We start from the raw sequence: 228,584 nt of genomic DNA on the forward strand, positions 1-228,584 counted from the left end.
AGGTGGCGGTGCATCCACTCGATCTGGTCGGCGTAGACGTTGGGGGTGGCCATCTCGACCGTGGCCGGCAGGTTGATGATGACCTTGCGGTCGGGGGTGGGCTGCCACACGTCGTTGACCGCGTCGCACACCTCGACGGCGTACTCGAGCTCGGTGCCGGTGAACGACTCGGGAGAGTACTGGAAGTAGACGTCGACGTCGCTCGCGTCGGCGAGCTTCTTGACCAGCTTGGCGCCCTCGACGGCGATGGCGGTGATGCCCTCTTTGTCCAGGCCGAACACCACGCGGCGCTGGAGGGTGGAGGTCGAGTTGTACAGGTGGACGATGGCCTGCTTGGCGCCCTCGATGGACTCGAAGGTCCGCTCGATCAGCTCGGGCCTGGCCTGGGTCAGCACCTGGATGACCACGTCGTCGGGGACGCGGCCCTCTTCGATGATCTGCCGGATGAAGTCGAAGTCGGTCTGCGAGGCCGCCGGGAAGCCGACCTCGATCTCCTTGTAGCCCATGCGTACGAGCAGCTCGAACATCTTGAGCTTGCGATGGGGGTCCATCGGGTCGATCAGGGCCTGGTTGCCGTCGCGGAGGTCGACCGCGCACCAGCGGGGCGCCTTGGTGATGACCTGGTCCGGCCACGTGCGGTCGGTCAGGCGTACGGGCGCATAGGGCTGATAGCGATGGATCGGCATGGGGCTGGGCTGCTGAGCGGTCATGTCTGCTGACTCCTCGTCGGTCGGATGAGAACGGCCGACGCGCATGACTGGCTCCGCGGCGAGGGAGCCGGCCTAGAGGCCCCCGCCGCGGCAGCTAAGAAGCAGCCCACGCAGCATGCCTTGCACGCTACCAGACGTCTCGGGATGCGCCGTCCAGGGTCTCAAATGATGAGAAACAACCGTCAGTCCGGGATCAGGACGCTGAGGCAGGTCACGCATCCTTCCAGCCGCTCGAACTCCGAGATGTCCACCGTGGTCACGCTCAGTCCGCGCTGCTCGAGCAGCGCGGCGGTCCGAGGCGCCGAGGCGGCCAGGAGGACGCGGTCGCCGCCCAGGGGCACCACGTGCGCCCCGGCCTCCTCCGGCGGCTCGAGCAGCCCGGGCAGGTCCACGTGGCGCGGGTCGCCGATGAGCGTCCCGTCGGGCAGGGCGGTCACCGCCGACTTGAGGTGCAGCACGCCGTGCAGGTCCACGGGCACGATCCGGCGCTCCGGCAGCAGGCCGGCGAGCTGGGCGATGCCGCCGTCGCTGCTGCGCGCCGACCTGCCGACGTACACGGTGCGGCCGACCTGCAGCACGTCTCCCCCGTCCAGCGTCCCGGGCGCCGCGATCCTGACCGCCTTGAGCCGCAGCTTCCGCACGGCCGCCGCCACGGACTCCACCTCGGGCCGCCGCGCCTCCGCGCCCGGCCTGGTCAGCACGGCCAGCCGCCCCGACACCACCACGGTGTCCTCCACGAACGGCGCGTCCGGCAACTCGTGGGCCTCCGGTACGTACGTGACCCGCCACCCGGCGGCGGCCAGCGCGGCCACGTAGGCGTCGTGCTGGTGGAGCGCCCGTCCGGGATCGACCGGCTCGCGCTCGATGTGGGTCACGATGCCCTCGGCGATCCGAGGGCCAGGCTTCCTTACCAGCGCGATTCCAGGCATAGGGCGTGTTCTATCACGTACCGCCACTTACGTTCCGCCCCGCCCGAGCGGCCGGACGAGCCCAGTGACTAGAGTTCAGGCATGCGGGACGACGAGATTCTCACCAGGATCGGCGATCTGGTCACCGAAGAGCACGAGCTGCGCGACAGGCTGACCAGGGGCGAAGTGACCACCGACGAGGAGCACGCGCGCATCAAGGAGCTCGAGAACGCGCTCGACCAGTGCTGGGACCTGCTCAGGCAGCGCCGGGCCAGGCGCAACGCCGGTGACGATCCCGACCATGCCGCCGCCCGCCCGGCCGGCGAGGTGGAGAACTACCGGCAGTAAGAAGGTAGAGAACTACCGGCCGTACGAAGGCGGGAATCACCGGCGGTAAATTCGGTCGCCCCGGTCGTTCCCGGTGCGATTTGCTGGGCTCATGCGCATTCAGCCCATCGATCTTGACCGGCCGGGAAACCTGGTCACGGGCCTGCACGAGGCGTACGTCGCGGGTAAGACCGACGACCCGGGCCCGACGATGTCGCTCGCCCGCTTCCGCCACGACGTCGCCGCGCACGAGCCGGGCGCGCGGAGCGAGCTGTGGGCGGTCGTCGAGGACGGCGAGGTCGTCGGCGGATATGGGTTATCGCTCCCCCAGCTCGACAACACCCACACGGGCTGGCTCTTCCCCCTCGTCGTACGCCCGGAGCGGCGCGGCCGGGGGCTCGGCTCGGCGCTGTTCGAGCACGTTCTCGACCGCCTGCGCGCCCACGGCAGGACCCTGCTCCTGGCGGAGACCCCCGTCACCGGCGTGGGCGCCCGCTTCGCGGTGGCACACGGCATGACGGTCTCCCTCATGGAGGCCCGCCGCACGCTCGACCTGCGCAAGGCCGACTGGGACGCGCTGGAACGCCTGCTCCCCCGCGTCGAGGGCTACCACCTCGAAAGCTGGACCGGCCCGGCGGGGCCCGATCTGATCCCCGACCTCGCCGCCCTGATGAACGGCATGAACGACGCCCCGCGCGACGCGGACATCGAGGACGTGACCTTCAGCCTCGACCGCGTCCGTCACCGCGAGGAGGGCATCCCGATCCGCGGGCTGACCGCGTACACGACGATCGCCCGCCGCGACTCCGACGGGGCGCCGGCCGGATACACGCGCGTCTACCTCGAGGCCGACCGCTCCAGCGGCTGGGGCCACCAGGCGGACACGACCGTGCTGGCCGAGCACCGGGGCCACCGCCTGGGCCTGCTGCTCAAGCTCGCCAACGCGCTCCGGCTGCGCGAGCACGAGCCCCACCTGGAGCGGATCATCACCTGGAACGCCACCTCCAACGCCCACATGCTGGCCATCAACGAGGCCATGGGCTTCGAGCTGTTCGACGAGTGGAACGAGTGGCGGCTCGCGCTGTAGAGCCCTACAGGCCGGAGATAGCGCGCATGTTAAGCGGACGTTAGATCTGGGCCTTGCGCCCTTGTCCGAACATCCTTCTGGGGAGAGGCTCTGACCTGCACCTACTCCCCCCAGGAGGTTCTCCGTGAGCAAGGCACGCGTGCCCTGGAAGGCAGTGATCGGCGGGTCGGTCGGCAATCTGGTCGAGTGGTACGACTGGTTCGTCTACTCCAGCTTCGCCGTCTACTTCGCCGCGTCCTTCTTCCCCGAGGGCGACACGACCGCACAGCTGCTCAACACCGCGGGCATCTTCGCCGTCGGCTTCTTCATGCGTCCGGTCGGCGGCTGGCTGCTCGGCCGCTTCGCCGACAGGAAGGGCCGCAAGGCGGCGCTGACGCTGACGGTGACGCTGATGTCGGCCAGCGCGCTGCTCATCGCCATCGCCCCGACGTACGCCACGGCGGGCGCCTTCGGCTCGCTGGTCCTGCTGCTGGCCCGGCTGCTGCAGGGCCTGTCGGTCGGCGGCGAGTACGCGGCCAGCGCCACCTATCTGACCGAGGCCACCCCGCAGGGCAAGCGCGGCTTCGCCTCTAGCTTCCAGTACGTGTCGATGACCGCGGGGCAGCTGGTCGGCCTCGGCCTGCAGATCATCCTGCAGAACACGATGTCGAAGGAGGACCTCAGCTCCTACGGCTGGCGCATCCCGTTCATCGTGGGCGCGGTGGGCGCGGCGGTCGTGTTCTACCTGCGGCGCAACCTCCTGGAGACCGAGGCGCACGACGAGGAGACCCGGCACTCCGAGGAGCGCGGCACGATCAGGCAGCTCTGGGCGCACAAGAAGGAGGCCGTGCTGGTCATCGCCCTGACGATGGGCGGCACGGTCGCGTACTACACCTACACCACCTACCTCACCAAGTACCTGGTCAACACCGCGGGCATGGCGAAGGAGACCGCGGCTCTCGTCAGCTTCTCCGCGCTGTTCATCTTCATGCTGCTGCAGCCGCTGGCGGGGGCGCTGTCGGACCGGATCGGCCGGCGGCCGCTGCTGATCACGTTCGGCATCGGCTCGATGCTGGGCACGGTGCCGCTGATGACCGCGCTGGGCAGCGCCACCACGTTCGGCGGGGCGCTGGTGCTCTCCCTGGTCGCGCTGGTCATCGTGACCGGCTACACCTCGATCAACGCGGTGGTGAAGGCCGAGCTGTTCCCCACCCAGGTGCGGGCCCTCGGTGTGGCGCTGCCGTACGCGATCGCGAACGCGCTGTTCGGCGGCACGGCCGAGTACGTGGCCCTCTGGTTCAAGAAAGCCAACATCGAGTCCGGCTTCTACTGGTACGTCTCCGCGCTCGCGGCGATCTCGCTGGTCGTCTACCTCACCATGCGCGAGACCCGCGATGCGGCGCTGACCAGGTCCGAGCAGGGGGAATCGGTGCCGGTCTCCGTCTAACCTGGCCGTATGCGAGTTCTGCTGGTCGAGGACGACGATCGGCTTGCCTCCGCGCTCACCACGGCCCTCGCCCGGCACGGACACCAGGTCAGCCGTGCGGGGCTGGCCGTCGACGCCCTCCGCCTGGCGGGGGGCGTCGACTTCGTCCTGCTCGACCTCGGTCTGCCCGACATGGACGGGCTCGACGTGCTGCGCCGCCTGCGCCGGGTGTCGGCGGTGCCGCTCATCGTGGTCACGGCCCGTACGGAGGAGCGCGAGGTGCTGCGCGGGCTGCGCTCCGGAGCCGACGACTACCTGGTCAAGCCGTTCCGCACGGTCGAGCTGATGGCCCGCATGGAGGCGGTGGTGCGCCGCGGCACCAGGCCGCGCCCGGCCCGCGACGACGTGGTGAGCGTCGGCGACGTCCGCATCGACCTGGAGTCCAGGCAGGTCACGGTGGCCGGCGAGCTCGTGACGCTGACCAGGCGTGAGTTCGACGTGCTGGCGATGCTGGCGCGCGAGCCCGGTGTCGTGCGCGGCAGGGAGGAGATCCTCGACGAGGTCTGGGGCGACCCGCTGCTGTCGGCGTCCCGGTCGCTGGACGTGCACGTGGCCAACCTGCGTTCCAAGACCGGCCGCCCCGGGCTGGTGGAGACGCTGCGCGGCACCGGCTACCGGCTGGGCTCGACGGCGTGAACTCCCGCCTGGTGGTCACGTTCACCACGCTGATCGTGTTTCTCATCGCGGCGCTGGCCGTGCCGCTCGGCCTCGCCTACGCCTCCCACCGCACCAACCGCCTCCTCCTCGACCGCCGCGCCGACGCCACCCGCTTCGCGGAGCTGGCCGACCAGGCGGCCAGGGAGGACGACCGCGTGGGGCTCATCTCCGAGATCAACCGCTACGCCGAGCTGTACGGCGCCGCGGTGCGCGTACGCGACCGCGACGGCTCCATCCTGGCCACCGTGGGGCGGTTCGACGCCGACGACCGGGAGGCGACGCGCCTCGCGCTGGCCGGCCGCACCACCGAGGACCTGCCCACGATCAGCCCGTTCGGCCCGGCCACGGTGCTGCTGGCCGAGCCCGCGGGACGGGACGCGCAGCTGTCCGGGGTGGTGCTGCTCGAGGCCCCCACCAGCCGGGCCCGGCTGGACGTGTCGCTGGTGTGGGGCGCGCTGGCGCTCGGCGCGCTGGTGGCGCTGGCGTACTCCGCGCTGGCGGCCCGGCGGCTGGCCCGCTGGATCCTGCGGCCCGTCACCGAGCTCGACCGCACCACGCAGGCCATCGCGCACGGCAGGCTCGACGCCCGCGCGCATCCCGGCGCCGGGCCCTCCGAGCTGCGGCGACTGGAGGAGCGCTTCAACGCGATGGCCGACGCGGTCTCCAGCGCGATGGAGCGGCAGCGGGCGTTCGTGGCGGACGCCTCGCACGAGCTGCGCACCCCGCTCACCGTGCTCGGGCTGCGGCTGGAGAACCTCGAGCCCCACCTGCGGGGCGAGGGCGCGGCCGAGTTCGAGGAGGCGATGGCGGAGCTGGACCGGCTGGCGCTGCTGGTGGAGGACCTGCTGGCGCTGGCTCGGGTGGAGGCGGGCGCGGTGGTCGAGGGCAAGGAGGTCCCGCTCGCGCCGCGGCTGGCCGCGTGGCGGGAGGTGTACGCGGCCAAGGGCGTGCGGCTCGTGACCGGCATCCCGGAGACGGAGGTCGTTCCGGAGGCCGCGGCCAGGGTGGCGGACATCGCGCTCGACAACGCCCAGAAGTTCGTGCCCGAGGGCGGCACGGTCACGGTCACCCTGGACGACGGTGTGCTGCGGGTGGCCGACGACGGGCCGGGGCTGAGCGAGGAGGAGCGCTCGGAGGCGCTGGGACGGTTCTGGCGGTCCGGGGCCCATGCGAACGTGCCGGGCAGCGGCCTGGGCCTGGCCATCGCCGCCGAGCTGGCCAGGACGTGCGGGGCCGCGCTGGCGCTGCTGCCCGCCGTGCCGCACGGCTTGATCGTGGAGCTACGCCTGAAAAGTCAGCCGTAGACGGACTGGTAGTAGCGGGCCGCGCCCGGGTGGAGCGGGACGACGCCGGTGCCGATGGCGTAGCGCATGTCCAGCCGCCCGCCCGGCGCCGACGGTGCCTGGAGGCGGTCGCGGGCGTGGAAGACGGTCTCGGTGATCATGAACGCCAGGTCGTCCGGGAGCGTGGTCCGGCACATCAGATAGCTGGGGGTACCGACGGTCGGCACCGGCTTGCCGCTGCCGTACACGCCGGCGGGCACCAGCGCGTGCTCGTAGAGCGGGCCGAAGCGGCGGCGCAGCACCGGCACCAGCGGATCGAGCGGCACGAGCTCGATGTCCCCGAGCGAGGTCAGGACGGGCGTGGGCACCCCGCCGGACCAGAAGAACGCCTCGATCCCGCCGTCACGCAGCGCCTGGACCGACTCGTCGAGACTCAGCCTGCTGACCACGGCGGGCCTGGTCAGCCCGGCCACGGCCAGCACGCGGACGGCGGTCACCGCGGTGCCCGAGCCCTCCAGCCCGATGGAGACCGTCCGGCCCGCCAGGTCCTTGACGGCGGCGATGCCGGAGCCCCCGCGCACCACCAGGTGGACGTAGTTCATGTACACCCTGGCCAGCGCGGACACCGGCTGGTGCCGTACCCGCACGGCGTCGTCGGCGCTGTCGGCCAGCGCGAACGCCACGTCGGCCCGCCCGTCGGTCATCATCGTCAGGTTCTGCACACTGGCCGCGGTGTTCATCACCCGCACCGTGAGCCCGAGCCGCCGCAGCTCCTGCGCGATCCCGTCGCCGAGCTGCTCGTAGATCCCGCCCGTCACGCCGGTCGCCAGCCGCAGCTCGGGCCACGTGCCGCCGGAGGCCGAGCACCCGGCCGCCAGGGCGGGGAGCCCGAGGAAGGCGCGGCGGGATATCGACATGAATTCACGGTATCCGGTCCACCAGAATGGACTTTGTGAGCGAACGGGACACACGCCTGCGCATCGCCTCGGAATTGACGATGTTCCTGCCGGTGAGCCGGCGGCAGGAGTGGCAGCAGGTGACGCCGGACGGCACCTCCACGCTGGGCCACCACGTCGAGTCGCTCGGCATCCCGCTGACCGAGGTGGGGCCGATGGTCGTGGACGGCCGCGGGGTGCCGCCCTCGTACCAGCTCGTGCCCGGCGACGTGGTGGAGGTGCACCCGGTCCCGCGCCCGCAGCCGCTGCCGGGCGAGCCGCGCTTCCTGCTCGACGTGCACCTGGGCACGCTGGCGCGGCGGCTGCGCCTGCTCGGCATCGACGCGGCCTACCACAACGACATGGACGACCCGGCGCTGGTGGTGCAGGCCAACGAGGAGCGCCGGGTGCTGCTCACGCAGGACCGCGGCCTGCTGCGCCGCCGCGCGCTCTGGCTGGGCGCGTACGTGCGCGGCTCCCGCCCCGCCGACCAGCTCCGCGACCTGCTCGAGCGCTTCACGCCGCCGCTGCGCCCGTGGACGCGCTGCACGGCGTGCAACGGCGAGCTGGAGCCGGTCGCCAAGCACGAGGTGGCGTCGCTGCTGGAGGCGGGCACGGAGCGCAACTACGACCTGTACGGGCGGTGCGGCGAGTGCGGCCAGGTCTACTGGCGCGGCGCGCACAGCGACCACCTGGAGGAGATCGTCAGGTCGGCCCGCGCCTGGACGGCCTAGGGACAGAGGGTGAAGGGGTCGATGCCGCCCAGGTAGCGGGACCACTCCTGGGCGGTGAGGGTGCGGCCCGCGCGCCCGCACACGGCGGCGGCCACGCGGTCGCCGCCGAGTTCGTGCGTGCGTACCGTGCCGTCCGCCGTGACGCTGTAGAGCCTTCTGCTGTCGGAGGAGAAGGCCAGGTAGCCGTTGAGGCTGGTCTCGGTCGACTGCAGGCCGTCGAAGACCACGCCCAGCATCCGGCGGCCCGTCACGTCCCAGAGGCGGATGCGGGCGCCTCCTTCGTACGCGGCGATCATGCGTCCGTCCGGTGACCAGGCGAGCCGCTCGACCGCGATGACGCGCACGGCGGGGAGGCTCTGGACCTGTCCGACGGCGCTCGCGGGCATGGCGGGGAAGTCGGCGAGCCTGGTGGTGAGGTCCCCGTTCCACAGACTGATCCGGTCGGATCCGAAGATCGCCAACCGCCGGCCGTCCGGGCTGAACGCGTAGGGGCCTTCGAGCTGCCCGATCCCCGGCGCCGGAGGCAGTTCGGCGGCTTTCGCAGGGTCGATGCGGTGCGGTGTCACGCCGCCCAGCAGCAGGCGGCCGTCCGGGCGGAAGGCGAGGTGCCCGGGGGCCGGGCCGGGCGTGCTCCTGGACGTGCCGCGCTGGAGGTCGTACAGCTCCACCGGCAGGTCGCCGGCGCCGCCCGACGGAGAGATCGCGAGGGTGCGGCCGTCCGGGCTGAAGGCCAGCGAGTCGGCCCCGCTCGCGTCCTTGGCGGCCAGCCGGAACCCGCCGGTCTCCGCGCCCTGTGGCAGCCGGACGACGTGGACCGTGGTGCCGTCGGCATAGGCCAGCCGGCCGCCGTCGCGGCTGAACGCCATCGCGTCCCCCTCGCCCCGCCACGGGATCGGGGCGGCCAGCGAACGGCCGGTCGCCACGTCCCACAGGGTCAGGGCGCCGCGCTCCTTGGCCGCCAGGACCCGCTCCGACGGGTCGAGCAGCACCTGGTCCTGGTCGCCGCCGCCGCTGGTCGACCGGTCGAACAGCATGGACACGTCCAGCGTGTGGACGACCCCGCCGTCGCTCAGCAGCCGCAGCGCCCGCCGCTCCTCGTCGAAGCGGAGCTCGCTGACGGGCGCCGGCGGGACCCGCCGCAGCACGACGGCCCCGTTGGACCGCCGCCGGATGATCAGCTCGTGCCCCCACTCCCAGGTGGCGACGTACCGGTCGCCGAACCCGAACTCGACCGAGGCCCCGGAGTCGCCGGTCACCAGTTTGGCGCCGTCCGGCACCGAGTAGACGGTCACCGCGGTCTCGCGGCCCCTCGGGCGGGTGAGCGCCAGCGCCCGCCCGTCGGCGCTGAACTGGGCGTCGAAGACGCCTTCCCTCCTGCTCGGCAGCCATGGGGCGGCCAGCCGCCTGCCCGCCTTGAGGTCCCAGAGCTGTACGCGGCCCTCCCCGACATGGGTGACCACGCCGAACCGGCCGTCCGCGCTGACCGCCTCCAGGCCGGCCCCCTGGGGAGTGATGAGGGGCTTGCGGGTGGAGACGTCCCACCATCGCACGTCGCCCACCGGGCTCTTGGGCAGGGCGAGCAGCCGTCCCGTCCGGTCGAACTCCAGATCTTGCGTCACCCCGGCGGGTCCCCCGAACCAGTCGCCACGCGGGCGGCCCGTGGCGACGTCCCAGAGCCGTACGCCCTGCGCGTACTGGAGGGCCAGGGTGCGCCCGTCGGGGCTGATCGCGGCCCAGCGCACGCCCGCCTCCAGCCCGCCGATCTCGTGGATCTGCCGGTGCGCCGGCACGTCCCAGACCCTGGCCCGCCCCCCTTGTACGGCGACCAGGGTGCGGCCGTCGCGGCTGATGCCGTACACGGAGTCCGCGCCCCGGTACGGGTCGGTGAAGACGTCGGCCGTGGGCTCGGACAGCGAGTCGTAGAGCGCGCCCCGCGTCTCCGGCAGCGACGGGCTCAGCCGCCAGGCCGCCACGGTGAGCAGCCGGGCCAGCGGCGGCTCCGTCTCCCGCAGGTCGGCGGCGCGCAGGGTGAGCTCCCTGGCCAGCGCGTCGTCACGCTGACGGTCGGACTCCCTGCGCAGGTACTCGGCCAGCCCCAGCCCGCCCAGCGCGACCACCAGCAGCACGGCCAGGGCCGCCGCCAGCAGGCCCCGCCTCCTGGACTGCCGCCTGGCCTGCCGGGCCGCCGCGTCGAGGAACTCGCGCTCCCGCCTGGCCAGCGTGAGGTCCTTGCGCTCGGTGGCCGCCCAGCGCAGGGTCCTGTCGAGGCTGGAGCCGTGCAGCAGATCGGCGGGCTTCCTGCCCTGGCCCTCCCACAGCGCCGCCGCTTCGGCCAGGCGGCGGTGCACGCGCAGTCCCTCGCGGTTGGCGGCCACCCACTCCCGCAGCCTGGGCCAGGCCTGGACGAGCCCGGGGCGGGCCAGCTCGTACACGGTGCCGTTGCGCACCACGAGTCCCGCGCCGGCGAACACGGTGAGCAGCGCGTCCACGGCCGCGGCCTCGGGAAGCTCCTCGCGGCCGACCGGCCTGAGCGAGTCACCGTCGATCATCCGCAGGAGGACCTGGGGCACGCCCTCCCGCTCGGCCTCGGTCAGCTCGCCATAGAGGTCCTCCGCGACGGCCCCGAGATCCGGCTCCGCCGCCGCGCCCCTGAGCTCTCCCGCGAGCGTCCCGCCACGGGTGAGGGGATCTCCCTCCCCGTCGCCGACCAGCCGCAGGAGCAATGCCTGGGCGGAGGGCCGGTCGGCGGGCTCCTCGGCGAGAGCGGCGGTCACCAGCGGTCCGAGCGGGTCGGGCAGACCGTCGGCGCCGGGCCGGAACCCCAGCACCCGGGCGATGACCGCCACCGGCTCCCCGCCCTTGATCGCGTCGCGCCCCCGCGCCGCGAACAGCACCACCATCGCCCACGCCCACACGTCGGCCGCCTCGGTGGCCCGCCGCCCGTGGAACAGCTCGGGCGACATGTACTGCGGCGTCCCCATGAGCGGCCCGGAGGTGGTCGGCCCCACCTCCCTGGCCACCCCGAAGTCGATCACCCGTGGCCCGTCCGGGCCGAGGATGATGTTGTCCGGCTTCAGGTCCCGGTGCACGATCCCGACCCGGTGGATGGCCGTCAGCGCGGTCGCCACGCCGATGGCCAGGCGGCGCAGCCGGTCCCCCTCGAACGGCCCCGACTCCTCGACCACCCGCCGCAGGCTGGGCCCCGGGACGAACTCGCTGACGATGTACGGCGCGGCCACGTCCACCTGCGCCTCGATCACCCTGGCGGTGCAGAACGAGGCCACCCGCCGGGCCGCCGACGCCTCCTTGGCCAGCCTGGCCCTGGCGGTGGCGCTGTCGAACCTGGGCACCTTGACCGCGACCCGCTCGCCGGCCTCGCCGTACGCCTCGTACACCACGCCCTGGCCACCGGCGCCGAGCCGCCCGGCCAGCCAGTAGCGGCCCAGCCGGTGCGGATCGGAGGGAGTGAGAGGAGCCATCAACTACGCAATTTTGATCTACGCCGCTTCCACAAGGAAGCCCGCGTGGGGAATTCGGCGTCAGACGGCAAGCAGGCGGCGCACTTCCTCCCCGTGCAGCTCCTCGGCGGCTCCCGTGCGCACGACGTGCCCGCCGTCGAGGATGACGAACGTGTCGGCCAGCCGCAGCGCGATGTCCAGGTACTGCTCCACGAGCAGCACGGCCAGCCCTGAGGCGTGCAGCCGCTCGATGGCCGCCTCGATCTCCAGGATGATCGACGGCTGGATGCCCTCGGTCGGTTCGTCGAGGATGAGCAGCTTGGGCCTGGTCACCAGGGCGCGGGCCATGGCGAGCTGCTGCTGCTGACCGCCCGACAGGTGCCCCGCGCTCCGCTTGAGCAGCGGCTTGAGCGCGGGGAAGACGTCCAGCGCCTCGTCGATCGCCTGCTTCGGCACCTTGGCGGCCTCCATGGTGACCAGCAGGTTGCCCAGGACCGAGAGCTGGGGGAAGCAGGCGTGGCCCTGCGGTACGTACCCCATGCCCAGCCGCACCCGCTCGTGCGGCTTCAGCCTGGTCACGTCGCGGCCCTCGAACGTGATCGTCCCGGCCGTCGCCGGGAGCACCCCCATGACGGTGTTGAGCAGCGTCGTCTTGCCTACGCCGTTGCGCCCCATGACGCACACGAGCTGCCCTGGCCCGACCTCCAGCGAGACCCCGAACAGTACGCGCGCCCTCCCGTACCCCGACTCAAGGCCGGTTACCGACAGCATCGCTCGCTTTCCTCCTCCCCAGGTAGACCTCCTGCACGCGGGGGTCGGCGCTGACCTTGTCCACCGGCCCCTCCACGAGCACCTTGCCCTCGTGCAGCACGGTCACCGTCGAGGCGTGCCGCCGGAGAAACTCCATGTCGTGCTCCACCACGATCACCGTGTGGTCCTCGGCGATCTGGGTGAGCAGTTCGCCGGTGCGCTGACGTTCGTCGCCGGACATGCCCGCCACCGGCTCGTCCAGGAGCAGCAGCCGGGGCCGCTGCGCCAGCAGCATGCCGATCTCCAGCCACTGGCGCTGGCCGTGCGAGAGAACACCCGCCGAACGCTCGGCGAGCTCTTCGAGCCCGGTCCTTGCCAGGGCCTCCTCGACGGCGGCCGACACGCCCTTGCGGCGCCGGGCCAGCGACCACAGGGGCTGGCGGAAGCTGGCCGCGAGGTCGAGGTTCTCGACCACGGTGAGCTCCTCGAACACGACCGACGTCTGGAACGTGCGGCCGACGCCCAGCCGGACGATCCGGTGCTCCTTCTTGCCGACCAGGTCGTGCTCGCCGAACCGCACGCTGCCCGCCGACGGCTTCGTGAGGCCGGTGATCACGTCGATCAGCGTGGTCTTGCCCGCGCCGTTGGGTCCGATCAGGAAGCGCAGCTCGCCCTCGGGCACGGTCAGGTCCACGCCGTCGAGTGCCTTGAACCCGTCGAACACCACCTGGACGTCACGTAGCTCGAGCACGTCGCAACCTCCCCGCTATGCCGACGATGCCCTTGGGGGCGAGCGTCATGACCAGGATGAACAGCGCGCCCTGCAGGTAGAGCCAGCCGTCGGCGAACTGCTCGCTGAACGCCGTCCTGGCGTACCCCATGACGACCGCGCCGAGCACGGCCCCGGCCAGCGCGTGGCGCCCGCCGACGGCCACGGCGACGACCAGCTCGAGCGAGGGCACGACGCCGAGCAGCGCGGGCGAGATGATGCCGACCACCGGCACGAACAGCGCACCCGCCAGCCCCGCCATGCCCGCCGAGACGGCGAAGGTGACGGTCTTGACCAGGGCCGGGTCGTAGCCGAGGAAGCGCACCCGGTCCTCACCGTCCCTGACCGCGACCAGCAGCCGGCCGTAGCGGCTGTTCACGAGCTGCCGGGTGGCGAGGTAGAGGGCCCCGAGTACGCCCGCCACCACCAGGTAGAGCAGCCGCTGCGTGGAGTCCTCGGCCAGGTCCTGGCCGAACAGCTCGAAGAAGTTGGTCATGCCGTTGGTGCCGCCGGTCAGGCCCTGCTGGCCGACGAGCAGGATCACCATGGCCGCGGCCAGCGCCTGGGTGAGGATCGCGAAGTACGCGCCCCGTACGCGCTGCCTGAACACCAGCGTGCCCAGGATCAGCGCGATCACCACGGGCCCCACCACGGCCATGGCGAGGGCGAAGACCGGGTTGGCGAACGGCGCCCACAGCGCGGGCAGCCGCTCCACCCCGCTCCACACCATGAAGTCGGGCAGCCCGCCGCCGGCCTCGGTCAGCTTGAGGTACATCGCCATCGAGTAGCCGCCCAGCCCGAAGAACACGCCCTGGCCGAGCGTGAGCATGCCACCCTTGCCCCAGGCCAGCCCGATCCCGAGCGCGACGATCGCGTAGCACAGGTACTTCGCCAGCAGCCCCAGCCGGAACGGCTCCAGCAGCAGCGGGGCCGCCACCAGGGCGATCACGGCCACGGTCGCGAAAGGCAGATTCCTCTTGATCATGTGAGCACCCTCGACCGCAACACGAACAGGCCCTGCGGCCGTACCTGCAGGAACGCGATGATCACGGCGAACACGATCACCTTCGCCAGGGAGGCGTCCGACCAGAACTCGGCGTAGGAGTTCAGCAGCCCCAGCCCGATCGCCGCCAGCACGGCCCCGCGCAGCTGCCCGAGCCCGCCCGCCACGACGACGAGGAAGGCGTCCACGATGTAGTACGTCCCGAGCGCCGGCCCGACGGGCCCGATGAGCGTCAGCGCCACCCCGGCCACCCCCGCCAGCCCGGACCCGATGAAGAACGTCAGCATGTCCACCCGGCCGGTGTCGATGCCGCTGGTCGCCGCCAGCTGCCGGTTCTGGACCACGGCCTGCGTCCTGCGCCCCAGCCCGGTGCGGGTGAGGTACAGCCAGACCGCCACCACGCCGGCCACCGCGAGCCCCATGATGAACAGCCGGTTGTAGGGCAGGATGCCCAACCCTCCCGACAGCCAGGAAGGGGCGGGCACCTGCACGTTCGGCGCCCCGAACAGGTCACGGGCGAGCTGCTGCAGCACCAGGCTCACGCCCCAGGTGAGCAGCAGCGTGTCCAGCGGCCGGCCGTAGAAGTGCCTGATGGCGGCCCGCTCGAGGATCAGCCCCATGACGCCGGCCACCAGGAACGCCACCGGCAGCGCCAGCACGAGGTCCTGGAGCAGGAACGCGGTGTACGCCCCCGCCATGATGAACTCGCCGTGCGCCATGTTGATCACGCCCATCTGCCCGAACGTGAACGTCAGCCCGAGCGCGATGAGCAGCAGCACCGCCCCGATCGACAGCCCGATGGGGAGCTGGTTGACGAAGGCCGACATCACTTGCCCGCCGCCAGGCCGGCCGCCCAGGAGTAACCCTTGAGGTACGGGTCCGGCTTGATCGGCTTGCCGGAGTCCCACACCTGCTTGATCAGGCCGTCGGGCTGGATGACGCCGATGCGGGCGGTCTTGTACATGTGCTGGTTCTCGCCGTCGATCGTGACCTGGCCCTCGGGGCGTTCGAGCGAGATGCCGGGCGCGGCTTTCTTGACCGCCTCGACCTCGGTCGTGCCCGCCTTCTTGACCGCCTCGGCCCACAGGTAGACCGCGTTGTACCCGGCCTCCATGGGGTCGGAGGTGACCTTGTTCTGCCCGTACTTGGCCTTGTACGCCTTGACGAAGGCGTCGTTCGCCGGGGTGTCGGTGGTCTGGTAGTAGTTCCAGGCGACCGGCTGGCCCACGATGTTGTCCACGCCGATGCCGGTGACCTCCTCCTCGGCGATGCTCACCGACAGCACCGGCATGGTCTGGGCCGAGGCGCCCGCGCTCTTGAGCTGTTTGAAGAAGGCCACGTTGCTGTCGCCGTTGAGCGTGTTGAAGACCGCGTCCGGCTTGGCCTGCATGACCTTGTTGACGAGGGTGGAGTATTCGGTGTGGCCCAGGGGGGTGTACTCCTCGCCGAGGATCTCCATCCCGTTCGCCGCCGCGTACGCCTTGATGATCTTGTTGGCGGTGCGCGGGAAGACGTAGTCGCTGCCCACCAGGAACAACTTCTTCTTGCCCTGCTCCTTCAGGTAGTCCAGGCCCGGGATGATCTGCTGGTTGGTGGTGGCGCCCGTGTAGAAGATGTACGGCGAGCTCTCCAGCCCCTCGTACTGCACCGGATACCACAGCAGCGCCTTGTAACGCTCGAAGACCGGCAGCATGGCCTTCCTGCTGGCCGAGGTCCAGCCGCCGAAGACGGTGGCGACCTTGTCCTGCCTGATCAGCTTCGTCGCCTTCTCCGCGAACGTGGGCCAGTCGGAGGCGCCGTCCTCGACCACGGGAACGAGCTTCTTGCCCAGCACGCCGCCCGCCTTGTTGATCTCGTCGATCGCGAGCAGCTCGGCGTCGCGGACGGTGACCTCGCTGATCGCCATCGTGCCGCTGAGCGAGTGGAGGAGCCCCACCTTGATCTCTTTCGACTCGGCGGCGGGCTTCGCGTCGGATCCGCAGGCCGCGAGGGCAGACACCAGGGCCCCCGCTGCCAGCGCCGAGACAATCGGACGGGAGATTCGCACAGCCGTTCCTTCCTGGCTACCGATACTGCGAGAAAGGTGACTCGGCGAGATTTCCCACGAAGATCCCGGCCGTTAAGACGTGTTTGCCGGATGTTCACAAACGCACTTAATCCGAAATGTGGAGATTGAGAAGCAGAGCGAAACCAACACGACACCCCTTGGCAACAGCCATGAAACCGCCGGTTCCTATGGTCCGGCCATGCGGCTTACCTCACACGAGCAGGAGCGGCTGCTCATTCACGTCGCCGCCGGGGTGGCGCGCGAGCGGCAGGCCAGAGGCCTGCGCCTGAACCATCCGGAGGCTACCGCCGTCATCGCGTCGTTCCTCATGGAGGGGGCCAGGGACGGGCGCACCGTGGCCGAGCTGATGGAGGCGGGACGGTCGGTGCTCGGCCGGGCCGACGTCATGGAAGGCGTTCCGGAGATGCTGGAGAGCGTGCAGATCGAGGCGACGTTCCCCGACGGCACGAAGCTGGTCACCGTGCACAGGCCGATCCCGTGATCCCCGGCGAGTACGCCCACCCCGAGGGCGATCTCACGCTCAATCCCGGGCGCGAGCGGGTGACCGTGCGGGTGATCAACACGGCCGACCGGCCGGTGCAGGTGGGCTCCCACTACCACTTCGCGGCCGCCAACCCGGGGCTGGAGTTCGACAGGCAGGCGGCCTGGGGCAGGCGGCTCGACGTGCCGGCCGGGACGGCGGTCAGGTTCGAGCCGGGCGTCGAGCGCGATGTGACGCTGGTGCCGCTGGCGGGCAACCGGGTGGTCCCGGGGCTGCGGCCGGAGTGGGCGGGGCCGCTCGATGGCTGACATCTCGCGCGCCCGGTATGCGGCACTGTACGGTCCCACGGTCGGCGACCGGATCCGGCTGGCCGACACCGACCTGTTCATCGAGGTCACCGAGGACCGGTCGATCGGGCCTTCCGGCCCCGGCGACGAGGCCGTCTTCGGCGGCGGCAAGGTGATCCGCGAGTCCATGGGGCAGGCGCGGGCCACCCGGGCGGAGGGCGCGGCCGACCTGGTCATCACCGGCGCGGTGATCCTCGACCACTGGGGCGTGGTCAAGGCCGACGTCGGCATCCGCGACGGCCGCATCCACGCCATCGGCAAGGCCGGGAACCCCGACACGATGGACGGCGTCGACCTGGTCATCGGGCCGTCCACCGAGGTGCTCGCGGGCAACGGCAAGATCCTCACCGCCGGGGCCGTCGACTCGCACGTCCATCTGATCTGCCCGCAGCTCCTCGACGAGGCGATCGGGTCCGGTGTGACCACGATCGTCGGGGGCGGCACCGGACCCGTGGAGGGCACCAAGGCGACCACCGTCACCGGGGCCTGGTACCTGGGCCGGATGCTGGAGTCGCTGGACGCGTACCCGCTGAACTTCGCGCTGCTCGGCAAGGGCAACACCGTCTCGTCCGAGGGCCTGCTGGAGCAGCTCAGGGCGGGCGCCTCCGGCTTCAAGCTGCACGAGGACTGGGGCTCGACGCCGGCCGCCATCGACGCGTGCCTGAACGTGGCCGACGCGGCGGGGGTGCAGGTGACGCTCCACACGGACACGCTGAACGAGGCCGGGTTCGTGGAGTCGACGCTGAAGGCCGTCGGGGACCGGACGATCCACGCGTACCACACCGAGGGGGCCGGCGGCGGCCACGCGCCGGACATCATCCGCGTCGCGGCCTACCCCAACATCCTGCCCTCCTCCACCAACCCCACCCGGCCGCACACCGTCAACACGCTCGACGAGCACCTCGACATGCTCATGGTGTGCCACCACCTCAACCCGTCGATCCCGGAGGACCTGGCGTTCGCCGAGTCCCGCATCAGGCCCACGACGATGGCCGCCGAGGACGTGCTGCACGATCTGGGGGCGATCTCGATGATCGGCTCGGACTCGCAGGCGATGGGGCGGATCGGGGAGACGATCATCCGTACGTGGCAGACGGCGCACGTCATGAAGGGCCGTCGCGGGTCTCTCGGCGGACCTGCGGACAATCTGCGCGCCCGCCGATACATCGCGAAATATACGATATGTCCGGCTATCGCCCATGGGCTGGACGGCGAGATCGGCTCCGTCGAACGCGGCAAGCTCGCCGACCTCGTTCTCTGGGACCCGGCGTTCTTCGGGGTCAAGCCGGACCTCGTGCTCAAGGGCGGCGTGGTGGCCTGGGCCCAGATGGGCGACGCCAACGCCTCCATCCCGACGCCCCAGCCGGTGCTGCCCCGTCCCATGTTCGGCGCCTCACCGGTGACCGCCGCCGCCACCTCCCTCCACTTCGTCGCCCCGCTCGCCCTCGACTCCGGCCTCACCGACCACCTGTCCGTACGCCGCCGCCTGGCGCCGGTGGCGGACGTACGGCGGCGCGGGAAGTCCTCGATGCCGCTGAACGACGCCATGCCCCGGATCGAGGTGGCGCCCGACACGTTCGAGGTCCGGGTCGACGGCGACCTCATCGAGCCGGCCCCCGCCGCCACCCTGCCGATGGCCCAGCGCTACTTCCTCTTCTGATGGATCTCTGATGAACCCGGCCCTGCTCCTCCTCGCCGACTCCCGCCTCCCGGCCGGCGGCCACGCCCACTCGGGCGGGACCGAACAGGCGGTCACGTCGGGGGCGGTGCACGACGTGCCCTCGCTGGCGCGCTTCCTCCGTGGACGCCTCCACACGGCGGGCACGGTCGCCGCCGCCCTGACCGCCGCCGCCTGCACCCAAGCCACCACCTGCGCATCGCCGGGCGGTGTGGAGTCGCCGTGGGCGGTGCTCGACGCCGAGACCGATGCCAGGACCGCCGCGCCCGCCCAGCGGGAGGCGTCCAGGACGCAGGGCAGGCTCCTGCTGAGGGTCGCCCGCCGCGTGTGGCCGTCGCCGGTGCTCGACGAGCTGGCGCGGGACGTACCGAACCCCCATCATCCGATCACCCTCGGAGTGGCGGCGCACGCGGCGGGCGCGACGCCGGAGGAGGCGGCCATGGCGGCGGCGTACCACGCGGTCAGCGGCCCCGCCACGGCGGCCGTCCGGCTGATCGGGCTGGACCCGGTGGCCGTGCACGGGCTGCTGGCCGACCTCACCCCGGACCTCACCGCCGTGGCCGCGCAGGCCCACCTCGCCGCCGCCGACGCACTCTGGGGAACGTTGCCCGCGTACTCGTCCCCGGCCCTTGATCTCCTGGCCGAGCATCATGCGCGGGCCGCGGTCAGGCTGTTCGTCTCCTAAGGAAGGGATCCCGACATATGGGCGCCAATCACGACGACCACCACCACGCCCCCGACGGCCGCGGCCGGGCGCTGCGGCTCGGCGTGGGCGGCCCGGTGGGCAGCGGGAAGACGGCCCTGGTGGCCGCGCTGTGCCGGACGCTGGGCCCGTCGCTGTCCTTGGGCGTGGTCACGAACGACATCTACACCACCGAGGACGCCGACTTCCTGCGCCGGACGGGCGTGCTCGACCAGGAGCGCATCCTCGCCGTCGAGACCGGCTGCTGCCCCCACACCGCCATCCGCGACGACATCGCCGCGAACCTGGACGCCGTGGAGACCCTGGAGCACCGGTTCGGCCCGCTGGACCTGGTGATCGTGGAGAGCGGCGGCGACAACCTGACGGCCACGTTCAGCCGGGGGCTGGCCGACAGGCAGATCTTCGTGCTGGACGTGTCGGGCGGCGACAAGGTGCCGCGCAAGGGCGGTCCGGGGGTCACGACGGCCGACCTGCTGGTCATCAACAAGACCGACCTCGCCCCGATGGTGGGCGCCGATCTGGGCGTGATGGACCGCGACGCGGCGGCCGTACGCGGGGACAGGCCGGTGCTGTTCACCTCGATCAGAGAGGATCCCACCGCCGCCACGGTCGCCGGCTGGGTCTCCGAGCAGGTGACGGCCTGGGCCCGCGCCCACGCGGCCTCCGTGTCGTGATGTCCGGCCCCCTGATATCTGGCCGTCGCGCGATGCGGGCCGCCGCCGCGGTGGCCACCGCCCTGTCCGCGGACGGCCGGACCCTGGTCCACCGCCTGGCCTCGGCGCCGCCGCTGACGCTGCGCCAGACGGGGCCGTACACCGTGCACCTCGTCTCCACGGCGGCGGGCCCGCTCGGCGGCGACCGGCTCCACCTGGACCTCGACGTGGCTCCACGCACCACCCTGGAGCTCGGCTCGGTCGCCGCCACCCTGGTCCTGCCGGGGGACGGTGAGTCCGAGATGCTGGTCACCGCCCGGGTGGGGGCGGGCGCGACGCTCCGGTTCGCGCCGGAGCCCACGGTGCTCGCCGCCGGCTCCCGGCACCGCCTCCTCGTACGCCTCGAGCTGGCGGCGGACGCCGAGGTGCGGTGGCGCGAGGAGATCGTCTTCGGCCGGCACGGCGAGGCGCCGGGACGCTGCCATGCCCGCTTCGACGCGACGTGCGACGGCCGCCCGCTGCTCAGGCAGGAGTTCACCGTCGGCGACCCCGTCCTGGACACGTCCCCGGCCGTCTACGGCACGGCTCGCTGCGTCGGCACCACGTTCCTCACGACAACCATCAAGGAGCCGGCCGTGGCTGAGGGCGTCGCCGTCCTGCCCCTGGCCGGCCCGGGCACGTTGGTGTCCGCCCTGGCGGGCGACGCGGTCCTGCTCCGCTCCCGCCTCGAATGGGGCGAACGCACCGCCACCACCCCCTGAGGGTGTCGCCGTGGTGATGGTGAGAGGCGCTTCCCCGGCTTACAGTGATCGTGTGGCCGATGACTTCCAGCCTGCCCCAGCGACCCGGCGCGGCTACGCGCTCGGCGTGGTGGTCGCCGGAGCGCTCCTGGTGGGCTGCGCCGTGCTCCCGTGGGCCGGGCTCGAGGTGAGGAGCGACCTCATCGGCGGCGGCCTGGCCGACGACATCCGCGGCATCGACGACCGGTTCGGCGTCTACACGCTGGTGGCCGGGCTGATCGCGCTGGCCTGCGGCGTCGCGGGGCTGCTCACCCGCCCGAGGGTCGCCGCCCTGGCCGCCCTCCCCGGAGCGGCGGCGGTGGCGGTGCTGGTGCTCTTCATGACCGACGGGAGCGGGCTGCGCGACCGGATCTCCGTGGACCTGGGCGACGTGCTGTCGATCGGGCCTGTGGTCAAGTTCGGCTGGTTCGCCGCGCTGGGCTGCTCCGTGGCGGTCGTCGTGCTCTCCGTCCTGGCGCTGCTACGGCGTGCCTGACGATCAGTCGTAGAAGCCCAGCCGCCGCAGCTGCTTCGGGTCGCGCTGCCAGTCCTTGGCCACGCTGATCCGCAGGTCGAGGTAGACGCGTGTGCCCAGCAGGGCCTCGATCTGCTTGCGGGCCTTGGTGCCGACCTCGCGCAGCCGCTCTCCCTTGTGCCCGATGACGATCGCCTTCTGCGACGGACGCTCCACGAACATGTGCGCGTAGATGTCCAGCAGGTCGTCGCGCCCCTCACGGGGCAGCATCTCGTCCACGACCACGGCGATCGAGTGGGGCAGCTCGTCGCGAACGCCCTCCAGCGCCGCCTCCCTGATCAGCTCGCCCACCAGCACCTGCTCCGGCTCGTCCGTGAGCTGCCCGTCCTCGTAGAGCGGCGGCGACTCGGGCAGGTGCTCGATCAGCACGTCGGCCACCACGTCGAGCTGCTCGCCCGACTGCGCCGACACCGGAACGATCGCCGCGAACTCCGCCACCTGCGACACCGCCAGCAGCTGCTCAGCGATCTGCTCCTTGGTCGCCAGGTCGCACTTGGTCACCACGGCCACGAGCGGCGTCTTCTTCACGGCCGAGAGCTTGTCGGCGATGAACCGGTCGCCCTTGCCGATCGGCTCGTTGGCGGGCACGCAGAAGGCGATCACGTCCACCTCGGTCAGCGTGGAGAGCACCAGGCTGTCGAGCCGCTCCCCCAGCAGCGTGCGCGGCCGGTGCAGGCCGGGTGTGTCGACGATGACGATCTGGGCGTCGGGACGGTGCACGATGCCCCTGATCGCGCGCCTGGTCGTCTGCGGCTTGGACGAGGTGATCGCCACTTTGGTGCCGACCAGGGCGTTCATGAGCGTGGACTTGCCGACGTTCGGCCTCCCCACGAAGCAGGCGAATCCGGCGCGATGGCTGTCTGGCGAAGTCACGTACTGCATTGTGTCCCATCAACGAGCGTGCTCACGCCACCAGGCGAACGCCTCGGGCGCCACCCGGGGTGTCCACGGGGTCGTGTGCAGCTCGGAAAGCTCCTGCTCGGTCACCCACCGGTGGTCGTTGATCTCGACGCCGTCAGGCTCAGGCACGCCCGTGACCAGGACGCCACCGTAAACGGCGATGACGTAGCCGACCTGGTGGCCGTTCGGGTAGACGGTGCGGAACTCGGGGCCGCCGTAGACCCCGATCAGGCCGCGTACCTCGATCTCGATGCCGAGCTCCTCGCGCAGCTCCCGGACGGCGGTGTCCTGCGGCCGCTCGTCCGGGTCGATGCCGCCGCCGGGCGCCGCCCAGAGGCCAACGTCGCCGTGCCGGGCCACCAGCAGCCTGCCCGCGTCGTCGAACACGAACGCGGCCGCTGACGGCAGCATGAGCAGCTCGGAGCCGACCTTCTCCCGCAGCCTCGCCAGGAACGGCGACATCGGCATGGTCAGCCCCGCAGCGTGCCGTCAGGGCCGGCCACGAGCAGGGACTTGACTCCCAGCTCCGCGGCCACGGCCTCGTCGGCGGCGCTCGGGTCGCCCGCGCTCACCAGCGCGACGGCCTCCAGGGACCGCGCGCCGCTGGAGACCGCCATGGCCACCGCCACCTGCACCGCCGAGAGCGTCAGCGCGTCCAGCGCCACGTTCGTCGCCGAGTACGTACGGCCGGTCTCATCCCGCACGGCGGCGCCCTCGGAAGCCTCGTTGCGCGCCCTGGCCGCCCGCGCCAGAGTGATGATCTTGCTGTCTTCAGGATCGAGTGTCACGCAACCAGGTTAGGCGCTGGCCATGGAGATGACCGCGTCGACCACCTCGCGGGTGCGGGCGGGGTCCATGTCGTCCATGCTCGTGTGCACGACCGACACGAGGGTGTCACCCACCCGCGACAGCACGACGTCCATCGCGTACGGGTAGCCGTTCAGCCGCCCGAGCAGCCGCGCGCTCACGCTCTCGTCCGCCGAGATCTCGAGCGGCAGCGTCTGCGAGCGCAGGTCGGTGCCGGAGGAGGTGCGTAGCTCGCGGCACGACTCCATGGCCCTGGCCAGCTCGTCGAGGTGCTCCTCCGCCTCCCCGTCCGCGTAGCGCGCCAGCCCCACGCCGGCCTGCTCCCCCAGCCCGTCACCCCGGTAGCTGACCGCCGCCTGGGCCGTCAGCGCCTGCCCGGGCGCCCGCCCTCCCGCGGGCTCCAGCACGGCCAGGCAGTTCTCGTCGCCCTGCGTGAACGGCATCCGCCACGCCTGCTCCGGCCTGACCGCGAACCCGTCGGGCAGCGCCGGTCCCTTACGGAGCACGTCGCGCAACTGCGCCGCGGCCCGCGGGTCGAGAACGTTCGCGGCGTTCCCGCCCCCGCATCCCGCCAGAACGCAGGCCAGCAGCCCGCAGGCGATGATCTCGCGTTTCATGATCCCCCCTGGATCGCAGCTTCCCCTGTCGAGGAATGCGGCAATCCACCGGAGATTCCACCAATACGCAAAAAGGGTGCCTCCACCCGGTTCTCCGGATGGGGGCACCCTTGACGCCGACCTGCGTCTCAGCCGGCGAGCCGGCCGAGACGCCGTCGTTCCCCCCAAGGTGCACCCTCCCGCCGCGAACCCCACCCGGCGTTCGAGTGCCTCCCCTTGTGACACCCACCGCACTGGATGCCGTGGTAAGAGAGTGCCCTGGCGGGCTTGCAGAAGACTTGTAGAACGCTTGCGGCCTTCGCCCCGCTTCATCCACAGTTCGGATGAGATCAGTCGTGGTCCTCGGCGGCCTGGTCGGTCTCCTCCTCCGGAGGCTTGGCGCGGCGCACCACGACGGTGCTGATGCGGTTGCGGCGGCCCGCCAGGCTCTCGGCGGTGAGCTTGAGCCCGGCCACCTCCGCCTGCGACCCGGCGATCGGCACCCGCCCGAGCGCGTGGGCGAGCAGCCCGCCCACGGTCTCCACGTCGTCCACGTCGATCTCCGTGTCGAACAGCTCGCCCAGCTCGTCGACGGGCATCCGGGCCGTCACCCGCATCCCGCCGTCGGGTGTGGACTCGACGCGGGGCGCCTCCTGGTCGTACTCGTCGGTGATCTCGCCGACGATCTCCTCCAGGACGTCCTCGATCGTGACGAGCCCGGCGGTGCCGCCGTACTCGTCGATGACGATGGCGATGTGGATCTGCCGGGCCTGCATCTCCCGCATGAGCTGGTCGATGGGCTTGCTCTCGGGCACGTACGCGGCCGGCCGCATGACCGACTCGACCGTCTCCTTGCCCCCGCCCTCGCCGGACTCGTGGATCTTGCGGGCGATGTCCTTGAGGTACGCCATGCCGATGACGTCGTCCTCGTTCTCGCCCACGACGGGAATGCGGGAGAACCCGCTGCGCAGCGCCAGCGACAGAGCCTGGCTGATCGTCTTGCCGCGTTCGATGTAGACCATGTCGGTGCGGGGGACCATGACCTCGCGCACCAGCGTGTCGCCCAGCTCGAAGACAGAGTGGATCATCTCGCGCTCGTCCGGCTCGATCACCCGGCGCTCCTCGGCCAGGTCGACCAGGTCGCGCAGCTCGGCCTCCGAGGTGAACGGCCCCTCGCGGAACCCCTTGCCGGGGGTCAGCGCGTTGCCGAGCAGGATGAGCAGCTTGGGCAGGGGGCCGAAGATGCGGGTCAGGCCGTACACGATGGGGGCGCTCGCCAGCGCGACCGGCTCGGCGTGCTGGCGCCCCAGGGTACGCGGCATGACGCCCACCACGACGTAGCTGATCACGATCATCACGACGGCGGCCCAGACGTACGCCCAGCCCTGGTCGTGCATGAGATCGATGAACAGCAGCGTCGCGATGACCGTGGCCACCAGCTCGCAGCTCAGCCTGAGCAGCAGGAGCAGATTGAGGTAGCGCGGCGGATCGTTGACGATGGCCTGCAGGCGCACGGCGCCCCGCCGGCCCTCGCGTACGTATTCCTCGGCACGCACCCTGGAGATGCGCGTCAGTGCCGTTTCCGCACTGGCGATCAGGCCACCGATGATCACGAGGGCGATGGCCGAAGGCAACCAGGCGTTCACCGCGTGTTGCGCACCTCCTGCCACGACTCGAGGAGCCGGGCCTGCAGGCCGAACATCTCCTTGTGCTCCTCCGGCTCGGCGTGGTCGTAGCCGAGCAGGTGGAGGATGCCGTGGGTGCACAGCAGCTCGAGCTCGTCGGCCGTGCTGTGGCCCGCCTCCTCGGCCTGCCTGGCGGCCACCTGCGGGCAGAGCACGACGTCGCCGAGCAGCGCCGGGTCAGTGGGGCTCTCCAGGTCGCCGCGCGCGCCTCCGCCGGGACGCAGCTCGTCCATCGGGAACGCCAGCACGTCGGTCGGGCCCGGCTCGCCCATCCACTTCTCGTGCAGCTCGGACATGGCGTCCTCGTCGACCACCACGATGGAGAGCTCGGCGAGCGGGTTGATGCCCATCTCGCCGAGCACGTGGGTGGCCAGGGCGACGAGGCTCTCCTCGTCGACCCCGACGCCCGACTCGTTGTTGATCTCGATGCTCATGGTCGCCGCTTCCCCCGGTGCTGGATGCTCTTCGGCTCCTGGGCGGCCTGCGTGGCGTCGTAGCGCCCGTACGCGTCCACGATCTCGCTCACCAGCTTGTGGCGGACCACGTCGGAGCTGGTCAGGCGGGCGAAGTGGATGTCGGAAATGCCGTCGAGGATCTCCTGGACGACCCGCAGCCCGCTCACCGTGCCGTTGGGCAGGTCGACCTGCGTCACGTCACCGGTCACCACGATCTTGGAGTTGAACCCGAGACGGGTGAGGAACATCTTCATCTGCTCGGCCGAGGAGTTCTGAGCCTCGTCGAGGATGATGAAGGCGTCGTTGAGCGTGCGACCACGCATGTACGCGAGCGGCGCGACCTCGATCGTGCCCGCGGCCATCAGCTTGGGGATGGAGTCGGGGTCGAGCATGTCGTGCAGCGCGTCGTAGAGCGGCCGCAGGTAGGGGTCGATCTTCTCGTAGAGCGTGCCGGGCAGGAAGCCCAGCCGCTCGCCGGCTTCGACCGCCGGGCGGGTCAGGATGATCCGGTTGACCCGCTTCTCCTGCAGCGCACGCACGGCCTTGGCCATCGCGAGGTAGGTCTTGCCGGTGCCCGCGGGACCGATGCCGAACACGATCGTGTGCTTGTCGATCGCGTCGACGTACCGCTTCTGGTTGACCGTCTTCGGCCTGATCGTGCGCCCGCGCGAGGAGAGGATGTCGAGGGACAGCACCTCGGCGGGGCGGTCGGACGTCATGCGGAGCATGGCGATGCTGCGCTCGACCGCGTCAGGGGTGAGCTCGCCGCCGCTGCGCAGCACCTCGACCAGCTCCTCGAAGAGCCGCACCACCGTGCCGCTCTCGTCGGGGCTGCCGGTGACGGTGATCTCGTTACCGCGAACGTGGATGTCGGCCCTGAAAGCGCCCTCGATGACGCGAAGCAGCTCGTCGCGGGAGCCCAGGAGGCTGACCATCGGGTATTCGTCCGGAATCAGCACCTTGGCTTGAGTGCGCGAGGGAGGTGCCGTGCGTCGGGATTCGTGTAGTTCGGACATGGGCAGGCCAGCGGCCTGATGCCTCCCGGTCTCTTTCGGTGTTCTTCTGTGCCCATCGTATCCGGGACCGGGCCGATCGCTCCCCCCAATATCAGCCGGGCGGCCAGGTCAGGTCGCGCCCGCCCAGGACGTGGGCGTGTACGTGGAGAACGGTCTGCCCGGCGCCGGCCCCGGTGTTGAACACCACGCGGTATCCGCTGTCGGCCACGTGCTCCAGCACGGCCACCGAGTGGGCGGCCTTGAGCACCTCGTCGGCGAGCCCGTCGTCGGCAGTGGCGAGCGCCGCCGCGGTGGCGTGGTGCTGCTTCGGGATGATCAGCACGTGGGTGGGCGCCTGCGGGTTGACGTCACGGAACGCCAGCGTCCTGCCGGTTTCATAAACGATCTCGGCGGGAATCTCCTTGGCGACGATTTTGCAGAAGAGACAATCGCTCACCTGATCACCCTATCGAGACCGCCGGCGTACGTAACCCGTTGCCAATCGGTAATCCTCTGTGTCGTGCGAAGGAAGATCCACGCGGTTAGGGTGAGTGTGCGACACTTCAGCAAAAAAGGACGATTCAGGGTCGGGCGAGCGCCACCTGGCGAGGACACGACTGGGTAATGCACCCTAAGGAACCGGGGAAACCTCAAGAACCGGAAGAGCGTAAACCCTCTGGGAAGGCTGAGCGTCCCATTGATGTGACCACCGAAACCCTTCTGGCCGACAGGTCGATGGGGGCGGCGCCGGTCGGGTGGGATGCCGACATGGCCGTGACCGCGCTCTACAGCGCGCACTTCCGGTCGTTGGTGCGTCTCGCCGTGTTGCTGGTGCGAGACACGGCGACTGCTGAGGAAGTCGTGCAGGACGCGTTCGTCGCCATCCATGGCGCCTGGCGTAGGCTGCGTGACCCCGACAAAGCTCTCGCCTACCTCCGTCAATCCGTCGTCAACCGGTCCCGTTCGGTGCTACGTCACCGCGCGGTCGTCGAGAAGTACGCTCCCAAGGGACTGCCCGACGCCCCGAGCGCCGAGAACGGCGCGATCGGCGAACTGGAACGCTCCGCCGTCATCGAGGCGTTACGGGCCCTGCCCACCCGTCAGAGAGAAGCACTGGTTCTGCGGTACTACGGTGATCTGTCCGAAGCTGAGATCGCCCACGCGATGGGCATCAGCAAGGGCGCGGTCAAGAGCCACACCGCACGTGGCATGGCCGCACTGCGATCCGTTCTGGAGAAAATGTCATGACCCAGCCCCCCGACGAGCACGGCGATCTCCTGCGCCGTGCGCTCCGAGCGGAGGCGGATGCGGTCGTGCCCTCGCCGGACGGACTGGAGATCATCCGCGCCCGCATCGAACGGCGCGGTGTCCGTAATCTGTTCTGGTGGCGTGCGGGCGCGGCCGCCGCCAGCGCCGTCCTGGTGGCGGGAACGATCGTGATGGCCGTTCCGCAGCTGCGCACGCAGATCATCAACTCGCAACCCGTCGAGAACGACACCTCCAGGGTCCCGTCCAACTCCTCCACCACGCGCTCCCAGGAACCGCCGTCCCCGCCGTCCAGGCAGCCGACCCACGACCAGCACCCCATCGTGGTTCCCGACGTGACCAGGAGCCCGACGCCCCGGCCCTCGAAGCGGGCGGAGTCGACCAGCAGGCCGTCGCCGACCCCCACTCCGACTCCGACCGCGTGCCCGACGACCCAGACCGAGCAGGCCGACCCGCCGTCCGACTGCCCCTCGGCCTCGCCGTCCCCGTCGCCGACGCCGCCGGCGGAGGACACGCTGCAGCCCACGACGTGCCCGGTCGGTGAGTGCCCGCCCGACGACGACGTCACCGAGACCCCCGCCGACGTGACCAGCCCGTTGGTGGACGCCTCCCACACGACGCCCTGACCGTCGCCTCCAAGGGCTCTACCAGAGTCCGGTACGCAGTCGCCCCTGAGAGGGGCTCTACCAGCGTCCGGTACGCGTGAGCAGCACGGAGGCCGCCGCCACCCCCGCCGTGGACGTACGCAGCACCGTCGGCCCCAGCAGCACGGACACCGCCCTGGCCGCCCGGAACCCGGCCAGCTCCTCCTCCGAGACGCCTCCCTCGGGCCCCACGACCACCACGATGTCGCCCGACGCGGGCAGCGCCACGCCGGACAGCGGCTCGGCCGCCTCCTCGTGCAGCACCAGCCCCAGTGCAGCGCCCGCCAGCAGCTTCTCGACCCGCGCGGTGGTGGCGGGCTCCGTCACTTCGGGGAGGTGGAACCTGCGGGCCTGCTTGCCCGCCTCACGAGCGGTGGAGCGCCAGCGGTGCAGCGCCTTGGCGACCTTGTCGCCCTTCCACTGCGTGATGCTGCGCGAGGCCGCCCACGGCACGATGACGTCGACGCCCGCCTCGGTCATCATCTCGACCGCCAGCTCACCTCTGTCGCCCTTGGGCAGCCCCTGGACGACGACCAACCGCGGCTCGGGCGGCTCGACCTCGTAGCGGCGCAGCACGTCGAGCCTGAGTGAGTCCTTCAGCGCCTCGCGCACGACGCACTCGGCGACCGTACCGGCGCCGTCCGTCAGATCGACCCGCTCACCGGCCCGCAGACGGCGCACGGAGGCCGCGTGCCGTCCCTCGGGACCGGCGAGCGTCAGCTCGGGCCCGTCCAGCTCCTCGGACAGGAACACCGGGACGGTCACGTCACCTGCCGTTGAAGGCGTCGCGCAGCCGGGAGAAGAAGCCCTGCTGGCCGGGGGCGAACTTGCCCGGCGGCCGCTCCTCGCCGCGCTGCTTGGCGAACTCGCGCAGCAGCTCCTCCTGCGCCGGCTCGAGACGGGTCGGGGTCTCGACGTTGACGTGGATCAGCAGGTCGCCGCGGCCGGACTCGTTGAGCCGCTGCACGCCCCGCCCGAACATGGTGATGACCTGGCCCGACTGCGTGCCGGGGCGGACGTCGACCTCCTCGGAGCCGTCGAGCGTCTCGACCGCCAGGATGGTGCCGAGCGCGGCGGCCGTCATCGGGATCTGCACGGTGCAGTGGAGATCGTCACCGCGCCGCTCGAAGATCTCGTGAGCACGCTCGACGATCTCCAGGAACAGGTCTCCGGGCGGGCCGCCGCCGGGGCCGACCTCGCCCTCGCCGGCGAGCTGGATGTGGGTGCCGTCCTCGACGCCCGCGGGGATGCGGACCTTGATCGTACGGCGGGTGCGCACCCGGCCGTCGCCGGAGCACTCCTGGCAGGGGTGGCGGATGATGGTGCCGAACCCGCCGCACTGCGGGCACGGCCGCGAGGTCATGACCTGGCCGAGGAACGACCGGGTGACCTGGGAGATCTCGCCGCGCCCGCTGCACATGTCGCAGGTGTCGGGATGCGTGCCTGGCGCCGCGCCCGCCCCGTGGCAGACCTCGCAGAGCACGGCCGTGTCGACGACCAGCTCGCGGGTGGTGCCGAACGCCGTCTCGCGCAGGTCCAGCTCGACCCGGATGGTGGCGTTGCGCCCCCTGCGGGCACGCGAACGCGGCCCCCTGGCGCCCGCCGCGGTGCCGAAGAAGGCGTCCATGATGTCGCTGAACGGGAAGCCCGCTCCGAAGCCACCGGCGCCCGCGCCTGCTCCCGCTCCGCCGAACGGGTCGCCACCCAGGTCGTACATCTGGCGCTTGTTCGGGTCGGACAGCACCTCGTAGGCCTGCGTGATCTCCTTGAACCGCTCCTGGGTCTCAGGATCAGGGTTCACGTCGGGATGCAGCTCGCGGGCCAGGCGGCGGTACGCCTTCTTGATCTCGTCCTGACTGGCGTCACGGCGCACCCCGAGGGTGGCGTAGTAGTCGCTGTTTGCCACTTATCGACCTCTTATGATGCAGCCAGGATCTGGCTGACGTAGCGTGCCACCGCGCGCACGGCGCCCATCGTAACTGGGTAGTCCATCCTCGTCGGTCCCAGCACGCCGAGCCGGGCCAGTTGGTTGTCGCCAGAACCGTATCCGGTCGCGACGATGGATGTCCCCCGCAGGTAGGGGTTCTCGGAGCCGATGCGCACGGTGAGCGCGGACGGGGTGTCGTTGGAAGTCTCGCCCAGCAGCCGCATGAGCACGACGTGCTCCTCCAGCGCCTCGAGCACGTCACGCAGGCCGGTCGCGAAGTCGGCGCCCGCGAGGTTCGCCGCGCCGGCGAACACGATCTTCTCGTCGTACCGCTCGACCAGCGTCTCCAGCAGCACCGACAGGATCGTGGCCGCCGCGGGCCGGTCTTCGGCGGGCAGCCGCTCGGGCAGGTCGGCGACCAGCTCGGGCACGTTGCTCAGGCCGCAGCCGTCGAGGGAGGCGTTGAACACCGCGCGCAGGTGGGCGACGCGGGTGTCATCCACGTCCTCGGGCAGCTCGATCACCCGCTGCTCGACGCGGCCGGTGTTGGTGATCAGCACGAGCATGACCCGCCGCTCGTTGAGCGGCACCAGCTCGACGTGCCTGACCGTCGAACGCGTCAGCGTCGGGTACTGCACGACCGCCACCTGCCTGGTCAGCTGCGCGAGCAGCCGGACCGTGCGGGTGACCACGTCGTCGAGGTCGACCGCGCCCGCGAGGAACGTCTCGATCGCCCTGCGCTCGGCCGCCGACAGCGGCTTGACCTGCGAGAGCCGGTCGACGAACAGGCGGTAGCCCTTGTCCGTCGGCACGCGGCCCGCGCTGGTGTGCGGCTGGGTGATGTAACCCTCCTCCTCCAGCGCGGCCATGTCGTTCCTGACCGTCGCGGGGGAGACCTTCAGGTTGTGGCGCTCGGCGAGCGCCTTGGAGCCCACCGGTTCGTTGGTGGACACGTAGTCTTCGACAATGGCGCGGAGCACCGCCAGCTTCCGATCGTCGAGCACGTGCTCACCTCCTGCCTCTGCCATTTGAGGAACGCAACCATCTAGCACTCTGAGTTCCTGAGTGCCAAGTGTACGGCTCTCGCCCACAAGGTGCGATAACAGCAGGTCGCAACCTGGCTCCTAGCTTCTTACAAGGGGCAAGTACCACACTTGCCGGCATGAGCGACAATTCACCCCCTCCGCCGTACGGCCCGCAGCCCGGCTCCCAGCCGGGTTACGGCCCCCAGCCCGGTTCCCAGCCGGGCCACGGGCAGCCTCCGCCGCAGTACGGGCCTGCGCCGCAGTACGGCCCGCCACCGCAGTACAGCCCACCGCCCCACTACGGCCCACCTCCTCAGTACGGACAATACGGCCAACAACCCCAATTTCCCCCTCGAATCGACTCGAAAGCCATCAAGCCGCGCCTGTGGTGGATCGGGCTCGTCTGGGGCGTCTTCGTCGTGTGCGCGATCGCCGGTGTCGTGGTGTTCTCCACGGGCCTGGTGAGCAGCGTGAGCGACATAGCCCCGAGCAGGACGTTCGCGGCCGGCGAAAGCGTGACGATCCCGGTCGACCCGGCAGACCGGCCCGCGGTCTACCTCTCCAGCGACACGCAGGTCAACTACGTGTGCGAGATCTCCGGCCAGGCCAAGCTCGCCAAGACCACGGGCAGGCAGACGGTCACGTCCGGATCCGTCACCTGGGTGGAGCTCTTCGTGATCAACGCCCCGTCCAAGGGCGACTACCAGCTCACCTGCACCACCCAGGAGCAGGCCGACGTGCGTTACGGCGTGGGCCGTCCACTGGCCTCGGCCGCGGGCGGGATCGCCGGCGGTGTGGCCGCGCTCCTCCTGATCCCGGGCGCGGGGCTGCTCGTCGCCGTCATCGGCACGATCGTCGTCCTGGTCCGCCGCAGCGGCGCGCGCAAGCGCCTTGCGGTCACCGGGTGATTTGCTACGGTCCCCGTGTGTACGAGGGCGATGTGCTGGCGGGAAATTGGCGGCGGCCGGGGAAGGGCAAGATCCCCAAAGTGCCCGCCGAGCTGGACCTCGTCGTGGAGGACGCCGACAGCGGCTTCTGCGGCGCGGTGGTGGCCTGCGACAAGGAGGCCGTGACGCTCGAAGACCGGTTCGGCAAACGCCGGCTGTTCCCGCTCGCGCCCGCCGCGTTCCTGCTGGAGGGCAGGCCCGTGACGCTGGTACGCCCGGCGGCGGCCCCCGCCGCCCCCAGGCGCAGCGCGTCCGGCTCGATCGCCGTGGAGGGGCTGCGGGCGAGAGTCGCGAGGGAGAGCCGGATCTACGTGGAGGGCGTGCACGACGCCGCCCTGGTGGAGAAGATCTGGGGCCATGACCTGCGGGTCGAGGGGGTCGTGGTCGAATACCTGGAAGGCGTGGACCACCTGCCAGCCATCGTGGCCGAGTTCGGCCCGGAGCCGCGGCGCCGGCTGGGGGTGCTGGTGGACCATCTCGTGCCCGGGTCCAAGGAGAGCAGGATCGCGGCCGAGATCACCTCGCCGGACGTGCTCGTCGTGGGGCATCCGTTCGTCGACATCTGGGAGGCGGTCAAGCCGTCCGTGCTGCGCATCCCGGCCTGGCCCGCCGTCCCGCGCGGGGTGCCGTGGAAAGAGGGCGTGATCGCCGCCCTGGGCTGGCGCATGGAGCCCGCGGAGGCGTGGCGGCGGATCCTCGGCGCCGTCTCCACGTACGCAGACCTGGAGCCGGAACTCCTCGGCCGGGTCGAGGAACTGATCGACTTCGTTACGGAGGCATCATGAGCCAGGACCCGCCGCAGCCGGCGCCGGACGACGACGCCACCCGCTTCGTCCCACCGTCTGACATCCCGCCCAGCCAGGGCTCCGGCCCTCAGCAGCCGGCCTACGGACAGCAGCCCGGCTCCGAGCTCGGCTACGGTCAGCAGCCCGGATCCCAGCCCGGGTACGGGCAGCAACCCGGATCCCAGCCCGGGTACGGGCAGCAACCCGGATCCCAGCCCGGGTACGGGCAGCAACCCGGATCCCAGCCCGGCTATGGACAACCGAACTACGGACAGCCTGGCTACGGCGGGCAGCCGGGTTACGGGCAGCCCGGTTATGGCCAGCCCGGATACGGTCAGCCCGGCTACGGCCAGCCTGGTTATGGCCAGCAGCCCCCGAGCTACGCCCCTCCCCCGCCCGGTTACGGCCCGCCGCCGCAGCCCGGCTACGGATATGCCGTGCCCCCGGGAGAGCCGTACGTCCCCGGCAGGTTCGGCCCCCGCCCGGGCACCGACGACACCACCATGGCGATGCTCTCGCACCTGCTCGGCCTGCTGGTCTCGTGGATCGGCCCGCTGATCATCTACCTGATGAAGAAGGACGAGTCCCCCTACGTCAGGGATCAGGCGGCGGAGGCGCTCAACTTCCAGATCACGATGTTCATCGGCTACGTCATCGCCTTCGTCCTGGCGTTCGTCTTCATCGGCCTGCTCCTGCTGCCGGTCATCTGGGTGCTGTCCCTGATCTTCCACATCCTGGCCGCCATAGCCACCAACCGGGGCGAGAGGTACCGCTACCCGTTCTCCATCCGCATGATCACCTAGACCAGCAGATCCCTGACGAGGGCGTCGGCCAGCAGCCGCCCCTGGAGCGTGAGCACCATCAGGCCCGACCTGAACGGCCCGGGCTCCAGCAGCCCGCGGGCCAGGGCGCTCGCCACGGCCGGGCGTGCGGCGGGCGCCACCTCGGCCAGCGGGTAGCCGGACGACAGCCGCAGCTCCAGCATCAGCCGCTCGGCCGCCCGGTCGTCGTCGCCGAGCACCTCGCGCGCGTGGGCGGGCGAGGCGCCGGCGGCCAGGCGCTGGGCGTAGGCGGCCGGATGCTTGACGTTCCACCAGCGGGTGCCGCCGACGTGGCTGTGGGCGCCGGGCCCGGCGGCCCACCAGTCGCCGCCGGTCCAGTAGAGCAGGTTGTGGCGACAGCGCGCCTGCTCGGAGGTGGCCCAGTTGGAGACCTCGTACCAGCCGAACCCGGCCTGCGACAGCAGCTCGTCGGCGATCTGGTAGCGGTCGGCGGCCACGTCGTCGTCGGGCATGGGCAGCTCGCCGCGCCTGATCCTGACCGCCAGCCTGGTGCCCTCCTCGACGATCAGCGAGTACGCCGACACGTGGTCGGGCCCGGCCTCGATCGCGGCGGCCAGCGAGGCCCGCCAGTCGTCGTCGGACTCGCCGGGTGTGCTGTAGATGAGGTCGAGGTTGACGTGCTCGAACCCGGCCTGCCTGGCCTCCCGTACGGCCGCCGCCGCCCTGCCGGGGGTGTGCCGGCGGTCGAGCACCTGGAGCACGTGCTCGCGTGCGCTCTGCATGCCGAAGCTGACCCGGTTGAAGCCGCCCCGGCGGAGCTTGTCGAGGTAGGCGGGGTCCACGGACTCGGGGTTGGCCTCGGTGGTCACCTCGGCCCCCGGCCGCAGCCCGAACTCCGAGTCAATCGCGGCCAGGATCCTGGACAGGTCTTCCGGAGGCAGCAGCGTGGGCGTGCCGCCGCCGAAGAACACCGTCTCCACCGGCAGGTCGGCCGCGCCCAGGACGCGGCGCGCGAGGCGGATCTCCTCGACGACCGTGTCCGCGTAGTCCCGTTGCGAGGCGCCGGGGCCCAGCTCGGCGGCGGTGTAGGTGTTGAAGTCGCAGTAGCCGCAGCGGGTCACGCAGAACGGCACGTGCACGTAGAAGCCGAACGGCCGCTCGCCGAGGCCCTTCAGGGCGCTGTCGGGCAGCTCGCCCGTGGTGGGCGCGGGATCGCCGTCAGGCAGGGTGGATGGCACGCTTCCAGTTTGCCGGGTTCACCGGAGTGCTATCGAACGGCGACTCCCACGGTGTCCACTGGTGCCGTACCGGCTGGAAGGGGTCCTCTCATGGCAGGCATCGGGATCGTGGGCGCCGGCGTCTCCGGCCTGACCCTCGCGCTGCGCCTGCAGCAGCTCGGCATCGACGCCACGCTCTACGTCGAGGCCGACGCCGATGCCCTGCGCTCGGGGCGCCTGCCCAACACGGTGAGCAGGATGGGACACACCCTGGCGCGGGAGCGGGAGCTGGGCATCGGGCACTACCGGGATCCAGGGTGCCTGATGGGCTCCGCCAGGCTCTCGATCAAGGGGGATCCGCCGCTGGAGTTCGTCGGCAGGATCTCCGAGCCGTTCCACGCGGTCGACTTCCGGCTGCTGCTGCCCGCGTACCTGGACGATTTCACCGGCCGGGGCGGCGAGGTCGTCGTCACCGGCACGCCACCCGACGCGGCGCAGGTGGCCCGCTGGTCGCGGGAGCACGAGCTGATGGTGGTGGCGGCCGGGCGGCGCTCGGTGGCGGAGCTGTTCCCGCGCGACGCGGCGCGCTCGCCGTTCGACCGGCCGCAGCGCGTCCTCACGGCCGGGCTGTACGGCGGTCTCGACCTCGGCCCGATGTTCAGCTACAACATCTCGCCCGGGTGCGGAGAGATCCTCCGCATGCCGATGATGACCAGGCACGGCGTGGCCTCCGCAGTCCTGGTCGAGGCGGTCCCCGGCGGGCCGCTGGAGCCGATCTCCCGCCTGCCCGCCGCCGAGGTCGCCGGAGAGCTGGCGAGGCTGCTCCCCGGACACGCGCCGCGGCTGGCCGAGCGGGCGGACCCCGGTCTGGAGCTGCTGGGCGAGCACGACCTGCTGCGGGGCGCGGTCACGCCGGTCGTGCGGCAGGCGGTGGCGGAGCTGCCCGGCGGCCGGATAGCGCTGGCCGTCGGCGACGCCTGGATCACCAACGACCCGCTGACGGGCCAGGGCGCCAACCTGGGCTCGGCCTGCGCCTGGATCGCTGCCGACGCCATCGCGGCGGGCGGCCCGTACGGCACCGCCTTCGGCCACGCCACGGCCGAGCGGATGTGGGAGGTGGCGGCACCGGTCACACACTGGACCAACGCGTTCCTGCGTCCGCCGGCCGAGCACGTCCTGACCCTGCTGCTGGCCGCCGCGAGCAGGCAGGACGTGGCGGACCTGGTCCTGGAGCTGTTCTCGGACCCGGCGTACGCGTGGGCGGTGTTCTCGAGCCCGGAGGAGGTGGCGCGGATCGTCGACCGCCCGCCGGGTCCGTGAGCCGGGCATGAACCACGTCAGTCCGGCGGCGCGGGCATCCGGCCGAGCACGCGCTCCGCCATGCGGTCCCACTCGGCGTCATGCCCGGGAACCGCCAGAACACGGCGGAGCGCGTCCGCGTCCCCGTGGCGGGCGCGGAACCAGTCGCCCACCGTGATCCCCGCCTCAGGCCGCGAGACGATCTCCACCGGGTCTCCCTCGCCCAGCTCACCGAGCTCGACCACCCGCAGGTACGCCCCGGGCCGCCCCACTGCCGTGAACCGCTTGACCCACCCGGGCTCGTCCATCCAGTTGCGGAACACCACACACGGGATCCTCGGCCCGCTCACCTCCAGCACGGCAGTGCCCACCCGCCACCGCTCGCCGATCAGGGCGCCGGTGACGTCGATGCCGGACGTGGTGAGGTTCTCCCCGAACCGCCCGTCACGCACCTCGCGCCCGAGCTCACGCTCCCACCAGTCGTAGTCCTCCCTGGCATACGCGTAGACAGCGTGGTCGAGCGAGCCGTGGGCCTCCTTGTCGGCCCGTTCGTCACCGGCGAGCCCGTTGGCCAGCACCTTCACCCGGTGCGTGACCCGCTGCTTGTCGATCGCGGTACGCCCCAGGTTCCCCGCCCACTCAGCCTCGACCGTTTTGCCCACATTTACCGAGAGAACGCGCATATCCGGACGGTAACCCGCACCCCTCCGAAGAGCGAGCCCTTTTCCCCTCACCTCGGCCTCCACCCCAGGGTGGAGATCCGCGTTCTCAACCCTCGGGCCGATCCGCTACGCCCCCTCCCATCCCTACGGTCAAACCCGTGGATTACATGCCGATCTCCTTCCTCATCCCCCTCGTCGCGCTCTTCGTCGTCTACCGCCAGATGAAGACCCGCCCCACAGCCAAGCGGGGCCTGCTCTACACCGCCGCCGTCATGAGCGTCGTCGGCGTCGTCACGGGCGGGCTCATCGACGCCCGGCACCTCGCGCTCAGCATCGGCCTGCTTCTGGTGGAGGCCGTCATCGCCGTCGCACTCGGCGTGTGGCGTGCGACGACCGTACGGGTATGGCTGGACGAGTCCGGCACCGCCTGGTCGAAGGCCACGGGTTGGACCCTGCTGGCGTGGCTGGTGTCGATCGCGGTCCGCGTCGGCCTCTACTTCGCCGGCCAGGCCCTCGGCCTCACCTCCTCCCCCACCGGGATCCTGCTGTTCGTCGGTCTCACCATCGGCGCCCAGGCGTACCTCGTCGCTCAGCGCGGACGTGCCCTCTCCAGCGCGGGCAGGCGACCCGGTACCGTCGTGAGGTGATGCGTGAGCCGTCCCGAATCGTCCCCACCGCACTGCGGCTGGGGACGATCGCGCTGTTGGCCGGGGCCCAGATGAGAGCGACCCCCGCCCCTGGCCTGACCGGCACCTCACTTGCGATCACCCTCATGAGCGTCGCGCTGGCCGTCGCCCTGCTCACCGTCCTGCTCCTGGCGATCCGCCGCCCCGAACGTCCGGTGGCACGGGGGCACACGGTCAACGCGCTGGCCGCTCTTCGACGATCGCGCCTCCACGACCTGCCGCTGTGGAACGCGTTGCGGCGGCCGCATCGGCCCGCGAGCCCGCCCTCGGACCCGCACAACCGCCTGCCGGGAGCGGACGGCGACCACCCACCATCAGACGAACGCCGCCCCCTTCTCGTCTTCGGCGTGCCTGTCGCGCTGATCGCCCTCGGCCTGGCCGTGGTCCTCTCCATCGCCCTCGGCACCCTGACCCAGGGCGGTGGTGCGGCGATCGCATCCCTGCTCATCTGTGTGAGCCTGGCCGTGACCCGGTTCCCCTTGCGCCAGGCGCTGCCCATCGGCGTGCTGGTCGTCGTGGGGCTGGTCGTAGCGGGTTGGATCGCCGGCAACCCTGCCCAGGACCTCCCTCTCATCCTCAGCAACTGCCTGATCTTCCTGCTCTCGTACGCGGCCAAGCAGCGCAGGGCCACCAGAGCCGCCCAGGCACGTGAGGCCGTACTCGCGGAACGCGCCAGGATCGCCAGGGAGATCCACGACATCCTCGCCCACTCCCTCTCCGCCCAGCTCGTCCACCTGGAGGGCGCCAAGCTGCTGCTCCGCGCGGAGCGGAGCGCCGAGGCGCTCGAACGCGTCACCCACGCCCGCGACCTGGCCAAGTCGGGGCTCGAGGAGGCCAGGCGCGCGGTGGCGGCACTGCGCGAGGATCCGCCCGCGCTCCCCGTGGCGCTGCGCACGCTCGCGGAGGACTTCGAGAGCACCACGCGCCAGCCCTGCACGCTCCGCGTCTCGGGACCTGAACGCCGCCTGCCGCCGGAAACGGAGCTCGCCCTGGTCCGGACCGCCCAGGAAGCCCTCACGAACGTACGCCGCCACGCCCCCGGCAGCCCGGCCACGGTCGAGCTCGAGTTCGGCCCGCCCTGGTGCGAGCTGCGCGTCACCAACCCGGCCTCCGCCGAAAAGGGCTCCCCCGGAGGGGGCTACGGCCTCGTGGGCATGCGCGAACGCGCCGAACTACTGGGCGGAACGCTGTCGGCAGGCGAACACGACGGCGGCTTCCTCGTCCACCTGAAGGTGCCGTCATGACCAGGGTGATCGTGGTCGACGACCAGGCCGTGGTGCGTGAGGGCCTGGTGCTGCTGCTCGGCCTGCTGCCCGAGATCGAGGTCGTCGGCGCGGCGGGCGACGGCGAGGCGGCGCTCCGGCTGGTCGAGGAGCAGCGGCCCGACGTGGTGCTGATGGACCTGCGCATGCCTCGCATGGACGGCGTGGAGGCCACCGGGCGCATCCGCTCGGCGTACCCGGACACCCAGGTCGTGGTCCTCACCACGTACTCCGACGACGCGTCCGTCTTCGCCGCGCTGAAAGCCGGTGCGCGCGGCTTCCTCACCAAGGACGCCGACTCCGACGACATCGCCAGAGCCGTCGCCACGGTGATGCGCGGCGACGCCCAACTCGACCCCACCGTCCAACGCCGCCTCCTGGACACCATGTCGACATCTCCCCCCCAACCCGCCACGATCCCCATCCCTCCTGCCGAAACCAGCACCCCGGCGCCCAGCCCGACGGCTCCGGGCGCGCTGCCTCACGGGCTGACCCGGCGCGAGGGCGAGGTGCTGGCCCTCATCGCCGACGGCCTCTCGAACGCCGAGATCGCCTCCCGCCTTCACGTCACGGAGGCCACCGTCAAGACCCACATCAACAACCTCTTCGCCAAGGCGCACCTGCGGGACCGGGCGCAGGCGGTCACCTACGCGTTCCGGCACGGCATGGCACGCCCGCACTGAGCCGCCTCCCCGCTGCACGAAGACCCCCGTCACGGGGAGGCCGCAACCACGAGGAGACCGCGGCGACGGGACCGGCTCAGCCCGCGTTGAGCTGGGACTCGCCATCGAACCCGGCCAGCTGTAACAACGTCTCCAACGCCGCCTGCCTGGTCTCCTCGACCGAGTCGCCCCGCTCGCCGAAACACTCCGCCGCCACGTCGAGCAGCGCCGTCACCACGACCGCATCGGGATAGGGCACATCGACGAGCACCGTGCCGTCGTCCTCCTCCTGCTCCGAAGCCAGGTGGAGTCGCAGCAGCCGTCGAGTCTCCTCAGCCACGGCGACCCCCAACACGGCGGCACGCTCAAAGCGCTCAGAAGCAATCACGTCACCCTCCAGTCGCACTGGTGTTCGGAACAGAAAAATAGGCGACGGCACCGACAGAAAATCCCCCGATGATCGCCCGCCCGCGCCACCGACCACGCCAGTGGCTACTCTCGAACGGTGTACGACTCGATCATCAACGTTCGCAAGCTCACGGTCGAACTGGGCGGCAACCCCGTGCTGCGAGGCATGGAGCTGACCGTCTCCACGGGCGAGATCGTGGCCGTGGTCGGCCCGAACGGCTCCGGCAAGTCGACCCTGCTGCGCTGCCTGGCCGGGCTCCAGCCCGCCGCCTCGGGTGAGGTGCGGGTGTTCGGGAAGGCGCCCGCCGACGATGCCGCATTCTGGCGCGAGGTCGCGCTGCTGGGCGACGAGCCTGCCTGGTATCCGGGGCTCACCGCCCGGGAGCACCTGGAGCTGATGGGCGCCGTGCATGCCCGGCCGCGCATGACGGCCGAGGCGGCGCTGGAGGAGTTCGCGCTGGTGGAGCGGGCCGACTCGGCGCCGCTGAACCTGTCCACCGGCCAGCGCCAGCGCCTCGCCCTAGCCGCCACACTGCTCAGACCCAGCACGTTGCTGCTGCTGGACGAGCCGGAACGCGGGCTGGACGCCGATTTCCGGGCCCGGCTGGCCGACCTGCTCGGCGCATACGCGGCTGCGGGCGGCACGGTGGTCATGGCCACGCACGACCAAGGCCTGGCCGCCCGTGCCCGCCAGGTCTCGCCGTCAGGGGTGGTCGCGTGATGAGCGGAGCCGAGGCAAGCGTGCAGTCGGTGCGGGCGTACGTCCGCTCGCGCGGCCGGACCCCGCGCGGCCTCCTCGACCGGTACGTCTCCGGCTTCGGCCTGGTGATGCTCATCGCGGTGCTCGGCCGGCCGTTGTCCACCGTGCTCACCGGGCTGGCCGGACCCGTCGATCCCGCACGCATGAGCGCGGGCGCTGCGCTGGTCGCGTTGGCGCTGGCCGGTTTCCTGTTCGCGGCCCGGGCGATGGGGCCCGTCCTGCTGCCTCCCGCCGACGCGTCCTGGCTCCTGCTCTCGCCACTCAACCGGCGGCACGTGCTGGCGCGTACCGGACGGGTGCTGATCATGGTCGCGGTGGTGGCGGGCGCGGCGCTCGGGCTGGGGATGCTGGCGGTGCTGGGCGCACCCGACCAGCTCGTCTGGCGGCTGCTCGGCGCGCTGGTGCTGGGAGTGTCGGCGGCCGTGGGCGGGACGGCGCTGGCGGTGCTCGGTCAGGCCTCCCCGTCCTGGCAGTTCTGGCTGACGGCGGCGATGGTCGCGCTGCTGGTCCTGGCTGTCGTGGCGGTGAGCGGTCAGGCCCGTACGGTGCTCGCCATCGCCGCGAGCGCCCCCCTCTCGACGGTCGCCACGGCGGCCTCCGCGGCTGTCGTGGTGTCCGCGCTGCTGGTACGGCGGGCGTGGGCGTCGCTCGACCGGATCCCCACCCGCACCCTCCTGGCCTCGTCCACCCGTGCGGGCCACGTGGCGAACGCCGCCGTGGGGCTCGATCCCGGCGCGCTCACCTGGATCGCCGAGGACAACCACTGGCGCGCGAGAAAGCTCAGGTCGCGGCGCTGGCCGTCACTGCCGGCGCCGCTCGCCCTGGCCTGGCAGGACTGGCGGCGGCTGGCACGCCGGCCCGGGCGGCTGGCGGCCATGGCCGGGGCGGCCGCGTTGCCCGTCGTGCCGGCCCAGGCGGGCGCGGGTCCGGTGGCGTTGGGGGCGGTCGTGCTGGCGGGAGCGCTGGCCGTGGCGGCGGCAAGCGTGTCGGGTGCGCGCCGGGACCACGACAACCCGGCCCTTTCCCGGATCATCGGCGTCGGGCACCGCTCCGCGCTCGCGGCCCGCGCGCTGCTGCCGACGCTGCTCAGCGGCGCGTGGGCAACCCTGGCGCTGGCCTGCCTGAGCGCGTCGGCGAGCCTGGCGCTGGACGGCCTGGGCCCGTGGGCGGGTGTGGGAGCGGCCGGACTGAGCGCGTTCGCCGGGGGGTGGTGGCTGTTCGGGCCGCTGGTCGCTCCCGCGCTGGCCGCCGGTGCGCTGCGGATGGCCAGGCGCGGCCCGGTCGATCACTCCATGCCGGTCATCGACACCCCGGGCGGCGCGATCCCGACCGGCCCGCTGCTCTGGGCCGCCACCGGAACGGATCTGGCCGTGCTCGGATGCCTGCCCGCCGTCGCGGCCCTGCTGTCCCCGCCCGGCGCATTGGGCGGGTTCCTGGCGGCTCAGGGCGTGGTCGGGGTCCTGACGCTCGTGGCGTACGTGTGGCGCAGATAGAGCGGGTCAGGCAACGTAGATGTCGCTGGGCACGCCCCCGTACGGGATCGTCCGGTCCTTGCGCATGCCGGCCCGCTCCGCCACCCGATGCGACGGCCCGTTGATGTCGCGGATAACCGCCACGACCGTGCCGAGGTCCTTGCCGATCCGCAGCGCCGCCTCCACGAGCTCACCCGCGTACCCGTGCCCCCAGGCGGACGGCCGGAAGCGGTAGTAGAGGTTCAGCACGTGCTCCCCGCCCAGGAGAGCATGGCGCAGCCCTCCGAACCCGAGCACCTCCGACTCGCCCTTGGCCCGCGCCGCCCAGTAGCCGAGCCCCCGCTCGGCCCAGTCGGCCAGCCACAGATCCAGCATGGCCCGGCTCGACTCCAGATCGGGAGTCGGGCCGGCGGGGTTGTAGACGTTCGTCCGCGGGTCGGAGTGGATCTCGTGGACAGCGGCTAGATCGTCGAGTGTGACCCGAGAAAGCACCAATCGCGCCGTCTGCACCACTTCCATGGTTTCAGACTAGGCGGTTCACTTCTTCTTGTCGGTGCTGGAATCGGTGGCGAGCGCGGCGACGAAGGCCTCCTGCGGGACCTCCACGCGCCCGACCATCTTCATCCGCTTCTTGCCTTCCTTCTGCTTCTCCAGCAGCTTGCGCTTACGGGAGATGTCACCGCCGTAGCACTTGGCCAGGACGTCCTTGCGGATGGCGCGGATGTTCTCGCGGGCGATGACCCGGGCCCCGATGGCGGCCTGGATCGGCACCTCGAACTGCTGCCTGGGGATCAGCTCCCGCAGCTTCTTCGCCATGTCGACGCCGTACGTGTAGGCCTTGTCCTTGTGGACGATGGCGCTGAACGCGTCGACCGCCTCGCCCTGCAGCAGGATGTCGACCTTGACCAGGTCGGCCTCCTGCTCGCCGGCCGGCTCGTAGTCGAGCGAGGCGTAGCCACGGGTGCGCGACTTGAGCTGGTCGAAGAAGTCGAAGATGATCTCGCCGAGCGGCAGCGTGTAGCGGATCTCGACCCGGTCCTCCGACAGGTAGTCCATGCCCAGCAGCTGACCGCGCCGCCCCTGGCAGATCTCCATGATCGCCCCGATGAACTCGGCCGGCGCCAGGATCGTCGACTTGGTGACCGGCTCGAAGACCTGCGCGATCTTCCCGCCCGTCGGGAACTCCGACGGGTTGGTGACGGTGAGCTCCTTGCCGTCCTCCATGACCACGCGGTAGACCACGTTGGGCGCGGTGGAGATCAGCGACAGGCCGAACTCGCGCTCCAGCCGCTCGCGCACGATCTCCATGTGCAGCAGCCCCAGGAACCCGACCCGGAAGCCGAACCCGAGCGCCGCCGAGGTCTCCGGCTCGTAGACCAGCGCCGCGTCGTTGAGCTGCAGCTTGTCGAGCGCCTCACGCAGCTCGGGATATTCGTCGCCGTCGATCGGATAGAGCCCGGAGAACACCATCGGCTTCGGGTGCTCGTAGCCGGCCAGCATGTCACCGGCGGGCTTGGTGGCCGAGGTGACGGTGTCACCGACGCGCGACTGGCGGACGTCCTTGACGCCCGTGATGAGGTAGCCCACCTCGCCGACGCCCAGGCCGAGGTCGGCGGGCTTGGGCTCGGGCGAGATGACGCCGATCTCCAGCGTCTCGTGGGTGGCGCTGGTGGACATCATGAGGATGCGCTCGCGCTTGCCCAGGTGGCCGTCCACGACCCGCACGTACGTGACGACGCCGCGGTACGTGTCGTACACCGAGTCGAAGATCAGCGCGCGGGCGGGCGCGTCGGCCTTGCCCACCGGGGCGGGCACCGTCTGGACCACGTGGTCGAGCAGCTCGCGCACGCCCTCGCCGGTCTTGCCCGACACCTTGAGCACGTCGGACGGGTCGCAGCCGATCAGCCCCGCCAGCTCCTCGGCGAACTTCTCCGGCTGCGCCGCCGGCAGGTCGATCTTGTTGAGCACGGGGATGATGTGCAGGTCGGCGTTCATGGCCAGGTAGAGATTGGCCAGCGTCTGCGCCTCGATGCCCTGGGCGGCGTCGACCAGCAGGATGGCGCCCTCGCACGCCTGCAGCGACCTGGACACCTCGTAGGTGAAGTCGACGTGGCCGGGCGTGTCGATCATGTTGAGCACGTGGCCGTCCCACGGCAGCCGCACGGCCTGCGACTTGATGGTGATGCCGCGTTCGCGCTCGATGTCCATCCTGTCGAGGTACTGCGCGCGCATGGAGCGGTCGTCGACCACGCCGGTGATCTGGAGCATCCGGTCGGCAAGGGTCGACTTGCCATGGTCGATATGCGCGATGATGCAGAAGTTGCGGATCAACGCGGGGTCGGTCTGGCCAGGCTGAGTGCGCACCGAAGTCCGTTTCGACAGGGTTGAGGTCAAGCGTCTTTCATGGTGACATGCCCGGATGAATGCCCGAACCGTCATCCGCCGCGGCCTGCGCCTGCTCACGCTTGCCTTGGCCATCGTGGTCGCGTTGGCCGCTCTGATCGCCGCCGCGCTCCGGCTCCAGTTTACCGGTGCCTCGGCGGCCTGGGCGAAGAGCACGGGCAACGACGCCCTGTGGCTGGGCCACATGTGGGTGGACGGCCGCCGTACGGAGCGTGACGTCGAGCAGCTGGCGGTACGGCTGCGCACCACGGGCATCAAGGACGTGTACGTGCACTCGGGCCCTTTCGAGTGGGACGGCACGCTAAATCCCGCTAAATACCCCAGCGCCGGAAATTTCGTGAAGTGGATGCACGAGCGCCTCCCCGCGGTCCGCGTCTCCGCCTGGCTCGGCCAGTCCGTCGAGAACGGCCTCGACCTGGACGACCCCAAGGCCCGCGAGAACGTCCTGGCCGGGGTGGCCGCCATCATGAAGCAGGGCTACGACGGCATCCACTACAACTTCGAGCCGATCGGCGACGACGACACCGACTTCCTCGAGCTCCTCGACAGGACCCGGCAGCACACGAAGCTGCTGTCCACCTCCACCCCGCAGATCGAGCCGTACCCGGGGATGCGCCTGACCGCAAGGGCCGTTCTGGCCCACGACAAGTACTGGTCCGAGAGCTACTTCAAGCAGGTCGTGGACCGCGTGGACCAGGTCGCCGTCATGACGTACGACTCGTTCACGCCCCTGCAGTCCCTCTACGGCGGCTACGTGGCCCGCCAGGCCGAGCTGGCCCTGGACCTGGTGCCCGACGGCAAGTCCCTGCTCATCGGCGCGCCCGCCTACCACGACCACGGCGTCGCGTGGGGCGACGGCGCGGAGAGCGTCGCCATGGCCGCGGACGGCGCTAAACTCGCGTTAACGGAGCACGGCCGCCGGGAGCGCTTCGGCCTGGCCCTCTACGTGGACTTCGCCGCCACCGAGGAGGACTGGCAGGAGTACATGACGCGCTGGCGTTGATTTGAGCAGGCACCTGAGTTTATTTGGTAACCTGTACAACTGCGTGTGGCGCGCCCTCTCTCGAGCCCGCGCGCCCATCCATCACTTCAGACTTTCACCGAGGCTTCTTCGTGGCGAACATCAAGTCCCAGGTCAAGCGCAACAAGCAGAACGAGAAGGCGCGTCTGCGCAACAAGGCGGTCAAGTCCTCCCTGAAGACGGCCGTCCGCAAGTTCCGCGAGGCCGCCGAGCAGGGCGACGTCGAGCAGGCCGTCGCGCTGCAGAAGGCCGCCGCCCGCCAGCTCGACAAGGCCGTCAGCAAGGGCGTCATTCACAAGAACCAGGCCGCCAACCGCAAGTCCGCGATCGCCAAGCAGGCCGCGGTGCTGGCCGCCAAGTAGTACGCCTGGCGTAGCGACGCCGCACTCCCTCCCGGGGTGCGGCGTTTTCGTTTTCCGCACCCTTTTGTCACAGTTTCGATATCACACGCCCGTATCGGGTGCGTCACCGTTGCAAAGATCACCTTGCCTCCCGTCCAGCATCTGCCCGAAGGTGCACTAAACGGGCGAGGGGGGATGCATGCGGGGGCCGCTGGTCGTCAAGCGGGCGTTCAGTGAGCCGCTGCTCCTGCTGGCCGCGTTCGGCTCGATCCTGCTCGCCACGACCACGCTGGTCGCGCTGACGATGTACGCCTCCTCCATCGCCGACGCCGGTGTCCGCAGGACGATGGAGACGGCCTCGTACCGCCAGATCGCCGCCACCATCAGCGCCCCCGTGACGGCGCAGACGTTCCCGAAGTTCGACCAGGCCGTACGCGCCGAGCTCGGCAAGGCGTACACCAGGCCGCCCGCCCTCACCACCAGCTTCCGCTCGGACTCCTACGTCATGCCCGGCCAGGACGGCAGGGAGCGCCCGGAGCTGCTCAGGTTCGGCAGCTACGACGGCCTCGACCGGCACGCCAGACTCGTCTCCGGCGCCTGGCCGCACGCGGCCGGCGACCGGGTGGAGGCCGCGATCTCGCTGTCGGCGGCCTCGGCGACCGGGTTCAAGACGGGTCAGGAGTTCACCACGAAGGGCCGCCTGGACCCGCGCCCGGTCAAGGTGCACATCGTGGGCGTGTTCCAGCTCAATGATCCGTTCGGCGAGCGGTGGACGGGTGAGCAGCTGCTCAGCCGGGGCGTGGATCGCGGCGACTTCACCACGTACGGGCCGCTGATGGTGCCGCGGGAGACGTTCGTCGCCCGCTTCGCCACGAACGTCAACGCCACCTGGACCGCCGAGCCCGACCTGCGCACGCTGACGCCCGCCCAGCTCCGGCCGATGGCCCGCGGGATCGACGAGGTGGGCGCGCGGCTGAAGGCGGACGGCTGCGGGAGCTGCGTGGCCGCCAGCCGGCTGCCCGAGATGCTGACCCAGCTCGACACCGCGTCCCTGGTGGCCCGCTCCACGATGCTGATCCCGGTGCTGCAGCTGCTGCTGCTGGCCGCGTACGCGCTGATGCTCACCGCGCGGCTGCTCGCGGACCACCGGCGCATGGAGGTGGCGCTGCTGCGCTCGCGCGGCGCGGGCACGGTGCGGCTGGCGGCGCTGGCGGGAGGCGAGGCGCTGCTGGTGGCGCTGCCGTGCGCGGTCGCCGCGCCGTTCCTGGGCCCGCCGCTGCTCGCGCTGGTCAACCAGTTGCCGTGGATCAAGGCGTCCGGGGTGCGGCTGGCGCCCTCGCCCGATCTGGGCACGTTCCTCGTCTCGTTCGGCGTGGCGCTGGCCGCGGCCGTGCTGCTGGTGCTGCCGGCGCTGGCGGGCGCGCGGCGCACGTACGTCGAGGAGCAGTCGGCGCGCGGCCGCGGCGGCGGGCGCGGGCTGATCGAGCGGGCGGGCGCGGACGTGGCGCTGCTGGTGGTGGCGGGGCTGGCGATCTGGCAGCTCCAGCACTACGGCGCACCGGTCACCGCGACGGCCGCCGGAGCGCTCGGCATCGACCCGCTGATCATCTCCGGTCCCGCGCTGGCCCTGCTCGCGGGCGGCATGCTGGGGCTGCGGCTGGTGCCGCGCATCTCGAACCTGGCCGAGCGGCTGACCTCCAGGCGGCCCACGCTCGCCCCGGCTCTGGGGGCGTGGCAGGTGAGCAGGCGGCCGCTCAAGTACGCGGGCCCCGCCCTGCTGCTGACCATGGCCATCGCGATCGGCGTCGTGTCCATGGCCACCGCGTCCACGTGGCGGGCCTCGCAGCTCGACCAGGCCCGCCACCAGGTAGGGGCCGATCTGCGGCTGTCAGGGCCGCCGGACGGGCCGGAGCTGGGGGCGCTCGGGCGCGGGACGGCGTTCGCGGCGCTGCCGGGCGTCACGGCGTACTCGCCGGGCTTCCGCGGGCAGACCGAGGTGAGCGGGGAGAGCGCGCTGCTGCTCGGCATGGACGCCGCCAAGCTAGGCACGCTGTTCCATATTCGTCCTGACCTGTCTCCTCAGCCGGTCGGTGAGATGTCACGCGCGCTGGTGGGAGACCAGGCGGGCAAACTGGACCTTCCGGGTCAGCCGTCCACGCTGACGCTCCGGGCCGAGGTGGACACCGACCTGCCGGCGCGCCTGGTGCTCTCCGACGCGCTGGGCGTGTGGCGTGATCTGCCGCTCGGCGTGCTGCACAAGGGCGAGAACCGGATCGACCTCGACCTCCGCACTCTGGCCGGGCGCACCGGGAAGATCACGTACCCGCTGTCGCTGCGCGGCCTCGTCGCGAGCGCGCCGGAGGGCACCGCGAACCTGACCCTGACCGGCCTCAGCGCCGACGGACGCGAGCTGACGGCCCCTCCGCCGGCCACCAAGGTGACGCGCTCCACGGTCGTCCCCTTCGCGCCGCTGCCCCGGCCAGGGCCGCTGCCCGTGGTGCTCACCGCCGACCTGGCCGCCTCGCTCAAGCTGGCCGCCGGGCAGGTCGGGCCCGCCAGCATCGACCGCAGGGTGCTCCAGGTCAAGGTGGTGGCTGTCGTGGAGAGCATGCCGACGACCGCCGCGGGGCAGAAGGCCGTGCTCGTCGACTGGGGGACGCTGCAGGCGTACGAGCTGGCCGCGGCGCAGCTGCCCAGACCCGCGACCGAATGGTGGCTCGCGGCGGGCGACACCGCGCCCGCGGTGAAGGCCCTCAAGTCCCGGCCCGAGTGGGACGTGACCGCGCTCGACCAGCGGGAGCTGGCGGCCGAACTGCAGGACGACCCCCTGGCCAGCGGGCTGCAGGGAGCGTTGATGCTCGGGTTCCTGGCGGCGCTGGTGTTCGCGGCGCTCGGGTTCCTGGTGAACGCGGCCGTCGCGGCGCGGGAGCGCAGGGGCGAGTTCGCGATCCTGCGGGCGCTCGGGGTGAGCTCGAGGCAGGTGTTCGGGCTGCTGGCGATGGAGCAGGCGTTCGTCATCGGATTGTCCCTGGCCGCGGGCACCGGGCTCGCCGTGGTCGTCGGCGTGCTGGTGGTGCCGCACATCGTGCTGACCGGGCAGGCCTCGGCGGTCACACCGGGTGTGGTGCTCGACATCCCGTGGGGCGCCACCGTCGCGATGCTGGCGCTGGTGGCGGCCGTGCTGTTCGCCATCGTGGCCGGGCTGGCGCGCCGATTGCGCGGGCACCACGGGCAACTCGTGGAGGAACGGTGAGGATCGCCCTGCTCGCCCGCGTGCACCTGGGCACGCTGGCCGTGCTCTTCGTGCTGGCGCTGAGCGCCTGCCTGCTGGTCGCGGGCCTGCCCAGGGCGATGCAGGCCTCGTACGACGAGGCACTGCGCCGCTCGCTGGCCGCCGCCCCCGCGTGGCAGGCCGACCTGACGGTGAGCGTGGAGTCGCGTTCGCCGGAGGAGGATCTGCACGAACGCGGCCAGTTCGACCTCCGCGACCGCCGCTGGCACGAGATCCTGCCGGCGGCGCTGCGCCCGCTCGTGACCGGCGCGGGCCACATGAGCGCCAAGACCACCCTCACGCCCGTCACCGGGACCGCCGGCCAGACGTACATCAACCTGGGCTGGCTCTCGGACGCGGCCCAGCGCGTCGACTGGGTCCAGGGGCGCGCCCCCGGCAGGCCCTCGACGATGCGGTACGAAGGCGCGACGATCCCGGTGTTCGAGGTGGGCGTCGCGGAGGACGCCCAGCGCGAGATGGGCCTCCAGGTGGGCCAGCAGAAGATGCTCGGCGAGAACGACTACGTCGCCGTGAAGATCGTCGGCGTCTTCAAGGCCAGGAATCCGGCAGACCGCTACTGGAGCCACAACCTCGAGATCCTGCAGGTCACCAAGATCCAGCCGCCGGGCGCGCTGGACTTCGAGAAGCACACCACGACCCTCATCTCCGATGAGGGACTGACCGCTCTCAGCAGCGAGGGACGCAACCTCTCCTACCACTGGATCCTGCCCATCGACCCCCGGGGGGCGAGCGCGCTGGCGGTGCCCGACCTGGACGCGGCGGTCGCCGAGTTCGGGCGGGTGGCCGCGCTGCAGTCCACGGGCAGCCCGTACCACCTGGACACCGGGCTGCCCAAGCTGCTCGCCGACTTCCGGGCCGCGCTGGGCACCGCGCAGACGGTGATGTACCTGGTGCTCGGCGGGCTGCTGGCGGTGGCGCTCGGCGTGATCGCGCTGGCCGTGCTGCTGCTGACCGACCGGCTCGACCACACGCTGACCGTGGCCCGGGCGCGCGGCGGGTCGCTGCGTCAGGTGGCCGGGGCCGCGGCCACGGTGACCGGGATCGCGGTGATGCCCGCCGGTCTGGCCGGATATGGATTATCCTTCCTGGTCCCTGGCCCCGTGCTGCCGATCGTGCACCTGGGGCCGGCCGTCGTGGTCCTGGTGGCCATCGGGTTCGCCGCCGCCCGGGTGGCCCGCTCGCATCGGACCCCGCTGCACGAGCGCCGCGACGACGTCGCCGCCGGCCGGGTCTCGGCTCGCCGCATCACGCTGGAGGTGCTGGTCGTGGCGCTCGCGCTGGCGGGGGCCTACCTGCTGCGGGCCCGCGGGCTGGCGGGCGGTGACCCGTTCCTGCTCCTGGTGCCGGTCGGGCTGACGCTGGCGGCCGCGTTGATCACCTTGCGCTGCTACCCGTACCCCTTGCGGCTCTTCGTCCGGCTGGCCGCGCGCGGGCGGGCGGCCGTGCCGTTCCTGGGACTGACCAGGGCGGCCAGGGCGCGCTCCGCCAGCGTGCTGCCGGTGCTGATCCTGCTGCCCGCGCTGGGCGTGTCGGTGTTCGCGGCGGTGATCTCCGACGGGATCGCGAGCACGCAGCAGCTGGCCGCCTGGCAGCAGGTCGGCGCGCCGATCAAGGTGACGTCGGAGGTCGAGATCCCGGCTGCCACGATCTCGCAGGTGCGCGGGCTCGCCGGGGTGGAGCAGGTGGTGACCGCCCAGACGGGACGGGTGCAGGTCGGGTACGGCGCGGAGAACGCGGAGGCCATCGCGGTGGACGTGGCGCAGTGGCGCCGGATCCTGGACGGCGCTACCGTGAGCCTGCCCGCCCTGTCCGATGGCGCGCTGGTCTCTCCCGAGCTGCGAGGGCGGGGGACGTTCGAGATCGGGTGGCAGTCGCGGGTCAGGCTCGCCACCCGGGGCGTGATCGACTCGGTGCCCGGTTTCTATACCGAAGGTAAGTTCATGGTCGTGCCTCTGAGCGTGCTGACCCGGCCGGCCGTGAACACGCTGCTGATCAAGGGAGACGTGTCTCCCGATGCGCTGGCGCGGCTGATCCCGTCGGCGAGCGTGAAGTCGCAGGAGCGGGCGTTGAGCGCCATCAGGGACGATCCGCTCACCCGTACCGTGCGCTGGGCGCTGGTCGTGGTGACGGTGGCGCTGGGCTCGTACGCGCTGGTCGCAGTCGTGCTGTCGCTGGTCGTCGGCGCCGCCGAACGGGCGCGGGCGGTGTCGTTCCTGCGTACGCTCGGGCTGTCGGACCGCCAGGCGCAGCGGCTGACCGTGCTGGAGATCCTGCCCATGATCCTCCTGACCGCTCTGGTCGGGCTCGGCCTGGGCCTCTTCCTGCCGTACGCGCTCGGGCCCGGCGTGGACCTCGCGTCGTACGCCGGTGGCCTGCCTGTCGGCGGCTACTCGCTCGACCTGCTCATACCTCTTGCGCTGGCCGCCGGGCTCGCGGCCGTCGCCGTGCTCGGCGCGTACGCGCACACCGCCATCAGCCGTCGCCGCAACCTCGGCGCCGTCCTGCGAGTGGGGGACCTGACATGAACCCGACCCTGTCCGAGCTGGAAGCCAGGGCCACCCGGGAGAAGGCCGCGTTCGGCGGCGACGCGCACATCGTGTGCGACAACCTGGTGCGCATCTACAAGACCGAGGGCGTCGAGGTCGTCGCCCTGCAGGGGCTCGACCTGGTGATCGACAAGGGCGAGCTGGTGGCCATCGTCGGCGCCTCAGGGTCGGGCAAGTCCACGCTGCTCAACGTGCTGTCGGGGCTGGACGTGCCGACGGCCGGGGTGGCGAGGGTGGCGGGGATGGACCTGCTGTCGATGAACGCCCGTGACCGGCTGCGGTACCGGCGGTCCGTGGTGGGCTTCATCTGGCAGCAGACCGCGCGGAACCTGCTGCCGTACCTGTCCGCCCGGGAGAACGTCGAGCTGCCGATGAAGCTGGCCGGGCGGCGTGGAGGGCGGGCTCTCGAGCTGCTGGAGCTGGTCGGGGTCGGCTACTGCGCCGACCGCAAGGTTCCTGAGATGTCGGGCGGAGAGCAGCAGCGGGTGGCCATCGCCGTCGCGCTCGCGAACTCCCCGCAGCTCATCCTGGCCGACGAACCCACGGGCGAGCTGGACAGCGAGACGTCGGAGCAGGTCTTCGACGCGCTGCGGAAGGCCAACAGGGAGCTGGGGGTGACCGTGGTCGTCGTGACGCACGATCCGCTGGTGGCCGAGCAGGTGGACCGTACGGTGGGCATTCGCGACGGGCGTACCAGCAGCGAGACGCTGCGGCGCGAGGGCGCCGAGGGACAGATCGTCGCCGAGGAGTACGCGGTGCTGGACCGGGTGGGGCGGCTCCAGCTGCCACGTGACTTCATGAGCGCCCTCCAGATGGAGCGGCGCGTACGCCTCGAGCTCGAATCCGACCACATCGGCGTGTGGCCCGCCCGGGAGGAGCCCTCTGATGACTGATTCGCCCCTGCTCGTGGTGGAAGGGCTGCGCAAGGTCTACCGCAGCGGGCCCAAGGAGGTCGTGGCGCTGCGGGAGGTGTCCTTCTCGGTGTTCCCCGGGGAGCTCGTCGCCGTGCGCGGGCGGTCCGGCTCCGGGAAGACGACCCTGCTCAACCAGATCGGCGGCCTGGACAGACCGGACGCCGGGCGGGTGGTGGTCGACGGGCACGAGGTCACGGCCATGTCCGAGGACGCGCTGCTGGCCTTGCGGCGGGACGTGGTGGGGTTCGTGTTCCAGTCGTTCGGGCTGATCCCGGTGCTGTCGGCGGCGGAGAACGTCGGGGTGCCGATGCGGCTGCTGCGGATGCCGGCGGAGGAGCGCGAGGCCCGCATCCGGCTGCTGCTGGCTCTGGTGGGGTTGGAGCAGCATGCCAACCAGCGGCCGTACGAGCTGTCCGGCGGGCAGCGGCAGCGGGTCGCCATCGCGCGGTCGCTGGCGAACCGGCCCCGGCTGCTGGTGGCCGACGAGCCCACCGGGCAGCTCGACTCGCAGACCGGGCGGCAGATCATGGAGCTGCTGCGGGCACTCGTACGGAGTGAAGGGGTCACGGCGCTGGTCGCCACCCATGACCCCAGCCTGATCACGCTGGCCGACCGGGTCCTGGAGATCAGCGACGGCGTCGTACAGGAGGCGGCACTCACCTGACCCTCTCCGGGGCGCCTTCCGCGGGAGCGTGCCGGAGGGAGGATCGCGACGGGAGGATGGCGGCGAGGTTCCCGGCGGCGACCAGCACGCCGCCGGTCAGGGCGAGCGCCGTCACCCCGGTGACACCGGCCAGCGGCGCCGCCACGGCCAGCCCGAACGGCCGCGACGCGAACGAGATGAGCTGGTCGAACGAGCGCACCCGCCCCAGCGCCTGCTCCGGGATCTCGTCGGCCACCACCGTCTCCCACAGCGGGCTGAGCAGCCCCAGCCCGAACATCGCCACGAAGTACGCCCCCGCCATCACCGCGGTGGGCGCCGTCACGGCCAGGGCCACCATGGGCAGCAGGTAGCAGGCGGCGCCGGCCTGGACCACCGCCAGCGGCCTGCGGATGGGCAGCCGAGGAGCGGCCAGCACGCCCAGGACCAGGCCGACCGTGCCGCTCTGCACGATCACCGTCCAGCTCACCTCGCCGCCGAGCTCCCGCACGGCCGTCACGGGCGCGAGCGTCAGGAACAACCCGGCCATGAAGTGCCACACGCCGTGCGCGAGCGTGCAGGCCAGGAACCATCGACGTCCCCTGACCTCCCGCCACCCCTCGGCCACGTCCCTGCCGAAGGAGGAGACCTTTCCGGCATGGGGCGCCGCGGGCGTGCGGATCCCGCCGAGAGTGAGCGCCGAGCAGGCGAACAGCGCCGCCGTGAGCGCGGCCGCCCAGCCGGGACCGGCGGCCAGCGTGACCGTCCCCGCCAGCGCCGGAGCGACGACCGCGGACAGGCTGGTGGCCACGCCGATGCGCGCGTTCATCCGCAGCCTGTCCTCGCCGGGCACCACCGCGACCACCAGCCTCGGCACGGCCGGGCTGCCGAACGCGATGGCCACCCCCGCCACGGCGGACAGCACCGCCAGATCGAGGAGCCGGTTCACGCCGAGCAGCAGTTCCACGGCGATGGCGGCCTGCGACAGGCACCGGGTCAGGTCGGCGAGCAGCGCGACCCGTTCTGGCCGGATCCGGTCGGCCAGAACCCCGCCCACGGGAAGGAACAGCAGGAGCGGCACCATCTCGCTCGCCAGCACGATGCCCAGCGCCCCGCCGTCCCCGGTCGCCCGCAGCACCGCGAGCGTCAGGGTGGTGGGGATGAGCGCGGTGGCGAGCGCGGACAGGCACCGCCCGATGAGGAGTCGCTTGATCACAGGTCAGCAGAATATTTCGCCAGCGAATGTTTCGTCAACAAAATACTTGCGGCCGTATGATCCGTTGCATGGAGGACTCGGTCGATCGCCACCTGGCCCGCTGGCGCGGCAGGGCCCCGTTCGACGAGCGGGTGGAGGCGGTCGTGACGCGGATGCAGTTCCTCGTCAAGCACCTGGCCCACACCAAGGAGGCGGCGCTGAAGGAGGTGGGGATGCAGGACTTCGAGTTCGAGACGCTGCACCGGCTCGTGGCACGCGACGGCTCCGCGACCCCGTCCGAGCTGGCCGCCGACCTCCTGCTCTCCCCTGCGGGGATGACGGGCCGGCTGGACACCCTGGAGCGATCGGGTCTGGTACGTCGGATACGCAGCACGGAGGACCGCCGGCGGGTGGACGTCGAGCTCACCTCCAAGGGCCACGACCTCTGGATGGACGCGATGACGATCCGGGGGCAGGTGGAGGCCGACCTGGTGAACGCCCTCCCGCCCGCGGACCAGGCCCTCCTGGACGGCCTGCTCAAACGGCTCCTGGTGAAGGCGGAAGCCGGCCACTGACCTCTGCGCCGGTAATCCGATTGAGCGTGGCAGGCCACCGGTGGTATTCCAGTTCCGTCATTTCCGGCGATTCGGAGGCACTACGTGGCCCCATCCCCCTTCCGCATCGAGGTGCCCGGCGAGGTGCTGGACGACCTGCGGGCTCGTTTGCGTGCGACCAGGTTCACGGATCGCAGCGGGGCGCAGCCGTGGCAGGCCGGAGCCGACCCCGCGTACCTGCGGGATCTCGTGGCGTACTGGGCGGAGGGGTTCGACTACCGCGCCCGGGAGGCGGAGCTCAACGCGCTGCCGCACCACCGGGAGCAAGGCCTGCATTTCGTACGCATCCCCGGGGTCGGTCCCGCGCCCATGCCCATCCTCCTCTGCCATGGATGGCCGAGCAGCTTCCTGGAGATGCTCCCCCTGGCGGCACGCCTGTCCGACCCCGCCCGCCACGGCGGCGACCCGGCCGACGCGTTCGACGTCGTGATCCCGTCCATGCCGGGCTTCCTCTACTCCGACCTGCCTGTTGAGCCCCTCACACGGGCCGCGATGGCGCGTACGCTGCACACGCTGATGACCGACACCCTCGGGTACGAGCGGTACGCCGCCTTCGGCGGCGACATCGGCGGAGCGGCCATCCAGTGGCTCGGCGCGCTCCATCCCGAGGAGGTGGCCGGGATCCACCTGATCCATCCGCCGTTCCCCGCCTCGCTGGACGAGCCTCCTCTGTCGGCGGAGGAGCAGGCGTTCGTCGCGGCGGAGGAGGCGTACGACGAGCAGGACGGCGGCTACAGCGCCATCATGGGGACGCGACCCGACACCATCGCCGCCGCCCTGGTCGACTCACCCGCCGGACTGGCTGCGTGGATAGTCGACAAATATCGGGATTGGAGCGACTGCCACGGCGACGTGGAGTCCCGCTTCGACCGCGACACCCTGCTCACGATCCTGACGCTGTACTGGGCGACCGGCTCGATCGGCACCTCGTTCAGGCAGTACTACGACTGGGAGCACAACACCCCTCGGCCGCCGATCACGGTCCCGACGGCCATCACCCTCAGCCACGAACCGGTCATGACCGGCATCCCCCGCTCAATCGCCGAACGAGCCTGCACCGACCTCCGCCACTGGAGCGAACCTGGACGTGGAGGTCATTTCCTGGCGTTGGAGGAGCCGGAGCTGATGCATCGGGAGCTGACCACGTTCTTCCGCCCTCTCCGCCGCACCTCCTGACCCCGCCGAAGATGCGCCCTCGCCCCGCCGGACGCGCCCAAGCTGCCCCCTCAGCCCGCCACCCCGTCTCCTGACCCCCGCCCAAGCTGCGCCCTCGCCTCACCGCCCCATCCTGGAGCCCAGGCAACGCCGAAGTGCCTGCGGGGCGAGAGCAGCTGGACGCTCGTGCACACGGCACCACACCACACCACGTCAGGGCATGGGAGACGCGCTACCGCCCTGTGCGGCAGGCGACGATGACCTGCACCGTATGCTCCAACGCGTAGGCGGGGTCCGCTCCCCCGCCCTTGACCTGCTCATCCGCGCTGGCCACAGCCTGGATGGCCCTGGACAGCCCTTCGGGCCCCCACCCGTTCAGCTGCCGCTTGACCCGGTCGACCTTCCACGGCGGCATGCCGACATGGCTGGCCAGTTGCCCACCCCGAAGGTTGCGCGGCGCGCTGCCGACCTTGGCCAGCGAGCGCAGCCCACCGGCCAGCGCGCTCACCAGCAGGACGGGAGCGACCCCGGTGCCGAGAGCCCACCGCAACTGCTCCAGCGCGTCGGCCAGGCGGCCCTCGACAGCGGAGTCCGCCACGTTGAAGCCGGTCACCTCGGCCCGGCCCTTGTGGTAGCGAGCCACGGCGGCCGCGCTGATCGTCTTGTCTTCCGTGTCGAACGCCAGCTGGCTGCAGGCCGCCGCCAGCTCCCGCAGGTCGTTGCCCACGGCCTCGAGCAACGCCTGGGCCGCGTCGCCGGCGATGCTCCGCCCGGCCCGCTTGAACTCGCCCTTGATGAAGTCGAGCCGCTCCCCTGCCTTGGTGACCTTGTCAACCGTGACCACCTTGGCCCCGGCCTTCTTCACCCCATCGACCAGCGCCTTCCCCTTCACCCCGCCCGGGTGCGCCAGCACCAGCACGGTGTCGTCGGAGGGCTGCTTGGCATAGGCGACGATCTCGGCGATGACCTCCTTCGCCAGATCCTGCGCCGATCGGATCACCACCACGGACCGATCGCCGAAGAGCGACGGCGAAGTCAGCTGCGTCAGCTCCCCGACACCGACCTTCCCGCCCAGGAGGTCATGCACCTCGGCTGCCGGGTCAGCGGACCGAGCCGCCGCGACGACACCGCTGACCGCCCGCTCGGCCATCAGCTCCTCATCGCCGAGGACCAGGGTCACAGGTGCTGGATCGGTTCCCGCCATGTCAGGAGCATGCCACGCGCCGCCGACAACCTGGTACTCGAAGGGCCCTTGGAGCACCATCGACAGCCTGGTACTCCCAGGGACAGGGAGAATGCGCAGGTCGCGCTTATGGTGGTTTGCATGGCAACCGGAAGTGAGCTGGGCGACTACCTGCGTTCCCGGCGTGAGCGCGTCCGTCCGGAGGACGTCGGTCAGCCCGGGGGCGACAGGCGCCGGGTGCCGGGTCTGCGCCGCGAGGAGGTAGCCCTGCTCGCGGGGATCAGCACCGAGTACTGCCTCCGTCTTGAGCAGGGGCGCGACCGTCACCCTTCAGAGCAGGTCCTTCACGGCATCGCCCGTGCCTTGCTGCTGGACGGTGACGAGGAGACGTACCTGCGCGAGCTGGCCCGCCCGCCGCGTCCCAGATCGCGAAGGGCCGCGCGTCCGGCGAAGGTCAGCCCCGGTGTGGAGAGCCTGATCAACAGCTGGACCGCCACTCCCGCCTACGTCCACGGCCCGCACATGGTCACGCTCGCCGCGAACCCCATGGCGGTCGCCTTGTGCCCGCACTTCGCCGTGGGCGTCAATTCTCTGCGCGCCGCGTTCCTGGAGCAGGAGATGCGCGAGCTCTACCGCGACTGGGACGGGATGACGGCCAAGGCGCCGCCACCTCAGCAGCGCCAAAGCCCGCCGCCTGCTCGGCTGGACCCCACGCTCCAGCGAAGAGACGGTCACGTCGACGGCCGAGAGCCTCCTCCGCCACGGCCTCCTCAGGCAGGCCTGAGGGCATGGGCACCGCGGCCACGCAGAACCACGACCACCTCTCTTTCCCTCTCACGGCATGGGGAGCCTATGGATACGCGAAATCACGGCTGGTTCCCTTCCCGCCCAGGGCATGGAGGGCATACGGACCACACGAAACCATGCCCACCTCCCTTCCTTTCCCACGGCATTTGATCTACAGGCCACGCGAAACCACAGCCATCTCCCCTCCCCTCTCCACAACGGCGAGGTCGCCGGATTTATCGGTCCGGTAGACACTGGCCCCCAGCCGGTGGAGGAGCGCGAGCGTGGACAGGGCCGGATGGCCGTAGTCGTTGCCGGCCCCCACGCTGATCAACGCGGCCCGCGCGCCGACGGCCGACAGGAAGGCCGGGGACTGCCTGTTGGATCCGTGGTGCGGGGTCTTGAGGATGTCGGCCCGTACCGCAACCCGCCGCAACAGCTCCTCCTGCGCCTCCGTCTCCAGGTCGCCGCTCAGCAGGATCGAGCCGGACCGCCAGCGCACGTGGACGACCACGCTGGAGTTGTTGATCTCGCTGCCCTCCCCCTGCCCGTTCATCTCGCTCTGAGCGGGGTCGGGGCCGAGCACGGTCAGCTCCGACGGACCGAACCGCCAACCCGCCCCTGGCGATGCCGTCCATTCCGGTATGTGGTGGCGTACCAGTGTGGCCGAGATGTGAGCGCTGGATCGAGCACCGGTCCGTTGCGGGCTGACGACCACGGCTCCCACGCGCCGGTTCCTGAGCACGCCCGCGAGGCCGTCCACATGGTCGGCATGCGGGTGGGTGAGGATGAGCAGAGGTACGTCGTCAACGCCGACCCTGCGCAGGCACCGGTCCATGACGACCGGATCAGGCCCGGTGTCGACCACGACGCCTCGCCCCGGCCCCGCCGCCACGACAAGGCCGTCCCCTTGGCCGACATCGCACATCACCATCAGCCACCCCTTGGGCGGCCACGAACCGGCGATGGGCCGGATCACCAGCACCGCCACCATGGCGGCACCGGCCACCGTCAGCGCCACCGCCCTCCAGGCCCGCCGCCGCAGGATCGGGATCGCGACCGCCACCACGACCAGAAGCAATCCCAATCCTGGAAGGCCACCGGGCCATGGCACGGTGGCGAACGGCAGGTTGACCGCCCAGCGGGCCACCGTGACGATCCACCCGACCGCGTAACCGGCCGGAATCACCAGAAGCCTGGCGCCTCCGGGCCATACGGGCGCCACCAGGGCGGCACCGAACCCGAGCAGCGTCGCAGGCGCCACCGCCGGAGCCACGAGCAGGTTGGCGACCACCGCGACGGGGGTCAGTTGTCCCGCCATCAGCACGAGAACGGGCGTCACCGCCATCTGCGCGGCCACCGGCACAGCGACAGCCTCGGCCATCCAACGCGGCAACCCATACGCCCTTCTGGAAGCGTCGCCGCCACCCGATGACCCATACGCCCCTTTGGAAGCGCCGCCGCCCGATGACCCATCTCTCTCTGAGGTGGTGGTCCCGCCCTTGGGCGGCGACAAGCGATCGCGCCAGCGTGGGGCGAGAACGAGGATGCCCGCGGTTGCCGCGACCGAGAGGGCGAAGCCGTACGAGCGGGCCAGCTCGGGAGCGAACAGCACCAAGAGGAGGACCGTTGCCGACAGAGCCGCCAGACCGTCCTTCGAGCGGCCTGTGCCCAGCGCGATGGCGGCGGCCAGGCCCATGAGGAGGGCACGTAGGACACTCGGCGACGGGCGGGCGACCACGGCGAAGGCGAGCATCGCGATAGCCGCGAAGACAGCTCTCAGAGGGAGCGGGAGCCCGAGGAGGCGAGACAGGGCAAGGGTGGCGCCTGCCACGATTGCCAGGTTTGCACCGCTTACGGCGTTCAAGTGGCGGCTCAGTCCTGCCTCCTTGAGGTCGGCTGTCACTTGAGGGTCCATGCGTGAGACATCACCGACGACCAAACCCGGCAGGAGTCCTCGCTGATCGGCGGGAAGGTCGTCGGCGGCGGCTCGCAAGCCCGACCTGAGGGTGCCCGCCGCCGCCTGGAGGCCGGACGGGGCTGTCAGGACCCGGGGGCGACCCTGCACCAGGAGGATGGCTGCAACGAGATCGCCAGGGTTCGGCCTGGCCAGGCGGCCGGTGACCTCAATGTGCTGGCTGGGAAGAAAGGCGCTCCAGTCGTGTCCGCTGGCGAAGACGGTGATGGGGACGTTGACGGACTCTCGGGTGCGGGCCGTTTGAATGAGCTCCAGGGTGGCTGGGATCACGTAGCTCTCTTGGTTGAAGTGGCCGCCTCTGCTCGCTCTCCGCTTGGGGTCGTCTGTCAGGGCGATCTGGGCGGTTACAGAGGTGTTCCTCTTGGCCAGGTCGGCCGCTGGGCCGGTGCTCAGGGCGTGGACCCGGAAGGCGACCGACGCCGAGGCCGCAGCGGCACAGATGAGCATGGCAATGGCGATGTTGCGCCATGGGGCCGGGAGAGCCGATCGCCGTGCCTCCCGTTGAAGTCCAGATAGCCGGCACCCATGCCAAGGGAGTCGGTCCCCGAGCCAAGCAAATCGGCGCCTGAGCCAACGGAGTCGGTCCGCGGGCCAAGGGTGCCGATGCCCAAGCCAGCGGCCCCGATACATGAGCCGAGTTGGCTGGTCGGCGAGTCTCGTTGGCCCGGTCACGGACTGGTCGCGCGACGGTATGGACCGGGCGCGCCAGGCTACGACCGTCGCGGCCAGGGCCGCGGATATGGCGACGATCAGGCCTGTGCGGGCAGAGCAGCCGAGTAGCGTCAGGGCGCCCGCCCAGGCGGCGAGCGCGGGCAGGATGAGTGGCCAGGCATGTTCACGCTTGTCGCCGCCCTGGTCGGTGCTGACTCCGCCCGCCTGTTCGGTGGGGATTCCCCCGGCCTGGCCGATTCGCGCTCCGCCGGCCCGGCTGGGGCGGACTGGGGTGGCCTGATCTGCGCGGGTGTCACTGGTGCGCGGAATAGCCATGTCAGACGCTGACCCTCGCCTTGAGCTCGTCGAACTTACGTGGGCCTATTCCAGTCACCTCACGTAGCTGCTCAATTGCGGTGAAACCACCATGAGAGTCGCGGAACTCGGTGATACGGGCTGCCAGGACCTCCCCTACGCCGGGAAGCTGTTCGAGTTGGTCGGTCGTGGCGGAGTTGAGGTTGAGTACGGCGGTGGCGCCCGGGTCCGTGCTGGAGGATCCGAGGGCTGCCTGGGTGGCGGTGCCGCCTACGACTATCTGCTCGCCGTCGACCAGGCGTCTGGCGAGGTTGAGTGAGCCGGTGGAGGCGCCGCGCGACGCGCCTCCTGCTGCCGTCACGGCGTCCGTGACCCGTGAGCCTGAAGGGAGTTGGTAGACACCGGGCTTGTGGATCTTTCCGGTGACGTGGACGGTCACCTTGGCCGGGGCGGTCGGCGTCGGCGACGGGGTCGTATGTGCGGCGATCGGAGTGGGCGGTGGCAAGGGCTCTGGTGAGGGCTGGGAACGCCAGAGGAAGAAGGCCGCGACGGCGGCGGCGAGGGCTCCCACGGCCAGCAGGACCCGAAGACCGGGCTTTCCTGGGTCGAGGGCCGGAGCCTGGGCGGCGAGGGCCGCTCGGAATGCCTGGAAGGTGAGTGGTACGGGGACAGAGCCGCCGCTCCCTCGGCGTGGTGGGGCCGAAGCGTTCGGCAGCTCTTCGTGGGGATCGGGTGAGGCGGTTTCCTCCTCCCATCCGCCCGTCGCACCGGATGAGAGCACGACGGCGGGAACCCCACGGTTCCCCTCCTGACTCCCCTCCTGGGGCCGCTCAACCTCACGCCCTCTCTGGTGGAGACCGGGTGACGGCCATCCGGCTTGTTGGCCACTCCCCTGAGGGCTGTATGGGTGCCGTCCACCTTGGCGGCCTCTGCCTCCAGCTCCGAATGGAACGTCATGAGCCCGAACCTCGGCCGGCTCACCCGTGCCGCCGGCGGGCCGGCCGAGAGGATGGCGGGAGCGGCGGGAAGGCGCGTTGATCGACCGTAGCCGGGACTCGGCTATGGTCCGCTCTGCCGTGGGATCGGGGGTTCGCACGGCAGCGAACGTATGTTCTCAGCGGTCGCCGCCGAGGTCCCGAACCTCGTTCTGGGGATGGAGAGGAGAGGGGTCCATGGGCTGTGGACAACGCCCCAGGATGATCGAAGGGTTGGGGTCTGGCCCTGGGCGAGGCCATGCGGGTCGAGCGTCCAAGGGCTGAAGGTCCGTACGCGAGACCGAACGGGGCAGAGCGGAAGGATCCAAGGTCCGTACGCGAGACCGAGCGGCACGGAACTACAGGTCAGACGACGTGACCGTGAGGCCGAGCATGCCGGGGCCCACGTGGGCGCCGATCACCGCTCCGAGCTCCACCACCCGCAACTCCACCAGACCGGCCAGCCGCTTCGGCAGGCGCTCCGCCAGCGCCTCGGCCCGTTCCCTTGCCCCCAAGTGCTGTACGGCCACCTCCACGGGCCCCTCGCCCGCCGCCCGCACGGCCAGGTCCTCCAGGCGGGCGATGGCGCGTGACGACGTACGGACCTTCTCCAGGAGCGAGATGCGACCGTCCACGATGTGGAGCAGCGGCTTGATCATGAGGGCAGAGCCGACGAGGGAGGCGGCCGTGCCGATGCGGCCGCCGCGACGCAGGTACTCGAGGGTGTCGACGTAGAAGAACGACCGGGTGGTCTCCATGCGGCGGCGGGCGGCCGACGTCACCTCCTCCAGGGAGGCGCCGCTCGCGGCGGCGCGGGCGGCCGCCAGGACCGGGTAGCCGAGCCCCATGGCGATCGAACGGCTGTCGATCACTTCCACGGGTACGGATGCCTGGCCGGCGGCCGCCTGGGCGGACTCGACGGTGCCCGACAGCTCCCGGGACAGGTGGATCGAGACGATGCCGGTCGCGCCTGCGGCCGCCAGGGAGGAGTAGCAGGACGCGAAGCTCTCCGGCGAGGGGCGGGAGGTGCTGGCGGAGGCGAGGTCGCCCCTGAAAGAGCCTGCGTCGCGGAAGCCGCCGCCACCCCCACCTGAAGGCATCCCGTCGTTGCCGGCCCTCTCATGCTGAGATACGGCCTGCTCAGGTGCGGCGCGCTCATGATGGGACGCGCCGCCGCCCGCCCGCAGGGGAGGTTCGCCGAACGAGGGCTCGTCGTACGACACACCCCCGGCGATCACCTGCACCGGCACCACCGCGACACCCGGCACATCCGGCAGATAGGCCGTCGAGTCGGTGACGACGGCGACCAAGGGCGGCACGACCCGGGGCCGGCTACTGAACGGGCGTCCCACCCCGCCACACCCGGCGCGGCTTGAGCCCGAAGGACCAGGCGAAGGCGCCCTCGTGGTCGGCGTCCCACTGGACGATGTCCGCCAGCCGGCCCGGCGCCAGGACGCCGCGGTCAGGAGCGCCAAGGACGGTGGCGCCGCCGAGGGTGGCGGCACGCAGGGCGTCGTTGACGCTCATCCCGAAGGCCGACACCGCCATGGCGATGACCAGGGACATCGAGGTGATGCCGCAGTAGCCGGGGTTGTGGTCGCTGCCGAGGGCGATCTGCACGCCGTGCTTGATCATCTGGCGGACCGGCGGGAGATGGCCGCGCTGGAGAGCGGTGGCCGGGCAGACGACGGCGGGCACGCCGTAGCGGGACATGATCGCGATGTCCTCGTCCGACATGTGGTGCAGCCCGTCGGCGGAGGCACAGCCGAGCTCGGCGGCCAGCTGGACGGCGCCGCGGCGGCTGTAGAGGCCGGCGTGGATGCGCGGCAGCAGCCCGACGTTGCGCCCCGAGGCGAGCACCCAGCGGGACTCCTCGGTGGTGAAGTGGCCCTCGTCGCAGTAGACGTCGACGCTGTCGGCGCCCGCCGCGGCCGCGTCCGCGCACCAGGCGCCCACGGCCTCGACGTATTCGCGCTGCCGCCCGAAGTACTCGGGCGGCACGGTGTGCGCCGCCAGGAACGTGACGTGCACCCGCGGCATCATCGGCTCCTTCTCCAGCTCACGCAGGAGTCGGACGTCGGCCAGCTCGCCGTCGCGGGTGAGGTGGTAGCCGGTCTTGGCCTCGACGGTGGTGGTGCCGCTGAGCAGCCAGCCGCGCAGCCGCTCGCGTACGCCGTTGCAGAGGGTCCACGGGTCGGTGCCGCGGGTCACGGTGACGGTCGAGCCCACGCCGCCGCCCGCCGCGGTGATCGAGGCCGAGGTGGAGCCGCCGGTGCGGATGGCCAGCTCGGCGTAGCGGTTGCCGGCGTAGACGGGATGGGTGTGGGCGTCGATGAGACCGGGCGTGACGAGCGCGCCGCCCAGGTTTTCGACGTGGTCGACGTCGACGATGTCGTCGACGACCCCGGGCACGCTCTGCGGCAGGTCGGGCGCCCGCCCGACCCACGCGATGCGATCGTTGTGCACGAGGATGGCCGCGTTGCTGAGGACCTCGTTGCCGGTCCAGAGGCGGCCGATGTTGGTCAGCAGTCGAACGGTCACCGCATCACCGCCTCGCGTGAGCCCCCACTCGCGCACCGGCATGAGCGCAGCGCACAGCGCACGGCTTGTGCCGCGCCCACTGAGTCCGCTCCGGGTCCGGACGACATGGGGGGTCTCCTGCTCTCATCCGCATCTTGTTGTGCGGTGACCGTATCGCCAGAGTCATGATCCAGCGATTTCAGTTCAGTTACGTTATTTCACAGCTGGGCTCGCTGTACAGGGTTATTCGGAAGAAAGCCCAATGATCCCAGCCGTCACCCAGCCCTACATCGTCCCCACGGCCCCCGTTGACGACTTCGACACGTTGAGTCATCATCCGAAACCTAGAACCCGAAACCCAGAAACCCGATCACACCAGACCTACGATGGGCCTGGCCAATCTTAGCAACCCCTTGACTCGGGGACCACTGACGCTTTTGGGTAGGCATGCGTACTTTGCGGGCGACGATCTACCCCACCAAAGGCAACCGGGCGGCCCCACCGTACCGTGCCGATGGGGACCGCCCGGCCGCAATGCCGTAACTGCTACAGGCGCTAGGAGACGCGCTCCACGGGCTTGCCCACCCGATCCAGCTCCTGCTGCAGGCCGGGCAGCACGCGGGCGTGCAGGATCGTGCCGTCCTCCACGTGCTCGACGGAGAGCACCTCGCCCTCCTGGTGCACCCGGGAGATCAGATCCCCTCTGTCGTACGGCACGAGCAGGTGAACCTCGTGGTCCAGCCGAGGCAGCTCCCGCTCGATGAGCGCCATCAGCTCGGGAATGCCGCGGCCCGTCCGTGCCGACACCACGACGCTGTCGCGCTCGCGCCGCATGATCCGATCGATCACGTCCTGATCGGCCGCGTCGGCCTTGTTGATCACGACGATCTCGCGTACGTCCGAGGCGCCGTCGATGTCGGCCAGCACCTCGCGTACGGCGGCCAGCTGCCCCTCGGGGTCGGGGTGCGAGCCGTCCACCACGTGCAGGATCAGGTCGGCGTCGGCCACCTCCTCCAGCGTCGAGCGGAACGCCTCGACGAGCTGGTGCGGCAGATGCCGGACGAAGCCGACGGTGTCGGCGATCGTGAACAGCCGGCCTTCCGGCGTGCGCGCCCGGCGCACGGTCGGGTCGAGGGTGGCGAACAGCGCGTCCTCCACCAGCACGCCCGCGCCCGTGACGCGGTTGAGCAGCGAGGACTTGCCGGCGTTGGTGTAGCCGGCGATGGCCACGGCCGGGACCTCGCGCCGCTGGCGCCGGTGGCGCATGGTGTCGCGCGAGGTGGACATGCCGCTGATCTGGCGGCGCAGCTTGGCCATGCGCTCGCGGATGCGGCGGCGGTCCAGCTCGATCTTGGTCTCACCGGGGCCGCGGCCGCCGATGCCGACGCCGCCCGCGGCGCGACCGCCGACCTGCCTGGACAGGTTGCCACCCCAGCCGCGCAGGCGGGGCAGAAGGTACTGCAGCTGTGCCAGCTCGACCTGGGCCTTGCCCTCGCGGCTCTTGGCGTGCTGGGCGAAGATGTCGAGGATCAGCGCGGTGCGGTCGATGACCTTGACCTTGACCGTGTCTTCGAGCTGGCGGAGCTGGCCGGGGGTCAGCTCGCCGTCGCAGATGACGGTGTCGGCGCCGGTCGACTCGACCACGTCGCGCAGCTCGAGCGCCTTGCCGGAGCCGATGTAGGTGGCCGGGTCGGGCTTCTGGCGGCGCTGGATGAGCCCCTCGAGCACTTCGGAACCGGCCGTCTCGGCCAGGAGCTTGAGCTCGAGCAGGGAGTTTTCCGCGTCCTCCACGGTGCCGGAGGTCCAGACGCCGACGAGGACGACCCGTTCGAGTCGCAGCTGCCGGTACTCGACCTCGGAGACATCCTGGAGTTCGGTGGAGAGGCCCGCCACGCGGCGCAGCGCCTGGCGCTCCTCGAGGTCCATGTCGCCGTTCTCGAACTCGTCGAGGTCGAGTGCGGAGTAATCGTGCATACGTGTCATCTCTATTAGGGAACGTCTGGACACCTCGGTGTCTTCCCACGATGGTGGCACGAGATCCGCGCCGCAATCATCCGGTTATCCGGCCGACACCGTGACGTCGCCGGAGCCCGCGGTCAGCGAGAGCTTGTGCGGCGAGGCGCCGTCGTCCTTGACCGAGACCTTCGCGTCGCCGGACCCCACCTTGGTGTTCACGTCGTAGGACCCGTCGGGCACGGTGAGCACGATGTCACCGGAGCCGGCCTTCAGCTCGGCGCTGTCGGGCGCGGCGGTGTACTTGAGCTCCATGCTCCCCGACCCCGCGTCGGCGACCACCTGCTTGCCCGCCAGCCCCGCGGCGTCCAGGTCGCCGGAACCGAGGTGTACGTCGAGCAGCCCCGTCAGGCTCCTGAGCGTGATGTTGCCCGAGCCCGCGTCCAGGTTGAGTGCCAGGCCCTTGGGGACCTCCACCTTGTAGTTGACCCCGCAGGAGCCCCACGATCTCTGACAGTCGTAGTACACCGACAGCGTGTCGCCCTCCACCTTGTGCTTGGCCTGCGGCTTGTCATTGTTCCAGTAGAGCGTCTCGGTGACGCTGATCTGCGCCGTGTCCGACTCGGTGATCGCCACGTCGCCGGACCCGCTCCTGAGGTGGAGCTTCTGCACCTTCTCCTTGACCTGATACGTGACGGTGTCCTCGTTCTTCGGACCCGCGATGCTGTCGAGCCCGCATCCGGTCAGCAGCAGAGCGGAGGCCAGCAGCCCGCCCGCGATCGCGATCGTCTTCATGCCGTAAATCCTGGCCGGTACGCCCCCGGCGGGCATCGGGGATACCCCCGACGACTCCCCGAAGGGACCCCCACTTTTGACCCGGGAGCCCCCGGCGGAGTACCTTCACTTCCACAATCCAGAACTGATTTTCCATGATACGGAAAGAGGTCCCATGGAGATCACCGGCCCGATGCTCGACCGGTTCGACGAGATCCTCACGCCGGAGGCGCTCGATTTCGTGGCGGCTCTCCAGCGGGAGTTCGGAGCCAGGCGGCTGGAGCTGCTCGAGGCCCGCCAGGCGCGCCAGGCGGAGCTGTCGGCGGGCGGCATGCTCGACTTCCTGCCGGAGACCAAGGAGATCAGGGAGGCCGACTGGCAGGTCGCGCCCCCGGCGCCCGGTCTGGAGGACCGCCGGGTCGAGATCACCGGCCCGGTCGACAAGAAGATGACCATCAACGCGCTCAACTCCGGCGCCAAGGTCTGGCTGGCCGACTTCGAGGACGCCAACTCGCCGCTCTGGGAGAACTGCGTGGCCGGCCACCTCAACCTGCGCGACGCGCTCGACCGCACGATCGACTTCGAGACCGGCGGCAAGACGTACGCGCTCAGGCCCGACGCCGAGCTGGCCACGATCGTCGTGCGCCCGCGCGGCTGGCACCTGGACGAGAAGCACGCCCGGGTGGACGGGCAGCCGGTCTCGGGGTCGCTGTTCGACTTCGCCCTCTACTTCTTCCACTGCGCCAAGCGGCAGATCGACAAGGGCAAAGGCCCGTACTTCTACCTGCCCAAGATGGAGTCCCACCTGGAGGCGCGGCTCTGGAACGACGTGTTCACCCGGGCGCAGGAGCTGCTCGGCATCCCCCACGGGACGATCAGGGCGACCGTGCTCATCGAGACCTACCCGGCGGCGTTCGAGATGGAGGAGATCCTGTACGAGCTCCGCGACCACTCCGCGGGCCTCAACGCCGGCCGCTGGGACTACCTGTTCAGCGTGATCAAGAAATTCCGCACCAGGGGCCGCGAGTTCCTGCTGCCCGAGCGGAACGCGGTCACGATGACCGCCCCGTTCATGCGCGCGTACACCGAGCTGCTGGTGCGCTCGTGCCACAAGCGCGGCGCGCACGCCATCGGCGGCATGGCGGCGTTCATCCCCTCGCGGCGCGACGCCGAGGTGAACGCGGTGGCGCTGGAGAAGGTGCGGGCGGACAAGACGCGCGAGTCCGGCGACGGGTTCGACGGGTCGTGGGTGGCCCACCCCGACCTGGTGCCGGTGTGCCGTGAGGTCTTCGACGGCGTGCTGGGATCGCGCCCCAACCAGCTCGACCGGCTGCGCGAGGACGTCAACGTGACCGCCGCCGAGCTGCTGGCCGTCTCCGAGACGCCGGGCGAGATCACCGAGACCGGCCTGCGCAACAACGTGGACGTGGCGCTGCGCTACCTGGCCGCGTGGATGGGCGGTCTGGGCGCGGTGGCGATCCACAACCTCATGGAGGACGCCGCCACGGCCGAGATCTCGCGCTCGCAGATCTGGCAGTGGATCCACAACGACATCACGCTCGCCGACACGGGCGCGCAGGTGACGAAGGAGCTGGTCGAGCAGATCATCTCGGAGGAGCTGGCCGGCATCGCCGCGGAGCCCGGCTACGACGAGAAGCTGTACGGCCAGGCGACGGCCCTGTTCAAGCAGGTGGCGCTGGACGACGACTTCGCCGAGTTCCTGACACTTCCGGCCTATGCTCAAATGCCGTAGAACAGAGGTAAGGGGGTTCCGGTGCTGGAAACGCTGACGGCCGCCCTGCGCTCGTTGCTGCCCCACGACTCGGTGATCACCGATCCGGTACGCCTGCGCACGTACGAGTGCGACGGCCTCACCTACCACCGGGCGACTCCCGGCGTGGTCGTGCTGCCCGACACGGCCGAGCAGGTCGCCCGCGTGGTACGCGTGTGCAACGACTTCGGCGTGCCGTTCGTCGCCAGGGGCTCGGGCACCGGCCTTTCGGGAGGCGCGCTCCCCCGCGAGGACGGCGTGCTCATCGTCACCTCCAAGATGCGCCGGATCCTGGAGATCGACCTGGACAACCGCAGGGCGGTCGTCGAGCCCGGCGTCACGAACCTGGCCATCACCGAGGCCGTGCGCGACCGCGGCTACTACTACGCGCCCGACCCCTCCAGCCAGCAGGTCTGCTCCATCGGCGGCAACGTCGCCGAGAACTCCGGCGGCGCCCACTGCCTCAAGTACGGCTTCACGGTCAACCACGTCGAGGCCTGCGAGATCGTCACGCCCAACGGCGACCTCGTCACGCTCGACCGCATGGACCCCGGCTACGACCTGCTGGGCGCGTTCGTCGGCTCCGAGGGCACGCTGGGCATCGCCACCAAGATCACGGTACGCCTGAGCCGCGCGCCCGAGGCCGTCACCACGGTGCTGGCGGCGTTCGAGAGCATCGAGCAGGGCGGCCAGGCGGTCTCGGCGATCATCGGGGCGGGCATCGTGCCCGCCGCCATCGAGATGATGGACGCGCTCGCCATCGAGGCGGCCGAGGCGGCGGTCGCCTGCCGTTACCCCGAGGGCGCGGGCGCCGTGCTGATCGTGGAGCTGGACGGGCCGCAGGCCGAGGTGGAGCGGCAGTTCACGCAGCTCACGGAGATCTGCTCGGGCGCGTTCGAGCTGCGGGTGGCGGCCGACGCGGCCGAGCGGGCGGCGATCTGGAAGGGCCGCAAGTCCGCGTTCGCCGCCGTCGGGCGCATCAGCCCGGCCTACATCGTGCAGGACGGGGTCGTCCCGCGCACGTCCCTGCCCGGCGTGCTCGCCGCCATCGACCGGCTCTCCCAGGAGCACGGCATCAGGGTGGCGAACGTCTTCCACGCCGGAGACGGCAACCTGCACCCGCTCGTGCTCTTCGACGACGCGGAGCCGGGGGCCGGCGAACGGGCCGAGGTGGTCTCCGGAGCGATCCTCGACCTGTGCGTCGAGCACGGCGGCTCGATCACGGGCGAGCACGGGGTCGGGGTGGACAAGGCGCGTTACATGCCGAAGATGTTCAGCGCGGACGATCTGGACACCATGCAGCTGGTCCGATGCGCGTTCGACCCCCGTGGCCTGTCGAACCCGGGCAAGGTGTTCCCCACGCCCCGCCTGTGCGGCGAGGTCCCGGGCGTGCGCAAGGGCGTGCACCCGCTGGTGGAGTCGGGGAAGGCGGAGCAATTGTGATGGGGGTGACCGTCAGGCAGGCGGACGCGGACGACGCCGTCAACGGCGTGCCGCCGCGCTGGGTCGCGCTGCCCGAGACCGTCGAGGAGGTCTCTGCCGTGCTGCGGACCTGCGCCGAGCGGGACCTCGCGGTGGTGCCCGCGGGCGGCGGCACGAAGCTGCACTGGGGGCCGCCTCCCGAGCGCTGCGACGTCCTGCTCGACATGTGCTGCATGAACGCCGTGCTCGAGCACGCCGCGGGCGACCTCGTGGTGCGCGCGCAGGCCGGGGTGACCATGGACGCCCTGGCCGCCGCACTCGCGGACAAGGGCCAGGAGCTGGCGCTCGACCCGCCGTTCGCGGAGTACACGACGGTCGGCGGCACGCTCGCCACCGCGACGGCGGGCCCGCGCGCCTTCCGCTACGGCACCGCCCGCGACCTGCTCATCGGCATCACGGTCGTGCTGCCCGACGGGACGATCGCGAAGTCGGGCGGCAAAGTGGTCAAGAACGTCGCGGGCTACGACCTCGGCAAGCTCTTCACCGGCTCGCAGGGCACGCTCGGCGTGATCGCGGAGGCCACGTTCCGGCTGCACCCGCTGGCCGCCGACCGCCGCTGGCTGGTCGCGGAGACCGAAGTCTCCGACGACGTGCTGCTGCGCCTGGCCGCCTCACAGACCGAGCCGTCCGCCGTCGAGATCGACTGCCCGGACGGCAAGAACACGACGGTCGCGGTGCTGGTGGAGGGCTCGGCGGCCGAGGCACGGGCGGTGGCGCTGCGCGAGGTGCTCGGGGACGGCACGGTCACGGCCGAGGCGCCGGAGTGGTGGGGGCTGATCCTCAGGGACGAGGTGCTGCTGGAGGCGCGTTTCCCGCCCGCTCGCACGGTGGAGGCGCTGGCCGCGGCCGGCGAAGCCGGGTTCTCGTTCCGCGGCTCGGCCGCAGCGGGGCGGGCGTACCTGGAGAGCCGGGACGACGTCCCGGAGGACGAGCTGGCGGCGACGGTCACCCGGCTGCGCGCGCGGCTCGAGGCGCTGGGCGGGCGCGTGACCGTGCTGGCCACACCGTACGAGGGCGTCGACAGGTGGGGGCAGGTGAGCGCGCTGCCGTTGATGCGGCGGATCAAGGAACGGTTCGATCCCGGGCGCAGGATGTCTCCCGGCCGGTTCGTGGGAGGGATCTGATGTGGAGCGGCGAGCCGGGCCGGAGAGAGCGAGGGCGTCCAGCCCTATGCCAACGGAGGACCGAGGGAGCGCGACCATGGGCGCAGACCCGAAGCTGATCAACGACTGTGTGCACTGCGGGTTCTGCCTGCCGACGTGCCCCACGTACGTGCTGTGGGGCGAGGAGATGGACTCGCCGCGCGGGCGGATCCACCTGATGAAGCAGCACGTCGAGGGCACGCCGATCACCCCGGAGATGGCCGGGCACTTCGACGCCTGCCTGGGGTGCATGGCGTGCGTCACGGCCTGCCCGTCCGGCGTTCAGTACGACCGCCTGATCGAGCAGACCAGAGCGGAGGTGGAGCGGCGGCACGTGCGCGATCCGCGGGAGCGGGCCGTGCGCGGGATCGTGTTCAGCCTGTTCCCCTACCCGCGCAGGCTGCGGCTGCTGCGCCCCACGATGTGGCTGGCGGAGCGCATGGCGCCGCTCCTCACCAGGGCCGACCCCGGTCTCGGCGCCATGGCCACGCTCGCGCCGCGCGTGGAGCGCCGCCGGCGGCTGCCGCGCCTGGTCAGGGCCAGGGGCGAGCGCAGGGCCGTGGTGGGCATGCTCACCGGCTGCGTGCAGGGAGAGTTCTTCCCGCAGGTGAACGCCGCTACCGCGCGAGTCCTCTCGCTGGAGGGCTGCGACGTGGTCATGCCCCGCGGCCAGGGCTGCTGCGGGGCGCTCAGCGTGCACTCGGGCCGCGACGACCAGGCCAGAAGGCTGGCACGCAGGACGGTCAGGACGTTCGAGCAGGCCGGCGTGGACACCGTCGTGGTGAACGCGGCCGGCTGCGGCTCGTCGATGAAGGAGTACGGCGAGCTGCTCGGACGCGAGCCCGGGTTCAGGGTGGTCGATCTGTCGGAGTACCTCGCCGAGCTGGGGCCGGTGGCCAAGCGGCACCCGCTGCCGTTCACCGTCGCCTACCACGACGCCTGCCACCTGGCCCACGCCCAGGGGGTACGCGCCCAGCCGCGCGAGCTGCTGAGCGGCATCCCGGAGCTGGTCATCCGCGAGATCCCCGAATCGGCCATCTGCTGCGGCTCGGCGGGCACGTACAACATCTTCCAGCCGGAGGCCGCCCGCGACCTCGGCGACAGGAAGGCCGCCGCGGTGGCCACGACCGGCGCCGAGCTGCTGGTCTCCGCCAACCCGGGCTGCACCATGCAGATCGCCTCGGCCATGCGGCGCGCGGGCGCGCGGATCCGGGTGGCCCACACGGCCGAGGTGCTGGACGCCTCGCTGCGCGGGGTCGCCCTATGAGTGTGCAGTCAGTGGAGCGGGCGCTGGACGTGCTGGAGGCGCTGGCCGAGCATGGGGGCGAGGCGGGCCTGTCGGAGATCGCCGCCAGGACCGGGCTGCCGTACGGGACCATCCACCGGCTGCTGCGGACCCTGCTCGCCCGCGGCTACGTACGCCAGGAATCCGACAAGAGGTACGCCCTGGGCGGCGGCCTCGTACGCCTGGGCGGCATCGCCGAGAGCATGGTCGGCGTGTGGGCGCAGCCGTACCTGACGAAGATGGTCGAGCTGTCGGGCGAGACCGCGAACCTGGCCGTGCTCGAAGGCGACTTCGTCGTCTACGTCGCGCAGGTGCCCTCGCCGCGCAGGCTGCGCATGTTCGCCGAGGTAGGCCGGCGGGTGCTGCCGCACAGCACGGCCGTGGGCAAGGCGCTGCTGGCCGGGCGGCCCCCCGCCGAGGCGGTCGCCGTCTTCGAGCGCACCGGCATGCCGCGCCGCACCCCGAACACGATCACCGACATGACCGCCATGCTGGCCGAGCTCGATCTCGTCAGAGCCCGCGGCCACGCCATGGACCTGGGCGAGGAGGAGCTGGGCGTGCACTGCCTGGCCGTGCCCGTGTGGGACGGCGACCGCGTGGTGGCGGCGATGTCGGTCTCCGGGCCCGCCGAGCGCATCGACGCCCTCGACCGGGACGACCTGGCCGAGGGCATGCGGAAGATCGCCAGCGACTTCGGCACCGAGCTCGGCCCGCAGGTCGACGCAGGTTAACGGTATTCTGTTGCGCCATGAGCAACAGCACGTCGGTTCAGTCGGTCGACCGTGCCATCGCGATCCTGGAGATCCTCGCCCGGGACGGCGCCACCCGGGTCACGGATCTCGCGGTGGCGCTCGACGTGCACAAGTCCACGGCGTTCCGGCTGCTGGCGGCGCTCGAGCACGGCGGGCTGGTCGAGCAGAGCGGCGACCGGGGGCGCTACCGGCTGGGGTTCGGCGTCGTACGGTTGGCCGGCGCGGCCACGGCCCAGCTCGACCTGTCGCGCGAGAGCAGGCCCGTCTGCCTGCGCCTGGCCGAGGAGGTCGGCGAGACCGTCAACATCGCCGTGCCGCAGGACGGCGACGCGGTCAACATCAGCCAGGTGCGCGGCCCCGCGGCGATCAGCGGCCACAACTGGGTCGGCCAGCGCACCCCTTCCCACGCCACTTCCAGCGGGAAGGTGCTGCTGGCCTTCGGCGCCCTGCGGCTCCCCGCCGAGCCGGCGCGTTACACCCCCCGGACGATCACCTCGCCCGACGGGCTGGGCCTCGAGGAGATCAGGGAGCGCGGCTGGGCCGCCACCGTGGAGGAGCTCGAGGTCGGCCTGAACGCGGTCGCCGCGCCGATCAGGGGCAGCGACGGCTCGGTCGTGGCCGCGGTCAGCGCCTCGGGTCCGTCCTACCGGCTGACACCGGACCGGCTGCCGGAGGTGGGCGGGCTGCTGGTGGAGGCGGCGCGGGAGATAAGCCAGCGGATCGGCTATTACCGTTAGGGCATGTGTAGAAGCATCAAGACCCTCCGCCCCCCGTACACCGAGAGCGTGACCGAGGAGGACGTGCGGGCGGCGGCCCTGCAGTACGTCAGGAAGATCTCCGGCTTCCGCGCGCCCGCCGCGCACAACGCCGAGGCGTTCGACCGGGCCGTCGAGGCGATCACGAAGGCGTCTGAGGAGCTGCTCGGGGCGCTCGAAGTTCGCGGATCGCGTTGACAGGCACCCGCTGCGGGAGAAGTGTTCCCTCGTGTAGGCCCAAGCGAGGGAGCTCCCATGATCAGCGGGCTTTACCAGGGACAGGACGGCGACTCGCAGCTGGCGCTCCGCGTCGATGTCGACGGGGTCAGGCCCACCGGGCGGGTCAGCGGTGACCTCTTCACCGTGGCGGGCTCGACGATCTCCTACGTCGGCTCTTTCCTGGTCAACGCCCCCACCGTGCACGCCGCCGGGGACGAGGCGCGGGTCCAGGGCCGCGGGGTCTTCACGTTCGAGACCCCGGTGAAGGACGTGAGCGTCACGATCGCCGACGGGGCGGGGACGGCCGCGGTCGCGGGGCGCACGTACCAGGTGGGGTTCGCGTCGCCGTTCTTCCGCAGCGTGCTGCTCGAGCAGGACTCCGTGATCGGGACCGTGCCGTTCGTGTCGTACCGCACCGGCGCGCTGCCCGGGCCGATCGGCTCGCCGGCGAGGGAGCTGAGCGTCAGCGCCGCGTACGCGGAGGCGGGCATCGAGCTGGCCCTCGCGCAGCCGGGCGTCATCCCGGTGGACGGGTCCGGCGCGGACCTCGCGTGGGACGACGCCGAGCTGCATCACGCGATGACGCAGCAGTTCAGCGGGTTCGGCGACGTGCCGGCCTGGCGGGTGTGGCTGCTGGTGGCGAGCAAGCACGTGGGCGGCTTCCGGGGGATCATGTTCGACTACAACGACGCGCACCAGCGGCAGGGGTCCGCGGTGTTCTACGACGTGATCAAGGGGACGGAGCCGCAGGCGCAGCGGGCGCAGTTACGTACGTACGTGCACGAGCTCGGGCACGCGTTCAATCTGCTGCACTCCTGGCAGAAGAACCTCGGCACCCCGCCCCAGCCTCTTGGCCCGCAGGGCGGCTTCGGCGATCTGTCGTGGATGAATTACGTGCAGAACTTTATTCCCAACGGCGAGCAGGGTTATTGGGCCGCCTTCCCCTTCCAGTTCACGGACGCGGAGCTGGTCCACCTCCGCCACGGCTTCTACCGTGACGTCGCCATGGGCGCGAACGCGTTCGGCACCGGGGCCGCCGAGATCGCGCCGTTCGAGCAGCCCGTCGAGGACCGCTCCGGGCTGCGGCTGGAGCTGCGTGCCAAGGAGTCGTTCGAGCTGGGCGAGCCCGTCGTGGTCGAGCTCAAGCTCTCCCGCGCCGGCGAGCCGCGCACCACGCACGGCCACCTGCACCCCGACACGGAGTTCACCCAGGTGTCGATCACGCAGCCGGGCGGCAGGACCGTGCTGTACCGGCCGATGATGCGGCACTGCGTGGACTCCTCGCCGGAGATCCGGCTGGACGAGGGCAACCCGGCCATGTACCGCAGCGCGTACATCGGCCACGGCCGCGACGGCCACTACTTCCAGCAGCCCGGCGAGTACCACGTCCGGGCCCAGTACATCGCCGCCGACGGCTCGCGCATCGTCTCCCCCGCGTGCCTGGTCAGGGTGCGCCTCCCGGTCAGCCGCGACGACCACCAGGTGGCCGAGCTGATGCTGGGCGAGGAGCAGGGACAGCTGTTCTCGCTGCTCGGCTCCGACTCCCCCACGCTGCGCTCGGGCAACCTGGCGCTGGACGAGGTCATCGACCGGTACGGCACCCACCCGCTGGCCGTCTACGCCCGCATGGTCAAGGGGCTGAACGCGGAGCGCGAGTTCAAGGCGCTGACGGCGGGCAAGCGGCTGCGCGTCCGGCAGCCGGACCCCAAGGAGGGCATCGAGCACCTCACCCAGGTCGCCAGGGACGCGAGTATCGACAACATCACCCTGAACATGGTGATGCGCCGTCTGGCCAGGGCCGAGGCGCGGCAGGGCGACCTGGACCGGGGGAACGCGGTGATGGACCAGATGGTCGCCACGTTCCAGGCCAAGGGGGTGAACCCCATCGTCATGGGGCAGATCCGGCGCCAGGCCGAGCTGACGAAGGCCGCACTCGCCGCCGAAGCGTGATCACTCCAGCAGGTGCTGCTGCGCGGCGAGGAAGCCGGCGTGGAAGCGGGTCCTGGCGCCCAGACGTTCGGACAGCACCTGCACGCGCCGCTGCACCGTGCGCGGCGAGAGCCCCAGCTGCCTGGCGATGGCGTCGTCCTTCATGCCGGCCGCCAGCAGCGCCAGCACTTCGGCGTCCGGGGTCTGCGGCCACGTCTCCGGCTCCAGCGTGTCCTCGCCGGTCAGGCGGAGCGGCACGGCGGCCCGCCACAGCGTCTCGAACAGCCCGACCAGGGCGTCCAGCAGCGCGGACGGGTGCACCACCAGGGCGCTCTCCACGGCCTGGTCCTCGTCGGAGACCAGGGGCAGGATGGCGGTGCGGGCGTCGGCGATGGCCAGCTTGACCGGCACCTGCCCGAGCCTGGCCTGCTCGCCGTCGGCGATGGCGCGGCGCGTGTGGGCCAGCATGCCGGGGTGCTCGAACGCCTGCGGGCCGTAGATCCCGCGAGTGGGCGCCCCCTTGCGGGCCGCGCGCTGCCGGTTCTCCCGGTCGTCGCTGATGTCCACGGCGTACGGGGGGTGCACGAGGACGAGCATCTCCCGCGTGGCGTTCCGTTCCAGCTGGAGATAGCGGCGGGCCACCGCGTCGCGCCCGCTCACCACCTCGAGCACCTCCTCCGGGTTCGGCCCGTTGCGCTCGGCGACCTCGGTGGCCAGCAGCGCGGCGGCGGCCCGGCTGTGGGTGATCTCCTCCTGACGGCGGGCGACGAGGATGTCGATGGCGATGTTCGGGGGTGTGGCGATCAGCCGCAGCGGGCGGCCCGCCACGCGGGAGATCAGGCCGAGGTCCTCCAGCCTGGGCAGCATGCGCCGGATGGCGGCGGCCGACGAGCCGGTCTCGGCGGCAAGCTCGCTCAGCGTGGCCGGGCCGTGGCGGAGCAGCGCGCGATAGGCGCTCTCCTCGGTCACGGAGACGCCGAGCCCCTCCAGTAAGCGCCGCTGCGCCATCTCGCCTCTCTCCGACATGCCATGATCCGCGTTCAGATTACTCATGCTTGTTCGGGGATGCGTGGGGCTTTATGGTCGTTGCGTAGTCCGGTGCTTGTTGCGCATAAAGGAACAACCGGAGGCGTCATGAGTCGGCCCCGTCTGGTGATCGTGGGAGCGGGGATCGTGGGCTGCGCCCTCGCCGACGAGCTCGCCGAGCGGGGGTGGACCGACGTCACGGTGGTCGACCAGGGGCCGCTCTTCGCCGCCGGCGGGTCCAGCTCGCACGCTCCCGGCCTGGTCTTCCAGACGAACCCGTCGAAGACGATGACCGAGTTCGCCGCCTACACCGTGCGGAAGTACCGCGCGCTCGGGGAGTCGTGCTTCCGGCAGGTCGGCGGGCTGGAGGTGGCCACCACCCCGGAACGCTGGACCGACCTGCACCGCAAGCTCGGCTGGGCCGAGTCGTGGGGCCTCGAGGGGCGCCTGCTCGACCCCGGGCAGTGCGCCGAGCTCTGGCCGCTGCTGGACAAGGAGAAGGTCCTCGGCGGCTATCACGTGCCCAGTGACGGGCTGGCCGCGGCGGTCGCGTGCGGCGAGGCACAGGCGGCTCGGGCCACGGAACGCGGGGCCAGGTTCCTGGCGCGGCACACGGTGATCGGTATCGAGCAGAAGGGCGGACGGGTCACCGGCGTCACGGTCGCGGCCTCGGGCGAGTACCGGACGATCCCCGCCGACGTGGTCGTGTGCGCCGCGGGCTTCTGGGGGCCGTCGATCGGGAGGATGGCCGGGCTGACCGTGCCGCTGCTGCCGCTGGCCCACCAGTACGCCAGGTCAGGGCCCCTCTCCCTGGGCAGACCCGGTCCCATCCTCCGTCATCAGGACCGCGACCTCTACTTCCGCCAGTACGACGACCGCATCGGCATCGGCTCGTACGCCCACCGCCCCATGCCGGTGGCCCAGGACGAGATCGGACCGAGGTCCACCACCATGCCGTCGGTGCAGGCGTTCACCGAGGAGGACTTCGACCCCGCCTGGCGGGACGCGGTCGAGCTGCTGCCCGCGCTCGCCGGGTCCACGTACGAGGACGGCATCAACGGGATCTTCTCCTTCACGCCCGACGGGTTCCCGCTGATCGGCGAGTCACCGGACCTCGACGGGTTCTGGCTGGCGGAGGCCGTCTGGGTGACGCACTCGGCCGGGGTCGCAAGGGCGCTGGCCGAGCTGCTGGTGGACGGGCGGTCGGCGGTCGATCTGCATGAGTGCGAGCTCGGCCGGTTCGAGCAGGCGCAGCTCTCCCCCGCCTTCGTCGAGGAGCGCGGCAGGCAGAACTTCATCGAGGTCTACGACGTCATCCACCCGCTCCAGCCGATGGAGTCGCCGCGGCCCCTGCGTACCAGCCCGTTCCACCCGAGGCAGCGGGAGCTGGGCGCCTTCTTCCTGGAGGCGGCGGGGTGGGAGCGGCCCCACTGGTTCGAGTCGAACGCGCCGCTGCTGGACGAGGCCGCCGGGCCGGGCCCGCGCGACGAATGGGCCTCCCGTTACTGGTCGCCGATCGCCGCCGCCGAGTCGTACGCGACCAGGGAGCGGGTGGCCCTCTACGACATGACCCCGCTCAAGCGGATCGAGGTGCGCGGCCCCGGCGCGGCGGCCTTCCTGCAGCGCATGACCACCAACAACGTGGACAGGAAGCCGGGCTCGGTCACGTACACGCTGCTGCTCGACGCCAAGGGCGGCATCCGCTCCGACCTCACGGTGGCTCGGCTGGAGGAGGACCTCTTCCAGGTCGGCGCGAACGGCAACCTCGACCTCGACTGGCTGACCAGGCACGCGCCCGGCGGGGTGCGGGTGCGCGACCTGACGCCGGGCACCTGCTGCGTGGGCGTGTGGGGACCGCTGGCCAGGGAGCTGGTGCAGCCGCTCACCGACATGGACCTGTCGCACGAGGGCTTCCGCTACTTCGGCTGCACGAGCGGATATGTCGGGCATGTTCCGGTGCTGGCGATGCGGGTCTCGTACGTGGGCGAGCTGGGGTGGGAGCTCTACACCACGGCGGACATGGGGCTCAAGCTCTGGGACACGCTGTGGTCGCGCGGTCTGGCCGTCGCGGGCGGCCGGGCCGCGTTCAACAGCCTCCGGCTGGAGAAGGGGTACCGGCTCTGGGGCGTGGACATGACGACCGAGCACAATCCATACGAGGCCGGGCTGGGCTTCGCGGTCAAGGCGGACAAGGACTTCATCGGCCGCGACGCCCTGTCCGGCGAGGTCACGCGCAGGCTGGTGCCGCTGCTCAGCGCCGAGGTGGTCATGGGCAAGGAGCCGGTACGGCATGCGGGGCGCACGGTCGGGTACGTCACGAGCGCCGTGTACGGGCACACGATCGAGCGGCCCATCGCGTACGCCTGGCTCCCGAGCGAGCTTGCCGAACCCGGGACACATGTGGAAATTTCCTACTTCGGCCGCCGCGTCCCCGCGGAAGTCGCCGCAGAGCCGCTGTTCGACCCCGGGATGGAGAAGATCAGACGTTGACCCACCCCGACTTCCTCTGGCGCAACCCCGACCCCGGGCCGTCCTACGACGTGGTCATCGTGGGCGGCGGCGGGCACGGGCTGGCCACCGCCTACTACCTGGCCAGGAACCACGGCCTCACGAACGTCGCCGTCCTGGAGCGAGGCTGGCTCGCCGGCGGCAACATGGCCCGCAACACCACGATCATCCGCTCCAACTACCTGTGGGACGAGAGCGCCGCGATCTACGAGCACTCGCTGAAGCTGTGGGAGGGGCTGAGCGCGGAGCTGGACTACGACCTGCAGTTCAGTCAGCGCGGGGTGCTCAACCTGGCGCACAACCTGGGCGACGTGCGCGAGGGCCGGCGCCGGGTGAACGCGAACCGGCTCAACGGCGTGGACGCCGAATGGCTCGACCCCGACGAGGTCAGGAAGTTCTGCCCGATCATCAACGTCTCCGCCCGGGCCCGCTACCCGGTCATGGGGGCCACCCTGCAGCGGCGCGGCGGCATCGCCAAGCACGACCACGTGGCATGGGCGCTGGCCCGCAGGGCGGACGCGTACGGGATCGACCTGATCCAGGGGTGCGAGGTCACCGGCTTCGAGATCACGGGCAACCGGGTGACGGCCGTCGAGACCTCGCGCGGGCGCATCGCGGCCGGGAAGGTCGCACTCGCGGCGGCCGGGCACACGTCGGTCCTCGCCGAGCAGGCCGGGATCCGGCTGCCGCTGCAGTCGCACCCGCTCCAGGCGCTGGTGTCGGAGCTGCTGGAGCCGGTGCTCGACTGCGTGGTCATGTCGAACGCCGTCCACGTGTACGTCAGCCAGGCCCACAAGGGCGAGCTGGTCATGGGGGCGGGCATCGACGCGTACAACTCGTACGGGCAGCGCGGCGGCGTGCACGTCATCGAGGCGCAGATGGCGGCGGCGCTGGAGCTGTTCCCGATCTTCAGCCGCGTGCGCGTGCTGCGCACCTGGGCCGGGATCGTGGACGTCTCGCCCGACGCGTCGCCCGTCATCGGGCCGACGCCTGTGGACGGCCTCTACATCAACGCAGGCTGGGGCACGGGCGGCTTCAAGGCGACCCCGGGCTCCGGCTGGGTGTACGCCCACACGATCGCCGAGGGCCGGCCGCACCCGCTGGCGGAGCCGTTCGGGCTGGACAGGTTCACCACGGGAGCGCTCATCGACGAGCACGGCGCGGCGGCGGTGGCGCACTGATGCTGCTGATCGACTGCCCTCACTGCGGGCCCCGCGACGAGACCGAGTTCCACTACGGCGGCCAGGCCGGGATCGCCTACCCCACCGGCGATGTCTCGGACGAGGAGTGGGCCGAGTACGTGTTCATGCGTGACAACCCCAAGGGCTGGTTCCGCGAGCGCTGGTTCCACGTGCACGGATGCCGGACCTGGTTCGGCGTCGAGCGGCACACGGTCACCCACGAGATCAGGAAGACTTGATGAGGTTCTCCTTCGACGGCCGCCCGCTGCGGGGTGAGCCGGGTGACACGCTGGCCGCCGCGCTGCTGCGCAACGGGGTGCGGGTGGTCGGCCGCAGTGTGGAGCTGGGACGGCCGCGCGGGATCTTCACCGCCGGCCCCGAGGAGCCGAACGCGCTGGTCCGCGTGGGCGCCGACCCCATGCTCGCGGCCACCACCGTGGAGCTGTACGACGGGCTGGAGGCGTGGAGCCTGCGCGGCAAGGGACGGGTGGACCCGGACGCGGTGGACGACCGGCGCTGCGACAAGGGGTACCTGCACTGCGACGTGCTGGTGGTCGGCGGCGGCCCCGCCGGTCTGGCCGCCACGGTCGCGGCGGGACGCGCGGGGGCACGCGTGATCCTCGTGGACGACCAGCCGGCCCTGGGCGGCGACCTGCTGAACAGCCGCCTCCTGCTCGACGGCGCTCCCGCCCTGGAGTGGGTGGCCGGGCTGCCGCTGCCCGCCCGGGTGCTCACCAGGACGACCGCCGTCGGCTACTACGACCACAACTACGTGGTGGCGGTGGAGCGGCGGGCGCGCGGCGAGCGGCTGTGGCACATCAGGGCACGCCGGGTGGTCCTGGCCACGGGGGCGCACGAGCGCTCGCTCGCCTTCCCCGGCAACGACCGGCCCGGCGTGATGCTGGCCTCGGCGGCCCGCGCCTACGCCAACCGGTACGGAGTGGTGGCCGGACGGCGGGCGGTGGTGTTCGCCTGCGCGGACTCCGGCTACGAGGCGGCGCGGGATCTGGCGGCGGCCGGGGTGGAGGTCGTCGCGGTCGTCGATCCCCGTCCCCAGGCTCTTGTGTCCGGCGCGCTCGCCGGTCAGGTGGTGACCGGCACGACCGGCGACGCGGACGGCGTGCTGAACGGCGTGTGGGTGGGAGAACGGCACTTCCCGGCCGACCTGCTGGCCGTGGCGGGCGGCTGGAACCCGGCCGTGCACCTGTTCAGCCAGTCGCAGGGGCGGGTGCGGTTCGACGAGGCCCTGCAGGCGTTCGTGCCGGGCACGTCCGCGCAGGCGGAGCGCTCGGCCGGGGCGTGCAGGGGCGTCTACGGCACCCGGGAGGCCGTCGCCGACGGCTACGCGGCCGGTGCGGAGGCCGCCGGGCACCAGAGCCTGTGGACGGAGGCGGGGTTGCGGGTGCCCGAGTGCGACGAGGCGCCCTCGCGGCCGCCCGCGGCCCTGTGGTGGGTCGAGGGGACCTCGCCGGAGGAGTCCTTCGTGGACCTGCAGCGGGACGTGACCGTGGCCGACCTCGCCAGGGCCACCGGGACCGGGATCCGCTCGGTGGAGCACGTCAAGCGCTACACCACCGCGGGCACCGGCGCCGACCAGGGCAAGACCTCGGGCGCGGTCGTCGTGGGCGTCATGTCCGCCCTCCTCGGCGCGGGGCCTGGCCAGGTGGGCACCACCACGTTCCGTCCCCCGTACACGCCGGTGTCCTTCGCCACGCTGGCGGGACGCGACCGCGGCGCGCTGTCCGATCCCGTCAGGACCACCGCCATGCACGACGCGCACGTCGCCCGGGGAGCGGTGTTCGAGGACGTCGGCCAGTGGAAGCGCCCCCGGTACTTCCCCCAGGACGGCGAGTCCATGGAGGCCGCTGTGCTGCGCGAGTGCCGCGCGGCCCGCACCGCCGTGGCCGCCATGGACGCCTCCACCCTCGGCAAGATCGACGTACGGGGCGCGGACGCGGGCGCGTTCCTCGACCGGATCTACACGAACATGTACTCCACGCTCGCCGTCGGCGCCTGCCGGTACGGGCTGATGTGCACGGCGAACGGGATGGTGTTCGACGACGGCACCACGACCCGGCTGGGTGAGGAGCACTTCCTGACGACCACGACCACGGGCAACGCCGCCGCGGTGCTCGACTGGCTGGAGGAGTGGCGGCAGACGGAGTGGCCGGAGTTGGACGTGTCGTTCACGTCGGTCACCGACCACTGGGCGACGGTCGCGGTCGTGGGGCCGCGCGCCCGGGAGATCATCGCGGTCGTCGCGCCGGGGGCGCTGGACCTGGCGTTCATGCGGTACGCGAGCACCCCCGTGCTGGGCGTCGAGGGGCGGGTGTTCAGGATCAGCTTCTCTGGCGAGCTGGCGTACGAGGTCAACATTCCCTGGCGGTACGGCAGGGCACTGTGGGAGGCGGTGCTGGAGCTCGGGGCGGTGCCGTACGGGACGGAGACCATGCACGTGCTGCGGGCCGAGAAGGGGTTCGCGATCGTCGGCCAGGAGACCGACGGGACCGTCACCCCTCAGGACCTGGGCATGTCGTGGATCGTCTCCACCCGCAAGCCGGACTTCGTGGGCAGACGCTCCCACTCCCGCCCGGACACCGCCGGGCAGGGCCGCAAACGCCTGATCGGCCTGCGGCCCGACGACCCGGCGGCCGTCGTGGAAGAGGGCGCCCAGCTGATCACGGGACCCGGCTCCGGCATGGTCGGCCACGTGACCTCCAGCTACGCCGGCGCCGCGCCGGGCCGTACGTTCAGCCTGGCCATGGCGAGGAACGTCGAGGTCGGCGACCGGCTCACGGCGGTGTCCGGGGAGGTCTCGCACGACGTGACCGTCGTCGAGCCCGTCTTCTACGACCCCGGCAACACCCGTCGCGACGGCGACCCGCTGACCGGCCGGCCGGACCCGTACCAGGGTGAGTGCCGCTCGGAGAGCCCTGCCGCCGCCTTCGCCGGCCGCTTCGAGGCGGCGGGCACACCGTCCGTACGGCTGCGCGAGATCCCGTTCGAGCCCATGTGGGAGGTGCGGGGCACGGACCCGGGCACGGGCCTGCGTCTCGGCCCGTCCTGGTGGCTCGTGTCCGGAGACGTCGCGCCACAGCCCGGCTGGGTGGACGTGTCGGGCCAGCGCACGATCCTCGAGCTGTCAGGCCCGGACGCGACCGAGGTCCTGATCACCGGCTGCCCCATAGACCTCGACGCCCTTCCCGGCCACGCCCAGACCCTCCTGGGCAGGACGTCGGTGATCCTCGAGCGGCGGGAGCCCGACGTCTACCGCGTCTACGTCAGATCATCATTCACCAGATACCTGGCAGAGTGGCTGGTAGACGCCCTGGATGCGTTGTAGACCCGTTTATGGGCACTTGACCTAGACTTTACGAAACTTCGAAACAAGTCTGGGAGACGGCGTGCGGCGGCGGGTTCAGGCGTTCATGGCCGGTGCGGCCACAGTTGCGATGCTGGCGGGCTGCGGCGGCTTGGAGGCGCAGTCCACGTCCCCGAAGACCTCCAAACCGGACTCGGCCTCCATCTCGGACGCCCGCAAGAAGCTGGCCAAGCTGTCGGTCAAGGGGCGCGCGCCGAAGACGGGGTTCGACCGCGACAAGTTCGGCCCCGCCTGGTCGGACGTGGACCACAACGGCTGCGACACCCGTAACGACATACTCAAGCGCGACCTCGTGGACGAGAAGTTCAAGTCCGGCACGCACGACTGCATCGTGCTCAGCGGCACGCTGCACGACCCGTACAGCGGCAAGACGATCAGCTTCAAGCGCGGCCAGGACACCAGCACGGACGTGCAGATCGACCACCTGATACCGCTGTCGGACGCATGGCAGAAGGGCGCGCAGCAGTGGTCGGCGGACAAGCGCAAGCAGTTCGCCAACGACCCGCTGAACCTCATGGCCGTGGACGGCCCGCTGAACGGCCAGAAGAGCGACTCCGACGCCGCCTCCTGGCTGCCGCCGCGCAAGGCGTACCGGTGCACCTACATCGCCCGCCAGATCGACGTGAAGGCGAAGTACGACGTCTGGGTGACCTCGGGCGAGAAGGACGCCATGGAGACCATCCTCAAGGACTGTTGATCGGCCCGCATACGTGGTTTGCCCGGACTGCGGCGGATTGTTAACGTTTGCCGCGGCGAGAGACGCCTGATCAAGAAGTGGTGAGGGAGGTCGATGAATATGGCTGCCAGCAGCCCTCTTCATCATGCCCTCATCCGGACCGCCCGCGCTCAGGGCGCGGTCTGAGTCCCTCGAACGACTAGGAGTCTCATATGTCTTCCTCCTTCGCGCCGTCCGACGGCGATCTGACCACCGACCGTCTCGTCCTGCGGTCGTGGACCTCCGACGAGGCCACCGCCGTCCTGGACGGCACCCGCCGGCCGCACTGGGCCGCGGACTTCCCCGCCGAGGGCGATCAGGTCATCGCCGGCCTGTTCGACAAGTTCCCCGCCTGGCTGGAGGAGTACGGGCACCGTCAGATCATCGAGCGTGCCACCGGCCTGGTGGTCGGCTCGATCGGCCTGTTCTGGCCGCCCAGCGAGGGCAGCCTCGAAATCGGGTACGGCATCGTGGCCTCCCGCCGAGGGCACGGCTACGCTCCCGAGGCCACCCGAGCCCTGACCGAGTTCGCCTTCACCGCGCCCGGCGTCCACACGGTCCACGCCGGCGTGGAGCTGTCGAACCCGTCCTCGATCCGGGTGCTGGAGAAGGCCGGCTTCGAGCGATGGAGCACCGACGCCGAGCAGAACACCGCCCGGTACGGCATCACCCAGCAGTAACTCCACCTGATCGGCGGCGGCCTGCCGCCGCCGATCACCTCACCGCGGCAGGTTAGGTGAGCAGCACACCGCCGTCCACCGGCAGCGTCACCCCGGTGATGTACGAGGCCGCGTCGCTCGCCAGGAAGATCGCCGCGGCCACCAGCTCGGTGGCGTCACCCGGCCGCTTCATCACGGTCCTGGACTCCACGATCCGCTCCACGAAGCCGGGTTTGAACTGCTCGCTCATCTCCGAGGGGAAGAACCCCGGCTCCAGGCAGTTGACCCTGATGCCGCGCCGCCCGGTCCACTGCTGCGCGAGGTCCCGGGTGAGCCCGATGATCGCCGCCTTGGACGCGCTGTAGGCGGCCTGCGGCAGCCCGACCGAGGTCTCGCCGAGCACGCTGCCGATGTTCACGATCGACGAGCCGGGGCGCATCACCCGCGCGCACGCCTGGGCCATCCAGTACGTGCCGAGCAGGTTGACGTCGATGACCTGCCGGAACTCCTCGGGCGTCTCGCGCACCGCGGGCACGGCGGTGCCGATGCCGGCGTTGTTGATCAGCACGTCGACGCCGCCCATGGCCTCGACCGCGGCGGCCACCAGCGCGTCGCAGTCCTCGGGCCGCGCCACGTCCGTCTGCACGGCCAGGCACCGGCGGCCGGTCTCCTCGACCAGCCGCCGCGTCTCCTCGAGCCGGTCGGCGCGCCTGGCGCCGATCACGACGTCGGCGCCAGCCTCGGCCAGGCCGCGCGCGAAGGCGACACCCAGCCCCGCGGACGCGCCGGTGACGATGGCCACCTTGCCGTCGAGACCGAACCGCTCCAGCACGTCACATCCGCCTTCCACACCTCACGCCCGCCGTCCGGGCCACGTCGGGCCCTTTGTACGGGCCGTGCACCACACCGGCGCTCTTACCGCCGCACCACATCCCGCCGACGCTCCAAGGACGCCGTCGCATGGGCACGCATGCCGCGCCCTATCCCGCCGACCCGGCGCTCCAGGAGCGCGCTGCTGCCGCACAGAGACGCACGCCGCACATCACGTCCACGCCGCACGTCACGTGACGCCCACGCCGCAGGTCACGTCATGTCCGCACCCACGGACGCGCGACGCGACCCGCGCTGGGCCCGCATCACGCGCAGGCGACGTGGATCGCGTCCCGTGCCTGGAACGGGACGTCGCGCGCACGCGACGTGACGCGTCCCGTACCGGGCACGGGCGTCGCCCGCAGGCGACGCACCCCCGCCACGGGACGCGGCGCGATCACGCGTCAGAGGCCGTATTCCTTGACGATCCGCTCGTGCCGTTCGACCTCGACGTCGATCTCGCGGGCCAGGTCGAGCCAGGCCAGCGGGTGCACCCACCGCTCGGTGGCGTCGTCGAGCAGCGCGTCGACCTCGGCGGGCGACACGTCCGGCGGCACCGCGACCCAGCCGAAGACGCCGGGCAGCGACTCACCGCTGGTCGGGTGGGTGATGGTGTAGTTTTCGTCGCTGTAGACCCACATCGGCCAGCCGCGCTCGGCCATGACCTCGGTGAACTCCGCCCAGTCCTCCTCGCTCGGCGCGGCGCCGTCGAAGAAGTAGCTGGTGTAGCCGCCGGGACGCAGGATGCGCACCGCGGCGAACGGGGGCACGAAGTTCTGCTGCTCCTGGGGGTCGTCCGGCACAGGCTCCAGCAGCTGCGGGTCGAAGACCACCAGGTCGCCGGCGTTGTAGTCCATGCCGCGCGGCTGTGGCAGGGCCAGCCTGGCGCTGGCGGGGCCGGTGCGGATCGACAGCACCTGGCGCTGGCCGCCGTCCGGCGCGGGGAGGATGAGCCTGATGAGGCCCATCTCCTCCTCGATCGGGCCCTCCTTGGACTTGATCGGCATGCCGATCTTGGCGGCGCCCTTGCGTACGGTGTCCCAGTCCTCCGCCGAGGTGGCCATGACGATCATGCGCCAGACGTCCTCGTCGCCGAGCTCGTCGAGCACCTCGAGCAGCACCTGGGCGGCCCTGGCGTTCTCGTCGACCTGCTGGGCCGCGCCGGACAGCAGGCGGCGGGCGTCGAGCCCGGCCCCGGCGGCGACGGCGTGCTCGGCCGCGTCGAGAGCCTCCGGCCAGCGCTCGCGCGCGCTGTGCAGCCTGGCCAGCGCGAGGTGCTGCGCGTCGTGCGGCAGCAGGGCGGCCATCTGCTCCAGCCGCTCGTCCTGGCGGGCCTCGACGAGCAGCGTGGTGAGGTAGGCCACGTCGTCGGAGTCGGCGGTGGCGATGTCGCCGGTGTCGACCAGCAGCTTCCAGTAGATGTCGGCGCCGGTGGCGGGGTAGCCGAGGAAGCCGAGCGTCGTCGTGTGGCGGCGGGTGGCCTCCAGGTCCTCGCCGGACAGCGGCGCGAGCCAGCCCACCCACTTCTCCGGGTCGGCGTTGAAGCCGTCGGCCGCGTCGAAGAGGCCGACCACCTCGCTGAGCGGCCCGGGAGTCTCGGGCTCCGTGGCGGCTTCGGCCGCGGCGCGCAGCGCGGCCACCCGCTCGGCGATGCCCTCGCTCTCGCGCAGCTCCGCGCCGCCGGACTCGGCCAGGTCGGCGAGGAGCCTCGCCTGCCACACGCCCTGCCTGGCCACGGCCAGGTCGCCCGCCACCAGCGCGAGCTCGACGCGGGCGCGGTAGCCGCCCATCATGCCGAAGTAGTCCATCCACTGGCGCAGCACGCGGCCGAGCTGCCAGGTGTTGGCGATCTGGGCGGAACTCGCCAGCTTGGCGACGGCCTGCGACCACTCGACGAACACGCGCGGGTGCTCGCCCACCACGTCGAGGTCGGGCAGCGCGTCCACGGCCTCGGCCGTTCGGCCCAGCGTGGCGAGGATCAGGGCCCGCCGCACGCCGTCGCGGTGCGGCTTGGCCACCGGGTCGTCGGCGTTGAACTCGGCCGCGGCCTGCAGCGCGTCGAGCGCGTCCTCGGCGCGGCCCGCGGCGAGCAGCGCGCGGGCGCTCTCGGCGCCGAGCTCCCAGCTGGCCTCGCGGCCCGCGACCCGCAGCCGCTCGACGGCGGACTCGGCGTAGCTCACGGCCTCGCCCGGCTGGCCCGCGTCGATGAGCGCGGCGACGTACTGCGTGACGAGGCCCGTGAAGGCGGGCTTCTCCGGGCTCAGGCCCTCGATCCACGTGCCCAGCGTCTCGAGGCGCTCGCTCGCGTAGCCGGGGCCGTCGGTGTTGGCCCACGTGACGGCCAGCGCCTCGACCGCCGCCGGGACGGCCGGGCACTCGCGGACGTCTTCGCGCTGGGCGAACGCCAGGAGCTGCTGCGCGTCGTCCACCGCGACCGCGCCCTGAGCCCGGTCACCGATGCGGCCGATCAGGTGCCAGTAGCGGGCGTAGAACTCGAGCCACGGCAGCTCGAGGGCCTCCGCCTGCTGCGCGATGGCCGGGGCCATGACGTCGAGCTGCGGGTATCGGCCCTCATAGGCCTGTGCGGGGAGGTCTCCCAGCGCCATGGCGAGGCCAACGTTGCCCGCCTCAGAAAGCTGCTGCTGGGTGTCGCCGACCCAGGCCCAGATGTCCACGTCCATGGGCAGTCAGTCTGCCAGGTCAACGAGCGTGCCCAAAACGCAGAAGCCCGATCAGCTCGTCCGTTTCGCTGTCGTCGAGCACTGCGAACGCCGGCGCCATCAGGTCGTCGGTCGTCTCCTCCACTGCCGCCCGCCGCGCGACGACGTCCGGGCCGGGCGTGGCGTACGGCTCCGGCCATTGGAAGAACTTTGCGATCATCTCCCCCGTGACCGCTCCGAACGGGGTCGCGTCATGGCCGGCCGCGAGCGTGGCCTCCAGCGGGTGCAGCCCTGCCGCGATCACCGCGTTGGCGTGCAGGCCGCCGCGCAGCTCGCGTACGACGTGCATGAGCTGCACGGCCCGCGCGGGCGGATCGTCGGGCAGCGGCACGGCCCGCCACCCGGCGAACAGCGGGGCGCCGACGGACGAGGCCTGCTCGACGACCGGCTGGAGCAGCTCCGCGATCCTCTCGCAGCCGTCGTAGCCGCCCAGCTTGCGCCGGCCCCATTCCCTGCAGACCTCGGCGTACAGCTCAACGGCCTGCTCGACGGCGAGTTTGCGGCCGCCGTTCCAGCTCTCCTCGACGTGTCGCGGCGGGAAGAAGACGGCGACCGAGGTGACGACGTCGGCCTCGCACTCGCCGAGCACGCCGCAGCGGCCTCTGAAGTAGAGCTCGCGGGCGCCGAGCCCGTACTCCTCGCAGACGGCCTTGGCCTCCCTGGAGGTCATGAATCCGCCGCCGAGCCGACCGATCGGCGCCTTGACCTGTGCCGCCGTGGTGCGCGGGTCCGCCATGGTCCACCCCTCAGTTCGCGAAGTGGACCCAGCATCCCTCAGGAGAACATCATTCTGCAAGCATCAGCTCTCCGCTGGCCACGATGACCGCGGGGCCGGAAAGGTAGCTCGTGTCCTCGTCGAGGGTGACGGTCACCGTGCCGCCGGGCACCTCGATCGTCCAGGTGCCGGTGGTGTCGCCCGACAGGGCCGCGGCGGCGACGGCCGTGGCCACCGTGCCGGTGCCGCAGGAGCGCGTCTCGCCGCAGCCGCGCTCGTAGACGCGCATGACCGCGCGGCTGGTGCCGACGGGGTTGAACAGCTCGATGTTGACGCCGTTGGGGAAGACGCCGGGGTCGAAGCCGGGCTGGTGGGTGAGGTCGAGCTGGACGACGGGGTCGCCGATGGCGCAGGCAAGGTGGGGGTTGCCCATGCTGATGTGCAGCCCTGGGTATTCGTGGCCGCCGACCGTCGCCACGCTCTCGCCCAGCACGACGGGCTTGCCCATGTCGACGGTGATGTCGCCGTTCGGCTCGACGCGGACCTTGCGCACGCCGCCCCTGGTGGCCACCGCGAACTCGCCGGACTGCTCCAGCCCCGCGTCGATCAGGTAGCGGGCGAACACGCGCATGCCGTTGCCGCACATCTCGGCCATGCTGCCGTCGGCGTTGCGGTAGTCCATGAACCACTCGGCCACGGCGGCGTGCTCGCTCACCTCATGGCTCTCCTTGGTGCGCGTCACCACGAGCACGCCGTCCGCCCCTATGCCCGCTCTCCTGTCGCAGATCTTGGCGACGAGCGAGGCTGTCAAGCCCGCCTCTCCGCCTGGGTCGGGAAGGATGACGAAATCGTTCTCAGTGCCGTGCCCCTTGAAAAACCGCATTTTTTTAGTTTATGCGAAAGGGTGTGCGGAGATCAGGGCGAGGGACCGCTCAAGCAGGTCCGGGGCGTCGTACGGCAGCCAGCGCACCCGGGGATCGCGGCGGAACCACGACTCCTGGCGGCGGGCGAAGCGCCTGGTGGCCCTGACGGTCTCCTCGATCGCCTGCTCCTCGCTCCACTCCCCCTCCAGGAAGCGGATGACCTGGGCGTATCCCAGTGCGCGGCTCGCCGTGCGGCCCTCGGCCAGGCCCTGCCCGAGCAGGCTCCGCACCTCGTCGACCAGCCCGGCCTGCCACATGCGCTCGACCCTGACCGCGATCCGCTCGTCGAGCTCCGGCCTGGGCACGTCGAGGCCGATCTGCACGCTCGGGTAGACGGCGTCGTAGCCGGGCATGGTGGCCGAGAACGGTCGTCCCGTGTGCTCGATCACCTCCAGCGCGCGGACGATGCGGCGGCCGTTGCTCGGCAGGATGGCGGCCGCGGCCGCCGGGTCCTGCTCGCGCAGGCGCTCGTGGAGCGGGGCGGAGCCGCGCTCGGCCAGCTCGCCCTCCAGCCTGGCCCTGATCTCGGGGTCGGTGCCGGGGAACTCCAGCTCGTCGATGGCCGCGCGCACGTACAGGCCGCTGCCGCCGACCAGCACGGCCACCTCGACGGAGTCGATGACGGCCCTGGCCAGCTTCTGGTACTCGGCCACGCTGGCCGTGACCGTGACGTCCCAGACGTCCAGCAGGTGGTGGGGCACCCCGCGCTGCTCGGCCGGGGTGAGCTTGGCCGTGCCGATGTCCATGCCCCGGTAGAGCTGCATGGAGTCGGCGTTGACGCACTCGCCGCCCAGCCGCAGCGCGATGTCCACGGCAAGGTCGGACTTCCCTGCCGCGGTGGGACCTACGACGGCGATGACTGGCTGCTGGCTCACACCGACAAGTTTGCTAGAGGTCCAGGCCTAAAAATCCAGCAGGGTCGGTTGCAGATACCCCTCATGCGTGAGCAGCCAGCGCTTGGTCTCCACGCCCTCGCCGCCGCTGAACCCGCCGAGACCGTTGCCCGCGATCACCCGGTGGCAGGGCACGATGATCGGGATGGGGTTGGAGCCCATGATCGAGCCGATGCCGCGGGCCGGCACGTTGGAGCCGCTGCGCGCGGCCAGCTCGCCGTAGGTGACGGCGGTGCCGTACGGGACCTGGTGCAGTGCCTGCAGCACCCGTAGCCGCGAGCCGGACATCAGCCGCCAGTCCACCGGCGTCTCGAACGTCTTCAGATCGCCCGCGAAATAAGCGTTCAACTCGGCGACCGCGAAGGCCGTACGATCCGAATCATGGACTTCAGCCAGTCCGAGGCGGTCGGACAGCCGCGGAGGGGATCCCCAGCCCGACGCGACGAGACCGACCTCGGTGACGGCCAGCACGAACGGCCCTACCGGCGTGGGCACCTCGGCGAACGCGACTGTGGTCATCATGTCCTCACGTGAGTTGGTGGTGCTGGGCACCTCCAGCGCGGTCCCCACCCGACACCGTAACCACAACGGCTACCTTCTGCGCTGGGACGGACAAGGCTACCTTTTCGACCCCGGAGAGGGCACACAGCGGCAGATGCTGCACGCCGGCGTGAGCGCTCATGACATCCACTGGATCTGCCTGACGCACTTCCACGGCGACCACTGCCTGGGGGTGCCGGGGGTCGTGCAGCGCATCGCCCGTGACAAGGTCAGGCACCCGGTGCGCGCGCTCTTCCCGGCTTCAGGCGAGACGTACTGGCGCAGGCTCCGCCACGCCGCCGCGTTCGCCGACACCTCGGTGATCTCCGAGCACCCGCTCTCCGGCGACCTGGCCTCCGTCGGCTCGCTGACCGCGCGCCGCCTGTCCCATCCCGTCGAGTCGTACGGCTACCGCGTCCAGGAGCCGCACGGCCGCCGCATGCTGCCCGACAGGCTGGCCGCCCACGGCATACGCGGTCCGGAGGTCGGCGAGCTCCAGCGCACCGGCTCCGTACGCGGGATCACGCTCGACCAGTGCAGCGAGCCCCGGCGGGGGCAGAGCGTGGCGTTCGTCATGGACACGCGGCTCTGCGACACCGTGTTCGAGCTGGCCTCGGGGGTGGACCTGCTGGTGATCGAGTGCACGTTCCTGTCGTCGGAGAGCGCGCTGGCCAAGGAGTACGGGCATCTGACGGCCTTCGAGGCGGGTCTGGTGGCGGCCGACGCGGGAGCGCGCAGGCTGGTGCTGACGCACTTCTCCGAGCGGTACGGGTTCGCCGACGAGCCCGCCTTCGTGGCGGAGGTGCGCCGGCACTACGACGGGGAGGTCGTGCTCGCCCGAGACCTGATGAAGATCCCGGTGCCGCGGCGTCAGTAGGGGCTGTGGCCTTCTCTGACCTTCGCGAACAGGCTCTGGGCGTAGGTGTGGGCGGCCCGGTGGAGCCCGCCCCCGAAGCTGATCCTGGCCACGCCCAGCTCGCCCAGCCGCTCGAGCGACGGGACCCCGGGCCTGAACAGGATGTTGACGGGCGCGCCCAGCTCGCTCACCAGCGCCCCGATCTCGTCCTCGTCCGCCAGCCCGATCGGGTAGACGCAGTCGGCGCCCGCCTCCAGATACCGCCGCCCGCGCTCCACCGCCTCCTCGCGGGAGGTCCGGCCGCGGATGTAGGTGTCCACCCTCGCGTTGATCACCAGCCCTTGGCCCGCCGCGGCCCGCATCTCCGCCAGGAAGTCGGCCTGTTCGCCTGGGTCCACCAGCGCGCCGGCGGTGGAGTCCTCGATGTTGCAGCCCACGGCTCCGGTGGCGGCCAGGCGTTCGACCAGCTCGGCCGGCTTGAGACCGTAGCCGCGCTCGATGTCGGCGGTGACGGGCACGTCCACGACCCTGACGATGCGGGCGATCGCCGCCATCATCTCGCCGACCGGCGTCCCCTCGCCGTCCTCGTACCCGAGCACGTGGGCCACGGCGGCGCTGCCGGTGGCGACGGCCGGAAAGTCGGCCTCCCATACGGCACGGGCGGAGGCGGCGTCCCAGACGTTGGGCAATATCACCGGACTACCCGGCATGTGCAGCGTCCGTAGGAGGTCGGCTTTGTCAGTCGTCATACGCCGACCCTACGGAGTGCGGTGGTTCCCGCCATAGGTCCAATACCACCGATAAACGCCAAGCCACTTTCCCGGGACGCGGCCCTTCGTCGTGCGCGGCTCGCCCGCCCTCAGCAGCCGCTCTTCGCGCACTGGCCGCTCAGCTGGCCCGCAGGGCCGTCCGCGGGGTTGTCGCCCTCCGGCGGCTGCGGCGCCTTGCTGGGTGACGTCGTCGAGGGCGCCTTGCCGTCGCCGGTCCTGGCCGTGCCGCGATCCGGGCTGGAACCCGTGTCGCCGACGGGCTCGGCGCCCGAGCCCACGTCCGGCGCGGTGTCGCCGATGGAGCCGTCGTCGGGGGTGTCCGCGGCCGGATCGCCCTCAGGGGCGTCGGTGGCGGCGTCGCCGGTGGTGGTGTCGTCACCTCCGAGGTCCTCGTTCCCCTCGACGCTCTGTGAGGGGGCGGGATGGACGGCGCCCGGCTGCGCGGCCTCACCGGGGCTGCCGGCCAGCAGGTAACCGGCACCGCCCGCCGCGAGCAGGGCGACGAGCGCCGCAGCGGCGATGACGACGGCCTTCCTGGTCTTCTTCGGGGGTTCGCCGGTCGAGGACGTCTTCCTGGCCGCAAGGCGGGTGTCGCCAGGCCCGGACAGGATCTCAAGACGATCCGGCTCGATCGGATCTTGCATGGTGGTACGGCTCCCTGCGGTCGTATCGGGGAAAGCTCACCGGCTTCCGCGGGTGATGGACCACACTAGCCGCAAACACTGAATGCTCGCACACCAATCACAAAGGAATCACGACTTGTCCCCCTCTAGATCCATTTTTCCAGGTCGCCGCGCCCACCTCGCTCCCGTCGCCGGCGTCGCCGGAGTGCTCGCCACCGCGATCACCGGCATATTCCTGGCATTCACCAGCACTCAGGAAGCGCCACCGCAAAGGGCGGCGGAATTCGATCAGGAAAGCACGCTTTCCCCAAGATCGGATTTTTCGTACGCTCCAGCAGGCCTTTCCACCTCACCATCGGATGGATCGTTCCAGGAGACGCCGAAATCGAGACTTCCACCGCCGGCCTGGGTTCAGGCCGTCCCGCCACCGGAGTCGGAGATCACCGTCGGCCCGCCCCTCACCGCGGAGCCGCCTCTCGCGCCCGTCGTAGGCCCCCTGGGGTCCACGACGGGACCGCCCGCCTCCGTCACCGTGCCCCCGCCGCCCGTGCCCCCGCCGCCCGTGACGGCACCGCCGGGACCTCGGCGGTCAGCTGCTCCGGAGCCGCCCCATCGGTCAGCCACTCCGCTGCCGCCCCACCCGAAGGTCCTGCCCGCTCCCCAGGTCCCTCCCCAGGAGCAGCCGGCCCCGTCGATCTCCGGCAAGGTTGCCGCGGATCCCTGCGCCACTTTCCACGACTTCCGCCGCGAACCCTGTTACGCCTACCTGAACCGCCTCACCCGCTGACCGCCGGGCACCACACGGACCGGCCGTCAGCGAGCGTACTCAAGGCGTCAGTGGGCCGAGCAGGCTCCCGAAGCGGGGGCAGGGGCGGCGGCGGGGCGGCCGATGGTCGGCATGCCCAGCAGGACGCCCGAGGACGGCGTGGGAGCGGACTGGCGGGACTCCCAGGCGTCGCCGGCCCGCGTGCGCCTGAGGCCCTTGACCGGCCCGTCCGCCACCAGATGGTGCGGCGCCGCGTACGTCACCTCGACCGTCACCATGTCCCCGGGCCGGGGCGTCTCGGAGCCGGCGGTGAAGTGCACCAGGCGGTTGTCGGGCGCCCGGCCGGAAAGGCGCCGGGTGGCGTCGTCCTTGCGGCCCTCGCCCTCGGCCACCAGGACCTCGAGCGTGCGCCCGACCTGCTTCTTGTTCTCCTCCCAGGAGATCTCCTCCTGCAGCGCCACCAGCCGCTCGTAGCGCTCCTGCACGACCTCCTTGGGGATCTGGTCGGGCATGGTGGCCGCCGGCGTGCCGGGGCGGATGGAGTACTGGAAGGTGAAGGCGTTGGCGAAGCGGCTCTCGCGGACCACGTCGAGGGTGGCCTGGAAGTCCTCCTCCGTCTCCCCCGGGAAGCCGACGATGATGTCGGTCGAGATGGCCGCGTCCGGCATGGCGGCGCGCACCCGCTCGATGATGCCGAGGTAGCGCTCCGCGCGGTACGAGCGGCGCATCGCGCGCAGCACCTGCGACGAGCCCGACTGCAGGGGCATGTGGAGCTGGTGCATGACGTTGGGGGTCTCGGCCATGGCGGCGATCACGTCGTCGGTGAAGGCGGCGGGGTGGGGCGAGGTGAAGCGGACCCGCTCCAGGCCGTCGATCGTGCCGCACGAGCGCAGCAGCTTGCCGAACGCGAGGCGGTCGCCGAACTCCACGCCGTAGGTGTTGACGTTCTGGCCGAGGAGCGTCACCTCCAGGACGCCCTGGCCGACCAGGGTCTGGACCTCGGCGAGGATGTCGCCGGGACGGCGGTCCTTCTCCTTGCCGCGCAGCGACGGCACGATGCAGAACGTGCAGGTGTTGTTGCAGCCGACCGAGATGGCCACCCAGGCGGCGTAGGCCGACTCGCGCTTGGTGGGCAGCGTCGAGGGGAAGACCTCGAGCGACTCCTTCAGCTCGACCTGCGCCTCGCCCGCGATGCGGGCCCGCTCGAGCAGCACCGGCAGCGAGCCGATGTTGTGGGTGCCGAAGACCACGTCGACCCAGGGCGCCTTGCGGACGATCTCGCCCTGGTCCTTCTGCGCCAGGCAGCCGCCCACCGCGATCTGCATGCGCGGGTTGCGGGTCTTGGCCGGTCTGAGGTGGCCGAGATTGCCGTAGAGGCGGTTGTCGGCGTTCTCCCGCACGGCGCACGTGTTGAACACCACCACGTCGGCGGTCTCGCCGTCGGAGGCAGGCACGTAGCCGGCGTCCTCCAGGAGGCCGGACAGGCGCTCGGAGTCGTGCACGTTCATCTGGCACCCGTATGTGCGCACTTCGTACGTGCGGGCGCCCTCCTGGGTCACAGTCATGGCATGTTCAAGGGTAGTCGCTGTCCGGCTCAGGGCGGTCCCGACTGCGCTAAAAGGCCAGCTCGGTGGCATGATGTGATCGGATCGGTACCGCTTAGTTAGTGACCAGCACTCTTGGGACCGTCTACGGTTTGACGCATGACGGAGAACGGTAACGACGCTCCACTCGTACGGTTGGAGAACGTCAACAAACACTTTGGGGCGCTGCACGTTCTGAAGGACATAAACCTGACCGTCTCCCGCGGTGAAGTACTGGTCGTTATCGGTCCTTCGGGCGGAGGCAAGTCGACGCTCTGCCGCACGATCAACCGTCTGGAGACGATCAGCGAGGGGCAGATCATCTTTGACGGCCAGGTGCTCCCCCAGGAGGGCAAGGCGCTGGCGAGGCTGCGTTCCGAAGTCGGCATGGTCTTCCAGTCGTTCAACCTGTTCGCGCACAAGACCATCCGTGAAAACGTCACGCTCGGCCCTCTCAAGGTGCGCGGCGTCTCCAAGGACGCGGCCAACAAGCGGGCGATGGAGCTGCTCGAGCGCGTGGGCATCGCGGCGCAGGCGGACAAATATCCGGCCCAGCTCTCCGGTGGCCAGCAGCAGCGGGTCGCCATCGCCAGGGCGCTGGCCATGGAGCCGAAGATGATCCTGTTCGACGAGCCGACCTCCGCTCTGGACCCCGAGATGGTGCAGGAGGTGCTCGACGTCATGATCAGCCTGGCTCGCGACGGGATGACCATGGTGGTCGTCACCCACGAGATGGGGTTCGCCCGCAGAGCGGCCAACAGGGTCGTGTTCATGGCCGAGGGCCAGATCGTGGAGGAGAACACTCCCGACGAGTTCTTCACCAACGCGCAGACCGACAGGGCGCGTGACTTTCTTTCCAAGATCCTCACGCACTGATATTGAGGCAGGTACACATGCACATGCGTCAAATGGGAGCGGTGCTCTCGATAGCGGCACTCGCCGCCGGTCTGGCCGCTTGCGGCGGCGGGAACAAGACCTATGCGAGCGTGGCGGACAAGGTCAAGGACGGCGGCACGATCGTCGTCGGCACCAAGTGGGACCAGCCGAGCTTGGGCCTGAAGGGGCCCAACGGGCCCGAGGGTTTCGACGTTGACGTGGCCAAGGCCGTGCTTAAGGAGATCAACGGCGGCAAGGACCCGAAGATCGAGTGGAAGGAGTCGGCCTCGTCCAACCGCGAGCCGTTCCTCCAGAACGGCACGGTCGACATCATCTTCGCCACCTACTCCATCACCGAGGAGCGCAAGGGCAAGGTCACCTTCGGCGGCCCCTACGTCGTCGCCCACCAGGACGTGATGGTCCGCCAGAACGACACGGCGATCAACACGCCGCAGGACCTCAAGGGCAAGAAGATCTGCAAGGCGGCCGGCTCCAACTCCTACAAGCGGATCACCGACCCGCCGCCGGACGGCAAGCTCGACATCGACGCCACCACCGTCGACGCGGCCAACTACTCCGAGTGCGTGCAGAAGCTGACCGGCAGCAACCTCGACGCCGTCACCACCGACGACCTGATCCTGGCGGGCTTCGCCAAGCAGGCTCAGCAGTCCGGCGGCAGCTTCAAGGTGCTCGGCCAGGGCTTCACGGACGAGAAGTACGGCGTCGGCCTGAAGAAGGGCGACACCAAGACGTGTGAGGCCGTCAACACCGCGGTGAAGAAGCTCTGGGACAACGGCACCATGAAGCAGCTGCTGGACAAGTGGTTCGGCGGCATCCAGGGCCTGAAGTTGTCCGAGTCGGCACCGCCGGCCGAGGGTTGCAGCTGATCATGCCAGAGGCGGCGGCCGGTGAGCCGGCCGCCGTTCCCCTATGCGGTGGAGCACTATGGAAGATCTGATTAGATACGCGCCCGACCTCGCACAGGGGTTCTTGGAGAACGTCAAGCTCTCCATCGTGGCCGCGATCGTCTCCCTGATTCTCGGCACCGTTCTGGTGGCGATGAGAGTTTCCCCCACGCCGGTGCTGCGCGCCGCCGGCACGGTCTACGTCAACATCGTGCGCAACACCCCCCTCACCCTGGTGCTGGCCTTCTCCGCGCTCGGCCTCAGCGACCAGCTCGGGCTGGTCTTCTCCGGCGTGCCGCGCACCAACTCGTTCTGGATCGTCGCGATGGGCCTGTCGGCCTACACCGCGGCCTTCGTCTGTGAGGCGCTGCGCTCGGGCATCAACACGGTGCCGCTCGGGCAGGCCGAGGCTGCCAGGGCGATCGGGCTGACGTTCATGCAGTCGCTGCGGATGATCATCCTGCCCCAGGCGTTCCGCGCGGTCATCGCGCCGCTGGGCAGCGTGATGATCGCCATGGTGAAGAACACCACGGTCGCGGTGGCGGGCGGCTTCGCCGCCGACGCCGCGGCCAACATGAAGGGAGCCTTCGACCAGGTCGGCGCGTCGATCCCGATCTTCCTCGGCATCGTGGTGGCCTTCATGATCGTTACCATGCCCATCGGCTACTTCACCGGTTGGCTGGCCCGGCGCCTGGCGGTGGTCCGATGAGCACCTCTGTCCTGTTCGACGCGCCGGGGCCGCGCACGCGGGTGCGCAACGGCCTGCTCACGGTGATCAGCGTGGTGGCCGTGGCCGCCGCCCTGTACGGCATCTACCGGGGCTTCGACGCCAAGGGCCAGTGGGCAGGCAGGATCTGGCAGCCGTTCCTGCAGTGGGAGACGTGGACGACCTACATCTTCCCCGGCCTGCTCGGCACCCTGGAGGCCGCCGCGGTGGCCGCCGTGCTCGCGCTGGTCTTCGGCGCGGTCTTCGGCCTGGCCCGGCTCTCCGACCACAAGTGGGTCCGAGTTCCCGCGGGCGTGGTGGTCGAGGTCTTCAGGGCCATCCCGCTGCTGCTGCTGATCTTCTTCATCTTCTACCTGGCGCCGGCCCTGGGCGGCAGCGGCGACTACACGTTCATGGCGGTCGTGGTCGGCCTGATGCTCTACAACGGCTCGGTGCTGGCCGAGGTCGTCAGGGCGGGCGTGCACGCGGTGCCCCGTGGCCAGTCGGAGGCCGCGTACGCGATCGGCATGCGCAAGAACCAGGTGATGCGGCTCGTGCTGCTGCCGCAGGCCGTCACGGCGATGATGCCGGCGATCGTCAGCCAGCTCGTGGTGCTGCTGAAGGACACCGCGCTCGGCTACATCATCGCCTACGTCGACCTGCTCAACACCGGCTTCAAGATCCTGCCGGCCCGTTTCTTCGGCTCGCTCATCCCGGCGGCGATCGTCATCGGGATCATCTACGTGGCGCTCAACATGGCGCTGAGCTACCTGGCCACGTGGCTGGAGCGGCGCAGCAGGCGCAGCCGTAAGACGGCCGCCGCCCCGATCGCGGCTCCCGGCTCGGCCGAGGTCAGCGTGGGCGCGGGTGGGGGCACCGAGGACGCCGGGCTGGCACCCGACCGTCCCGTGGAGTGACGCGACGTACGGGCGCAGCTGCGCCCGTACGTCGCAAAACCCAAGAAGACCCCATTTTTTCGTTGTAACAGCCCCAAGGGCGATCCGCACGATTTGTCCAACCCCCAGACTGTCTCCATGCGTGGGGTTGCGCTCGCAGGTGCGGCCGTGGCGGTGCTGGCCGCCGCGTGCGGCAGCTCAGGCTCGTACACCACCGTCGTCAGCAAGATCAGGATCACCGGCCACGTCGTCGTCGGCACCAAGTGGGACCAGCCGAGCCTGGGGCTGCTGATCGGACCGGGCGACCCGCAGGGGTTCGACGTGGACGTCGCCCGGTACGTGGTCGACCATCTCGCGCGGGGCCGCCATGTGGACATCACGTGGCGGGAGTCGCCCTCGTCCGCCCGGGAGGCGCTGCTCCAGAACGGCAGCGTGGACCTCGTCTTCGCCTCTTACAGCATCACGGAGGCCCGCCTGCCCAAGGTGACGTTCGGCGGCCCGTACGTGCTCGTCCAGCAGGACACGATGGTCCGGGCCGGCGACGCCCGCATCAAGAAGGTGGCCGACCTGCGGGGCAGGCGGCTCTGCCTGGCGGAGGGCTCGAACTCGTACCGCAGGATCGTCGATCCGCCGCCCGACGGCAAGCTGGACCTGCCCGCCGCGCTGGTGGACGCGGCCAACTACTCCGACTGCGTACGCAAGCTCTCCGACGGCGAGCTCGACGCGGTGAGCACCGAGAACCTGCTCCTGGCCGGGTTCGCCCAGCAGGACCCCGGCCGCTTCAGGCTGCTGAACGACCCCGTCAGCGAGGAGAAATGGGGCGTCGGCATCAAGAAGGGCGACACCGCCACCTGCGAGGCCGTCAACCAGGCCATCGCGTCGATGTGGCACGACGGGACGGCCACGCGGCTGCTCCACAAGTGGTTCGGCAAGACGGGGCTCGAACTGCCGTCGCGGCTGCCCAAGCCCCAGGGCTGCGCCTGAACTGCGGGGACCGCCGCACGCCGTCGCCGATCTTCCGGCAGGATGCGGGTATGCCTTTCTGGCCCTCCCCCATTTCGACCAGAGACGTGGCCCGCTCCGGCGTGCGCCCTGGCTGGCCCACGGCCCACGGCGGCCGGGTCTGGTGGACCGAGGACCGTCCCGACGAGGGCGGGCGCACCACGATCATGTGCCGCGCGGCCGACGGCACCGAGCATGAGCTGCTGCGAGCGCCCTGGAACGCGCGCACCAGGGTCCACGAGTACGGCGGCAGACCCTACGCCGTGACGCCGGACGGCGAGGTGGTCTTCACCAACCTCAAAGATCAGCGCCTGTACATTCTTCGCGATTACGGCGAACCGAAACCTCTCACGGAGGAAGGCTGCCGCTACGCGGACCTGCTGGTGCGCGACGGCCAGGTCTGGTGCGTACGCGAGTGCCACGACGACGACGGCAAGGTCACCCGATCGGTGGTGTCGATCCCGCTGGACGGCGGCGAGACCCGCGAATGGGCCACCGGCTGCGACTTCTACGCCTCCCCCGCCATCTCCCCCGACGGGCGGCATCTGGCCTATGTCTGCTGGAACCACCCCCGCATGCCCTGGGACGGCACCGAGCTACGCGTCACCCGGCTCTCGGGCGGCGGCTCCTGGACGGTGAAGGGCGGCCCCACGGAGTCCGTGCTGGCCCCCGCCTGGAAGGACGACACCGGCCTCTATCTGATCTCCGACTGCTCCGGCTGGTGGAACCTCTACGAGATCGGCCTCCACGGCGACGGCCTGCGGGCGATCCACGCCGCCGAGGAGGAGTTCACGCTGCCGCCGTGGCGGCTGGGCGGGATGCCGTACACCGTGCTCGGCGACGGGCGGATCGCGGTCCTGCACGGGCGCGGTGACCTGCGGCTGGGCGTGCTCGACCCGGTCTCGGGCACGCTCGCCGACCTCGACGTGCCCCACGACGGGTGGGACGCGGCACTGGCCGCCGAGGGCACGTCCGTGACCGGCATCGGCTACGCCCCCACGACCCCCCGGTCGATCGTCAGCGTGGACGCGGCCTCCGGCGAGACCCGCACCCTGAGGAGGGACAGGGCGCACCTGCCCGACCCGGCCTACCTGCCCGTGCCGAGGGCCGTCGAGTCGCCGGTGCCCGCCTTCCTCTACCCGCCGTACGGCCCCGCGACCGACGGCGTGCCCCCGTACGTGATCTTCGTGCACGGCGGGCCGACCTCGCACGCCGACACCGCGCTCGACCTGGAGAAGGCGTTCCTGACCTCGCGCGGCATCGGCGTGCTCGACGTCAACTACGGCGGCTCGACCGGCTACGGCAGGGCGTACCGCGACCGGCTGAAGGGCCAGTGGGGGCTGGTCGACGTGGCCGACACCGTCGCCGCCGCCGAGTGGCTGGCCGCGGAGGGGCTGGCCGACCCCCGCAGGATCGCGGTGCGCGGGGGCAGCGCGGGCGGGTGGACCGTGATGGCGGCCTGCTGCCGGTCCGACGTGTTCGCCGGCGGGGTGTCGTACTTCGGCGTCAGCGCGCTCGCGCCGCTCGTCGCGCACACCCACGACTTCGAGTCACGCTACGTGGAGTGGCTGGTGGGGCCGGAGGACCCGCAGGTGTACGCGAGCCGGGAGCCGCTCGCTCTCGTGGACGGCGTGACCTGCCCCATGCTGCTCCTACAGGGCCTCGACGACCCCGTGGTGCCGCCGGAGCAGTCGGAGGCCTTCGCGGACGCGCTGTCGGAGCGGGGTGTGCCGTGCACCTATCTGGCCTTCGAGGGCGAGTCGCACGGCTTCCGCCGCACGGAGACGCGGGTGGCCGCGCTGGCCGCCGAGCTGGCCTTTTACCAGCAGCTTTTCGCCTAATGTTGTAATTCGCTGACGAATTCGCTACGAAATCAGCATTACCGGGCGGTCGCTAATCATCATCGGTTGCGTAACCGCCTTTTCGATCGCCGCTGCGCGCGTGACCATGCACATGTGGGACGTGCTCCGCGGCCACGGCGCACGCCCCACTACGGCCAGCCATGCACGCCCCGCATCTCGGCACGAGGGAGGCCAGATGGCCAGCATGCGCCATTTCAGCATTGTCGTGGTGATTACCGCAACTTTGTTCGCCACGGCCTGCCAGACCGACACCGGAGCGCGAAATTCCGCGCCGCCAACCTCCTCCGCCCCGGGCAAACCGATGTCCGGCGGGACGCTCAGGCTCGTCGGCGGCGGCGACGTCGATCACCTCGACCCCACCAGCTCCTACTACACGGTCACCAACGGCATCCTGCGCACCTACGCGCGCGGGCTCTTCGGGCTGAACGGGGTGGCGAGCGAGTCCGAGACCACCAAGGGCTTCACCGTGGTCCCCGACGTCGCCGCCGAGCTGCCCACGACGGACAACGGCGGCCTGAGCGCCGACGGGCTCACGTACACGATCAAGCTCCGCGACGGCGTGCAGTGGGACACCCAGCCGCCACGCGAGGTGACGGCGGGCGACTTCGTCCGCGGCTTCAAGCGGATCTGCAACCCGGTGGCGGGCTCGGGCGCGCCCGGCTACTACACGAGCACGATCAAGGGCATGAAGGCGTACTGCGACGCGTACGCCAAGGCGTTCACCAAGGCCAAGCCCACGGCCGCCGCCCTGGCCGACTTCCAGAACGGCCATGACATCGCGGGCGTCCAGGCCAAGGACGACAAGACGGTCGTCTTCACGCTGACCCAGCCCGCCAGCGACTTCCTCAACATCCTGGCGCTGAACTTCTCCGTGGCCGCCCCCAAGGAGTACGACCAGTACGTGCCGGACGACGCCACGTTCCGCCAGCACACCATCTCCGACGGCCCCTACAAGGTCGCCCAGTACGTGGCCACCAAGTCGATCAGGCTGGAGCGGAACCCGGCCTGGAAGCAGGAGTCGGACCCGATCAGGCACCAGTACGTGAACGCCATCGACGTCAAGATGGGCGTGAACGAGCCGGACGCCGTACAGCAGCAGCTCGAGGCCGGCAGCGCCGACCTGTCGTGGGACCTGCCGGTGCCGACCGCGCAGATCCCGCAGCTCAAGAGCTCGGGAGACCCCGGCTTCAAGATCTTCCCGGGCGCGGTGACCAACCCGTACATCGTCTTCAACCTGCAGAGCAAGAACGCCGGCGGCGCCATGGGCAAGCTCAAGGTGCGCCAGGCCATCGAGTACGCGGTCAGCAAGGTCGCCATCGCCAAGGTCTACGGCGGCGCCGACGTGGCCACGCCGCTGCACACCGCGATCCCGCCGGGCAACATCGGCTACCAGGAGTACAACCCGTACCCGTCGCCGGGTGACGCGGGCGACCCGGCCAAGTGCAAGCAGCTGCTCTCCGAGGCCGGCTACCCGAACGGGCTGACCCTCATCGGCGCCTTCCGCAACGCGGGCAACCACCCGGCCAACTTCCAGTCGTACTCGGCGGACCTGCAGAAGTGCGGGATCACGGTGAAGGGCCTGCCGGTGCGGCAGGGCGACTACTACGGCGCCTTCCTGCAGAACCCGTCGATCGCCAAGGCCAGCAAGTGGGACATCTCAGCCCCCGGCTGGGTCCCCGACTGGTACGGCAACAACGGCCGCGCGGTCGTCCAGCCGCTGTTCCAGACCAACTGCACGCCCGGCACCAGCAACTACGGCTGCTACAGCAACCCCAAGGTGGACGACCTGATCAAGCAGGCGCTGGCCCAGCAGGACCAGGCCAAGTCGGCCGCGCTGTGGCACCAGGTCGATCAGACGGTGATGGCCGACGCGGTGATCGTGCCGCTCAACAACCAGAACACGCCGATCTACAAGAGCAAGCGGGTGCAGAACGCCCTGTACCTGCCGGCGTTCCAGCTCTACGACTTCACCAACCTCTGGCTCAACCCGACCACCCCATGAGCCTGCTCGAGGTGACGGACCTCCGCGTGGCCTTCCCCACGTCCGACGGCGTGGTGCAGGCCGTGCGGGGGCTCTCGTTCCGCATCGAACGCGGCCGCACGCTGGCGATCGTCGGAGAGTCCGGCAGCGGCAAGACGGTGAGCACCCAGGCCATCCTGGGGCTCTCCCCCGGCGCCGACATCTCCGGCACCGCCATGTTCGACGGCGTCAACCTGCTCGAACTCGACAGCGAGCGGCTGCGCCACATCCGCGGCGCGGAGATCAGCGTCGTCTTCCAGGACCCGCTGACCAGCCTGCACCCGCTCTACAAGGTGGGCTGGCAGATCGAGGAGCTGATCAGGGTGCACCGGCCGGACACCTCGCGGGCCGAGGCCAGGAGGCGGGCGATCGAGCTGCTCGGCCTGGTCGGCATCCCGCGGCCGGAGCGCCGCGTGGACGACTACCCGCACCAGTTCTCCGGCGGCATGCGGCAGCGGGCGATGATCGCCATGGCGCTGGCGCTCAACCCGAAGCTGATCGTGGCCGACGAGCCGACCACGGCGCTCGACGCGACCGTGCAGGCGCAGATCCTGGAGCTCATCGCGCGGGTGCAGGCGGAGTTCGGGATCGCGCTCATCCTCATCACGCACGACCTCGGCGTGGTGGCGGGCATGGCCGACGAGGTGCTGGTCATGTACGCCGGGCTCGCGGTCGAGCGGGCCGACCGGCACACGCTCTACTACCGGCCGCACCACCCGTACACCAAGGGGCTGCTGGAGTCGATCCCGGGCAGCAGCGGGGACCGGGGCGGGCGGCTGCGGCCCATCCCGGGCTCGCCGCCCAGCCTGATCGACCTGCCGCCCGGGTGCGCGTTCCACCCGCGCTGCGCGTACGCGATGCCGGTCTGCCCGGCCGAGCGGCCGCCGCTGGCCACGGTGACCGGGGAGGGCACCCACGCCTCGGCCTGCTGGCTGCCGCACGAGGCGGTCGGACTGGGCGCGGAGGCGGAGGCGCTGCGGCTCAAGGCGAAGGAGTCGTGATGCTGCTCGAGGTCTCGAACCTGGTCAAGCACTACCCCATCACCACCGGCGCGCTGGTCAAGCACGTCGTCGGACAGGTCAAGGCGGTGGACGGGGTCGGCTTCGCGCTCTCGCCCGGCGAGACGCTGGGCCTGGTGGGTGAGACGGGCTGCGGCAAGTCCACGCTCGCCCGGTGCATCGCGGGGCTGCATCCGGTCACGTCGGGCACCGTGCGGTTCGACGGCGCGGACATCACGAACCTGCCCCGCAGGCGCATGCGGCCCTACCGGCGCGACATCCAGGTCATCTTCCAGGACCCGTACGGCTCGCTGAACCCGCGCAGGCGGGTCGGGTCGATCATCGCCGATCCGCTCGTGATCCACCGCGTGATGAGCGGCGACCGGCTCCGCCGGGCCGTGCAGGAGCTGATGGAACGGGTCGGGCTCAACCCGGAGCACTACAACCGGTTCCCCGCGGAGTTCTCCGGCGGGCAGCGGCAGCGGATCGGGGTGGCCAGGGCGCTCGCGCTGCGGCCCCGGCTGATCATCTGCGACGAGCCGGTGTCGGCGCTCGACGTGTCCATCCAGGCGCAGATCCTCAATCTGCTGAAGGACCTGCAGGCCGAGTTCGGGCTGACGTACCTGTTCATCGCCCACGACCTGTCGGTGGTGCGGCACATCAGCGACCGGATCGCGGTCATGTACCTGGGCAAGGTGGTCGAGCTCGGGGACGCGGAGTCGGTGTACGAGCGGCCGCGGCACCCGTACACGAACGCGCTGCTGTCGGCGACCGCGGTGGCCGACCCGGACGAGGCGCAGCGGCGGCGGCGCGTCGTGCTGACCGGCGACGTGCCCTCGCCGATCGACCCGCCGTCCGGCTGCCGCTTCCATCCCCGGTGCCCACGGGCCCAGGAGGTCTGCTCCTCCGTCGAACCCCAGTTGGATAGCACGCTGGAAGAGTCGGCGGCCTGCCACTTCCCGATCGAGGTGGTCGTATGACACTGACCGAGATCAGACCCGGCGCCGTCGCGTCCGGCGGGATAGCCGGGCGCGGGCCCTGGCAGCTCGCCTGGCGCCGGATCAGGACCGACAAGGTCGCCATGGTGTCCGGCCTGGTCGTCATCCTGCTGTGCGCGCTGGCGCTGGCCGCGCCGCTCATCGCCGCCTGGAACGGCCACGGCCCCGACGACCAGTTCCGCGACACCGGCATCACCGCCCAGGGGCTGCCCGTCCCGCCGAACGGGGAGTTCTGGTTCGGCACCGACCGGCTCGGGCGCGATCTGTTCATCAGGGTCCTGTACGGGGCGCGCGTCTCGCTGCTCGTCGGCGTGGTCGCCACCGGGCTGGCCGCGCTGGTCGGGGTGGTGGTCGGGCTGCTGGCCGGGTACTACGGCGGCGTCGTGGACACCGTGCTGTCGCGGCTGATGGACGTGGTGCTGTCGTTCCCGTACCTGATCTTCGCGATCGCGGTGGTGTCCATCGCCGGGCCCTCTCTGACGGCCACGATCGGGGTGATCGCGTTCTACTCGTGGGCGGCCATCGCCCGTGTGGTGCGCGGGCAGACGCTGTCGTTGAAGGAGCGCGAGTACGTCGAGGCCGCCCGGTCGATGGGGGCGGGCGACTTCCGGGTCATGTTCGTGGACATCCTGCCGAACCTGCTCGCTCCCGTCATCGTGCTGACCACGCTGCTGGTCCCCGCGGCCATCGTGTTCGAGTCGACGCTCTCGTACCTGGGGCTGGGGATCGTGCCGCCCACCCCCTCGTGGGGGAACCTGCTGAGCGAGGCGCAGGGGTTCTACCGGGTGGCGTACTGGTACCTGGGGTTCCCCGCCGTCACGCTGCTGATCACCACGCTCGCGTTCAACCTGGTGGGCGATGGGATCAGGGACGCCATCGACCCGCGGACGGAGCGCCTGTTCAGCCGCCGCCGTCGTACACGTAAGGGGGCGTGATGCTGCGCGCGTTCCTGCTGCGCCGGGTCCTGCTCGGCCTGCTCGTCCTGTGGCTGGTGACGCTCGGGACGTTCCTGCTGTTCTTCGTCGCGCCCAGCGATCCCGCCAGGACGCTGGCCGGGCGGCAGGCCACGCCCGAACAGGTGGACCTGATCCGCCACAACCTCGGCCTCGACCGGCCCACACTCGTCCAGTACCTGGACTACCTGGGCAGGCTGCTCCACGGTGACCTGGGCCAGTCGTACTTCTCCGGCGAATCGGTCGGCAAGCTGCTCGCCGCCGACTTCCCACCGACGTTCTCGCTGGTGGTGGGGGGCGCGCTGCTCTGGTTCACCTTCGGCGTCGGCGCGGGGGTGCTCAGCGCCACCCGGGCGCGGTCCGTGCTGGATCGCGGCCTGACGCTGCTGGCGCTGGCCGGGGTCTCGATGCCGACCTTCGTGGTGGGACTGCTGCTGCTGTACTTCCTGTTCTTCCAGCTGTCCATGGTGGGACTGCCCATCCTGCCGCCCGACTCCTACGTGCCGTTCTCGCAGGATCCCGCCGAATGGGCGCGCCACCTGATCCTGCCGTGGGTCACGCTGGCCACGGTCCAGGCGGCGTCGTACGCCCGGCTGACACGCGGCTCCATGCTGGACGTCCTCGGCGAGGACTACATCCGCACGGCCCGGGCCAAGGGGGTGCCGGAGCGGCGCGTGATCTACCGGCACGGCCTGCGGGCCGCGCTGACGCCCGTGGTGACACAGCTCGGGGTGGACGTCGGCACGCTGATCGGCGGGGTGGTGGTGACGGAGTCGGTCTTCGGGCTCGGCGGGGTGGGGCAGGCGGTGGTGCAGGCGTTCGTCAGCGGGGACCTGCCTGTGATCATGGGCGTGGTCACGCTGGCGACGACCGCGGTGGTGGTGGCGAACTTGCTGGTGGACGTGGCGTACGGGCTGCTCGATCCACGCGTCCGCCTGGCCTGAGCTCGAGGGGCGCCCCTACCTGGCGAACTCGGTGGCCCTGGACTCCCGCACCACCGTGATGCGGATCTGGCCGGGGTAGGTCAGCTCCTCCTCCACCTGCTTGGCCACGTCACGGGCGATCACCTGCGCCTGGATGTCGTCGATCGCGTCCGGCTTGACCATGACCCGGATCTCCCGTCCGGCCTGCATGGCGAAGACCTTCTCGACGCCCTCGTACGACTGCGCGATCTCCTCCAGCCGCTCCAGGCGCTTGACGTACGCCTCCAGGGACTCGCGTCGGGCGCCGGGGCGGCTGCCGCTGATCGCGTCGGCGGCCTGGGTGAGCACCGCCTCGACGGTGCGGACCTCGACCTCGTTGTGGTGCGCCTCGATGGCGTGCACCACGTCCTCCTCCTCGCCGTACCTGCGGGCGATCTCCGCCCCGATCAGCGCGTGACTGCCCTCGACCTCGTGGGTGAGCGCCTTGCCGATGTCGTGGAGCAGGGCACAGCGCTTCATCAACGCCTGGTTCATGCGCAGCTCGGCGGCCATGATCCCGGCGATGTGCGCGGACTCGATCAGGTGCTTGAGCACGTTCTGCCCGTACGACGTCCGGTATCTGAGCTGGCCGAGCAGGAGCGTCAGCTCGGGATGCATGTCGGTGATCCCCAGCTCGACCAGGGCGTCCTCACCGGCACGCGCACACAGGTCCTGCACCTCCTGCCGGCTGCGGTCGTGCGCCTCCTCGATGCGCTGGGGGTGGATGCGCCCGTCCAGCACGAGCTTCTCCAGCGTCAGCCGGGCCGTCTCCCTCCGCACGGGATCGAAACACGACAGCAGCACGGCCTCAGGCGTGTCATCGATGATCAGATTGACGCCGGTCGTGGACTCGAAGGCCCGGATGTTCCGCCCTTCACGCCCGATGATCCTGCCCTTCATCTCGTCTCCGGGCAGGTGCAGCACGCTGACGACCGACTCCGCCGTCTGCTCGGCCGCCACCCGCTGCACGGCCAGCGTCACGATCTTGGTGGCCCGCTTCTCGCCCTCCTTGCGGGCCTCGCCCTCGATCTCCCTTACGATCAGCGCGGCCTCGCGCTTGGCCTGGTTCTCGATCTCCTTGACCAGCTCGGCCTTGGCCTGCTCACCGGTCAGCCCGGCGACCCGTTCCAGGATGACCCGCCGCTCCTCCTCGACCTGGAGCAGCTCCTCGCGCCGGTCGGCCAGCTCGACCTCGGTCTCGCCCAGCTTCCTGTCCCGCTCGGTCTGCCGCCTGGCCTCCTCGTCGAGCCGCTGCTCCCGCTCGGCCAGCCGGGCCTCCCGCCGCTCGAGGTCGACGCGTAGCTCCTTGAGCTCGGACTTGAGTATCCGGCTCTCCTCTTCGACCTCCCGCCGCATCTGCGCGGCGCTCTCGGCTGCGGCCTCCGACCTGCGCAGGATCTCCTCGGCGTCGGTCTCCGCCTTGTGGCGGATCTCCCGCGCCTCCTCCCGCGCCTGCTCAAGCTCTTCGTGTACGGCCTGCACCTGCTCGGGGCTGGGCTTGGCCACCCGTGACGCGTTGCCCGAGGTGCGCCGTATGACGACGAGGAGCGCGACGATCATCCCGAACGCGAGCACGAGCACCGCCACCATCAGCACCACGACCAGCGGCCCCATGTGCGCCCCGCCCTCCTCGCGTCGTCAACACCTCATAACGCGGCCACAAACGGGAGGGGTCACAAGCGCGTCACGAACAGCCCGGTGGGCATCAGGACCGGTATCCAGCCAAGACTGACCGGGCGTCGACCAGTAAAGCCGACACCTCGCCCGCCTCGACCAATCAGCCTCGTTCGTCCGTCGTTCACCGGTATGGCAATCCGCGCTGCGCGGAGTAACTCCTCACTGCCGTCGAGGTTATGCGTCGAACAGGTCACGAGCAAGCAAACGCGTCATCAAGCGTGTCTTACGTCCTTGCATCTCCACACCCGGCCAGACATCCCCACTGTCGCCCGGATTGCCCCACTTGGGGCCTGCGGACCGCGTGCTGGTCTCGCGCGGGCCGCTTCCGTGATCTCGACGTATCCGGGGATGCTGAAGTGCCCATGCGGATTCAGGCGGAGGGCACCAGGTCGCGGCGGTGCAGGAACGCCAGCCCCGCTGCGGCCAGGGTGACGGCCACCGCGGTCAGCCCCAGCAGCGGCGCCACCGATGACGAGGCGCCGCCCAGCAACATCGCCGGCACGTGCACATACGGCGAAAGGTCCAGGAGGACCCCGGTGACCAGCTTGAACTCCGCGAGCAGGTCCACGACCAGGAAGAGGCCGAGCGCGGTCCAGCTCGCGGCCGCGGCCAGCCGCGGCAGCACGCCGAACAGCAGCGTCGCGATCCCGACCACGGTCCAGACCGCGGGCAGGTAGGCCAGCGTGGCCCCGGCGACACGGGCCACGTCGCCGTCGTAGGCGAGCCCCGCCGCCGCGCCCAGCACGGTCAGCAGCAGCGCCGGGCCCACGGTGGCGAACACCAGATGACTCAGCGCCCAGCGCAGCCGGCCGACAGGGGTGGACAGCAGCAGGTCGGCCCGGCCCGCCGCCTCCTCACCACGGGCGCGCAGCGCCGACACCAGCGCCGCCCCCGTGACGAGCTGGCTGAGCACATACATCACGAACGTGAAGAAGACATCCGAGATGCGGGCGTCGGGGCCGCCGATGGTCGAGGCCAGCTCCTGGAACTGCGGCGTGTCCAGCTGGGTGTCCAAGCCGCGCGCCGACATGCCGAGCAGGGCACCCAGCAGGCCGAAACCGATGGCGAAGCCCGCGAGCGTGCCCCGGTGCAGCCGCCCGGCCAGGCCGAACGCGCCCGGCAGCCCTCCGGTGGCGGGCCCCTGGCGGGCGGGCAGCAGGCCGCCGGCCACGTCACGCCGTGTGGACAGCGCGAAGGCTGCCGCCGCCAGGGCGGCGACGAACAGCGCGACCAGCCCCAGCACCCACCACTGGTCGCCGGCGTAGGGCTTGGTCAGCCGGACCCAGCCGAACGGCGACAGCCACGCGAGCCAGCCGATGCCGGCGGTGTCGGCCACGGAGCGCAGCGCGAACAGCAGGCCGCCGATGGCGATCGCCATGCCACGCGCCGTACCGGACGACGCGGTGAGCTGCGCGGTGAGCGCGGCCACGGCCGCGAACGCCCAGCCGCCCGCAGCGGTGGAGAGCCCGAACAGCAGCGAGGAACCCGCAGGCAGGCCGTTGCCGACCAGGGCGGGCACTGACAGCAGGCCCAGCAGCAGGTTGGCGGCCAGCACGACCGCGAGCACGGCGGCCAGCGGGGCGTGGCGGCCGATGACACCCGACGACAGCAGCTCGCGTCGGCCGGTCTCTTCCTCGACCCGGGTGTGCCTGGTCACCAGCAGGATGCTGATCAGCCCGCCGATCAGCGCCCCGGACGATCCAAGCGTCCAGGCGGTCAGCCCGCCGACGCTCGCGTCGTAGATGTGGCCGCGCGTGGCCAGCTGCGCGGGGTTGCTCATCGAAGCCGCCGCGAAGGCGTCGCGGGCGGCCTGGTCGGCATACAGGGCCGTGGTGGAGGAGGCGATGCTCGCAGGCAGCAGCGCGCTGATCGCGATCCACACCGGCAGCAGCACGCGATCCCTGCGCAGAATGAGCCGGATCAGTACCCGGGTGCCGGTCATCTGACGGCTCCCTCATAGTGGCGCAGGAACAGCTCCTCCAATGTCGGTGGCCGTGTGGTCAATGTGCGTACGCCCGCGCCGGCCAGCTCGGCGAGCACCGCGGTGAGCGCGTCGCCGTCCACCTGGCAGCGCAGCCGGGCGCCATCCACGGTCAGGTCGTGCACGCCGGGCAGGGTGGCCAGACCGGGCGCGGGCCCGATCAGCTCGGCCGTCACCGAGGTGCGGGTGAGATGGCGCAGGTCGGCCAGGCTGCCGGACTCGACCGTACGACCGGCGCGGATGATGCTGACCCGGTCGCACAGCGTCTCGACCTCGGAGAGGATGTGGCTGGACAGCAGCACGGTGCGGCCGTTGCGCTTCTCCCGCAGAACGCACTCGTTGAAGACCGCCTCCATCAGCGGGTCCAGGCCCGAGGTCGGCTCGTCCAGCACCAGCAGCTCCACATCGGAGGCGAAGGCAGCCACCAGCGCCACCTTCTGCCGGTTGCCCTTGGAGTAGGTGCGGCACTTCTTGCGCGGGTCGAGCTCGAAGCGCTCGAGCAGCTCGGCACGCCGCCCGGGGTCGAGGCCGCCGCGTACCCTGCCCAGGAGATCGATGACCTCGCCGCCGGTCAGCGAGGGCCACAGGGTGACGTCACCGGGCACGTAGGCGAGCCTTCGGTGCAGTTCGGTGGCGTCGTGCCAGGGGTCACCGCCGAGTAACTCGACCCGGCCGCCGTCGGCGCGCATCTGACCCAGCAGGATACGGATCGTGGTGGTCTTGCCCGCGCCGTTGGGGCCGAGGAAGCCGTGCACCTCGCCTGTCTCGACGGTGAGGTCGAGCCTGTCCAGGGCCCTGGCCTGCCCGAAGGTCTTGACCAGGCCGTCGGCGCGCAGTGCAGCGTTCATCTGAAATGTGGCGCGAAGACCCGGCCCTTCAGGGCCGGGAGGAAGCGCCACCCTCCTTTCGAAAACTTTAGGGAAAGCTGTGGTCACGATCAGTAATATGTGCAGCGGGTGATGCTCTCGTAACAGAAGAGGCAGGAGGTGCGATGGCGATCCGCCGCTCGACCGCTAAGCGACAGGGATTGCCCTCGGTCGTGCAGCTCCGGCTCGCCCCCACCCCACCCCAGGCCGACGCCCTGACCGAGGCGATACTGGTGTGCAATCAGGCGGCCACCTTCGTCTCCCGCCTGGCCTGGCAGCAGCGCACCTTCGCCGTGCTGGAGCTGCACCGTCTGGCCTACCATCCCGTGCGCGCACAGGCCGCTGGGCTGGGCGCGCAGGCGGCCGTGCGGGCCATCGCCCGGGTCGCCGGCGCCTACGCCAACCGGCGCGCCACCAAGAAGCGGGCTCATGTGTTCCGCCCGTACGGAGCGGTCCCCTACGACGCGCGGCTGATGAGCTGGAACCGTGAAGCCCGCATCGTGTCGCTGTGGACCCCCACCGGCCGCGTGACCGTGCCGTACACCGGACGGCCAGAAGATCTCAAGGCCGTCGAGGCGCTGCCCATCGGGGAGGCCGACCTGCTCTATCGGCGCGGGGTGTGGCTGTTGCAGGTCACCGTCACCCTGCCCCGGCCGCATTTGCGCGAGCCGGCCAACGGCTTCCTCGGAGTGGATCAAGGAGTGGCCAACCTGGCGGCCACCAGTGACGGGGCGGTGCTGCCCGGAGCGGTGCTGCCCGGAGCGGCCCTGCCCGGCCCGATCCAAGGTAACGGCCACGTCCGCGCTCTGCGCGAGCGGCGCCATCGGCAGCGCCGCCGGTTGCAGAAGAAGGGCACTCCTGCGGCGCGGCGGGTGCTGCGCCGCCTGGGCGGGCGTGAGCGCCGGATGATGACCGACCTCAACCACCAGATCAGCAAGTACGTGGTGCGCGAAGCCGAACGCACCGGCCGCGGCATCGCCCTGGAAGACCTCCAGGGCATCCGCGGGCGGGCAAGGGCTCACCGGCTCCAGCGGCGCACCCTGCACTCCTGGGCGTTCGCCCAGCAGATCGCGTTCACCCGCTACAAGGCCGCCCGGGCCGGGATCGCCTTCACCCTGGTCGATCCCGCCTACACCTCCCAGGCTTGCCCGGAGTGCGGGTGGACTTCCAGGGCGAACCGGCCGGCGCGGGGCCGGTTCGTCTGCACCCGGTGTGGCCTCGCTGGGCATGCCGACCACATCGCGGCCCGCAACATCGCCACACGCGGCGCTGCGGGTCGGGCTGTTGTCAACCAGCCACACGCTACCGGCCTCCCTTCAGCCAGACGGGACCGTGAGAGCAAGCCACCGGCTTCAGCCGGTGGTAGTGGACTGTTGTCCCTCGAACTTCTCCAGACCCGTCCGCGCCTGTTCGAACAGCTCGCGGCCGAGGAACTCCGGTCTGATCAGGTCGAGCTGGGCCTTGCCGACGCGCAGCGCACCCTGCGGGGCGTAAAGGTCCGCGCCCAGCGCGCGGGAGACGTGCTCGTGCAGCACCGTGATGCCCAGCTTCATCGCCGTCAGCACGGTCGCGCGGGCGCGATGGTCGGCCTCGGAGTGCTGGTCTTCGTTGGCGAGATGCTCCTCCGTCACGCTCACGAGCTCGTCGAACATGGCGGCTGTCGCGGGAGAGCCCTCCACGAGCGCGCGGCCGAGGTACTTCATCAAGGGCGGCGCGGTGCGGTGAACACTCTCGATGAATTCGGGCTTTTCCAGGTTGCGGTCGGTGATGCCCGCGTTGACCTGCTCACGCACGTAGCTGAGGACGTACTCGTCACAAGCCAGCCGCAGCGCCTCCTTGGTGCCGAAGTGGTGCTGCACCAGGCCGGGCGAGACTCTGGCCGCCTCGGCGATCCCGCGGATCGTGGTGGCCTTGACCCCCTGCTCGGCGAACAACGTCATCGCGGCGTCGCGTATGCGGGCACGGGTCGTCAGATCCTCTTCAGAAATTGGTCGCACGTACCGTAGTTTATACAGATGTATTGGTTGCCATGCAAGTGTTCAATGCGCCATGGATATCCCTCGGCTCGCCCGCGACCGCGCTGCATCCTCTGCTGAACGCCACGGTGCGCGAAGCCGTCTCGGAATGGAGGAAGGGGCGAAGCAAGTGGCCGGACGCGGACGCGCAGGAACCGTACAAATACAGAACCTGCGCTGTCACGGACCCTGTGTCAGCGCAGGTACAGGTGGGAGAGCGGCAAAAAGCCAGCCAGGAACCGGGGTGCGGTTACGGGAGGTCTTCCTCCATGTCGATACCCTCCGCTTCGAGCGCCTCACGGATGACGCGGAAAGCGAGGCCTGCGGAGTAGCCCTTGCGCGCCAGCATGCCCGCCAGCCGCCGCGTACGTTTCTGCGGATCGAGTGATCGGGTGGAGGCGAGCTTGCGCTCTACCAGCCGCCGCGCCGTATCCGCCTCCTGGTCGGAATCCAGCCGCTCCACTGCCTCCTTGACCGTGTCGGTGTCCACACCCCGATGTCGCAGCTCGGCGGCCAGGGCGCGCTTGGCCAGGCCCCGGCTGTGGTGGCGTGAGTCGACCCAGGCCGCGGCGAACGCCTCGTCGTTGATCAGCCCGAGCTCGGAGAAGCGGCTGAGGACCGCCTCGGCGGCCTCGTCCGGCACGTCACGTTTGCGAAGAGCTTCGGCGAGCTGGGCGCGCGTCTTGGGTGCCATGGTGAGGAGACGGAGACAAATGGCCCGGGCCACCGACTCCGGATCCGCGTCACGCTCGTTTCCGGCAGAGCCCTCACCACCCCGCCTCCCTCGCGCGACGCGGTCACCATCCCGCCCTCCGGTCTCACTATCCTGCCCTCGACTCTCACCGTCCGGCCCAGCCCCCGCACCGAGCCCTCCAGACGGCCAGCCCTGCTCTGCCCCTCCAGACGGCCAGCCCCGTTCTTCTCCTTCGGATGGCCGACCCTGCTCTCGCGTACCACTCCCGGATCGCCGGCTGGATCGACCCGATCGCCGACCTCGGCCTTCCCGCTTCCGACCCGTCTCTCCGCCTCCCGGCTGCTCCTCTGCAACCCCTGAGGCCCCGGCCTCAGAAGCGGCCGACTCGGCCCCAGAGTCAGCCGCCGCGAACCAAGGATGGGTCGCGCCAGCCTGGTAACGAACCGTCACAGGAGGAAATTCGCCCCCACCGGGCGAAGCACTCACCGCATCGGGCGAGAAATCCGCCCTTCCGGGCTGGGCAACCGCCGCATCGAGCCAAGGGGCAGCCGCATCAGGCTGAGCCTCGACCGGACCTGGCCCAGGGTCGGCGACCTCCGACTGAGAGGCGGCCGTCACAGGTCCAGGGTCGGCGATCTCCTGCTGAGAGGTGTCGGCGTCGGGTGGCGGATTCGCGGCCCCCGCCTCAAGGTCGGCCACCCCCGCCTCGAGGTCGGACGGGTCAAGCTCAGGGCCCGCCGCATCGGACGGAGGGGCGGCCCCATCAACCGGAGAGGCGGAGGGGTCGGGTTCGGACGGAGTGGGTGGGGTGGAGGCGCGTTGGCGGGCGCGTTCGTCGCGCCACTCGTCGACCGACGGCCAGCCGTCCGTGGACGAGCGAGCCAAGTCGCGGCCCCACGGCCGGGACTGCGAAGGGGAGCCGGGCCGGGCGCCCCGGGATCGGGGCGCCTGTGGCCGGTCTGGTTCACCCATGGGGAGGACAGGGTCGCTCATGGGATGGGCGATCAGACGTCACCCGGCTTCGGCGTGGACTTCGAGCCACGGCCGGAAGCCGCGGGGGCGGGGGCCGGGGCCGCGGCTTCGGCCGGGGCGTCGAGGCGCGGACCCACGCCCAGCTTGTCCTTGATCTTCTTCTCGATCTCGTTGGCCATGTCGGGGTGGTTCTTCAGGAAGTTGCGGGCGTTCTCCTTGCCCTGGCCGAGCTGGTCACCCTCGTACGTGTACCAGGCGCCGGACTTGCGGACGAAGCCGTGCTCCACACCCATGTCGATGAGGCCGCCCTCGCGGGAGATGCCCACGCCGTAGAGGATGTCGAAGTCGGCGACGCGGAAGGGCGGGGCCATCTTGTTCTTCACGACCTTGACCCGGGTGCGGTTGCCGACCGCCTCCGTGCCGTCCTTGAGGGTCTCGATGCGGCGGATGTCCATCCGGACCGAGGCGTAGAACTTGAGCGCCTTACCACCGGTCGTCGTCTCGGGGCTGCCGAACATGACGCCGATCTTCTCGCGGAGCTGGTTGATGAAGATGGCGGTGGTGGCCGTGCTGTTGAGCGCGCCGGCGACCTTGCGCAGGGCCTGGGACATGAGGCGGGCCTGGAGGCCGACGTGGCTGTCACCCATCTCGCCCTCGATCTCGGCCTTGGGCACCAGCGCGGCCACCGAGTCGATGACGATGATGTCGACGGCGCCGGACCTGATCAGCATGTCGGCGATCTCGAGCGCCTGCTCGCCGGTGTCGGGCTGGGAGACCAGCAGGGCGTCGGTGTCGACCCCCAGCTTCTTGGCGTATTCGGGGTCGAGGGCGTGCTCGGCGTCGATGAACGCCGCGATGCCGCCGGCCCGCTGGGCGTTGGCCACCGCGTGCAGGGCGATCGTGGTCTTGCCGGAGGACTCGGGGCCGTAGATCTCGACGATGCGGCCGCGCGGCAGGCCGCCGATGCCGAGGGCCACGTCAAGGGAGATCGACCCAGTGGGGATCACCTCGATGGGAGCTCGGGCGTCGTCGCCCAGGCGCATCACTGAGCCCTTGCCGAACTGACGCTCGATCTGAGCGAGGGCGGTCTCGAGGGCCTTCTCGCGGTCGTTGATAGCCATGGGAACTCCCCCTGGAGGGTCGTGGTCCGATCAGTCGAGTGAAAGCTACGGCCTGCCACCGACATTTTCTGCGACTGCCGGGGAAGACGTGGCCCGGCGGAGTCAATAGTAGCCGAACGGCTGTTCGATCACCGCAGGAACACGCAGGTCCCCGTCACTACGCCGTGGGAGCGGACGAACACGTCCTGGCGATGTTGGCCCCCAACGGGTAGCGCGCGAGGTGAGCTGGGGAGACTCACTGCAGGGGCGAGGCTCGGAGGTGGCGGGTGGCGAGCGGCTACACCAGGGAACGACGCACCCGTCTTGAGGCGCTCGCCGAGTTGCTCCCCCATCATGGCCTGGTCAGCCGCATGGTAGGCACCGAAGACCCGGTGTTGTGGGTCTGGCACCCCAGCACCGGCCGTCAGACGATCATTTTCGCCACCCCGTCGAACCGCGGCTGGCTGTTCCTCTGGTCGCCAGGCGGGCAGGGCAGCGCGGAAGAGCCGGAGCTCGCGGCCGCCGCGCTACGGCAGGCCCTCGGAACGGCCCAGGGTTAGCGCAGCTTGGACGAGACGTCCTCCACCTGGCAGACCGCGCGCCAGACGGTCTTGGCGCTCTCGCCGTCGGCCAGCGCCTGGACGACGGTCCGGCCGCCGAGCGGCGCGAGCACGTAGTCACGCGCCCACGACTCGGCGTACGTCTCGCCGAAATGAGCGTTCATCCTTCTCCAGAACTCCGTCAGGCGCATGCAACCAAGTATGGAATCGCCCGCGGTATGGGTAGGACACCCCCATGCCAAAGACCCCCAAGTCTTCACCCCCGAAGACAGCCAAGACCAAGGCCAACAGAGCCAGGCGCCGCCGGTTACTGAACGTGCTGCGCCGCACCGTACAGAAGGAGAAGGCGGAGCGATCGGAGAGGCACGCGGGCATCGGGCAGGCGCCCCGTGCGGGGCAGCCCCGCACCCGCCGGCCGTCACGACGCTAGGGCACAGCTGAAAGCAAGAGCGTCGAAGCGCCGTCACAGCACGCGTGAGCCGTACATCTCACCAAGATGGTCGGCGAGCAGCTCCAGCCGGGCGCCGTCGGGGTCCTTGAAGTAAATGGAGGCGCCGCTCTCTATCTGGTGCGGCACGCCGGCCATCTCCAGCTTGCCGCGCAGGCGTTCCCAGGTGGCGGGGTCGACGGAGATCGCGACGTGGTGCAGTCCGCCCAGCACCTCCTGGTACGGCCCCAGGTCGAGCCCGGGGAAGTCGAAGAACGCGAGCAGGTTGCCGTTGCCGATGTCGAAGAAGAAGTGGTTGGAGCCCTCGTAGTCGCGGTTCTCGATGATCTCCGTGAGCGGGAACTCCAGCAGCTCCTGGTAGAACTTGATCGTCCGTTCCACGTCCGATGAGAGCAGGGCCATGTGGTGCAGGCCACGCGCGCTGCTCGATGGCCGGTGCGGTAAGACGTAACGCTGCCTGATCTCGGCTCGGCGGGCTTCGATGGCCGCATAGTCAATGGTCACGGTCGCTATATGTCCGCCAAGACCTCGCTCAATCGCTCGTCACGGCGCCAATGCGTTTTCTGTCGGTGGCGCGAGGCAGTATGGGCTGGTGAGCTCGCTCGACCAGTTCAGCCAGGTGACCAGGCAATGGTTCGCCGGAGCCTTCCAAGCTCCCACGGCCGCCCAGGAGGGGGCGTGGGAGTCGATCTCGCGTGGCGACAACACCCTGGTCGTCGCGCCCACCGGGTCCGGCAAGACGCTGGCGGCGTTCCTGTGGTCCCTCGACAGGCTGGCGTCGGAGCACGCCGCGCCCTCCCCCGAGCCGGACCCCGCCCGCAAGGGGACGCGTGTGCTCTACGTGTCGCCGCTCAAGGCGCTCGCCGTCGACGTCGAGCGTAACCTGCGGGCTCCGCTCGCCGGGATCAGGCAGACGGCGCGCCGGTTCGGGCTGCCGGTGCCGGAGATCTCGGTGTCGATCCGCTCGGGCGACACCCCTTCGGAGGACCGCAGACGCTACGCGGCCAAGCCGTCCGACATCCTCATCACGACGCCGGAGTCGCTGTTCCTGCTGCTCACCAGCCAGGCGCGCGAGGCGTTGCGCGGGGTCGAGACGGTGATCGTGGACGAGGTCCACGCGGTCGCGGCCACCAAGCGCGGTGCCCATCTGGCGCTCAGCCTGGAGCGGCTCGACGCGCTGCTCGACAGGCCGGCGCAGCGGATCGGGCTGTCGGCGACCGTGCGGCCGGTGAGCGAGGTGGCGGCCTTCCTCGGCGGCACGCGGCCGGCCACGGTCGTGCAGCCGCCGTCGGAGAAGCGGATCGAGGTCGAGGTCGTCGTCCCCGTCGAGGACATGACCGAGATGGAGGGCCGCCCGCAGCAGGAGGGCGCGGAGGACTTCGCCCCCGAGCCGGGCAGCAGGTCGATCTGGCCCCATGTGGAGGACCGGCTGTTCGACCTGATCGGGGCGCACAGCTCGACGATCGTCTTCGCCAACTCACGCCGGCTGGCCGAGCGCCTGTGCACGCGGCTCAACGAGCTGGCGTACGAGCGGGAGCGCGGCGACGCCGAGGCCGTCGACCTCTCCATCTGGGAGACGGGACCGTCCGCCGGTCCGACCTGGGAGACCCCCAGGCGGATGCCCGCCGACATGATGGCGCAGGCCGGGGCGAGCAAGGGCGTCGTGACGGAGATCGTACGCGCTCACCACGGCTCGGTCTCCAAGGAGGAGCGGGCGCAGATCGAGGAGGCGCTCAAGTCCGGCCGCCTGCCTGCCGTGGTCGCCACCTCCAGCCTCGAGCTGGGCATCGACATGGGCGCGGTCGACCTGGTCGCGTGCGTGGAGGCGCCGCCGAGCGTGGCCAGCGGCCTCCAGCGCATCGGCCGGGCGGGACACCAGGTCGGCGCGGTCTCCAAGGGCGTGATCTTCCCGAAATACCGGGGCGACCTGGTGCAGACGGCCGTGGTGGCCGAGCGGATGAAGAGCGGCCAGATCGAGGAGCTTCGCTACCCGCGCAATCCGCTCGACGTGCTGGCACAGCAGATCGTGGCCATGACCTCGATGGACGAGTGGACGGTCGACGAGCTGGAGTCGGTGGTCAAGCGGGCCGCCTCCTACGCCACGCTGCCGAGGAGCGCGCTGGAGGCCACGCTCGACATGCTGAGCGGGCGCTATCCGAGCGAGGAGTTCGCCGAGCTGCGCCCCCGCATCGTGTGGGACCGCGTCACCGGCACCCTCCAGGGGCGTCCGGGCGCGCAGCGGCTGGCGGTCACCAACGGCGGTACGATCCCCGACCGCGGCCTGTTCGGCGTGTTCCTGGTGGGTGAGAAGGCCTCCAGGGTGGGCGAGCTGGACGAGGAGATGGTCTACGAGTCGCGCGTGGGCGACGTGTTCGTGCTGGGCGCGACGTCCTGGCGGATCGAGGACATCACGGCCGACCGGGTGCTCGTCTCGCCGGCGCCGGGCCAGCCGGGCAAGCTGCCGTTCTGGCACGGCGACGCGCCGGGGCGACCGGCCGAGCTGGGCAGGGCGATCGGGCAGTTCCTGCGCGAGCAGGCCAAGAACGGCTCGACCGAGCGCATGCGGGCGGCCGGGCTCGACGAGTACGCCGCGGGAAACCTGCAGGCCTACCTCCACGAGCAGCGTGAGGCCACCGGCTACGTCCCCGACGACCGCACGCTCCTGGTCGAGCGCTTCCACGACGAGCTCGGCGACTGGCGCGTGGTCATCCACTCCCCCTACGGCGCGCGGGTGCACGCCCCGTGGGCGCTGGCGATCAGCCGGCGGCTGCGCGAGCGCTACGGCATCGACGTGCAGGCCGTCCACTCCGACGACGGCATCGTGCTGCGCATCCCCGACACGCTCGCCGAGCCGCCCACCGACGTGGCCGCGTTCGACGCGGAGGAGATCGAGCAGATCGTCACCGAGGAGCTGGGCGGGTCGGCCATGTTCGCCTCCCGGTTCAGAGAGTGCGCGGGGCGGGCGCTGCTGCTGCCGCGCCGCACGCCGGGCAGGCGCAGCCCCCTGTGGCAGCAGCGGCAGCGCGCCGCCCATCTGCTGGGCGTGGCCTCGCAGTACGCCTCGTTCCCGATCGTGCTGGAGACGATGCGCGAGTGCCTGCAGGACGTCTTCGACGTGCCGGGGCTCGTGCAGCTCATGCGCGACATCGCCGCGCGCCGCGTGCGGCTGGTCGAGGTGGAGACGTCGCAGGCCTCGCCGTTCGCCACCTCGCTGCTGTTCCACTACGTGGGCGCGTTCATGTACGAAGGCGACGCGCCCCTGGCCGAGCGGCGGGCCCAGGCGCTGGCCCTGGACACCACGCTGCTGGCCGAGCTGCTCGGCCAGGCCGACCTGCGCGAGCTGCTCGATCCCGACGTGATCTCCGACGCCGAGCGCGAGCTGGCCAGGCTCGACCGCCCGCTGCGCGACCTAGAGGACCTCGCCGACCTGCTGCGCTCGCACGGGCCGCTGCTCGCGCCGGACGTGAGCGTGCGCGGCGGCGACCCGTCCTGGCTGAAGGAGCTCGAACGGTCACGCCGCGCGATCAGGGTGCGCATCGCGGGCGAGGAGCAGTGGGCGGCGATCGAGGACGCGGCCCGCATGCGTGACGCGCTGGGCGCGCCGCTGCCGGTCGGAGTGCCCCACGCGTTCCTGGAGCCCGTGGCCGATCCGCTGGCCGACCTGATGGCGCGGCACTCCCGCACGCGCGGGCCCTTCCACGCGGGCACGGCTGCCGCCCGGTTCGGGCTGGGCGTGGCCGTGGTGACCGACGCGCTGCGGCGGCTGGCCTCGTCCGGGCGGGTCGTCAACGGGGAGTTCCGGCCCGGCGGGCGGGGCGAGGAGTGGTGCGACGCCGGGGTGCTGCGGATGCTGCGCCGCAGGTCGCTGGCGAGGCTGCGCAAGGAGGTCGAGCCGGTCGCGCCGGAGACCCTCGCCCGGTTCCTGCCCGCCTGGCACGGCATCACCGGCTCGAGCGCCGCCGGGCGGGCGGGCGGCGAGGCGGCGCGGGCCATGGACGCGCTGGTCCGCTCGATCGAGCAGCTCCAGGGCGCCGCCGTGCCCGCGTCCGCGCTGGAGACGCTGGTGCTGCCCTCGCGGGTCCCCGGCTACCATCCCGCGCTGCTCGACGAGCTGACCTCGTCGGGCGACGTGATGTGGGCGGGTCAGGGGTCGCTGCCCGGCGGCGACGGATGGGTGTCGCTCTACTACGCCGACACCGCGCCGCTGCTGCTGCCCGAGCCCGCCGAGATCACGATGACGCCCCTGCACGAGCGCGTGCTCGAGCTGCTGGGCGGTGGCGGGGCGCTGTTCTTCCGCGGCATCTCCGACCAGCTCGGTTCGCTGGACGACGCGACGCTGGCCGCGGCGCTGTGGGACCTGGTGTGGGCGGGGCGGATCTCCGGTGACACGCTGGCCCCGTTGCGGGCCACGCTCGGCACCGGCCGTCCGGCGCACCGGCCCCCCACCACGCGCCGGCGCCGGGCCGTGCTGCCGAGCAGGAGCGGCCCTCCCACGGTGGCCGGCCGGTGGTGGCTGCTGCCCGCGCCCGCCGCCGACGCGACGCAGCGGGCCCATGCGCAGGCCGAGGTGCTGCTGGAGCGGCACGGCGTGGTGACCAGGGGCGCGGTGACGTCCGAACGGCTGCCCGGTGGCTTCACCCCCGTCTACCAGGTCCTGCGGGCGTACGAGGAGAGCGGGCGGTGCCGCAGGGGCTACTTCGTCGAGGGTCTGGGAGGTGCGCAGTTCGCGCTGCCCGGAGCGGTCGACCGGATGCGCGCCATGGCGCCCGGCATCGCCCCGACCGCGCATCAGGCGACCGCGGGCACCCGGGCCGTGGTGCTGGCCGCCGCCGACCCCGCCAGCCCGTACGGCGCCGCCCTCCCCTGGCCGCAGCACCCGGGCGACCTCGGGCACAAGCCTGGCCGGAAGGCCGGGTCGCTGGTCGTGCTCGTGGACGGCCACCTGGTGCTCTACGTCGAGCGAGGCGGCAAGACGCTGCTGTCGTTCGCCGACGACGAGCGGCTGCAGCCTGCCGTCGACGCACTGGCGCTGGCCGTGCGGGACGGCGCGCTCGGAAAGCTGACCGTGGAGCGGGCCGACGGCGCCTCCATCGTCGACTCACCTCTGGCCGCGGCCCTGGAGGCGGCCGGGTTCCATCCCACCCCGCGCGGGCTGCGCCTGCGCGCCTGACACCCACCACCCGACGGATGCGCTGAAACGACTTCCAAAAATTTGAATGACCGTTTAAACTTCTGAACGTGACGTCAGAAAGTCGCACGTTCATTGAAGAGGCCCGCCGAGCGCAGATCATCGCGTGCGCCATCGAGGTGCTTGCCGAGCAGGGGTACGCGCACACCACCCTGGCCAGGATCGCCAAGCAGGCGAAGATCAGCACCGGGGTGATCTCGTACCACTTCGGCGGCAAGATCCAGCTCATCGAGGCGGTCGTCGCCGAGGTCGCCCGGCTGGCCACGGACATGATGGTCCCCAGGATCCTCGCGCAGCCCACCGCGACCGAGGCCCTGCGCGCCTACCTCGAAGGCAACCTCGACTTCATGCGCGAGCACCGCAAGCCCCTCCTGGCCCTGGTGGAGATCATCACGCACATGCCGGGCGAGGAGGGCGGCCCGAGGCCGTACGCGAAGCAGGCCGAGGTCGCCGTCGCGGACCTGGAGAAGGTCCTCGACTGGGGCCAGCGCTCCGGCGAGTTCCGCGACTTCGACAGACGCAGCATGGCCATCACCATCCGGGGCGCCGTCGACGCCGTGCCCGGACGCCTCATCCACGAGCCCGACCTCGACCTCGACCTGCTCGCCCGCGAGCTCGTCACCACCTTCACGCTCGCCACCAGGAGACAGTCATGACCGCAGCGGCCTTGGAGATCAGCGGTTTAGCCAAGACGTTCGGCGACAAGGTCGCCGTCGACCACGTGGACCTCGCCGTGCCCCAGGGCTCCTTCTACGGCCTGGTCGGCCAGAACGGCGCGGGCAAGACGACCACGCTGTCCATGGCGGTCGGCCTGCTCAGGCCCGACGGCGGCACCGCGCGGATCTTCGGCGCGGACGTGTGGTCCGACCCGGCGCGCGCCAAGCAGCTGGTGGGCGTGCTGCCCGACGGGCTGGCCATGCCGGAGCGGCTCACCGGGCGCGAGGTGCTCACCTACCTTGGCCTGCTCAGGGGCCTGAGCAAGGAAGTGGTGGCCGAGCGGGCCGAGGAGCTGCTGTCGGTGCTGGAGCTGGCGGACGCCGAGAAGACCCTCGTGATCGACTACTCCACCGGCATGCGCAAAAAGATCGGACTGGCCACGGCGCTGCTGCACGCACCCAGGCTGCTGGTCCTGGATGAGCCCTTCGAGGCCGTGGACCCGGTGTCGGCGGCGACGATCAAGGCGATCCTGCGCGGCTTCGTGGCGGGCGGAGGCTCGATCGTGCTGTCCAGCCATGTGATGGCGCTGGTCGAGCAGCTCTGCGACCACGTGGGCGTGATCGACAAGGGCCGGGTGGCGGCGGCGGGCCCACTGGATGAGGTACGCGGCGCGGCCACGCTCGAGGACAGGTTCGTGGAGCTCGTCGGCGCGGACTCCACCGGCGCCAAGGGGCTGTCATGGCTGTAGCGGTGACCCTGGTCAGGATGAAGATCGCGATCCTGCGCCACTCCACCAAGGGCCGGCGCGGCGGCATGATGGCCTCGGGCGGCGTTCTCGGGCTCCTGCTCGCGGCCGGCACGGTCTACCTCGCCTTCCAGGACGGCGACTGGCCGGCCGCCGCCTATGCCGTGTGGATGCTCGGCTGGATCATCGGCCCCGTCTTCTCCGGCGGCGGCGACGAGACGCTGCGGCCGGAGTTCTTCGCGCCGCTGGGGCTGCCCGCGCGGCGGCTGGCGGCGGGGCTGCTGGTGTCGGCGTTCGTGGGCGTGGCGCCGTTGATCAGCCTGGTCGCCCTGGCGGGTCTGGTCTTCGCGGCCTCGCCGGGGAACGTGCTGGTGGCGGCGCCCGCGATGGTGCTGCAGCTGGCGATCTTCGTTCTGCTGTCGAAGGTTGCCGTGGGCCTGCTGGGCATCGCGCTGCGCTCCCGGGTCGGGGCGATCGGCGCTGGGCTGATCAACGGCGCGGTGCTGGCGTTCCTGGGCCAGGCGTGGGTGTTCGCGGTGGCCTTCGGCCAGGGCGGTCGGATCCCGGCGTTCGTGCGTTACCTGCCGTCGGGGTGGGGGCTGCTCGCCGTACAGGGCGAGTACCTGGCGCTGCCCGCGATGGCGGTGCTGGTCGCGCTGCTGCTCGCGGCGTGGGCGGCGCTGCTGGCCGGGCGGACGGGCGCGAGCCGGCCGTCGACGCGGGGCCGCCGTCCGATGCGGGCCGCCACCGCGCGGGAGGCGGTGGTGGCCAAGGAGCTGCGTACGTGGTCGCGCGACCTGGTACGCAATCACCAGCTCACGTTCGCGCTGGCCTACGGGGTGTTCTTCGCGGGCGCGCCGCTCGCGCTCGGCTGGACGGGCATGCTGCCGTGGACGGCGCCGATCTTCATCGTGATGGCGGCGGCCATGACCGCCAACCTCTACGGCAGCGACGGCACAGCGCTCTGGCTCACTCTCATGACGCCCGGCGCGTCCGACGTGCGCGGCCGGCAGCGGGCCTGGCTGGTGACCGTGGGCCCGGTCGCGGTGTTGCTGGCGGTGGCGTTGACGCCGGTCACGGGCGGTCCGTGGCCGCTGATCCTGGCGAGCGTGGCGGCGCTGCTGGGTGGCGCGGCGGGCCTGGTGCCGCTCATCTCGGTGTACGCGCTGGTGCCCGGCATCGATCCCCAGCGGCGCGGTGGCAATCCGCTGCGCACGAGCGAGGACGACGGGGCCCTGACGGGTCTGGTCTACCTGATGATGCTGCTCGTGGGTCTGACGGGCGCGCCTGCCGTCGTGACGGCCCTGCTGTACGGCTGGTGGGGCGTCGCGGCCGGACTGGCGACGGGCGCGCTGTGCTACTGGGGCCTGGGCCTGCTGGCGGAGCGGCGGCTGGCGGCACAGGGCCCCGAACTGCTGCACATGATGCGCACCGGGCGGCGCCCCGAAGGCGGGGGCACGGCGTTCAAACTGCCCGACCTGCCGAAGCGGCAGCGGACGATCGTGGTGACGTGCCTGTCGCTCGGCGCGATCCCGCTGGCCCCCCAGGGCATCGTGGCCGCCGCGTTCCTGGCGAACGACCGGCTGAGGATGTCGTGGTTCCTGGCCACGTACCTGCCACCCGGACTGCGCTGGCCGACGGCCGTCCTCATGATCCTCATCGGCCTGACCATGTACGGAGCGGGCCTGTGGATCCCCTACCGGGCCAGGAAGCGGGTCAAATCGTCGGACGGGCACCCCGAACGCAGCCCCTGATCCCGACGTGCCGAACCCGGCCGACCCGCCTGCCCGGTGCCCGCTCGCGTACGACGCCTGCCGTGCCGAGGAGCCCCCGCTTCAGCACCCTCGCGGGAACGGTCATCCGGCCGCGTGCCATCTTGTAACGGCGGATCGCGTCCCCGAATCTGTAGAAGGAGAGATCTTGTTCACCACCAGGCCCGAGCTGTCGGGTGACTTCGGCATGGTCGCCAGCACGCACTGGCTGGCCTCCGCCACCGGCATGGGCGTGCTGGAACGCGGCGGGAACGCCTTCGACGCGGCGGTGGCCGCCGGGTTCGTGCTCCAGATCGTCGAGCCGCACCTGAACGGCCCCGGCGGCGAGGTGCCGATCCTGCTGTGGAGCGAGGCCGAGCAGCAGGTGTCCACGGTGTGCGGGCAGGGCGTGGCGCCCGCCGCGGCCACCATCGAGCGCTTCCGCGAGCTGGGCCTGGACATCGTGCCCGGCACGGGGCTCCTCGCGGCCACCGTGCCGGGGGCCTTCGGCGGCTGGATGCTCATGCTGGAGCGCTGGGGCACCTGGTCGCTGGCCGACGTGCTGGCACCGGCGATCCACTACGCCGAGCACGGCGTGCCGGTGCTGGAGCGCATCTCGGCCACGATCGAGTCGGTCCAAGGATTGTTCAACAATGACTGGCCGACGTCGGCGGCGACCTGGCTGCCCGGCGGGAACGTCCCCCCGCCCGGATCGAAGCTGGCCAACCCGGTGCTGGCCGCCACCTACCGGCGGGTGGTCGCCGAGGCCGAGTCCGCGTCGAGCACCCGTGAGGGCCAGCTCGCCGCCGCCAGGAGAGCCTGGTACGAGGGGTTCGTCGCCGAGGCGATCGCCGAGTTCAGCGCGAAGACCGCCTGGCTGGACAGCTCCGGCGACGTGCACGGCGGGCTGCTCACCGGCGACGACCTGGCCGGCTGGTCCGCCACCGTCGAGGAGCCCCTCGGCTTCGACTACCACGGGCACACGGTCTACAAGACGGGGCCGTGGGGTCAGGGGCCGGTGTTCCTGCAGCAGCTCGCCCTGCTGCGGGGCTTCGACCTCGACGCGATGGGCCACCTCAGCGCCGACTACGTGCACACGGTGACCGAGGCCGCCAAGCTCGCCTTCGCCGACCGCGAGGCCTGGTACGGCGACAACCTCGACGTGCCGGTGTCCGACCTGCTCAGCGAGGCGTACAACGCCGAGCGCCGCACGCTGGTCGGGGCCGAGGCCAGCCTCGAGCTGCGGCCCGGCGCGCCCGGCGGTCGCGCGCCCAGGCTGCCCGACTTCCCCGAGCCCGGCACGGCGAGCGCCGCGCCCGGTATCTCGGGCGCCCGCTCTCCGCAGGGCGTCGGCGAGCCGACCGTGGCCCGCGACGGCACGGTGAAGGGCGACACCTGCCACCTCGACGTCGTGGACCGGCACGGCAACATGGTCTCCGCCACCCCCAGCGGCGGCTGGCTGCAGAGCTCCCCCACGATCCCCGAGCTCGGCTTCTGCCTGGGCACCAGGGCGCAGATGTTCTGGCTGCAGGACGGCCTGCCGGCCTCGCTGCGTCCGGGGACGCGCCCGCGCACCACGCTCTCGCCGTCGTTCGCGCTCAAGGACGGCAGGCCGTGGCTGGCGTTCGGCACCCCCGGCGGCGACCAGCAGGACCAGTGGAGCGTGAACTTCTTCCTCGCCGTCGTCCACGGCCGCCTCAACCTGCAGGAGGCCATCGACACGCCCATGTTCCACTCCGAGCACTTCCCCAGCTCGTTCTTCCCGCGCGGCTCCCGCCCCGGCGTGCTGCACGCCGAGGACCGGGTGGACGCGGGCGTGCTCGCGGAGCTGCGGCGGCGCGGCCACGAGGTCGAGGCGCCGGGCCCGTGGACGCTGGGCAGGCTCAGCGCGGTCGCCCGTGACGGCGTGTTCCTCAAGGCCGCCGCCAACCCGCGCGGCGCCCAGGGCTACGCAGTCGGCCGATGACCGATCTGCTCTTCCTGCTGGGCGCCGGTCTGCTGGCCGGTGTGGTGAACGCGCTGGCGGGCGGCGGGATACTCATCTCGTTCCCCGCGCTGCTGGCGCTCGGCTACCCGAGCCTGACCGCGTCCGTGACCAACGCGGTGGCGCTGTGGCCCGGCTACCTGGGCGGCGGGCGGGTTCCTGGGCACGCTCGTGGCCAGGGTATGAACTGTTGCCGGCGCTCGCTACGTGACCTGTAGTTACGCGGAGAACTGTCGTTGGCTGTCTGGGCCGATCGGCTGCGACTTAAGGTAATCAAATGATAATGTTCAGTCACAGCCGGGTGCCTGACTGGCGCCCGGTCCCCGCCCCCATTGGTGTCCGCACCAACGGGACAGCTTCCGGCGGGGCGGTGGCCCAACAGCCGCACTCCCATCCAGGAATGCGGAGTCAGGCCCCGACAACGCGGCTCTCAACCACGGTCCGCCCGGCTCGCCGGACGGACGCGGCATCGGCTTCCACCGGATCACTTCCCGGCCTCGTCGGGAAGTGACGAGGCCACGCTGATGTCTGTTTACTCATGTAAACACAGAGAGCCGAAGACGCTCATGTCGGCCAAGGTCCTGCGCGGCGTCGTCGTCGCGTTCGGCCTGGGCGTGGCCGTGGCGCTGGCCCTCCACCAGGCGTACGCCTCAAGCGACGGTGGCCTCGATGAGGTCGTCCACCACGTCGGCCAGGTCGTTGCCCCTGGCGTGCACCCGGCGCTGGCGCATGGCTCCCGAGCCCTTCGCCAGCAGCCGGTCCAGGCCGTCCTCGACGAACGCCAGGTCGCCCGCCTCCGCCAGCGCCGGCCGTACGTGCTCCAGGAGGCGGCGCGCCAGCACCGGCGCGGGCACGAGCGTGCCGTGCCGCACGTCCATGCTGTCACCCGTCAGCCCGTCGCGGGCGGCGCGCCAGTAGGCGGCGCGCAGCACCTCCGACGGGACGGGTAACCCGCGGTCGCCCCGGCCCACCGCGGCCAGCGCGGTCACGACCAGCGCGCGGACGAGCCCGATCAGCGTGAGGCTGTCGCTCACGTCGAGCGGCACGTCGGCCACCCTGATCTCGACCGTGGGCAGCCTGGGCGACGGCCGGGCGTCCCAGTAGACCGTCTTGGGGTCGAGCAGCGCGCCCGACTCCGTGAGCGCGCGCAGGGCCAGCTCGTAGTCGCCGAACGACGGGAAGTACGGCGGTGCGCCGGACACCGGCCAGCGGCCCCAGCTGATCACCCGCCAGGACGCGTAGCCCGTGTCGCGGCCCGCGAAGAACGGCGAGTTGGCGGCCAGCGCGATCAGCGTGGGCAGCCAGGGACGCAGGTGGTTGCCGACGTAGACGGCCTGCTCCTGGTCGGGCACGTCCACGTGCACGTGCAGGGCGCAGATGCAGATCTCGTCCTGCAGCGCCCGGTAGATCACCCTGCCCTGCAGGTAGCGGACGTCGTCGGTGAGCGGGGGCGACATGACGTTCCCCAGCACGGGGATGCCGCTGGCGACCACGGCTAGCCCGCACGAGCGGGCCGCAGCGGCCACTCCCTTGCGCACGGTACGCAGTTGCGAGCCCAGCTCGCAGAGGTCGGCGGAGGGCGGCGTACGCGCCTCCACCTGGAACCTGGTGATTTCGTACACCACGTCGAGCACATCCGTCGCCGCGGCCAGAACCTCGGCCGCTCGGGGAGCCACGTGGCGGGTGCGGGGATCGACGACGAGGTATTCCTCTTCGATCCCGATCAACGGAACCATGCCCACACCTCGCTGGGGGAGTCCAGAACCCTCCGGAATGAGGTTGTGCCCGTCCCCCAGCCTCTGGAAAACCCGTTCGGCAAACGGTTGTCAGACGGGGCCGTAAAGGGCGTGGGGAAATCCCGTGGACATGGCCCAGTAACGGTCGCCGTACGACCAGTGCCACCACTCCGTGGGGTAGTTGACCAGGCCGGTCGGCTCCAGGGCGGCGGCGAGGACCTTGCGGTGATTACGGGCCTCGGCGGAGATGTTGGGGGCTTGCGTGTAGCAGGCGCCGTCGCTCTGCTCCGGGTTGTCGTTGACCTGGGTGCCCATGTCGTACTCGACGCCGTCGGGGTCGCACAGCGTGAGGTCCACGGCGGCACCGGCGGTGTGGGGGGCGACCTCGACGGGGGACACATACCGACTTGCCGCGATATATGCCTCGCCGGGGGAAATTTCGGGAAAGGTGCGCTGGAGCTCCGCCCGGTATCCGTCGAAGATGCTGCGCTGCGTCTCGATGGGCCGGTAGCCCTCGACGACCAGCAGGTGGAAGCCGTCGGGCAGCACGCGCTCGGCCTGCTCCAAGCGGTCGAGCAGGCCCGATCGCAGGTGCGCGTACGCGCCCCGGTCGTCCGCCATGCGCCCGTCCACGCGCAGCCGCCCGCGCACGTCGGCCAGCGGCTCGCCGCACTCCTGGACGGGGATCGCGGTCACCCGGGGGTCGGAGATCAGGACGACATCGTTGGGGGACTGCCACATGGGCAGAAATTCTCACACAGTGTCGGAGAAGACCTGCTCCCGGGCCTGCTCCAGCGCTGCCACCAGCGCACCGCGCAGCACCGGGTTGCCCGTGACCCCGGTCGTGACCACGGTGGGCCGACTCAGGCACACGCGGGCCACCGCCTCCTGCACCTTGGCGGCCAGCCGCGCGCCTCCCGCCCTGCCGATCTCGCCGCTGAGCACGATCAGGCCGGGATCGAGCACGACGGTCACCGCCGCCGCGCCCACGGCCAGCCGTCCCGCCACCTCGTCCAGGTAGGCGTCGTCGCCGTCGCGCACCAGGTCGGGCACCGAGTCACCGGTGATGCCGTGCCGCTCGGCCAGCTCGCGCAGCGCGGCGTGGCCCACCAGGCGCTGGAACGAGCCGGACTGCGGCTCCGCGACGTCGGACGGCAGGGGCTCGCCGGGGACCGGCAGCCAGCCGATCTCGCCCGCTCCCCCGCCGATGCCCCGGTGCAGCCGGCCGCCCAGCATGACGCCGAGGCCCTGGCCCATACCGGCCCAGATCACCACGAAGTCATCGTGTCCGACGGCCGCGCCATACGTGTGCTCGGCGAGTGCGACCAGGTTGACGTCGTTCTCGATGGTGACCGAGGTGCCGAGCGTCTGGCGCAGGCTGGCCAGCACGCCGACGTGCCAGTCGGGCAAGTCGTACGACCAGCGCACGTCGCCGGCGGCCGGGTCGACCACGCCCCGCGTGCCGATGACGAAGGCGCGCAGCCGCGACAGGCTGACGTTCGCCGTGTCGCAGGCCCGTTGCACGGTCTCGTGGACCGCCTTGACCGGGTCACGGCCGTCGGAGGGGTTGACCGTGATCTCCACGACCACCCTGCCGGTGATGTCCGCCACAGCGACCCTGATGCTGTCGGGCAGGACCTCGAGCCCGGCGACGTACGCGCTGGAGGGCACGACGGCGTACACGGCGGCGTGCGGCCCCCTGCCGCCGGCGCGCTCCCCCGCCACCTCCACCAGCCCCCGCTCCTCCAGGCGGGCGAGCAGCTGGCCCGCGGTCACCTTGGAGAGCCCGGTCCGTTCCCCCAGCTCGGCCCGGGTGAGCGGGCCGTCGACCAGGAGCAGTTCGAGCGCCGCGCGATCGTTCAGCCTGCGCAGCAGCCGGGGGACCCCCGGGCTCCGACTCATTGGCGCACCCCTCTCGTCACGAATGGCTAACGGGCGTTTCTTTTAAGAAAGTTTCTTGTTAGTTTAGCAGCGTTGTTCGACATTGACGATCAGCCTGGTGCGGACCGTGGGCCGGCACCCGGGAAGGGAGAACCCTGTGAGGATCGCGAAGATCACAGCCGCGACGGTCAGCACGGCCGCGCTGGCCCTGGGTCTGGCCGCCTGTGGCTCGAGCGAGACCCCCTCGTCCTCACCCAGCGCCGCCGCACCCGCCAGCAGCGGCCCCAAGTACGCCGGCAAGACCCTGACGTTCTGGCGCCTCGGGGACACCAACCCCGCCGCCCAGAAGTACACCGACGAGCTGGTCGCCGAGTTCGAGAAGGAGACCGGCGCCAAGGTGAACGTCGAGTGGATCCCGTGGCCGCAGGTCAACGACAAGTTCACGGCCGCGGCGGCCGGCGGCACCGGGCCCGACGTGACGGAGATCGGCAACGACCAGGTTCCGCTGTGGCAGAGCCAGGAGGCCCTGGAGCCGATCAGCGACATCGTGGCCGCCGGCGACCAGGCCCAGATCCCCAAGAACCTCATGGGGCTGGAGACCATCGACGGCGAGACGTACGCCGTGCCGTGGGGCGGCGGCAGCCGGGCGGTGCTCTACCGCGCCGACTGGTTCAAGGAGCTCAAGATCGAGATCCCCAAGACCTGGGACGAGCTCATGGCCGCGGCCAAGAAGATCCAGGCCAAGAAGGGCAAGGACGTCGACGGCTTCGCCTTCAACGGCGGCTCCGACGCCAACCACCTGCTCGGCGCCCTCGTCTGGACCGCCGGCGGCGACTACGCGGTCAAGCAGGGCGACAAGTGGGTCGGCAAGCTGACCGAACCCGGCTTCAAGGCGGGCTTCGCGCAGTACACCGGTCTGGTCACCGACGGCCTGTCCGGCAAGTCGCGGCTCAACCAGAACACCACCGAGATCCGTACCAGGATGGCCAACAACAAGGTGGGCATGTACCTCACCGCGTCGTGGGACCTGCCGGGGATCGCGGAGGACAGCAAGGGCAAGCTCAAGGGCGACAAGCTGGCCTTCTTCCCGCTCCCGGCGAAGGATGGCGGCGAGGCGCAGTCGTTCCTGGGCGGCAACGACATCGCCGTGTGGGGCTCCGCCAAGGAGAAGGACGCGGCCAAGGAGTTCGTGAAGCTGGCCTCCAACAAGCAGTGGGGCGTCAAGTACGCCACCGACGGCGGTCTGCTCCCCGTCTACCCCGACGCCCTCGCCGCGCTGTCCAGCGACCCGGCTCAGGCGCCGTTCGCCGCCGCCTTCGCCAAGGCCAAGGCCTTCCCCGCCGACCCGCAGTGGACGGAGGCCAACGAGACCAAGGCGGTGCTGCAGAACGCGGCCCGCAAGGTCATCGAGGGCAAGGCGAGCGCGGATGACGCGCTGGCCGCGGCCAACAAGGAACTCGAAGACATCCTCAACGCCTCCTGAAACCTATGACGAACACGTCAACGCTCGCCCGGGGCGGAGGCCGCGCCTCCACCCCGGGACCGCGCCGCGCGAACCGGCCCGCGCGGGCCGGCGGGCTCCCCGCCTGGTCGATCCCCTACGTCCTGCTGATCCCGGGACTGCTGGTCATAGGGGCGCTGCTTCTGTGGCCTCTGATCCAGATGGTGATCATCTCCTTCCAGAAGGTGGGCCTCGTCCAGATCTCGGGCAAGAAGCCGGCCACCTGGGTCGGGCTCGAGAACTTCACCAAGGTCTTCGAGAACGACATCTTCTGGTCCTCGCTGCGCAACACGGTGGTGTTCGCGGTGATCGCGGTGCCGCTCACGCTGATCCTCGGCACCGCCGTCGGTATCCTGCTGCACCGGCTCGGCAAGAAGATGTCGCTGTTCGTCATCATCGGCATCATGTTCGCCTGGGCGGTCCCGCCGGTGGCGCAGGGCGTCATCTGGCGTTGGCTGTTCGACGCCGAGAGAGGCATCATCAACTGGGCGCTCAACCTGCTGCCCGACTGGCTCTCCAACGCCCTGTTCGGCCGGGCCGACTGGACCGGTCAGCCGTGGCTCAACGACGCCTGGTCCATCTACATGGTGCTGATCATCTGCGTGGTATGGGCGGGCTTCCCGTTCATCGCGGTCTCGGTGCTGGCCGGACTCAAGGGCATCCCGGCCGAGCTGTACGAGGCGGCCAAGGTGGACGGCTCGGGCCCGTGGCGCACGTTCAGGAAGATCACCTTCCCACTGCTGAAGCCGGTGTTCGCGGTGCTGACCGTGCTCTCGATCATCTGGGACTTCAAGGTCTTCGCCCAGCTCTACGTGCTGGCCGGCACCACCAACCGGGAGGCCTACAACCTGTCGATGTACGCGGTGACCGAGGCGTTCAAGGCCCCGCCGAAGATGGGCTCCGGCGCGGCCATCGCGGTGGTGCTGACCGTGATCCTGCTCATCGTCACCGCGGCCTACATCCGTCAGATGTTCAAGCAGGAGGAGCTGTGATGAGCCCGCTGGCCCGCAGGCGCCTGGGCAAGGTCGCGCTCAACGCGGCAGGCGTGCTGGTCTTCCTGGGGGCGATCTTCCCCGTCTACTTCATGGTCTCCACCGGCTTCAAGGCGAACGACCAGATCTTCACCACCGAATTCATCCCGTTCCCCACGCACTTCACCTTCGAGCACATCACGCGGGTGCTCACCGACGGCGTGGCCGGGCACTCGATCTGGCTCTACATGCGCAACAGCGCCATCGTCTCGCTCGGGACGGTCCTGATCGGCGCGGTCTTCGCACTGCTGTCGGCCACCGCCGTGGCCCGGTTCCGGTTCAAGGGACGCACGCCGTTCCTGGCCCTGCTGCTCGTCGCGCAGATGATCCCGTCCGAGGCGCTGCTCATCCCGCTGTTCCTCGGCGTCAAGCGGCTGGGCCTCTATGACCAGTTGCTCGGTCTGATCGTGACGCAGGTCGCGCTGACGCTGCCGTTCGGGATCTGGATGCTGCGCACGTTCGTCGCCGCCGTGCCCAAGTCACTGGAGGAGGCGGCCTGGATCGACGGCGCGAGCCGGTTCACCACCTTCTGGAAGGTGCTCTTCCCGCTGGTGGCCCCGGGTCTGGTCGCGACCAGCATCTTCTCGTTCATCACCGCGTGGAACGAGCTGATCATGGCGCTGTATCTGATCAACGACCCGACGAAATACACGATGCCCGTCGCCCTGCAGTACTTCTTCGGGCAGAAGGGCACCGACTGGGGCGCCATCATGGCCAGCTCCACGATGATGACCATCCCGGTCGTCGTCTTCTTCCTTCTCGTACAACGCCGCATGGTCTCCGGCCTGGTCGCCGGGGCCGTGAAGGGCTGACATCCGCAGGGCGAATGCCTTATTCGACCCTGCCCATCTTTGGGCCTGAAATCCGATGAGGAGCCATGAGTCAGAGTGATCGGGGGCTGCGCCGTCTCGCGGCCGGCACACTGCTCGTCGCCTTCCAGGGCACGACGGCGCCCGAATGGGTGCTGCGCGAGCTGGAGCACGGCTTGGGCGGCGTCACGCTCTTCGGCTTCAACGTGGCCGAGCCCGGCCAGGTACGCGAGCTGACCACCGCGCTGCGGGGAGCGGGTGAGCCCGTCATCTCGCTGGACGAGGAGGGCGGCGACGTGACGCGGCTGGCGTACCACGTCGGCAGCCCGTACCCGGGCAACGCGGCGCTCGGGGCGGTGGACGACGTCGAGCTGACCCGCCGCGTCTACCGCGCGATCGGCTCGGAGCTGGCCGCCTGCGGCATCAACCTGGACATGGCGCCCAGCGCCGACGTCAACACCGAGGCCGACAACCCGGTGATCGGCACCCGCTCGTTCGGCGCCGACGCGGAGCTGGTCGCCAGGCACACGGTGGCGGCCGTACAGGGCCTGCAGTCGGTGAACGTGGCCGCCTGCGTCAAGCACTTCCCCGGCCACGGCGCGACCCGGGTGGACTCGCACCTGGCGATCCCGGTCGTGGACGTGAGCATCGACGTGCTGCGCGAGCGCGAGCTGGCCCCGTTCCGCGCGGCCATCGGCGCGGGGACGAGGTCGCTGATGACCGCGCACGTCGCGGTGCCGGCGGTGACGGGCGACACGCCCGCCACGCTGTCCAGTGCCGCGCTGACCGGGCTCCTCAGGGGCGAGCTCGGCTACGACGGCGTGGTCGTGACCGACGCGCTGGACATGCACGCGATCACCAGGAGCGTGGGGCTGGCCGGCGGCGCCGTGCTGACGCTGGCGGCCGGGGCCGACCTGCTCTGCCTGGGGCCGGTGCCCAACTACGACGACGTCCAGGCCATCATCGCGGAGATCGTCTCCTCGGTGCGCGAGGGCCGCCTGTCGCCGGACCGGCTGGAGGAGGCGGCGGCGCGGGTGGCGGCGCTGCGGGCCTGGTTCGGGACGCCCGCGCCCGTCGCGGCCGAGCAGAACGGGGTCGGCCTGCACGCCGCGCGCCGCGCCGTGCGGCTCACCGGAGAGACGGAGCCCCTGGTCGAGCCCCTGGTGATCGAGGTGGACACCCCGCCGACGATCGCCGTGGGCGACGTGCCGTGGGGCGTGGGCCCGTGGCTGCCGGACGCCGAGATCGTCCGGATCGAGCCCGCCGCCGCCGACGTCCCTGCCCTGCTGGCCACGGCCGCGAACCGGTCGCTGGTCGTCGTGGTCAAGGACGCGCACCGCCACCAGGTGAGCCAGGAACTGGTCTCCGCGCTGGTGGCGGCCCGCCCCGACGCGACGGTGATCGAGATGGGGCTGCCGGTGTGGCGGCCGGGCAGCGCGGCCTACATCGCCACGTACGGGGCGGCCAGGGCCAACGCCCAGGCCGCCGTCGAGCTCCTCACCGCCTAGCCGGCGCCTATGCCGGCCACAGGCCTGGATCGTGGGTCTTCACCGCCACCAGGACGGCGAGCAGGACGAGCGTCGCGCCCATCGCGGCAAGGTGATATTTGCGCGGCAGATACGCCAGCGTGAGCGCGGTCCCGCCACCCACGATCAGGCCGCCCAGATGTCCCTCCCAGGAGCTGAACCCGGCCGAGACGACCAGCCAGATCAGGAAGAAGACGATGAGCCGGCCACCCCCGAGCGGGTCGTGGCCCAGCCGCCGGCTGAAGACGAAGTACGCGGCCCCCAGCCCGAAGATCGCTCCTGAGGCGCCGACCGCGGCCGTGTCGGGCGAGATGAGGTACTCGAAGACCGAGCTGCCCACGGCCGCCAGCAGGTAGAGCCCGGCGAAGCGCAGCCTGCCCAGCATCTCCTCGACCACCCGGCCCAGGGTCCACAGCCAGTACAGGTTGAAGACGATGTGCAGGATGCCGAAGCCGCCCTCGGTGGGCTGGAGGTGCAGGAAGTTGGCGGTGACGAGGCGGTACCACTCGCCGGCCGCCACCCCTACGGGCTGCAGACCCGTGTCGCTGTCGTAGACGTAGTACCGGCCGTCCGTGTCGATCAGCCCGATGCCCAGGCCGTCCAGCCGGTCCACGATCGAGGGCAGGGCGATTTCCGCGGCGTAGGCCAGCACGATGACGGCGATCAGGATGTACGTCACCACGGGGACGGCGGACACTCTGCCGCCGAAGACGGTCCTGGCCTGGCGTACCGACTTGTTGCCCTCGCGTACGCACTCGACGCACTGGTGGCCCACGGCCGCGTCCCTCATGCAGTCCGGGCAGATGTAGCGGTCGCAGCGGGTGCAGCGGACATAGGTCTCGCTCTTGGGGTGCCGGTAGCAGGTCGGCACCCCGGCAATCTGCTCTTCCACGTCACTCCACACCTTCGAGCGGCTCCGGCGGAGAGCGAGGGTATCGAATTGCCGGCATACAGGGGCTTTTGTGATCAAATCGAGTTGACCCTAGGGCGCGAGCAGTTCCTCGCGGGCCTGGTCGAGCGCCGCCAGCACGGCGCCGCGCAGCACCGGGTTGCCGTGGGTCACCTTCGTGGTGACGACCTGGGGGCGCACCGGGCAGATGCGGGCCACGGCCTCCTCCACCCGGGACGTGAGCGCCGGGCCGCCCGCGTGTCCCACTTCGCCGGCCAGCACCACCAGCCCGGGGTCGAGGATCACGCACACGGCGGCGACGCCCAGGGCGAGGCGGTTGGCGATCTCGTCGAGCAGCGGCTCGCCCTCGGCGCCCGCGGCCGTCGCGACCTTGACGCACTCCTCCGCGCTGCCGGCCGCGAAGCCGTACGTCTGGGCCAGCTCGGCCACCGCCTCGGCGCTGACCAGCGACTGCAGACCGCCTGCCAGCGACGGCAGCCGACCTGGCTCGGTGCGGATGTCCTCGGGCAGCGGCACGCCGGGCACCGGCAGGTAGCCGATCTCGCCCGCGCTGCCGGAGCGCCCGCGGTGCAGCTTGCCGCCGAGCATGATGGCCAGGCCGAGGCCGCGGCTCGACCACAGCAGCACGAAGTCGTCGAGCCCCTTGGCCGCCCCGTCGGCGCGCTCGGCGATGGCGGCGAGGTTGACGTCGTTCTCGATGGTCACCTCGCGCCGCAGGTCGCCCGCGAGTGCCTCGTGGATGCCCTCGTGCCAGCCGGGCAGGTCGAACGAGAAGCGCACGTCGCCGCTGCGCGGGTCCACCACGCCCGGCGTGCCGATCACGACGCCGCGCAGCTTGGACAGGCTGATCTTGGCGCTGTGGCAGGCCTTGACGATCGCGCCGTGGACCACGGAGACCGGGTCGTCGTGGCCGTCCGGATCGATCGTGACCTCGGAGATCGTGTTGCCGTGGATGTCGGCGACCGCCGCGGAGATCAGCTCGGGCCCGACCTCGAGGCCCGCCACATACGCGCTGGAGGGGATCACCGAGTAGAGGGCCGCGTTGGGCCCGCGGCCGCCCGCCTGCGCGCCGACCACCTCGACCAGGCCCCGCTCCTCCAGCCTGGCCAGCGTCTGCGAGGCCGTGACCTTGGACAGACCGGTCAGGTCGCCGATCTGACCGCGGGTCATGGGGCCGGTGGCGAGCAGCAGCTCCAGCGCGGCCCGGTCATTGATCTCCCTGAGCAATCTGGGCACACCAGGGCGTCGCTCCACGCTGAATCCTCCGGCGCCGATCAGGCCGTCTAATCAGAAAGGTTGTTGGAAGTTTAGCGCTCTCACCATCGCGTGCATCCGGATCTTGTGCCCGTTCTGACGAACTTGCACCTAACCAGTGTTGACCAGGGGGGATAATCGAGAACATGCGCCTTTCCGCTCGTGTCGACTACGCCCTCCGTGCCGCCGCCGAACTCGCTGCAGCAGGTGCAGGCCCGACTACAGTGGGCGAGCTCGCCAAGGAACAGGACATGCCGCCCAAGTATCTGGAGAACATCCTGCTGCAGATGCGCCGGGCCGGGCTCGTGCGCGGGCAGCGTGGGCCGGAGGGCGGTTACGTGCTGGCCAGGCCCGCTACCGACATCTCGCTGGCCGATGTGATCAGGGCCGTGGACGGCCCGCTGGCCAACGTGCGGGGCGAGCGTCCGGAGCACGTCGGCTACCGGGGCCCCGCCGAGTCGTTGCAGCAGGTGTGGATCGCGCTGCGGGCCACCGAGCGTTCCATCCTGGAGGAGGTCACGCTCGACCACGTCGCCACGGGGGCGCTGCCCGAGCGCGTCCGCCAGCTCGCCGCCGACCCCGCCGCCTGGGACTGACCACGGCTCCGGTCAGCCCCTGGGACTGACCACGGCTCCGCGGCCGCGCTCCTAGACTGGGTTCCTAGACTGGAAGGATGCCCGAAGGAGACGCCGTCTACCGCACGGCCACCCGCCTCCGAGGCGCGCTCGACGGGCGCGTGCTCACCAGGTCGGACTTCCGCGTGCCCAGGCACGCCACCGCCGACCTCGCGGGCCGCGCGGTCGTCACCACGGTCTCCAGGGGCAAGCATCTGCTCACCCGCGTCGAGGGCGACCTGACCGTGCACACCCACCTGCGCATGGACGGGAGCTGGCGGGTCATGGAGGCGGGACGCCGGACCGCGCCGGGCGACCTGGTCAGGCTGATCCTGGCCAATCAGCAGTGGCAGGCGGTGGGGATCAGGCTGGGCATGGTGGATCTCGTCAGGACGGGCGACGAGGGGCGACTGGTCGGCCATCTGGGGCCGGATCTGCTCGGCCCGGACTGGGACCCGGATGAGGCCGTGCGAAGGCTGCGAGGGGCACCCGGCAGGACCATCGGGGAGGCGCTGCTCGATCAGCGCAACCTGGCGGGGATCGGCACGATCTATCGCGCCGAGACCCTGTTCCTGCGCGGAATCTGGCCGTGGAAGAAGGTCGGGGAGATCGAGGATCTCACCGGACTCGTGTCACTGGCCCAGCGGCTGCTGGACGCCAACAAGAGTCATGCGGGCACGGTGACCACAGGTGATCGCCGCCCGGCGTACCAGACCTGGGTCTACGGCAGGGCGGGGAGGCCCTGTCGCCGATGCGGCACCCGCATCAGCCGCGGGGAGATGGGAGCGCAGCCACAGGAGCGGCTGATCCTGTGGTGTGCGGGCTGCCAGCCGAGCTAGGCAGCCACCATGTCCTTGACTTCGGGGAACACGGAGTCGGAAATCGACCCGGGAACCGTCTCGGTAAGGGGCAGCCGTTCGTGATCGGGCACGTCGGCCAGCACAGGGGCAGCCTGGAGCTCCGCCAGCGCGAACTGGTCGGAAACCTCACGCAGCACCTGCGAAAGGGGCACCTCGAGTGCGCCGCAAATGGACGCCAGCAACTCGGACGAGGCCTCCTTCTGGCCGCGCTCCACCTCGGACAGGTAGCCGAGCGAGACACGTGCCTGGGTGGACACCTCGCGTAGCGTGCGTCCCTGCCGCACCCTCAACCGCCTCAGCACGTCGCCGAGCAGCTGACGCAGCAGAATCATCTGTCGCTCCCTCCCCGGCGCGGACTTCACCACGCCCCGCGCGATCGGATCGTGCCGCACATTGGTCTTCTTAGCTTCGTACATACTCCTCGCCGTCATCATCGGGCGACGCCGCCCCTGGACCGCCAGTCGCGACTCATCAGGCCCGCCTGCCGGGCGCTCGGTGCTTGCAGTTGGCTCACGGACCTCACTCACAGCTCCACCGTACCCGTATCCACCGACACCGCGTCAGACCGTCCATCGCATGTTCGCTCGGGACGTAACACGGTAATCACCCGGAATGTTCCCCTATGTTCGGCTTAAGCACACCTGACAGTAGATCTACTGCCTCGTCCACCGTCTCTACCCTGATACGTTCGCGTGATCCCTTAAGGCTCAATTCGCGGCCCCAAATTGTCCCGTCAGGGCCGCAGACGGCCGCGTACACGGTGCCGACCGGCTTGCCGTCCTGCGGCTCCGGCCCGGCCACCCCCGTCACGGCCAGCCCGTACGTGGCCCCGCACAGCCGCGCGACCCCGGCCGCCATGGCCGCGGCCACGTCGGGATGCACGGCCCCCTCACGCCGCAGCAACTCGTCCGGCACCCCCAGCAGCTCGTGCTTGAGATCGGTGGCGTACGAGATCACCCCGCCCCTGAACGCCTTGGACGAGCCCGACACGGACGTGATCGCGGCGCCGATGAGCCCTCCGGTCAGCGACTCGGCCACGGCCACCGTGGCGGACCGGCCCACCAGCATGCTCAGAACCTCGGCCACATCCGCCATCGATCACTCCCCGCGCGCCTGCTTCGCGACCTTGCGTAGTTTGACGGCCCTGACCAGATAGTCGACGCCCGTGCCCACGGTGATGACCAGTGCCGCCCCCATCACCACCCACCGGACGGGCCCCGGCACCCACGGCAGGAGATAGAGCACGATCGCGGCGATCTGCAGCACCGTCTTGATCTTGCCGCCGTAGCTGGCCGGGATGACGGCGTGCCGCAGCAGCACGAACCTGAGGACCGTGATGCCGATCTCCCTGCCGAGTATCGAGATGGTCACCCACCAGGGCAGCTCGTTGAGTATCGACAGGCTCACCAGCGCGGCGCCGGTGAGCGCCTTGTCGGCGATCGGGTCGGCGATCTTGCCGAAGTCGGTGATGAGGCCGTAGCGCCTGGCCAGCTCCCCGTCGAGGTGGTCGGTGATCGAAGCCACCGCGAAGACCCCGAGCGCGGTCACCCGCCAGCCCGTGCCCGGTATGAAGAGGCAGACGACGAAGAAGGGGACGAGCGCCAACCGGAGGACCGTGAGGACGTTGGCGATGTTCCACGGGCTCACCACCCGGCGCTCGTCCCTTTTCATGGACTTGCCTTGATGCGCGCGATCAGGTCGACGCCCTCGGCGTCGACCACGACTGCGCGCACGATCTGCCCCCTGACCAGGCCGATGCCCTGCACCGTCACGGAGCCGTCGACCTCGGGGCCCTGGTGCGCACCCCTGCCTTCGTAGCCGCCGTCGCCCAGGTCGTCGTCGATCAGCACGTCGACCTCGGTGCCGATGCGCTCCTCCGCGCGCTGGGCGGTCAGCTCCTCGGCCAGCTCGGTGAGCACGCGCACGCGCTCGTCGATGACCTCCTGGTCCAGCTTGCCCGGCAGGCCGGCCGCCTCCGTGCCGTCCTCGTCGGAATAGCCGAACACGCCGATCACGTCGAGCCTCGCCGCCTCCAGGAAGCCGACCAGCTCGCCGAACTCCTCCTCGGTCTCTCCGGGGAAGCCCACGATGAAGTTGGAGCGCACGCCGGCCTCTGGGGCGCGCTCGCGGACGGCCTGGAGCAGCCCCAGGAAGCGCTCCGGGTCGCCGAAGCGGCGCATCCGGCGCAGGACGCCACCGCTGGCGTGCTGGAAGGACAGGTCGAAGTAGGGGGCGACGCCGTCGGTGCCGGCGAGCACGTCGATCAGCCCGGGGCGCAGCTCGGCGGGCTGCAGGTAGCTGACCCGCACCCGGTCGATGCCCTCGACCGCGGCGAGCTGGGGCAGCAGCTTCTCCAGCGCCCGCAGGTCGCCCAGGTCCTTGCCGTAGGAGGTGGAGTTCTCGCTGACCAGGACGAGCTCGCGCACGCCCCTGTGGGCCAGCCAGTCGGCCTCCGCCAGCAGCTCGTCGGGCCGGCGCGAGACGTACGAGCCGCGGAAGGCCGGGATGGCGCAGAACGTGCAGCGCCTGTCGCAGCCGGAGGCCAGCTTGAGCGAGGCCACCGGGCTCTCGTCGAGCCGCTTGCGCAGCACGCGCGGGCCGCTCGCGGGCGCCAGGCCCTCGGGCAGGTCGCCGTGGCCTGGGATGTTGGCCTTGGGCGCGCTGGCACGGTCCACCGGCGAGATGGGCAGCAAGGTACGGCGGTCGCGTGGCGTGTGCGGCGTGAGCGACCGCCCGGCGAGCACGTCGTCGAGGCGCTCGCCGATCTCGGCGTAGTCGTCGAAGGAGATGACCGCGCCGGCCTCGGGCAGCGCGTCGGCCAGCTCCTTGCCGTAGCGCTCGGCCATGCAGCCCGCGGCCACGACCTTCGCGCCCGAGTCGGCGGCGGCCAGCAGCGTGTCGATGGAGTCTTTCTTGGCCGAGTCGATGAAGCCACACGTGTTGACGACGACGACGTCTGGGTCGTCGTCGCCCAGCTGCCAACCGGCAGCCTCAAGTCGCGCGGCCAGCTCCTCGGAGTCGACCTCGTTACGGGCGCAGCCCAGGGTGATCAGCGATGCGGTTCGGCGGGATGACATGGTGAACACTACGGTATCGGGAGTTGGCCACCACCCGATGCACGGGCTCCCGCCATACGCCTACCGGGAGGGTGGCTTGGCCGCCCCGAACGAGCGCCGCACGATCTCTCCCTTGCCCCCGAGCCGTCCCACCTTCTTGCCGTTGACCTGCAGGGACACCGCCGACGCGTCGGCCAGGAGCAGGTTCACCCGATCTTCGGCCTGCCACGTGGAGGTCTCTCCCTCCTTCATCGTCCCGGCGAACAGCTTGCGCCCCTTGGCGTCATGAGCCTGGACGTACGAGGTCCGCTTCGCCTTGATCGTGATCGTGACGATGCCCTTCCTCGCCCTCTCCGACGCGGGCTTGGGCCTCTCGACGACCGGCATGTTCGGCGGGACGCTGGGGCGGGCCGAGGCCGCCTGCACGTCGGCCGTACGCACCTGGTCGCTCGCGCCGCCCAGCACCCGCATCAGGCCGAAGACGACCACGATCGCCAGCGCCACCCCGAGCGCCATCGACCAGTTGGGCCCCCGCCGCTCCGGCACGTGGATCTTGCGGTCGGCCTGGAACACGGCCGAGGCCGCCACCGGCCTGGGCGCCCCGCCGTGCTGCTGGTCGTACAGGTGGACGGTGGCCTCTGGGTCGAGCCCGACGGCCTTGGCCACGGCCTTGACGTGCCCCCTGGTGTAGAAGTCTCCACCGCACTGGCTGTCGTCATCCTGCTCCAGGCCATGGATGATCGCTTCACGAATCCTGGTGGCCGCGCTGACCTGCTCGACCGTCAGCCCCGCCGACCGCCTCGCCGCCGCCAGCATGGCTCCGATGCTCTGCTCCTGCACAGCGAACGCCTCCCCCACGGCACCCACCACATTTCGTAGTGGCTTACATTCAACCAGTTACTACCCCGCAGGGATGCATTGGGGTCATTCGCCACGCAGATCGGCCAGCAAACCAGGCAGATCGTCCGGTTTGACCATGACCTCCCGAGCCTTGGAGCCCTCGCTCGGACCGACCACGTTCCGGCTCTCCAGCAGGTCCATCAGCCGCCCCGCCTTCGCGAACCCGACCCGCAGCTTGCGCTGGAGCATCGAGGTCGAGCCGAACTGGGTGGTCACGATCAGCTCGGCGGCCTGGATCAGCAGGTCGAGGTCGTCGCCGATGTCCTCGTCGATCTCCCGCTTGACCGGCGCGGCGGCGACGTCCTCCCGGTACTCGACCTGCATCTGCGTCTTGCAGTGGCCGACGATCTCGGCGATCTCCTTCTCGGAGACGAACGCGTTCTGGATGCGGATGGGCTTGCTCGCGCCCATCGGCAGGAACAGCGCGTCGCCCTGCCCGACCAGCTTGTCGGCGCCCGGCTGGTCGAGGATGACCCGCGAGTCGGTGAGGCTCGACACGGCGAACGCGAGCCTGGACGGCACGTTCGCCTTGATCAGGCCGGTCACGACGTCGACCGACGGCCGCTGGGTGGCGATCACGAGGTGGATGCCCGCCGCGCGGGCGAGCTGCGTGATGCGCACGATCGAGTCCTCGACGTCGCGCGGGGCCACCATCATCAGGTCGGCCAGCTCGTCCACGATCACCAGCAGATACGGGTACGGCTGGTAGACCCGCTCGCTGCCGGGCGGCGGCTGCAGCTTGCCCGCCCGCACGGCCTTGTTGAACTCGTCGACGTGCCGGAACCCCGACGCGGCCAGGTCGTCGTAGCGCCGGTCCATCTCGCCCACGACCCATTCGAGGGCCTCGGCGGCCTTCTTCGGGTTGGTGATGATCGGCGTGATCAGGTGGGGGATGCCCTCGTACACGCTGAGCTCGACCCGCTTGGGGTCCACCAGCACCATCCGCACCTCGTCGGGCGTGGCCCGCATCAGGATGCTGGTGATCAGCCCGTTCACGCAGACCGACTTACCGGCGCCGGTGGCGCCGGCGATGAGCAGGTGGGGCATCTTGGCGAGGTTCGCGACGATGGTGCGGCCCTCGACGTCCTTGCCCAGGCCGACGATCATGGGGTGATGGTCGGCCTGCGCCACCTGGGAGCGCAGCACGTCGCCCAGGGACACCAGGTCCTTGTCGGCGTTCGGGATCTCCACCCCGATCGCCGACTTGCCAGGAATTGGCGACAAAATCCGGACATCGGCGGACTTGACGGCGTACGCGATGTTCTTGGTGAGCGCCGTGACCTTCTCCACCTTGACCGCGGGCCCCAGCTCGATCTCGTAGCGGGTCACGGTCGGCCCCCGGGTGAACCCGATCACCTGCGCGTCGATGGTGAACTGCTCGAGCACGCTGGTCAGCGCGTTCACCACGGTGGTGTTGGCCTTGGTCTGCGGCTTGGGCGCCGTGCCCTGCTTGAGGAATTGCAGGTCAGGCAGGCTGTAAGGCCCCGCCTGCGGCGACAGCACGAGCTGCTCCACCTTGCGCGGCGCGGGCGTCGGCAGCGGCGGCTCCGGCCTCCTGTCGGCCTCGGCGGCGGGCGTCTCCTCCTCATCCGTCAGCCCCGGCACGATCTCGGGCGAGTGGTCGGGCCGCTTGTCGGCGTTCTCCGCCAGGACCGGGGTGTCGTACGGCTTGACCGTGTCCGCCCGCTCTTCGGGAGCCTTCTTGGCGGCCCTGGCCCGCTTCTTGCCCGGCTCCCGGGGGGCGGGCTCGGCATGCCGCTCGAACAGCATGTGCCTGAGCTCGGCGAGCCGCTCCGGGATCCGGTGCACGGGGGTGGCGGTGATCACCAGCACGCCGAACCCGGACAGGAGCAGCAGCAGCGGGATCGTGATCCACGGCGGCAGGATGCTCATCGGCGGCGCCGACACGATGAAGCCGATCATGCCGCCGGCCGCCGATATCTTGTCCATGCCCTGGCCCTCGCCGGCCGGGTAGGGGGTGCCGTTGGCGACGTGGATGACGCCCAGCACGCCGACCAGCAGCGCGGCCCATCCGATCACCATGCGGCCGGTGTCGGCGTTCTGGTCGGGGTGTCGCAGGTAGCGCCAGGCCAGCAGGCCGAGCAGCAGCGGCAGCGCCCAGGCCAGCGAGCCGAACACGCCGTGCACGGTCGCGTTCACCACGCTGGAGACGGCCCCGTCGGCGTTGCGCCACGTCATGGCCGCCAGCACGATCGCGCCCGCGAGCACGGTCAGGCCTACACCGTCGCGCCGGTGCACGGGATCCAGCTCGCGGGCGTTCTTGCCCAGCGCGCGAGCCGTGCTGCCGATGCCGTTGGCAAGCAGCATCCACAGACCGACGATCAGCTTGCCGATCATTGTGAAGACCCAGCTGATCGGGTCCTGGTGAGTCATCGAAGGCTTGCGGCCGGAGGCCGCCCTTGAGCGCCCCGCCGACGAGGTCCCGCGCTTCGCGGGCGTCGAGCGGGACGAGGTCGACCGCTTCGCCGGCCCCTTCGATGCGCTTTTCGGCGTACGGGTGGCCATGATGCCAAAGGTACGTCGGAGACACCGCGGAACGCGCGTAGGCACGCCGTACGGGGGCTCCAGCTCCACAACGGGAGGTATCGACGGCAAGGGTCTGCCACTCTGAGAGTGACCGAACTAACACATCGAGTGATGTACTAGGACGCAGAGTGGACACGACCAGGGTGTCGAGCACCGCTTTCGACGGGACCCCCCCATGCCCCGGCACATGCGCGCAGGTTCGTCCGCCAGGTGCTCGGCGAATGGCAGCTGACCCATCTGGCCGAAGACGCCGTCCTCCTGACCAGCGAACTCGTCACGAACGCCGTCGTGCACGCGGGCACCGGCATCGAGCTGACCTGCCGCCTGGACGTGGACGCCGACCCAGCGAAGCTGGAGATCGAGGTCGACGACCACCACCCGACGCGGAAGATCCTGGAGGCCGAGCCCGCTCCCGACTCGACACGCACCTCCGGGCGCGGCTTAGCGCTCGCGGGCATGCTGGCCGACGCCTGGGGCGTCACCTACACCAGGACCGCCAAGCGCGTCTGGGTGCGCATGGAGCTCGCCGACGGCTACGACGCGCACGAGGCCACGCCGGCGCCGCCCCGTACCGCTCCCGTCGAGACGCTGCACGTCGGCGTCGTCGTCGCCGACCGCGACGGGCTGGTGCAGTCGTGGAATCCGGAGGCGGAGGAACTGCTCGGCTGGCGGGCCGACCAGGCGATCGGCCGGCCGCTGGAGAAGCTGGTGGACTGGCGGGGCCACGGGCCGTACGCGCTGTCGCTGGCCGACACGCTCGACCTGGGCCGCTGGCGCGGCGAGGCACGCATGCGGCACAGTGACGGCAGCCTGCTCCCCGTCTACGTCTCCCACCTGCGTACGAAGGGGCAGCGATGCTCGATCTGGATGGTGGTGGCGCGTGAGCACGGCTATCTGCTGACGCCGCCGCTGCGCCGGGAGGCCGGTCGGCGCATCATGGACCTGCTCGACCAGGACATGCCGTTCGCGGAGCTGCTCGACACGATCGCCCAGATCGTGCAGATGTCCAGCGGCGGCGACGCCGCGTACGTGCTGCTGGCCGCGGACGGCGGCAACCGGTTCGGCGTGGCGGCAGGGGCGGGTGCGACGGCGGGGCTGGTGGGGGTGCTGGCCCCCGGCGTCTTCGGCGCGGAGCGCAGGACGCCCACGATGATCGAGGATCTCCTCGCCGTGGACGTCGAGCTGGCCCAGCAGCTGAACGCCAGGTCGCTGGCGTGCGCGCCGCTGCTCGTGAACGGCGAGCCGGCCGGCTACATCGTGGTGACGGCCGCCCAGCCGGGCCGCTTCGACGACGAGCTCACGGTCAGCCTCCAGCACATCGCCGGTCAGGTGGCCGGTCCGGTGCAACGCGAGCGGCTGGCCGAGCAGGACCGCGCGCACCGGGGGCGGCTCTCGTTCCTGGCCGAGGCGGGCGAGCTGCTGGCGGGCGTACACGACGACGAGCTGATCGCGGCGCTGACCGCGCAGCTCGTCGTGCCCAAGATCGCCACCTGGGCAGCCGTCTACCTGACCGATCTGGCGGGCATGACCAGGCTCTCGCACGTCTGGCACAGCGAGGAGCGCCACAACTCCGACCTGCGCAAGTCGCTGCCCGCCATCCCGCGCACCGCGCTCGACGAGGTGAGCTGGCCGGTGGGGCCGGAGACCGTGCTGTCGTTCCCGCTGGCCACCCAGGGCAGGTCGTACGGCGCGCTGGTGATCGGCCGCGCCGAGCCGACGCTGCCGCTGGAGGTGGCCGACCTGCTGGCGGACCTGTGCCGCCTGGTCGCGCTCAACCTGCACACCGCCCTGCTCTATGCCAGGCAGGCCACCACCTCGCGGGTGCTGCAGCGGAGCCTGCTGCCCATGCGGGTGGCGCCCATGCCGGGCCTGGAGTCCGCGGTCGTCTACGAGCCCGCCGGCGAGGGCACGGACGTCGGGGGCGACTTCTACGACCTGTTCACGGTGGCCGATCACTGGTGCTTCGCGCTGGGCGACGTGTGCGGCTGCGGCCCGGAGGCGGCCGCGGTCACGGGGCTGGCCCGCCACGCCGTACGCCTGCTGGCCAAGGAGCACTACACGGTGGCCGACATCTTCGACCGGCTCAACCACGCGCTGCTGGAGGAGGGCGAGGAGGGCAGGTTCCTCAGCCTGCTGTGCGGCGAGCTGACCCCGCTCCCCCAGGGCGGCGCGCTCTGCACGATCGCCTCGGCCGGCCATCCGCCGCCGCTCCTGCTGCGGCCGGACGGCAGGGTCGAGGCGATGGCGGCCCCGCAGCTGCTGCTGGGCATCGAGGCCGGTGCCAGGTTCTACGTCGAGACGTTCGAGCTGGCGCCGGAGGAGGTGCTGCTGTGCGTCACCGACGGGGTGACCGAGCGGCGCAACGGCGACCGGCTGCTCGACGACGGCGACGGGCTGGCCGCGCTGCTGTCCGGCTGCAGGGGGCTGAGCGCCCACGCGGTGGCCGAACGCGTCCGGCACGCGGTCGACACGTTCGCCGAGGAGCCGTCGCAGGACGACGTGGCCCTGATGGTGATCAAGGCCTCCGCCGCCCTGCATCGCGAGGGAGCGCCGTCGCCTGGACTGAGGAGCGCCGGGAGCGGAGCGACCAGAGCGACGAGGGAAGGCGACGGCTTCTCAGCGACCGAGCCGCCTCACGAAGTGAGGCCATGAGCAGCAGTCGTGAACCTGTAGGCCGTGGTCGAGGTGCGGCGCTCGCCCGGCCTCAGCACGGTGGAGGGGAACTGCGGCTGGTTGGGCGAGTCGGGGAAGTGCTGGGTCTCCAGGCACAGCCCGGCGAAGGGCCCGTACGGCGTCGCGCCCCCGTCGAGCATGCTGCCCGTGTAGAACTGCACGCCCGGCTCGGTCGTCGTGACCTCCATGGTCAGGCCGCCGGCCGTCACCTTGCAGCCGTCACCGCTGAGCACGTAGCAGTGGTCGTACTGGCCGTCGTACCGCTCGGCCACGGCGTGCGGCTCGGTGAAGTCGAACGGCGTGCCCTTGACCGGCGCGAGCTCACCCGTGGGGATCTTGTGCTCGTCCACCGGCAGGTAGTGGTCGGCGGCCAGCTGCACGACGTGGTCCCGTACGTCGCCTTCGCCCTTGAGGTTGAAGTAGGAGTGGTTGGTCAGGTTGACCACGGTCGGGGCGTCGGCCTCCGTGGCGTAGTCGATGCGGAGCGCGTCGTCCTCGAGCGTGTACGTGACCCAGGCCGTCAGCGTGCCCGGGTAGCCCTCGTCGCCGTCGGGGCTGACCAGCTTCAGCGTGACCGAGCCCTCGGTGCGTTCCTCGATGGACCACACCCTCCTGTCGAAGCCCTCGATGCCGCCGTGCAGGCTGGCGGCGCCGTTGTTGAGCGGCAGCTCGTACTCGACGCCGTCCAGGGTGAAGCGGCCGTTCGCGATGCGGTTGCCGTACCGGCCGACGACCGCGCCGAAGTAGCGGCTGCGGGTCTGGTAGTCCTCCAGCGTGTCGAGGCCGAGCACGACGTTGCGGCCCGACACCTCCAGCGAGCGCACGATGGCGCCGTACGTGAGGACCTCGGCGCGCAGCCGTCCCGACGACAGCTCCACCTGTTCGACGCTCTCCCCCGACGGCAGCGTTCCGAAGATCATGTTTGGGCCCTTCCCGTGGACTCGCGGACTATGAGGGCGGTGTCGAGGGTCACTGTCGCGCCCTCGCCCCCCGACTGGAGCAGCAGGTCGACGGCCATCCTCCCGGCGGCCACGGCCGGCATGGCGACGGTGGTCAGCTTGGGCCGGTTGAGCCGCCCCGGAAGGATGTCGTCGAACCCGATGACGCTTATCTTCTCTGGTACCCCAATCTCCATCGCGGACAGCCCCTCGATGAGGCCGAGCGCCACGAGGTCGTTGTACGCGAGCACCGCGGTCGCCCCGCAGGCCGCCACGTCCGCCGCCACCGACAGGCCGCCCGACTCGGTGGGCTGGTTGGGTCCGAAGAAGACGAGGTCGAGCCCGGGGGCCTCGGCGGCGGCGCCCTGCATCTCGTTGCTGGTCCACGAGCCGATGGGGCCCGACACGAGCGCGATCCTGCGGTGGCCGAGGCCGGCCAGGTGCTCCAGCGCGAGCTTGGCGCCCTGGGCGACGTTCATCAGCACGGCGGGCATGCCCTTGATCCGCCGGTTGATCACCACGAAGGGCACGTCCTCCGCCAGGCGCTCGATCATCTTGTTCGACAGCCGGGGGCTGCACAGCAGGACGCCGTCCACCTGCTTGGTGAACGTCCTGATCAGCTCCTCCTCCACCCGCGGGTCCTCGTCGGTGTCGGCCACGAACACGTGGTAGTCCCGGCCCCTGGCCTGCGCCTGGGCGGCCTTGATGAGCGGCGGGAAGAACGGGTTGGAGATGTCGGCCACGATCAGGCCCATGTTGAACGTGCGCCCGGTGGTGAGCGCCCTGGCCGCGCGGTTGGGGCGGTAGCCGAGGTCGTCGGCGGCGGCCAGCACGCGGCTCCTGGTGGCAGGATTGACCAGATGCGGCGCGGAGAAGGTGCGGGACACAGTGGACACGTGGACGCCGCAGGCACGCGCCACGTCCTTGATCGTCGCCGCCATCGCCGTCCTCCCTTTGCAAACGGTTGCCAGACTAAACCTTGACCTTCATACCTTCGGTCGTCAAGGTTCTTGCAACCGGTTGCTCCAAGGGCCGAGCGAAACGCCGCACCTCCCCGTACCGGCGGGGCGGGGTTACCAGCGCTCGCCCAGTGCGTTGAGGGTGAACACGCCTCCGGCGCGGTCGTGGAGCGGCTCCGAGAGGTCCGGTTCGCCCTGCTCGGCGATGAGGGCCGCGGCCATGGGCTCGGAGGAGTCGCGGGAGACGTACCCGATGGACTTGGCCTCCTCCAGCGACCACCACCGCCGCGCGTTGTCCGAGACGCCCCAGACCACGTGATACCCGGGCGCGGTCAGCGCCGCCTCGATCAAGCGGGTCAGGTCGTCGGCCGAGATCCAGGTGGCCAGGCCGCGCGTGTCGCCGGGGGCCTCGTTGCAGGTGCCGAGCCGGATCACGGTCACGTTCATGCCGAACCGGTCGTGGTAGAGACTCCCGAGCGCCTCCATGACGACCTTGCTCACCCCGTAAAAGGTGTCGGGCCGGGGAAAGGCGTAGTCGGGCAGCTCGGAGCCGTCGGCGGGGCGGGTCTGGAAGCCGGCCGCGTGGTGGCTGCCCATGAGCACCAGGTGCCGGACGCCTTCTTCGCGGGCGGCCTCAAGAAGCACTTGCATCCCGTTGACGTTGGCCTGCACTATGTCGGCCCAGGGAGCCTCCCGGCTCTCGCCACCGAGATGGATCACCGCGTCCACGCCCTTCATCGCCTCGGCCACCTGTGCCGGGTCGGCGAGGTCGGCCGTGACCCACTCCTCACCGGCGCCCGGCTCCACCGGGTGGAGGTCGGAAAGCCGCAGCGTGCGGCCGTCGCGGGCGAGCCGTGGGCGGAGCAGCGTGCCGACTTTTCCCGCGGCTCCGGTCATAAGAATGCGCATGCATCCATGATGTACACGATTCTGACTGAAATTCACATCCTTGAATATTGACCGTGAACCATGCAGCTAGTTACGTTCACAGGCACGAGTTCAAGTCCACGACTCATGTCCACGTATGTGAACGGGAGGCGGTCTGATGTCACGTCGTCTGCTGGGGGTCGCGATCACGGCGACCCTGGCCGTAACGCTGACAGGCTGCGGTTCCGGGGGATCAGGTTCAGACAACGCGCTGGAGATCTGGATCAGGCAGGCGCCCGATTCCGACTCCGCCAAGACGGCGGTGAAACTCGCCGACGCATTCACCAAGGCCAGCGGGGTGAAGACGAAAGTCGTCGCGCTATTCGACGACTTCGAGACCAAGCTGAACCAGCAGGCCGCCCAGAAGAAGCTTCCCGACATCGTCATCAACGACACTGCCCAGCTCGGCAACATGCACTCGCAGGGCTGGCTCCGCGAGATCGACAAGGCCTCGCTCGCCGGCGGCGACAAGCTGTCCGACCGCGCCTGGCAGGCCGCGACGGGGGCGGACGGCAAGTTCTACGGCACCCCGTTCTCCGCCCAGGCGTTCGCGCTCATCGTACGGAAGGACTGGCGCGAGAAGGTCGGCATGGAGCCGCCCAAGAGCTGGGACGACCTGGCCAAGCTGGCTCAGGCGTTCACCCAGAAGGACCCCGACGGCAACGGCAAGGCCGACACGGCGGGCTTCGTCATCCCCGCGGGCACCAAGCGCGGCTACGCCTCCTGGTACGCCTCCTCCTACATCTACGGCAACGGCGGCGACTTCATCAAGGGCACCGGCGGCGGCCACTTCCAGGCCACGGTCAACGACCCGAAGACGGTCGAGGCCGTCCAGTACCTGCAGGACCAGTTCTGCAAGGCCAAGACCGTCAACCCGGGCGCGGTCAGCAACGACACGACCGTCACGCACGAGGTCTTCGAGAAGGGCCAGGGCGGCATCTACCTGGTCGGCCCGTACGTGCTCGCGAGGTTCGTCAAGAGCATCGGCACCGACAAGATCGAGGTGCTGCCCCTGCCCAAGGGTCCGACCGGCGGCCCCGGCACGCTCGGCGAGGGCGAGAACGTCTACCTGATGGCCGGCTCCGACCAGCAGGACGCGCAGAAGAAGTTCGCCGAGTTCGCGATCTCCCCTGAGGGCCAGAAGATCGGCATGAACAAGGACGCCAACGGCGCCATCGTCCGCCTGCCCGTCAACACCCAGGTCGACATGGCCGGCGAGCGGCAGGACCCGCGGTGGAAGGTGTTCCAGGACGCCTACGCCAACGCCGTCTACGCCCCGCCCGTCCCGAACTGGGCGCCGATCCGCCAGGACTCCGCCGACTCCATCAACGCGGTCTGGGCCGACTGCTCCGCGAACGTCAAGACGGCGATGGACCAGCTGAACACCAAGCTCACGCAGGAACTCCAGAGCCAGAAAGCGTCATGACCTCCACACTCACCCCGGCTCCCGGCCGCACGGCGACCCCCCATCGCCGCACCAAGCGGGTGCGGTGGCGGGGGCCGCTGATGGCCTGGCTGTTCCTGGCGCCCGCTCTCCTGCTGTTCCTGTACTTCAAGTTCATCCCGATGTTCGTGGGCCTGTGGAAGAGCTTCTTCAAGGTCCAGACGTTCCTCGGTGACGAGTGGCTCGGCCTCGAGAACTACAAGACGATCATCAGCGACGCTGACTTCGCCGCGGCCATCTGGCACAGCATCCTGCTGGCGCTGGGCACCACGATCGGCTCGCTCGTGCTGGGCCTCGGGTTCGCGCTGCTCATCGAGGGTCCCGCCCGCTATCTGTGGTTCGTACGGACTGCCGCCTTCCTGCCGGTCGTCACCACGATGGCGGCCGTGGCCGAGGTGTGGCGCATCATGTTCCACCCGGCCGACAGCGGGATGCTCAACACGATCATCGGCTGGGTCGGCGTCGATCCCCAGCCATGGCTGGCCAGCGAGCACTCCTCGCTCTGGTCGATCATGCTGATGAGCATCTGGCGCGGCACGCCGTACGACATGATGATCTTCCTGGCGGGGCTGGTCGGCGTCGACCGCACGCTCTACGAGGCGGCGGCCGTGGACGGCGCCTCCACCTGGCACCGGCTGCGGCACATCACGCTGCCCGCCCTGCGGCCGGTGTTCTGGATCCTGTTCACGCTGGCGGCCATCCGCGGGCTGCGGGTCTTCGTCGAGGTGTACGTCCTGACGAACGGCGGTCCGAACGGCTCGTCCGAGGTGCTGATGACGCTGATCTACAAGCTCGGGTTCCAGAAGAACGATCTGGGCGTGGCCTCGGCGGGCGGGATCGTGCTGTTCCTGGCCACGCTGGCACTCACCCTGATCGCTCAGATGCTGCGCAGGAGGCAGGCGAGATGAGGTTCGACAGCGCCCTGGGGCTGGAGTCGCGCAAGGGCCCCATGGCCGTTGCCGGAAAGGTCCTGATTTATGGCTTTATGGTGGTGGTTTTCACCGGGCCGCTGGTCGGACTGCTGGTGAGCGCGTTCAGCAAGACCCTGGACCCCACCTCCTTCTCCCTCTGGCCGGACGAGTTCACCCTGGAGAACTTCGTCCAGGCCAAGGAGAAGAACGTCTACCTCTATCTCCTGAACTCCTTCATCGTCGTGGGCTTCGGCCTGCTGCTGCAGATGCTCGTGAGCGTCTTCGCCGCGTACTCGCTGGCGCGCAAGAAGTTCCGCGGGATGACCTTCGTGCTGCTGCTCATGCTCACCACGATGATGCTGCCGGAGGAGATCATCGCGATCCCTCTCTCGCTCGTCCTGTCCGACATGCCGCTGCTGCACGTCAACCTCATCGGCACGTACGCGGGCATGATCCTGCCGGTCGGCGCCTGGGGCTTCTCCATCCTGGTCATGACCGAGTTCATGAAGGAGGTGCCGGTAGAGCTGGAGGAGGCGGCCCGCATCGACGGCGCGGGTGAGCTGCGCATCTTCGCCACCATCATCGTGCCGCTGTGCCGTCCGGCGCTCGGCGTGATCGGGGTCTTCGGCTTCACCATGATCTGGGACCAGTACCTGCTGCCCCTGATCGTCGCGCCGGAGTCGAGCATGTGGACGCTGCCCATCGCGCTGCGGTCGCTCCGCTCCGACGAGGAGGTGGGCATCGGCGTCCTGCTGGCGGCCTCGCTGCTGGCGCTGCTGCCGTCGATCATCGCGTTCCTGGCCTTCCAGCGGCAGTTCATGCGAGGTCTGACAAGCGGCGCCATCAAGGGTTAAGCGTCCATGTATCTGGACGCAATCCAATATTCTGGATCTCCGAAGCCGCAGTCGAGATGGGATGAGTATGGAGCCTCAGCTGGTCAAGTCCGCAGAGCGGACGGTACGCATCCTGGAGGCCCTGGCCGAGTCGCACAACCACCTGACGCTGTCGGAGCTCCAGCAGCGCACCGGCTTCCCGCGGAGCAGCCTGCACGCCCTCATGCGGACGCTGGTCGAGCTCAACTGGGTCGAGACCGACTCGGCGAGGTCGGCGTTCGGCATCGGGCCGCACGCCCTGCTGACCGGCACCGCGTACCTCGACAAGGACCCCGCGCTGCCCTTCGCGCAGGAGACCCTGGAGGACCTGCGGGCGGAGGTCGGGCAGACCGCCCACTTCGCCCGCCGGGACGGCGCGCACGTCCTCTACCTGGCCACCCGCGAGTCGCGTGAGGCCGACCACGTGATCCCCAGGGTGGGCCGGCGTCTGCCCGCCCACGTCACGGCGCTCGGGCAGGTGCTGCTCGCCCAGCTCACGGACGACGAGGTGGTGGCGCTGCTGCCCGAGCCGCTGGACGGGCTGACCGAGCACTCGATCACCGATCTGAACAAGCTGACCGGCGAGCTCGACCAGGTCCGCACCCGGGGCTGGGCGTACGAACGCGAGCAGGGCACGCCCGGCCTGGCCTGCGTGGCCGTCGCGGTCGACTACCGCATTCCGGCCACGGACGCGATCAGCTGCGCCATGCCCGCGAGGCTCGGACCCGCCGAGGTCGAGCAGGTCACCGAGGCAGTGATCAAACACACCCGCAAGCTGGCTGCCACTCTCCGCAGGGAGGGCATCCGCTAGAAAGGACTGTCGATGCGGCTGGATGGTGTTCTCTTCTTTCCGGTGACCCCCTTCGACGCCGATGGCGACCTCGCCGAACCCGCTCTGGCCCGGCATGTCGCCGAGGGGGTCGCCGCAGGGGCGGGAGGGGTGTTCACCGCGTGCGGCACCGGCGAGTTCAACGCCCTCGACCTCGACGAATACACCCGCGTGGTGGCCGTCTCCGTGGCCTCCGCCGCGGGCCGCCTCCCCGTCTTCTCCGGCGCCGGCGGCCCGCTGCCCGCCGCCAGGGCCATCGCTCGCGCCGCCGCCGCGCAGGGCGCCGACGGGCTGCTGCTGATGCCTCCCTACCTGGTCAGCGGCCCTCCCGCCGGCCTGGTGCGCTATGTGCGCGAGGTGGCCGCGTCCGTCGACCTGCCGGTCGTCATCTACCAGCGCGGCACCGCCCGCTTCTCCCCCTCCGCCGTCGCCGAGCTGGCCGAACTGCCCAACGTCGTCGGTTTCAAGGACGGGCTGGGCGACTTCGACCTGCTTCAGCGGATCATCCTGACCGTACGGCGCTCGACCCGGAAGGACTTCACCTTCTTCAACGGGCTGCCCACCGCCGAGCTGACCGTGCCGGCCTACCGAGGGCTCGGCGTGAGCCTGTACTCGAGCGCCGTGTTCGCGTTCGCGCCAGAGATCGCGCTGGCCTTCTACAAGGCGATCACGGGTGGGGACGAGGTGCTGACGCAACGGCTGTTGACCGAGTTCTACCTGCCGCTGGTGGAGCTGCGGGACCTCGTACCGGGGTACGCGGTCTCGCTGGTCAAGGCGGGGGTGCGGATGCGAGGGTTGGAGGTGGGAGGCGTACGGGCACCGCTGGTGGACCCGGCGCCCGAGCACCTGGAGTGCCTGGAACGGATCATTGCGAAAGGGCTGGAGATCGCCGGCGCCTGACCCTCGCCGTCCGCGACTGGGTCCGCCCCGGGAAACCCGACGGCTTTCGGGGCGAACCGGGTTCGCCCCGAAAGCCCAGCAGCCCCCGGGGCGAACCCGCTCACGCCTCCAGGCGGCCGTCCACCCTCCGCGGAATGGACAGCGGGTTGCCGTCCTTGAGCTCGTCGGGCAGCAGCGCCTGCGGCCAGTCCTGGTACGCCGTGGGCGCCAGCCACCGCTCGATCGCCGTGGCCCCGACAGACGTGGAGGTCGTGGTCGCGGCGGGCCAAGGACCACCGTGATGCATCGCCCAGCACACAGCCACTCCGGTCGGCCACCCGTTCCAGATGAGCCGGCCGGCCTTCCGCCCCAGAACCTCGGCGACCTCTCCGGCCTCGTCCGGGTCGGTGCCGTGGACGGTCGCGGTCAGCGACCCTTCCAGGCGCTCAAGCACCGGCCGCAAGTCAGAAATTTCCCGATACGTCACCACGATCGACGCCGGGCCGAAGCACTCCTCGGCGATACGCGGCAGCTTCTCCTCGAACGTGTCGACATCGGCGGTGAACACCTTGGGCGTGACCGCCCAGCTGCCCTCGCCCGGCTTGCCCTCGGCCAGCAGCCGCAGCTCGCCCAGCCGCTCGACGCCCCCGAGGTACCCGTCCCTGATCCGCTCGGCCAGCATGGGACCGCCAGTGGTGCCCTCGACCGCCTCGACGAGGGCGTCCCGCAGCTCGTCGCCCTCTGGCACGAACATGAGCCCCGGGTTGGTGCAGAACTGCCCGACGCCCAGCGTCAGCGACCCGGCGAACCCCGCGGCCACCTCCTTGGCCGGCGCGGACGGCAGCACGACGACGGGGTTGACGCTGCCCAGCTCACCGAAGAACGGGATCGGCACCTCGCGCTCGTCGATCAGCCGCTGGATGGCCTTGCCCCCGGCCACGGACCCGGTGAACCCGGCCGCGACCACACCGGGGTGCTGCACCAGGTCGGCCCCGGCCTGCATGCCCTGTACCAGACCCAGCAGGTCGGGATCGGGCAGCGCCTCGCGGACGATCTTCGCCACCCGCTCGGAGGTGTTCGGATGCCCAGGATGCGCCTTGACCACCACCGGACACCCCGCGGCCAGCGCGGACGCCGTGTCGCCTCCGGCCACCGAGAACGCGAACGGGAAGTTGCTGGCCGCGAAGACGGCGATCACACCCGGCAGCGGGTGCTTCATCCGCCGCACGTCGGGCCGGGGCGGCGCGAGGGAGGCATCGGCGTGATCGATGATGGCCTCGACATAACCGCCGTCCCTGAGGACCTGCGCGAAGAGCCGGAACTGCCCCGCCGTACGCGCGACCTCGCCGCGCAGCCGTACCTCGCCGAGCGCGGTCTCCTGGTCGGCGAGCTGCCACAGCTCGTCCACGTGCGCGGCGAGGGCGTCGGCGACGGCCTCGAGTGCGAGCGCCCGCTCAGCCGCCGGAGTCGCCCGCCAGGCCGTGCCGGCGGCGGCCGCGGCGGAAACGATCGTGTCGACCCCGGCGCTGTCGGTTTCGGACAGTGCGGCGCCAACGGTCTCGCCGGTCCTGGGGTCGTGTCCGTAGATCATCGAAAGGCCCTTCCGAGCTTGACACTTCTTCAGCTTGATTCTTACAGTTGCGGCAACTTGTCCACAAATCTGGCTATTGTTCACATATCTGGACGGCGGGCTAAATGATCATCAGGCAGATTGACGTCACTCCTGTCGCCTTCCGAGATCCGCCCCTTCTGAACGCCTCCGGAGTCCACGAGCCGTGGGCCCTCCGCACCATTGTCGAGGTCGTCACGGACGAAGGTCTGACCGGGCTGGGTGAGACCTATGGGGACCTCGAGCATCTCGGCAAGGTACGCGAGTGCGCGGAAGCCCTGATCGGCCTCGACGTCCACGCCACGAACACGATGTACGCCCGGATCAGCGCGATAGTCGGCGAAACGGTCGCCGACCTGCACGGATTGACGGGCGCCGCCACCAAGGAGAAGAGCGTCGACCGGGTCTTCTCCCCCTTCGAGGTGGCTTGCCTGGACATTCGCGGCAAGGCGGCCGGAGTGCCGGTGGCGGAGCTCTTGGGCGGCCGCGTCAGGGACGCGGTGCCGTACAGCGCGTACCTCTTCTACAAATGGGCGGGTCACCCGGGCGAGGAGCCCGACCGGTTCGGCGCGGCCCTGGACGAAGCAGGTGTTGTCGAACAAGCGGCCCTCCTCATCAAGGAATACGGCTTCCAGTCCATCAAGCTCAAAGGCGGCGTCTTCCCCCCGGACCAGGAAGTAGCCGCGACCCGCGCCCTCCACGAGGCCTTCCCTGGAGTCCCCCTCCGGTTGGACCCGAACGCCGCCTGGTCGGTCGAGACCTCGATCCGCGTGGGCCGGGAGCTGGAAGGGACCCTCCAGTACCTGGAGGACCCCACGCCCGGCATTCCCGGAATGGCGGAGGTAGCCGCCGCCGTGCCCATGCCTCTCGCCACGAACATGTGCGTCGTCACCCATGAACATCTCCCTCCGGCAATCGCTTCCCGCGCGATCGGCGTGCTCCTCCTCGATCACCACTACTGGGGCGGACTCGTACGTTCCGCCCAGGTCGCCGCCCTGTGCGCCACGTTCGGCCTGGCGCTGTCCATGCACTCCAACTCCCACCTCGGGATCAGCCTGGCCGCCATGACCCATCTGGCCGCCGCCACCCCCAACCTCACGTTCGCCTGCGACACGCACACGCCCTGGCAGGACGGACAGGACGTGGTCGCGCCCGGCGTCCTCCGCTTCGTGGACGGCGCCGTCCCCGTGCCCACCGGCCCCGGCCTCGGTGTCGAACTGGACCGCGACGCGCTGGCCGTCATGCACGAGCAGTACGAGAAGTGCGGGATCATCGCCCGCGACGACACGAGTTACATGCAACGCTTCGCACCCACCTTTTCCGCGAGGAGACCGCGCTGGTGAACGTGGCCTATGTCTATCCCTGGGACATCGTCGGCGACCCCTCCGCCCCCGACCGCCTTGCCGGCCTGGGCGTGGAGGCGGTAGCGCTGGCAGCGAGCTACCACTCCACGCGAGCCGCCACGCCCTACCACCCGTCCCACCGCGTGCTGGACGTCCCCTATCCGGCCTTCTACCTCCCGATCCGCCCGTCATCCTGGTCGCGCCTCGTCCCTGCGGCCCCCACCTGGACCTCGGAGGACGCCTACCTCCAGGCCAGGGACGCGCTGAAGGCGGCAGGCCTCCAGGTGCACGCCTGGACCGTCCTCACCCACAACTCCCACCTGGGCACCGCCAACCCTGACCTGGTCGTACGCAACGCCTTCGGCGACCCGTACCCGTACGCGCTCTGCCCTGCGCACGAGGACGTCCTCGAATACTGCGAGCGCCTGGTGCAGGAGATCCTCACGGTCGGCGAGCCGGACGGCCTCATCCTGGAAGCCTGCGGCCCGATGGGCTTCGGCCACCAGAGCGTGCACGAGAAGACCTCCGGCGCGGACTGGACCTCTGTCGACGCCGACCTGCTCTCACTCTGCTTCTGTACGGCCTGCGCCGACCGCTACCCCGAAACCACCAGAGACACGGTCCGCGCAGCCATCGACCGCCACCCGGCACGTACCACGTCAACTCCCACGAGCGCCACCACGACTGGCGCAACGGTCATGAGCACCACCACGACTGGCGCAACGGTCATGAGCACCACCACGAGCGGCGCAACGGTCATGAGCACCAACACCACGACTGACGCAACGGTCACGGGCACCCAACCACTCACCATCGACGAAGCCCTCGGCCGGCTGACCGACGAGGTCCGCAGCATCCGCGTAGAACTGTCCACCTCCCTACGCCATCGCCTGATCGCCACTGCCCGAAGGACCGCTCCCAACGTCCCCATCACCCTGCACGCCAACCCGGACCCCTGGGCTGCAGGCGCCTTCGCCGCACTCCCCTCAGGCGAACCCGGCGCGGACGCACTGGTCGCCAACTGCTGGGGCGACCCCGCCACGGACGCGGCCCGCCTCGCCCACCTCAAGGACCTGTCCACCCCAGGCCAGCGGATAGGCGCCTACGTCCTGACGCTGCCACCCCGTCCAGCCGACGCCACGGTGCTGGCCGACCAACTCAGCACCTACGCCAAGGCAGGGGCAACGGAGTTCCACCTGTACCACGCGGGCCTGGCCTCCCCTCAGCGCCTGGCCGCCCTCTCGGAGGCCCTTCGTCTTCACACCTCGTGATCTGACCACCGGCGGATCAGCCAGGTCCGACGGTGGAACCAGCGGCGGGGTGAGGTAGCTCCGCCGGTGGAACCACCGGCGGGGTCAAGCAGGTCCGACGGTGGATCCTGCACGCGCGGGCTCGGTGACGTCGTCGCCACCAGGTCTGCCGGAGCCGACGGTGCTTGGGGCTGCGCCAGGTGCCGGCGAGGAGCTTTACCAGCCGTCTGACCACCTCGGCGACGGGCCACCGACGACGGGCCACCGACGACGGGCCACCGACAAGCAGACCACGATCGCGGACTGCCGTACTAGACATCGGTCGGTGCGACCGCCGCTGAACGCGGATAAGTTGCCACATGTGACCAACGTGCGGATCGTGTACCGGAAGTACGGCGGAGCATTGCACTGGAACCACCCAGGCCGACTGCTGGGCGAGGACGAGCATGGAGTCTGGGTGGATGTGCCCAGCGGGACAGTCGCCCGCAAAGGCGACGCCCCACCAATGACATGGAAGACCGCCGCAATCATGCTCTTCCCCCGAAACGCCTGGTGGACGGCGTCCTTCAACTCACTACCAAACCGGTGCGAGATCTACGTGGACGTCACAACTGTCCCGGAGTGGAGGGACGGCGAGGTGACGATGCTGGACCTCGACCTCGACGTAATCAGAATGCGGGACGGGCGCCTCATCCTCGACGACGAAGACGAGTTCGCCGAGCATCAGGTCCTGCTGGGCTATCCAGCCGAACTGATCGCCCAAGCAGAAGCCACTGCCCAGTGGCTACTCGAAGCGGTGGGACACAGAAAGCAACCATTCGACGGCGCACATCTCGAGTGGCTAGCAATGAGCACCAAACAGATCACCTAGAAACAAGGTCTACTATCAGCAGCCAGCTCGCTCACTTCAGTGTAAAACAATTCAGCAGCCGATTCGGCCAACAACTTCAGCCCGCAGCAGAAACCAATCCACTCTCGTACGCCGCGATAACAAGCTGCGCCCGGTCTCGAGCTTCCAACTTGGCCAGCAACCTGGTGATGTGAGTCTTCACCGTAGCCAGGCTGACCTGCAGATATTCCGCAATCTCCCCATTGGACAGCCCGCGGGCGATCAACATCAGTACCTCGCGTTCGCGCTCCGTAACGCCGTCCAGCCCTTTCGCCCGGGGAAGGGCAGGGGTACGCGTGAACTCCTCGATCAACCTACGCGTAACCGTCGGCGCCAGCAACGCCTCTCCACCTGCGACCACCCGAATAGCGGCGAGCAACTCCGCAGGCGGCGTGTCCTTCAGCAAAAACCCACTGGCCCCAGCCCGAAGCGCATCATAAACATAAGCGTCAAGGTCGAACATGGTCACTACAAGGACCCGCGAAACATCTTTGATCCGGCGCGTAGCCTCAATCCCATCCATTTCCGGCATCCGTACGTCCATAAGCACCACGTCCGGCCGCTCCTCCAAAGCAACCGAAACCGCCTCGCCCCCGGTGGACGCCTCTCCCACTACGGTCAGGTCAGGCTCGGAGTCGACGAGCACGCGAAAGCTTCCCCTGAGCAACGCCTGATCGTCGGCGATAACCACGCGGATCACGAAACCTCCTCATACGGCAGCGCGGCGAAAACGCGGAACCCTCGACCGGGGAGGCTCCCGGCGTCGAACTCTCCGCCGTACATCATGACCCGCTCCCGCATGCCGATCAGGCCATGCCCGGTGCCCACAGAAGGCGCCGTACGTCTTCCAGGCCCGTCATCCACCACTTCGATCCGTACACACTTGCCATCGGCGACCACGGAAACCCGGCAACGAGCACGGGGGGCATGTTTGATGACGTTGGTGAGCGCCTCCTGCACGATGCGATAAGCCGACACCTCTACCCCCTCGGGCAACCGTCCCAGATCCCCGGCCTTGCCCTTACGCCGTTCACCGCTGCCCCCGACGCGCGCCTCACCGCCGATCCGCACCGCACCACCATCTTCGATCCCAGCGTTGCCACCGCCCCCGAGCCGAGCGTCACCGCTACTGCCGAGCCGCCACCCTGCATCGCCGTCCCCGATCCGTACCTCATCGCGGCCACCGATCCGCATCTGGAGCCGAACCTCGATCCCCGCCAGCCGAGCCTGCTCCACCAGGCCCTGGATCCCCGTCAGACCTGGTGCGGGAACGAGGTCGGGCTCAGACGTGGACCTCAGCACACCGAGCAAATGGCGCATCTCCACCAGCGCACTACGACTCGCCGTCTCGATGACGCGCAACGCGTCATGCGCCTCGTCCGGTCTGGTCGCCATCACATGGTTGGCCACTCCCGCTTTGACCGCGATCAGCCCCACGCTGTGTGTGACCACGTCGTGCAGTTCGCGGGCGATCCGTAACCGTTCCTCGGTCACCGCCTGCGCCGCCAGCCGCTCAGTGTCGCGCGCCGCATAGAACCTGCGCTCCTGCATGGCCCGGCCCACCGTCCACGCACCGCCGAGCGCCGCGATCCCTATGAGCGGCTGGTCGAGATGCAGCAGCCATCCGGGCGCGCTCTCGCGTGGGGCACCTGCTGCAGTAAGGCCGAAGAGCGAGACAACGCTCAACCCGCCGACGATGGCCGACGTCGGGACGACAGCGCCGAGTCGGCCGGAGAGGGCGACGACATAGAGCGCGTACGCGGGCGCGAGATAAGCGAACTTAACAGCGTCGACCAGCGCGGCGAAGACGGCCACCACCAGGGTGAAGCAGAAGACGGGCAAGGGCCACAGCCTTCGCACGGCCAGCGGCAGCCCCAGCCCGAGAGGAATGGCGATCCTCATCCAGGGCGGCAGCGCGGTCGCGTTCACCGACACCGTCAATGATGTGAACGAGAAGCACATCCCCGCTGCCAGATCGAGCATGACCAGCTGGTGACGGCGCAGGCGCCTGGCGAAGAAGGGATGAGTGTCGTCCACGCGTTGCACGGTAGCCGCTACGGCGGCCGCCGCACGTCAACCCAGGGTCTGACCTTGAGATTCGAACCGTGGTCCGACGCGCCGGCGACCCGCGGTCCCGCATCCTTTACGCCGTGATCGAACTCCAGCACCTCACAAAGCGCTACGGCGACACACTCGCCGTGGACGACCTGTCCTTCAAGGTCGAGCCGGGCCACGTGACCGGCTTCCTCGGCCCCAACGGCGCCGGCAAGTCCACCACCATGCGCCTGATCCTCGGCCTCGACGCCCCGACCTCAGGCCAGGCATTGGTCAACGGCCGCCGCTACATCTCGTTCAGCAAGCCCATGCGCGAGGTCGGCGCGCTCCTCGACGCGAGTGCCGTCCACGGCGGCCGCAGCGCCTACAATCACCTGCTCTCCCTGGCCCGCACCAACGACATCGGCCCCACACGGGTGGCCGAGGTGCTCGACCAAGTCGGGCTGACAAGCGTGGCACGCAAACGGGTGAGCGGGTTCTCGCTCGGCATGAAACAGCGGCTCGGCATAGCGTCGGCGCTGCTCGGCGATCCAGGGGTGTTGATGTTCGACGAGCCGGTGAACGGCCTGGACCCCGACGGCGTGCGCTGGATCCGCGACCTCATGCGCTCGCTGGCCGCGGAAGGCCGCACGATCCTGCTCTCCAGCCATCTGATGAGCGAGATGGCCCTGACGGCCGAGCGCATCGTCATCGTCGGCCGCGGCAAGCTGATCACCGAGGCCACCGTCGCAGAGCTCACCGCGCGCTACCCGTCGCTCGAAGACGCCTACCTGGCCCTGACCGCCGACAGTGTGCAGTACGGCGCGGTCCGGTGAAGGCCGTCGTCTCCTCCGAGTGGCTGAAGCTGCGCTCGGTGACCTCCACTTACCACACGCTGGGCACGGCAGCCATGACGGTGCTTCTCGGCGTGGTTTGGACCCTCTACGTGAGCGGCCTGGCCGACGAGCGGGGATCGCTGACTGCCGCAGCCCCTGAGCGCGGCTTCCTCCCACTCATTCAGATCAGCCTGGCGGTGCTCGGAGTGCTTACGATCACCTCCGAGTACGCCACCGGAACGATCCGCACCAGCCTGACCGTCACCCCGAAACGCGGCACATTACTTCTGGCCAAAGCGGGGATCGTGGGCCTGACCACGTTCATCGCCGCCAACGCGATCCTTCTGATCACCTACTCGACGAGCCGCCTGATAGCAAACGGTCACGAGCTGGGCTTCAACGACACATCATTAGCCGACGACCTGGTGATGCTGCTCGCCTCCGGTCTCTCGGTGACCGCACTGGCACTGGTGGGTCTCGGCCTCGGCACCGCCCTCCGCTCAACGGCAGGAGCGATCGTCTCGGTCGTGGCGCTGCTGTTCGTGCTTCCGGGCGTCGTCAACTACTTGCCCCCACCCTGGAACGCCCGCGTGGCCACTCTGCTTCTACCGAACCTCGTCCCTCAAATAGCGGACCAGCGCCTCTCCTCACGCCTGGGCGACGGCTTCCTACCTCCCTGGGCCGCACTGTCCATACTCCTCGCGTACCCGCTCATCGCCCTGGTCGTCGGCTATTACCAGCTCAACCGGAGAGACCCATGAGCACTCACTCCATGGTGCTCCCATCCCACCAGAGCTTCACTCGACCCGATTCGATGGACACCGCATGAACGCACCCACCCCAGCGCCGCGCACTCATATGCACCGCCTCCGCCCTGAACGGAGGCAACCATGAGCGTTCTCTCCTCAGAATGGCTGAAGGTCCGTTCCGTCCGCTCGACGTATCTGATCCTCGGCCTCAGCCTCGGCGCGGTACTCCTCGGATTCGGACTCGCCGTGATGGCCGCTCACATGTACGACAGCGCTCCCGCCGCCAAACGGCCAAGCGCCCGCATAGCAGACCTGGAGGAAGCGGTCGTGATCGTGCCCCAGCTGTGCATGGGCATTCTGGGCACACTCGCCATTACCTCCGAGTACGTAACCGGCCTAATCAGAACGAGCCTGACCGTCGTCCCCCGCCGCTGGCCCATACTCGCCGCCAAGTCCACGGTCATGGGCACACTGGGCCTGCTCGTCGGCTCAGCGGCGGTTTTCGGCACCTATTTCGTCACCCAATGGGTGCTGGGAGATCGTTTCTCCGGCGCGTACACCAGCGCCTTTCTGGACAGGCTGCCGCTCCTGACCACTCTCAGCCTCACCGTGCCGACGTTCGCACTGCTCGGCCTGGCCTTGGGCGCGCTGTTGCGCTCCGCCGCCGCGGCGATCGCCATCATGGTCGGCCTCGTGTACGTGATCCCCATCATCATCGGCAACATCCCGGAGCCGTGGAGCGACCGTCTCGGCTCGCTGATGATCGGCGCGCTCCCCCGCGAAATCACCGGCGACATCATCACCACGTCGGTCTATGGCTACCTCTTGCCGCCGGCGGTGGCTGCCGCGGCGCTCGTCGCCTACGCAGCAGTCCCTTTGGTGGTCGCAGGTTGGCTGGTACGCCGGAGGGACGCCTGAGATGTCCGCGGTCGGATAGGCGGCGCACAGGCCAGCGGCCAACGCGAGCCTCAAGGACCCAGGGCGCCTGAGGACCCCCGCGGTACGGCAGGCGAGAAGTCCTGCCGTACCGTCCGGAGACTCAGACCTCGAGCACCACCGGGATGATCATGGGTCGGCGGCGGTAAGTGTCACTGACCCAGCGCCCCACCGTGCGGCGGACCACCCGGCGGATCTCCTGCATGTCGACCACGCCGTCCGCGGCCTTCTCCTCGAGGGCCCGCTGGATCTGCGGGATGAACTCGTCGAACTGGGCGGGATCGATGCCGGAACCCCGCGCGTGGATCTCCGGACCGGCAGTGAGCTTGCCCGTGTTGGAGTCCACCACGACGACCACGGAGATGAACCCCTCGTCGCCGAGGATCCGGCGGTCCTTCAACGAGGTGTCGGTGATCTCGCCAACAGACGAGCCGTCGACGTAGACGTACCCGGCGTGAACCGCTCCGACGATCTTCGCCCGGCCGTCGACCAGGTCCACCACGACCCCGTCCTCGGCGATCACGATGTGGTCCTCGGGCACGCCGGTGAGAGCGGCCAGCTTGGCGTGGGCACGCAGATGGCGCCATTCGCCGTGTACGGGCATGAAGTTCGACGGACGTGTCAGGTTCAGCACGTACAGGAGCTCGCCGGCGGCCGCGTGGCCGGAGACGTGCACCTTGGCGTTGCCCTTGTGTACGACACGGGCGCCCCACCTGGTCAGACCGTTGATCACCTTGTTGACCGCGGTCTCGTTCCCTGGCACCAGCGACGAGGCCAGGAGCACGGTGTCGCCTTCGGCGATGCGGATCGGGTGATCGCGGTTGGCCATTCTGGACAGCGCCGCCATGGGCTCGCCCTGGGACCCGGTGCAGATCAGCACCACGTCCTCCGGCGGCCACTCCTCGATGTCGCGCGAGTCGACGATCAGCTCCGGCGGCACCTTGAGATATCCCAGGTCGCGGGCCACGCCCATGTTGCGCACCATCGAACGGCCGACCAGGGCGACCTTGCGACGGTGCTTGGCGGCGGCGTCCATCACCTGCTGGATGCGGTGCACGTGCGAGGCGAAGCTCGCCACGATGACCCGCTGCTCCGAGGTGCGGATCACTTCATCGATGACCGGCCCGATCTCGCGCTCGCTGGTGACAAATCCTGGCACCTCGGCGTTGGTGGAGTCGGACATCAGCAGGTCGACGCCCTCGGTGCCGAGCCTGGCGAAGCCGCCGAGGTCGGTGAGACGGCCATCGCTCGGCAGCTGGTCCATACGGAAGTCGCCGGTGTGCAGGACTATGCCGGCAGGCGTCCTGATGGCGACGGCCAGCGCGTCGGGGATCGAGTGGTTGACCGCGAGGAACTCGCAGTCGAAAGGCCCGAAGACGTGCCGTTCACCCTCGATGACTTCGACTTTGGTGGGTTGGATCCTGTGCTCGGTGAGCTTGGCCTCGATCAGCGCAAGCGTGAGCCTGGACCCGATGAGCGGAATGTTGCGCCGCTCGCGCAGCAGGTATGGCACCGCCCCGATGTGGTCTTCGTGGGCGTGCGTCAGCACCACGGCTTCGACGTCGTCGAGCCGGTCCCTGATGTATTCGAAGTCGGGCAGGATGAGGTCGACGCCCGGCTGCTCGGGCTCGGGGAAGAGCACCCCGCAGTCGACGATCAGCAGACGGCCGTCATATTCGAAGACGGCCATGTTCCTGCCGATCTCCCCCAACCCGCCGAGCGCGACGATGCGCAGGCCGCCATCAGGCAGCGTGGGCGGGGGGCCAAGCTCAGGATGCGGATGGCTCATGCCTGGCCCCCACGGTCAGATCGTGTTCTCAAAACTTCTGGTTCCTCCCCGTTCCTATGTGTCTGTCAACTTCACCCCGCCGGCTACCAGGCAAGCACGCAGCTCGGCGATTTGCTTCTCTGTCGCGTCCACGAGCGGCAGCCGTACCGGCCCCGCTGGGACGCCCACCATGCTCAGTGCCGCCTTCGCCATGATCGCGCCACCCGCGCGGAGCATGATCCCGTCCACCACGGGGGCCACCTGGCTGTGGATGGCCAGGGCTTGGGCGACGTCGCCATTCTTGTGCAAGTGGATCATGCTTGCCAGCTCGGCGCCCACCACGTGTCCGACGACGCTGACGAACCCCGCCGCACCGAGGGAGAGCCAGGCGAGATTGAGCAGGTCGTCGCCGGAGTAGAAGGCGAGATCGGTCGCGCTCATCACCTGGCTGGCGGCGAAGAGGTCCCCCTTCGCGTCCTTTACGGCCACGATGCGTTCGTGCTGCGCCAGCCGGAGCAAGGTCTCCGTCTTGATCGGCACGCCGCTGCGTCCCGGAATGTCGTACAGCATAACCGGAAGGCCGGTCGCGTCGGCGACGGCGGTGAAGTGCTGATACAGCCCCTCTTGCGGAGGCTTGTTGTAATAGGGCGTCACCAGCAGCAGGCCGTGCGCGCCGGCGCGTGCCGCCTGCTTCGCGAGCTCGACACTGTGGCGGGTGTCGTTGGTGCCCGCCCCTGCCACCACGGTCGCGCGATCGCCTACCGCCTCGAGGACGGCGCTGACGATGCGCTGCTTCTCCTCATCCGTGGTGGTGGGCGACTCACCGGTCGTCCCGTTGACGATCAGGCCGTCGTTGTGCTGCTCGTCCACCAGATACGTGGCAAGACGTCGCACAGCCGCATAATCAACCTCGCCGTCAGGAGTGAACGGCGTGACCATCGCGGTCAGCATGCGGCCGAAGGGCGCGTCTGTGGTTCCAGTTGGCGATGCCATAGTGCGAACGCTACCTGGATTCAGAAATTCCTTGGACGCCGCCACCCCGCTTTGCCTGCCCGGAGGCGCCTTTTGCCCCATTTCACGGGCATCTCGGAGGCTTCCCTCAAGACGACACCCTCCTCACCTAGACCCTTCGGCCGCAGCCAGGCATTTCATACGAATCACGCCGTGTCCCTACCCAGAAGATCCGCTCATACGTCGGCTACCACCGTTGCCGAGCGACCGTACGCGTACAAGACCACTCAAGCCATCGACTGGCGACGCCACGCCACCCATAGGCGTGGGGGTGGCAGCCGCTGCACTCGGCGGGGCCTGGAAGGGCGGGCCCCCGACGCACATAAGATCGCGCCACACCTCACGGACGTTGCCGAAGAGCTCGAGTCCCTAGCGTGGCAGTTCGATCTGGTACCGGATGAAGCCCCGATTCTCGGCCACTTTGTCGTACAAGCTGCGGGCTGTGGTGTTGGACTCGTGCGTGTTCCAGTACACGCGGGAGCAGCCGCGTTCGCGGGCCCAGTCGGTCACGGCTTCGATCAACGCGCGGCCCACGCCTTTGCCTCGGGCCTCTGAAGCGGTGAACAGATCCTGGAGATAGCACACGTCGGTGTCAGGGGCGGAGGTGTTCGCGTGGGTGAAGAAGTGGGTGATGCCCACGAGTTTGCCGTCCAGCTTCGCGCCGAAGGCGTGCATGCGGGTGTTCGCTTGGAACTCCTGCCATGCGCGGTCGTACATCTCGTCCGGCTCTACCCGCTGGTAGAAGTCGATGTACGCGCGGAACAAGCCTTCCCAAGCGTCTCGGTCAGACGGAAGGAGCTTGCCGATGTCAATCATGAGATTTCCTCTTGCTTGCTTGTGCAACCCGAAGTGAGCGCAGGTAGGGACTGTGGGATGGCTCGGCGATTCGGGGAGATGTTCCGATGGGAGTCGACGCCACAACCTAGGAGAAAGTGGCCCTCCGAGGTACGGCCACTATGCGGCCAGATCAGGGGACCACTGGTGTGCGCCCGGTGTCGCCGGGGTCAGGTCGTGTCACGAGGCGGCGGCGACGTGCGTACTGCGGGGGCTCCGATGCATACGCGGACGTCCGTCGCCGATTGCCTCCAAGGGAGTGGGCGGACGGCTGGCCCGAGCGGGCAGGGGCGCCCTTGGGGAAACGGCCACGAGCGGGGCGGCGGCATCCGGCGTGGTCAGCGGCCCCATGCTCGAGTGGCTGTGCAGAAGGGCTCGCCGTACCGATCAAGAACCGCCCAGACCAGCTCTGATACGCGGCCCAAGCACCACGGAAACCCCAACCAGCACACATTGGAAGAGGCCGCCGATATGTGCTCGGGGGTACACACATCGACGACCTCTATCGGAGAATCGGCACCCCTTACACCGGCGTTACAGGGTTTCTCCGATAATTTTCTGCCATCGCAAAGTTGGGGCTCCAACAGCCTTCGATGACGGTCGGTTACCTGCCGAATACGGCAACATGGGGCAACGCCTCACACGAACCCCCAGGGATGGACTAGTGGCCACCTCAGATCCGGTCTACCTGCGTGTCGTCGAAGACATTCGGCGACAGATCACCGACGGCGCCCTTCCCCCCGGCGCGCCGATCCCATCGCGGGCGCAGCTGACCCGTAAATATCAGGTCGGCGAGACAGCAGCCCGGCACGCGCTACGCGTGCTCGCGGGCGAAGGCCTCATCATCGGCCGCGTAGGCTCGGGTCATTACGTCAGGGAACGTCCTGACCTGACAGCCCTCTACCGATGGCGGTTTCTCGATCACCCCGCCCCCTTCGCGGCCGACCTGCAGTCTCAGGGCAGGCGCGTGACGTGGGACTGGCACAGCGAGCCGACCGAAGCCGGACCCGACATCGCCAGACGCCTGCGCCTCAGCGAGTCGACCACGCTGACCAAGACGCACTACATCTTTCGCGGCGAGGGCAAACCCCTGCAGCTCGCCACCTCGTACGAGCCGCTGGAGTTCGCCCCCCATTCGGAGGAGGAGCGGCGGAGCCTGGTCGCGCGGATGTTCGCGCACGGCGTGAAGATCACCGAGGTCGTCGAGAGCGTGCACACCCGCGTTCCCCGCCCGGTGGAGAGCGACGCGCTCGATCTGGCGGCCGGCGTCCACGTCCTGCACATCGAACGCACCCACTGGGCCGGCGACCGTCCCGTGGAGACGAGCGACATCGTCATCCCAGGCGACCGCTTCAGAGTCACGTACAGCATGCCCGTCTAGCCCGAAACACCCCGGCTCCGGGCGAATCCGCTGTCCCCCACCGCCTGGAGCCGACCACGCCTGCCCGGCCACGACGGCAATGACCTGCTCGCCGAGAGCTCGGCCGGTCTCGACGGCGCGATAAGCCTCGCCGAGGCTCTTTTGCGATAGATCCGCTCCATGACCGGGCGGACCTTGTCTTGCCCGACAGATCGGGCGAGCGTGCGAAGGTCCGCCTGGCGCGAGCGGAACATCATCATGCCTGCCCTCGGTCTAAGGTCAGAGCGAGCGCACGGCGCGAGCGGGACGCCATCACGCTTATGCACAGTCTGAGGCCAGCGCGCTCATCCAGCCGCGCGGTTGCGCAGGGCCGACAGCAGCGTGAGCGTCGTCCGGTCGACGGGCGTGGCCACCGTCCTGTTCCCGTAACGGAGCAGGACCGTAGGTGTTGAGCGGACCGTCGGAATTGTCGAGGTTCACGTCGAACTTACCGCTGGTCCCAACCCTGCGGGCGCACTGGAAGGCTGCGTACGAGACCGCCCGCCCCCATCCGCGTGGCCGACCAAGCGGGTGGCGCCGAGTTAGCGGCATAATCCGGCATTCACGGCGCTGATCGCGGCGGCGCCCTCGGCGGCAATGACCTGATACCTGCGTCAATGGCCTGGGGAATCGACGGCCCTGGCCTGGCCGAGGTGGATCGCGATGCCGACCACCCCGCCCGTTGCCGCTGCCGAAGATGAGCACGTCTTCGCCCGTCTGCTGACTCCATCCACACGATGACTGGAGCACAGGCGGCCGTTGTCGCCGTACGAGATCGCACCGGAGACGGACGCCGGCCTCCGCAGTAATCGTCGAAGCCAGCCACCCGCCAAGCCGACCTCCCGCACGCACGACCACAAAAAGAACACCTGTTCGCCCAGGTCAGAGATTGTCGGTGCGCGTTGATAGAACGGGTGCGGAGGTTGCCGATGCGAGTTAAAGACCTGTCCGCGAGCGACCGGCCGCGCGAACGGCTCATGTCCAGCGGTGCCGCCGCGCTGGCAGACCGTGAGCTGCTGGCCGTGCTGCTCGGCTCGGGATTTCGCGGGACGAGTGCCCTGGACCTGGCCAGCCAGGTGATCAAGCATTGCGGGGATCTCGACGGCCTCCGCCGTTCGGACCCGCATCGGTTACTCGCCGTGCCCGGGGTGGGTCCGGCCAAGGCCGCCAGAGTCGCCGCGGCCTTTCATCTCGTACGCCGCGCGGACGCCTGGCCGGAGCGCGAACGGATCACCAGCACCTCCGACCTCGCCAACCACTGCGCGCCACTGCTCCGCGGCCGTAGGCATGAGCGGCTCGTCATGGTGGTGTGCGACACCCGCGGCAGGGTGCTGAAGCATTCCGTCCTGACCGAAGGCGCGTCCGACCACACGCCCGTGCCGATCCGGGAGGTGATCACGGAAGTGCTCACCTCGGGCGGTGCGGTGTTCGGCCTTGCCCACAACCATCCGGGCGGCTCCTTGGAGCCGAGCCCGGCCGACCTGGAGGCCACGGCCCAGCTCGTCCAGGCCGCCGAGACGGTCGGCCTCCGCCTGCTCGACCACCTGATCATCACGGACGCTGCTTGGCGGCGAATCCCCACATAAATCGATTCCACTAGGGAGCATGGACCCACTGGACAACAAAGGGAATCATCCTGTGCATAGCGCCGAACAGCCGTTTTCCAAGTGACGACCATGAGAGCCTAATAACCGCGGGTAGGCCGTTACGGACGTCAGCCGGCCATTACTCGCCGTGGCATGGCCCCGTGCCTCCGGAGGGCGCGAGACCATGCCCGTCATACGCACCGATCCCAGGCGAAGCCCATCGCCCCTCACCGGGCTGTGGGCAGGCGCGTCGCCTGGGGTCACACAGGTGCGCCCCCGATGGCACACTCCCGTGCCATCACCTGGGGTGTCCGGTTCGCGCGCTCGGCGGCCAAGCGCGGACCGGACACCCGTCTCCTCTCAGCTCTCACGGGCCTGCGGTATGCATTAGCGCCGGTACAGGATGCGACACGACGCCATACCCTTCCAAGCGAAGTTGTCGAACGACATGCCGCCCTACCACGCGAACTTCAGCGTGGAGACGACGCCCGGGGCCGCCAGCAGCAGACGCCCAGCGAAGGTCGTGGCGGCGGGCGTCAGACCGAAACCCTCCCTATACGATCGGGCCGGGAAGGCCACGTGATGCACGAGACCAGCCTGGTCGCTAACGTGGCAGCATGAAATGGCGGCGGCCATTGCTTGGCCTTCGATAGCAAAGGCCAGGTTCGGGAGAGACACGCGACAGACGCGGGCAACAGCGCGGCGTCTTCATAAGAGCCGGCGCCGTAGCAGCCATCGAGTGGATGGTCTCCACCCATTGCCCTACACGGCTACCTGCAGCGCGCGTGTATTGCGATCAGCGTACTGCCCCCTCCAGCAATCTCCTCCAAGTAACCAGCGCTCTGGCATGAATGGTCCGGACAGTTTGCTCGATCAGCACTTCGTCGCCAATACGTCGAGTCCTGCGAATGAAGTACTCACCGCCGCTCTGGCACAGCTCGTAGAACGTCGGCAAGCACGCGCACGTGTACTCCTTGACCTGCACTCGTTCGGCGTGCGGCCGCATCGGATCCCACCTGATGGCTTTGTGACCAGGGAGGGGATCCGGTACATGCGGCGCAAGGTGACAGCAGGGCAGCTCAAGATGTTTGGGCATGGCAGAAAGATACGTCTAGTTGTCTCCTTCTGTCTAGCGATAGAGACCGCTCTGTCTAAACAGACAGAACGATATGGGCGGTCTTGCACCTGTTGGTCTAAGTTGCAAACGTGCTGGACTACGACGGGGACACCCACATCTACCTCCAGATCGCCGAGATCCCCCGGCACAGGGTGTCCGGACTTGCGTCCGGACACCCTGTGCCGAGCGAGGCGGACATTCAGCAGGAGTTCGGGGTCGCCAGGACCACCGCCAGGCGGGCGGTTCATGTGCTTCGCGAGGAAGGGCTCATCTACACCGTTCAGGGCGAAGGGACCTTCGTCGGCGGACCAGACGAAGCCCCACGCAAGCAGCGGAAAGTGCCGATGTACCAGCAGATCGCGACGGACATCGCCGAGCAGATCAAGGCGGGGCAGTTTTCGCCGCGACGGCCCATACCGGGCGAGTCAACGCTGGTGGAGCAGTACGGCGTGGCCCGGGAGACGGTAAGGCGGGCCATGGCGCTCCTACGGGAGCAGGGATGGATCTACACCGTCGCCCAGCGGGGCAGTTACGTGTCGCCAGAGGAGTCGTGGCCCCAGCTCTGACTCTACTCGACTGCTTGTATCCAGACGTCTAGGCTATGAGCATGCTCGATCGTGATGGGCCCGTCCCGATCTACGTGCAGATCGCCGATGCGATCCAGGCACAGATCAGCGAGGGGCGGTTGCGAGCCGGCGAGGCTCTGCCGAGCGAGGCGGCTCTGGAAGCGGCGTTCGGCATTGCGAGAACGACCGCGCGCAATGTGGTTCGAGAGTTGCGCGAGCGTCAGCTTGTCCACACCGTACAAGGGGAAGGCACATATGTCGGACCCATGGGTGTTCCACGGATAAAGCAGTCGAAGTGCCTTTACCTGGAAATCGCCAGTGATATCGCCACGAGAATCCAGCATGGCGAGTTTCGGCCGAACCGCTCGATATCGAGCGAGAAGACTTTGATGATGCGGCACGGGGTCGCAAAGGTCACAGTCCGGAAGGCGGTTGCACATCTCAGACAGCAGGGCTGGGTGTTCACGGTACCTTATAGAGGGACATATGTGAATGAGCCAGAAAAGTGGCCCACGAATAGGGGTGCTTAACGGTCCTCCCTTTGACCGTTGGCTTGTATATCCTTGAGGGGTGCTGGATCGCTCGGGTGGCACCTACCTCTACGTTCAGATCAGCGAAGTCCTCAAGACGCGCATCATGGAGGGGCTCTCCCCGGGAGATGTCCTGATCAGCGAAGCAGGGATCCAGCGGGAGTTCCGCGTCGCACGCACGACCGCGCGCAGGGCGATTCGCCTGCTGCGGAATCAAGGGCTGGTCCACACGCGCCAGGGCGGTGGCACGTTCGTGAGCGCTCCCGGAGAGTCAGCGGACGGCCAGGTCCCGCTGTACCGGCAGATCGCCGAGCGGATCCGGAAGCGGATCGAGGCGGGAGAGCTGCCCGCGCACCGTCCGCTTCCGACCGAGGTCACGCTGGTGCGTCAGTACGGTGCCGCACGTGAGACCGTACGGCGGGCCATAGCGCTGCTTCGTGAGCAGGGGTGGGTCTTCACCATCCCGCATCGCGGCAGCTTTGTCTCTCCTGAGGAGCAGCGGCCTTCTTCCTGACCGGCCGCACGATCCTCCGCACCAACTGTCCCGAGCGTCCGGACGGTCGTCCGAACGTTCACCGACCGCCCCGACCCTCCTGACCGGCCAGGCGGAACCACAGGCAGACCACCGTCGTCGAGTCGTCCACCTCGTACCCCTGGCCGGCCCAGTAGTGCCGGTGGGTTTCGCGCCAGTGGTCGATCGAGCGGAAGCCCTCGCCTTCCGCCTCGGCGAACTCCCAGGGAACTTCCGCGAACGACGTCAGCTCCACCTTCGCGATCTCGATCTCCGCCACCTTCGCGCCCAAGGAGTCCACCACGGCCAGACGCTCGCCGACGTGCTCCACCGCCTCACCCTCGGCGTGATAATCCAGCGCCAGGAGGCCGGCTGTGGCCGTTTTCGAGCCTGACAGGACCAGCCCGGTCAGCCAGGCGCGGAGTTCGCCGGACGTGCCGAACTCCATGGCTCTCATTCCGTCGATACGCGGCCACATGGCAGCAGACTAGAAGACCGGAATGATGTCCTCCGGGTCGATGAAGTCCACCTCCACGCCTTCCAGGTCCAGCTCGGGAATGGCAGGGAAGGCGATCCCCCAGCGCTCCACGATGGCGCGGATCCGGGCCATGGCCACGCGCCAGTTCTCCGCCTGCTCCTCGTACGACAGCACACCGAGGCCCGCCTGCCTGGCATGGTCCATCAGGACGCGGTGGTTGGCCAGGAAGTACGGCGGCAGCTCCCAGAAGCCTTCCGGCGGCTCCCAGAGGATCATGCTGAGGAAGACGAAACCGGCCCTGAGCTGGCGGGTGATGAGCACACGGGTCTCGTCGGTGAGCCCCGGCCATTCGTTCTCCAGAATCGTCATGCAGATCTGGAGATGGCGGGACTCGTCGCGCCCTATTCGCTGGAACATCTCACCGAAGACGGGGTGCCGGGTGCCGGAGGCCATGCCCCTGAAGAGCGTCGAGGCGGCCATTTCCCCCATCATGAAACTGGTGAAGAGCACGGGCAGCGAATACTTGCCCACGGCCGAGTTGTAGCCGTTCCAGTAGCGGCCCCCGTTGTGGTAGAGCCACCCGATGTTGTTGTGCGCCGCTGATTCGAGGTCGTCGGACGGGGTCCAGTTGAGCGGGCCGCCGGGCCAGAGTCTGGCGATGGTGCGCTGGCAGCACTCCTCGTGGTTCATCTCGTCCCGGGTGATCGAGAAGAAGCACTTCCTGACCGGGTCCTCTTCGTGCTTCTCGAAGGCCTGGATGGTGGCGCGGGCGAACACGGCCGGTCCGGACGCGTCGAAGTTCGCGAGGACCGCGAACCAGTACATGATGCCCAGGCGCTGCTCCCGGGTGAAGTCGTCCGGGTCCAGGCCGTCCCAGGGCAGGTCGGCCGGGTTCCAGACCACGCGCTTGGACTTTTCGTAGATGGCGGCGAGTTTCTCGGTCTCGACCCGCCATTCCATGGGATAGATGTTGGGCTGCGGGATCTCCGGCGCGGGCCAGAAGCCGCCCTCTGGAATCGTGAGGTCCGCCATTGTTGTGACACCTCCTCCCCCATCCTGCTGGGCGGCGTCACGGCTTTCAAGTACGGGCGCGCTGGGTGATGGCCACGCAGACGAGCACGGCCAGGGCCGCGACCACCGTGGCCGGCCCGAATCGCTCGCCCAGCAGGACCCAGGCCCAGACGAGGGTGAGGAGGGGCTGGGTGAGCTGGGTCTGGCCCGCTCTGGCGATGCCGCCCTTCGCCAGGCCCGCGTACCAGGGGAAGAAGCCGAGGAACATCGAGATCAGCGACACGTACGCGAAGCCGGCCATCGCCTGCGGGGTGGCGTTGATGGGGGTGGCGAGGGCTATCGCCGTGGCTGTCGGGGCGGTCAGAGGCAGGGAGAGGACGAGCACGCGGGAGATCACCTGCCAGCCCGGAGTGTTCCGGGACAGGCGGCCTCCTTCGGTGTAGCCGATCGCCGCCGAGATCAGGGCGCCGACCAGAAGAAGGTCGGGCCAGGAGGTCTTCATCTCATGCTGGGTGAGGGTGAAGGCCGTGATGGCGACCGCGCCGGCCGCGCAGGCCACCCAGAAGAGGGGACGGGGCCGTTCGGCCGCCCTCAGGACGGCGCAGGCGGCGGTGGCTGCGGGCAGGAGCGCGATCACCACCGCGGCATGTGACGTGCTGGCGCCCAGGGCGAGGGCCAGGCCGCTGAAGACGGGGAAGCCGAAGACCACCCCCAAGGAGATCAGAGCGTACGACGACCACTCCCTCCTCGAGGGGATCAGCGGCTTCCTGGCGACCTTCAGGCAGACCAGGGCCACCACCCCGGCTACGGCCGCCCGGCCGATCGCGGCCAGCCACGGGTCGACCCCCTGCATGGCGTAGACGGTGGCCGGGAACGAGCCGGAGAACGCCAGGACGCCCAGGAAGGCCAGCGCGGTGCCCTGACGTGCCTGCGCTCCCGGACGAGGGAGCGCTACTCCGTCCATGAGAGTAGCGCTATTCTCAATTTTCATGAACAACGATAGCAGTATCGCCCAAGTCGCCGCGATGCTGCGCGAAGAGGCCACGCGGCTCGGCCCCGGGGCACGGCTGCCGTCCAACCGGGAGATCATGCGGCGGCACAACGTCAGCCCCGTCACCGTGTCCCGGGCCATCGGGCAGTTGGCCGCCGAGGGACGGGTGGTCGCGAAGCCGGGCAGTGGGGTGTTCGTGACGCCGCAGGTCACCGGAGGACGGGACGCCGCCGACCTCTCCTGGCAGACCGTGGCGCTCGGCGACAGGGTCGTGGACGGGGACCCCGTGGCGACCTTGCTGGCGGGGGCCGCCGAAGGGGTGGTGCCCATGACCGGCGGATATCTGCGGGCGGGGCTGCGGCCGGACAAGCAGCTGGCGGCCGCGGCGGCGCGTGCCGTGCGGAGGCCGGACGCCTGGGCCATGCCGCCCCTGGCGGGCCTGCTCGAGCTGCGGAGGTGGTTCGCGCGGCAGGCCGGAGGCGACATGACCGCGGCCGACGCGTTGATCGTGAGCGGCGGCCAGGCGGCGCTCACGCATGCCTTCAGGGCGCTGGCGGCCCCGGGCACGCCGGTGCTGGTCGAGACGCCCACCTATCCGGGGGCGCTGGCGGCGGCCAGGGCGGCCGGGCTGCGGGCCACGGCCGTCCCCATGGACAGGGACGGCGTACGTCTTGAGCTCCTGGCCGAGGCGTTCGCCGTCACCGGGGCGCGGGTCTTCTTCTGCCAGCCCACCCTGCACAACCCGTCGGGAGCCACCCTGACGGTCGAGCGCAGGGAGCAGGTGCTGCAGGTCGCCAGGGCGGCGGGGGCGTTCGTGATCGAGGATGACTTCGCCTGTTATCTGACCGAGCAGGCGCCCCCTTCCCTGGCGTCCATGGATCAGCACGGGACCGTCGTCCATGTGAAGTCGCTGACGAAGATCCTGTCACCGAGCATGCGGGTGGCGGCCGTCATCGCCAGAGGCCCCGCCGCCCACCGGCTGCGGGCGAGCCAGCTCGTGGAGTCGTTCTTCGTGGCACGGCCGCTGCAGGAGACGGCGCTGGAGTTCGTGGGATCGCCGGCCTGGCCGCGGCATCTGACGGCCGTGCACGCCGAGATCAGGACCAGGCGCGACGCGCTGGCGACCGCTCTGGCCGCCCGCATGCCGCAGGCGGAGGTGCATCTGCTGCCCATCGGCGGGATGCACCTGTGGGTCCGGCTGCCCGCAGAGGTCGACGAGAACACCCTGGTCGAGGCCGCGAGGCGCAACGGGGTGCTGGTGAGCCCGGGCCGGATGTACTACCCGTCCGAGCCACCGGGTCCCAGGATCCGGCTGACCCACATGGCCGCCGCCCATCTCGCGGAGCTGCACGAAGGAGTCCGGCGGCTCGCCCAGACGCTGACCGCGATCTTGTAGCCGACACGCCGCTTAAGAGCCGTGAAGCGGGGTTCGCGTCGTCTCCAAGGGTCAAACACCGATACGGTGTAACTCGTGCCTTGAGGCATGAACGGCAGGCGAAGGAGCGGGCCGAGATGGCAGACGTAGGCGTCCGGGCGGCCCGGCGCGAGGACGTGCTCCAGGTTGCGAATTGTCAGATCCGCGCCTGGCGCTACGGCTATCGGGATTTCCTCCCCGAGGGCCCCCTCGAGCAGATGACAGGCCCGGCAGCCGAGAAGATGTGGCTCCGTCAGTGGGACGAGGCGATCGTCGCCCCGCCCACCCCCAGGCACAGGGTCCTGGTGGCGGTGGAGACCATCCTGGACACCGAGGGCTTTCCCGCCCTCGGCGCGGGCGGCAGCGCCGCCCTGACCACCCCCCGGGGGGGCGAACGCGTGGTGGGGCTGGCCTCACACGCTCCCGCCGAGGATCCCGACCTGGATCCCACCGTGGCGGCCGAGATGCTGACGTTGCTGGTCGACCCCGATTTCGTACGGAGGGGTCACGGCAGCCGCCTGCTCAACGCGACCGTCGACTACCTGCGCGACGACGGCTTCCGGCAGATCGTCACCTGGGTGTTCGCCGACAACTACGCGGTGCTCGGTTTCCTGGAGTCGGCGGGCTGGGGCGAGGACATGGCCGAGCGCGTGCTGGACATGGGCCGCCCGATCAGGATGGTCAGGCTCACCACGGACATCAGCTAGAGGACGAACGACATATGGCAACCCCCGGCCAGTGGATCGCCGGCGCACGCCCGCGTACCCTCGCGAACGCCGTCGTGCCCGTCATGGTGGGCACCGGAGTGGCGATCGGGCAAGGCGGATTCGTGTGGTGGCGGGCGGTCCTGGCACTGCTCGTGGCGCTCTCGCTGCAGATCGGCGTCAACTACGCCAACGACTACAGCGACGGCATCCGCGGCACCGACGACCAGCGGGTCGGCCCGATGCGGCTGGTGGGCTCGCGCGTGGCCCCGCCGCGGCAGGTGCTGACCGCCGCGCTGACCTGTTTCGGGGTCGCGGCGGTGCTGGGGCTGGTCCTGGTGGTCGTCACGCGGGCGTGGTGGATCCTGGTGGTGGGCGCCGCGTGCATCGCCGCCGCCTGGTTCTACACGGGCGGCAAGCGCCCGTACGGCTACCGCGGGCTGGGCGAGCTGGCCGTGTTCGTGTTCTTCGGCGTCGTCCCCGTGATGGGCACGGCGTACGTGCAGACCGAGTCGCTGAGCTGGCCCGCCTTCTTCGCGTCGATTCCGGTCGGGCTGCTCTCGTGCTCGATGCTCGTGGTCAACAACCTGCGCGACATCGGGACGGACACCCAGTCGGGCAAGCGCACGCTGGCCGTGATGCTGGGGGCCGAGCGCACCCGTGCGCTCTATGTGGCCTGCCAGGTGGTGCCGTTCGTGGTGGCGCTGGGGATGGTCGTGATCACGCCGTGGACCGCGCTCGCCCTGCTCGCCGTGCCGCTGGCGATCCCCGCGATCAAAACCGTGCTGGCCAAGGCCGTGGGCCCGGCGCTGATCGCGGTGCTGCAGCAGACGGGCAAGCTGCAGATGGCGTACGGGCTCCTGTTCGCGGTGGGACTCGCGATCATCTTCTAGGCTGAGTCGGGTGAAGGACTTCATCGCCGGACTCCCCAAGTGCGAGCTGCACCTGCACATCGAGGGCACGCTGGAGCCCGAGCTCAAGTTCGAGCTCGCCGAACGCAACGGCCTGGAGCTGCCGTACGCCTCCGTCGAGGAGATGCGGGCCGCCTATGACTTCGACGACCTGCCCTCCTTCCTCAGGATCTACTACGAGGGCATGCAGGTGCTCCGCACCGAGCCCGACTTCTACGACCTGGCCATGGCCTACTTGCGCAAGGCCGCCGAGCAGAACGTCCGCTACGCGGAGATCTTCTTCGACCCACAGGCCCACACCTCGCGAGGCGTGTCCTTTGACGTGGTGATCAGGGGCCTGCGGCGGGCGCTGATGGACGCCGAGGCGCGGCTCGGGGTGCGGGCGCAGCTCATCATGTGCTTCCTGCGCGACTTCCAGGCCGAGTACGCGATGGCGACGCTGCTGGAGTCGCTGCCGTACAAGGAGTAGATCGTGGGCGTGGGGCTCGACTCCGACGAGAAGGGCAACCCGCCGGTCAAGTTCGCGGCGGTCTACGAGCGCGCCAGGCAGGAGGGCTACCTGCTCACCATGCACTGCGACGTCGACCAGGACGACTCGATCGAGCACATCCGCCAGGCCGTCGAGGACATCGGCGTCAACCGCGTCGACCACGGCGTCAACATCCTGGAGGACCAGCGACTGGTCCAGGTGGTGCTGGAGCGGGGCATGGGGCTGACCTGCTGTCCGATCTCCAACGGCTACGTCACCGACTCGATGAAGGCCGAGGGCATCCGCACGCTGATGGACCTGGGCGTGCGGGTGACGATCAACTCCGACGACCCCGCCTATTTCGCGAGTTACGTCGGCGAGAACCTCGAGGCGCTCCAGGAGGCCCTCGAGCTCACCCACGAGGAGCTGGCCCAGCTCGAACGGAACGCCTTCGAGATCACCTGGCTGCCCCGCCATCTCAAGGACGCCTACCTGGCCGAGGTCGACGCATATCTCCAGTCGCGAGGCGATATCACAGTTCGATAACCCGCGATATTCGGCGATGCCGACGATGCATCCTCTTACTAGGGGGAATCATGCCCGATATCGCGATGCTCTCGGACGCGCCGGTGGATTGGCGCGGGGACCTTCTCCAGTTCCGGCGGTACGTCGACCCGCTCGTTTCGGTCATTACCAATCCGCGCACCCAGACGCCGTTCACGATCGGCGTTTTCGGCGCGTGGGGAAGCGGTAAATCGACCCTGCTGCACATGGTCGACCAGCGGCTCCTCGACCGGCACGGCGCGGAGTTCGTACGCGTGCATTTCAACCCCTGGGTGCACCGCCGCGAGCCCGAGATGCTCCTCCCCCTCCTGAACGCCCTGCACACGGCGCTGGACCAGGACCCCGCGCACCGCTTCGCCGACAGCGTCAAGCGGCTCGGCGTCATCATGCTGAACCTCGCCGCCGACGAGCTGCTGAAGCGGATCAACGTGGGCTCGGCGAGCGTGGAGAAGATCGGCAAGCTCGCGCAGCAGTACGCCGAGATCCGCGGCCAGGTCGACAGCCAGACCGGCCGTCTGCGCGGGCTCCTGCAGGAGGAGGCCGACCGCCTGGCCGGAAAGGGCAGGAAAATCATCTTCTTCGTTGACGACCTCGACAGGTGCGAGCCCGACCAGATCATCGACGTGCTGGAGTCGATCAAGCTCTTCCTCGACCTCAAGAACGTCTTCGTGATGATCGCGCTCTCCAAGGACGTGGTCGACCGCGGGGTGTCGGTGAAGTACAAGCCGTTCGGCTTCCCCGATCACGCCGTCATCGCCGACGACTACCTCGACAAGATGATCCAGCTCCCGCTGCACCTCTACCCGATCGGCTCCGCGGAGGTGGGCGGCTTCATCCGCGGCTCGCTCCTGGGCGACCTGGCGGGTAAGCACGTCGCGACGCTGGAGAGGATCGTCGCGCCGAATCCGAGAAAGATCAAACGCGTGCTCAACCTGCTGCGGGTGACGGAGGCCATCATCGAGGGCACGCCGCGCCTCGCCGGGTTACAGCCCGACCTGGTCGTGCGCCTGGTGGTGCTGCGCGTGCAGAGCCCCGAGCTGTTCATGGACGTGGTGCGGCAGCCGGCGCTGCTGGTGGCTCTGGAGCTGGTCCACCAGGACAAGCTGGCCACCGACGCGCTCCAGGGCTTCCAGCTGCGCTTCGGCGCGCGGGCCGAGGAGATCCAGGCCTTGACGAAGGCGTACCACGGCAGGCACGACTTCCTCGCGCCGCTGTTCACCGGCTCGGCGTTCGAGCCGGCCGCCGCCGAGCTGCCCGACTACCTGACCATGATCGGTGGATGAGATGCACCCCGCCGACGCCCGCTACGAGCTCTACGGCCTGGAGGAGAACCCCTACGCCGTCAGGCCTCTGGACGCCGTCGCCTGCGACTCCGACCGCGAGCTGCTGCTCGAGCTGGCCGGCATCCGCCTGCGGGCGATCGAGGAGGCCGTCCGGCGGGCGGTCGCCAGGAGGCGGCCCGCTTTCTTCCTGATCACCGGTGTGGGCAAGAGCGGCCGGACCTCGCTGGCCAACCACGTGATGCGCCTCTACAGGGACGCCTGCGACAGGCCGGACTACACGTTCGTGACCCATGAGGCCGAGCCGGAGGACATGACGCACGACGCGTACGCGCAGATGTGCTCCACGCTGCTCGACCTGCGCAACAAGATGAACGAGTGCGCGATCAGGATCCCCGACGAGCTGCGCGCCCGCTTCACCGAGCTGAGCCGCCGCAGCAGCACGGACCCGATGAACGAGTACGACCTGCAGGAGATCGCCGGGTTCGCCGGCGCCACCTTCGCCGCCGCGAACGTCGGCTTCGGCATCCGGTACGAGAGCGTGCCGACCAAGAAGCTGATCTGGCTGGCCACCAAGGTGTTCGAGAGCACGAGCACGGTCGTCGTCTTCATCGTGGACGCCTACGACCACGCCAACACCGCCCAGCTGACCATGGCCGACCGGGAGCGGTTCGCCACGCGGGGGCAGATCGTGGACCTGGGCACCCTGACGCCGGAGCAGATCGCCGAGCTGGCCCGCCGCCGGTGGAACGGCAGGCCGCCCCCGCCCTTCCACGACGAGGGGCTCAGGGACGCCCTGAGCGGTCGCACGTACACCGTGGGCCAGGCCATGCGGCGGCTGGAGCTGCTGCTCGAGTTCCGCCTCAGAGAGTACGAGAAGGACGACCCGTGGCCGACGGCCGACCTGCACATGCCCGAGAACTGGCTGCGGCTGAGGATCTGGCAGGGCGACAGATGGAACGGGCTTGGAGGCATCCATGGCTGACTACCCGCGGCGCAACCCCTTCCCGGCCCGGGGCACCTCCAGCGCGGAGGAGACCTCCCTGCCCGGCTTCCTGAGCGACTGGTCGCGCCAGACCCCCACCGCGATCCTCCCTGGCGTGCGCGGCGCCGTGCGGGTGGCAAGGGCGTACCTCGAGGGCTTCCCTCGCGACGGCGCGCTCAGCTGCGTGTACGGCGCCCACGGCACCGGCAAGACACACGCCGCCCGCCACATGATGGCGTTCGTCCACAGTGAGAACCCCGAGGCGATCCAGGTCTACCTGCGCTTCCAGGAGGACGACTTCGTCGCCGCCTACCGCCGCCTGGTCTCCCAGCTGCCGCAGACGCTGCTCGCCGACCTGAGCCTGAGCTACCTGGGCACGATCGAGGACGACCTGGCCGCCAGAGCGGCTGTCCCCGCCGCGGGCGAGCCGATGGAGCTGCTCGGCGCCGACCAGGTCGAGACCGGGGAGGTGCTGGAGGAACAGGCCAAGGAGATCGCCGCCGTGGCCGGCGACGCGCCGAGGTTCCAGCGGGCGCTGTCGTACCTGATCAGGCCCGGCTACTCCGAGGCCGCCTACGACTGGCTGTGCGGCAGGCCGATCAGCGCCGAGGCCGCGGCCGCGATCGGGGTCGGCGGCCGGATCGACGACCCCGTGACCTGCCGCTACGGCCTGCAGCTGCTGACCACGCTGGTGACCAGGGGCGGGCGGCCGTTCGTGGTGGTGCTCGACCAGTGCGAGAAGTTCCTGCTGGAGGACGGCGAGCCGGTGCCCGCCAACGCCGGTCTCCTTCAGGGCCTGGTCGAGGTGATCCCGCGGGCCCGCGGGCTGCTGCTGCTCGTGACCAGCGAGAGCGGATGGGACGCCATGCCGCAGGACCTGCGCCAGCGGCTCGGCGCCGGAGCCTGTCACCTGCTGCCGCTCACGCCGGACGAGGCGCGGCAGGTGCTGGCGGCGTACATCGGCGCCGCTTCCAAGGGCTCCTCCGACGGCATCCGGCCGTTCACCGAGAAGGGCCTGCTGGAGCTGCTGCGCCACAGCAGCGGCAACATCCGCCTGCTGCTGCAGTTCGCCTGGTCGAGCTTCGAGGACGCGGCGCCGCGATCGTCGCCGATCGACGCCGGAGTGGTCGCTCGTGCCGCGGCCCGCCACAGCCGCTCCCCCAGCCTCGCCCGTCTGGCGATGCTCGTCGAGAACGAGCTGCACGCGGGCGGGCTCAGCGCGGAACGGGTCGAGGAGAACGGCCGGATCATGTCGTTCCGGCTGCCCGACCGGGGCGAGCCACGAGTGGTGATCAAGCTGTCCGAGGCGGTGTTCTTCGACGACGAGGCGCTGAACGCGACCGAGCTCGTCGGCTCCACCGCCCGCTCGACCTTCACGGCGCTGCTGGTCACGGGGTACGTCAGCCCGCTGGTGCTGGACGTGCTGCGTGGCGCGCTGCACGCGGTGCTGGTGGCCGACGGCTCCGCCGGCTTCGCCCGCGAGCTGCACGGGCTCGTCGAGCGGATCGCCTCCATGCCCGCACGGAACGCCCGGTGGGGCGAGTTCGACCTGACCGCGCGAGCACGCCTTGAGGAGCTGTACGCCGACCGGCTCGGCGAGGCGGCGACGCTGCGCCACGAGCTCGCCAAGCTGGCCGAGCGGCTGGAGGACGACCAGCGCAGACCGCGTCCCGGCTGGCCCGCCCGGCGCGCGGACCTGGTGGAGCGCGTCTCCCAGGCCAGGGCCGAGCGCGCCGCGGCCGACTGGGAGGAGTTCCGCAGGAGCCGCACCGACGTCGTCAACCAGCGGGAGACGCTGCTCGGCTGGCTGGCCGTGGCCGTCGGCGCGACGGCGGTGCTGACCGTCATCGCCCTGGCGACCGCCTCGCTCCACACGATCCCGTTGAGCGCGGCGCTGGTGGCGGGAGCGCTCGGCGCGGCGGTCGGCGCCGTGCTCGCCCAGAGGAGACTGGCCGCGGTCAGGGTGGGCCATCCGAAGGCGGTCCTGCGGTCCGAGCGCGACCTCGACCGGCTCGCCCGCGAGACCGTGCCCGACGCCCGCTCCGTCGATCCGCTCAGGCGCTACGCCTACGCGCTCAAGGAGGACCCGGACGAGGCCTATCCCCAGCTGGCGGAGGCCCTGCTGCGGGAGTCGCTGCCCCTCGTCAGGCAGGCCATGGGGCACCGCCTGGCCGCTTCCACCCGCCTGGCCGCGGACTGCGTGCCCGAGGTGCTGCGCGGGCGGCGCGAGGGCGTGCCCGAGATCCTGCTGCTGCTGACGCGCAGGCAGCGGCGCGCCGAGTCGGGGCCGCCGCGCGCGCTCCGCGACCTGCCACCCGAGCTGCGCGTGCTCCTCGCGCTCGCCAACCCGGACGCGCTCGAACTGGCCGACGGCGCCCTCACGCAGCAACCCGCCGACCTGGCGCTGGAGGCGCTCGGCGTGCGCGGGCCGCAGCACCTGCTCGCGCTGGCCTTCCGCGGCGGCGTGCCTCAGACCGCGCCGATCGAGATCCCGCCGACCGCGCTCAGAGCCACCGCGCACCTGCTGTCCCCACTGGAACGCGACGGGCTCGGCACATACGACTGGCTCCCGGTGATCACGAAAATAGATGATCTATACCTATTTTTCGAGGAATTGCTCTATTACCAAGAGGAAATTCGCTCTAGCAGCCATAAATCTTGACTAGCCCTCGAAGTCGTGAGACATAGGGACCGGGGCCAGCGCCGTTCCCGCTCGATCGAGCCCAGGATGGGGCGCACGACGCATAAGGGGTAGCCGTTGTTAGGAAGCCCTGATTCGCAGCCGCTGCTCACCGGGGGATTCCCCGAATTACTCGACGTCGAGGCGCTGCTGGCGGGCGGCTGGAAACCGCTGGCGTTCCAGCAGTTCATTCTGAAGATCCACAGCCGCTGCGATCTCGCCTGCCGCCACTGCTACGTGTACGAGATGGCGGACCAGGGCTGGCGCGACCAGCCCCGCCGAATGTCCGACGCCATCGCCGACCGGGCCATCGAGCGGATCGCGGAGCACGCCACCCGGCACGACCTGCCGGAGATCGACGTCGTCCTGCACGGCGGCGAGCCGCTGCTCGCGGGTCCCGGCCTCATCTCCCGGCTCGTACGCGGCATCCGGGGCGCGGTCAAGACCGGCACCCGGGTCAACGTGAACATCCAGACCAACGCGGTCCGGCTCGACGAGGAGTACCTGCGGCTGTTCGAGTCGCTGGAGATCCGCGTCGGGGTGAGCATGGACGGCTACGCGGAGGGGCACGACCGGCACCGGCGCTTCGCCAACGGGCGCGGCAGCCACGCCCTGGTCAGCGAGTCGCTGCGGCGGCTGACCGCGGGGCCGTACCATCACCTGTTCAGCGGGATCCTGTGCACGGTGGACGTGCGTAACGATCCGCTGCGCACGTACGAGGCGCTGCTGGAGCACGACCCGCCCGCGGTCGATTTCCTGCTCCCGCATGGCAACTGGGCGACGCCCCCGCCCTTCCGCGTGCCGGGCTCCCCCGAGACGCCGTACGCCGACTGGCTGATCACGGTCTTCGACCGCTGGTACGACAGCCCGGTCCTGCAGACCGAGATCCGGCTGTTCCGCGAGATCATGCGCCTGCTGATGGGCGGCCACTCCCGGGCGGAGTCCGTCGGGCTGTCGCCGATACGCATGATCGTGATCGAGACCAACGGCAGCATCGAGCAGTCGGACATCCTGAAGAGCGCCTACCACGGCGCGCCCGAGACCCGGCTGCACATCCTGCGGGACCCGCTGGACGCGGCGCTGCGGCATCCGTCGATCGTCGCACGGCAGATCGGCGAGCTGGCGCTCTCCCCCGACTGCCGCCGCTGCGAACTCGTGTCCACCTGCGGCGGCGGCCTCTACGCCCACCGCTACAGCCCGGATGCCGGCTTCTCCGAGCGCTCGGTCTACTGTCCCGACCTGTACCGGCTGATCTCGTACATCGGCGCGCGGTGCGAGCGCGACCTCGCCCGGCTGCGGGGAGCGGGATGAGCCCGTCTCCGCACCTGATCTCCCGTAGGTCGTTCTCCGGGCTGGCCACCGGCGAGGGCGGCGCGAAGGCGGTGGAGGAGCTCTGCGCCGCGCAGGAGAGCAAGCACCGGCTGCTGGTGGCGCTGCTCGTGGACGAGGCCGGAGCGCACCGGCACGCAGCCCTCGTGGCCCGCGCCTCCGAGGCGCTGGATGAGATGGAGGCGGACGCCCCCGAGGAGGTCGGCCGCCTGCTGCGCCACCCCGCGGTGGGCGCGTGGGCGCTGAGCGCGTGCCGGGGCCGCGCGGACCCCGGGCGGCTGGCGGCGGTCGCCCTGGCCGCGGCCGTGCTCACGCGTACCGCCTGCCGCCTGGACGTGCCGGTCGGTGGCCGCATCATGCTGCCCTCCGTGGGCCTGCTGAGCCTGCCCGGCGGGCTGCCGGAGGTGGCCGAGGTGTCGGTCGAGCCCGTGGACGGCGGGGCCGAGCTGCGGGTCGGCGGCCGTACGTACCGGGTGGACGTGGCGGGCGACCGGCCGGGCTGGCAGGTGCTCCATCGGGTCCCCGTCGCGCCCGGCGTGACGATGACCATCGACGACCTCGACCCGTACCGCTGGCCTGGGGACGACGCCGACGGCCGCCTGAGCGGCGAACGGCGGCGCACGTGGGTCGCCCGCCTGCGCGAGGCGTGGGAGATCCTGGGCGCGCGCCACCGGACGGTGGCGAGTGAGGTGGCCGCCGCGGTCTCGGTGCTCACGCCCGTGGTCGCCCGGACGACCGACCAGTACAGCGCCTCGGCGCGGGTCACGTTCGGCACGATCGCGCTGTCCGACCCGATCGACGGCCTGGGCATGGCGCTGACCCTCGCCCACGAGCTCCAGCACGCCAAGCTGGACGCGCTCAGCGCGGTGGTGGAGCTGACCCTGCCCGACGACGGGCGCCGCTTCTACGCGCCCTGGCGCCCGGACCCGCGCCCGCTCTTCAGCCTGCTGCACGGCGTGTACGCGCACGCGGGCGTGGCCGGGTTCTGGCGGCGGCACACTCAGGACGCCGAGCACGGCACGCGGGCCCAGGTCGAGTTCGCCCACTGGCGCGAGGCGGCGTACCAGGCGAGCCGGACGCTCCTCGACAGCGACGGGCTGACCGAGGCCGGCACCCACTTCGTGGCCACGCTCCGCGACACGCTGGGGCGCTGGCGGGCCGAGCCGGTGACACCTGCCGCCGCCGCCCAGGCCCGCCTGCGGTCCGAGCACCACAGGGAGGCCTGGGTCAGGACGAACACCCAGGTCTAGATGCAATGCCGCTTAGTTAAGGGCTTGGGCTGAGAGTCAAGGGTCTGTGATGAGGATGTCGATGCTGATGGTGGCCTTGTAGCTGGTCCGATCGACGGTGCCCTTGGCGTTGTACTTGGAGATCGCACGTTTGACGACGCGGGGTCGGGTGCGGACCCGCCGGGCGGGCATGAGGTCGGCCAGGATGTGGCTGCCGATGGTGCCGACCAGGTCGATGACGGTGTCGGCGATGATGCCCGCGGCTTGGATAACCAGGTCGCGGGCGGTGTGCAGGGCGATGGTGAAGCTGGCCCGGTCGGGGTCGATCCCGTGCTGGGTGCTGGTGGCGTCGGCCATCGCCAGGCGCAGGAGCTGGTAGGTGAGCAGCAGGGCGTACATCTCCTGGTCGAGGCCGTCGGGGGTGCGGGCGCGCAGCACGCGTCCGCCGAGGATGGTGGATTTCACCTCCAGATAGGCCGTCTCGATCTCCCACCGCTCGTGGTAGAGCGCGATCAGCTCGGCGGCGGGATGGGTGCGGTGCTCGGTCAGGGTGGTGACCAGCCGGTACAGGCCGGTACAGGCCGGTGCGGCGGCCGGTGGCCGTGGCGATGGCGATCTCGCAGTCGATGACGCGGACCGCGACCGGGCCGAGCATCGACAGGTAAGAGCCGTCGGCCAGGCGGCGCAGCACCGGCAGCCGGCGGCCGTTCTTGACCCGGACCAGCGTCTGGGCACCGGTCGCCGCGATCGCACTCACCAGCGCCTGGGCGGCAAAGTTCCGGTCCAGCAGCACGATCATGCCCGCGTGCAGGCTGCGTACCAGTCGCGGCGCGTATGTCGTCTCCCCATCGGTGGTCGTGCCGAACACCGCGTCCAGCAGGGTGCGGGTGCCGCAGGAAATCAGCACCAGCAGCCGGATCTGCGGATACCCCGAGCTGCCGTGGTTGCAGCGCTGCCGGGACAAGACCCTCAGATTCGCCGCGGTGTCGGGCACCGCGATCGTGGTGCCGTCGATCGCGCAGACCCGCCATCCCCGCCACCACACGCCCGGGGTGGCGATCCCCGCGGCCGGGCCGCGCAGCAGCTCCCACAGCCACCGCACCGGCTCGACCCCCACCCGTCGGCGGGCCTGCACCAGCGCACTGGCCGTCGGAACGGCGACCTTCAGCCCGGTCAGCCCGGCCGTCAGTCTCTGCCATACCTGCCGCCAGCCCAGCTCCGGAAACAAGCACCCGGCCAGCAGTAGGTACACCACCACTCGCGAGGGTAGATCTCGCACGCGCGTCTGCGTCCTGCCCGTCTGCGCCAGCGCCTCATCGACCATCTCGAACGGGATGAGCCGGGTCAGCTCACCCAGATGACCGGGCGCGAACGCTCCTGCGGCAACCACCACATCACGACGCATGACAGACTGGACATCCAACGGAGCTCCTGCCGAACAGTGATCTTGGTCGACACCGTTCTAGCAGGCGCTCCGTTGCTGTCTCCGCTGGCTTGACCGACTCGTCACAACGCTAACTAAGCGGCATTGGGTCTAGATGGGCGGCGGATCGAAGTCGCTGTGGAGCCGCTCGCCGGCGAGCACCGACAGGGTCTCGGGGTGGTCGCGCCCGAGGACCGTGTCCAGCCGCCGCGTCGTGTCCGCCAGCAACCGCTCGGCCTCCCTCTCGCTGCCCGTGGCCCGCAGGTCGAAGCTCAGGTTGGCGGCGCACACGAGGCTGAGGTAGTGGTCGGGGCCGAAGGCCGCCTGGATGCGCCGGTGGTTCTCCTCGCCCAGGCTGCGGGCCTCGTCGTGCCGGCCGAGCGCGGCCAGGTCGTTCTGCAGGTTGATGGCGCAGCTCACGGTGTAGTCGTGGTCGGCGCCGAGCCGCTCGGTGAGGCCGGCCAGGGCCCGTTCGCTGATCTGGCGTGCCTTGACGGGGTCGCCGTTCAGGCGCGTGAGCAGCGCCAGGTTGATGCTGCACGCGTGGGTGAACGGGTGGTCAGGGCCGAACACGTTGGGATAGTGGTCGAGCCCGCGCTTCGCCAGCTGCAGCGCCTCCGCGACGTCGCCGTCGGCGCGCAGGGCGTTGGACAGGCCGAGGGCCGCGGCCATCGTGTCGGCGTGCACGTCCCCGTACAGCCGCTCCAGACGGGTGTGGGTGTCCCTCAGGAGCTCCAGGGCCTCGGGGAGCCGCCCGCTCCGGCGCAGGGAGATCGCGTAGTCCTTGGCCGCCAGCAGGGCGATGGGGTGGTCGTCGCCGAGCTGCGCCACGCCGTACTGGTACGCCTCCTCGGCCATGTCGGTGGCGATCTGGACCTGGCCGCCGAGCCGCACGGCTCGGCTCAGGTTGGTCCAGGTGGAGAGCAGGACGCGGCGCCCGACGCCTTCCGCGCTGCTCCGCTGCAGGTAGACGTCCTGGAGCAGCCTCCCGGCCGCGTCGTAGTCGCTCGTCAGCGCGTAGTCGATCGCCAGGTTGTTACGGGCTTGCAGGGTTTCGCCGGACTGAGGGCCGGTCACCCGCTCGTACGCCTCGAGCAGCTCCTGGTCGCTCTGCCGTGCCTGGAAGAACTCACCGCGGCCGCGGAGCGCTCCCGCGTTGCCGTTCTTCGCCCAGAGCGCCTCCAGGCGCTCCGGGCCGATCGTCTCGATCATCCCCTTCAAGGACTCCGACATGAGCTCATAGGCCCTGGTGTAGAAGGTCAGGCCCAGGTAGACGATGCCGAGGTGGACGCGGGCGACCAGCACGTCGACATGCTGGGCGCCACTGGCCTCGGTCCACTTCGCGATGTACTGGTTCAGCAGCGCCTCCGCCTGCCGGTAGCTGCCTCGCACGTACAGGTAGCGCACCAAGTCGAGGGCGAACGTGCGCACGGACGGCACCGTGCAGTCGATGACGCCGGAAGGCTCGAGGTGGGCGGCCAGCTCCTCGAACCGGGGCCACCTGGCCGTGTCGTCGGGGTCGCTCGGCGCGGTGCCCGCCAGCAGCATGTGCACCTCGTGGCGCAGCTCCTCGCGGTCCTCTGGGCTGGTCTCGTCGCGAAGCAGCGCCTGGTTGAGCCGGTGGACCTGGAGGGTACGGGTGGACGGCTCCACCTTGACCAGGGCGAGGCGCTCGAGATTGCTCAGCGCGTTGGTGAGCATGATCGGGTCGGACAGGATCTTCCCCAGGCGCGGGCCCACCGCCCGGTTGCCCCGCCGGAACACGTCGCGCGGGATGGGCTCGGGGCCGAAGAACGCGCAGCAGCGCAGCAGCTCGACCGCCTGCGGCACGCGGTCCTCCAGCTGCGAGACCGACACCTGCCACGCCGCCGTCATGGACTGCGGATAGGTCGGCGACTTCTCCAGGCTGAGCACGGCGCCCGTCCGCTTCTTCACCAGGCCGACGTACTCGTCGACCGACATCAGCGTGCGCAGCAACAGGGCGGCGGCCTGCTCGAGCGCGAGCGGAAGGTCGCCGAGCACCTCCGCCACCAGGTTGGCCTCCGACTCGGTCATCGCACTGCCCAGGCGCTTGAGCAGGAACGCCATGCTCTCCTCGCGCTTGAACACGTCGACCGCGACCGTGTCCTCGTAGTCGCTCCAGCGCGAGTTGCGTGAGGTGATGATGACGTGGCCCGGCCCCCGGGGGATGTAGTCCTTGACCAGGTCGGGTTCCTCGGCGTTGTCGAAGATCACCAGCCAGCTGCGGTAGGGCACCCCGCTCTGCAACGCGCGCAGCACCGACTGCGCCGCCTGCTCCACTCCGGTGCTGGTGGCGGGCGGCAGGCCGAGCGCCGTGGCCATCGCGGCCAGCGACGACGGGACGAGCATGGGCTGGTCGGCCGAGACCCACCAGACCAGGTCGTAATGGGTGCGGTACTGCCAGGCGTACTCGACGGCCAGCTGGGTCTTACCCACGCCGCCGAGGCCCTGCAGCGCCATGGGCTGCGCCACCACGGCGGTCACGGGGCTGATGCTCTTCCTCAGGGAGAGCAGCAGGTCCGCGCGACCGGTGAAGTTCGGATTGCGCTTCGGGACCCGTTCCCAGACCTGTGGCGCGCGCGCCGCCATGGAGTGCGAGTTTTCCGACACGTCGATCCTCCGCTCCGCGCCCCGAACAGGTTCTTATATCTCTATGGCCCTATCGTAAAGGTTGATTAGTCGGCCGGTTTATCACAGAATTAATACACATAAAAAATCTTGCTCGGCCCGGTCGGGCAAGATCTGTGCGCACGCTCATAAGCGCCCACATGTCACCCGATATCCGGGTGACCGAAAAGGACGGAGTGCACATGCGTGACGGGCAGTATGGTTCGGGCAAGCTGATCGACGTGACAGCCGTGTCCCTGCGCAAGCTCCACGAGATGGACAGCGCCGCGCTCCGGGATGTGCTGACCGCGTGCCTGACCGACGACAAGGAGCAAATGGCGCGTTTCCAGAGCTCCATCTAAGACATACTCCGCATATCCCACCAGCGGACCTGAAACCGGGCGACCGGCGAACAATTCATCTCCGCGGTGGGTGTGCCGGCCGCGCCGGACGTGCAAGGATTATCGATCTCCTTGACCGTCACGCAGGAAAAGTGCGATGAAACGCGGCTGCGGAGGGAATCGCCATGACGACTTCCGGCATGGGTACGCAGGCGGCGCCGGGACCGTACCGGGGCTCGCGCGCATTTCGCGCCGAGGACCGCCACCGATTCTTCGGGCGCGGCGCCGAATCCCACGAAGTACGCAAGCTGTGGCGGGAGCAGCGGCTGACCGTCCTGTACGGCGCCTCGGGGATCGGGAAGACCTCGCTCCTCCAGGCGGGTGTCATGCCGCTGTTCAGCCCCGGCGCGTCCGACATCCTTCCGCTCGGCCGGGTGACCTACGGGTCGTCTTTCCCGCAGGCCGCGCTGCCTGACCACAATCCGTACGTTCTCGCGCTGCTGATGTCGTGGACTCCGCCGGCGCCGCCCACCGGCCTGGTGGGCATGACGATTGCGGCGTTCCTCCGCTCCCGGCCGGTCAAGCGTGACGCCTTCGGTGAGCCGACGCCGATCCTGATGGCCATCGACCAGGTCGAGGAGCTGTTCACCGGCGGGCAGGGGCAGCAGCCGTACCGGCGCTGGTTCTTCGGCCAGCTCGCCGAGGCGCTCCGCGACAACCCCCGCCTCCGCCTGCTGCTGTCGATCCGCGCGGACCGGCTCCCCGACCTCATGAAGTACGAGCGCGAGCTCGCCAAGATCCTCAAGGACGACCGCGAAGTCGCCGACGCCCCGGAGGACGAACGCGAGCCCGGCGACCCGGGTCCGGAGCGCTACGCCCTGGAGGCGCTGGGCTTCGACGGCGCGCTGGAAGCGGTCACCAGGCCGGTGGAGGGCACGGGGCGCGCGTTCGCCGAGGGCGCGGCCGAGCAGGTGGCGCGGGACCTCATCGCGATCAGGGCGCGAGCGGGTAGCCGGCAGCGGGACCAGGCGGTGGAGCCGGCCCACCTGCAGGTGGTCTGCGAGTCGCTGTGGCGTTCCCTGCCTCCGGAGACCACCGAGATCAGGCGGAGCGACGTGCTCAGGTACGCCGACCAGGCGCTGTCCGAGCACTACGCCAGAGAGCTCAGGGAAATCGCCGTCGAACGCTGCAACGGCGACGTCCGCCTGCTCACCACCTGGCTGCGGCTGGCCTTCCCCGGCCGGGCCGGTGGCGGGCCGCAGGCCGTCCGGCAGAGCGCGATCAGGTCGGCGGGGGTCGGCCAGAGCGTGGTCGCCCTGCTGGTGAAGCGCCGTCTCCTCCGGGCCGACGAGCAGCTGGGCGAGAGCTCGTACGAGCTGGCGTACGACCGGCTGCTCCAGCCGGTCGAACAGGACGAGCAGAGTGTGGAGGCCATCCCCGTCGAGCTGCGCTCCGAGGACTGCCTCCGCGAGGCGGAAGGCGCGCTGCGCGAAGGCGATCTCTTCCTGGCCGCCCGGCTCGGCGAGGAGGCGCTGGCCCGGGCGCAGGAGCACGACCTCACACTGCGCGCGCAGATCGAGTCGCTGCTCGGCAACGTCGCCCATCAGCGCAAAGAACTGGACACGGCCATCGCCCACTACGCCACGGCCGCCAGGAGCTTCGAGACCGCCGGCGCGGCGGCCGCCGTCGGCCCGCTGCTCACGGCCATCGGAAGGCTGCGGCTGGCACAGGGCTCACCCGCGGCGGCCGTACGCGAGCTGCACGCCGCGATGATCCGTGTGCCGGCGGACCTGACGATCCAGACGGAGCTGGCCTGGGCGCTGTGGCAAGGCGGGCATCCTGACGCGGCCGTGGACGTGCTCAACGGCGTGCTCGACAGGCAGGGCAACAACATCGACGCCCTGCTCGGCCGCGGCCAGATCCTGGCCGGTATGGGTCGGCCGCAGGCCGCGCTCCGCGATCTCGAGCGGGTGGGGCCGCTGCGCCGGCCGTTCGCCAAGGTCGCGCACGCGCTCGCGCTCGCGCTCGCGCAGAGCGAGCGTGTGCAGGAGGCCCAGCAGGAGATGGTGGAGGCGCTGGCCGAAGCCGTGGATCACGGGCCGGTGCTGCTGTACGCGGCGCGCGTGGAGGAGCTGGCGGGCAAGACCTCCTCGGCCGCGGTGCTGGCCCAGCAGGCCATCGCGGCCTCGGCCCCCGCGATACCCGAGCACATGACCAGGGACGCCCGGCGGCTGGCCGGCGTCGGGTGAGGGCCGCGCGGCTTCGGATGAAGGCACGGCCGTCGGACGTCAGGCGGCGCTTCCGGGAGAGGCCGGCACCAGGTACGCGCGCAGCACCCGCATGCGGGTGGCCGGCACCGCCACGCCGAGCATCGCGAGGAGCAGCACGAAGGAGCCGCCCGCCACCCCGAACCAGGTCACCAGGAAGCCGCCCAGAGGCGCCGCGAGACAGATCGCGCCGTGGGACGTCAGCCGGGAGACGCCGACCACGCGGGCCAGCGTCTTCGGCGGGATGCACTCCACCTCGATGGCCCTGATGCACACGTTGCTCACCGCCCCGCCGAAGCCCGTGATGAACAGCGCCATGGCGAAGAAGACCGCCCGGATCTCCAGCATCGCGCCGAGGGCCGCGGTGGACAGCGCCGCGACCCAGATCCACATGTGAACGAACAGGATCGAACGCATCGGCCGCCTGAGATAAGGCGTCAGTGCCGCTCCGACGGCTCCCCCGACGCCGGCGGAGGCCAGCACGAGCCCCACCGTCAACGACGTGAGGCCGCTGGAACCGGCCACGAAAATCATGATCATCGCATTCACCATCAAATTGGTGATGGCGATGAGCGCGACCGAAGCACGGAGAAACGGCTGGTGCTTGAGCGCCCGGAATCCGGCCAGCAGGTCGCGCTGCCACGGCGGACGTGCCGGCAATCGGCTGGGACCCGTGCGCATCCCCAGGAACAGCAGGAACGACATGCCGAAGAGCACCGCGTTGACCGCGAAAGGCATCAGGTATCCCAGCCCGAACAGGTAGCCGCCGAGCGGCTTGCCCGCGAGCGAGGCCAGATGGCTGGCGCTCTCCGTCCTCGCCAGCGCGTACCGCAGCCCGGTCCGCTCCACCAGGGACGGCAGCAAAGACATCTCCGCCAGCATGTAGAGCACCCACATGGCACCCTCCACGAACGCGGCCAGGATCACGTGCGGCAGCCACACGTGATGGAAGAACACCAGCGCCACGCACACACTCGCCACGGTCAGCCCGCGCACCGATTCGGCGAAGAGCACAATCGAACGGGGCGGTATCCGGTCGACCAGAATCCCACCGGGAACATAGAGGATCAGAATTGGGAGCGTCAGGGCAAATCCGGTCCAACCCGCCGCAGCGGGTGACCCCGTTACCGCAAGCGCCAGAAGGGGATAAACCACACCGAGAGTGCGGGTGCCGATCGTGGAGATGGCCGAGCCGGCCCAGACTCGGACGAAGTCCGGCGTCCAAGGAGGCGGCGAGCCGCGCCGTGCCGCGTAAGTTCCTTCCACGCCCCCGCCCCAGCCGCTTCCCTCGGGCCGCATGACCTCTGCGGCATCAATACGCGTGGGAACAGCGACATAGTGCTTGCAACGGGATGCACGGGAAAACGTCGACCCACATATTGGCACTGCAACCCGTTGAAGTATAGCCAGGTAACGTGCAGGTAGGAGGCATTCTGGCTCTCCCAATTCCGTACGTTTACTGACCAAATCGCACTGTTTACGGTAACTATCGCATAATAAGGCGATCAGGAGTAATGACCGCTCGGATGGTGACCTCACACCTTATGATCAACAATGCCCGGTTATCACGCGACCTCGCCGCCTTGGGGATCGGACCCGGGCAGGTCGTGCTCATGCATTCCTCGCTCAGCCGCCTGGGCCACGTCGAGAGCGGCGCCGGCACAGTGGTCGCCGTGCTGCGCGAACTGCTCGGCGGCGACGGCACTCTCACCGTCCCGACCGGCACCTCGGCCAACTCCGACACCTCACCGCACTACCGCGGCGCCACCGCTGGGATGAGCCCGGACGAGATCGCCCGCTACCGCTCCGCGATGCCGGCCTACGATCCCCGTACCACTCCGTCCACGTCGATGGGCGTGATCGCCGAGTGCGTACGCACCTTGCCCGGCGCCCTCCGCAGCGCCCACCCGCAGACGTCCTTCGCCGCCATCGGACCACGGGCTGCGGCGATCACCGGCGGGCACGCCCGCGACTGCCTCCTCGGCGAGCGCTCGCCGCTCGCCCGGCTCTACGACGCCGGAGCTCTGATCCTGCTGCTCGGCGTCGGCTACGACAAGTGCACCGCGTTCCACCTGGCCGAATACCGCTACACCAGCGACCCGCCGCGGCGCGGCTACCGCGCCGTGGTCGACGACGGGCAGGGGCCCCGGTGGTGCGAGTTCGTGGACGTGGACGTGGACGTGAGCGACTTCGAGGCTCTGGGCGCGGACTTCGACGGGACCGGCGCGGTGCGGCGCGGACGGGTCGGCGCGGCCGAGGCCCGTCTGTTCCCGCTGATCGCCGCCGTGGACTACGCCGTCGACTGGTTCGCCACCCACCGCAGGCGCTAGCGGCGCATCACCACGCGGGGCGCGACCTCGATCCCCAGCTCGCGCTCGTGCTCCACCACCGCGCGCAGCTCCGGCCCCCACTCCTCCTCGGGCATCACCGAGAAACCGTGCCGCGCGTACCACGGCGCGTTCCAGGGCACGTCCCGGTACGTCGTCAGCGTCACGGCCGGCGCCCCGGCGGCACCCGCGTGGTCGATGACCGCCGCCATCAGCCGCCCGCCGATGCCCTGACGCATGCTCCGCGGATGCACGGCCAGCTGCTCCAGGTGCAGATTGCCGTCCACCCATCCGATCATCGCGAACCCGGCCGGAGGAGCGCCCTCCACCAGGACGGCTCCGGGATCGTCCACCTCTTCGATCATGGTCGTGCCGGGCGGGAAGACGATGCCCACCTGCTCGAACAGCCCGTCCGCCGCCAGCTCCACAGCGACCAGCCCGGACAGCTCGTCCGTCTCCGCCCATCGCACCATGCCGACACGATCTCATGTTTCAGGCGGATCTCGCCGTTCGTATTAGTGTTTGTGCTCGTAGGTTCGGCTGTGCGGAGCCGAGACCCTCTCCTCACGGCGTGCCCACGACCGTACGGTGGTGGGCACGCCGTGTGCGGCCAGAGGTCGCACACCGGCCTCAAAGGTCGAGGAGTGGCTCCAGGCCCACGGTGAGGCCGGGCAGCTCGCGCACGCGGCGCACCCCGAGCAGCACGCCCGGCGTGAACGCCGACCTGCTCATCGTGTCGTGCCGGATCGTGAGGATCTCGCCGTCGCCGCCCAGCAGCACCTCCTGGTGCGCGATCAGCCCGGACAGCCGCACCGCGTGCACGTGCACGCCCCCGACGTCGGCCCCGCGGGCCCCGTCGAGCGCAGTGCTCGTGGCATCGGGCATCTGGCCGAGCCCCGCCTTGGCGCGGGCCTCGGCAACCAGCTCGGCCGTGCGCCGAGCCGTGCCGGACGGCGCGTCAGCCTTGTTGGGATGGTGCAGCTCGACGATCTCGACGGACTCGAAGTAGCGGGCCGCCTGCTGGGCGAAGTGCATCATGAGCACGGCCGCGATGCCGAAGTTGGGAGCGATCAGGCAGTGGCTGCCCGGGGACTCCGCCAGCCACCCGCGCACGGTCTCCAGCCGCCCCTCGTCGAACCCGGTCGTACCCACCACCGGGTGGATGCCGTGCCGGATCGCCCACTCGAGGTTGCCCATGACCACGTCGGGATGGGTGAAGTCGACCACCACCTCGGCGCCCTCGAGCCCCTCGATGGAGTCGTCCTTGTCGAGCGCGGCCACCAGCTCCATGTCGGCGGCCGCCTCGACTGCCTTGCACACTTCGACGCCCACGCGGCCGCGGGCGCCCAGCACACCTACCCTGATCACACGCCAACCTTATCGAATGGCGTCGGAGAAGTCCTTGTCGCCGTACGGGCCGATCACGGCGAGCGTGAGAGGCCGTTCGAGCACGTCCCTGGCCACCTCGTCGATCTCGTCGGGGGTGACCGCCTCGATGCGGGACAGCACCTCGTCCACCGACATCAACTCGTCGTAGACCAGCTCGTTCTTGCCGATGCGCGACATGCGCGAGCCGGTGTCCTCCAGGCCGAGCACGAGCCCGCCGCGCATCTGCCCCTTGCCGCGCATGATCTCGTCGGCGCTCAGGCCCTCGGCCACCACCCTGGACACCTCGTCCCGGCAGATCTTGAGCACGTCGTCGATCTTCGACGGCAGGCAGCCCACGTAGATGCCGAACTGGCCGGTGTCCGCGTAGGCCGAGGTGTAGCTGTAGGCGGAGTAGGCCAGGCCGCGCTTCTCCCTGATCTCCTGGAAGAGCCTGGACGACATGCCGCCGCCCAGCGCCGCGTTGAGCACGCCGAACGCGAACCTGCGGTCGTCCGTACGGGACAGACCGGTCGTGCCGAGCACCAGGTTGGCCTGCTCGGTCGGCCGGTCGAGCACCCGCACGCCGGAGCGCGTCTCCGCCCCGGGGCCGCTGGTGCGCGGCGCGGAGAACTCGGCGGGGCCGCCCAGCGCGCCCGCCCGCTCATACGCCCTGGTGACCAGCTCGACGACCTCTTCGTGCCGTACGTTGCCCGCGACGGACACGACGGTGCGGCGAGGCTGGTAGTAGCGGTGGTAGTACTCGGCGATCCGGTCGCGGCCGAGCGCGTTGATCGAGTCGACGGTGCCGAGAATGGGCCGGCCGATCGGCGAGTCGCCGTAGAGCGCGGCGGCGAACTGCTCGTGCACCACGTCGGAGGGGTCGTCGTCGTGCATGGCGATCTCCTCGAGGATCACGCCGCGCTCGGACTCGACGTCCTGCTCCGTGACGAGTGAGCTGGTCACCACGTCGGCGAGCACGTCCACAGCGATCGGCAGGTCCTCGTCGAGCACGCGTGCGTAGTAGCACGTGTACTCCTTGGCGGTGAAGGCGTTGATCTCACCGCCGATGCCCTCGATGGAGGCGGAGATCTCCATCGCGTCGCGCGTGGGGGTGCCCTTGAACAGCAGGTGCTCAAGGAAGTGGGTGGCCCCCATGTGCTCGGGGGCCTCGTCGCGCGAGCCGATGCCGACCCACATGCCGACCGCGACACTGCGCACGGTCGGCATGGTCTCGGTCACCACGCGGAGCCCACCGGGGAGGACGGTGCGCCTCACCACCCCGGCGCCATCTCTGCCGGGGTGCAGCGTGGTCGTACTCACAGGGCCTCCGAGGTGCCGCCGCGTCGTCCGGTGAGACCGGTCGTGAGCCCCTCCGCGAGGGGCTCACGACCGAGGTTCGTCAGATCTCTCACGAGTTCCGGTCGTCCCCGTCGCTGCCGCTGCCGCGGGTGCGGACGCGGGTCCGGGTGCGGCGGGGCCGCTCCGACTTCTCCTCGCCGGCCGGCTCGGCGGCGGCCTCCTCAGCAGGCGCAGCCTCGTCGGACTCGGCTGCCCCACCGACGGCCTTCGCCTCCTTCTCGGCGGCCTCCTTCTCGATGACCTCGACGGGCACCAGCGAGAGCTTGCCCCGGGCGTCGATCTCGGCGATCTCGACCTGGATCTTCTCGCCGACGCTCATCACGTCCTCGACGTTCTCGATGCGCTTGCCGCCGTGCAGCTTGCGGATCTGCGAGACGTGCAGCAGACCGTCCTTGCCGGGCAGCAGCGAGACGAACGCGCCGAAGGCCGCGATCTTGACGACCGTGCCGATGTAGCGCTCACCGACCTCCGGCATGTGCGGGTTGGCGATGGCGTTGATCGCCGAACGGGCCGCCTCTGCGGACGGGCCGTCGGTGGCGCCGATGTAGATCGTGCCGTCGTCCTCGATGGTGATCTCGGCGCCCGTGTCGTCCTGGATCTGGTTGATCATCTTGCCCTTCGGGCCGATGACCTCGCCGATCTTGTCGACCGGGACCTTGATGGTGATGATGCGCGGCGCGGTCGGGTTCATCTCGGCCGGGGAGGCGATCGCCTCCTGCATCACGTCGAGGATCGCCAGGCGGGCGCCCTTGGCCTGCTTCAGCGCGCCGGCCAGCACGCTCGCCGGGATGCCGTCGAGCTTGGTGTCGAGCTGCAGCGCGGTGATGACGTCCTTGGTGCCGGCGACCTTGAAGTCCATGTCGCCCATGGCGTCCTCGGCGCCGAGGATGTCGGTCAGGGTGACGTACGTGTCGCCCTCGCCGATCAGGCCCATCGCGATGCCCGCGACCATCTCCTTCAGCGGCACACCGGCGTCCAGCAGCGCCATCGTGGACGCGCAGACCGAGCCCATCGAGGTGGAGCCGTTGGAGCCGAGCGCCTCGGAGACCTGGCGGATGGCGTACGGGAACTCCTCGCGGGTCGGGAGCACCGGGATCAGCGCCCGCTCGGCCAGCGCGCCGTGACCGATCTCGCGGCGCTTGGGCGAGCCCACCCGGCCGGTCTCGCCGGTGGAGTAGGGCGGGAAGTTGTAGTTGTGCATGTAGCGCTTGGTCCGCTCAGGGTTGAGCGTGTCGATGACCTGCTCCATGCGGAGCATGTTGAGCGTGGTGATGCCCAGGATCTGGGTCTCGCCGCGCTCGAACAGCGCCGAGCCGTGCACCCGGGGCACCACGTGGACCTCGGCCGACAGGGCGCGGATGTCCTTGGTGCCGCGGCCGTCGATGCGGACGCCCTCCTTGATGACCCGCTCGCGCATGAGCTTCTTCATCACCGAGCGGTAGGCGGCGGAGATCTCCTTCTCGCGCCCCTCGAACTCGGGCAGGAGCTTCTCGGCGGCCAGCGCCTTGACCTTCTCCAGCTCGTTCTCGCGCTCCTGCTTGCCCGCGATCGTCAGCGCGGCGGCCAGCTCCGTCTTCACCGCGGCCTCGACCGCGTTGTAGACGTCCTCCTGGTAGTCGAGGAAGACGGGGTATTCGGCCGTCTCCTTGGCGGCGACCTGCGCGATGCGCGACTGCGCCTCGCACAGCACCTTGATGAACGGCTTGGCCGCCTCCAGGCCCTGCGCGACGGTCTCCTCGGTGGGCGCGACGGCGCCCTCGGCGACCAGCTTGAGCGTGTCCCTGGTGGACTCGGCCTCGACCATCATGATCGCGACGTCGCCGTCGGCGAGCACGCGGCCCGCCACGACCATGTCGAACGTGGCCCGCTCCAGCTCGGGATGGGTCGGGAACGCCACCCACTGACCGTCGATCAGCGCGACGCGCACCCCGCCGATCGGGCCCGAGAACGGCAGCCCGGCGAGCTGGGTGGACAGCGACGCGGCGTTGATCGCGACGACGTCGTAGAGGTGATCGGGGTTGAGCGCCATCACGGTGGCGACGACCTGGATCTCGTTACGCAGGCCCTTCACGAACGACGGGCGCAGCGGCCGGTCGATCAGCCGGCAGGTGAGGATCGCGTCCTCGGAGGGACGGCCCTCGCGCCGGAAGAACGAGCCGGGGATGCGGCCCGCGGCGTACATGCGCTCTTCGACGTCGACCGTGAGCGGGAAGAAGTCGAAGTTCTCCTTGGGCGCCTTCGACGCGGTGGTGGCTGAGAGCACCATGGTGTCGCTGTCGAGGTAGGCGACGGCGGAGCCCGCCGCCTGGCGCGCGAGACGACCGGTCTCGAACCGGATCGTGCGTGTGCCGAATGCGCCGTTGTCTATGACGGCTTCAGCGGTGTGGACACCCTCCACGGGGGACCTCCTTGTGGTCGGTCTCCCGCGCCCTTTTTCTCACCGGCACCCTCGTTAGGTGCAGCGCCGGTCTTCGATCGAAGCGCCCGGTCAAGTCACTGTCAAGTTCTACCGGAAGCCACTACCGAGGACCGGCCCGCAGGCGTCGCGGGTCGCATGGTGCTGAGCGGACGCGGGGGCTGTGTGTCTCGGATCTTCAGTTGTACGTCAGGCGCGACGGCGTTTCCACACCGCCACGCGCCCGACCCATATGGCTCTACCCATATGAGAAGGGGAGCGGCGCGTTCGCCGCTCCCCTTCATGCTATCGGCGCAGGCCGAGCCGCTCGATGAGCGACCGGTAGCGCTGGATGTCGACCTTCTGCAGGTACTTCAGCAGGCGACGCCGGCGACCGACGAGCAGAAGCAGGCCACGACGGCTGTGGTGGTCGTGCTTGTGCGTCTTCAGGTGCTCGGTGAGCTCGCTGATGCGCTTGCTCAGCAGCGCGATCTGCACCTCGGGCGACCCGGTGTCGCCTTCGGCCGTCGCATACTCGCCGATGATGGACTTCTTGGCAGCGGTGTCGAGGGACACGGCTCTCCTTTGAGCTACGGGCACGCGCGAATGAAATGAAGAGTGCGAACGACCGTGCGTGCCTACAGTCGCCGCGGTGAAGGCCGTCATGGGCAGCGCGCAGCGCCGCCGCTACAGAGCCGACATGCAAGGTTACCACCTCACGTGGAGTACTCGGACGACTCAGCTTGTGAGGCGGCGGGTGGCCTCCACGTCGGCGTGGATCTGGGCGATCAGCGCGTCGATGGACTCGAAGCGCGTGTTGCCGCGCAGGCGGGCGGCGAACTCGACCGCCACGTGCACCCCGTACAGCTCCAGGTCGTCCCGGTCCAGCGCATAGGCCTCGACCGTCCGCGGCACCCCCTCGAACGTCGGATTGGTGCCGACCGAGATCGCCGCCGGCCACCGCTCGCCCACGTAGAGCGCGGGCAGGTTGGCCACCGGCACGCACTCCAGCCACCCCGCGTAGACCCCGTCGGCCGGGATGGCCGTGTGCTGCGGCGTCTCGACGTTCGCGGTCGGGAAGCCCAGCTGGCGTCCCCGCTGGTAGCCGCGTACGACCACGCCCTCCACCCGGTGCGGCCGGCCGAGCTGCTCGCGCGCGCCCTCGACGTCGCCCTCGACGAGCCGTTCGCGGATGGCGCTCGATGAGATGGGGTCCAGGCCTTCTGACAGCAGGGGGACGATCTCCACCTCGAAATCGTACTTATCGCCCAGCGTCCGCAATGTCTCGACGTCGCCGCTCGCCTGGTGCCCGAACACGAAGTTCTCCCCCACCACCACGACGGCCGCCCGCAGCCGCTCGGCCAGCACGTTCTGGGCGAAGTCGTCCGGGCCCGTCCGCGACACGTCGAGCGTGAACTCCACCACGTCGATCTCGTCCACACCCAGGCCTGCCAGCAGCTCGGCCCTGCGCCGCGGGCTGGTGAGCCGCTGGGGGTGCGACCCGGGCCGCACCACCTCCTCGGGATGCGGCTCGAACGTGACGGCCACGCTGCGCAGCCCCCGCTCACGGGCGACGGCGACGGCCCGCTCGACCACCCGCTGGTGCCCGCGGTGGACCCCGTCGTACACGCCTATGGTGACGACAGACCTTCCCGAACCCTGCACGCTAGGCCCCATTCGCTTGTGGCGGATCAATCCGAGACAAGCCTGCCACGCGTGCCAGTATTCCTTCCAATTGATGGAGATAGGATCGGGCATCATGCCTCGTTACGCGCTTCTGATCCTGCCTGCATTCAACCGGGTCTACGGGGAGAGCTCCGTCCGGTTGACCCGGAACGAGCTGGCCGTGTTCGACGCGCGCGGGCTGGGCGGCAAGGTGGTGGACAGCGCGGAGACCACCATCGGCGGTGTGCCGTATGTGACGTTCGAGACGTCAGCGGACCTGAGCGAGTCGGATATCTCGCTTTTGTCCAATCTTTCCTCTGTTTATGCGATTTTTGGCATCGAAGGTACGCTGCTCCGGCCGCTCACGATGAGCTCGCTCGACCGGCTGAGCACCGACCTGATCACCATCCAGAAGTACGCGGGAAAGACCAACGAGCACTTCACCAAGCTGCTCCTCAACGTCACCGCGCTGGCCGGCGACAAGGGCCTCGGCGAGCGGCTGGCGGTGTTCGACCCGCTGTGCGGGCGCGGCACGACGCTCAACCAGGCCCTCATGTACGGCTACGACGCCTACGGGCTCGACGTCGACGGCAAGGACTTCGAGGCCTACGCCGGGTTCATCAAGACGTGGCTGCGTAACAAGCGGCTCAAGCACACCGCCGAGACCGTGCCGGTGCGGCGCGAGCGGGCCCTGGTGGGACGGCGGCTGAACGTGACGTTCGGGCTGTCGAAGGAGGCCGTCAAGGCCGGTGACGTGCAGCACCTGGCCATGGTGAACGCCGACACGCTCAAGAGCAGGGAGTTCTTCAAGCCGCGCTCGTTCGACGTCCTGGTGACCGACACGCCCTACGGCGTCCAGCACGGCAGCAAGGGCGGCAGCGGGCTGTCGCGGAGCCCTCTGGAGCTGCTGAGGCAGGCCGTGCCGGTCTGGGCCGAGCTGCTGCGTCCGGGCGGCGCGATGGGCATCTCCTGGAACACCTACGGGGGCAAGAGCTCCGAGCTGGCCCAGATCCTCACCGGGGCGGGGCTCGAGGTGATGGACTACCCCGACTTCGAGCACTGGGTGGACCAGGCGATCGTCCGCGACATCATCGTCGCCCGCAGACCCGCCTAGGGGACGAAGACGGCGATGGGCTTGGCCACCCGGCCCTGCTCCTCCATCAGCGCCAGCAGCTCACCCTCGGGCCCGAACACGCCGATCGGCCCCTTCCCCAGCCCGACGGCGCCCAGGCGCCCTCCATGCCCGATGACCCGCGCCTCCTCGGCCGTCACATCGCGGCGCGGGAACGCCGCCGCCACCGCCTCGCCGATGGGCAGGATCAGGCACTCCTCGGCGAGCTGCTCGATGGTCCTGGCCAGCGACAGGTCGTAAGGCCCGACGCGGGTGCGCCGCAGCCGCGTCAGATGTCCCCCGACGCCGAGCGCCGCCCCCAGGTCGCGGGCCAGCGCGCGGATGTAGGTGCCGCTGGAGCAGGTCACCACCGCGTCGACGTCGACGACGTCATCGTGGGCCCGGATGTCGAGCACCTCGAACGTCCGCACGGTGACGGGCCGGGCCAGCAGCTCGACCTCCTCGCCCGCGCGTGCCTTCTTGTAGGCGCGCTGCCCGTTCACCTTGATCGCGCTCACCTGCGGCGGGACCTGCATGATCTCGCCCGTCAGGGCGGCGACACCCTTGTGGATCTCGGCGGCGGTCACTCCCGAGGCCGGCGCCGAGGCGGTGACCTCGCCCTCGGCGTCGTCGGTGTTCGTGCTCACGCCGAGCCGGATCGTGGCCTCGTACACCTTCTCGGTCAGCGTCAGGTGCCCCAGCAGCCTGGTGGCCTTCTCCACACCCACGACGAGCACGCCCGTCGCCATCGGGTCGAGCGTGCCCGCATGCCCCACACGGCGGGTGCCAGCGATGCGCCGCATCTTGGCCACCACGTCGTGGGACGTCCAGTCGCCCGGCTTGTCGACGATGATCAAACCGCTCTCGGCCATCAGACCTTCCCCAGCTCGCGCCGGAACGCGGCCATCGTCTTCTCCACACTGTCGTACGAGGTGTATCCGGCCGCGTTGTGGTGCCCGCCGCCGCCCAGCGCCGCGCACACGGCTCCCACGTCCGCCTTGCCCTTGGAGCGGGTCGACACCTGCCAGTGGCCGTGGTCGTCCTCCTTGAGCACGACCGCGACCTCGGCCTCGTCGGTACGCCGCACGATGTCGATGATGCCCTCCAGCTCCGCGTACGGCAGCCCCTGCGCGGCCCGGTCGACCCGCGTCACGTAGGTCCACACCAGCCCGCTCTCCAGCACCGCCCGGTCCAGCGCGGCGGCCAGCACCTTCAGGTAACCGAACGGCGAGCGGTCCCACAGCTCGCGGGCGATCTCATCGGTACGCAGCCCGGTCGCGACGAGCCTGCCCGCCATCTGGTGCACGGCGGGCGTCGTCGACGAGTGCCTGAACGACCCCGTGTCGGTCACCAGCCCCGCGTACAGGCAGGTGGCGATGTCGCGGTCGAGCCGCCCGCCGAGCCGGTAGATGAGCTGCTCGGCCAGCATGGCCGTGGCGGCCGCCGTGGAGTCGATGAGGCTGAGCGTGCCGAACCCCTCGTTGGAGGGGTGGTGGTCCAGCACGATGACCTCGCGCGCCCTGGCGGTGTTGTCGCGCAGCAGACCCAGGCGCTCGAACGTCGAGGCGTCGAAGGTCATCATCAGCGAGGGCGCGGCCGGATAGTCCTCCGGCGGCACCAGCATCTCCTGCCCGGGCAGGAACCGCAGCAGGCGTGGCACCACGAAGTGATGGTCACCGAACGACGCCACGACCCGCTTGCCCATCGACCGCAGCGCGAACCCGACGGCCAGCATCGAGCCGAGCGCGTCGCCGTCCGGTGTGACATGGCAGGCGAGCGCGATCTCCTCGGCCTGGCCGATCAGCCGCACCGCGCGGTCCCAGGCGGCCTCAGGGACCGCCGTGCCTGTCCGGGAGTTCGCGCGGTGCGGACGGCCGGCCCTGTCGCGTACGTCGGGCGTCACTCCTCGTCGTCCTCACCCTCGTCGGGCTTCCTGTAGGGGTCGGCCTCACCGGCGTAGGCAGCGTTCTCCGCCTGCCGTGCGACCTCGGCGTCCCGCGCCCTGGCGGCGAGGATCAGGTCGTCGAGGTGGCGCGCGCTGTCAGGCAGCGGGTCGTGCTTGAACGTCAGCGTCGGGGCGAAGCGGACACCGGTCTGGCGGCCCACCTCGGAGCGGATGATCCCCTTGGCGCTCTCGAGGGCGGCCGCGCTGTCGGCCCGCTCGGCCTCGGAGCCGAACACCGTGTAGAACACCGTGGCCTCGCGCAGGTCGGGCGTGACACGGGCGTCGGTCACGGTGACGAAGCCCAGGCGCGGGTCCTTGATCCGGCGTTCCAGCATCTCGGCGACGATCTGCTGGATGCGGTCGGCGAGCTTGCGCGCTCGTGCGGCATCCACCATGTTCGCTCCCCCTCACGCACGACCTGGCCGTGCAGTCGTTCAATCTTCGTCGTTGTAGAGCCGTTGCCTGGCGGACAGCAGCTCGATCTCAGGGCGGAAGGCCACCATCCGCTCGCAGGCGTCCAGCACCTCTTTGCAGTTTCCCGCGGAGGCGGAGACCACGGCGATGCCGACCTCGGCCCTGCGGTGCAGGTCGAGATGGCCGGTCTCAGCCACCGCGATGCTGGGGTAACGGCGCTGCAGCTCGGCGATCAGCGGCCGTACGACAGAGCGCTTCTGCTTCAGCGACCTGACGTCGCCGAGCAGGATGTCCAGGGTCAGAGCACCCACATACATCGTTGGCAACCACCGCTTGACCTGGTGTGAACGCACGACCGGCCTGCTGCGGTGGGGACCAGGCCTGGGCGTGCGAGAAGCGCCCGGCGGATGTCCCGCCGGGCGCCCGGCCGCGCGTCACACGCGCGGCTTCTCCCGCATCTCGAACGTCTCGATCACGTCGTCGATCCGGATGTCGTTGTAACCGACACCGATACCGCACTCGAAGCCCTCGCGGACCTCGGTCGCGTCATCCTTGAAGCGACGCAGGGACGAGACGGTCAGGTTGTCGGCGATGACGACGCCATCGCGGATCAGCCTGGCCTTGCTGTTGCGGACGATCACGCCGGAGCGGACCAGCGAACCGGCGACGTTGCCGATCTTCGGCACCTTGAAGACCTCGCGGACTTCGGCGGTGCCCATCTGGACCTCTTCGAACTCGGGCTTGAGCATGCCCTTGAGCGCCGCTTCGATCTCCTCGATCGCCTGGTAGATGACCGAGTAGTAGCGGATGTCGACGCCCTCGCGCTCGGCCAGGTCGCGCGCCCGAGGCTCGGGGCGGACGTTGAAGCCGATGATGACCGCGTTGTCGTCGGCGACGGCCAGGTTGACGTCGTACTCGGTGATCGCGCCGACCGCGCGGTGCAGGACACGGAGCCTGACCTCGTCGCCGACGTCGATCTTGAGCAGGGCGTCTTCCAGAGCCTCCACCGAACCGGACACGTCACCCTTGATGATGAGCTTGAGCTCGTCGACGCGGCCCTTCTCGAGGTCGCTGAACAGCTCCTCGAGGGTGCGGCGACGGCTCGACTTCGCCATGTCGGCGCTGCGCTTGCGCGCCGCGCGCTGCTGGGCGATCTGCCGGGCCATCCGGTCGTCGGTGACCACGATGAAGTTGTCACCGGCGCTCGGCACGGCCGTCAGACCCATCACCAGGACCGGACGGGACGGCGTGGCCTCCTCGACCGCGTCGCCGTTGTCGTCGAGCATCGCGCGGACGCGGCCGAAGGCCTCGCCACACACGATCGAGTCGCCGACGCGCAGCGTGCCGCGCTGGACCAGGACGGTCGCGACAGGGCCGCGGCCCTTGTCGAGGTGCGCCTCGATCGCGATGCCCTGGGCGTCCATCGTCGGGTTGGCCCGCAGGTCGAGCTCGGCGTCCGCGGTCAGCAGGATGGCCTCGAGGAGGTTGTCGATGCCCGTGCCGTTCTTCGCCGAGATGTCGACGAACAGGGTCGAGCCACCGTACTCCTCGGCCACCAGACCGTACTCGGTGAGCTGGGCACGGACCTTGTTGGGGTCGGCGCCCTCCTTGTCGATCTTGTTGACCGCGACCACGATCGGCACGTCGGCCGCCTGGGCGTGGTTGAGAGCCTCGATCGTCTGCGGCTTCACACCGTCGTCGGCCGCGACCACCAGCACCGCGATGTCGGTGGACTTGGCGCCTCGGGCACGCATGGCGGTGAACGCCTCGTGACCCGGGGTGTCGATGAAGGTGATCTTCCGGTCTTCGCCCTCGTGCTCGGCGGAGACCTGGTAGGCGCCGATGTGCTGGGTGATGCCACCCGCCTCGCGCGCCACCACGTTGGTCTTGCGGATGGCGTCGAGCAGCTTGGTCTTACCGTGGTCGACGTGACCCATGACGGTCACGACCGGCGGACGCGCGGCCAGGTCGGCCTCGTCGCCCTCGTCCTCGCCGAACTCGATGTCGAAGGCCTCGAGAAGCTCGCGGTCCTCCTCCTCCGGGCTGACGACCTGGATGTTGTAGTCCAGCTCGGTGCCGAGGATCTGCAGCGTGTCCTCGCTCACCGACTGCGTCGCGGTCACCATCTCGCCGAGGTGCAGCATGATCTGCACGAGCGAGGCCGGGTTCGCGCCGATGCGGTCGGCGAAGTCGGACAGCGACGCGCCGCGCGGAAGGCGGATCGTCGCGCCGTTGCCACGAGCGACCTGCACGCCGCCGATCGCCGGCGCCGACATGTTGTCGAACTCCTGGCGCCTCTGCCGCTTCGACTTGCGCCCGCGAGCCGGACGGCCGCCGGGACGCCCGAAGGCACCCGCGGTGCCGCCACCACGGCCACGGCCGCCGGGGCCGGGACGGCCGCCGAAGCCACCGCCGCCACCACCGGGACCGCCGGTGCCGGTGCGCTGACCGGTGCCGCCGCCACCACCGGGACGGCCGGCGAAGCCGCCGCCACCGCCGGGACGACCGCCGCCGCCACCGGGACGGCCACCGCCGCCACCGCCGGGACGACCGCCACCGCCGCCACCGCCACCCGGACGGCCACCGCCGCCGGGACCGGCAGGACGACCCTGCGGCATCATCATCGGGTTGGGACGCGGACCACCGGGACGGGGACCGCCCGCACCGGGACCAGGACGCGGACCACCGGCACCGGGCGGGCCGGGACGCGGACCGGGCCTGGGCCCGGCGTCGCCACGGCCCTGCGGCGGACGGGGACCCGCACCCTCACGGTCACGCGGCGGGCCGTCGCGACGCTCGCGCTGGCCGGGGCCGCCTCCGTCGCGGGGACCGCCAGGACGCGGCGGACGGGACTGGCCCATGCCGCTGGCGGTCGAGGAGAACGGGTTGTTGCCGGGACGCGGACCGCGCGGGCCGGGCTTGGGACCCGGGCCGGGACGCGGGCCGCCACCGGTGGGCGCGCCAGGACGCGGTGCCTGCCGGTCGCCGCGGTCACCGCGGTCGCTCCGGTCGCCGCCGCCCGAGGGCCCGGGACGGGCCGCGGGACCCGGCCTGGGGCCGGGGCGGGCGCCACCGGGGCCGGGACGCGGACCCGGAGCCGGAGCCGGGCGCGCGGGCGCGCCGCTCTCGAATCGTGCTTGCGGAGCCCCGGAAGCCTCACCGCGAGCGGCCTCAGGCTGCTGCTGCGGCTGGTGCGGCATGGGCACCGGCGGGCGCGGCTGACCGCCGCCCGCGGGGCCAGGACGCGGACCAGGCTTGGGACCCGGACCCGGACGTGGGGCTGAGGGGGCCGGCGCCTGCGCGGCGCCGTTACCGGCCTGGCTTTCCGCCGGCCGAGGCGCAGCCCTCGGCGGCTGCGGCTTGTTGGACGGCTGTCCGCCGCCCCTGGAGGGCCCACCCTTCGATGCGCCCAGAGCTTCGGTGAGCCTGCGGACCACCGGCGCCTCGATGGTCGAGGACGCCGAGCGGACGAACTCTCCCATCTCTTGGAGCTTGGCCATGACGACCTTGCTCTCTACGCCGAACTCCTTAGCGAGCTCGTATACCCGGACCTTCGCCACTGCACTCCCTTACTCGGCCCGGGAGGCTGGCTATGCCGTCCGGACCGTCGCTACCTTGACGTCTTCATCGCCGCGTGCTCATCAGGCGCTCATAGCAATCTGACTCCGCCCATCAACTCGGCGTCCTACATGACATTTCGGTGTCTCCCTCCAGGTGCGCTCGCACACGCGAGACGTCAAGCGGCCCCGGCACGCGAAAAGCGCGCGGGAACGCTCGGCGCCGCTCGGCAAGCTCCAGACAGCTCACGGACGGATGCAGCGATGCACCGCGGCCGGAAAGCCGTCCTCGCAGGTCAGGGACCACATGATCCTCAACCCGAACCAGGCGGAGCAGCTCGGACTTAGCCGTGCGAACCCTGCAGCCCACACAGGTGCGCTGTGGGACCGCTTGGCCACCATATTCCAGCTTACCGTGTTGACGCATCTACGGAACCGGCGGCATCTTCGGCTTGTGTGTCCGGCCGGATGTCGATCCGCCACCCGGTGAGTCTCGCGGCAAGCCGGGCGTTCTGCCCCTCTTTCCCGATGGCCAGCGAGAGCTGGTAGTCGGGCACGGTCACCCGCGCGACGCGTCCCTCGAGATCGAGCACCTCGACATGGGAAACACGGGCCGGCGACAGCGCATTCCCCACGAACTCGCCCGGGTCCTCCGACCAGTCGATGATGTCGATCTTCTCGCCGTGCAGCTCGGTCATCACGTTGCGGACGCGCGAGCCCATCGGCCCGATGCAGGCGCCCTTGGCGTTGACGCCCGGTTTGCGCGACCTGACCGCGATCTTCGTACGGTGGCCCGCCTCGCGCGCCACCGCCGCGATCTCCACGGTGCCGTCGGCGATCTCGGGCACCTCCAGCGCGAACAGCTTCTTCACCAGCCCGGGGTGCGTGCGCGAGAGGGTGACCGAGGGGCCCTTGTGGCCCTTCTTCACCTGGACGACGTAAGCGCGGATGCGCTCGCCGTGCACGTACTCCTCGCCGGGGACCTGCTCGGCGTGCGGCAGCACCGCCTCGATCTTGCCGAGGTCGACCAGCACCACGCGCGGGTCCTTGCCCTGCTGGATGACGCCGGAGACCAGCTCGCCCTCGCGGCTGGCGAACTCACCGAAGTTGATCTCGTCCTCGGCGTCGCGCAGCTGCTGCAGGATGACCTGCTTGGCGGTGGTGGCGGCGATCCTGCTGAAGTTGCTGGGTGTGTCGTCGAACTCCCTGGCGACCTCGCCGTCCTCGTCGAGCTCGGCCGCCCAGATCGTGACGTGTCCGCTGCTCCTGTCGAGCTCGGCGCGCGCCTTGGACGCGGCACCCTCGGTGCGGAAGTAGGCGATCAGCAGCGCGTCCTCGATCGCCTTGACGACCAGGTCGAAGGAGATGTCCTTTTCCCGCTCCAGGCTGCGCAGGACGCTCATGTCGATGTCCACGACGGCTCCCCCCTAGCCTTCGTCGCCGTCGACGTCGTCGATCCGGCGGAACTCCACCTGTACCCGTCCCCGGGTCAGGTCCTCGTAATCAAGCCTGCGTACGCTGCCCTCGACATCGAGGTCGACACCGGCCTCGTCCGCGGCGACGATGCGGCCCTCCACCACGGCGCCGTCTTTCGTCTCCGCCTTCACCAGCCGCTTGGCCGCCCGGCGCCAGTGGCGCGGCTCCGTCAACGGGCGGTCGACGCCCGGCGAGGAGACCTCCAGCGTGTAGGCCGACTGGCCCATCGAGTCGTCGCCGTCCAGGGCCGTGGAGACGGCCTGGCTCACCTCTGCCACGTCGTCGAGGCTCACGCCGCCGTCGCGATCGACGATCACGCGTAGCAACCGCCTTTTGCCCGCCTGGGTGACCGTGATGTCCTCCAGGTCGAGGCCCTCCGCGCTGACCACGGGCTCAAGGAGCTTTATCAGGTGGTCGCGGGGTGATGCGCTGCCCATATCGACCTCCCCTATTGTCATGTCTCAGCCGGGCGGACCTCGCCTCTGGCTCCCGTCGTCCGGCTGCCCAGCCAGCGACGACAGTTGACACCCTATCTGTATGAGGGCACGGAAAGAGCGCCACTCGTCGTGGTCGAATGGCGGAGCGTCGCCTGACAGCGATCCCGGGCACTAGCCCGTACGATGCTACCGATGAGAAAGCCGCCGAATGGCCTGCCGCTGCGGCATGCCTGAGGCGCGGCAGCAGGGCGGCGGTCCATGCGTGGCTTTCTTGTCGGTCTGCGCCACAGTCACTGGAGGTCTAGCGCCGTGCGCCCGCGTCACCTCTCCCGGCGAGTCTTGCTGGCGGGCGGAGCGGCCGCTCTCACCGCCTGCAGCACGTCCGGCCCGCCTCAGCCGTCCGCGAAGGCCTCCGACTCCCCGGAGACCGTCCTGCTGAAAGGCCTGATCGCGGAGAAGGAGCGGACGATCGCGCTCTACTCCTCGCTGATCTCGGGCGGGGCGCAGAAGCTGGTCCCGTTCCGGGACCGCCACCAGGCGCATGTGAACGAGCTGCGCAAATACGTCACCGTGGCCTCGTCCTCGCCGCCGGTCACCCCCTCGGCCGCCGCCACTCCCAAGCCGTCGCTGTCGGGGCTGCGCGATCTGGAACGCAAGGCCGCCGCCCTACGGGTCCGGCAGCTCGCCGGCGTCTCGCCCGGGGTGGCGCAGCTGATCGCCAGCATCGGGGCCTGCGAGGCCGCCCACGCCGTCGCCCTGCCGAGGTCGCTGTGAGCCCCGACGACATCGAGAAACTACGCAAGGCGCTGGCGGCCGAGCACGCGGCCCTGTTCGCGTACGGGCTGCTGGGCGCGCGCACGTCGGGGTCGCTGCGGGCCCGGATGAGCGCGGCCTTCGACGCTCACCGGGCGCGCCGCGACCAGCTGCGCGCGTTCATCACGGCGCGGGGCGGCCGGCCTGCCGAGCCCGACGCCTCCTACGCGCTGCCGTTCTTCCCCGCCGACCAGTCGCTGGCCGTCAAGCTGGCGGTGCAGCTGGAGAGCGGCGTCACGGCCGCCTATCTCGAGCTGGCCGCCGCGCAGGACGTCACGCTGCGGCGCTATGCCGCGCTGGCCATGCAGGAGGCCGTGACCCGCTCGTACGCCTTCCGGCCGGCCCAGCCCGCGGCCTTCCCCGGCATGCCGGCGGCGGCCGCCCCACCGCCGGCGCCCTCCCCCTCGGCGACATCGAGCGGCGGATAGGCCTCCCCCACACACTCCGGCCGGCGATCCTTCGGAGGCCGAGAGAGGCGTTGGGGCGTTGCACCACCGCACTCCGGCCGGCGTTCCCTTGGAAGCACGGGCGCGGGGCCGGGCAGCATACTGCTGATCGCGTTCCAGATCTACAATGTGCAACCGGGGCCGCAGCTCTTCGACCAGCAGCCGGTGCTGGTGTGGACGCTGATCGCCAGCCTCTGCATCGGGAACGTGATGCTGCTGGTGCTCAACCTGCCGCTGATCCGGGTCTGGGTGAAGCTCCTCTCCGTCCCCACCGCCCTCCTCACGGCCGCCATCCTGACCTTCGCCACGCTAGGGGTCTACTCGATCTCGTAGAGCGTCTTCGAGGCGCCACCCGGCACGCCAAGAAGGGCCGGGAGCATGCAGACCCACAGGGGCCAGCCGGCGTCGAGCACGCCCGAGAAGGGCCGGCAGCGCGTGCAAGCGCGCGGGGCCCGGGCGGCGTCGAGTACGCCGGCCGGGCCCCGTAGGCGGTGTGTCAGCCGATGGCGGCCAGGATGCGGTCGGCGGCCTCGGCGAGCGGAATCTCCGCCTTCTCCCCGGAAACCCGGTCCCGAAGCTCCACGACCCCCTGCGACAGCCCGCGTCCCACCACCACGATCGTGGGCACTCCCAGCAGCTCCGCGTCCTTGAACTTCACCCCGGGCGAGACCGACGGCCGGTCGTCCACCAGGACCCGCAGCCCGCGCGACTCAAGGGAAGCGCCCAGCTCCAGGGCGGCCTCCACCTGGTTCTCCTTGCCGGTCCCGACGATGTGCACGTCGGCGGGCGCCACCTCGCGCGGCCACACCAGCCCGAGCGAGTCGTGGGCCTGCTCGACGATGACCGCCACGGCGCGGGAGACGCCGATGCCGTAGGAGCCCATCGTGATCCGGATCGGCTTGCCGTCGGGGCCCAGCGCGTCGAGGCCGGCGGCGTCGGCGTACTTGCGGCCGAGCTGGAAGATGTGGCCGATCTCGATGCCGCGGTCGATGGAGAGCTCGGAGCCGCAGCGGGGGCAGGGGTCGCCGGCGCGCACCTCGGCGGCCTCGATCGTGCCGTCGGGGGTGAAGTCGCGCCCCGCCACCACGTTGGCGGCGTGCTTGCCGGGCTCGTTGGCCCCGGTCACCCAGGAGGTGCCGGTGACGACCCGGGGGTCGACGAGGTAGCGGATGCCGAGCGAGCGCAGGACCTGCGGCCCGATGTAGCCGCGTACGAGGCCGGGGTGCTTGGCGAAGTCGGCGGCCTCGAAGATGGCGGGCTCGCCGGGCGACAGCGCGGCCTCCAGGCGCTTGAAGTCGACCTCGCGGTCACCGGGCACGCCGATGACCAGGGTCTCGACCTTGTCGGAGCCCGGCGTGGAGACCTTGACGACGACGTTCTTGAGCGTGTCGGCGGCGGTGACGGACAGGCCGTGGTGCTCGTTGACGTACGACACCAGCGTCTCGATGGTCGGCGTGTCGGGCGTGTCGAGGACCTGCAGCGGCGCCGCGTCGTCGAACGAGCGGGCGGCGGGCGCGGGCGTGACGACGGCCTCGGCGTTGGCCGCGTAGCCGCACGCGTGGCAGGCCACGAACGCGTCCTCGCCCGTGGGCGTGGGCGCCAGGAACTCCTCCGACGCCGACCCGCCCATCGCCCCCGACTGGGCGAACACGATCTTGTAGTTGATGCCGAGCCGGTCGAAGGTGCGGATGTACGCGTCGCGGTGCCGCTCGTAGGAGTGCTTGAGCCCGTCGTCGTCGAGGTCGAACGAGTACGAGTCCTTCATGAGGAACTCGCGCCCGCGCAGGATCCCCGCGCGCGGCCGTGCCTCGTCGCGGTACTTCGTCTGGATCTGGTAGAGGGTGACCGGATAGTCCTTGTACGAGGAGTATTCGCCCTTGACCATGTCGGTGAAGAGCTCCTCGTGGGTGGGACCGAGGAGGTAGTCGGCGCCCTTGCGGTCCTGGAGCCGGAAGATGTTGTCGCCGTACTCGGTCCAGCGGCCGGTGGCCTCGTAGTATTCGCGGGGCAGCAGGGCGGGGAAGAGCACTTCCTGGCCGCCCATCCGGTTCATCTCCTCGCGGACGATCCTGGTGACGTTCTCCAGCACCATCTTGCCGAGAGGCAGCCAGGAGTAGATGCCGGGCGCCACGCGGCGGACGTAGCCGGCGCGGACCAGGAGCTTGTGGCTCGGCACTTCCGCGTCTGCCGGGTCGTCCCGCAGGGTGCGAAGAAACAACGACGACATGCGCAGCAACACGGCTACTCCTTGCTCGAACCTGGATGTGAAGGATTACAGGCTATCGACTCGGAGCGGCACAGCGCTCGGGCTTATCCGCCGCGCTCAGACAGTCGGGGGAATCCAGCCGGACAGGATGGCGGCCAGACAGGCCGCGAACACCCCGGCGAACACCGCCGACAGCGTGAGCGCCCGCGCCCGGCCCCGCGCTTTCCTGCGCAGCAGGAACACCAGCGCGACGGAGAGCAGACCGACCACCACCGCGGGACCGGGCCAGAACGACCGGTCGCTGTCGATGAACCCCGGGGTCGCCCGGTCCATCACGTCCGCGATCAGCGCGACGCCGACCGCGCCCGCCGCGAGGTCGCCCCAGGCGTCGTGCCTGCGGGTGGCGTAGGCCAGCAGGCCCAGGCCGACGAGCAGGCCGATCGTCCAGTTGAGCCCGGCGGCGCTGCCGCCGATGACGTCGAAGGCCGGGCCGCCGCTGAGCGCGCCCGCGCCCATCGCGGCGACCAGCGTGGAGGCGGCCGCCAGGAACGTCGTCAGCAGCGCCCAGCCGAACCCGGACGCCGTCGCGCCCACGGCCAGCGACAGGGCGAGATAGACGTACGGGTCATAGATCTGGCCGATCCATCCGGGCCCCTTGCCGGCGAGGAACATGCCGACGAGCCCGACAGCGAGTCCTCCGAGGAAGGCTGTCAGGAGATGGCGTTCGATGCAGAGCTGCCGCCGGTCGTACTCGGCGAGGTCGGCATAGTCGATGCTGGTGTCGTTCATCAGAGAGTTCCCTGGTCGGCCGTACCCCGGGCCGCTCCTTGGGTTGACCTCTGTCAGATTATGTGATCGTACAGAAACGGCAAATTTCGGTCATCACACTACCAAATCAAGCAAACGCTTGGTTAGCATGGCGTTCATGGCCCTCCCCGATGAGCTCGGCGCCGTCGTCCGCGACTACCTCGCCGACCGGCCGGACGCGCCGTGGCGGACGTTCGCGCGCGACGTGGGGGTCGCGGGGCTGCTCGTGCCCGAGGAGCACGGCGGGGCGGGATGCGGTCCGGCCGAAACGGCCGCCGTCGCCGAGGAGCTGGGCCGGGCCCTGTCGCCGCATCCGTTCCTGCAGACGGCGGTGATGGCGGTCGAGGCGCTCATGTCGTGCGAGGCGTTCCACCTGCTCCCGGCCCTGGCCGACGGCTCGGTGACGGCGACCGTGGTGCTGCCGGGCGACGGGGCTCTCCGGCTGGAGTCCGGCCTGCTCACTGGCGTCGTCCCGTACGCGATGGCGGGCGAGCTGGTGCTGCTCTACGTGGACGGGCTGCTGGTGGCGGCCGTGCCGGCGCGGCGCAGGACGTACCGGACCATGGACGAGAGCCGGCCGCTGCAGGAGCTCACCTTCCAGGGCACCCCGGTACGGCGGCTCGGCGACGGCGCGTCGTGGGCCCGCGTGCGCGACCTCGGGATCGCGGCGCTGGCCGCCGAGCAGGTGGGCGGGGCGCGGCGGTGCCTGGAGACGGCGGTCGAGCACGCGAAGCGGCGTCAGCAGTTCGGGCGGCCGATCGGGTCGTTCCAGGCGATCAAGCACAAGCTCGCCGACCTGCTCCTGCTGGTGGAGTCGGCCCGGTCGGCGGCCGGGGCGGCGGCCCGCGACGAGATGTTCGCGGCGATCGCGGGCTCGTACTGCACGGAGGCGTATCTGGCCGTGGCGGGGGAGAACATCCAGATTCACGGCGGGATCGGCATCACGTGGGAGCATCCTGCGCACCGCTATCTCAAACGGGCGACCTCGGACGCGCAGCTGTTCGGGCCGCCGCAGGCCCACCGCGCCCGCCTGGTGGCCCACGCCCTCGGGTAGCACCGCCCGCCGCACGTCGGCCGAGGTCCCTTCAAGAGGCTAACCGCCGAGGAGTTCCTCCCATGGGTGGCGGGTGTTGGTGCGGCGCGTGGTGTCGAGCGCCTCGGCCAGGCGCCAGAGCCCGGGGCGCTCCCGTACGGTGGCCCGCCCCATCGGGTCGATCGCCCGCAGCTCGAACCGCACCCCCATCACGTCGAGCACGGCCGACCCGCCGTTCCCCGGGCCGGCCTCGGTGACGAGGGGGCCGTCGTGCTCGGGGTCGCGAACCTGGTCGGTGAGCAGGGCAGCGACCTCGGACGCGTAGGGGCCGTCGCGCCACTCGATGTGCCAGCTGTGGTCGGACCCGCGCCACCAGGTCAGATCGCGGCACGACTCGATGAAGTCGGCCTCGGTGGCGAGCGCGGCCATCACCCGGCCGAACGCCTCATACCTGCGGGCACTGGTGAGCGAGAAGTCGTCGTCGGCGTCCGGATTCAAGCCGTCCTTCGGCCGCCGCAGCACGTGCTTTCGCTTCACAGGCATCCACTCTGATCGGGTCCGCGCCCTTCCCGCAAGTGTTCGCTGCTGATACGCTCTACCAAGCGAGCGCTTGGTTCACTACTTCGCCGGAGGCGCGATGACGTCCCTACGGATCAGCCTGGGGTATGAGTTGGAGGTCCGCGGGCGCACCCGCGAAGTGGAGCAGCAGGCGTTCAGGAACGTGGTCGAGCAGGTCGCGCTCGGCGACCGCCTGGGCTTCGACACCGCCTGGTTCGTGGAGCACCACTTCACCAGAGGCTTCTCCCACTCCTCCGCGCCTGACCTGGTCCTGGCCGCCATCTCACAGCGCACGGAGCGCATCCACCTGGGGCTCGGCGTGGTGCTGCTGCCGTTCCAGTCCCCCATCCGCACGGCCGAGCGCGTCGCCACGCTGGACGTGCTGAGCGGCGGGCGGGTCGAGTTCGGGACGGGACGGGGCGCCTCCCCGCTGGAGTACCAGGCGTTCCAGCGGCCGTTCGAGAAGTCGCGGCAGATCTGGGAGGACTCGCTGGAGGCGACGCTGGCCATCTGGCAGTCCGACGGCGAGCCGGTCAGCCGGTCGAACGAGTTCTTCGAGATCCCCGATGTGGCCGTCTACCCGCGCCCGGTCCAGCGGCCCCACCCCCCGGTATGGGTGGCGTCGACCTCTTTGGAGGGATACCTGGCGGCGGCCAGGCACGGGTACAACCTGCTCGGCATGACCATGCTCAAGGGCATCGACGACGTGGCCGCCGATATCGCGAAGTATCGAGAATGTCTGGCTGAGCATGGCTTCGACCCGGCGAGCCGGCGCGTCGCGCTGATGATCCCCTGGTACGTCGCCCCGACCCGCGACGAGGCGACCGCCACGGCCGCCGACGCCGTCCTGTGGTACATCCGCCGCCAGGTCAACCTGGTCACCCCACCCGACTACTACGACGCCCGCCACGCCACGCACCGGGTGCTGGGGCAGCTGGCGGCCGGGCTGCCGCCCGAGGAGTCCATGGCCACGCTGCGCGAGAACCTGATGGTGGTGGTGGACGACGTGGAGGGCTCGCGCAAGGCCGTGGCCAGGATCGCCGAGGCGGGCGCGACGGACCTCATCATCCAGGCGCAGGTCGGCGGCCTGACCCATGACCGGGTGTGCGACTCCATGACCCTGTTCATGACGGAAGTGGTGGTCTGATGACCCTCTGGCTCACCCGTGACGATCTCGGGGCCGCCGCGCACGCCGCCACCGGGCTCCTGCTCGTCTCCCCCGACGTGTCGAGCGCCGTCCGGCTGGAGCCTCAGGACCACGGCCTGACCGCGCAGGCACTGCGCGAGGCGGGCGTGGGCGCGCGCGACCGCGTCGTGGTGGCCCTCGCCGAGCCCGCGGGGGCGCTCTGGGCGGCCGCCGCCGCGGACGTGGCGAGCGCCGCCGCGGACGTGGGCCCGCGCGGCCGGATGCGCCTGCACCACGCGCTGACCGCGCTGAAGGCGACCACCCTGGTCATCACCCCCACGGGCGCGATGGACCTCCTGGCCAGGCTGCACCTGGAGTTCCTGCTGGACCCGCTGGACCTCGGGCTCCGGAACATCATCCTGACCGGGGAGATCGCCTCCACGCGGACGATGGGCCATCTGGCGGGCGAGTTCGAGTCGAGGGTGACGGAGGTGTTCGCCGGCCCGTTCACCGGCGGCGCCCTGGCGTGGCGGGCCTCGGAGGAGGACCCGCTCACGCCTCTCGCGGACGGCGTCCTGCGCGTGGCGTCGCTGACCAAGGACGACGCCCCCGATCCCGCCGCCGAGCTCGCCGAGCTGATCGTCGCCCCGCCGCCCGGCGACGCCGTGCTCAGGACCGGCCTGGTCACCCGGCTCGGCGGCACCGGCATACCCGCGCCCGCCCACACGGTGGGCGATCACGTGCTGGTCAGAGGCGTGTGGCTGGCGCTGCCGCGCATCGAGAAGGCACTGTCGAAGATCGACGGGGTGGCCGGCTGGGATCTGACGATCAGCCGGCAGGGGACGCTGGACACGGCGACGCTGACGGTCACGTTCAGCCGGGCGAGCCTGGTCCGCAACCCCATGTGGAAGTCGAGGATCCAGCAGGCCGTCCATGCGCTGACCCCCATCTCGATCAACGTGGAGATCGCCCAGGACGTCTCCGAGACCCCCGCGCCGGGCACGGTGAACGACCTGCGCGGCCACCACCTCGGAAGGGACCGCGCTCTCATCACCTAGGGGCAACCGATGGCACCGATGCCGGACTGGGGAACGCTCCCCCGCATGCTGCGCGACCAGGCAGCCGCCCATCCCGACGCCACCGTGCTCGCCGACGGCGGCACGCGGATGACACTGTCCGAGCTGAGGGCCGCGACCGCCGAGATCGCCCGTGGCCTCATCGCCCTCGGCGTCGCTCCCGGGGACCGGGTGGCGTTGTGGGGCCTGAACTCGGCGCACTGGGTGCGGCACGCGTTCGGCATCTGGGACGCGGGCGCGGTGATCGTGCCGCTCTCGTCCCGCTACAAGGGCATCGAGGCCGCCCAGATGATCGAGAAGACCGGCGCGAAGGTGCTGATCACCGGCGCGGGGCCGTCGGCGACCCCGCTCGCCGACCTCCTGCCGCCGATCCCCGGCCTGCACCACGCATCCGAGTTACGCGCGCGGGGCGCGCGGGTCTCCGCCGGGGAGGCCGAGGAACGGGCGCTCGCCGTCCGCCCGGACGACCTGTGCGAGATCATGTCCACGTCGGGAACCACCGGCGTGCCCAAGGGCGTCATGCTCGACCACGCCCAGGTCCTGCGCGGCTACTGGGACTGGTCCGAGATCGTCACCCTGGACGAGCGCGACCGCTATCCGATCATCGCCCCGTTCAGCCACGGCTTCGGGCTGAACGCCGGGCTCATCGCCTGCGTCCTGCGCCGGGCCACGATGGTGCCGATCCCCATCTTCACGCCTGACGCGCTGATGTCCCTGATCTCGTCCGAGCGGATCACCGTCCTGGCCGGGCCGCCGACCCTCTTCCACCGGATCCTGGACGAGCTGGACCGCGGCTCCTGGGACGTGTCGTCGCTGCGCGTGGCCATCTGCGGAGCCGCCGCCGTGCCGTCCAGCCTCATCACGCGGCTGGTGGAGCGGGTGGGGCTGGAGCGGATGATCAACGCGTACGGGCTGATGGAGGGCACGGTCGTCTCCATGACCAGGGCCGGGGACCCGATCGGCGTGATCGCCAATACCACGGGGCGGCCCGTGCCGGGGATCGAGGTCAGGATCGTGGACGACGACGGCAAGGAGGTCGCCGCCGGGGAACGGGGGGAGATCCTGCAGCGGGGCTACGGCGTGATGCGGGGCTACTGGGACGAGCCCGCCAGGACCGCCGAGGCCGTCGACCGGGACGGATGGCTGCACACGGGGGACATCGGGGTGCTGGACCCGTTCGGGAACCTCGCCATCGTGGACCGCAAGAAGGAGCTCTACATCGTCAACGGGTTCAACGTCTCGCCGGCCGAGGTGGAGTCGCTGCTGCTCAGGGAGGGGTCGCTGGCGCAGGCGGCCGTCGTGGGCGTGCCGGACGCGAGCACCGGCGAGTCGGGCCTGGCGTACGTCGTGCCGCGCCCGGGGGTCTCCGTCGATCCCGAGGCGCTGCTCATCTGGGCTCGGGCGAACATGTCGAACTACAAGGTGCCCAAGCGGCTGGTCGTCGTGGACTCCCTTCCGACGAACGTGAACGGGAAGATCGACAAGCTGGCCCTGCGCACGTCGGCAGAGGCCCTTCTGCGGGAGAACTGAGGTCTCTCCGAGGCGGCTTGGGCGGAGTAGTGTCGAATTAGCGCCATATGCCCCGGGAGCCGTCATGCCGCGCCTGCTGGTCGACACATCCGGGACGCGTGCTGCCGGGCGAGGAACAAGGTGGGTGTTCCTCCGCTCCGTGGCGGCGATGACCGGCTACGTTGGCAGCAGCGATCATGCGGTACGCGCCGGGGACGGGTTCATCCGGACCGGCGACCGGGGATACATCGATCACACCGACCGGTTACATCGGGTGGGACACGTGTAACCGAGTCTTAGGAGGCAGCGTGGCGTTGCACGTGGCGGTCATCGGGTCGGGCCCCGCCGGGATCTACACGGCCGAGGCTCTGGTGAAGCAGTCGGCGGAGCCCGTCGAGGTCGACGTCCTCGAACGCCTGCCCACCCCGTACGGGCTGGTCAGATACGGCGTCGCGCCCGACCACACGTCGATCAAGTCGATCGCCAACTACCTGCGGAGGGTGCTCGAGCTCCCTCAGATCCGCTTCCTCGGCGGCGTCACGCTGGGCGAGCACGTGTCCGTCGAGGACCTGCTGAGCACGTACGACGCGGTGGTCTACTGCACGGGCGCGATGGTCGACAGGAAGCTCGGCATCCCCGGCGAGGACCTGCCGGGCAGCGTGGCGGCGACGGACTTCGTCAACTGGTACTGCGGGCACCCCGACGTCGATCCCGATCGGTTCACGCTGGACAGCCCCGAGGTGGCGGTGATCGGCGTCGGCAACGTGGCCGTGGACGTCGTACGCGTCCTCGCCAAGACCCACGAGGAGCTGCGTTCCACGGACGTGCCGCACGACGTGCTGGAGCGCCTCGAGGAGAGCCAGGTCAAGGCCATCCACATGATCGGCCGCCGCGGCCCCGAGCACGCCAAGTTCACCCTCAAGGAGCTGCGCGAGCTGGGCGAGCTGGCCAACGCCGACGTCTGCGTCCGCCCCGACGAGGCCGTCGTCCTGGGCGTCGACTTCCCGCGCCAGATCCAGGGCAACATCAAGGTCCTGCAGTCATGGGCCGCCCGCGAGCCGGTGGGCCGCCCGCGCCGCCTCGACGTGCGCTTCTGGCTGCGGCCCGTGGAGATCCTCGGCACCGAACGGGTGGAGGGGCTCAAGCTCGAACGCACCCGACTGTCGGAGGACGGGCGCGTCGTGGGAACGGGCGAGTTCGAGACGCTGCCGGTCGGCATGGTGCTGCGCTCGGTCGGCTACCAGAGCGTGCCGCTGCCCGGCGTGCCGTTCTCCGAGAAGACCATGACCGTGCCGAACGACGCCGGACGGGTGCGCGACCGCGAATACGTGGCGGGCTGGCTCAAGCGCGGTCCCACCGGGGTGATCGGCACCAACAAGTCCGACGCGGCGGAGACGGTCCGCACGCTCCTGGCCGACCTCGCGGGCCGCGTGCCGGTGAGCCGGGGCTCCATCGACGAGCTGCTGGCCGCTCGCGGGGTGCGTCCGGTGACGTACGGGGAGTGGCTGGCGATCGAGGC

General features: G+C 70.3%; 202 protein-coding genes and 7 pseudogenes (2 of these 209 only partly in view). 113 read left to right on the forward strand and 96 right to left on the reverse strand.

Features of this window, described 5'->3' with window-relative positions:
* Together leuA and ddaH are read right to left on the reverse strand one after the other, a co-directional pair.
* Positions 1-710, reverse strand: partial view of a 2-isopropylmalate synthase gene (gene leuA, locus ABD830_RS10170; protein ID WP_344986287.1) — the beginning only. 1,000 nt of this gene lie to the left of the window's left edge; 710 of the gene's 1,710 nt are visible here — the first part of the coding sequence; its start codon is at positions 708-710; its stop codon lies beyond the left edge, outside the window.
* 182 nt (positions 711-892) lie between these two features.
* On the reverse strand, positions 893-1,639 hold the full coding sequence (gene ddaH / locus ABD830_RS10175; RefSeq protein WP_344986288.1) for a dimethylargininase: 747 nt from the start codon (positions 1,637-1,639) through the stop codon (positions 893-895).
* A gap of 81 nt (positions 1,640-1,720) precedes the next feature.
* Between ddaH and ABD830_RS10180 the strand changes: the two genes are divergently transcribed.
* The 5 genes from ABD830_RS10180 to ABD830_RS10200 all read left to right on the forward strand — a co-directional run bounded on the left by ABD830_RS10180 (position 1,721) and on the right by ABD830_RS10200 (position 6,458).
* A complete protein-coding gene (locus tag ABD830_RS10180) occupies positions 1,721-1,966 on the forward strand; it encodes a DUF2630 family protein (RefSeq protein ID WP_344986289.1) in 246 nt (81 codons plus the stop codon).
* A 91-nt stretch (positions 1,967-2,057) separates the two neighbouring features.
* Positions 2,058-3,032 carry a GNAT family N-acetyltransferase gene (locus ABD830_RS10185; protein WP_344986290.1) on the forward strand — a complete coding sequence of 325 codons (975 nt, stop codon included), beginning with the start codon at positions 2,058-2,060 and terminating at the stop codon, positions 3,030-3,032.
* Positions 3,033-3,156: 124 nt separating this feature from the next.
* On the forward strand, positions 3,157-4,458 hold the full coding sequence (locus tag ABD830_RS10190; protein ID WP_344986291.1) for an MFS transporter: 1,302 nt from the start codon (positions 3,157-3,159) through the stop codon (positions 4,456-4,458).
* Positions 4,459-4,467: 9 nt separating this feature from the next.
* Complete coding sequence (locus ABD830_RS10195) at positions 4,468-5,133, forward strand: response regulator transcription factor (protein WP_344986292.1); 666 nt, start codon at positions 4,468-4,470, stop codon at positions 5,131-5,133.
* Positions 5,130-6,458, forward strand: a complete 1,329-nt coding sequence (locus ABD830_RS10200) for a sensor histidine kinase (RefSeq protein ID WP_344986293.1) — start codon at positions 5,130-5,132, stop codon at positions 6,456-6,458. Before ABD830_RS10195 ends, ABD830_RS10200 begins: the two co-directional genes overlap by 4 nt.
* On the opposite strand, the gene ABD830_RS10205 is transcribed toward ABD830_RS10200, so the two are convergent.
* Positions 6,449-7,354 carry a TAXI family TRAP transporter solute-binding subunit gene (locus ABD830_RS10205; RefSeq protein ID WP_344986295.1) on the reverse strand — a complete coding sequence of 302 codons (906 nt, stop codon included), beginning with the start codon at positions 7,352-7,354 and terminating at the stop codon, positions 6,449-6,451. The two genes, ABD830_RS10200 and ABD830_RS10205, sit on opposite strands and share 10 nt — an antisense overlap.
* Before the next feature lie 26 nt (positions 7,355-7,380).
* Here ABD830_RS10205 and ABD830_RS10210 point away from each other — a divergent pair, with 26 nt between their 5' ends.
* Positions 7,381-8,106, forward strand: coding sequence for a Mut7-C RNAse domain-containing protein (locus ABD830_RS10210; RefSeq protein ID WP_344986296.1), 726 nt, complete (start codon positions 7,381-7,383; stop codon positions 8,104-8,106).
* Here the strand turns inward: ABD830_RS10210 and ABD830_RS10215 are convergent.
* The 6 genes from ABD830_RS10215 to urtA are packed head-to-tail and all read right to left on the reverse strand — an operon-like array spanning position 8,103 to position 16,133.
* Entirely contained in the window at positions 8,103-11,585 is a 3,483-nt protein-coding gene (locus tag ABD830_RS10215) for a WD40 repeat domain-containing serine/threonine protein kinase (RefSeq protein WP_344986297.1), read from the reverse strand. The two genes, ABD830_RS10210 and ABD830_RS10215, sit on opposite strands and share 4 nt — an antisense overlap.
* Before the next feature lie 60 nt (positions 11,586-11,645).
* A complete protein-coding gene (gene urtE, locus ABD830_RS10220) occupies positions 11,646-12,335 on the reverse strand; it encodes an urea ABC transporter ATP-binding subunit UrtE (RefSeq protein ID WP_344986298.1) in 690 nt (229 codons plus the stop codon).
* The gene (gene urtD / locus ABD830_RS10225) at positions 12,313-13,065 is read right to left on the reverse strand and encodes an urea ABC transporter ATP-binding protein UrtD (RefSeq protein ID WP_344986299.1); all 753 of its coding nucleotides are present in this window, start codon (positions 13,063-13,065) and stop codon (positions 12,313-12,315) included. Before urtD ends, urtE begins: the two co-directional genes overlap by 23 nt.
* Positions 13,049-14,068 carry an urea ABC transporter permease subunit UrtC gene (urtC, locus tag ABD830_RS10230; RefSeq protein ID WP_344986301.1) on the reverse strand — a complete coding sequence of 340 codons (1,020 nt, stop codon included), beginning with the start codon at positions 14,066-14,068 and terminating at the stop codon, positions 13,049-13,051. The genes urtD and urtC overlap by 17 nt, the downstream gene beginning before the upstream one ends.
* Entirely contained in the window at positions 14,065-14,913 is an 849-nt protein-coding gene (gene urtB / locus ABD830_RS10235; protein WP_344986303.1) for an urea ABC transporter permease subunit UrtB, read from the reverse strand. The genes urtC and urtB overlap by 4 nt, the downstream gene beginning before the upstream one ends.
* Positions 14,913-16,133 carry an urea ABC transporter substrate-binding protein gene (urtA, locus tag ABD830_RS10240; RefSeq protein WP_344986304.1) on the reverse strand — a complete coding sequence of 407 codons (1,221 nt, stop codon included), beginning with the start codon at positions 16,131-16,133 and terminating at the stop codon, positions 14,913-14,915. The genes urtB and urtA overlap by 1 nt, the downstream gene beginning before the upstream one ends.
* Before the next feature lie 199 nt (positions 16,134-16,332).
* On the opposite strand from urtA, the gene ABD830_RS10245 reads away from it, so the two are divergent.
* From ABD830_RS10245 to ABD830_RS10275, 7 genes are read left to right on the forward strand one after another with little or no spacing between them, the layout of a single operon-like run.
* Positions 16,333-16,635 (forward strand): urease subunit gamma, encoded by a 303-nt coding sequence (locus ABD830_RS10245; RefSeq protein WP_344986305.1) that lies wholly within the window; start codon positions 16,333-16,335, stop codon positions 16,633-16,635.
* Positions 16,632-16,943 (forward strand): urease subunit beta, encoded by a 312-nt coding sequence (locus ABD830_RS10250; RefSeq protein WP_344986306.1) that lies wholly within the window; start codon positions 16,632-16,634, stop codon positions 16,941-16,943. The genes ABD830_RS10245 and ABD830_RS10250 overlap by 4 nt, the downstream gene beginning before the upstream one ends.
* A complete protein-coding gene (locus tag ABD830_RS10255) occupies positions 16,936-18,642 on the forward strand; it encodes an urease subunit alpha (RefSeq protein ID WP_344986307.1) in 1,707 nt (568 codons plus the stop codon). The genes ABD830_RS10250 and ABD830_RS10255 overlap by 8 nt, the downstream gene beginning before the upstream one ends.
* 10 nt (positions 18,643-18,652) lie before the next feature.
* Positions 18,653-19,345: an urease accessory protein UreF gene (locus ABD830_RS10260; RefSeq protein ID WP_344986308.1), complete on the forward strand. Its 693-nt coding sequence runs from the start codon at positions 18,653-18,655 to the stop codon at positions 19,343-19,345.
* 17 nt (positions 19,346-19,362) lie between these two features.
* Positions 19,363-20,037, forward strand: coding sequence for an urease accessory protein UreG (ureG, locus tag ABD830_RS10265; RefSeq protein ID WP_344986310.1), 675 nt, complete (start codon positions 19,363-19,365; stop codon positions 20,035-20,037).
* Positions 20,038-20,069: 32 nt separating this feature from the next.
* The gene (locus ABD830_RS10270; RefSeq protein ID WP_344986312.1) at positions 20,070-20,777 is read left to right on the forward strand and encodes an urease accessory protein UreD; all 708 of its coding nucleotides are present in this window, start codon (positions 20,070-20,072) and stop codon (positions 20,775-20,777) included.
* Between the two features lie 52 nt (positions 20,778-20,829).
* Positions 20,830-21,291 carry a hypothetical protein gene (locus ABD830_RS10275; protein WP_344986313.1) on the forward strand — a complete coding sequence of 154 codons (462 nt, stop codon included), beginning with the start codon at positions 20,830-20,832 and terminating at the stop codon, positions 21,289-21,291.
* A 3-nt stretch (positions 21,292-21,294) separates the two neighbouring features.
* Here the strand turns inward: ABD830_RS10275 and era are convergent, their stop codons facing one another.
* The 8 genes from era to ABD830_RS10315 all read right to left on the reverse strand — a co-directional run bounded on the left by era (position 21,295) and on the right by ABD830_RS10315 (position 27,225).
* Positions 21,295-22,203, reverse strand: coding sequence for a GTPase Era (gene era / locus ABD830_RS10280; protein ID WP_344986315.1), 909 nt, complete (start codon positions 22,201-22,203; stop codon positions 21,295-21,297).
* 18 nt (positions 22,204-22,221) lie between these two features.
* Positions 22,222-22,698: an NUDIX domain-containing protein gene (locus ABD830_RS10285; protein ID WP_344986316.1), complete on the reverse strand. Its 477-nt coding sequence runs from the start codon at positions 22,696-22,698 to the stop codon at positions 22,222-22,224.
* 2 nt (positions 22,699-22,700) lie between these two features.
* Positions 22,701-23,018 (reverse strand): cytidine deaminase, encoded by a 318-nt coding sequence (locus tag ABD830_RS10290; protein WP_344986317.1) that lies wholly within the window; start codon positions 23,016-23,018, stop codon positions 22,701-22,703.
* A gap of 9 nt (positions 23,019-23,027) precedes the next feature.
* The gene (locus ABD830_RS10295) at positions 23,028-23,654 is read right to left on the reverse strand and encodes a hypothetical protein (RefSeq protein ID WP_344986319.1); all 627 of its coding nucleotides are present in this window, start codon (positions 23,652-23,654) and stop codon (positions 23,028-23,030) included.
* A gap of 329 nt (positions 23,655-23,983) precedes the next feature.
* Complete coding sequence (locus ABD830_RS10300; RefSeq protein WP_344986320.1) at positions 23,984-25,279, reverse strand: hemolysin family protein; 1,296 nt, start codon at positions 25,277-25,279, stop codon at positions 23,984-23,986.
* The gene (gene ybeY / locus ABD830_RS10305) at positions 25,276-25,752 is read right to left on the reverse strand and encodes an rRNA maturation RNase YbeY (protein WP_344986321.1); all 477 of its coding nucleotides are present in this window, start codon (positions 25,750-25,752) and stop codon (positions 25,276-25,278) included. The genes ABD830_RS10300 and ybeY overlap by 4 nt, the downstream gene beginning before the upstream one ends.
* The gene (locus tag ABD830_RS10310) at positions 25,749-26,789 is read right to left on the reverse strand and encodes a PhoH family protein (protein ID WP_344986322.1); all 1,041 of its coding nucleotides are present in this window, start codon (positions 26,787-26,789) and stop codon (positions 25,749-25,751) included. The genes ybeY and ABD830_RS10310 overlap by 4 nt, the downstream gene beginning before the upstream one ends.
* A 91-nt stretch (positions 26,790-26,880) precedes the next feature.
* The gene (locus ABD830_RS10315) at positions 26,881-27,225 is read right to left on the reverse strand and encodes a histidine triad nucleotide-binding protein (RefSeq protein WP_344986323.1); all 345 of its coding nucleotides are present in this window, start codon (positions 27,223-27,225) and stop codon (positions 26,881-26,883) included.
* Between the two features lie 278 nt (positions 27,226-27,503).
* On the opposite strand from ABD830_RS10315, the gene ABD830_RS10320 reads away from it, so the two are divergent.
* Together ABD830_RS10320 and ABD830_RS10325 are read left to right on the forward strand one after the other, a co-directional pair.
* Positions 27,504-28,016, forward strand: a complete 513-nt coding sequence (locus tag ABD830_RS10320; protein WP_344987656.1) for a SigE family RNA polymerase sigma factor — start codon at positions 27,504-27,506, stop codon at positions 28,014-28,016.
* Positions 28,013-28,660 carry a hypothetical protein gene (locus ABD830_RS10325; protein WP_344986324.1) on the forward strand — a complete coding sequence of 216 codons (648 nt, stop codon included), beginning with the start codon at positions 28,013-28,015 and terminating at the stop codon, positions 28,658-28,660. The genes ABD830_RS10320 and ABD830_RS10325 overlap by 4 nt, the downstream gene beginning before the upstream one ends.
* A 57-nt stretch (positions 28,661-28,717) precedes the next feature.
* Here ABD830_RS10325 and ABD830_RS10330 read toward each other — a convergent pair whose 3' ends face one another.
* Genes ABD830_RS10330 through hrcA form a run of 3 tightly spaced genes read right to left on the reverse strand, consistent with a single transcriptional unit; the run spans position 28,718 to position 31,609 of the window.
* A complete protein-coding gene (locus ABD830_RS10330; RefSeq protein WP_344986325.1) occupies positions 28,718-29,443 on the reverse strand; it encodes a 16S rRNA (uracil(1498)-N(3))-methyltransferase in 726 nt (241 codons plus the stop codon).
* Between the two features lies 1 nt (position 29,444).
* The gene (gene dnaJ, locus ABD830_RS10335) at positions 29,445-30,584 is read right to left on the reverse strand and encodes a molecular chaperone DnaJ (protein WP_344986326.1); all 1,140 of its coding nucleotides are present in this window, start codon (positions 30,582-30,584) and stop codon (positions 29,445-29,447) included.
* A gap of 11 nt (positions 30,585-30,595) precedes the next feature.
* Positions 30,596-31,609, reverse strand: coding sequence for a heat-inducible transcriptional repressor HrcA (gene hrcA, locus ABD830_RS10340; protein ID WP_344986327.1), 1,014 nt, complete (start codon positions 31,607-31,609; stop codon positions 30,596-30,598).
* Positions 31,610-31,767: 158 nt separating this feature from the next.
* On the opposite strand from hrcA, the gene ABD830_RS10345 reads away from it, so the two are divergent.
* The 3 genes from ABD830_RS10345 to ABD830_RS10355 are packed head-to-tail and all read left to right on the forward strand — an operon-like array spanning position 31,768 to position 34,165.
* The gene (locus tag ABD830_RS10345; RefSeq protein WP_344986328.1) at positions 31,768-32,538 is read left to right on the forward strand and encodes a hypothetical protein; all 771 of its coding nucleotides are present in this window, start codon (positions 31,768-31,770) and stop codon (positions 32,536-32,538) included.
* 17 nt (positions 32,539-32,555) lie between these two features.
* On the forward strand, positions 32,556-33,362 hold the full coding sequence (locus ABD830_RS10350) for a DUF3097 domain-containing protein (RefSeq protein ID WP_344986329.1): 807 nt from the start codon (positions 32,556-32,558) through the stop codon (positions 33,360-33,362).
* On the forward strand, positions 33,359-34,165 hold the full coding sequence (locus ABD830_RS10355) for a DUF4870 domain-containing protein (RefSeq protein ID WP_344986331.1): 807 nt from the start codon (positions 33,359-33,361) through the stop codon (positions 34,163-34,165). The genes ABD830_RS10350 and ABD830_RS10355 overlap by 4 nt, the downstream gene beginning before the upstream one ends.
* On the opposite strand, the gene hemW is transcribed toward ABD830_RS10355, so the two are convergent.
* Positions 34,162-35,382 carry a radical SAM family heme chaperone HemW gene (gene hemW / locus ABD830_RS10360; RefSeq protein ID WP_344986333.1) on the reverse strand — a complete coding sequence of 407 codons (1,221 nt, stop codon included), beginning with the start codon at positions 35,380-35,382 and terminating at the stop codon, positions 34,162-34,164. The two genes, ABD830_RS10355 and hemW, sit on opposite strands and share 4 nt — an antisense overlap.
* Positions 35,383-35,472: 90 nt before the next feature.
* Between hemW and ABD830_RS10365 the strand changes: the two genes are divergently transcribed.
* Positions 35,473-36,681 (forward strand): styrene monooxygenase/indole monooxygenase family protein, encoded by a 1,209-nt coding sequence (locus tag ABD830_RS10365; RefSeq protein WP_344986335.1) that lies wholly within the window; start codon positions 35,473-35,475, stop codon positions 36,679-36,681.
* A gap of 17 nt (positions 36,682-36,698) precedes the next feature.
* Here the strand turns inward: ABD830_RS10365 and ABD830_RS10370 are convergent, their stop codons facing one another.
* Positions 36,699-37,343, reverse strand: a complete 645-nt coding sequence (locus ABD830_RS10370) for an MOSC domain-containing protein (protein WP_344986336.1) — start codon at positions 37,341-37,343, stop codon at positions 36,699-36,701.
* Between the two features lie 137 nt (positions 37,344-37,480).
* Here ABD830_RS10370 and ABD830_RS10375 point away from each other — a divergent pair, with 137 nt between their 5' ends.
* The 3 genes from ABD830_RS10375 to ABD830_RS10385 are packed head-to-tail and all read left to right on the forward strand — an operon-like array spanning position 37,481 to position 39,953.
* Positions 37,481-37,969: a hypothetical protein gene (locus ABD830_RS10375; protein ID WP_344986338.1), complete on the forward strand. Its 489-nt coding sequence runs from the start codon at positions 37,481-37,483 to the stop codon at positions 37,967-37,969.
* Positions 37,969-39,252: a sensor histidine kinase gene (locus ABD830_RS10380; protein WP_344987657.1), complete on the forward strand. Its 1,284-nt coding sequence runs from the start codon at positions 37,969-37,971 to the stop codon at positions 39,250-39,252. The genes ABD830_RS10375 and ABD830_RS10380 overlap by 1 nt, the downstream gene beginning before the upstream one ends.
* Positions 39,249-39,953 (forward strand): response regulator transcription factor, encoded by a 705-nt coding sequence (locus tag ABD830_RS10385; RefSeq protein WP_344986340.1) that lies wholly within the window; start codon positions 39,249-39,251, stop codon positions 39,951-39,953. Before ABD830_RS10380 ends, ABD830_RS10385 begins: the two co-directional genes overlap by 4 nt.
* A 76-nt stretch (positions 39,954-40,029) precedes the next feature.
* On the opposite strand, the gene ABD830_RS10390 is transcribed toward ABD830_RS10385, so the two are convergent.
* Positions 40,030-40,272, reverse strand: coding sequence for a hypothetical protein (locus ABD830_RS10390; RefSeq protein ID WP_344986342.1), 243 nt, complete (start codon positions 40,270-40,272; stop codon positions 40,030-40,032).
* Positions 40,273-40,437: 165 nt separating this feature from the next.
* Here ABD830_RS10390 and ccmA point away from each other — a divergent pair, with 165 nt between their 5' ends.
* Both ccmA and ABD830_RS10400 read left to right on the forward strand, forming a co-directional pair.
* Entirely contained in the window at positions 40,438-41,061 is a 624-nt protein-coding gene (gene ccmA / locus ABD830_RS10395) for a heme ABC exporter ATP-binding protein CcmA (RefSeq protein WP_344986343.1), read from the forward strand.
* Positions 41,061-42,593 (forward strand): DUF6297 family protein, encoded by a 1,533-nt coding sequence (locus ABD830_RS10400; protein ID WP_344986344.1) that lies wholly within the window; start codon positions 41,061-41,063, stop codon positions 42,591-42,593. Before ccmA ends, ABD830_RS10400 begins: the two co-directional genes overlap by 1 nt.
* A gap of 6 nt (positions 42,594-42,599) precedes the next feature.
* Here ABD830_RS10400 and ABD830_RS10405 read toward each other — a convergent pair whose 3' ends face one another.
* Entirely contained in the window at positions 42,600-43,091 is a 492-nt protein-coding gene (locus ABD830_RS10405; RefSeq protein WP_344986346.1) for a GNAT family N-acetyltransferase, read from the reverse strand.
* An 18-nt stretch (positions 43,092-43,109) separates the two neighbouring features.
* On the reverse strand, positions 43,110-44,936 hold the full coding sequence (gene lepA / locus ABD830_RS10410; protein ID WP_344986348.1) for a translation elongation factor 4: 1,827 nt from the start codon (positions 44,934-44,936) through the stop codon (positions 43,110-43,112).
* A gap of 55 nt (positions 44,937-44,991) precedes the next feature.
* Here lepA and ABD830_RS10415 point away from each other — a divergent pair, with 55 nt between their 5' ends.
* From ABD830_RS10415 to ABD830_RS10440, 6 genes are all read left to right on the forward strand, one after another.
* Positions 44,992-45,978 (forward strand): glycoside hydrolase family 18 protein, encoded by a 987-nt coding sequence (locus ABD830_RS10415; protein WP_344986350.1) that lies wholly within the window; start codon positions 44,992-44,994, stop codon positions 45,976-45,978.
* 110 nt (positions 45,979-46,088) lie between these two features.
* On the forward strand, positions 46,089-46,358 hold the full coding sequence (rpsT, locus tag ABD830_RS10420; RefSeq protein ID WP_344986352.1) for a 30S ribosomal protein S20: 270 nt from the start codon (positions 46,089-46,091) through the stop codon (positions 46,356-46,358).
* Positions 46,359-46,536: 178 nt separating this feature from the next.
* Entirely contained in the window at positions 46,537-49,590 is a 3,054-nt protein-coding gene (locus tag ABD830_RS10425; protein ID WP_344986353.1) for an FtsX-like permease family protein, read from the forward strand.
* Positions 49,587-52,154, forward strand: coding sequence for an FtsX-like permease family protein (locus tag ABD830_RS10430; RefSeq protein WP_344986354.1), 2,568 nt, complete (start codon positions 49,587-49,589; stop codon positions 52,152-52,154). Before ABD830_RS10425 ends, ABD830_RS10430 begins: the two co-directional genes overlap by 4 nt.
* Positions 52,151-53,068, forward strand: coding sequence for an ABC transporter ATP-binding protein (locus tag ABD830_RS10435; protein WP_344986355.1), 918 nt, complete (start codon positions 52,151-52,153; stop codon positions 53,066-53,068). Before ABD830_RS10430 ends, ABD830_RS10435 begins: the two co-directional genes overlap by 4 nt.
* A complete protein-coding gene (locus tag ABD830_RS10440) occupies positions 53,061-53,753 on the forward strand; it encodes an ABC transporter ATP-binding protein (RefSeq protein ID WP_344986357.1) in 693 nt (230 codons plus the stop codon). Before ABD830_RS10435 ends, ABD830_RS10440 begins: the two co-directional genes overlap by 8 nt.
* Here the strand turns inward: ABD830_RS10440 and ABD830_RS10445 are convergent.
* Positions 53,746-54,945 carry an MFS transporter gene (locus ABD830_RS10445; RefSeq protein ID WP_344986359.1) on the reverse strand — a complete coding sequence of 400 codons (1,200 nt, stop codon included), beginning with the start codon at positions 54,943-54,945 and terminating at the stop codon, positions 53,746-53,748. The two genes, ABD830_RS10440 and ABD830_RS10445, sit on opposite strands and share 8 nt — an antisense overlap.
* 68 nt (positions 54,946-55,013) lie before the next feature.
* Here ABD830_RS10445 and ABD830_RS10450 point away from each other — a divergent pair, with 68 nt between their 5' ends.
* Together ABD830_RS10450 and ABD830_RS10455 are read left to right on the forward strand one after the other, a co-directional pair.
* A complete protein-coding gene (locus ABD830_RS10450) occupies positions 55,014-55,499 on the forward strand; it encodes a MarR family winged helix-turn-helix transcriptional regulator (protein ID WP_344986361.1) in 486 nt (161 codons plus the stop codon).
* 84 nt (positions 55,500-55,583) lie between these two features.
* Positions 55,584-56,714, forward strand: a complete 1,131-nt coding sequence (locus ABD830_RS10455) for an epoxide hydrolase family protein (protein WP_344986363.1) — start codon at positions 55,584-55,586, stop codon at positions 56,712-56,714.
* Between the two features lie 211 nt (positions 56,715-56,925).
* Here the strand turns inward: ABD830_RS10455 and holA are convergent, their stop codons facing one another.
* The gene (gene holA, locus ABD830_RS10460; protein WP_344986365.1) at positions 56,926-57,897 is read right to left on the reverse strand and encodes a DNA polymerase III subunit delta; all 972 of its coding nucleotides are present in this window, start codon (positions 57,895-57,897) and stop codon (positions 56,926-56,928) included.
* Between the two features lie 120 nt (positions 57,898-58,017).
* Between holA and ABD830_RS10465 the strand changes: the two genes are divergently transcribed.
* Positions 58,018-58,833 (forward strand): MmyB family transcriptional regulator, encoded by an 816-nt coding sequence (locus ABD830_RS10465; RefSeq protein ID WP_344986367.1) that lies wholly within the window; start codon positions 58,018-58,020, stop codon positions 58,831-58,833.
* A 1-nt stretch (position 58,834) separates the two neighbouring features.
* Here the strand turns inward: ABD830_RS10465 and ABD830_RS10470 are convergent, their stop codons facing one another.
* From ABD830_RS10470 to ABD830_RS10495, 6 genes are all read right to left on the reverse strand, one after another.
* Complete coding sequence (locus tag ABD830_RS10470) at positions 58,835-61,087, reverse strand: ComEC/Rec2 family competence protein (RefSeq protein ID WP_344986369.1); 2,253 nt, start codon at positions 61,085-61,087, stop codon at positions 58,835-58,837.
* A gap of 541 nt (positions 61,088-61,628) precedes the next feature.
* A complete protein-coding gene (locus ABD830_RS10475) occupies positions 61,629-62,177 on the reverse strand; it encodes a ComEA family DNA-binding protein (protein WP_344986371.1) in 549 nt (182 codons plus the stop codon).
* A gap of 762 nt (positions 62,178-62,939) precedes the next feature.
* A complete protein-coding gene (locus ABD830_RS10480) occupies positions 62,940-63,899 on the reverse strand; it encodes a DegV family protein (RefSeq protein WP_344986374.1) in 960 nt (319 codons plus the stop codon).
* A 13-nt stretch (positions 63,900-63,912) separates the two neighbouring features.
* Complete coding sequence (gene hutI, locus ABD830_RS10485; RefSeq protein WP_344986376.1) at positions 63,913-65,121, reverse strand: imidazolonepropionase; 1,209 nt, start codon at positions 65,119-65,121, stop codon at positions 63,913-63,915.
* 534 nt (positions 65,122-65,655) lie between these two features.
* On the reverse strand, positions 65,656-67,074 hold the full coding sequence (gene hflX, locus ABD830_RS10490) for a GTPase HflX (protein ID WP_378520829.1): 1,419 nt from the start codon (positions 67,072-67,074) through the stop codon (positions 65,656-65,658).
* An 84-nt stretch (positions 67,075-67,158) separates the two neighbouring features.
* A complete protein-coding gene (locus ABD830_RS10495; protein ID WP_344986379.1) occupies positions 67,159-67,848 on the reverse strand; it encodes a DUF4097 family beta strand repeat-containing protein in 690 nt (229 codons plus the stop codon).
* Between the two features lie 154 nt (positions 67,849-68,002).
* On the opposite strand from ABD830_RS10495, the gene aceB reads away from it, so the two are divergent.
* The 8 genes from aceB to ABD830_RS10535 all read left to right on the forward strand — a co-directional run bounded on the left by aceB (position 68,003) and on the right by ABD830_RS10535 (position 77,183).
* Positions 68,003-69,580, forward strand: a complete 1,578-nt coding sequence (gene aceB / locus ABD830_RS10500; protein ID WP_344986380.1) for a malate synthase A — start codon at positions 68,003-68,005, stop codon at positions 69,578-69,580.
* Between the two features lie 24 nt (positions 69,581-69,604).
* The gene (locus ABD830_RS10505) at positions 69,605-71,041 is read left to right on the forward strand and encodes an FAD-linked oxidase C-terminal domain-containing protein (RefSeq protein ID WP_344987658.1); all 1,437 of its coding nucleotides are present in this window, start codon (positions 69,605-69,607) and stop codon (positions 71,039-71,041) included.
* Complete coding sequence (locus ABD830_RS10510; protein ID WP_344986381.1) at positions 71,041-72,204, forward strand: FAD-binding oxidoreductase; 1,164 nt, start codon at positions 71,041-71,043, stop codon at positions 72,202-72,204. The genes ABD830_RS10505 and ABD830_RS10510 overlap by 1 nt, the downstream gene beginning before the upstream one ends.
* Before the next feature lie 76 nt (positions 72,205-72,280).
* Complete coding sequence (locus ABD830_RS10515; protein ID WP_344986382.1) at positions 72,281-73,489, forward strand: (Fe-S)-binding protein; 1,209 nt, start codon at positions 72,281-72,283, stop codon at positions 73,487-73,489.
* Positions 73,486-74,238: an IclR family transcriptional regulator gene (locus ABD830_RS10520; RefSeq protein WP_344986383.1), complete on the forward strand. Its 753-nt coding sequence runs from the start codon at positions 73,486-73,488 to the stop codon at positions 74,236-74,238. The genes ABD830_RS10515 and ABD830_RS10520 overlap by 4 nt, the downstream gene beginning before the upstream one ends.
* A 17-nt stretch (positions 74,239-74,255) precedes the next feature.
* Positions 74,256-74,996 carry an IclR family transcriptional regulator gene (locus ABD830_RS10525; RefSeq protein WP_344986384.1) on the forward strand — a complete coding sequence of 247 codons (741 nt, stop codon included), beginning with the start codon at positions 74,256-74,258 and terminating at the stop codon, positions 74,994-74,996.
* A gap of 3 nt (positions 74,997-74,999) precedes the next feature.
* Complete coding sequence (locus ABD830_RS10530; protein WP_344986385.1) at positions 75,000-75,212, forward strand: DUF2277 domain-containing protein; 213 nt, start codon at positions 75,000-75,002, stop codon at positions 75,210-75,212.
* Positions 75,213-75,269: 57 nt separating this feature from the next.
* Positions 75,270-77,183, forward strand: a complete 1,914-nt coding sequence (locus ABD830_RS10535; RefSeq protein ID WP_344986386.1) for a hypothetical protein — start codon at positions 75,270-75,272, stop codon at positions 77,181-77,183.
* On the opposite strand, the gene ABD830_RS10540 is transcribed toward ABD830_RS10535, so the two are convergent.
* Positions 77,184-78,188, reverse strand: a complete 1,005-nt coding sequence (locus tag ABD830_RS10540; protein ID WP_344986387.1) for a helix-turn-helix domain-containing protein — start codon at positions 78,186-78,188, stop codon at positions 77,184-77,186. It abuts the gene before it with no gap.
* 108 nt (positions 78,189-78,296) lie between these two features.
* Between ABD830_RS10540 and ABD830_RS10545 the strand changes: the two genes are divergently transcribed.
* The 6 genes from ABD830_RS10545 (at position 78,297) to ABD830_RS10570 (ending at position 86,654) form a co-directional block, all read left to right on the forward strand.
* Complete coding sequence (locus ABD830_RS10545; RefSeq protein ID WP_344986388.1) at positions 78,297-80,678, forward strand: GcvT family protein; 2,382 nt, start codon at positions 78,297-78,299, stop codon at positions 80,676-80,678.
* Positions 80,675-81,877: a sarcosine oxidase subunit beta family protein gene (locus ABD830_RS10550; protein ID WP_344986390.1), complete on the forward strand. Its 1,203-nt coding sequence runs from the start codon at positions 80,675-80,677 to the stop codon at positions 81,875-81,877. Before ABD830_RS10545 ends, ABD830_RS10550 begins: the two co-directional genes overlap by 4 nt.
* A complete protein-coding gene (locus ABD830_RS10555) occupies positions 81,877-82,116 on the forward strand; it encodes a sarcosine oxidase subunit delta (RefSeq protein ID WP_344986391.1) in 240 nt (79 codons plus the stop codon). Before ABD830_RS10550 ends, ABD830_RS10555 begins: the two co-directional genes overlap by 1 nt.
* Positions 82,116-85,220, forward strand: coding sequence for a 2Fe-2S iron-sulfur cluster-binding protein (locus tag ABD830_RS10560; protein WP_344986392.1), 3,105 nt, complete (start codon positions 82,116-82,118; stop codon positions 85,218-85,220). Before ABD830_RS10555 ends, ABD830_RS10560 begins: the two co-directional genes overlap by 1 nt.
* A gap of 61 nt (positions 85,221-85,281) precedes the next feature.
* Positions 85,282-85,956 carry an HNH endonuclease family protein gene (locus tag ABD830_RS10565; protein WP_344986393.1) on the forward strand — a complete coding sequence of 225 codons (675 nt, stop codon included), beginning with the start codon at positions 85,282-85,284 and terminating at the stop codon, positions 85,954-85,956.
* A gap of 191 nt (positions 85,957-86,147) precedes the next feature.
* A complete protein-coding gene (locus ABD830_RS10570) occupies positions 86,148-86,654 on the forward strand; it encodes a GNAT family N-acetyltransferase (protein WP_344986394.1) in 507 nt (168 codons plus the stop codon).
* Between the two features lie 52 nt (positions 86,655-86,706).
* Here the strand turns inward: ABD830_RS10570 and ABD830_RS10575 are convergent, their stop codons facing one another.
* From ABD830_RS10575 to ABD830_RS10600, 6 genes are all read right to left on the reverse strand, one after another.
* The gene (locus ABD830_RS10575) at positions 86,707-87,465 is read right to left on the reverse strand and encodes an SDR family NAD(P)-dependent oxidoreductase (protein ID WP_344986395.1); all 759 of its coding nucleotides are present in this window, start codon (positions 87,463-87,465) and stop codon (positions 86,707-86,709) included.
* A gap of 442 nt (positions 87,466-87,907) precedes the next feature.
* Complete coding sequence (locus ABD830_RS10580; protein ID WP_344986396.1) at positions 87,908-90,184, reverse strand: tetratricopeptide repeat protein; 2,277 nt, start codon at positions 90,182-90,184, stop codon at positions 87,908-87,910.
* A gap of 19 nt (positions 90,185-90,203) precedes the next feature.
* Positions 90,204-90,959 (reverse strand): SCO6745 family protein, encoded by a 756-nt coding sequence (locus ABD830_RS10585; protein ID WP_344986397.1) that lies wholly within the window; start codon positions 90,957-90,959, stop codon positions 90,204-90,206.
* Positions 90,960-91,008: 49 nt separating this feature from the next.
* The gene (gene dapF, locus ABD830_RS10590; RefSeq protein ID WP_344986399.1) at positions 91,009-91,821 is read right to left on the reverse strand and encodes a diaminopimelate epimerase; all 813 of its coding nucleotides are present in this window, start codon (positions 91,819-91,821) and stop codon (positions 91,009-91,011) included.
* 9 nt (positions 91,822-91,830) lie between these two features.
* A complete protein-coding gene (gene miaA, locus ABD830_RS10595) occupies positions 91,831-92,736 on the reverse strand; it encodes a tRNA (adenosine(37)-N6)-dimethylallyltransferase MiaA (RefSeq protein WP_344986401.1) in 906 nt (301 codons plus the stop codon).
* Positions 92,737-92,763: 27 nt separating this feature from the next.
* Positions 92,764-93,276 carry a methylated-DNA--[protein]-cysteine S-methyltransferase gene (locus tag ABD830_RS10600; protein WP_344986403.1) on the reverse strand — a complete coding sequence of 171 codons (513 nt, stop codon included), beginning with the start codon at positions 93,274-93,276 and terminating at the stop codon, positions 92,764-92,766.
* On the opposite strand from ABD830_RS10600, the gene ABD830_RS10605 reads away from it, so the two are divergent.
* The gene (locus tag ABD830_RS10605) at positions 93,275-94,171 is read left to right on the forward strand and encodes a ribonuclease Z (protein WP_344986405.1); all 897 of its coding nucleotides are present in this window, start codon (positions 93,275-93,277) and stop codon (positions 94,169-94,171) included. The genes ABD830_RS10600 and ABD830_RS10605 overlap by 2 nt on opposite strands.
* Here ABD830_RS10605 and ABD830_RS10610 read toward each other — a convergent pair.
* The 4 genes from ABD830_RS10610 to miaB all read right to left on the reverse strand — a co-directional run bounded on the left by ABD830_RS10610 (position 94,165) and on the right by miaB (position 97,874).
* Positions 94,165-94,899 carry an isocitrate lyase/PEP mutase family protein gene (locus tag ABD830_RS10610; RefSeq protein WP_344986407.1) on the reverse strand — a complete coding sequence of 245 codons (735 nt, stop codon included), beginning with the start codon at positions 94,897-94,899 and terminating at the stop codon, positions 94,165-94,167. The two genes, ABD830_RS10605 and ABD830_RS10610, sit on opposite strands and share 7 nt — an antisense overlap.
* 110 nt (positions 94,900-95,009) lie before the next feature.
* A complete protein-coding gene (locus ABD830_RS10615; RefSeq protein WP_344986409.1) occupies positions 95,010-95,564 on the reverse strand; it encodes a hypothetical protein in 555 nt (184 codons plus the stop codon).
* 390 nt (positions 95,565-95,954) lie between these two features.
* On the reverse strand, positions 95,955-96,248 hold the full coding sequence (locus ABD830_RS10620; RefSeq protein ID WP_344986411.1) for a hypothetical protein: 294 nt from the start codon (positions 96,246-96,248) through the stop codon (positions 95,955-95,957).
* 129 nt (positions 96,249-96,377) lie between these two features.
* A complete protein-coding gene (miaB, locus tag ABD830_RS10625; protein ID WP_344986413.1) occupies positions 96,378-97,874 on the reverse strand; it encodes a tRNA (N6-isopentenyl adenosine(37)-C2)-methylthiotransferase MiaB in 1,497 nt (498 codons plus the stop codon).
* A gap of 138 nt (positions 97,875-98,012) precedes the next feature.
* Between miaB and ABD830_RS10630 the strand changes: the two genes are divergently transcribed.
* From ABD830_RS10630 to ABD830_RS10680, 11 genes are all read left to right on the forward strand, one after another.
* A complete protein-coding gene (locus tag ABD830_RS10630; protein ID WP_344986414.1) occupies positions 98,013-98,768 on the forward strand; it encodes an amino acid ABC transporter ATP-binding protein in 756 nt (251 codons plus the stop codon).
* Positions 98,769-98,785: 17 nt separating this feature from the next.
* Positions 98,786-99,655, forward strand: a complete 870-nt coding sequence (locus ABD830_RS10635; RefSeq protein WP_344986415.1) for a glutamate ABC transporter substrate-binding protein — start codon at positions 98,786-98,788, stop codon at positions 99,653-99,655.
* Positions 99,656-99,713: 58 nt separating this feature from the next.
* On the forward strand, positions 99,714-100,382 hold the full coding sequence (locus tag ABD830_RS10640; RefSeq protein WP_344986416.1) for an amino acid ABC transporter permease: 669 nt from the start codon (positions 99,714-99,716) through the stop codon (positions 100,380-100,382).
* Complete coding sequence (locus ABD830_RS10645; RefSeq protein WP_344986417.1) at positions 100,379-101,296, forward strand: amino acid ABC transporter permease; 918 nt, start codon at positions 100,379-100,381, stop codon at positions 101,294-101,296. Before ABD830_RS10640 ends, ABD830_RS10645 begins: the two co-directional genes overlap by 4 nt.
* Positions 101,297-101,413: 117 nt before the next feature.
* Positions 101,414-102,259 carry a glutamate ABC transporter substrate-binding protein gene (locus tag ABD830_RS10650; protein WP_344986418.1) on the forward strand — a complete coding sequence of 282 codons (846 nt, stop codon included), beginning with the start codon at positions 101,414-101,416 and terminating at the stop codon, positions 102,257-102,259.
* Positions 102,260-102,309: 50 nt separating this feature from the next.
* The gene (locus tag ABD830_RS10655; RefSeq protein ID WP_344986419.1) at positions 102,310-104,118 is read left to right on the forward strand and encodes a S9 family peptidase; all 1,809 of its coding nucleotides are present in this window, start codon (positions 102,310-102,312) and stop codon (positions 104,116-104,118) included.
* A 229-nt stretch (positions 104,119-104,347) separates the two neighbouring features.
* Positions 104,348-106,141, forward strand: a complete 1,794-nt coding sequence (locus ABD830_RS10660) for an ABC transporter substrate-binding protein (protein WP_344986420.1) — start codon at positions 104,348-104,350, stop codon at positions 106,139-106,141.
* The gene (locus ABD830_RS10665) at positions 106,138-107,160 is read left to right on the forward strand and encodes an ABC transporter ATP-binding protein (RefSeq protein WP_344986421.1); all 1,023 of its coding nucleotides are present in this window, start codon (positions 106,138-106,140) and stop codon (positions 107,158-107,160) included. The genes ABD830_RS10660 and ABD830_RS10665 overlap by 4 nt, the downstream gene beginning before the upstream one ends.
* Entirely contained in the window at positions 107,160-108,137 is a 978-nt protein-coding gene (locus ABD830_RS10670; protein ID WP_344986422.1) for an ABC transporter ATP-binding protein, read from the forward strand. The genes ABD830_RS10665 and ABD830_RS10670 overlap by 1 nt, the downstream gene beginning before the upstream one ends.
* Positions 108,134-109,090 carry an ABC transporter permease gene (locus ABD830_RS10675; protein WP_344986423.1) on the forward strand — a complete coding sequence of 319 codons (957 nt, stop codon included), beginning with the start codon at positions 108,134-108,136 and terminating at the stop codon, positions 109,088-109,090. The genes ABD830_RS10670 and ABD830_RS10675 overlap by 4 nt, the downstream gene beginning before the upstream one ends.
* Complete coding sequence (locus ABD830_RS10680; protein ID WP_344986424.1) at positions 109,090-110,052, forward strand: ABC transporter permease; 963 nt, start codon at positions 109,090-109,092, stop codon at positions 110,050-110,052. The genes ABD830_RS10675 and ABD830_RS10680 overlap by 1 nt, the downstream gene beginning before the upstream one ends.
* A 15-nt stretch (positions 110,053-110,067) precedes the next feature.
* On the opposite strand, the gene rny is transcribed toward ABD830_RS10680, so the two are convergent.
* The 3 genes from rny to ABD830_RS10695 all read right to left on the reverse strand — a co-directional run bounded on the left by rny (position 110,068) and on the right by ABD830_RS10695 (position 114,576).
* On the reverse strand, positions 110,068-111,684 hold the full coding sequence (gene rny / locus ABD830_RS10685; RefSeq protein ID WP_344986426.1) for a ribonuclease Y: 1,617 nt from the start codon (positions 111,682-111,684) through the stop codon (positions 110,068-110,070).
* Between the two features lie 433 nt (positions 111,685-112,117).
* Positions 112,118-113,689 carry an ABC transporter permease gene (locus ABD830_RS10690; protein ID WP_344986427.1) on the reverse strand — a complete coding sequence of 524 codons (1,572 nt, stop codon included), beginning with the start codon at positions 113,687-113,689 and terminating at the stop codon, positions 112,118-112,120.
* Positions 113,686-114,576 carry an ABC transporter ATP-binding protein gene (locus ABD830_RS10695; protein WP_344986429.1) on the reverse strand — a complete coding sequence of 297 codons (891 nt, stop codon included), beginning with the start codon at positions 114,574-114,576 and terminating at the stop codon, positions 113,686-113,688. The genes ABD830_RS10690 and ABD830_RS10695 overlap by 4 nt, the downstream gene beginning before the upstream one ends.
* 143 nt (positions 114,577-114,719) lie before the next feature.
* Here ABD830_RS10695 and ABD830_RS54150 point away from each other — a divergent pair.
* Positions 114,720-115,847 (forward strand): annotated as a pseudogene (locus tag ABD830_RS54150) (RNA-guided endonuclease InsQ/TnpB family protein); the annotation flags it as partial.
* A gap of 99 nt (positions 115,848-115,946) precedes the next feature.
* On the opposite strand, the gene ABD830_RS54155 reads toward ABD830_RS54150, so the two are convergent.
* From ABD830_RS54155 to recA, 3 genes are all read right to left on the reverse strand, one after another.
* Entirely contained in the window at positions 115,947-116,534 is a 588-nt protein-coding gene (locus tag ABD830_RS54155) for a TetR/AcrR family transcriptional regulator (RefSeq protein WP_378520834.1), read from the reverse strand.
* A gap of 325 nt (positions 116,535-116,859) precedes the next feature.
* Positions 116,860-117,336 (reverse strand): regulatory protein RecX, encoded by a 477-nt coding sequence (locus ABD830_RS10705; RefSeq protein WP_378520830.1) that lies wholly within the window; start codon positions 117,334-117,336, stop codon positions 116,860-116,862.
* 971 nt (positions 117,337-118,307) lie between these two features.
* Positions 118,308-119,396 carry a recombinase RecA gene (gene recA, locus ABD830_RS10710; protein WP_344986435.1) on the reverse strand — a complete coding sequence of 363 codons (1,089 nt, stop codon included), beginning with the start codon at positions 119,394-119,396 and terminating at the stop codon, positions 118,308-118,310.
* A gap of 266 nt (positions 119,397-119,662) precedes the next feature.
* On the opposite strand from recA, the gene ABD830_RS10715 reads away from it, so the two are divergent.
* The gene (locus ABD830_RS10715; RefSeq protein ID WP_344986437.1) at positions 119,663-119,935 is read left to right on the forward strand and encodes a hypothetical protein; all 273 of its coding nucleotides are present in this window, start codon (positions 119,663-119,665) and stop codon (positions 119,933-119,935) included.
* On the opposite strand, the gene ABD830_RS10720 is transcribed toward ABD830_RS10715, so the two are convergent.
* Together ABD830_RS10720 and ABD830_RS10725 are read right to left on the reverse strand one after the other, a co-directional pair.
* Positions 119,932-120,126 (reverse strand): DUF3046 domain-containing protein, encoded by a 195-nt coding sequence (locus tag ABD830_RS10720; RefSeq protein WP_225272622.1) that lies wholly within the window; start codon positions 120,124-120,126, stop codon positions 119,932-119,934. The two genes, ABD830_RS10715 and ABD830_RS10720, sit on opposite strands and share 4 nt — an antisense overlap.
* Before the next feature lie 272 nt (positions 120,127-120,398).
* Entirely contained in the window at positions 120,399-120,887 is a 489-nt protein-coding gene (locus ABD830_RS10725; protein ID WP_344986440.1) for a VOC family protein, read from the reverse strand.
* 85 nt (positions 120,888-120,972) lie between these two features.
* Between ABD830_RS10725 and ABD830_RS10730 the strand changes: the two genes are divergently transcribed.
* The 6 genes from ABD830_RS10730 (at position 120,973) to ABD830_RS10755 (ending at position 130,926) form a co-directional block, all read left to right on the forward strand.
* Entirely contained in the window at positions 120,973-125,553 is a 4,581-nt protein-coding gene (locus ABD830_RS10730; protein WP_425567080.1) for an ATP-dependent helicase, read from the forward strand.
* A gap of 68 nt (positions 125,554-125,621) precedes the next feature.
* Entirely contained in the window at positions 125,622-126,227 is a 606-nt protein-coding gene (locus tag ABD830_RS10735; RefSeq protein ID WP_344986443.1) for a TetR/AcrR family transcriptional regulator, read from the forward strand.
* Entirely contained in the window at positions 126,224-126,976 is a 753-nt protein-coding gene (locus ABD830_RS10740) for an ABC transporter ATP-binding protein (protein ID WP_344986444.1), read from the forward strand. Before ABD830_RS10735 ends, ABD830_RS10740 begins: the two co-directional genes overlap by 4 nt.
* Positions 126,967-128,727: a hypothetical protein gene (locus tag ABD830_RS10745; RefSeq protein ID WP_344986445.1), complete on the forward strand. Its 1,761-nt coding sequence runs from the start codon at positions 126,967-126,969 to the stop codon at positions 128,725-128,727. The genes ABD830_RS10740 and ABD830_RS10745 overlap by 10 nt, the downstream gene beginning before the upstream one ends.
* 205 nt (positions 128,728-128,932) lie before the next feature.
* On the forward strand, positions 128,933-130,690 hold the full coding sequence (locus ABD830_RS10750; protein WP_344987659.1) for a gamma-glutamyltransferase family protein: 1,758 nt from the start codon (positions 128,933-128,935) through the stop codon (positions 130,688-130,690).
* Positions 130,687-130,926: a hypothetical protein gene (locus ABD830_RS10755; RefSeq protein ID WP_344986447.1), complete on the forward strand. Its 240-nt coding sequence runs from the start codon at positions 130,687-130,689 to the stop codon at positions 130,924-130,926. The genes ABD830_RS10750 and ABD830_RS10755 overlap by 4 nt, the downstream gene beginning before the upstream one ends.
* Positions 130,927-131,358: 432 nt before the next feature.
* On the opposite strand, the gene ABD830_RS10760 is transcribed toward ABD830_RS10755, so the two are convergent.
* The 3 genes from ABD830_RS10760 to ABD830_RS10770 form a co-directional block, all read right to left on the reverse strand.
* On the reverse strand, positions 131,359-132,444 hold the full coding sequence (locus tag ABD830_RS10760; RefSeq protein WP_344986448.1) for a carboxylate-amine ligase: 1,086 nt from the start codon (positions 132,442-132,444) through the stop codon (positions 131,359-131,361).
* 90 nt (positions 132,445-132,534) lie between these two features.
* Positions 132,535-133,185, reverse strand: a complete 651-nt coding sequence (locus tag ABD830_RS10765; RefSeq protein ID WP_344986450.1) for a M15 family metallopeptidase — start codon at positions 133,183-133,185, stop codon at positions 132,535-132,537.
* A 12-nt stretch (positions 133,186-133,197) separates the two neighbouring features.
* Entirely contained in the window at positions 133,198-134,346 is a 1,149-nt protein-coding gene (locus ABD830_RS10770; RefSeq protein ID WP_344986451.1) for an ROK family transcriptional regulator, read from the reverse strand.
* A 136-nt stretch (positions 134,347-134,482) separates the two neighbouring features.
* Here ABD830_RS10770 and ABD830_RS10775 point away from each other — a divergent pair, with 136 nt between their 5' ends.
* From ABD830_RS10775 to ABD830_RS10790, 4 genes are all read left to right on the forward strand, one after another.
* Positions 134,483-135,808 carry an extracellular solute-binding protein gene (locus tag ABD830_RS10775; RefSeq protein WP_344986452.1) on the forward strand — a complete coding sequence of 442 codons (1,326 nt, stop codon included), beginning with the start codon at positions 134,483-134,485 and terminating at the stop codon, positions 135,806-135,808.
* Positions 135,809-135,813: 5 nt separating this feature from the next.
* Positions 135,814-136,818, forward strand: a complete 1,005-nt coding sequence (locus ABD830_RS10780; protein WP_344986453.1) for a carbohydrate ABC transporter permease — start codon at positions 135,814-135,816, stop codon at positions 136,816-136,818.
* Positions 136,818-137,669 (forward strand): carbohydrate ABC transporter permease, encoded by an 852-nt coding sequence (locus ABD830_RS10785; RefSeq protein ID WP_344986454.1) that lies wholly within the window; start codon positions 136,818-136,820, stop codon positions 137,667-137,669. The genes ABD830_RS10780 and ABD830_RS10785 overlap by 1 nt, the downstream gene beginning before the upstream one ends.
* A gap of 65 nt (positions 137,670-137,734) precedes the next feature.
* Complete coding sequence (locus ABD830_RS10790; RefSeq protein WP_344986455.1) at positions 137,735-139,174, forward strand: glycoside hydrolase family 3 protein; 1,440 nt, start codon at positions 137,735-137,737, stop codon at positions 139,172-139,174.
* A gap of 7 nt (positions 139,175-139,181) precedes the next feature.
* Here ABD830_RS10790 and ABD830_RS10795 read toward each other — a convergent pair whose 3' ends face one another.
* Entirely contained in the window at positions 139,182-140,084 is a 903-nt protein-coding gene (locus ABD830_RS10795; RefSeq protein WP_344986456.1) for a rhomboid family intramembrane serine protease, read from the reverse strand.
* A 90-nt stretch (positions 140,085-140,174) separates the two neighbouring features.
* Positions 140,175-141,356, reverse strand: a complete 1,182-nt coding sequence (locus ABD830_RS10800; protein ID WP_344986457.1) for an ROK family transcriptional regulator — start codon at positions 141,354-141,356, stop codon at positions 140,175-140,177.
* Between the two features lie 146 nt (positions 141,357-141,502).
* On the opposite strand from ABD830_RS10800, the gene ABD830_RS10805 reads away from it, so the two are divergent.
* Positions 141,503-141,952, forward strand: coding sequence for an RrF2 family transcriptional regulator (locus ABD830_RS10805; RefSeq protein WP_344986458.1), 450 nt, complete (start codon positions 141,503-141,505; stop codon positions 141,950-141,952).
* Positions 141,953-142,029: 77 nt separating this feature from the next.
* On the forward strand, positions 142,030-142,809 hold the full coding sequence (locus ABD830_RS10810; RefSeq protein WP_344986459.1) for a DNA-formamidopyrimidine glycosylase family protein: 780 nt from the start codon (positions 142,030-142,032) through the stop codon (positions 142,807-142,809).
* On the opposite strand, the gene ABD830_RS10815 is transcribed toward ABD830_RS10810, so the two are convergent.
* From ABD830_RS10815 to ABD830_RS10840, 6 genes are all read right to left on the reverse strand, one after another.
* Complete coding sequence (locus ABD830_RS10815; RefSeq protein ID WP_344987660.1) at positions 142,806-143,162, reverse strand: helix-turn-helix domain-containing protein; 357 nt, start codon at positions 143,160-143,162, stop codon at positions 142,806-142,808. The two genes, ABD830_RS10810 and ABD830_RS10815, sit on opposite strands and share 4 nt — an antisense overlap.
* A gap of 271 nt (positions 143,163-143,433) precedes the next feature.
* Positions 143,434-143,925, reverse strand: coding sequence for a CinA family protein (locus tag ABD830_RS10820; protein WP_344986461.1), 492 nt, complete (start codon positions 143,923-143,925; stop codon positions 143,434-143,436).
* Positions 143,926-143,928: 3 nt separating this feature from the next.
* On the reverse strand, positions 143,929-144,501 hold the full coding sequence (gene pgsA, locus ABD830_RS10825) for a CDP-diacylglycerol--glycerol-3-phosphate 3-phosphatidyltransferase (RefSeq protein ID WP_344986463.1): 573 nt from the start codon (positions 144,499-144,501) through the stop codon (positions 143,929-143,931).
* Positions 144,498-145,907, reverse strand: coding sequence for a 30S ribosomal protein S12 methylthiotransferase RimO (rimO, locus tag ABD830_RS10830; RefSeq protein WP_344986464.1), 1,410 nt, complete (start codon positions 145,905-145,907; stop codon positions 144,498-144,500). The genes pgsA and rimO overlap by 4 nt, the downstream gene beginning before the upstream one ends.
* Positions 145,908-145,967: 60 nt before the next feature.
* Entirely contained in the window at positions 145,968-146,744 is a 777-nt protein-coding gene (locus ABD830_RS10835; RefSeq protein WP_344986465.1) for a helix-turn-helix domain-containing protein, read from the reverse strand.
* 66 nt (positions 146,745-146,810) lie between these two features.
* Positions 146,811-149,312, reverse strand: a complete 2,502-nt coding sequence (locus ABD830_RS10840; RefSeq protein ID WP_344986466.1) for a DNA translocase FtsK — start codon at positions 149,310-149,312, stop codon at positions 146,811-146,813.
* A 216-nt stretch (positions 149,313-149,528) separates the two neighbouring features.
* On the opposite strand from ABD830_RS10840, the pseudogene ABD830_RS10845 reads away from it, so the two are divergent.
* Positions 149,529-150,167: pseudogene (locus ABD830_RS10845) on the forward strand (ATP-binding protein); the annotation flags it as partial.
* Between the two features lie 123 nt (positions 150,168-150,290).
* The gene (locus ABD830_RS10850; RefSeq protein WP_344987661.1) at positions 150,291-151,985 is read left to right on the forward strand and encodes a GAF domain-containing SpoIIE family protein phosphatase; all 1,695 of its coding nucleotides are present in this window, start codon (positions 150,291-150,293) and stop codon (positions 151,983-151,985) included.
* Here the strand turns inward: ABD830_RS10850 and ABD830_RS10855 are convergent.
* The 3 genes from ABD830_RS10855 to ABD830_RS10865 all read right to left on the reverse strand — a co-directional run bounded on the left by ABD830_RS10855 (position 151,967) and on the right by ABD830_RS10865 (position 154,812).
* Positions 151,967-152,926, reverse strand: coding sequence for an aldose epimerase family protein (locus ABD830_RS10855; protein WP_344986467.1), 960 nt, complete (start codon positions 152,924-152,926; stop codon positions 151,967-151,969). The two genes, ABD830_RS10850 and ABD830_RS10855, sit on opposite strands and share 19 nt — an antisense overlap.
* Positions 152,923-153,885, reverse strand: coding sequence for a LacI family DNA-binding transcriptional regulator (locus tag ABD830_RS10860; RefSeq protein ID WP_344986468.1), 963 nt, complete (start codon positions 153,883-153,885; stop codon positions 152,923-152,925). Before ABD830_RS10860 ends, ABD830_RS10855 begins: the two co-directional genes overlap by 4 nt.
* 132 nt (positions 153,886-154,017) lie before the next feature.
* On the reverse strand, positions 154,018-154,812 hold the full coding sequence (locus ABD830_RS10865) for an NAD-dependent epimerase/dehydratase family protein (RefSeq protein ID WP_344986469.1): 795 nt from the start codon (positions 154,810-154,812) through the stop codon (positions 154,018-154,020).
* Positions 154,813-154,948: 136 nt separating this feature from the next.
* On the opposite strand from ABD830_RS10865, the gene ABD830_RS10870 reads away from it, so the two are divergent.
* From ABD830_RS10870 to ABD830_RS10890, 5 genes are all read left to right on the forward strand, one after another.
* Positions 154,949-156,256, forward strand: a complete 1,308-nt coding sequence (locus ABD830_RS10870; RefSeq protein ID WP_344986471.1) for a sugar ABC transporter substrate-binding protein — start codon at positions 154,949-154,951, stop codon at positions 156,254-156,256.
* Positions 156,253-157,182, forward strand: a complete 930-nt coding sequence (locus tag ABD830_RS10875) for a carbohydrate ABC transporter permease (protein ID WP_344986474.1) — start codon at positions 156,253-156,255, stop codon at positions 157,180-157,182. Before ABD830_RS10870 ends, ABD830_RS10875 begins: the two co-directional genes overlap by 4 nt.
* Positions 157,179-158,039, forward strand: coding sequence for a carbohydrate ABC transporter permease (locus ABD830_RS10880; protein ID WP_344986477.1), 861 nt, complete (start codon positions 157,179-157,181; stop codon positions 158,037-158,039). The genes ABD830_RS10875 and ABD830_RS10880 overlap by 4 nt, the downstream gene beginning before the upstream one ends.
* Positions 158,040-158,106: 67 nt before the next feature.
* Positions 158,107-158,868, forward strand: coding sequence for an IclR family transcriptional regulator (locus tag ABD830_RS10885; protein WP_344986479.1), 762 nt, complete (start codon positions 158,107-158,109; stop codon positions 158,866-158,868).
* A 12-nt stretch (positions 158,869-158,880) separates the two neighbouring features.
* The gene (locus ABD830_RS10890; protein WP_344986480.1) at positions 158,881-159,786 is read left to right on the forward strand and encodes a 5-dehydro-4-deoxyglucarate dehydratase; all 906 of its coding nucleotides are present in this window, start codon (positions 158,881-158,883) and stop codon (positions 159,784-159,786) included.
* 100 nt (positions 159,787-159,886) lie between these two features.
* Here ABD830_RS10890 and ABD830_RS10895 read toward each other — a convergent pair whose 3' ends face one another.
* The gene (locus ABD830_RS10895; protein ID WP_344986481.1) at positions 159,887-161,356 is read right to left on the reverse strand and encodes an aldehyde dehydrogenase (NADP(+)); all 1,470 of its coding nucleotides are present in this window, start codon (positions 161,354-161,356) and stop codon (positions 159,887-159,889) included.
* A 104-nt stretch (positions 161,357-161,460) separates the two neighbouring features.
* On the opposite strand from ABD830_RS10895, the gene ABD830_RS10900 reads away from it, so the two are divergent.
* The 3 genes from ABD830_RS10900 (at position 161,461) to ABD830_RS10910 (ending at position 164,838) form a co-directional block, all read left to right on the forward strand.
* Positions 161,461-162,717: a glucarate dehydratase family protein gene (locus ABD830_RS10900; RefSeq protein ID WP_344986482.1), complete on the forward strand. Its 1,257-nt coding sequence runs from the start codon at positions 161,461-161,463 to the stop codon at positions 162,715-162,717.
* A complete protein-coding gene (locus ABD830_RS10905; protein ID WP_344986483.1) occupies positions 162,714-163,988 on the forward strand; it encodes a hypothetical protein in 1,275 nt (424 codons plus the stop codon). The genes ABD830_RS10900 and ABD830_RS10905 overlap by 4 nt, the downstream gene beginning before the upstream one ends.
* Positions 163,989-164,328: 340 nt before the next feature.
* On the forward strand, positions 164,329-164,838 hold the full coding sequence (locus ABD830_RS10910; protein WP_344986484.1) for a DUF402 domain-containing protein: 510 nt from the start codon (positions 164,329-164,331) through the stop codon (positions 164,836-164,838).
* Positions 164,839-164,914: 76 nt separating this feature from the next.
* On the opposite strand, the gene ABD830_RS10915 is transcribed toward ABD830_RS10910, so the two are convergent.
* Together ABD830_RS10915 and ABD830_RS10920 are read right to left on the reverse strand one after the other, a co-directional pair.
* Positions 164,915-165,556 (reverse strand): response regulator, encoded by a 642-nt coding sequence (locus ABD830_RS10915; protein ID WP_344986486.1) that lies wholly within the window; start codon positions 165,554-165,556, stop codon positions 164,915-164,917.
* A complete protein-coding gene (locus tag ABD830_RS10920; protein ID WP_344986488.1) occupies positions 165,553-166,893 on the reverse strand; it encodes a sensor histidine kinase in 1,341 nt (446 codons plus the stop codon). The genes ABD830_RS10915 and ABD830_RS10920 overlap by 4 nt, the downstream gene beginning before the upstream one ends.
* Positions 166,894-167,006: 113 nt before the next feature.
* Here ABD830_RS10920 and ABD830_RS10925 point away from each other — a divergent pair.
* The 3 genes and pseudogenes from ABD830_RS10925 to ABD830_RS10935 all read left to right on the forward strand — a co-directional run.
* Positions 167,007-167,699, forward strand: a pseudogene (locus ABD830_RS10925) (ABC transporter ATP-binding protein); the annotation flags it as partial.
* Positions 167,700-167,722: 23 nt separating this feature from the next.
* Positions 167,723-168,487: an ABC transporter permease subunit gene (locus ABD830_RS10930; RefSeq protein ID WP_344986490.1), complete on the forward strand. Its 765-nt coding sequence runs from the start codon at positions 167,723-167,725 to the stop codon at positions 168,485-168,487.
* Positions 168,488-168,616: 129 nt separating this feature from the next.
* Positions 168,617-169,393 (forward strand): ABC transporter permease subunit, encoded by a 777-nt coding sequence (locus tag ABD830_RS10935; protein ID WP_344986491.1) that lies wholly within the window; start codon positions 168,617-168,619, stop codon positions 169,391-169,393.
* 121 nt (positions 169,394-169,514) lie between these two features.
* On the opposite strand, the gene ABD830_RS10940 is transcribed toward ABD830_RS10935, so the two are convergent.
* The 3 genes from ABD830_RS10940 to ABD830_RS10950 form a co-directional block, all read right to left on the reverse strand.
* Positions 169,515-171,200: a ribonuclease J gene (locus tag ABD830_RS10940; RefSeq protein WP_344986492.1), complete on the reverse strand. Its 1,686-nt coding sequence runs from the start codon at positions 171,198-171,200 to the stop codon at positions 169,515-169,517.
* A 54-nt stretch (positions 171,201-171,254) separates the two neighbouring features.
* Positions 171,255-172,172: a 4-hydroxy-tetrahydrodipicolinate synthase gene (dapA, locus tag ABD830_RS10945; protein WP_344986493.1), complete on the reverse strand. Its 918-nt coding sequence runs from the start codon at positions 172,170-172,172 to the stop codon at positions 171,255-171,257.
* Between the two features lie 387 nt (positions 172,173-172,559).
* Positions 172,560-173,006: a GNAT family N-acetyltransferase gene (locus ABD830_RS10950; RefSeq protein WP_344986494.1), complete on the reverse strand. Its 447-nt coding sequence runs from the start codon at positions 173,004-173,006 to the stop codon at positions 172,560-172,562.
* 682 nt (positions 173,007-173,688) lie between these two features.
* Between ABD830_RS10950 and ABD830_RS10955 the strand changes: the two genes are divergently transcribed.
* The 5 genes from ABD830_RS10955 (at position 173,689) to ABD830_RS10975 (ending at position 178,736) form a co-directional block, all read left to right on the forward strand.
* Positions 173,689-174,405: a GntR family transcriptional regulator gene (locus tag ABD830_RS10955; RefSeq protein ID WP_344986495.1), complete on the forward strand. Its 717-nt coding sequence runs from the start codon at positions 173,689-173,691 to the stop codon at positions 174,403-174,405.
* Between the two features lie 947 nt (positions 174,406-175,352).
* Positions 175,353-176,009 carry a RadC family protein gene (gene radC, locus ABD830_RS10960; RefSeq protein WP_344986496.1) on the forward strand — a complete coding sequence of 219 codons (657 nt, stop codon included), beginning with the start codon at positions 175,353-175,355 and terminating at the stop codon, positions 176,007-176,009.
* 1,206 nt (positions 176,010-177,215) lie between these two features.
* Entirely contained in the window at positions 177,216-177,692 is a 477-nt protein-coding gene (locus ABD830_RS10965; RefSeq protein WP_344986498.1) for a GntR family transcriptional regulator, read from the forward strand.
* A 41-nt stretch (positions 177,693-177,733) separates the two neighbouring features.
* Complete coding sequence (locus tag ABD830_RS10970; protein ID WP_344986500.1) at positions 177,734-178,222, forward strand: GntR family transcriptional regulator; 489 nt, start codon at positions 177,734-177,736, stop codon at positions 178,220-178,222.
* Positions 178,223-178,262: 40 nt separating this feature from the next.
* On the forward strand, positions 178,263-178,736 hold the full coding sequence (locus tag ABD830_RS10975) for a GntR family transcriptional regulator (protein WP_344986501.1): 474 nt from the start codon (positions 178,263-178,265) through the stop codon (positions 178,734-178,736).
* A gap of 58 nt (positions 178,737-178,794) precedes the next feature.
* On the opposite strand, the gene ABD830_RS10980 is transcribed toward ABD830_RS10975, so the two are convergent.
* The 3 genes from ABD830_RS10980 to ABD830_RS10990 are packed head-to-tail and all read right to left on the reverse strand — an operon-like array spanning position 178,795 to position 181,186.
* Entirely contained in the window at positions 178,795-179,211 is a 417-nt protein-coding gene (locus tag ABD830_RS10980) for an ASCH domain-containing protein (protein WP_344986502.1), read from the reverse strand.
* Positions 179,212-179,220: 9 nt separating this feature from the next.
* Positions 179,221-180,243: a hypothetical protein gene (locus tag ABD830_RS10985; protein WP_344986503.1), complete on the reverse strand. Its 1,023-nt coding sequence runs from the start codon at positions 180,241-180,243 to the stop codon at positions 179,221-179,223.
* A gap of 46 nt (positions 180,244-180,289) precedes the next feature.
* Positions 180,290-181,186: a DMT family transporter gene (locus ABD830_RS10990; RefSeq protein WP_344986504.1), complete on the reverse strand. Its 897-nt coding sequence runs from the start codon at positions 181,184-181,186 to the stop codon at positions 180,290-180,292.
* A gap of 25 nt (positions 181,187-181,211) precedes the next feature.
* Here ABD830_RS10990 and ABD830_RS10995 point away from each other — a divergent pair, with 25 nt between their 5' ends.
* The 9 genes and pseudogenes from ABD830_RS10995 (at position 181,212) to ABD830_RS11035 (ending at position 192,799) form a co-directional block, all read left to right on the forward strand.
* Entirely contained in the window at positions 181,212-182,609 is a 1,398-nt protein-coding gene (locus tag ABD830_RS10995; RefSeq protein ID WP_344986505.1) for an aminotransferase-like domain-containing protein, read from the forward strand.
* A 116-nt stretch (positions 182,610-182,725) separates the two neighbouring features.
* The gene (locus ABD830_RS11000) at positions 182,726-183,334 is read left to right on the forward strand and encodes a GNAT family N-acetyltransferase (protein ID WP_344986506.1); all 609 of its coding nucleotides are present in this window, start codon (positions 182,726-182,728) and stop codon (positions 183,332-183,334) included.
* 14 nt (positions 183,335-183,348) lie between these two features.
* Positions 183,349-184,224: a 1,4-dihydroxy-2-naphthoate polyprenyltransferase gene (locus ABD830_RS11005; RefSeq protein ID WP_344986507.1), complete on the forward strand. Its 876-nt coding sequence runs from the start codon at positions 183,349-183,351 to the stop codon at positions 184,222-184,224.
* A gap of 10 nt (positions 184,225-184,234) precedes the next feature.
* Positions 184,235-185,257: pseudogene (locus tag ABD830_RS11010) on the forward strand (adenosine deaminase).
* 50 nt (positions 185,258-185,307) lie between these two features.
* Positions 185,308-186,558 (forward strand): KAP family P-loop NTPase fold protein, encoded by a 1,251-nt coding sequence (locus ABD830_RS11015; protein ID WP_344986508.1) that lies wholly within the window; start codon positions 185,308-185,310, stop codon positions 186,556-186,558.
* The gene (locus ABD830_RS11020; RefSeq protein ID WP_344986509.1) at positions 186,551-187,540 is read left to right on the forward strand and encodes a hypothetical protein; all 990 of its coding nucleotides are present in this window, start codon (positions 186,551-186,553) and stop codon (positions 187,538-187,540) included. Before ABD830_RS11015 ends, ABD830_RS11020 begins: the two co-directional genes overlap by 8 nt.
* Entirely contained in the window at positions 187,533-190,202 is a 2,670-nt protein-coding gene (locus ABD830_RS11025; RefSeq protein ID WP_344986511.1) for a hypothetical protein, read from the forward strand. Before ABD830_RS11020 ends, ABD830_RS11025 begins: the two co-directional genes overlap by 8 nt.
* 96 nt (positions 190,203-190,298) lie before the next feature.
* The gene (locus ABD830_RS11030; protein WP_344986513.1) at positions 190,299-191,531 is read left to right on the forward strand and encodes an FxsB family cyclophane-forming radical SAM/SPASM peptide maturase; all 1,233 of its coding nucleotides are present in this window, start codon (positions 190,299-190,301) and stop codon (positions 191,529-191,531) included.
* Positions 191,528-192,799: an HEXXH motif domain-containing protein gene (locus ABD830_RS11035; RefSeq protein ID WP_344986515.1), complete on the forward strand. Its 1,272-nt coding sequence runs from the start codon at positions 191,528-191,530 to the stop codon at positions 192,797-192,799. The genes ABD830_RS11030 and ABD830_RS11035 overlap by 4 nt, the downstream gene beginning before the upstream one ends.
* A 36-nt stretch (positions 192,800-192,835) precedes the next feature.
* Here the strand turns inward: ABD830_RS11035 and ABD830_RS11040 are convergent.
* The 3 genes and pseudogenes from ABD830_RS11040 to fxsT form a co-directional block, all read right to left on the reverse strand.
* Positions 192,836-193,384: pseudogene (locus tag ABD830_RS11040) on the reverse strand (transposase); the annotation flags it as partial.
* Positions 193,338-194,183, reverse strand: a pseudogene (locus ABD830_RS54160) (IS4 family transposase); the annotation flags it as partial. The pseudogenes ABD830_RS54160 and ABD830_RS11040, both read right to left, overlap by 47 nt.
* A 129-nt stretch (positions 194,184-194,312) precedes the next feature.
* Positions 194,313-196,832 (reverse strand): FxSxx-COOH system tetratricopeptide repeat protein, encoded by a 2,520-nt coding sequence (gene fxsT, locus ABD830_RS11050; RefSeq protein WP_344986519.1) that lies wholly within the window; start codon positions 196,830-196,832, stop codon positions 194,313-194,315.
* Between the two features lie 158 nt (positions 196,833-196,990).
* Between fxsT and ABD830_RS11055 the strand changes: the two genes are divergently transcribed.
* A complete protein-coding gene (locus tag ABD830_RS11055; protein WP_344986522.1) occupies positions 196,991-197,191 on the forward strand; it encodes a hypothetical protein in 201 nt (66 codons plus the stop codon).
* Between the two features lie 164 nt (positions 197,192-197,355).
* Positions 197,356-199,419, forward strand: a complete 2,064-nt coding sequence (locus tag ABD830_RS11060) for an nSTAND1 domain-containing NTPase (RefSeq protein ID WP_344986524.1) — start codon at positions 197,356-197,358, stop codon at positions 199,417-199,419.
* A gap of 39 nt (positions 199,420-199,458) precedes the next feature.
* Here ABD830_RS11060 and ABD830_RS11065 read toward each other — a convergent pair whose 3' ends face one another.
* Positions 199,459-200,736, reverse strand: a complete 1,278-nt coding sequence (locus ABD830_RS11065) for an MFS transporter (protein ID WP_344986526.1) — start codon at positions 200,734-200,736, stop codon at positions 199,459-199,461.
* 245 nt (positions 200,737-200,981) lie between these two features.
* On the opposite strand from ABD830_RS11065, the gene ABD830_RS11070 reads away from it, so the two are divergent.
* On the forward strand, positions 200,982-201,767 hold the full coding sequence (locus ABD830_RS11070; RefSeq protein ID WP_344986528.1) for an AAC(3) family N-acetyltransferase: 786 nt from the start codon (positions 200,982-200,984) through the stop codon (positions 201,765-201,767).
* Here ABD830_RS11070 and ABD830_RS11075 read toward each other — a convergent pair.
* From ABD830_RS11075 to ABD830_RS11100, 6 genes are all read right to left on the reverse strand, one after another.
* Positions 201,764-202,237: a GNAT family N-acetyltransferase gene (locus tag ABD830_RS11075; RefSeq protein WP_344986529.1), complete on the reverse strand. Its 474-nt coding sequence runs from the start codon at positions 202,235-202,237 to the stop codon at positions 201,764-201,766. The genes ABD830_RS11070 and ABD830_RS11075 overlap by 4 nt on opposite strands.
* A gap of 157 nt (positions 202,238-202,394) precedes the next feature.
* Positions 202,395-203,132 (reverse strand): 4-hydroxy-tetrahydrodipicolinate reductase, encoded by a 738-nt coding sequence (gene dapB, locus ABD830_RS11080; protein ID WP_344986530.1) that lies wholly within the window; start codon positions 203,130-203,132, stop codon positions 202,395-202,397.
* Positions 203,133-203,141: 9 nt separating this feature from the next.
* Positions 203,142-204,452 carry a M16 family metallopeptidase gene (locus ABD830_RS11085; protein ID WP_344986531.1) on the reverse strand — a complete coding sequence of 437 codons (1,311 nt, stop codon included), beginning with the start codon at positions 204,450-204,452 and terminating at the stop codon, positions 203,142-203,144.
* An 88-nt stretch (positions 204,453-204,540) separates the two neighbouring features.
* Positions 204,541-206,889: a polyribonucleotide nucleotidyltransferase gene (locus ABD830_RS11090; protein ID WP_344986532.1), complete on the reverse strand. Its 2,349-nt coding sequence runs from the start codon at positions 206,887-206,889 to the stop codon at positions 204,541-204,543.
* A 303-nt stretch (positions 206,890-207,192) separates the two neighbouring features.
* Positions 207,193-207,462: a 30S ribosomal protein S15 gene (rpsO, locus tag ABD830_RS11095; protein ID WP_185071789.1), complete on the reverse strand. Its 270-nt coding sequence runs from the start codon at positions 207,460-207,462 to the stop codon at positions 207,193-207,195.
* Between the two features lie 162 nt (positions 207,463-207,624).
* Complete coding sequence (locus ABD830_RS11100) at positions 207,625-208,563, reverse strand: bifunctional riboflavin kinase/FAD synthetase (RefSeq protein WP_344986535.1); 939 nt, start codon at positions 208,561-208,563, stop codon at positions 207,625-207,627.
* 82 nt (positions 208,564-208,645) lie between these two features.
* On the opposite strand from ABD830_RS11100, the gene ABD830_RS11105 reads away from it, so the two are divergent.
* Positions 208,646-209,665 carry a TRM11 family SAM-dependent methyltransferase gene (locus ABD830_RS11105; RefSeq protein ID WP_344986537.1) on the forward strand — a complete coding sequence of 340 codons (1,020 nt, stop codon included), beginning with the start codon at positions 208,646-208,648 and terminating at the stop codon, positions 209,663-209,665.
* Here the strand turns inward: ABD830_RS11105 and truB are convergent.
* The 8 genes from truB to rimP form a co-directional block, all read right to left on the reverse strand.
* Positions 209,662-210,534, reverse strand: a complete 873-nt coding sequence (truB, locus tag ABD830_RS11110) for a tRNA pseudouridine(55) synthase TruB (protein WP_344986539.1) — start codon at positions 210,532-210,534, stop codon at positions 209,662-209,664. The two genes, ABD830_RS11105 and truB, sit on opposite strands and share 4 nt — an antisense overlap.
* Complete coding sequence (locus ABD830_RS11115; RefSeq protein WP_344986541.1) at positions 210,534-211,565, reverse strand: DHH family phosphoesterase; 1,032 nt, start codon at positions 211,563-211,565, stop codon at positions 210,534-210,536. The genes truB and ABD830_RS11115 overlap by 1 nt, the downstream gene beginning before the upstream one ends.
* Complete coding sequence (gene rbfA, locus ABD830_RS11120; RefSeq protein WP_344986543.1) at positions 211,562-212,002, reverse strand: 30S ribosome-binding factor RbfA; 441 nt, start codon at positions 212,000-212,002, stop codon at positions 211,562-211,564. Before rbfA ends, ABD830_RS11115 begins: the two co-directional genes overlap by 4 nt.
* A 39-nt stretch (positions 212,003-212,041) precedes the next feature.
* Positions 212,042-212,338 (reverse strand): DUF503 domain-containing protein, encoded by a 297-nt coding sequence (locus ABD830_RS11125; protein ID WP_344986545.1) that lies wholly within the window; start codon positions 212,336-212,338, stop codon positions 212,042-212,044.
* A gap of 117 nt (positions 212,339-212,455) precedes the next feature.
* Positions 212,456-215,581 carry a translation initiation factor IF-2 gene (infB, locus tag ABD830_RS11130; protein WP_344986546.1) on the reverse strand — a complete coding sequence of 1,042 codons (3,126 nt, stop codon included), beginning with the start codon at positions 215,579-215,581 and terminating at the stop codon, positions 212,456-212,458.
* A 112-nt stretch (positions 215,582-215,693) separates the two neighbouring features.
* On the reverse strand, positions 215,694-216,005 hold the full coding sequence (locus ABD830_RS11135) for a YlxR family protein (RefSeq protein ID WP_344986547.1): 312 nt from the start codon (positions 216,003-216,005) through the stop codon (positions 215,694-215,696).
* Positions 215,989-216,993 carry a transcription termination factor NusA gene (gene nusA, locus ABD830_RS11140; RefSeq protein ID WP_344986548.1) on the reverse strand — a complete coding sequence of 335 codons (1,005 nt, stop codon included), beginning with the start codon at positions 216,991-216,993 and terminating at the stop codon, positions 215,989-215,991. The genes ABD830_RS11135 and nusA overlap by 17 nt, the downstream gene beginning before the upstream one ends.
* Before the next feature lie 12 nt (positions 216,994-217,005).
* A complete protein-coding gene (rimP, locus tag ABD830_RS11145) occupies positions 217,006-217,491 on the reverse strand; it encodes a ribosome maturation factor RimP (protein ID WP_344986549.1) in 486 nt (161 codons plus the stop codon).
* Between the two features lie 309 nt (positions 217,492-217,800).
* Here rimP and ABD830_RS11150 point away from each other — a divergent pair, with 309 nt between their 5' ends.
* From ABD830_RS11150 to ABD830_RS11160, 3 genes and pseudogenes are all read left to right on the forward strand, one after another.
* Positions 217,801-218,265, forward strand: coding sequence for a hypothetical protein (locus ABD830_RS11150; RefSeq protein ID WP_344986551.1), 465 nt, complete (start codon positions 217,801-217,803; stop codon positions 218,263-218,265).
* The gene (locus ABD830_RS11155) at positions 218,262-218,732 is read left to right on the forward strand and encodes a ferritin-like domain-containing protein (RefSeq protein WP_344986553.1); all 471 of its coding nucleotides are present in this window, start codon (positions 218,262-218,264) and stop codon (positions 218,730-218,732) included. The genes ABD830_RS11150 and ABD830_RS11155 overlap by 4 nt, the downstream gene beginning before the upstream one ends.
* A gap of 99 nt (positions 218,733-218,831) precedes the next feature.
* Positions 218,832-219,083 (forward strand): annotated as a pseudogene (locus tag ABD830_RS11160) (tripartite tricarboxylate transporter permease); the annotation flags it as partial.
* Positions 219,084-219,246: 163 nt separating this feature from the next.
* Here the strand turns inward: ABD830_RS11160 and ABD830_RS11165 are convergent.
* Positions 219,247-220,989 carry a proline--tRNA ligase gene (locus tag ABD830_RS11165; RefSeq protein WP_344986555.1) on the reverse strand — a complete coding sequence of 581 codons (1,743 nt, stop codon included), beginning with the start codon at positions 220,987-220,989 and terminating at the stop codon, positions 219,247-219,249.
* An 84-nt stretch (positions 220,990-221,073) separates the two neighbouring features.
* On the reverse strand, positions 221,074-221,745 hold the full coding sequence (locus tag ABD830_RS11170; RefSeq protein WP_344986557.1) for a hypothetical protein: 672 nt from the start codon (positions 221,743-221,745) through the stop codon (positions 221,074-221,076).
* A gap of 136 nt (positions 221,746-221,881) precedes the next feature.
* Here ABD830_RS11170 and ABD830_RS11175 point away from each other — a divergent pair, with 136 nt between their 5' ends.
* Positions 221,882-222,817 carry an acyl-CoA dehydrogenase family protein gene (locus ABD830_RS11175; RefSeq protein WP_344986559.1) on the forward strand — a complete coding sequence of 312 codons (936 nt, stop codon included), beginning with the start codon at positions 221,882-221,884 and terminating at the stop codon, positions 222,815-222,817.
* A gap of 39 nt (positions 222,818-222,856) precedes the next feature.
* On the opposite strand, the gene ABD830_RS11180 is transcribed toward ABD830_RS11175, so the two are convergent.
* Entirely contained in the window at positions 222,857-223,339 is a 483-nt protein-coding gene (locus ABD830_RS11180) for a hypothetical protein (RefSeq protein WP_344986560.1), read from the reverse strand.
* A gap of 94 nt (positions 223,340-223,433) precedes the next feature.
* Here ABD830_RS11180 and ABD830_RS11185 point away from each other — a divergent pair, with 94 nt between their 5' ends.
* The 5 genes from ABD830_RS11185 to ABD830_RS11205 form a co-directional block, all read left to right on the forward strand.
* Positions 223,434-224,501, forward strand: a complete 1,068-nt coding sequence (locus tag ABD830_RS11185; RefSeq protein WP_344986561.1) for an LLM class flavin-dependent oxidoreductase — start codon at positions 223,434-223,436, stop codon at positions 224,499-224,501.
* Positions 224,501-225,538, forward strand: coding sequence for a hypothetical protein (locus tag ABD830_RS11190; protein WP_344986562.1), 1,038 nt, complete (start codon positions 224,501-224,503; stop codon positions 225,536-225,538). Before ABD830_RS11185 ends, ABD830_RS11190 begins: the two co-directional genes overlap by 1 nt.
* A 9-nt stretch (positions 225,539-225,547) precedes the next feature.
* A complete protein-coding gene (locus tag ABD830_RS11195; RefSeq protein WP_344986563.1) occupies positions 225,548-227,086 on the forward strand; it encodes an AMP-binding protein in 1,539 nt (512 codons plus the stop codon).
* Positions 227,087-227,210: 124 nt separating this feature from the next.
* On the forward strand, positions 227,211-227,354 hold the full coding sequence (locus tag ABD830_RS11200; protein WP_344986564.1) for a hypothetical protein: 144 nt from the start codon (positions 227,211-227,213) through the stop codon (positions 227,352-227,354).
* A 19-nt stretch (positions 227,355-227,373) separates the two neighbouring features.
* A protein-coding gene (locus tag ABD830_RS11205; protein WP_344986565.1) for an FAD-dependent oxidoreductase crosses the window boundary here: on the forward strand, positions 227,374-228,584 show its 5' portion. 91 nt of this gene lie beyond the right edge of the window; the window shows 1,211 of its 1,302 coding nt (coding positions 1-1,211); it begins with the start codon at positions 227,374-227,376; its stop codon lies off the right edge, out of view.

Source organism: Nonomuraea helvata (assembly GCF_039535785.1).
Taxonomy (GTDB): Bacteria; Actinomycetota; Actinomycetes; order Streptosporangiales; family Streptosporangiaceae; genus Nonomuraea; species Nonomuraea helvata.

What these genes read in the sequence shown, in the direction of transcription:
- ddaH (WP_344986288.1), bottom strand. Translation starts at nt 1,639, where the DNA reads ATGCCTGGAATCGCGCTGGTAAGGAAGCCTGGCCCTCGGATCGCCGAG.
- ABD830_RS10180 (WP_344986289.1), top strand. Translation starts at nt 1,721, where the DNA reads ATGCGGGACGACGAGATTCTCACCAGGATCGGCGATCTGGTCACCGAA.
- ABD830_RS10185 (WP_344986290.1), top strand. Translation starts at nt 2,058, where the DNA reads ATGCGCATTCAGCCCATCGATCTTGACCGGCCGGGAAACCTGGTCACG.
- ABD830_RS10195 (WP_344986292.1), top strand. Translation starts at nt 4,468, where the DNA reads ATGCGAGTTCTGCTGGTCGAGGACGACGATCGGCTTGCCTCCGCGCTC.
- ABD830_RS10205 (WP_344986295.1), bottom strand. Translation starts at nt 7,354, where the DNA reads ATGTCGATATCCCGCCGCGCCTTCCTCGGGCTCCCCGCCCTGGCGGCC.
- ABD830_RS10210 (WP_344986296.1), top strand. Translation starts at nt 7,381, where the DNA reads ATGGACTTTGTGAGCGAACGGGACACACGCCTGCGCATCGCCTCGGAA.
- ABD830_RS10215 (WP_344986297.1), bottom strand. Translation starts at nt 11,585, where the DNA reads ATGGCTCCTCTCACTCCCTCCGATCCGCACCGGCTGGGCCGCTACTGG.
- urtE (WP_344986298.1), bottom strand. Translation starts at nt 12,335, where the DNA reads ATGCTGTCGGTAACCGGCCTTGAGTCGGGGTACGGGAGGGCGCGCGTA.
- urtC (WP_344986301.1), bottom strand. Translation starts at nt 14,068, where the DNA reads ATGATCAAGAGGAATCTGCCTTTCGCGACCGTGGCCGTGATCGCCCTG.
- urtB (WP_344986303.1), bottom strand. Translation starts at nt 14,913, where the DNA reads ATGTCGGCCTTCGTCAACCAGCTCCCCATCGGGCTGTCGATCGGGGCG.
- ABD830_RS10245 (WP_344986305.1), top strand. Translation starts at nt 16,333, where the DNA reads ATGCGGCTTACCTCACACGAGCAGGAGCGGCTGCTCATTCACGTCGCC.
- ABD830_RS10255 (WP_344986307.1), top strand. Translation starts at nt 16,936, where the DNA reads ATGGCTGACATCTCGCGCGCCCGGTATGCGGCACTGTACGGTCCCACG.
- ABD830_RS10260 (WP_344986308.1), top strand. Translation starts at nt 18,653, where the DNA reads ATGAACCCGGCCCTGCTCCTCCTCGCCGACTCCCGCCTCCCGGCCGGC.
- ureG (WP_344986310.1), top strand. Translation starts at nt 19,363, where the DNA reads ATGGGCGCCAATCACGACGACCACCACCACGCCCCCGACGGCCGCGGC.
- ABD830_RS10270 (WP_344986312.1), top strand. Translation starts at nt 20,070, where the DNA reads ATGCGGGCCGCCGCCGCGGTGGCCACCGCCCTGTCCGCGGACGGCCGG.
- ABD830_RS10285 (WP_344986316.1), bottom strand. Translation starts at nt 22,698, where the DNA reads ATGCCGATGTCGCCGTTCCTGGCGAGGCTGCGGGAGAAGGTCGGCTCC.
- ABD830_RS10295 (WP_344986319.1), bottom strand. Translation starts at nt 23,654, where the DNA reads ATGAAACGCGAGATCATCGCCTGCGGGCTGCTGGCCTGCGTTCTGGCG.
- ybeY (WP_344986321.1), bottom strand. Translation starts at nt 25,752, where the DNA reads ATGAGCATCGAGATCAACAACGAGTCGGGCGTCGGGGTCGACGAGGAG.
- ABD830_RS10310 (WP_344986322.1), bottom strand. Translation starts at nt 26,789, where the DNA reads ATGTCCGAACTACACGAATCCCGACGCACGGCACCTCCCTCGCGCACT.
- ABD830_RS10320 (WP_344987656.1), top strand. Translation starts at nt 27,504, where the DNA reads ATGGGGGCGGCGCCGGTCGGGTGGGATGCCGACATGGCCGTGACCGCG.
- ABD830_RS10325 (WP_344986324.1), top strand. Translation starts at nt 28,013, where the DNA reads ATGACCCAGCCCCCCGACGAGCACGGCGATCTCCTGCGCCGTGCGCTC.
- ABD830_RS10345 (WP_344986328.1), top strand. Translation starts at nt 31,768, where the DNA reads ATGAGCGACAATTCACCCCCTCCGCCGTACGGCCCGCAGCCCGGCTCC.
- ABD830_RS10355 (WP_344986331.1), top strand. Translation starts at nt 33,359, where the DNA reads ATGAGCCAGGACCCGCCGCAGCCGGCGCCGGACGACGACGCCACCCGC.
- ABD830_RS10365 (WP_344986335.1), top strand. Translation starts at nt 35,473, where the DNA reads ATGGCAGGCATCGGGATCGTGGGCGCCGGCGTCTCCGGCCTGACCCTC.
- ABD830_RS10370 (WP_344986336.1), bottom strand. Translation starts at nt 37,343, where the DNA reads ATGCGCGTTCTCTCGGTAAATGTGGGCAAAACGGTCGAGGCTGAGTGG.
- ABD830_RS10380 (WP_344987657.1), top strand. Translation starts at nt 37,969, where the DNA reads ATGCGTGAGCCGTCCCGAATCGTCCCCACCGCACTGCGGCTGGGGACG.
- ABD830_RS10385 (WP_344986340.1), top strand. Translation starts at nt 39,249, where the DNA reads ATGACCAGGGTGATCGTGGTCGACGACCAGGCCGTGGTGCGTGAGGGC.
- ABD830_RS10400 (WP_344986344.1), top strand. Translation starts at nt 41,061, where the DNA reads ATGAGCGGAGCCGAGGCAAGCGTGCAGTCGGTGCGGGCGTACGTCCGC.
- ABD830_RS10405 (WP_344986346.1), bottom strand. Translation starts at nt 43,091, where the DNA reads ATGGAAGTGGTGCAGACGGCGCGATTGGTGCTTTCTCGGGTCACACTC.
- ABD830_RS10415 (WP_344986350.1), top strand. Translation starts at nt 44,992, where the DNA reads ATGAATGCCCGAACCGTCATCCGCCGCGGCCTGCGCCTGCTCACGCTT.
- ABD830_RS10425 (WP_344986353.1), top strand. Translation starts at nt 46,537, where the DNA reads ATGCGGGGGCCGCTGGTCGTCAAGCGGGCGTTCAGTGAGCCGCTGCTC.
- ABD830_RS10435 (WP_344986355.1), top strand. Translation starts at nt 52,151, where the DNA reads ATGAACCCGACCCTGTCCGAGCTGGAAGCCAGGGCCACCCGGGAGAAG.
- ABD830_RS10440 (WP_344986357.1), top strand. Translation starts at nt 53,061, where the DNA reads ATGACTGATTCGCCCCTGCTCGTGGTGGAAGGGCTGCGCAAGGTCTAC.
- ABD830_RS10450 (WP_344986361.1), top strand. Translation starts at nt 55,014, where the DNA reads ATGGAGGACTCGGTCGATCGCCACCTGGCCCGCTGGCGCGGCAGGGCC.
- holA (WP_344986365.1), bottom strand. Translation starts at nt 57,897, where the DNA reads ATGGCGGGAACCGATCCAGCACCTGTGACCCTGGTCCTCGGCGATGAG.
- ABD830_RS10465 (WP_344986367.1), top strand. Translation starts at nt 58,018, where the DNA reads ATGGCAACCGGAAGTGAGCTGGGCGACTACCTGCGTTCCCGGCGTGAG.
- ABD830_RS10470 (WP_344986369.1), bottom strand. Translation starts at nt 61,087, where the DNA reads ATGCTCATCTGTGCCGCTGCGGCCTCGGCGTCGGTCGCCTTCCGGGTC.
- hflX (WP_378520829.1), bottom strand. Translation starts at nt 67,074, where the DNA reads ATGCACGATTACTCCGCACTCGACCTCGACGAGTTCGAGAACGGCGAC.
- ABD830_RS10495 (WP_344986379.1), bottom strand. Translation starts at nt 67,848, where the DNA reads ATGAAGACGATCGCGATCGCGGGCGGGCTGCTGGCCTCCGCTCTGCTG.
- aceB (WP_344986380.1), top strand. Translation starts at nt 68,003, where the DNA reads ATGGAGATCACCGGCCCGATGCTCGACCGGTTCGACGAGATCCTCACG.
- ABD830_RS10510 (WP_344986381.1), top strand. Translation starts at nt 71,041, where the DNA reads ATGGGGGTGACCGTCAGGCAGGCGGACGCGGACGACGCCGTCAACGGC.
- ABD830_RS10515 (WP_344986382.1), top strand. Translation starts at nt 72,281, where the DNA reads ATGGGCGCAGACCCGAAGCTGATCAACGACTGTGTGCACTGCGGGTTC.
- ABD830_RS10520 (WP_344986383.1), top strand. Translation starts at nt 73,486, where the DNA reads ATGAGTGTGCAGTCAGTGGAGCGGGCGCTGGACGTGCTGGAGGCGCTG.
- ABD830_RS10525 (WP_344986384.1), top strand. Translation starts at nt 74,256, where the DNA reads ATGAGCAACAGCACGTCGGTTCAGTCGGTCGACCGTGCCATCGCGATC.
- ABD830_RS10530 (WP_344986385.1), top strand. Translation starts at nt 75,000, where the DNA reads ATGTGTAGAAGCATCAAGACCCTCCGCCCCCCGTACACCGAGAGCGTG.
- ABD830_RS10535 (WP_344986386.1), top strand. Translation starts at nt 75,270, where the DNA reads ATGATCAGCGGGCTTTACCAGGGACAGGACGGCGACTCGCAGCTGGCG.
- ABD830_RS10540 (WP_344986387.1), bottom strand. Translation starts at nt 78,188, where the DNA reads ATGTCGGAGAGAGGCGAGATGGCGCAGCGGCGCTTACTGGAGGGGCTC.
- ABD830_RS10545 (WP_344986388.1), top strand. Translation starts at nt 78,297, where the DNA reads ATGAGTCGGCCCCGTCTGGTGATCGTGGGAGCGGGGATCGTGGGCTGC.
- ABD830_RS10555 (WP_344986391.1), top strand. Translation starts at nt 81,877, where the DNA reads ATGCTGCTGATCGACTGCCCTCACTGCGGGCCCCGCGACGAGACCGAG.
- ABD830_RS10560 (WP_344986392.1), top strand. Translation starts at nt 82,116, where the DNA reads ATGAGGTTCTCCTTCGACGGCCGCCCGCTGCGGGGTGAGCCGGGTGAC.
- ABD830_RS10570 (WP_344986394.1), top strand. Translation starts at nt 86,148, where the DNA reads ATGTCTTCCTCCTTCGCGCCGTCCGACGGCGATCTGACCACCGACCGT.
- ABD830_RS10580 (WP_344986396.1), bottom strand. Translation starts at nt 90,184, where the DNA reads ATGGACGTGGACATCTGGGCCTGGGTCGGCGACACCCAGCAGCAGCTT.
- ABD830_RS10585 (WP_344986397.1), bottom strand. Translation starts at nt 90,959, where the DNA reads ATGGCGGACCCGCGCACCACGGCGGCACAGGTCAAGGCGCCGATCGGT.
- dapF (WP_344986399.1), bottom strand. Translation starts at nt 91,821, where the DNA reads ATGCGGTTTTTCAAGGGGCACGGCACTGAGAACGATTTCGTCATCCTT.
- ABD830_RS10605 (WP_344986405.1), top strand. Translation starts at nt 93,275, where the DNA reads ATGTCCTCACGTGAGTTGGTGGTGCTGGGCACCTCCAGCGCGGTCCCC.
- ABD830_RS10600 (WP_344986403.1), bottom strand. Translation starts at nt 93,276, where the DNA reads ATGATGACCACAGTCGCGTTCGCCGAGGTGCCCACGCCGGTAGGGCCG.
- ABD830_RS10610 (WP_344986407.1), bottom strand. Translation starts at nt 94,899, where the DNA reads ATGACGACTGACAAAGCCGACCTCCTACGGACGCTGCACATGCCGGGT.
- ABD830_RS10615 (WP_344986409.1), bottom strand. Translation starts at nt 95,564, where the DNA reads ATGCAAGATCCGATCGAGCCGGATCGTCTTGAGATCCTGTCCGGGCCT.
- miaB (WP_344986413.1), bottom strand. Translation starts at nt 97,874, where the DNA reads ATGACTGTGACCCAGGAGGGCGCCCGCACGTACGAAGTGCGCACATAC.
- ABD830_RS10630 (WP_344986414.1), top strand. Translation starts at nt 98,013, where the DNA reads ATGACGGAGAACGGTAACGACGCTCCACTCGTACGGTTGGAGAACGTC.
- ABD830_RS10635 (WP_344986415.1), top strand. Translation starts at nt 98,786, where the DNA reads ATGCACATGCGTCAAATGGGAGCGGTGCTCTCGATAGCGGCACTCGCC.
- ABD830_RS10640 (WP_344986416.1), top strand. Translation starts at nt 99,714, where the DNA reads ATGGAAGATCTGATTAGATACGCGCCCGACCTCGCACAGGGGTTCTTG.
- ABD830_RS10645 (WP_344986417.1), top strand. Translation starts at nt 100,379, where the DNA reads ATGAGCACCTCTGTCCTGTTCGACGCGCCGGGGCCGCGCACGCGGGTG.
- ABD830_RS10650 (WP_344986418.1), top strand. Translation starts at nt 101,414, where the DNA reads ATGCGTGGGGTTGCGCTCGCAGGTGCGGCCGTGGCGGTGCTGGCCGCC.
- ABD830_RS10655 (WP_344986419.1), top strand. Translation starts at nt 102,310, where the DNA reads ATGCCTTTCTGGCCCTCCCCCATTTCGACCAGAGACGTGGCCCGCTCC.
- ABD830_RS10665 (WP_344986421.1), top strand. Translation starts at nt 106,138, where the DNA reads ATGAGCCTGCTCGAGGTGACGGACCTCCGCGTGGCCTTCCCCACGTCC.
- ABD830_RS10670 (WP_344986422.1), top strand. Translation starts at nt 107,160, where the DNA reads ATGCTGCTCGAGGTCTCGAACCTGGTCAAGCACTACCCCATCACCACC.
- ABD830_RS10675 (WP_344986423.1), top strand. Translation starts at nt 108,134, where the DNA reads ATGACACTGACCGAGATCAGACCCGGCGCCGTCGCGTCCGGCGGGATA.
- ABD830_RS10680 (WP_344986424.1), top strand. Translation starts at nt 109,090, where the DNA reads ATGCTGCGCGCGTTCCTGCTGCGCCGGGTCCTGCTCGGCCTGCTCGTC.
- rny (WP_344986426.1), bottom strand. Translation starts at nt 111,684, where the DNA reads ATGGGGCCGCTGGTCGTGGTGCTGATGGTGGCGGTGCTCGTGCTCGCG.
- ABD830_RS10690 (WP_344986427.1), bottom strand. Translation starts at nt 113,689, where the DNA reads ATGACCGGCACCCGGGTACTGATCCGGCTCATTCTGCGCAGGGATCGC.
- ABD830_RS10695 (WP_344986429.1), bottom strand. Translation starts at nt 114,576, where the DNA reads ATGAACGCTGCACTGCGCGCCGACGGCCTGGTCAAGACCTTCGGGCAG.
- ABD830_RS54155 (WP_378520834.1), bottom strand. Translation starts at nt 116,534, where the DNA reads ATGACGTTGTTCGCCGAGCAGGGGGTCAAGGCCACCACGATCCGCGGG.
- recA (WP_344986435.1), bottom strand. Translation starts at nt 119,396, where the DNA reads ATGGCTATCAACGACCGCGAGAAGGCCCTCGAGACCGCCCTCGCTCAG.
- ABD830_RS10720 (WP_225272622.1), bottom strand. Translation starts at nt 120,126, where the DNA reads ATGCGCCTGACGGAGTTCTGGAGAAGGATGAACGCTCATTTCGGCGAG.
- ABD830_RS10740 (WP_344986444.1), top strand. Translation starts at nt 126,224, where the DNA reads ATGACCGCAGCGGCCTTGGAGATCAGCGGTTTAGCCAAGACGTTCGGC.
- ABD830_RS10745 (WP_344986445.1), top strand. Translation starts at nt 126,967, where the DNA reads ATGGCTGTAGCGGTGACCCTGGTCAGGATGAAGATCGCGATCCTGCGC.
- ABD830_RS10750 (WP_344987659.1), top strand. Translation starts at nt 128,933, where the DNA reads ATGGTCGCCAGCACGCACTGGCTGGCCTCCGCCACCGGCATGGGCGTG.
- ABD830_RS10755 (WP_344986447.1), top strand. Translation starts at nt 130,687, where the DNA reads ATGACCGATCTGCTCTTCCTGCTGGGCGCCGGTCTGCTGGCCGGTGTG.
- ABD830_RS10760 (WP_344986448.1), bottom strand. Translation starts at nt 132,444, where the DNA reads ATGGTTCCGTTGATCGGGATCGAAGAGGAATACCTCGTCGTCGATCCC.
- ABD830_RS10765 (WP_344986450.1), bottom strand. Translation starts at nt 133,185, where the DNA reads ATGTGGCAGTCCCCCAACGATGTCGTCCTGATCTCCGACCCCCGGGTG.
- ABD830_RS10770 (WP_344986451.1), bottom strand. Translation starts at nt 134,346, where the DNA reads ATGAGTCGGAGCCCGGGGGTCCCCCGGCTGCTGCGCAGGCTGAACGAT.
- ABD830_RS10780 (WP_344986453.1), top strand. Translation starts at nt 135,814, where the DNA reads ATGACGAACACGTCAACGCTCGCCCGGGGCGGAGGCCGCGCCTCCACC.
- ABD830_RS10785 (WP_344986454.1), top strand. Translation starts at nt 136,818, where the DNA reads ATGAGCCCGCTGGCCCGCAGGCGCCTGGGCAAGGTCGCGCTCAACGCG.
- ABD830_RS10790 (WP_344986455.1), top strand. Translation starts at nt 137,735, where the DNA reads ATGAGTCAGAGTGATCGGGGGCTGCGCCGTCTCGCGGCCGGCACACTG.
- ABD830_RS10805 (WP_344986458.1), top strand. Translation starts at nt 141,503, where the DNA reads ATGCGCCTTTCCGCTCGTGTCGACTACGCCCTCCGTGCCGCCGCCGAA.
- ABD830_RS10810 (WP_344986459.1), top strand. Translation starts at nt 142,030, where the DNA reads ATGCCCGAAGGAGACGCCGTCTACCGCACGGCCACCCGCCTCCGAGGC.
- ABD830_RS10815 (WP_344987660.1), bottom strand. Translation starts at nt 143,162, where the DNA reads ATGATTCTGCTGCGTCAGCTGCTCGGCGACGTGCTGAGGCGGTTGAGG.
- ABD830_RS10820 (WP_344986461.1), bottom strand. Translation starts at nt 143,925, where the DNA reads ATGGCGGATGTGGCCGAGGTTCTGAGCATGCTGGTGGGCCGGTCCGCC.
- pgsA (WP_344986463.1), bottom strand. Translation starts at nt 144,501, where the DNA reads ATGAAAAGGGACGAGCGCCGGGTGGTGAGCCCGTGGAACATCGCCAAC.
- rimO (WP_344986464.1), bottom strand. Translation starts at nt 145,907, where the DNA reads ATGTCATCCCGCCGAACCGCATCGCTGATCACCCTGGGCTGCGCCCGT.
- ABD830_RS10840 (WP_344986466.1), bottom strand. Translation starts at nt 149,312, where the DNA reads ATGGCCACCCGTACGCCGAAAAGCGCATCGAAGGGGCCGGCGAAGCGG.
- ABD830_RS10850 (WP_344987661.1), top strand. Translation starts at nt 150,291, where the DNA reads ATGCCGTTCGCGGAGCTGCTCGACACGATCGCCCAGATCGTGCAGATG.
- ABD830_RS10855 (WP_344986467.1), bottom strand. Translation starts at nt 152,926, where the DNA reads ATGATCTTCGGAACGCTGCCGTCGGGGGAGAGCGTCGAACAGGTGGAG.
- ABD830_RS10860 (WP_344986468.1), bottom strand. Translation starts at nt 153,885, where the DNA reads ATGGCGGCGACGATCAAGGACGTGGCGCGTGCCTGCGGCGTCCACGTG.
- ABD830_RS10865 (WP_344986469.1), bottom strand. Translation starts at nt 154,812, where the DNA reads ATGCGCATTCTTATGACCGGAGCCGCGGGAAAAGTCGGCACGCTGCTC.
- ABD830_RS10870 (WP_344986471.1), top strand. Translation starts at nt 154,949, where the DNA reads ATGTCACGTCGTCTGCTGGGGGTCGCGATCACGGCGACCCTGGCCGTA.
- ABD830_RS10875 (WP_344986474.1), top strand. Translation starts at nt 156,253, where the DNA reads ATGACCTCCACACTCACCCCGGCTCCCGGCCGCACGGCGACCCCCCAT.
- ABD830_RS10880 (WP_344986477.1), top strand. Translation starts at nt 157,179, where the DNA reads ATGAGGTTCGACAGCGCCCTGGGGCTGGAGTCGCGCAAGGGCCCCATG.
- ABD830_RS10885 (WP_344986479.1), top strand. Translation starts at nt 158,107, where the DNA reads ATGGAGCCTCAGCTGGTCAAGTCCGCAGAGCGGACGGTACGCATCCTG.
- ABD830_RS10890 (WP_344986480.1), top strand. Translation starts at nt 158,881, where the DNA reads ATGCGGCTGGATGGTGTTCTCTTCTTTCCGGTGACCCCCTTCGACGCC.
- ABD830_RS10895 (WP_344986481.1), bottom strand. Translation starts at nt 161,356, where the DNA reads ATGATCTACGGACACGACCCCAGGACCGGCGAGACCGTTGGCGCCGCA.
- ABD830_RS10900 (WP_344986482.1), top strand. Translation starts at nt 161,461, where the DNA reads ATGATCATCAGGCAGATTGACGTCACTCCTGTCGCCTTCCGAGATCCG.
- ABD830_RS10935 (WP_344986491.1), top strand. Translation starts at nt 168,617, where the DNA reads ATGAGCGTTCTCTCCTCAGAATGGCTGAAGGTCCGTTCCGTCCGCTCG.
- ABD830_RS10940 (WP_344986492.1), bottom strand. Translation starts at nt 171,200, where the DNA reads ATGAGCCATCCGCATCCTGAGCTTGGCCCCCCGCCCACGCTGCCTGAT.
- dapA (WP_344986493.1), bottom strand. Translation starts at nt 172,172, where the DNA reads ATGGCATCGCCAACTGGAACCACAGACGCGCCCTTCGGCCGCATGCTG.
- ABD830_RS10950 (WP_344986494.1), bottom strand. Translation starts at nt 173,006, where the DNA reads ATGATTGACATCGGCAAGCTCCTTCCGTCTGACCGAGACGCTTGGGAA.
- radC (WP_344986496.1), top strand. Translation starts at nt 175,353, where the DNA reads ATGCGAGTTAAAGACCTGTCCGCGAGCGACCGGCCGCGCGAACGGCTC.
- ABD830_RS10970 (WP_344986500.1), top strand. Translation starts at nt 177,734, where the DNA reads ATGCTCGATCGTGATGGGCCCGTCCCGATCTACGTGCAGATCGCCGAT.
- ABD830_RS10980 (WP_344986502.1), bottom strand. Translation starts at nt 179,211, where the DNA reads ATGTGGCCGCGTATCGACGGAATGAGAGCCATGGAGTTCGGCACGTCC.
- ABD830_RS10985 (WP_344986503.1), bottom strand. Translation starts at nt 180,243, where the DNA reads ATGGCGGACCTCACGATTCCAGAGGGCGGCTTCTGGCCCGCGCCGGAG.
- ABD830_RS10990 (WP_344986504.1), bottom strand. Translation starts at nt 181,186, where the DNA reads ATGGACGGAGTAGCGCTCCCTCGTCCGGGAGCGCAGGCACGTCAGGGC.
- ABD830_RS10995 (WP_344986505.1), top strand. Translation starts at nt 181,212, where the DNA reads ATGAACAACGATAGCAGTATCGCCCAAGTCGCCGCGATGCTGCGCGAA.
- ABD830_RS11000 (WP_344986506.1), top strand. Translation starts at nt 182,726, where the DNA reads ATGGCAGACGTAGGCGTCCGGGCGGCCCGGCGCGAGGACGTGCTCCAG.
- ABD830_RS11005 (WP_344986507.1), top strand. Translation starts at nt 183,349, where the DNA reads ATGGCAACCCCCGGCCAGTGGATCGCCGGCGCACGCCCGCGTACCCTC.
- ABD830_RS11015 (WP_344986508.1), top strand. Translation starts at nt 185,308, where the DNA reads ATGCCCGATATCGCGATGCTCTCGGACGCGCCGGTGGATTGGCGCGGG.
- ABD830_RS11025 (WP_344986511.1), top strand. Translation starts at nt 187,533, where the DNA reads ATGGCTGACTACCCGCGGCGCAACCCCTTCCCGGCCCGGGGCACCTCC.
- ABD830_RS11035 (WP_344986515.1), top strand. Translation starts at nt 191,528, where the DNA reads ATGAGCCCGTCTCCGCACCTGATCTCCCGTAGGTCGTTCTCCGGGCTG.
- ABD830_RS11055 (WP_344986522.1), top strand. Translation starts at nt 196,991, where the DNA reads ATGTCACCCGATATCCGGGTGACCGAAAAGGACGGAGTGCACATGCGT.
- ABD830_RS11060 (WP_344986524.1), top strand. Translation starts at nt 197,356, where the DNA reads ATGACGACTTCCGGCATGGGTACGCAGGCGGCGCCGGGACCGTACCGG.
- ABD830_RS11065 (WP_344986526.1), bottom strand. Translation starts at nt 200,736, where the DNA reads ATGCGGCCCGAGGGAAGCGGCTGGGGCGGGGGCGTGGAAGGAACTTAC.
- ABD830_RS11070 (WP_344986528.1), top strand. Translation starts at nt 200,982, where the DNA reads ATGATCAACAATGCCCGGTTATCACGCGACCTCGCCGCCTTGGGGATC.
- ABD830_RS11075 (WP_344986529.1), bottom strand. Translation starts at nt 202,237, where the DNA reads ATGGTGCGATGGGCGGAGACGGACGAGCTGTCCGGGCTGGTCGCTGTG.
- ABD830_RS11100 (WP_344986535.1), bottom strand. Translation starts at nt 208,563, where the DNA reads ATGGGGCCTAGCGTGCAGGGTTCGGGAAGGTCTGTCGTCACCATAGGC.
- ABD830_RS11105 (WP_344986537.1), top strand. Translation starts at nt 208,646, where the DNA reads ATGCCTCGTTACGCGCTTCTGATCCTGCCTGCATTCAACCGGGTCTAC.
- truB (WP_344986539.1), bottom strand. Translation starts at nt 210,534, where the DNA reads ATGGCCGAGAGCGGTTTGATCATCGTCGACAAGCCGGGCGACTGGACG.
- rbfA (WP_344986543.1), bottom strand. Translation starts at nt 212,002, where the DNA reads ATGGTGGATGCCGCACGAGCGCGCAAGCTCGCCGACCGCATCCAGCAG.
- ABD830_RS11125 (WP_344986545.1), bottom strand. Translation starts at nt 212,338, where the DNA reads ATGTATGTGGGTGCTCTGACCCTGGACATCCTGCTCGGCGACGTCAGG.
- ABD830_RS11135 (WP_344986547.1), bottom strand. Translation starts at nt 216,005, where the DNA reads ATGCGTCAACACGGTAAGCTGGAATATGGTGGCCAAGCGGTCCCACAG.
- rimP (WP_344986549.1), bottom strand. Translation starts at nt 217,491, where the DNA reads ATGGGCAGCGCATCACCCCGCGACCACCTGATAAAGCTCCTTGAGCCC.
- ABD830_RS11170 (WP_344986557.1), bottom strand. Translation starts at nt 221,745, where the DNA reads ATGAACGACACCAGCATCGACTATGCCGACCTCGCCGAGTACGACCGG.
- ABD830_RS11175 (WP_344986559.1), top strand. Translation starts at nt 221,882, where the DNA reads ATGGCCCTCCCCGATGAGCTCGGCGCCGTCGTCCGCGACTACCTCGCC.
- ABD830_RS11180 (WP_344986560.1), bottom strand. Translation starts at nt 223,339, where the DNA reads ATGCCTGTGAAGCGAAAGCACGTGCTGCGGCGGCCGAAGGACGGCTTG.
- ABD830_RS11185 (WP_344986561.1), top strand. Translation starts at nt 223,434, where the DNA reads ATGACGTCCCTACGGATCAGCCTGGGGTATGAGTTGGAGGTCCGCGGG.
- ABD830_RS11190 (WP_344986562.1), top strand. Translation starts at nt 224,501, where the DNA reads ATGACCCTCTGGCTCACCCGTGACGATCTCGGGGCCGCCGCGCACGCC.
- ABD830_RS11195 (WP_344986563.1), top strand. Translation starts at nt 225,548, where the DNA reads ATGGCACCGATGCCGGACTGGGGAACGCTCCCCCGCATGCTGCGCGAC.